The organism is Paraburkholderia sp. GAS41 (assembly GCF_050436545.1).
Classification (GTDB): Bacteria; Pseudomonadota; Gammaproteobacteria; order Burkholderiales; family Burkholderiaceae; genus Paraburkholderia.
Map to the genome: position 1 here is coordinate 112,400 of NZ_JBNDMK010000005.1, position 192,299 is coordinate 304,698.

A 192,299-nucleotide genomic window follows, 5' to 3' on the forward strand; every position below is an offset into this window, starting at 1 on the left:
GGCCGGTATCGAACTGGCCGCGGGCCGTGACCCGAAGCTCGCCGCTCAATGGAAGCTGCTGCAGCAGTCCGTCGAGCGGGCCCACCGCTCCAACAAGACCAATGGCGTGCTGATCCGCACCCGCATGGAATACAACCAGCGCGCCCTCGACGTGCTGCAGGTTCGTCCGCCGAAGCCCTCGTTCTACGGCCCGGATGGGCGTGTGCCGGGATTCGGCGGCCTGTAATCGGGTAGGTCGAAAAGCCGGTCGCGGGGCGCGGGGTTCGAACCCACCGCGTCCGCACCGGCAGCCGTTCTTCGAGGTCAATCTCACCCCTCCGTTTTATCTCCTTCCAAGGCAACGTTCGCGCGCAACCTGTGCGTCGACGGTTACACACACGCGTTTACTATCGCGCCCTGCTACATCGAGTCGAAAAAAAAGCCGTCACGAGGACGGCTTTCAATGACATAGCTTGTGCGCGGTTGCGACGGCGAACCGCCGTCCGCGTCGATTTATTCGGCTTCGGCCTTCGCCCAGGCCATCTCACGCAGACGCGTGCGCAAGCGCGCCACGGCCTGGCTGTGCAACTGGCAAACCCGCGACTCGCTGACTTCCATCACCGCGCCGATTTCGCGCAGATTCATGCCGCGCTCGTAATACAGCGACATCAGCAGCTTTTCGCGCTCCGGCAGGCGCTCGATCGCTTCCACCAGCGCGGCGCGCAGGCTTTCGTCGAGCAGCGCCGACAGCGGATCGGAATGATCGACGCAATAACGGTCGAGGAACGGCTCGTCGTCGGCGGAGCGGTCAAAGTCTTCGTAATAGATCAGCTGGCTGCCATGCAGGTCCTGCAGCATCGACTGATATTCGTCGAGCGGCATCTTCAGATGACCGGCAATCTCCGTCTCGCTCGCCGAGCGGCCCAGCGTCTGTTCAACCTGATGCACGGCGGTCTCCACTTCACGTGAGGTGCGGCGCAGGCTGCGTGGCAACCAGTCGTTGCTGCGCAGTTCATCGAGCATGGCGCCGCGAATCCGCTGGCTCGCGTAGGTCTCGAACTGCGCGCCCTGATCTTCCTTGTACCGGCTCGCAGCGTCCAGCAGCCCGATCATGCCGGCCTGAATCAGATCGTCGAGATCGACGCTCGCCGGCATTTTCGCCACTAGCTGCAAGCCGAGCCGCCGCACCAGCGGCGCGTACTTCGTCAGAACCTCGGCTTGGGAAATCTTTCCCTGAGCGTTGTACATCGTGCTCCCCTTGTCCGCAGCGCCCCTTCAGGCAGGCTGCGCAGACGGTTGGCCGGCGTGTTGCGCCGTTGTAACTGTCGCCGGCGCCACCCAGTGGTGACGGGACGACATCGCTGGCCGCATCGGCCAGTACTGCAATTCAGCGGCAAGATGGCGGTAATCGCGCGCGGCAGGTGTCGACGGGAAGGCGTCGACGACACAGCGCGACAACTCGAGCGCCCGGACCATGCGCGGATCCGCGGCGATACAGCCGGCGGCGTCCAGCGACACAGTCAGATAACGCCCCGCTACCCCCGCGAGGTTTTCAAATGCGGTGTGCGCGTCGGTGACGCTTTGCACGTGGTTCACGAGCACGCGGAACTGGCCGATGCCGTGTGCGTAATGCAGACGCTTCATGCAGGCGTACGCATCGGTGATGGCCTGCGCGGCCACCCGCGTCACGATCACGAGGTCATGCGCCTGCATCGCCAGTGCGGAAAGCTGGCCGAAACGGTCGAGCTGGGCGTCGATCAGCACGACATCAGCGGGACCGTCCAGCACCACGCTCAATTGCGCGGGCGTGTAGCCCTCGCGATTGCCGCGCGAGGCGGCCAGCACGGAGAACCCAAGTGCGTGGCGCGCCACGGCCGCGTCGAGCGGCATCTCGCCGCGCAACACCGCCGCGAAGTTACCCGCGCCGCGCACGCCGCCGAGCATCGCGCTCACCGAGTGAGCGTTGACGCACTCGTCGATGACCAGCACATCCTTGCCCTGTTCGGCCAGCGCCGCTGCCAGATTGACCACCGTCGTCGTGCAACCGACGCTGGTCGAGCCGGCTGTCACCGCCACGACCCGTGAACCGTTGCGGGCCAGCAGGCGCCGCAGTCCTTCTGCCTGATCCGAGACGACTTTATCCAAAACGTACCTCGTGCAGTTCGGACGTCGAGCGGGCGGAAAGCGCCGACAGCAGCGCCGGAATATCGTCGTCGTGCGGCACGAAAGGCGAACTGTCGCGCGGCACGCAGAAAGCGCTCTTGATCAGGAATTTCCGCGTACCGACATACAGGTTCTCGGGCACCTTCTGCCCGGTCGACACGTAGTGCACCGGCAGCTTGTAGCGGATCACCGTGTCGAGCACGCCGCCCAGGTTGGTGGCTTCATCGAGCTTGGTGAGGATGCAGCCGGCGAGCGGCTGTTGATCCGGCGCGCGCTGGTAGGCCTGCACGACTTCGTTGAGCGTGTCGCCGTGGCTGGTTGCGTTGAGCAGCAGCAGGCGCTGCACCGGCTGACCGGCGCGGCACAGCATGGCGATCTGGTCCGAGACGAGCCGGTCGCGCTGGCTCATGCCGATCGTGTCGATCAGCACGATGTGTTTGTTGCGCAGTTCGGCGAGCGCCAGTTGCAGATCGGCGCCATCCTTCACGGCATGTACCGAGACGCCGAGGATCTTGCCGAAAATGCGCAGTTGTTCGTGGCCGCCGATCCGGTAGCTGTCGGTGGTCAGCAGGGCGACCTTGCTGGCGCCGAAGCGCATCACGCAACGCGCGGCGAGCTTGGCCGTGGTGGTGGTCTTGCCGACGCCCGTCGGGCCCATCAGCGCGAACACGCCGCCACGTTCCATCAGCGCGTCTTCGTTTTCCATCACCGGCAGGTTCGACTCGAGCACGCTGCGCACCCAGTCCATGCCGCCTTCCATGGTGTCGACTTCGGCCGGCAGGTTGTCGACCATCATCTGCACCAGTTGCGCGGAGAAGCCCGCGGCGAACAGATGCTTGGTGAGCGACGCGCGCGTCGGACTGCGGCGCTGACGGTCGGCCCACAGCAGACCGGCGAAGTGTTCCTCCATCATGCCGCGCATCGAGGAAAGCTCGCTCATCACCGTTTCGTTGACGACCTGCTCCATGCGCACCTTGATGGCGTCCGTGACGCTGGCGGCGCTGATGCCTGTCGTGCGGGTGTCTTCGACGGGGCTTGCCTTCTGGGCGGCGCGGCGGGCGGCGAGCTGCGCGGCTTCGCGAGCCCAGTCGGGTGTGTCCGCCTGATTGAACGACGGGCGTGTGCCGCCCTGCTGCTCGACCGGGGCACCCAGTCCCTTCGCCATCGCGGCAGCCGGCGTCATTGCCGAGGGCCGTGCGCTGTATGCGCCCTGTTGCTTGCCGGCGATGTTGCGGGCGTGATCGATCAGCCAGGGATTCGATTCCGCCATCGTGCGAGGTGCAATTGGCGCCACCGGCGCCGGCGCCATGCCTGCCGCCTTCAGTACGTCCGCGCGGATGTCGTCGCTGGTACGCGGCACTTGTGCAACCGGCGCGGTCGCGGCGGCCGTTACGGCTTGTGCTTGCGGTGCGGGGGCGATTGGCGCACCCTGGCCGGCTTGCGAGCCGAGCGGCGCGCGCCCAGCGGCGGTGCTTTGCGGCAGCGCGCCAGCCGCCGGTTCTTCAATGGCGCTTGCCGTCACCGCTTCAGCCGCGGCGCTTGCCGCCGGCTGCGCCGCTGCGTGGCTGGCTGCCACGCTTTCGGCGCCGGCTTCCGGACTCGCGCCGAATACCGACGAGAACACGTCCGGCATGCCGCTCGCGTATGGGTTGGCCTGCATCATCGGTGCGCGTGCGGGCGCTGCCGATCCGGGTGCTACGGCGCCCGCGCCGTCACGTTTCTTCGGGGTGATCGCCGCCAGTTCGCTGTCGGCGAGTGCGACGATTTCGACGGTGCCGTCCTCGATCGTGCGGTTCGACAGCACGACCGCGTCGGGGCCCAGAGCCTCGCGAACGAGGCGCAGCGCATCACGACTGGTAGCACCGACAAATTTACGAATGTTCAAGCTGGACCCCCGATGCGGTTAACGGACCGGCAACATACCGCTTCCCATTGAGATCGATTATTGCGAAAGATGTCGAGCGACGATCGGTTGATAAAGGCGGGGAAAGGTAGGCAATTCGCCTGATGGGCAGGCCCGCGGCGCCGCGTCGTGCCGCACGTAAACCCGCATGGAGCGCCCTCGCAGGCACGCGGGAAAGCAGCCGCCAGGGCCCAAACGAAAACCGGCGCATCGCGCGCCGGTCTGGAGGACGAAGCGGAACACGCTCATCCGCCGATCAGATTCACCACCTTCACGTTGCGGGTGTCCGGCACTTCCGCATACGACAGCACCTTCAGCTGCGGCAGGCTGCGACGCAGGAAACGCGCGAGCATCGGCCGCAGCGAATGCTGCACCAGCAGCACCGGCGCGAGCCCAAGGTTCTGCTGCCGCGTCATGGCCTTTTGCGTCTCCGTCATGAGGGTATTCGCGAGACCCGGTTCGAGGCCGGGATTCGCGCCCGTCGAAAGCGCCTGCGACAGCACGCGTTCGAGGTTGGAATCGAGACCCATGACCTGCATGTCGCCGATGCCGGGGAACCATTGCTGGGTGATCGCGCGGCCCAGCGCGAGACGCACCACCGCCGTCAGTTCGTGCGGATCGCTGATCTTCGGCGTATGTTCGGCCAGCGCTTCGAGAATCGTGCGCATGTCGCGGATCGGCACACCTTCTTCCAGCAGGTTCTGCAGCACCTTTTGCAGCGTGGTGAGCGAGAGCGCCTTCGGCACCAGATCGTCGACCAGCGACGGCGTGTCCTTCTGCATCCGCTCGATCAGCGCCTGGATTTCGCGGCGGCCGAGCAGTTCGGAGGCGTGCGTGACGACCAGATGGTTCAGGTGCGTCGCGACCACCGTGCTCGAATCGACCACCGTGTAGCCATACACCTGCGCCTGCTCGCGCAGATTGGTATCGATCCAGATGGCCGGCAGGCCGAATGCCGGATCCTGGGTCGGCGTGCCCGGCAGCGCCGCGCTGACCTGACCCGGGTTGATGGCCAGCCACTGGCCGGGATAGGCCTCGCCCACGCCGACTTCGACGCCCTTCAAGGCAATCCGGTAGCCGTTGGGACGCAGTTCGAGGTTGTCGCGGATGTGGATCACCGGCGGCAGGAAGCCGATTTCCTGGGCGAACTTCTTGCGGATGCTCTTGATGCGCTTGAGCAGTTCGCCGTCCGAATTCTTGTCGACGAGCGGAATCAGCCGGTAGCCGACTTCAAGACCGAGCGTGTCGATCATCGTCACGTCGTCCCAGCTTGCCTCGGTGTTTTCCGTCGGCGCGAGCGCCGCCGGCACGACGTCGACGCGGGTCGATGCGTTCTTCAGGTTGGATGCGCGCGTCTTCATCACCCGGCCAAGCTGGATCAGGCCGCCGCCCAGCAGCAGGAAGGCGAAGTGCGGCATGCCAGGAATCAGACCCATCAGCACGAGAATCGCACCCGTGATGATCAGCACACGCGGGTTCGTGAACAACTGCCCGGTCAGTTGGGTGCCGATGTCTTCGTTGGTCGCCACGCGCGACACGATCACACCGGCCGCGGTCGAGATCACCAGCGACGGGATCTGTGCGACGAGGCCGTCGCCGATGGTGAGCAGCGTGTAGACCTTGCCGGCAGCGGCGAAATCCATGTTGTGCTGGACCACGCCGACGATCAGCCCGCCAATGATGTTGATCACCATGATCAGCAGACCGGCGATCGCATCGCCGCGCACGAACTTGCTCGCGCCGTCCATCGAACCGTAGAACTCGGCTTCCTGACCGACTTCGAGGCGCCGCTTGCGGGCCTGATCTTCGTTGATGATGCCGGCGTTCAGATCGGCGTCGATGGCCATCTGCTTGCCCGGCATCGCATCGAGCGTGAAGCGCGCGGACACTTCGGCGATCCGGCCCGCACCCTTGGTGATGACCATGAAGTTGATCACCATCAGGATGATGAACACCACGATCCCGACTGCGAAATTGCCGCCCACGAGGAAGTGCCCGAACGACTCGATCACCTGTCCGGCCGCATCCGGTCCGGTATGGCCTTCGAGCAGCACCACCCGCGTGGACGCGACGTTCAGCGACAGGCGCAGCAGCGTCGAGAACAGCAGCACGCTCGGGAAAGCCGCGAAGTCGAGCGGCTTCATCGTGTACATGCTGACGAGCAGCACCATCACCGAAAGCGCGATGTTGAAGGTGAACAGCAGATCCAGCAGGAACGGCGGCAACGGCAAGATCATCATGCCGAGGATCATCACGATCAGCACCGGCCCCGCGAGTGCGCGCAGGTTGGTGTTGCTCAGCGAGTCCGGCCGTCGGGACAGGAAACCGGCGCGTGCGTTCATGCGGAGGCTCCAGGTGCCTGGTTGTCGTTGTTGTCGTTGAGGGCGTCGGCGGCTTCTTCGTCAGCGTCCTCGTCGGATACCGGACCCTTGTCCAGATCGGCGGGGACGTCGAAGTCGCTCGGTGCCACCGGCACCGCGCCGCCTTCGCTTTTGAAGCGGCGCAATTGATAAACCCAGGCGAGCACTTCCGCGACCGCCCCGTACAACGTACCGGGAATTTCGCGGTCGAGATCGACGTTGTGATACAGCGCCCGCGCGAGCGGCGGCGCTTCGAGCAGCGGCACGTTGTTCTCGACCGCGAGCTCGCGAATCCGGGCGGCGACCAGGTTGACGCCTTTGGCCACCACCTTCGGGGCGCGCATCTCGCCGTCGCTATAGCTCAGCGCGACCGCGAAGTGAGTCGGGTTGGTGATCACCACATCGGCAGTTGGCACCTTGCTCATCATCCGGCGCCGCGCCATCGCACGCTGCTGGGCGCGAATGCGGCCCTTCATCTTGGGATCGCCTTCGCTTTCCTTGTGCTCCTGCTTCACTTCTTCCTTCGTCATGCGGAGCTTCTTGTGGTAATTCCAGATCTGATACGGTACATCGAGGGCCGCGACGAGGAACATGCCCGCGACCGTCATGCCGCAGCAGACCGCGATCAGATGCGCCGCATTGGCGAACGCCACGGTGAGCGGTTGGGTGGCGAGCGCGAGAATCTCGTCGTGACGATTCCAGATGGACACCCCCCCGATGAAGCCGACCACGATCGTCTTGGCGAGCGACATGCCAAGCTGGATCGGACCGTTGATCGAAAATATCTTGCCGAGCCCGCTGATCGGATTGAGGCGGCTGGCCTTGGGCTGCAGCGACTTGCTCGAGACATGCCAGCCGCCCAGCGCGAGCGGCGACAGGAGCGCGGCGGCGCCCGTCATGGCGAGGATCGGGATCAGCGCGTAAAACCCTTCACGACTCGCGACACCCGCGCCAATCATCATCCGGCGCGTTTCGAAGACGCTCGCGTGATCGAACCTCAGGGCACCGCGCAACATCGACGCCAGATGGTCGCCGATCGATCCCGACATGGCCCAGACGCCATAGAAGCCGGCCGCCAGCAAGGCGAACGACGTCAGCTCCCGCGAACGTACGATCTGCCCCTCTTCCCGCGCCTTTTCGAGGCGCCGGGGAGTGGCTGATTCGGTTTTTTCGAGGTCGCTATCCCCTGCCACGCAGCTCTCCAGTCGGTCGAGGCACCATGCCTATTTCCAGTGAGAGCGATTATTCCCGCAGAACTCAAGCCATGATCGGCGGATAAGGACAGGGAAACGGGGGCATTTCGAGCGATGGAATAGAGGCGGCGCGGCTAACGAGCCGGCCACCTCGCGCCCGACTCAATAGCCGACATAAGGCGCCTGCCCGCCATTGGCACTCTGGTCGAAACCAAAGTACATGTAGCGGCCGTAAAAGTACGGCAAACCAATATCGAAGCTGCTCCCCCCGCCAATCTGACCGCCGAGGTCGTTGAATGCGTAGTTGTTGCCGTTGGCGAACAACGTCGCCGCACTGAGAATGCCAAGGTTGGCCACGCCGGATACGCCGTTCAGACCGGCCACGTTCACCGAGCGCGTCTGCCCCGAAGACGGACAGTAGAAGCCCTTGAAGTTGCTGGCGCACAGCGGCAAGCTGCTGTCGGCGAAGAAGTACGCGTTCGAACCGGAATCGAAGAACGCCGCCAGTTGACGACCATTGAAGCTGCTGTTGTTCAGGTCTCCGGCAGCGTCCGTCGTGAAGATCTGCGAGGCCGCGCGCGCGTTGTTCGACTGCGTGCCGATGCCGAACACCAGCGTGCCGGTCCCCGACGCGCTGCCGGTGCTCGAGACGGGCGCCATCTCCACGATCACACCGTTGTTGTCCACGGCGAAGTGTGCGACCGGGTTCGCCACCTGGTTGGTCACCGGCACCAGGGTTCGCGCGCAACTCGCGCCGGAGCATGCGTAGTAGCTGCTGTTCTGGCCCGTCGCGCAGGCCGAACCGCAATCGTAGGGCGCCACGCCGATGCCGAGAATGCCGTTGGCGCCAAGCGCACTCACGGTGTTCTCTTCGCTGCCGCTCACACAGCCGGACGGGACAAGGAAGCTCACGTCGCCGAGTACCTGCACCGGAATGCTGGTGGTGGTGGACTCACCGCCAACCTGGACTGTCGCCGTGCGCACCGAACCCCACGAATAGCCATCGGCGAAGTTCGTGCATTCCACAAGCGTGCCGGACCCATTGGGGACGGCCGCCTGTGGCAGCGCAACGCTCAACACGCCACTGGCGATGCGCAGCCCAAACGAGCCGGTATCCACCTGCACATTAGGAATGCTCTGGCAGCTGCTCGTGCCCGGCACGCAAACCGTCACGGTCACGGTTGGGATATTGATCACGTTCGATGTACCCGTCCCGACCGTGATCGCCGCGGTGTTCGCTGCGTTGGCCGCGATCGGCTGGGCGGTGGGACTCGCCGGCAAGCCGCTGCTGCCCGACGACGAATCTGAGCTGCCGCCCCCTCCGCCGCCGCACGCCGCGACCAGCGAGACCAGTGCTACGGTCGCCACGACCCGCGCCCATCTTTTGAGCTTTACTGCAAATTGCATGGCACGCCTCCCGTCCGTCGTCACTGTCACTGGATATCGGAACCGCTGACGCCGGCAGGCAGCGCCTGCGGCAGCCACGCCTGACCTGCGAAGGCGCCCATATGGCCGCCGGAGTGAACCACGAGACTGTCCTGCTCGACCGCGACCGGTCCGTGACCGCCGCGCGCCGCGCGCACCGCCTGAACGCCGGCAAGATACTGCGGGAAATAAGTACCGAGCAGAGCGTTCAGATCCGGCATTTGCGGACCGCTCCAGGCGAGGCCGAATACGGTGCCGTCCTGCGCGAGATATTCCCGCACGACGGTGCCGCCGTCGTAGGTGGTCGCACGGACGGTATAGGACGAGGGAGCACTGGCCGCGGACGCGACGCCAGAGGCCGCATGCGCGACCGCCGAGGATGAAACGGTTTGGGAATGGACAGCGGCGCCGGCAGGCGGCGTCAGTGGACTGCCGCCCAGCGCCGCATGAGCGGACTGAACGGCGGGCACGATACAGGGCAACCCTAGCGCTGTCATGAGGACGGCGCGGCTTACACGACTCAGCATGACCTGACTCCTCCCGATCGACTGCGCGACGGCCCATGCATTGCATGAGCGCCCGCATTTAACCAAGATCATACGGCACTGTAGCGACCGTAAGCAGGAAGGTTTCTTCGAGGGTGTTGCGTCGGTGTGCCCGCGCTGTCACGCGCTGACGGCGGCAACCGTCAGGCCGCCACCGTGATCCAGCCTAGAAGCCGAGGCTCGCCAGCAGGTCGTCGACTTCGCCCTGATCCTGCATCACGTCGGCCTTGCCTTCCGGGTTGATCTGCGGCCCGTTCAACAAACCTTCCGGACTGCCGGTGGCCGACGGTTCAGCCGCCAGCGCCGCCGCGGTCGCCGCGAACTGCTCGCGCCGCTCGAGCGCGATGTTCTCGATCAGCACGCCGAGCAGTTGCTGCTCGATCAGGTACACGACTTCGGTAATCTTCTTGATCACCTGACCGGTCAGATCCTGGAAGTCCTGCGCCAGCATGATTTCGAGCAGTTGCTGGTTGGTCGCCGTGGTCACTTCGGGCACGCCGCGCAAAAAGGTCCGCGTGTCGTTCATCAACGCGCGCACTTCCTCGCGTTCGATCGGCGCCGCATACCATTGCTCCCAACGCGCATCGAGGACCGCTGCGTCCTCTTGCAGTTGCTCCTGCATCGGCTTGGCGACCTCAATCGAGCTCAGCACCCTTTCGGCCGCCTGCTCGGTCATGTTGGCGATGTACTTGAGACGGTCGCGCGCGTCGGGCACCGCTTCGGCGGCGCGCTCGACATGCTTGTCGATCCCCAGCTCGCGCATCGAATCGCGCAGCGTGCGCGTCAGTTGCCCGATGCGGGCAAGGATGCGGTCGCTGGCGAGGTCGCCGCCGTCGAGCGCGTCGGCGGCTGCCGCGTTGGTCGGCTGGTTCACGTCAGCTCCCGGCTTTCGCCATCTTCTCGAGAATCTTGTTGAGCTTCTCGTCGAGCGTGACCGCTGTGAACGGCTTGACCACGTAACCGCTCGCGCCGGCCTGAGCCGCCGCGATGATGTTTTCCTTCTTCGACTCGGCCGTCACCATCAGCACCGGCAGGTGCGTCAGGCTCGCGTCGGCGCGGATTTCCTTCAGCATAGCCAGACCGTCGAGGTTCGGCATGTTCCAGTCGGAGATCACAAAGTCGTATTTGCCGCTGCGCAGACGCGCGAGCCCCGCCATGCCATCTTCCGCCTCGTCGACGTTCGAATAGCCCAGCTCCTTCAACAGATTACGCACGATCCGACGCATCGTCGGAAAGTCATCGACTACCAGAATCTTCATTCCCTTATCCATTTCAATTCCCTTTCCCTTAACCCTTATCCAGATGGCCCGGATGTCGATCCGGAGTGAGTGCTTTAGCTCGTACTCCGGTCCCACGCAGAGCGCTGACCCCGCGGCATCATACCCGCTGTACGCGTTCGCCCATCGAAGAGAGACGCGCCATCACGCGCCGGCTCATGTCGGGCAACGAGGTGATCTCGTCGGCAGCGCCTAGCGCGATGGCCTCGCGTGGCATGCCGAACACGATACAGCTCGCTTCATCCTGCGCAAGCGTGTACGCGCCTGCCTTTTTCATTTCCAGCAGTCCGGCCGCACCGTCGCGGCCCATCCCCGTGAGGATGACGCCAACGGCGTTCTTGCCGGCATGCTGCGCAGCGGAGCGAAACAGCACGTCGACAGACGGACGATGCCGGTTCACCGGCGGGTCGTCGGACAGGTGTGCAATATAGTTCGCACCGCTACGTGCCAGCAACAGGTGAGCGTGGCCGGGGGCAATATACGCATGTCCCGGCAGCACGCGTTCGCCGTGCTCTGCCTCTTTAACGGTAATTCTGCACAAGCCATTTAGGCGTTGCGCGAAAGATTTTGTGAATCCCGGCGGCATATGCTGTGCGATCAACACGGCGGGGGCGTCGGGCGGCAGCGGCACGAGCACTTCGCGGATCGCTTCCGTGCCGCCTGTCGAGGCGCCGACGATGATCAGCTTTTCCGTACTCACGAGCGGATTGTTGAAGTTCGGCGCGGGTATCGCAGCATGGCCGCCGGCCGCGTGACCGGCCGCCGCGGCATGCTGCGCCGGTGCGGCCTGACGCACGCGCGCGCGGGCCGCGGCGCGAACCTTGTCGGCGAGCTTCTCCGCGTAGTCGAGCATGCCGTCGCGAATCCCGACCTTCGGCTTGGTCACGAAGTCGACCGCGCCGAGTTCCAGCGCACGCAGCGTAATTTCATTGCCGCGTTCGGTTAGTGACGACACCATCACCACCGGCATCGGCCGCAGACGCATCAGCTTCTCGAGGAAGTCGAGGCCGTCCATGCGCGGCATTTCAACGTCGAGCGTCAACACATCCGGATTGTGCTGCTTGATGAGGTCGCGGGCGACGAGCGGATCCGGCGCCGTGGCGACCACCGCCATGTCCGGCTGGCCATTGATGATCTCCGTCATCAGGCTACGGATCAGCGCCGAGTCGTCGACGCACAATACTTTGATCTTTTGCATACTTCTCACGCCTCCTCTGCGGTCCTGGCGTTGTTTGATTGAAGCGGGCGCGGGCTCGCGCCAAATAGCTCGATGCGCGGCTTGCCTGCAGCGGCGCTTGTCCCTGAAGTTGAAGTTGAAGTTGAACCTGCGCCTGCGCCCGAGCCAAACAGTTCGACACGCGTCCGCCCAGTCTGGCCGGACGGCGTGGCAAACAACTCGACCCGTTCGCGAGCCCGTGCGAGCCGCTCGGCCCGCTGTTCACTGGTTTGCCGCGCCAGCGCCTGTTCGCGCTCGGCCACGCCGGCTTCCTGCTGCAGGCGCAGTTTTTTCACCATGACCTGGCCGGTGCGCGGCATGAACGCCACCTTGCGCGGATGGTTTCCCTGCAGGTCTTCCGCGGTGATGCGGATTTTTTCCAGCGCCAGATAGCGACGTACGAACTCGGAATTGCGATCGCCGATATTCATCGTCGTCATACCCGCGAGCACCGCCGCGCCGCCGAACACCTTGGCCTCGAAGCGTTCGCGCCGGCCGCCGGCCTTGATCAACTCGTTGATGAGCACTTCCATTGCATACGCGCCGTAGCGCATCGAGTCCGAGGCCGCCTGGCCGACATCGGCGCCATCGTCGGGCAACATGAAGTGATTCATGCCGCCAATGCCCGCGGTGCGGTCCTGAATGCAGGCCGCCACGCACGAACCCAGCACGGTGACGAGCACCATGTCTTCGTGGGTCGTATAGAACTCGTTCGGCAACAGCTTCACGCCGGGGCGCTTGAAATGGTTGTCGAAGTACAGATTGCTGGCAATCGGCAGCGCGGCGCTCATACGGTCACCCCGCTAGTCGATGTCTGGGCCGGCCGGGTCTGGCTGCGTTGCAGCGTGCCCGCTGCGCCGCCGTCGCGCGTCAATTCGTACACCGTCTGGCCGCGCAGGCGGAACGCCTGAGTGACATAGGTGAAATTCTCCGAGTGACCGGCGAACAGCAGACCACCCGGCTTCATCAGCGGATCGAAGCGCGTGAGCACCTGCGCCTGGGTCGGCTTGTCGAAATAGATCATCACGTTGCGGCAAAAAATCGCGTCAAACTGCGCGCGCAACGCGTAGTCGCGCTCGGTCAGATTCAGTTGCTGGAAGCGGATCATGGCGCGCACTTCCGGGCGCACTTTCACCATCCCTGCGTGGGCGCCGGTGCCCTTCAGGAAGAAACGCTTGAGGCGGTCCTGCGACAGATGCTTGACCTGATCGAATTGATACATGCCCGCCTCCCCCTTCGCGAGCACCTGGGTGTCGATGTCGGTGGCGAGCACCGTGGCCTGGCGCGCGGCGCCATCGCCGAGCGCTTCGATCAGCGTCATCGCGATCGAATACGGCTCTTCGCCGGTCGAAGCCGCCGAGCACCACACCGACACCGGCTGCTGCCGCTTCTTGACGAACTCCGCGAGAATCGGAAAGTGATGCGCCTCGCGAAAGAACGCGGTCAGGTTGGTGGTCAGCGCGTTGGTGAAGGCTTCCCACTCGGCCGGATCGTTTTCCGTTTCGAGCAGATCGAGGTAGTCGCGAAAGCTGTCGAGGCCGCGTGCACGAAGCCGCCGCGCGAGCCGGCTGTAGGCCATGTCGCGCTTGTGGTCCGACAGCGAGATGCCGGCGCCGCGATGGATCAGCTCGCGGATGCGAGCGAAGTCCGCCGAAGTGAATTCGAAATCACGTCCCTGGTCGCCGGCTTTGGCCGGTTCCCCCTTCTCGGGACGAAGCTGTGCGCGCGTTGCCATCATTAAGTTTCCTGCCTGCGATACGAAGCGTCCCCTGCAGGGACTTGCATCGCGGGGTCGCGCCTACCCGCGAATTCTGCCGACTACGTGTCCAACCTTTAAAACGTTTCCCAGTCCGCGTCCGTGCCTGCGCCCGACGCCCCGGTTGCTGCCGGACGCACCGCCGCTTCGGCTGCCGCCGACGCTCTGGGTCTCAAAGCCGGTTCCGTACGCGCCGGTGCCGCCACGCGTGCCGCGTCCTGTTTCGGCGCAGCCGGAGCGGACGAGGCGGCCTGAGCCGCGGACTGAACTGCTGCATGAGCCGGCGTTGCGGCGGCTTTCGACGCTGCCGCAGCCTGCGCGCGCTGCACGGTCTGGTGGCGTGCCCCCGGTGTGCTGCTGCGCGCCGAAGCAGCCGCACGCTGCGCGCCCTCCACCCGCCAGTCGCCCACTACGCTTTGCAACTGGCGTGTCTGCTCCTCAAGCGAAGCTGCCGCAGCCGCCGCTTCTTCGACGAGCGCCGCATTCTGCTGCGTGACTTCGTCCATCTGCACCACGGCGCGATTGACCTGTTCGATGCCGGTCGATTGCTCTTCCGAGGCGGCGCTGATTTCGCCCATGATGTCGGTCACCCGACGCACCGCCTGAACGATTTCTTCCATCGTCGTTCCGGCACGGCCGACCAGTACCGAGCCGCTTTGCACCTTGTCCACCGAGTCGCCGATCAGCTCCTTGATTTCCTTGGCCGCACTGGCGCTGCGCTGCGCGAGGCTGCGCACTTCGCCGGCCACCACCGCGAAGCCGCGGCCCTGTTCGCCGGCGCGTGCCGCTTCGACCGCCGCGTTGAGCGCGAGGATGTTGGTCTGGAACGCGATGCCCTCGATCACGCCGATGATGTCGACGACCTTGTTCGAACTCGTGGCGATGTCCTGCATCGTATGCACGACCTGGCCCACCACTTCGCCGCCGCGCGTCGCGATATCCGACGCGTTGACGGCGAGCTGGCTCGCCTGGCGCGCGTTTTCGGCGTTCTGCCGGACGGTGCCGGTCAGCTCTTCCATGCTCGTAGCCGTCTGTTGCAACGAAGCAGCCTGCTGCTCGGTACGCTGCGACAGATCGGTGTTGCCCATCGAGATCTCGCGCGCACCGGTGTCGATCGATTCGGTGCTGCTGTGCACCGCTTTCACCATCGTCGAGAGGCTGTCCTGCATCTGCTTGATGCTGCGGAACAGACGCCCGATCTCGTTGGTGCTGAAGACGTTCACCGGATACGTCAGATCGCCCGCGGCGATCCGCTCGAAGCATTCGGTGGCGTCCTTGAGCGGCTGCACGATCAGGCCGCGCAGCGCGAAGCGGATCAACACCACCAGCACCAGCGCGAACAGGCCCACCGCGACGATCAGCGAAGTCATCAGCGTGTCGTTCGACTGCCCCGCCGCCTGTTGATCAGCCGCGCGTTGCTGCAAGGCTTTTGCGACCGCCGAGGCGGACGCATCGTAAGCGATGAAGAGCGGGCTGATCTTCGTGTCGGCAATCGCGTGAAAGCCCGCCTGATCGCCCGCGCGCAGCGCGGCGAACTCCGGCTCAACGCCGTCGTGCATCACGGTCGTGCGGCGCGCCAGCAGATCGTCGAGCAGCGCCTGGTCGATGCCCGCCTTCGGCGCATCGACAAACGTTTGCCAGCTCTCATTGCCTTTGGCGAGAAGTTCCTGTGCGCGATCGAGCGCCGCCTTGGCTTCGTCGGCGTTGCTGGCGGCGATGAGCGTGTTGTACCGGTCGATCGCGAGACGCGAGCGCAACAGGTAACCCGAGGCATCGTCGAGCGCGTGAATGGCCACCAGATCGCCGTTTGCAATGCCGTCGAGAGACTGGCCCGCGCGGTTCAACGCGGTGAGTCCGAGCGCGCCGACCACGATCGTCAGCGCGGCCAGAACGACTCCGACCATGGTCAACGAAGTCCGAATCGACCACCTGCTTAGCATCTTGATGCTCCCTGTTGTCCCGTCATATCCCCACCTGCAGTCCGGCTTAGCCGCCGAGCGTCTCGATCAGCGCCATTTCGCGGCTGGTCATCAGCTTTTCGATGTCCATCAGGATCAGCATGCGGCCGTCGACCGTGCCGAGTCCGGTCAGGTACTCGGTAGTGAGCGTCGCGCCGAATTCGGGCGCCGGCATGATCTGGTCCGTCTGCAGCGTCAGCACGTCCGAGACGCCGTCCACCACCATGCCGACCACGCGATGCGCGACGTTCAGGATGATGACGACCGTCTGGTGATCGTATTCGACACGGCCCAGATGAAACTTGATGCGCATGTCGACGATCGGCACGATGATGCCGCGCAGATTGATCACGCCTTTGATGAAGTCCGGTGCGTTGGCGATGCGCGTCACGCTGTCGTAGCCACGAATTTCCTGCACCTTCAGAATGTCGATGCCGTATTCTTCCGCGCCGAGCGTGAAGACGAGAAATTCCTGACCGCCGGCGTCTGCCTGCAGTGCCGCACGGCGCCCGCCGCTCGCATTGCCGACGCTCGAATTGATGGATTGGACTTCTGCCACGTTAGCCCCCAAACGGTTGGGATGAATTGCGTTAAGTAAAAAGTTGCCCGCGAAGTTGCCCGCGCGTTACGCGAGGCTCATTGCGCCATGCGCGTTGCGCGTCTCGCGGTTCAATGCCGCCACGTCCACGATCAGGGCGACGCTGCCGTCGCCGAGGATGGTCGCGGCGGAAATGCCGTGCACCTTGCGGTAATTCGTTTCCAGATTTTTCACGACCACCTGCTGCTGCCCGACCAGTTCGTCGATCAGCATGGCGAAGCGCCGTCCTTCGGTCTGCATGATGGTGACGATGCCCTGGGTCGGCTCCGACTTGGCGTCCTCCACCGAAAACACTTCATGCAGCGCGACGAGCGGCAGATATTCGCCGCGCACGCGCACCACCCGTTCGCCGTTGGCCACCGTGTAGATGTCTTCGGCTTGCGGCTGCAGCGACTCCATCACGAAGTTCAGCGGCAGGATGAAGATCTCGTTGCCGACCTTCACCGACATGCCGTCGAGGATCGCTAAGGTTAGCGGGAGCACGATGCGTGTCGTGCTGCCCTTGCCGGCCTGCGAACTGATTTCGACGTGACCGCCCATCGACTGGATGTTGCGCTTCACCACATCCATGCCGACGCCGCGGCCCGATACGTCGGTCACCTGTTCAGCGGTCGAGAAGCCGGGCAGGAAGATCAGGTTCCAGACCTCGTCGTCGGTCATGCTTTCGCTGACCTGCATGCCCTGCTTGGCGGCCTTCGCGAGAATCTTGTCGCGGCGCAGACCCGCACCGTCGTCGCTCACTTCGATCACGATATTGCCGCCGTGATGCGCGGCCGACAGCACCAGTTGACCGGTCGAATCCTTGCCCGCCGCGCGACGCGCCTCAACCGTTTCGATACCGTGATCGAGACTGTTACGCACGAGGTGGGTGAGCGGGTCGATGATCCGCTCGATCAGGCTCTTGTCGAGTTCGGTCGCCTGACCGAAGGTGACCAGTTCGACCTCCTTGCCGAGCTTTGCCGCCAGATCGCGCACCAGACGCGGGAAGCGGCTGAAGACGTAGTCCATCGGCATCATGCGGATCGACATCACCGCTTCCTGCAGGTCGCGGGCATTGCGCTCCAGTTGCGCCATGCCGTTGAAGAGGCGATCGTGCAGGGCCGGATCGAAGGTGCTGGTGGTCTCGGCCAGCATCGCCTGCGTGATGACCAGCTCGCCGACCAGATTGATCAGCTGGTCGACCTTCTCGACGCCTACCCGGATCGAACTGCCTTCGGCCGCGCCGGCGGCTGCCGGACGCGCCTTGCGGTCGCCTTCCGCGGCTGGCGCGGCCGGTGCGGCTGCGGCCGGTGCCGCTGTGGGCGATGCCGCTGTGGGCGATGCCGCCACTACGACGGCAGTCGCTGCCGGCGCAGGCGCCGCTGCTGCCGGCGCATCGAACAATTCGTGCGTCGGTGCTGCTGCCCGTGCCTGCGGTGCGGCAGCCGGCGTGGGTGCCGGTGCCGGCGCAGGCGCCGGTGCATGTTCCGCAGTGGCAGGCGTTCCAGGTTCGCCTTCCTGCGATTCATCCACCGGTGCCGTACCGCGGCCGATCGAGATCTGACTGTCGTCGATCACGAAACAGCACACGGCAATAATGTCGTCGGACGTGACGTCGGTCTGCAGCCACAGCGTGAGATCGCCGCCTACCTTGATCTGCCCAACGATATGCCCCAGGTTGCCGAGCTCTTCGGCCAGCAGTTCCTGGTCCTTCTCATCGACGCCCCGTAGCGTGATTTTCAGATGCGGGCCGCCGTCTGCGCTTGCGGTCCCGTTTGTTCCTGTCGCCGATGCTGCTGTTCCTGCTGCTGATGCTGCGCCGGTCTGTGCCGGTTCGTTACCTGATAGTTCGACGGCGGCCTCGACCGCCTGTTGCACGACGTGCTCGGGCGCATGGCCGTCGCCCGCACCCTGCGCTGACGCTGCGCTGGCTGCGGCCGCCGGTTGTCCCAGACTTTCCTTGTAGAGCTGGTCGAGCTTGGCGCAAATCGCCTTCGCCACGGCCGCATCGGGTTCGGCGCTCGCGCGATAGTCGGCGAGCTGGCCTGACAACACGTCCTTGGTTTCGAGGAACGTGTCGATCATGTCCTTGCGCAGCACGAGTTCGTTATTGCGCGCGCGGTCGAGCAGCGATTCGAGAATGTGGGTCGTTTCGGTCAGCGCGGTGAAGCCGAAGGTCGCCGCGCCGCCCTTGATCGAGTGTGCCGCGCGGAAAATCGCCGCTAGGTCTTCCGGATCGGGATGGCCAATATCCAGATTGAGCAGCAACTGCTCCATCTGCGCGAGCAGTTCGTCCGCCTCATCGAAGAACGTCTGATAGAACTGAGTGATGTCGAGTGTCATGCCTGGGTCACCGCGAGAGATCCTGTCTTGGCTTTGGCTGCCGTGCCGCTTATATGAAAGGTGGATGAGCTCAGGCTTCGCCTGACTCGGCTAGCGCCGCGACCAGTTCGGTCAGCATGTCGGGGTCGAGTGGTTTCTCGATCCAGCCAGTCGCCCCTGCTGCTCGCGCCGCTGCCTTGAAAGGTTCGCCGGATTCCGTCGTAAGGACGAGGATCGGCGTCGCCTCGTAAGCTGGGTTGCCGCGCAGCGCCGTGATCAGATCGAGGCCGGTCTTGCCCGGCATATGCTGGTCCGTCAGCACGAGGTCGAACGCCGTCGCAAGGGCGTTTTCCAGACCTTCATCGCCGTCGGCCGCGAGCGTCACCTGATAGCCGGCTGTCGTCAGCGTGGCGGAGAGAATCTGCCGCATGGCTGCCGAGTCGTCGATTGCCAGAATGTGCCTGATCATTGAATCCTCGCTGCGCTCACTATGGATCGCCCAACTGCGCGCCGTACGAGCGGCTGCGGCGGCTGGGCCATCATGTCTTTCACTTCGGCGCCACGCTGGGCGCCCTGGGAGCAACCGTCACCGGTTGCGCAATTTGTTGCAACAGCGGCTGTTGGCCTGAGCCGGCTGCGTCGTCCGACAGGGTGGTCGTCGTGGAGTCGTCGTGCATCATTGCGTCCTCCGACTTCCGGTTCAGAACCAGAATGCTGATGCGGCGGTTTTCCGGATCGAGCGGGTCGGCCTTGTTCAGGTTCTGCGACGACGCCATGCCGATCACGCGCATCACTTTCGGTTCGTCCATGCCGCCCGCGACCAGCTCTCGGCGCGACGCGTTGGCGCGGTCCGCCGACAGCTCCCAGTTGCTGTAACCCTTCTCGCCACCGGCGTACTGCACGGCGTCGGTGTGACCCTGCACGATGATGCGGTTCGGCACGTCGTTCAGCGTGTGGCCGATTTCGCGCAGGATGTCGCGCATGTATGGCTGGACTTCATTGCTCGCGGTGGCGAACATGGGTCGCTTTTGCGAGTCCGTGATCTCGATACGCAGACCCGTCAAGGTCGAATCGATGCGAATCTGCTGCTTGAACTGGCGCAGGATCGGGTTCGCTTCGATCGCGGCCATCAGCTTGATCTGCAGATCGTGCAGACGCACCTGCTCCTGGCGTTCGAGCTGACCCTGCATCTGCTTGACGGCATCTTCGTCGTTGTGTGCCGCAGTGCGGGTGGCGCGGCTCATCGAACCATCGCTCTGACGCGTGATGCCCTGCTGATCCGTCGAGATATCGCGTCCGCCGCCCTTCAGGATGCTCGAATCTTCCGCACTGCGATCGCCGCCCCACAGGGTGATCTTCAGCGGCTGGTTGAAGTAGTCCGCAATGCCGCGCAACTGCACGGTGGTCGCCGAACTGAGCAACCACATCAACAGGAAGAACGCCATCATCGCGGTCATGAAGTCCGCGTAAGCGAGCTTCCATGCACCGCCGTGATGGCCCGCCTTCTTCGGCGCGGCGCGCTTGACGACAATCGCGCGGTCTTTGTCCTTGCTCATCGAATCAGTCCCTGGTCCGCGTCGTTACTTGGCTTTCACGCGGCGCACGTGCTCTTCCAGTTCGGTGAACGACGGACGTTCAGTCGAGAAGAGCACCTTGCGGCCGAATTCGACGGCGATCGCCGGCGCATAGCCATTCAGGCTCGCGAGGATCGTCACCTTGATGCACTGGAACATCTTGGTCGACTCGGCGACGCGTTGTTCCGCGACGCTCGACAGCGGCCCGATCAGTCCATACGAAAGCAGAATGCCGAGGAAGGTGCCGACCAGCGCCTGGGCGATCATCTCGCCGAGCACCGCAGGCGGCTTGTCGGCGGAGGCCATGGTGTGCACCACGCCCATCACCGCCGCGACGATCCCGAACGCCGGCATCGCGTCGCCGACCTTGGCGAGCGCATGCGCCGGGGCCTCACCTTCGGTGTGATGCGTTTCGATTTCCTCGTCCATCAGGCTTTCGATTTCGAACGCATTCATATTGCCGCCGACCATCAGACGCAGGTAGTCGGTCAGAAACTCGATGATGTGATGGTCGGCGAGGATCTTCGGATACTGCGTAAAAATCGGACTCTTCGACGGATCGTCGATATCGGCTTCGAGCGTCAGCGTGCCTTCCTTGCGCGCTTTCGCCAGCAGAACGTACAGGAGCGCCATCAACTCCATGTAGACGTCCTTGTTGTATTTGGAGCCCTTGAAAAGGGTCGGAAGCACGCCCAGCGTCGCCTTGATCGTTTTCATCCCGTTGCCGAGGACGAATGCGCCCACACCGGCGCCCCCGATCATCAGCAATTCGACTGGCTGCATCAGCGCGCCCAAGTGCCCGCCTTCCATGGCATAACCGCCAAAGACGGACAACAGCGTCACGAGTGTTCCCACGAAAATCAGCACAGCCGAGCCCTCACAAGGAAGCGACGGAGACCGTCGTTAAACTGGTTTACGGCATCGGAGCGAAAAACTTTGGTGGAAAAGCGAGTTGGTAAGCGCGTGTAAACCACAGGCGTAGGGCGCATGACGGGCCGCGCGGTGTCTAGATCAAGGAGCGGCGCTGCAAGCCGCGCGGACCGGCCTTCGCGACGGCTCAAAGCTCCACGTCGGCGAGCCGGCTCGCCCTCACCTTGGCCTCGGCGACTTTCTTCGTCTTGCCTGCGCGGGACGGCGGCTGGCACAAGCCGCATACGAACGCATGCTGCGGGTCGTGCGCGTGTGCCACGAAATGGCCGCCACACCGGCAGCATGGCGTCATTTGCAACATGCCCGAGTCGAAAAAGCGCACCAGCGTCCACGCCCGGGTCAGACTAAGCACGGGCTCGTCGTCGTGCAGCTGCACGTGTTCGAGGTAGAGCCGGTAACTTTTCACGATGGACTGGATCGTCTCGCAGCCGCCGTGATCCGTCATGAAGCGGTAGATGTTGTAGAACAGCGACGAATGAAAGTTCGGCTGCCAGGTCATGAACCAGTCCGTCGAGAACGGCAGCATGCCCTTGGGCGGCGAGACCCCTTTCAATTCCTTGTAAAGCTTGATCAAACGGTCGCGTGACAGACTGGTCTCGGCCTCGAGCAATTGCAGGCGCGCGCCGAGTTCGACCAGTTCGATCGCCAGGGTGATTTCCCTGACTTCGAGTACTACGCTTTTGGTGGCCATGCGCTCAGGTTCTCGCTTCCTGGCATGACTGGACGGCACGGCTGCCGTGGAGTCGCGGCATCAGCTGATCTGCTCGACAGGCTGACTCGCCATCAGAATCGCGGAATGCGCCTGAGACATGGCGCTGGTCTTGCCCTTGTCCGCAAGCGTGGACAGGACAGCGTGGTCGTCGAAGCGGAAGCGGCACAGCACCTGGCTGGATGCGGCCAGTTTCACCGTCTGCGCGAGCGACAGATTGGCAATAACGTCGGCCAACTCATCTGAGATACCCATGCGGAACATGCCCGTGGGCTTGTCTTCACGCAGCAGACGTTGAGCGAGCAGGAGATAAGAAAGATTCACTTCTCTTACCTCATTGAGCATGTCACTAGTGGTGCTCATGATTCCCCCGGGTCGATCTGGCTGGTCAGGCCGTTACGGAAACGTTTGCTCGATCGCGCGCACTTCATCCCGCACGAACGGCCCGTTTATGGTCCTGCCAGCATTGTGTCCAAAGGGGGCGCGAACGGAAATCGGACAGACACCCCATCGGGATGACGGATTTATCCATAAATGATGTAGGAATTTTTCCTACAAATCATCAATCAGGAAGGGGGTGAGGAAGGTCGGGATGGGATTGGGTGGATCAATCGGTGCGTGAGTTCGCCATATTTCCCGCACCGTCACCGGTGAGGTCGAATTATAAATGCTTTTCACGGTGCGGTAACACGGGTTTGCTAGATCGTGCAGCGCCCGTCACCCTTTGCCTCCCGCTTCAGGTCGCGGCACACGGCTTGCTGAGGGTCACATGCGCAAGGCGGACGAGCCCTTGAAAACGGCTTCCACGAACGATTTGCGATCTGTAACGCGCCATGTTTCGCGCTGTAACAACGTTAAGTGTTTGAAAAACAACTCGAATTGCGTCGCTCGATCCCGATAATGCCATTAAGGGATAACCCGATGCAGTGTCGGGTTGTCACTGGGCGGCGGCTACCGCGCCCAACCGTCCGTAAGGCATTCGCCCCTCGCCCAATCCGGGCGCCGTTGTGCGAAGCCGCTAACGCAACTACGTTGCATGGGACCGGAGTAAGCGCTGAAGCGCCAATTCGGGTCGACATTGGAGAGCACGCATGCGAATCGCACAAATTGCGCCGTTATACGAAGCCGTACCGCCGAAGTTCTACGGCGGCACCGAACGTGTCGTGTCATATCTCACCGAGGCTCTGGTCGAGCTAGGCCACGATGTGACGTTGTTTGCGAGCGGCGATTCGGTCACCTCGGCCAAGCTTGAAGCCGCCTGGCCACGCGCGCTGCGCCTCGACCCCACGGTGCGCGACACGATGGCGCCGCATATCCTGCTGATGGAGCGCGTGCGCAGCATCGCCCACGAGTTCGACGTGCTGCACTTCCACCTCGACTATCTGCCGTTTCCGCTGTTTTCGTCGATGAACACGCCGTTCCTCACGACGCTGCACGGCCGGCTAGATCTTCCCGAGCTGCAGCCGATTTTCGACGTGTTCTCGCAAGCGCCGGTCGTGTCGATCTCCGATTCGCAGCGCCTGCCCCTCAAGCAGGCCAACTGGCTCAATACCATTTACCACGGTCTGCCGGAGCAACTGCTCACGCCGCAGCCCCACAAGAAGCCCGAATATCTGGCGTTCCTCGGCCGTATCTGTCCGGAGAAGCGCGTCGATACAGCCATCAGGATCGCCGCACAAAGCGGTCTGCCGCTGAAGATCGCCGCCAAGGTGGACAAGGTCGACCAGGAATACTTCAAGACGGAAATCGAGCCGCTGCTGTCGCAGGCGCATGTCGAGTTCGTCGGCGAGATCAACGAAGCGCAGAAGCCGGAATTCCTGTCGGGCGCGAAGGCGCTGCTGTTCCCGATCGACTGGTCGGAACCGTTCGGGCTGGTGATGATTGAGTCGATGGCGTGCGGCACGCCGGTGATCGCCTTTAACCGCGGCTCAGTGCCCGAGGTGATCGATCACGGCGTGACGGGCTTCGTCGTAGAGGACGTGCAAGGCGCAGTCGCCGCCTTGCAGCGGCTGGACGAACTGTCGCGCACCGAAATCCGCGCGCAATTCGAACGGCGGTTTAGCGCGAAAACCATGGCGCAGAACTATCTGGATAGCTATACCACGCTTATCGAAGCCGAACGCCGCCCAGTTTTGCGCCGAGTAGCGGCGGGTTGAACCGTTTCTATGCACGGTATTGCGCGTAAAAATGCCATGTGAATCGTTTGCGCGAGCAGAATTGCGTCGATATGCCGCGTATCTTTTGAAAAAGCCGCCTTTCACAGGCGGCTTTTTTTACCGGCAAACTCTACGACAAATTCGATACATATTACGTATCTGCAAAGCTTTCGAAATTCAATCAACCTTCAGAAAGCTTTCACGCAGAAAATGATTCTGCGTGACTAAACCTGCTCCATCAGGAATCGCTCGCGGTTCTTGCCAGCAATCCATTTGGGCGGCTTTCCACGCCCACTCCACGTATTACCCGACTTTGGATCCTGATATTTCGGCGGCAGCGGCGCCTTCTTGGGCGGGCGCCCACGCCGCGCCGCGGGGGCAAAGCCCAGGTCCTGGGCCGTCAGACCATACTCGGCTATCTTGCCGCGGATCTCCTCGATTACATTGCCGAGTTCGGTACGACGCGCTTCGTCCGCCTGAGCCTGCAATCTGGCGATCTGCGCCTTGAGTTCTGCATATTGCGACATTTCTCTTCTCCCTTTTTGTAGAACGCATTGTCTCGGAGACTAGCGGTAATTAGCGAATTTCGCAATGGACAGTAATACCCAGCATTCAAGATATCGTCTGATAATTTTAATGACAAAAGAATTGTTAAATGAGTCCGTGTTTTATCCTGAAATAATCCCGTGCACAAACTGCACATTGACAATTCTTGACACCTGATTCGGTGATATCTGCCTAGAATTTCGCGCTCGGAGGTAAGCATCCGGATATTTCCTGTGCGGCCGCCATCCAGTCAAACTTTTTAGGATTCCAAATGATGCAGTTGTCAAAACGCCTTGCCGCCGAGTTGTTCGGCACCTTCTGGCTCGTTCTCGGAGGGTGCGGCAGCGCCGTCCTCGCCGCCAATTTCGCGGGTCCGGTACACGGGCTGGGAATCGGCTTCGTCGGCGTTTCGTTCGCCTTTGGCCTGACGGTGTTGACCATGGCGTATGCCATTGGCCACATTTCGGGCTGCCACCTGAATCCGGCGGTGAGCGTCGGCTTGACCGTGGCGGGCCGCTTCCCGGCGCGTGACCTCGTGCCGTATATCGTCGCCCAGGTCGTCGGCGCGGTGATCGGGGCCTTCGTGCTGTCGCTGATCGCCAGCGGCAAGCCGGGCTTCGATCTGGTGGCTAGCGGCTTCGCCAGCAACGGTTACGGCGACCGCTCGCCGGGTCAGTACACGCTGGCGGCCGCGTTCATCTGCGAAGTGGTGATGACCGCTTTCTTCCTGTTCGTGATCCTCGGTTCGACCGACAAGCGCGCACCGGCTGGCTTCGCGCCGATCGCCATCGGTCTGTGCCTGACGCTGATCCACCTGATTTCGATTCCGGTCACTAACACCTCGGTCAATCCGGCGCGTTCGACGGGTCCGGCCTTGTTCGTCGGCGGCGCGGCCGTCGACCAGCTTTGGCTGTTCTGGATTGCGCCGATCCTGGGTGCGGTGATTGCCGGCTTCGTCTACCCGGTTATCGCCGAAAACCGCGTTAGCGCCAATCAACGCGCGGCGCTGGCCGATTGACGCGCGAGGTCGGTGATTGACTGCAAAGCGGGCGCTGAGGCGCCCGCTTTGCGTTGGGCCCGGCCGATCCTGCGGCCGATGCTCGGTTTGGCATAAAGGCGCTGCTAGAATCTTCCGACTTTCACATGGCTCGCAAAGGGGCTCCCGATGAACCGTTCCCGCCGATTCCTGCAGGGCGCCGCACTCTGGCTCGCCGCGTCATGTAGCGGCGTGCTGCTGCCGGCCACGGTGCATGCGGCCGGTGCCCCGGCGGCCGAGGTTCCCGTGGCCGGCAATCTGGTGGCCGGCGCTCCGGCGGCCCGCATTCCGACAGCCGGCACCCCGGCGGCTGGTCGCCCGGTTGAAACACTGGTGTTCGTCCGGCATGGCGAGAAACCGGCGCAAGGCTTCGGCCAGCTGAGTTGCCAAGGTCTTAACCGTTCACTGGCTCTGCCCGCGGTGATAGCCGCCAAGTTCGGCAAACCCGACGCGATCTTCGCGCCGGACCCCGGCCAGCAGAAAAACGACAGCGGACATCCTTATTACTATGTCCGCCCGCTGGCGACCATCGAGCCCACCGCGATTCAATTCGAGATGCCGGTGCAAACGCCTTACGGCTTTGCGCAAATCGACAAGCTGAGCAATACGCTGGTCGACCCCGCCTATCGCAACAAGCTGGTGGTGGTGGCGTGGGAGCACAAGCTGATCGAGAAGCTGGTGCGCCAGATGGTTAGCGCCCACGGCGGCAACGCCAGCGATGTCCCGAAGTGGCAAAGCGACGATTTCGACAGCATCTATGTCGTCAAGCTCGACTGGCAAGGCGGCACACCGCACGCGACGTTCCAGCATAGCCAGGAGGGGCTGAACGGCCGCCCCGCCGATTGCCCGTGCGCAGCGCTGCCGCCGGCCGCGGCGTCAGGCGCGACGCCGTGAGATCACCGCCGCTTTACGACGCCAGTTGGTCGTCCAAGGCGAACAGCTTGCGTAGGTGATGCGCAACACCCGCTTCAAAGTTGTTGCCGATGCGTGGCACGTTCGGCAGACGCGTGATGAGGTCCGGATTCGCGTTCTTCATCATGAACGGATGCCCGGCGGTTTCGAGCAGATCGATATCGTTCATGTTATCGCCGAACGCGACACAGCGGGCGGCGTCGACGCCCAGACGGTCGAGCACAAACTTCAGCGCGCGGCCCTTCGACACATTCGATGTCATCACCTCGAGACAGTCCGGCAACGAGTAAGTGACGTATAAGGCGTCGCCGAACTCGCGTTCCAGATTCGCCGCGACCGTCGCGAGGTCGGCGGGTTCGCCGATATACAGCGCCTTTGCAATGCCAGCGCCGTGATGGCGCTGCAGGTCAGTAACGGCGTAGGTGAAGCCCGAATCCTGGTGCAGGCGCAGCAGTTCGGGCGCGTCGCGGTCGATCAGCCATTCCTGATCGGCGAACAGGTTGACGATCACCCGGCCGTGCGACCCGGCGATTTCCGGCCGCACGAGGCGGTGGACTGCGGCAGGCGGCAGATCGTCCGCGAAAATCCTTGTATCGTCTGGCGCATGTACCCGCGCGCCATTCGAGCTGATCAGGTAGGGGCGGATGCCCAACAGGTCGCGAATGCCGGCCACGTCGAGATAGTGCCGCCCGGTGGCGATGATGAAGTGCAGCCCCTCCGCCTCCAGTCGCCGCACCGTGGCGACGGTCAACGGATCGAGTTGATGATCGCCGTTCAGCAGGGTGCCGTCGAGATCTGTGGCGATGACTTTGTACATGATGTGAGCAACCGGGCGGCGTCAAAGGCACTATTTTAGCGTTGCTTTCAAGGCTTTCGCGGCCTCTGCTGGATTGGCTGCGCTTTTCCGGATAGGTGGCCAGTAGGTGCGTGCGATTAGTCGGCTGCGCTGGCGCCCGGTTAGTTGGCTGCCCTGTCGCTCCGTTAGCTGGCTGCGCCGGCGCTCGATTGGTCGACTGCCCCGTCGCCCGATTAGCCGGCTGCACGGGCGCCCCATCAGCCGCGGCTACCCGCCGCCCCATCAGCCCGCCGCACCGGTGCCACATTACCCGGCCACACCGCCGCCCAATCAGCCAGCCGCTCCCGCGACGATCCTTGCCGCTTCATGCTGCGCCAGTTGCAAAGCGCCACGCGCGGAATCGCCCTGCGGCGCACGCAAGCGGGCCTGATAACGCTGCGGCACGTAGGCCCGCAGCGGTGCGCCGAGTCCACCGCACAGAGCGACCGGCAGCGCGCCGGATGGGTCCAGCGCCGCAATCATCTTGCCGATTTCCTCGCCCGCTTCGGCCAGCAGACGTGCGACGAACGGATGACTGGCGTGAGCCAGCGCAACCGGCGCGAGACTCGCGTAGCCGGTCTGGTTGGTCGCGCACAGCCAGACAATCAGGCTATCCCGATCCTGCGCACCAACCCGTTCGAGCAACGCCTGCGCGAATCCATCCAGCGGGACGCGGCCGTCAAGCGCCTGCTGCGCGTGGACGATCGCACGCAGGCCGAGCCAGGCGCCGCTTGCCTCGTCGCCCGAGGGAAAGCCGAATCCACTGGCGATGCGGCATTCACCCTCTCCGTCCGCCGCGGCCGCAACACTGCCGGTACCGAGCGCCACGATCACCCCATGTGCGCCGCCGTGGGCGCCGAGCAACGTCGTATATGCATCGCTTTCCACTGCGAGCCCCGCCAGCTTAGGCGCTTGCGCCCGAAACGCGGCGAGCCAGTCGCGATTGTTGACCCCTGCGAGCCCGCAACCAAGAACACAACGTTCCCAATCCGGCGCGATGCCGGCCCGGCTGAACGCTTCGACGCAGCCCGCCTGAATGGCCTGCCAGGCGCGTTCCACGCCGAGACCGAGGCCGGATGGGCCGCTTGCCGCCTGAGCCAGTTCGCGGCCGTGCGCGTCGCCGAGCATCACCCGCGTGCCGGTGCCGCCGCCGTCGACGCCTATCAAGAAGAAGTCTGTATTCATCGAATGAGTGTCAGTGGAGAGTTGCCGCATAGCGTGGCAGGTCCATTTCGATCCGGCAACTGGCCGAACGGTCTAGTTGCAGCTCGCGAGCGTTCCGATATGCTGGCGAAGCCCGGACGAACCGGGATTTCGACACTTTCGACACATGACCAGGCAGGAGCCGGAACGTGACACAGCGATGCAACTGGGTATCGAGCGAAGCGCTCGCACACTACCACGACACCGAATGGGGCGTGCCTTCGCGCGACGATCAGCACCTCTTCGAAATGCTCGTGCTGGAAGGCGCACAGGCCGGCCTGTCGTGGTCGACGATTCTGAACAAGCGCAGCGGCTATCGTCGGGCGTTCGCCGGTTTCAAAATCGACAAGGTCGCCCGCTTCACGCCCAGGCACGTCGATTCACTGGTGCTCGACGAATCTATCGTGCGCCATCGCGGCAAGATCGAAGCGGCAATCAACAACGCGCGCGCAGTCCAGCAGATCCAGGCGGAGCACGGCTCGCTCGCGAATTACGTCTGGTCCTTCGTCGATCAGACGCCGATCCAGAACGACTGGGCCACGTACCAGCACGCGCCGGCCTCGACCGCGATATCAGACGCGCTGAGCAAGGGGCTCAAAAGCTATGGCTGCAAGTTCGTCGGCACGACCATCTGCTACGCGTTCATGCAGGCGGTCGGCATGGTCAATGATCATCAGACCGACTGCGATTGCCGCGCTCGCTGCGCAGCGCTCGGCAAAAAGGGGCGCAACAAGAAGGTAAGCTGAACGAACCTCCCGGCTCCGGAAGCGGCAAGCCACGCTCGGCTTTCCGCGCTCGTGCCGTGGTACCCGATCTTTCGCAGCTCACCCGCTAAGCAGAAGTCGGCAGCCTCCCAGGGAAAATCCCGAGCGCGCTTATCCTGCAAACCGTCCGCCCCTTATTCCGCCGGCCTCTCCAGAAGGCCGGCTCGCTGCAGGCTGCACGCTCGTGTGTCAAAATTGCGGCCCTGTGTGCGGTGCCGCTACGTTTTTACCGTTTTCGGTCGTTATAACAACTGAAGGCGCGAGGCTCGCCGCACTGCGGTTTGCGGCGCATCGCGCTACAGACGCAATCGAACAACAAACGAATGACCGCTGCGCCCATGGCGCAGGGGAGAACTACCATGAAAAGTCTGAACTTCCTGACCCATCAGGAGATCTTCGACCGGGCCGTCAGTCACCTAAACGGCCAAGGGCGCGCCGCACTGCTTCCTCGCGGAGGCGGAGCGTATAGGGGCTACTGCGGCGGCTGCCCGGTCGGCAGCCTGATCAAGCCGCGCGACTATATGACCGCCATGGAAGGCATTCCGGTGCGCTTTATCGGCAAAACACCGGTCGAAGTGCCCGCCTATATGGATGTCGGCATTGCCGCGCTGCAAAAGGCGCTGCTGCGCGCGCGCATCAACATCTACGACCCGACGACCGTCGACCTGCTCAGTTGCCTACAAAACGTGCACGATGTGTTCGGCCCCTGGGAATGGCACGAGCGATTGATGTCGATCGCCCGCCAGTTCGGCGTCTCCGCCGCGCTGGTAAAAAACGCCGCGTGACGGCCTGAGCGCCTGACGAACCAGCGGGCGCTCTCTTCGCGCCCCACAAAACAAAACGGCGATGTGGCTTCTTACGAAGCTCACACCGCCGTTCGGCTGTGCTTGAAAAGCGTGCTTAGTGCAGCTTTTTCGGCAGCTGCTGGCTGCGCAGGCGCTTGTGCAGGCGCTTCACAGCAGCCGCTTTCTTACGCTTGCGAGCCGTGGTCGGCTTTTCGTACGATTGGCGTTCACGCAGTTCTGCGATCAGGCCATTCTTTTCGATAGCGCGACGAAAGCGGCGGATCGCCACTTCGAACGGCTCGTTTTCCTTCAGAAGAATCGTCGTCATGTAATTCCTAACTAAATCGCTGGATACGGGTAATTTGCGTGGCGGTACAGTCAAATGCGCCACTCACGCGCCGGTCCTCCGGTCGCTTCGATTTCATGGCCAATAACAGGAAAACGAAACCATGCACGAAGCGAGAGGCAAGCGGCCACGGAGGCCGGAAAAGAGAGGTGGGGAGTTCACCGCTTAACGCGGGCAGACGTTCGCCAACCGTCGCGTCTGTTGCCGCCCCGCCCGCCCAAGAGCAGACGAAATAGGCAAAGATCTCAATTCACTCCCGATGATATCAGGAAAATAACGTGCCTACCATCATTTTAGCCATTCCGCCAGGCACTTGCGTCATCCAGAAGCCGCATGTCCGCGCCGGTCAGCATCAGATGCACCGCCGCGGTGAGACTTTCGAGCTGTTGCACCGAGGTCGCGCTGGCAATCGGCGCCGTCACGCTCGGCCGGGCGATCAGCCACGCCAGCGCCACGGCGGCAAGCGTGCTGCCGTGCTGGTCGGCGACGGTATCGAGCGCATCGAGGATCCGCGTGCCGCGCTCGTTTAGATACTTTTCGACCCGGCTGCCACGCGCACTCTTGCTCAGATCCGCCGACGAACGATACTTGCCCGACAGAAAGCCACTCGCCAGACTGTAGTACACGACTGAACTCAGATGCTCGGCCAGCACGACCGGTTCGAGGTCGGTTTCGTAAGCCTCGCGGTCGTAAAGATTATACTCAGGCTGAATAATCTGGTACTCCGGCAGGCCGTGCTGGCGCGATACCGCCAGTGCCTCGCGGATGCGCGCACCGCTGTAGTTCGAGGCGCCCACCACCCTCACCTTGCCCGCATCGATCAGCCGCTGATAAGCACCGAGCGTTTCGGCGAGCGGCGTATCAAGCGCATCTTCGTGAGAAAAATACACGTCGATGTAATCCGTTTGCAGACGGCGCAGGGAATCCTCGACCGCCGCCTGGATGTTGCCGGCGGACAGCCCTTTGCGCTCCGGATGCTTGGCCACCTTGGTCGCCAGCACGATCCGGTCGCGCTTGCCGCTGCGGCGAAACCACTTGCCCAGGATCGTTTCCGACTCGCCGCCCTGATTGCCCGGCACCCAGGCAGAGTAGACATCAGCGGTATCGATGAAATCGAGGCCGGCGTCCACGAACGCATCGAGTAGGGCGAACGAGGTCGCCTCGTCGGCGGTCCAGCCAAACACATTGCCGCCGAACATAAGCGGCGCGACCTGCAATTCCGAATTACCGATGCTTCTCTTTTGCATGATTTCTCCAGGGTTTCGACTTGCTAGAGAAAAAGAATACGCCGACTTTTCAACCTTTATGTTTCGCTCCGGCATCCGGCCAGGCCACGCCGCATAGTGCCTTTCAGCCGGCCGGCCCGGTAATTCCTCGTAAAACAATTGGACCCCAATTGAACAAAGTCCCTCAAGTTTTTTTTTCCTGCGCCGACATCCTGCTCAGAGGCGGCCAGCAATGAACGAGTGCTCCGCCCAATTCAACGTGGCTAGGTTCCATATCGAGCCTCTAAGGAGAATTACATGCTTACGATCAACAGTAATATCAGCTCGCTGGTCGCTCAGGAAAACCTGAACGGTTCGGGCAGCGCACTCTCCCAGGCAATCACCCGTTTGTCGTCGGGCAAGCGCATCAACAGCGCGGCAGACGATGCAGCGGGCCTCGCCATCTCGACGACCCTGCAAACGCAGATCAACGGCCTGAACCAAGGCGTGTCGAACGCGAACGATGGTACGTCGGTCGTGCAAACGGCAAGCAGCGGCTTGGGTCAGATCACGCAAAGCCTGCAAACGATCCGTCAGCTGGCTGTCGAAGCATCGAACGGCACGCTGTCGGGCGCCGACATGCAAGCACTGCAAACGGACGTGGCATCGCAGATTTCGGAAGTGAACCGTATTGCATCGCAAACGACCTACAACGGTATCAACCTGCTGAACGGCACGGCTGGCACGATTAACTTCCAGGTTGGCGCGAACGTCGGCCAAACACTGTCGGTCAACCTGACGGCCAACATGTCCGCAGCGAACGTCGGTGGCGGCAGCCCGGTCGCCGGCACGGTGCTCGGTTCGGTCAATACCTCGGCTCTCGGCACGGCAGTCAGCGACGCTGGCGGCCAGATCACGTCGATCAACGTGGTTGCAGACGGCTCGGGCGGATACACGTTCACCGACCAGAACGGCACAGCGCTCGCATCCACCGCTGCAGCTGTTACGGCATCGTTCAGCATCGGCACCGCGACTGACGCACTCAGCAACCCGTCAGCCGCCCTGTCGCTGGGTGGCGCACTGACGGCCGCCGCGACCGCTGCGGGAGGCGCGTCCGCAACTGTCGCACTCAGCACGCAACTCGGCTCGATCAACGCCGACATGACCCCGCCGCTGGTTTCGAACATCAACATCAGCACGGCAAACGGCGCAAGCGCAGCAATCGAAGCAATCGACAACGCACTGTCGAGCGTCAACACGATTCAGGCTAACCTCGGTGCTATCCAGAACCGCTTCTCGGGCGCAGCGACGACGCAGCAAGCTGAGTCGACCGACCTGGCAAGCGCACAATCGCAGATCACCGACGCGGACTTCGCACAAGAAACCGCTAACCTGAGCAAGGCGCAAGTGCTGCAACAAGCAGGCATCTCGGTTCTGGCACAAGCCAACTCGCTGCCGCAGCAAGTCCTGAAGCTCCTGCAGTAATTCGCTTCAGCGATGCTGGCCGGCGCGTCGACGCTTGATTCGACGACGCGCCGGTAGCTTTTTTACGACGGGAGGCTCGCCTCCCGTAATGCATTTGAACGCGACGCCCACTACCCCGTCGACACGGCAACGCACGGAGCCTCACCATGTCTAGCATCTCTGGCACTACCTCTGGCACGACTTCCAGCAGCGCGTCAAGCAATCCCCTTGCCGCTGCGCTCCTTGCTGAGCAGGAAGCCGCCCAGTCCGTTATCAGCGGCTCGACCGGCAACTCTTCGCTCGATGTGAATTCGCTTGTGTCGGCGCTGGTGAGTGCGAAAACGGCGGGGCAAAGCGCGACGCTCAACTCGCAGTTGAGCAACGATGGCTTGCAGCTCAGCGCTATCGACTCACTGTCCGCCATGCTCGAAGGCGTGCAGGCCGCACTGGCCGCGCTCACCAACGGCTCGTTCCAGTCGTCGTTCGACGCGACCGCCACGGGTACTGGCGTAACGGCCACCGCAGGTACGGGTGCCGTAGCGAACTCCTACACACTAGCCGTGTCCCAGATTGCGCAGGGGCAGAGCCTGAAGTCCGGCGGTTTCTCGACATCCCAGTCGAGCGGCTTGGGCACGGGCACGCTGAATCTCTCGCTCGGCAGCCAGCAGTTCTCGGTTAGCGTCACAGCAGCCAACGATAGCCTGACCGGCATCGCAGCCGCAATTAACTCCGCAACCGGCAATCCGGGCATCAGCGCAACCGTCGTCACCGGCACGGACGGCCAGCACCTTGTGCTGAGCTCGACGCAGACCGGCGCAGCCAACGTGATCGGCGTCTCCGTCACTGGCGTGCAAAACAACAACGGACTGTCCGACCTCGGTGTCTCGTCTACCGTCGGCACGGCCCCTTCGACACCCACCTTCACATCAGGGGTGACGACCTCGTACGGCGCGTCGACCATCACGTCGTCGGCCAACACCTATGCCGACGCCGGCTGGACGCAGACCACCGCCGCAGAGGATGCAGAAGTCTTCATCAACGGCACAGCCGCGACGAGCGCGAGCAACGCAGTGAGCTCCGCGATCACCGGCATCACAGTGAACCTGTCTGGAGCGGCCGCGGGAACCAGCCAGACGCTCAACGTCTCGGCCGACACCACCTCGCAGGAAACCGACATCACGAACTTCGTGACGGCGTACAACACGCTCGTCTCGACGATGAACTCGCTCAGCTCGTTCAGCTCGAGCGCCGCCACGGGCTCGCAGGCCGGTCCGCTGCTTGGTGACTCGACGCTCCAGACGATCCAGAACACGCTCTCGAATCTTATCGGCACCGGGGTGCAGAGCGGCGGCACAACCGTGAGTCTCGCCACTATCGGCATCAAGCTGCAGTCGGACGGCACGCTCTCGGTCAACACGGCCACGCTCGACAGCGCGGTGCAAAACAATCCGACGGCGATTACCGCGCTGTTTACCGCCACCGGCAGCCTTGGGCAGCAGCTGAACAGCAGCATTACTGGGTTCACGCAGACGGGCGGGATCATCGACAACCGCACGGACGCGATAAACGCCAACATCACGAGCGTGAAAGCCCAGCAAGCCACGCTCGCTACCTACGCAGCCCAGCTCACCGCGCAGTACAACTCCGAATTCACCGCGCTGAACTCGCTGATGGCACAAACCAACAGCGACTCGCAATACCTCACGCAGTTGTTCGGCGGCGCAAACAGCGCCGGTGCGCTCGCCTCGGCTAATAACCAGTAACGCGCGACCACACAGCCATCGGACCGCTTACGCTGGAAGGAGAGAAAAGCATGCTGGAACACAACCCACCCGCGCAGGAACAGCAGGCGCTGCTCGAGCGACTTTCGACGCTGACCGACAGCATCAGCCACGCAGCCCAGCTCGCCGACTGGCAGGAAGCGGCGCGGCTGACGCAGGTGCGTTCGCCGTATCTCAGGATGCTGCGTAAGGAGGACGCTGCGGCGGGACTCGACGTGATCCGCCGCATCCAGTCCAGCGATGCCGCGATGCTGGCCCATGCGCGGACAGCGCAGGCCGAGCTGCAAGTGGAATATTCGTCCGCGATGAAGCGGATCAAGGCCACTGCCGAGTATCACCGCGTCGCGGCGTTTTAAGTTGTCGCATGGTGGCTCTCCTGGTGGAGGGCCACCCAACCGAAATACTGCTGCAGTGCTGACACCAGCGCCTACACACTGAAAGCTGGCCCCTTCCGCCGCGCTCCCCTCCAAGCCTCCCTGCCTCAGCCTGAAGTCCGGTGACGTTCTGACGTCAATTCGTTCACCCTCTGTCCCCGTCCATTGTCTCGCCCCTCGAACGTCCAACTGTGACGTAGGCAAGACTCCATCAGAAGCCCTTTTCCCGGCCAACCGTCGGCCAGGCGACACGGAGAAATGCGGGCAAAACGGCGTGCTACTCGCCGGTTTGCTCTGCGCTGCGCCCCAGTAGACTGGTCTGATGGAAAGGACCGTGCGTGCTGGCATGAGACGCGGTTTGCCAGACGCATGCGCATGACTTGCGCCCACGACCTCGGAGCGGTTGCCTCACGGGCGTCTCCGTTCAACCTGGACATCCCTCTTCGCAATGAATACATCCGACGACAATTCCTATCCGATTGAAAGTCCGGTCGAATACGTACCGTATACCGAGGCTACGACGCCGCTGGTAGAAGGCTCGGTCGAGGCCGGCCGCCCCGTTTCGCTGTCGTTGCGGCTCGCCTGGAAAAATCACGAAGCAGGCCAGTTGGCTGCAGCCGAGGCACTCTACAAATCGATCCTCGCAGCCGATCCGGATCACATCGACGCATTGCGTTCGCTGGGGGTCCTCGCTCACAGCAACCGGGACTTCGACGAAGCCATCAAGCTGCTGCGCCGCGTGCTGAGCCTCGACCCGTCAAACGCCCAGGCACACGTGAACCTGGCTGACGTATTCAAGGCGAAAGGTGAGCCCGAACTCGCTGCCGAGAGTTATCGGGAAGCTATCGCTCATAACCCGCAATTCGAATCGGCGTACAACCGGCTCGGCGGGATGCTCCTGAACCGTCACAAATTCGAAGCCGCTGCCGAGGTCTACGAGGATCTGCTTAAATTCAAGCTTGAGAATCCCGACGCCTACCACAACCTGGCGCTGGCGAACGCAGGCCAGGGCGAACTCGATAAGGGCATTGAGCTCTATGAGCGCGCGATCGCGTTGGAACCCGATCACCTTGGCAGCCATATCAATCTTGCCAACGCACTAGTGACGAAAGGTGAGCTGCAAAAAGCGGTGGAAAGCTGCCACCGAGCCATCTCGATCAACGACGAATTCCATCCTGCCTACATCACCCTGGGCAATGCTCAATTGGCGCTCGGTAACACCGACGAGGCAATCGAAGCCTACCGCCACTCGATCAAACTGCAGCCGCGCGTCATGCTCGGCTATAGCAATCTGGCTAGCGCGCTTTCCACGGTCGGACGATTCGACGAGGCGATCGAGTTCCTTACGCGCGCCATCGAGCTCGCGCCGACGCACTTCAGTACCTACGATGTCCTGCTGTTTCTGCAGCACTACAACGAGCATTGCACGCCCCAGCAAAATATGGCGTTCGCACGCCGTTATGGCGATGCGGTCATGGCCGGTGTCACGCCCTTCCTGCACGGTGTCACGGACCCGGCTTGCGCGCTGCGCCGGCCACTGCGAATCGGCTTCGTATCGGGCGACCTGAAGGCACATCCGGTCGGGTATTTTCTCGAGAACGTTCTGGCAAATCTGGACCCGAAGCGGGTTGAACTGGTCGCCTATTCGCTGACTCATTCGGAAGACGCCATTACCGAACGGATCAAGCCATATTTCTCGGACTGGAAGAGCCTGCTCGACCTGACGCCGAAGCAAAGCGCGCAGATCATTCACGACGACCACATCGACATCCTGCTCGACATGTCGGGCCATACGGCCAAAAGCGGCCTGCCACTATTCGCCTGGAAGCCGGCGCCCATCCAGGCCAACTGGATCGGCTACTTCGCGACGACCGGCGTCCCCACCATGGACTACATCATGGGCGACATTCATACGTTGCCCGTAGGCGAAGAAGATCACTTCGGCGAGAAACCGTGGCGACTTCCAGACGGATACCTGTGCTTCAAACCGCCTGCGGAAGATGTCTCGCCGTCGATGCCACCCATGATGGCGGGTAAGCCGGCCACGTTCGGCTGTTTCAACAAGCTCTCCAAGATGACCGACACGGTGGTCGCGCTGTGGGCCCGGATCCTGAAAGCGGTGCCCGATTCCCGCCTGATGCTGAAGAACCACGAACTCTCCATGGAGGCGAACCGCCAGCGCACCTTGCGGCGCTTTGCCGTCCATGGAATCGGCGAAGATCAAATACTCCTCGAAGGCCCGACCGCCCGTGTCGACTACTTCGAGAAGTACAACCAGATCGACGTCGCCCTCGACCCGTTCCCCTACAACGGCGGCACCACCACGGTCGAAGCACTCTGGATGGGTGTGCCGGTTATCGCAAAGCACGGCGATCGCTTCGTCGCACACATGAGCGAAGGTATCCTGCATCACCTCGGCCATCCGGAATGGATCGCAGCGGACGAGGACGACTACGTGGCGAAAGCCGTATCCCTCGTGAACGACCCCGTCCGCCTCGCCGAGGTTCGCCTGGCGCTCCGCGAGGAGCTACTGGCGTCGCCGCTTTGCGATGCGCCGCGCTTCGCGAAGAAGCTCGAAGATGAATTCGCAAAAATGTGGCAACTGCATTGCGAACAGGCACTGTCCGACCCGTCCAGCAAAATCGATGCGAAGCTCGAAGCTGCAATCGAATTGCAACGTGCGGAACGATTCGACGAGTCCGAGCATCTCTATCGCGAGATCCTGCAGGTTCAGCCGAACCACCCCGGCGCCAATCAGAACCTCGGTGTCCTCGCCATCCAGAAGGGAAAACTGGAAGCAAGCCTGCCGTATTTCAAGACCTCGCTGGAGGCATCGCCGAAGCAGGAGGAGTTATGGGCGATCTACATCGAGGCGCTCGTGGCCGCCGGCAAGCATGAGGCTGCCCGGGAGGCGCTCCAGTTGGGTCGGCACTATGGCGTGCCGCTTCACGGCATCACGATCCCCGCCGCCGTCACGCACGACCCGGAAAGCCAGCAGCGCGAAGTGCTCGCAGCCGAGTTCGAGGCCACACTCGTCGCCTTGCGCAACGGCGGGTCCATCGAAACCGAGCGGGCCCTCGCCGAGCAGATGACGCAGGTCCTGCCCGAGCGCGGCTTCGGTTGGAAGGCGCTGGCGGACACCTTCATTCGACAAGGCCGCTTCACCGATGCCTGGCAACCGCTGAGCACGGCCGCCGAATTGCTGCCTGACGATCGGGACATCCGGCGCGCACTCGGACAGGTAGTCGCGCTGCAGCAGACGAAGCATCTTGCGCAGAGCGTTCTCAAGCAGGGCGACTTCGCGGCCGTGAAGGAGCTCGTCATGCAACTGCACGCTGCCGGTTGGGTTGATGCGGAGGTCGATGCGCTCGCGCTTGCATGCTGCGTTGGCGTCGACGTCGCAGAAGCGCAGTAACGCGTCAAAGCGAAAACCGGGCGATGCCCGCGTGAGTCCTGTCAAGGGACTCACGCGGCATCGCCCGGCTGAAGAAGCTGGCGCGCGGCTGCGCCTCTCGGCGCAACCCGGCCGCACGGCCTTACAGCCGCGCTGTTCGACATTACAGGTAACGCACGCTCGGCATCGCGGTGACAAAGCGAACGTCAGGACCCAATACGGCCCGTTGCTGCTCGACGACCTCGTCGGCGATATTCCACGGCAGGATCAACACGATGTCCGGTTGCACGCGCGTCAACTCGGAAGGCGCGACGATCGGAATGTGGCTGCCCGGCATGAACTTGCCCTGCTTGGAAGGCGCCGCGTCGCACACATAGGGCAGCAGGTCGGGCCGCACGCCCGCGTAGTTGAGCAGCGTGTTGCCTTTCGCCGCGGCACCATACGCCCCAACCTTCACACCCGCCGCCTCGCATTCGAGCAGGAAGCGCAGCAGGCCGTTCTTCGCATCGTCGACGCGACGCTGAAAGTCGCGGTACGTCTCGAGGCGCGTGATGCCGCGTTCGCGCTCCAGCGCGCGGATACGCTCGACGGAGTCATGATCCGCGCGCGCATCCTCGATATGGCAGGCGAACACGCGCAGGCTTCCGCCGTGCGTCTTCAACTGCTCGACACGCCAGACCCGCAGCTCCGCGGCGCGGAAAATATGCTCGACCGCCGCAAGCGAGAAATACGAAAAATGCTCGTGATAGACGGTATCGAACTGCACTTCGTCGATCAGGTTCACCAGATGGGGAAACTCAAGCGTGATCGTGCCACCGGGTTTGAGTGCCGCCTTCAATCCTCCCGCAAAATCGTTCACGTCGGGCACGTGTGCGAACACGTTGTTCCCAACGATCAGATCGGCGCGTTTGCCCGCTTCGGCGAGCGAGCGCCCGAGCGCCGTGCCGAAGAATTCGCGCATGACCGGAATGCCCAGTTCCTCGGCGCGGGCTGCCGTGCTCGCGGTCGGCTCGATGCCGAGACACGGGATGCGCGCATCCACAAAATTGCGCAGCAGATACCCGTCGTTGGATGCCACCTCGATGACGAACGAGTCACGGCCAAGCGACAGCTCTTCGATGATCGACGCCGCGTATTGCCGCGCATGCGCAAGCCAGCTTTCCGAAACCGACGAGAAGTACGCGTAGTCGGCGTCGAACAACGCCTCGCGCGACGTGTAGTCCTCCGTCTGCACGAGCCAACAGGCGTCGCAGACGAACAGCATGAGCGGATAGTGCCGCTCCGGCCGCGTGAGATCGTCGCGGGTCAGATAAGCGTTCGAAGGCGGTGCAAATCCGAGATCCAGAAACGGAAACGTGAGCGGATGACCGCAGTGACGGCAGTTCAAGACTTCACTCCTCGCATTCATTTGACAGCAGACGCGCTCGCCTGGATGTCCGAGATGCCGATTTTCAATTCATAACGCGCGATCTGGTCGAGCGTGATGTCTCTCACGCTCGCGCCGCGTTGCCGCGCACGGTGCCATTCGGCGATCCAGACGAGCGCCTCGTCGAGCTTGAGCGCCGAGTCCCAGCCGAGATCGTTGCGCGCCTTGCTGGCGTCGAGCATCAACAGTCCGGCCTCGTGCGGCGCGCCGGCCTCCGGCTGCACGACGAAAGCCGCGCCGGCGCCGAGCGCCGACGTGAGCGCCGCCGCGATATCGACGACCGGGCGCATGTCACCGGCGCGCGGGCCGAAGTTCCACGCGCCAGAATATCGTGCGGGTTGGGCATGAAGACGTTCAGCGAGCGCCAGATAGCCGGCGAGCGGCTCCAGCACGTGTTGCCACGGGCGTACCGAATGAGGGCGGCGCACGACTGCGGCAGCGCCGCGATCGAAGGCGCGCAGCAGATCGGGCACCAGCCTGTCGACCGCCCAGTCTCCACCGCCGATGACGTTGCCCGCACGCGCGCTCGCAATCCCCACCGTGTTCGACGAATCGCCGGCCCGCGTGAAAAACGACTGCCGGTAGGCCATCGTCACGAGTTCGGAACACGCCTTGCTGTTGCTATAGGGATCGTGACCACCGAGCGTGTCGGCTTCGACGTAGGCCCGACCCGTTTCAAGATTTTCGTAGCACTTGTCGCTCGTCACGTTGATGACCGCGCGCACCCCCGCAACCTGACGGGCGGCATCGAGCACATGCACCGTTCCCATGACGTTCGTAGCGAAGGTTTCGACAGGGTCCGTGTACGACTGCCGCACCAGCGACTGCGCCGCAAGATGAAAGACGATCTCCGGTTCAGCGCGCTTCATGGCGTCGCGTACCGCCGCAGCATTGCGTACATCGCCGGTGACGTGCGCGATGCTTCGCGCCAATCCGGCTTCTTCGAATAGCGACGGCTGGGTGGGTGCTTCCAGGGCGAAGCCCGTCACTTGCGCGCCTAGCCGTTCGAGCCAGAGGCACAACCAGCTTCCCTTGAAACCCGTGTGGCCGGTCACGAAGACGCGGCGCCCGGACCAGAAACCGGACGTCGTCATCACCAGATCTTCCAGGGCGCTTCGCCGCTCGCCCACAGGGCGTCGAGCTGGTGCTTGTCGCGTAGCGTATCCATCGGCTGCCAGAAGCCAGTGTGGCGATAGGTCTGCAGTTCGCCTTCGGAGGCCAACCGTTGCATCGGTTCGGCTTCCCATGGCATCGAGTCTTCGTGGATGTAATCGAGGACTCGCGGCGACGCCACGAAGTAGCCACCGTTGATCCACGATGCGCTGTCCTGCGGCTTTTCCGCGAAGCCCACCACCGAGCGGTCGTCATGCGCGAACTGCAGCACGCCATACCGGCCCGGCGGCTGTACACCAGTAACGGTCGCGAGGCGGCCATGCGCCTTGTGAAAGCGGAGCGACTCAGCGACGTTGACGTCGCCGACACCATCGCCATACGTAAAGCAGAAGGCCTCCTCGTCACGCAGCAGATGCGCTGCGCGCTTCAGGCGGCCACCCGTCATCGAATGCTCGCCGGTGTCGAGCAGCGTGACCCGCCACGGCTCGGCGTAGCGCTCGTGGACTTCCATCGTGTTCTTCGCGAGGTCGAACGTGACGTTGGACGAGTGCAGGAAATAATTGGCGAAATATTCCTTGATCACGTAGCCCTTGTAGCCGCAGCAAACGATGAAGTCCGTCAGTCCATGCGCGGCGTAGATCTTCATGATGTGCCACAGAATCGGGCGCTCGCCGACGGTCACCATCGGCTTCGGACGCAAGTGAGTCTCTTCGGACAGCCGCGAGCCGAGCCCGCCAGCGAGAATGACGACTTTCATTTCGGTGTGCTTCGTACAGTAGGAGGACCGATTCAGTCTGTCCCGGGTCGACGCCCGAGACATCAGGTGTGCTAGCGAACGCGCTTCAGATAACCTTCAGGGGCCACGGAAATCAGCAGTTTGTGATCGATATGCCAATCGATCTCGAACTCCGGATGTCGCCCGACGAAATCTCTGACCGCCGTTTTTGGATTGTTGCCGACGTCCCACGGGCGATCGGAGTAGCTGCCGCTCGGCAAGTCCTCAATCACCGTATCGAACGCGACGCAGTAGCTTCCTGGCGTGACGAGCGGCGCGTAGGCTTCCAGCTCAGCCAAAACGTGGTCGTGCGTGTGATTCGAATCGAGGCAGACCAACACAGTTTGCTTGCCTTCGGCACATTTGCGCACTTGCTCGACGATCTCCGGATCGATCGACGAACCCTGAATCATGTCGATACGGTTGGCCAACGGATGGGCCTCGATCGCCTCACGATTGTGCGCGCGAATGTCTATATCAACGCCGACTACCCTGCGGCGCGGCTTTGACGGATCCAGCAATTCCTTACCCTCGACGGCATCGCAATAGTCGAGCAACGCGAGCAGCGACGCACTGAGAATAAGCGAACCGCCATGCGCAATCCCCATTTCAATGATCAGATCCGGCCGAACTTGCCAGATCAGCTCTTGCATGGCGACCATATCCTGCGGATATTGGATAATCGGACGCCCGAGCCAGTGGAAGTTATACGAATACTGTCGTTCGATACTGCTGCGAAGAAACGCAAGGCCAGCTTCGCGCAGACCCGGGCTGCGACCGTTGGCCGCGACGCGCTGGATCAGTTCCTGCTCAAAGTCACTCATGATCGATTTCAATATAGTTGAAGGATGGGCCTGCGTGCGTCCGGATTTCGTCGAGGTAATTCGAGTTCATAACGTAGATCGATGCGCCGGCGCGTAGCCGAGGCAACACCTCCTCGGGCGGCTCGACCCTCAGACCAGTGGCCGGTAGAAACTTGCCTTGCTTGGCGGGGTTGATGTCTATGACATTACAGACCGGTAAGCCAGCCCGTACACATTGCAACGCGAAAATAACGCCCTTGGACGCACCGCCCCAGATCGCCACATGCTCCATCCCGGTGGCAAAATGCGTCCCTCTCAGTCCCATCTTCTCCGGAAAGTGCACGCGCTCGCTCTCGTCATAGTGCGGCGGTCTGAGGCTCGCAAGATCCGCGACCACGTAGATATATTGACCGCCGAACAGATGGCCGCTGTCGTGCACAACGCCGAACATGCGCCGGAAGTCCACTTGCCGGAAATAATTCACGTGCTCGTAGAATATGTCGAACCATGCCTGGCGCCTGCAAATCCAGTCGAAGCACGGGACTTCGATATAAATCGTGCCCTGCCCGCCATTGGCAATGCGGATCTGGTCGAGGAAGCCAACGGGATCGACGATGTGTTCCAGCACGTGCCGCAGAATGAGACCTTGGCCGGTGACGTTCGCATCTGCGGAGAAATACCGCTTCTCGATCGCAGGATTCGAACCTTCATAGGCCGGGTCGAAGCCCGTCACTTCGAAGCCACGTTGCGCCAGCATTTCCAGGAAGTAGCCTTTGCCACACGCAACCTCGACGATCGCCCGCTTGCCCAACTGACGCTCGACGATATCGGCGACCTGCTCCAGATGAGTACGAAACTGCGAGCTCACCGCCTGCTCGTTCTGGTAATGCTCGTCGTAGACGACAAGTTCCGGGCGGAACGCGGCGTTGTAAACAAGACCGCTCTCTCGATCTTCTACCAGATGCACGTCACCAAGCGGACATGCACGCGCTTCTTCAACGCTCCCGTACATGCGGTTCTGAAAAACAGGAAGCCGCTCAGCCCGATAAAGTTCGCGAATACTGTTCATTGGATCTCCAGCAAACGCTCCAGTTTGTCCCGGGCACCCCAGAACGCCATCGGTTCGTAGTCCGGATAAGGGTAATGGCCCAGCTCAAGCGCAATTTCCGATTCGTGCTCGCGGACCCACTGCTCGACCATGCTGCGAACCGAGCGCGGCGTCCCTGAGCAGACGTTGACGATACCGGCGTCCACGCGCCTGAGCGCCAGCGACACGAGCGTCTGCGCCACTTCGACAACGTCGAGGTAATCGCGCAACTGTTCGCCGCCAGACATCCTGAACCGGGCATCGCCCCGTTGAATCGCCTGCTTGAGCTGCGGATAGATAGAGCCGCTCGCTTGCCCTTCGCCGTACATGAAAAAAAGACGCGCCCAGGTCATGGCGAATGACCTTTCACGATCCCGTTGCAGGCATTCGAGCTGGCGTCGCAGAGTGTCTTTCGCCAGGCCGTACGATGTCACGGGTACGGTTGGATCGGTCTCAACGAGAGCGCCTGAGCGCAGCCCGTATTCGAGGCACGTGCCTGCAACCAGCAGGGACTTCAGGCCCGCCTCGGTCAATTGCTTGAGAAACGTGTAATGGGCGGGAAGCTCCGCCTCGAAATGCGTTAGCGCCCGATAATTCGGCAAGCCGCCCCATGCGAGATGTATCAGCACATCCGGCTGGCCGAGCAACCTAAAGCCCTCGGCAGGCACCGACGCGACGTCCAGTGTCACCCACGTTACGTTCGCGTATCGTGGCCTATCCTCAACAGGCCGACGTGTCGCCGCAACGATATTCAGATCGCGCTTCGCCAGTTCGTCGAGCACGTGCCGGCCGACAAAACCTGTGGCGCCGGTGATTGCAACTGTCGTCATCAATGGTCGCTGGCGAGAATGCCGCAAGAAAAATACCTTGCCTGCAGTCTAGCGTCCGGCCCTAACGCGCATTTCGAGGAACAGCGCCCGAAACACGCGCCAATTCATCGTCCATGATGCGTTGCCCGGCGGCCCTTATGCGTGACCCGCGCGGGCAGGCTTACGGTCCGCGTGATGCGGGCTCATCTTGCGGCCAGATCCATAGCCGCGTGTACTGTCGGCAGACCGCGGTCGCGCTCCGAAACGAGCACGACCTCGCGAGGCCAAGCGATGGCGACTTGTGGATCGTCGAACGCAATACCTCGTTCGGCGTCCGGCTTATAAAACGCAGTGTGCAAATAAAGCAGGCTGCTGTCTGCCTCAAGACTCTGGAAGCCATGCGCGCACCCCTCAGGGATGAACACCGCCCGCGAATTGTCCGCCGACAACTCCACCGCATGCCATTGCAGGAACGTCGGAGAGTCCCGACGAAGATCCACGATCACATCCCAGACATGCCCTTTGAGGCAGCGCACCCATTTCGCGTCAGCGTCAGCGCCCTCCTGAAAATGCAGTCCGCGGACTGTCCCCGCCATTGTCGTGTGCGACCAGTTAATCTGGACAATCTCTCGCCCCCCATTGGCCTCGGCGAAGTCGTTCGCGCAAAACAGCCTCATGAAACTGCCGCGGGCGTCTCCCTTTGGTTCGCTGCGCGCGACATACGCGTCCGCTATCGGTAACGCGCTCAAGAGATCTTCTGTCATACGCTTTGCCCAGAACACAGCGTAACTCCCAGCATGTCAAACTCCCGGGACATATGCCGCGTGCTCGTCGTTCGTCAACAGGTTCAGGTGCCCGACAAAGCGCTGATACCAGTCGGCCAGGGGATAGGTGGAAGTCATGTGCTTCAACAACAGAAAACTGCCCAGCCGCTCGGCACAAAACGCCCAATTACGCGCCTGGTACCCAAGCCGTACGCCCGGGTAACGGGCGACACATGCCCGCACCACCAGTTCGATCTTCGAAATCGCCTCGACCCAGAAAGCCGTGGGATAGACCCCCACCTCAATGCCTCCCGGCATGAACACCTGTAGGTTGAAAAATGCCATGACTTCGGTTCTCGCCAGTACGCCAAGCTCAATCGCTTCGGACGTAAAGCGGAGGAAGTCCTCCGAAACGTGCGCCCTCGTGTACTGGTTGTAATACCCATCATGCAATGAGGCTGCAGCCCCGATCAGGAAGTCGCGATCCCCCGGCGCCATGAAGTCCATGAGCGCGGCATCGTCGAGCGTTTCACGGTTCACCACATCCATCGCGCAATAGTTCGGCGCGGGCACCCCGCTGATCCGCGTGTTCGAAACGAACTTCCGATACTGACACATGCCGACTCGCCGGACCTGGAGGCGATTTTCGACAATATAGTTTTTGAGCGCGAAGCATCCCGCCAGCGAGCCCAGTTGCGGATGATATGGCTCCCATTCAGCCGCGAGATCACGCAGGTTTGCCTTCCCCGGACCCTGAACTTCGCCGAGATTGACCATGTTCACATACGACGGATACCTGAACGGCGGCGGCACATGCGTAAAGCAGACGTACAGCATATCCGGCGAGGCAACTAGCTGCGTTGAAAGAAACCCTTCTTTCGCACGAGTGAGACGGCTCCCTTCACAGGCTTGCAGGACCGCCCCCCGCAGCTCATGGAAACTGTTCAGATAAGTCTTGTCTTCGGTCTGCAGATAGCCGGCCTTAAGATCGTCCAGGAACGACAGTTGTTGCTCATACGGTTGGTAAACCGAGCCCGGCTCCGGCGTTGCCGAGGCATTGAACGCGCAAACCTTGATATCCGGACACAAGGACAACACCAACGCAGCAATACGGTCGATCAGAAGCCCTCTGATGTCGACCGGCAAGTCGCAGACTGCCGTCGAATCGACACATCGGCGAAAAGCCGAGTCGCTTCGCTCAAAGAGCTCAAAGAGCTTTTCCGTCAGCGCAAACCATGTCTGCCAGAATGAGGGCTTCGCCACAATGTAGTTGCCCAAGACAAACGAGCGCGAATCCATTACCAGCGTCCTGAGATCGATCCCGAACGGGATTTCCCTCAGATACGCCTCGGCAGCCTCGATGAAGCCAGGATGGATCCGGTTGCCTTGTTCGAACACGTTCAGATAGCACGACGTGTTGGCAATGAACGGGGCAAACGTGTAAACCTCGTGGCCTGGGTTGTCGTGAATGAAGGTGTGAACCGCTTCCGCGTTCAGCGAGGTCTTGCTCTCGAAGTCCGCCGAAACGAAGCCGTAGTATTCGTTTTCGTCGACGGAATGGCTTAGGAAGAAGCTTCGGATTGCCCAGTATTCGTGCCAATCGGGCTTCGGGCTCGCGGTATTGTCGAGCGCCTCGAACCCCGCATTCATCTGTTCACGAGTGCGTTCATCGTGGAAGATCTGAAAAATATTTACTTTCATCCCAATCCCAACTGAATAGACAGGGTCTTTCAGACCGCCAATGGATTTTGATCGATTGACATGAAGATCCATTTTTCGTCCCGATACATCGATTAGCGGTGGTCGGCGTTACGATGCCGCGATGCAAACGGCGAGCCTCCGCCGATTGTCAGATCCGTGGCCTATGGTCGAACGAACACTTGATCGATCGCACACGCGCGACGCGATACCACGCGCACACGACGGCCCGGCCCGGATTCTCCGAGAGTATGTCTGACGGCAACGTTTGCCAACCCGATGAATTGACGCCAGTTTTGGGCCCAATTTGCTCGATGACGCCCGTTAGCACGGTGCCATCTGTGGGTTGCACGCCTGCCGCACGCCCCCCCACACACCAACGAGGCTTTTATGAAAATGCATGCTGCCGCGCGAGTGAAGCAGACCGCGCTTAGCGAACCTTCGCCCTACACGACGCGCCCCACCCGAAACGGGGCGTGACCGGCCCGGAACCATCCCACGCCCAGCCGATGCCTACGCACTTAAGAGAATCGCCGGCCCGATCAAATATGCACCGCATGCCCCAACGCCCGCAACGCCGCTTCCTGAACCGCTTCACCCAAGGTCGGATGCGCGTGAATGGTCGCGCCGATATCCTCCAGACGCGCCCCCATCTCCAGCGACTGCGAGAACGCCGCGGCCAGTTCCGACACGCCGCGGCCCACCGCCTGCCACCCGACGATCAGATGGTTATCGCGACGCGCCACGACGCGAACGAAGCCGTCTGTTGCCTCGAGCGTCATCGCGCGGCCGTTCGCGGCGAACGGGAATGACGCGCTCACGCAGTCGACGTCCGCAGCTAGTGCCTCGGCCGGCGACATCCCAGCCGTCACGATCTCGGGATCGGTGAAGCACACAGCGGGAATCGCCGCCGGCACGAAGCGGCGCGTCTTGCCCGCAATCAGTTCCGCGACCACCTCTCCTTGCGCCATCGCCCGATGGGCCAGCATGGGTTCGCCCGCCAGATCGCCGATGGCCCACACGCCACGCATCGACGTGCGGCATTGATCGTCGATACGCAATGCGGCGCCGTTACGGTCGAGTTGAAGCTGCTCGAGCCCCCACCCTTGCGTGCGAGGACGGCGACCGACCGCCACCAGCACCTGATCGGCCGGCAAAGCGTGCTCCTTGCCGTCGCGTTCCTGCACGCGCACGGCGTTGCCGTCCGCGCTGAGACCCAGCACCTTGTGCCCGAGCAGCACCGACACGCCCTTGCGCACCAGCGCATCCGCGACCGGTTTGACGAGTTCGGCGTCGTAAGCGGGCAGCACGCGGTCCAGCGCCTCGACGACCGTGACCTCGACACCGAGCTTGCGATACACCGTGCCCAGTTCCAGGCCGATATAGCCCGCGCCGACCACCACGAGCCGCTTCGGCAACGTCTTCGGCGACAAAGCTTCTGTCGACGACACCACCTTGCCGCCGAAAGGCATCGACGGTAACGCGGTGGGTTCGGAACCGGCCGCCAGCAGCAAGTGCTCGCAGTGGAGGCGCACACGTTGAGCTTCGCCTGCGCCCTGACCCTGGCCGCTCAGCGTCACTTCCACCGTCTTGCCGTCGATCACCCGGGCCTCGCCCTGCACGACCTTGACGCCGTGTTTCTTGAGCAACGCGCCCACGCCGCGCGTCAATTTCTGCACGATGCCGTCTTTCCACGCCACCGTGCGTTCGATATCGATCTCCGGCGCCCGCACCCGAATGCCGAGCGGCGATGCTTCGGCGTACTGCACGGTTTTGTCGAATTCCTCCGCGACGTGAATCAAGGCCTTGGACGGGATGCAGCCGATATTCAGGCACGTTCCGCCCAGTTGCTCGCGCTCGATCAGCACGGTCGGAATGCCGAGTTGTCCCGCGCGAATCGCCGCGACATAACCGCCCGGCCCGCCGCCGATCACCAGCAGACTTGTCTGTTCGATCTGGCTCATGCTCACTCCACGAACAGCAGCGCGGGCTGCTCCAGCAGCGCTCGAACCGACTGGATGAATTCAGCGGCATCCATGCCGTCGACCACCCGATGATCGAACGACGACGACAGGTTCATCATCTTGCGCGCCACCACCGCGCCGTTGCGAATCATGGGACGCTCCACCATCCGGTTGACGCCGACAATGCCGACCTCAGGATGATTGATGACCGGTGTCGAAACGATCCCGCCTAGCGCGCCCAGACTCGAAATCGTGATGGTCGAGCCCGTCAGCTCATCGCGGCTTGCCTTGCCGCTGCGCGCCGCTTCGGCGAGCCGCACGATCTCGGCCGCGAGCGACCAGACGTCGCGCGCTTCCGCGTGCCGCAGCACCGGCACGGTGAGCCCCGCCTCGGTCTGCGTGGCAACGCCCACGTGTACTGCACCATAGCGCGTGACCACGCCGGCTTCGTCGTCGTAGCGCGCGTTGATCTGCGGGAAATCGCGCAATGCCACCACCATGGCGCGGATCAGCAGCGGCAGCATGGTCAGGCGAACGCGCGTTTCGCCCCAGCGCTTGTTCAGTTGCGCGCGCAGGTCTTCGAGTTCGGTGACGTCGATCTCTTCGACGTAGCTGAAATGCGGAATGCGCCGCTTGGCCTCCTGCATCTTGCGGGCGATGGCGCGGCGCATGCCGATCACCGGCACCGCTGTCTCGTCGAGACGTTCGGTATAGCCCGAACGCGCCTGCACCGCCGCGGACGCGTTGCCGCGAGTTTGCGCGTACGTATCGAGATCGCCATGGACGATGCGCCCTGCCGGGCCGCTGCCCTGTACGAAGCGCAGTTCGACACCCATGTCCCAGGCGCGCTGGCGGACCGCCGGCGACGCGATCGGACGCTCGTCGGGCTGTCGGACTGCGGTGGACAGATGCGCTACAGGACTGCGTGAGTCGTGCCATGCCGCCGATGCCTGCGCTACGTTGGACATTTGCGGACGCGACGCCGTGGCGGCCCCAGCAAGCGCAGCGTCATTAGCGGCCTTGGACTGAGCCGCTGTTGCACCCGCTTCCTGCGTGCGCCCCGCTATAGCGCCATTCGTCGACGCAGCAGATTGCATCCCATGCTCACCGTGCGCGCCGCCAGCGCCGCTGACGCCACCCGTCCCATTCGCTCCAACCGCCTGCCCCCCACCACCCGCCTTGAGATTACCCTCGCCTTGCACCTCCAGCCGGATCAACTCGCTACCGACGGCCAGCACCTCGCCCACCTTGCCGCCCAGCGCTATCACCTTGCCGGCGACCGGCGACGGAATCTCGACTGCCGCCTTGTCCGTCATCACATCGGCCAGCGCGCCGTCTTCCTTGACGATCTGACCCACTTCCACGTGCCAGGCGCCGAGTTCCACCTCTGCAATGCCTTCGCCGATATCCGGCATCTTGATGACATGCACCCCCATTTCAAACCTCCATCACGCGTCGTAGTGCTTCCCCAACCCGGCGAGGGCCGGGGAAATAGGCCCATTCCTGTGCATGCGGATACGGCGTATCCCAGCCGGTGACCCGCTCGATCGGCGCTTCGAGGTGATAGAAACAGTGCTCCTGGACCAGCGACACCAGTTCCGCGCCATAACCACAGGTCCGCGTCGCTTCGTGCACGACCACGCAGCGCCGGGTTTTGCGCACCGACTTGACGATGGTCTCCAGATCGAGCGGCCACAGCGTGCGCAGATCGATCACTTCCGCATCGATACCGGTTTCTTCCGCCGCCGCGAGCGACACATGCACGGTCGTGCCATACGTGAGCACCGTCACTGCATTGCCGGGCCGCACCACCGCCGCCGAATCGAGCGGCACGGTGTAATAGCCCTCCGGCACCGCGTTCGACACATGCTTCGCCCACGACATGACCGGCCGCTCGTGATGACCATCGAACGGTCCGTTATAGAGACGCTTCGGTTCGAGGAAGATCACCGGGTCGTCATTCTCGATGGAGGCGATCAGGAGCCCTTTGGCGTCGTACGGATTCGACGGCATCACCGTGCGCAATCCGCAAACCTGCGTGAACATCGCCTCGGGGCTCTGGCTGTGAGTCTGGCCACCATAGATGCCGCCGCCACACGGCATGCGGATCGTCAGCGGGGCGATGAACTGCCCCGCCGAGCGATAGCGCAGGCGCGCGCCTTCCGAAACGATCTGGTCCGACGCCGGGTAGAAATAATCGGCGAACTGGATTTCGCACACCGGGCGCAGTCCGTACGCCCCCATGCCGACCGCCGCGCCGACAATGCCGCCTTCGGAGATCGGCGCATCGAACACGCGCGAGGTGCCGTACTTGGTCTGCAGCCCCTCGGTGCAGCGAAACACGCCGCCAAAGTAGCCCACGTCCTGACCGAACACGACGACGTTGTCGTCGCGCCCGAGCATCACGTCCATCGCCGAGCGCAGCGCCTGGATCATCGTCATCGGCCGGGTCGCCGTGCTCGTTTCGTGGATAGGATCGAATTCCGCCATGTTCACACTCCCAGTTCTTGACGCTGACGACGCAGATGTTCCGGCATGTCCTTGTAGACATCGTCGAACATGCTGGCCGCGCTCGGAATGCGCTCGTCGTTGAGCGTGCCGAATTGTTCGGCTTCCTTTTGTGCCGCGATGATTTCGGCTTCGAGCGAGGCGATCAGTTCGTCGTGCGCCTGATCCGACCAGATGCCCTTCGCGTTGAGATGCTTCCTGAAACGCGCGATCGGATCGCCGAGCGGGAAATCGGTCCAGTCGTCGCCGGGACGGTATTTGGACGGATCGTCGGAAGTCGAGTGCGCACCTGCGCGATACGTGACCCATTCGATCAGCGTCGGCCCGAGGTTGCGGCGCGCACGCTGCGCCGCCCAGCACGACGCGGCGTACACGGCGAGATAGTCGTTACCGTCGACGCGCAGCGAGGCGATGCCGCAACCGACGCCACGTCCGGCGAAGGTCGCGCCCTCGCCGCCGGCAATCGCCTGAAACGTCGAGATCGCCCACTGGTTGTTGACCACATTCAGAATGACGGGCGCGCGATAGACGTGCGCAAAGGTGAGCGCCGTATGGAAGTCGGATTCGGCGGTCGCGCCGTCGCCGATCCACGCCGAGGCGATCTTCGTGTCACCCTTGATCGCCGAGGCCATCGCCCAGCCCACCGCCTGGATGAACTGCGTCGCCAGATTGCCGGAGATCGAGAAGAAGCCGGCTTCGCGGTCGGAATACATCACCGGCAACTGGCGTCCTTTCAGCGGATCGGCTTCGTTGGACATCAACTGGCACATCATGCCCACCAGCGGCACCTCGCGCGCCATCAGGATGCTCTGCTGCCGATAGGTCGGGAAACACATGTCGTCGCGCCGCAGAGCCATGGCTTGCGCCGCGCCGATCGCTTCCTCGCCGAGGCTTTGCATGTAGAAAGAGATCTTCTTCTGGCGCTGGGCGATCAGCATGCGTGCATCGAAGCTACGCGTCTTCAGCATGGCCCGCATGCCGGCCAGCAATTGTTCGTCACTGAGATCGGGAGCCCAGGGGCCGACCGCGCGGCCTTCATCGTCGAGGACGCGGACGAGGCTGTGGGCGAGATCGCTGGTATCGATGGCGCTGACGTCGATGGGCGGTTTGCGCACCGAGCCGGCGGGGGAGAGATGAAGATAGGAAAAGTCGGTTCTGCAGCCAGGGCGCCCGGTCGGCTCCGGCACATGCAGACGCAACGGCTCATGCAAGCTCATTATGTTGTCTCCACGCTTGATTGTGTCTCACGCTGATAGGCAGCTTGCCGGGGGTAGCCGGACAAACGCCAAAGCCAGCGCGTGTTGTAGCGCGCGCTGATCTCTTAGGAGTGTAGGTCAAGCGGTGGGTGCGGGCCGATGTCCAAGTCGCTCAATCGGGATGAGCAGATTTGCCATGTTGCAGTGCGGGGGGACGCGAGACTCAGCCTTCGCATGTCGCGAATAGAATGATTCGGATTCTGGCACTAGTATCTGTTGTGCAACCCCGCAGCCCTCTGCCTATGCGCCTCCCTCTCGCCGGCTGCGAATTGACCGTCAGGAGCAAGACATGGAAGACGTGGAGGTACTGGTCGTTGGCGCCGGTCCGGTCGGCCTGCTGCTGGGCACCGAATTGCAGCGCGATGGCGTGGCGGTCAAGGTGATCGACAGGATGCCGCGCAGAGATTTTTTCTGTAAGGCGCTCGGCGTGACAACACGCACGCTCGAGATTTTCGACGATCTCGGCATCGTCGATCGTGCCATCGAGGCAGGCACATGGATCACCGGTGTCGAAACGTGGGTCGACGGCGCAAAGGTGCCCGCGCGCTCCATGGACGTACCGGATGAAGGGCTGCCGTACGGCTCGCTATCCCTTGCGCAATACGAGACGGAGCGCCTGCTCGAAGCGGCGTTCGCAGAGCGCGGCGGCCAGGTGCGATACGGTTATACGCTGGACCGCTTCATCGACCACGGCGAGGTGGTCGAGGCGTTTTTGACGGGATCGCAAGGCGAGACCCTCAGTGTGCGTTGCAAATGGCTGGTCGGCTGCGACGGTGCGCACAGCAAGGTCCGCGCGGGGCTGGGCCTGAACTTCGAAGGTGAGCAATATCCGCAGACCTTCGCACTCGCCGACCTCGATGTGGACTGGTCGTATCCGCGCGGGCCGATGTATCGATTCGAGTGGACGGATCCCGCACGGGCGAAAACCAGTGTCGCGGCGGTGCCGGTTCGCGGTTCCGCAAAGCGCTACCGGCTCTCGATGATCGTGCCCGAGGAACTTGCCGCGACGCTCGCGACGGCCGGAACACCCGACTTCGAGACGATGCGCAGCCTGCTATTGCCGTCGTTGCCGGAGGGCACGCAGCTATCGTCGATGCGCTGGTCGTCGGTGTACCGGGTGAGTCATCGGATCGCGTCCGCGTATGGGTGCGGCCGGGTGTTCATTGCCGGCGACGCTGCCCACATTCATCCGCCGGTGGGCGGCCAGGGCATGAACACGGGACTGCAGGATGCGCACAACCTTGCGTGGAAACTGGCCCACGTCGCGAAAGGCCTGTCCGGTGCCGCATTGCTCGACAGTTACCACGCGGAACGGCATCCCGTGGGCGTCGATGTCGTCAAATCGACCAGCGCGGCGCTCAATGCCGTGCTCGCGCGGCAGGCCGCGAATCCGGCAATGCGTGAGACTCAACTGCTGATTTCCTATCGTGGGAGCGCGATTGTGATGGATCTGTGTGCCGAGGCCGATGCCGATCCCGCGGCTCCCGCGCCAGGTGACCGGCTGCCCGATGCGCGTGGCCTGACGCAGCGTTTCGTCGGCCACTCAAGGCGGCTGCATGAGTACATCGGGCGGGGGAAGCATACGCTTGTGGGCTATATCGACAAGGCCGAGCAATATGACGCTTTTATCGACGGGTGTCGTGCGCTATCGACGGCTTTGGCCGGGGCTGTATCAGCGGTGCTCGTTACGGCGCCGGGTTGCGAAGTGCCGGCTTCTGAGGTTATGACGACGCTGACGGACGCATCGGGCGATTTCGTGACCGCGTATCGGGCTAAGGGCGGTACTGCGTGGATTGTCAGGCCGGATGGTTATGTTGGGTGGAGAAGTAGCGGGTGTTCTGGTGTTGGAATTAGAAGCTGGGTGGAGCGGCTCAGCGGGGAAGTCAGCCGGGCAAACTGAAACGGCCATGGGTGCGGTATGCACGACGAAACGGCTGCACAGGCGGGCACCGTAAATTGAACGACGGCGCCGCGAGGCTGGCTCGCGCTTGCTTACAGTCGGCTGCGGTGCGTATTGAAGAGAATGGCGAAGTCTGTGTGAAAGTCCAGACAACTGATACGCGGAGAAAGCGTTTAAGGCGGGGATTTTTTGTGGCTGCTCGTATTGCCCACAGAAGTCGTGTGCGACGTCTGTAGCGTAACGCCACACCAGAGAAACCGCTGAAAGCCTTACGGCTATTGGTGCGCCCGGCTGGGATCGAACCAGCAACCCCTGCCTTCGGAGGGCAGTACTCTATCCATTGAGCTACGGGCGCTTCAACACGAAAGCGCCACGAAAGCAGCGCCAAAGCGAGACCGAGAGGATACCCGGTTTCCCGCGGCCCGTCCACCGACCGCCCTGCGAAGGCCCCCGCCAACGCCCGCGCCCCGCCACCGCCCGATCGCGCAAATTCGGGTAAACGCCCGCTGAAGACCCCTAGCCACCGCTCGCCGCCGCCGAAGCTCTGCGTCTATAATCGTCCGTGGCTAAATAAACAATAAGGTCATTGGCGTCACGCTGTACCGCTCACAATACCCACGGGAGACGAGACAAGCATGAGCGAAGCACCCAATCACGAAGCCCCGATTAAAACTCCAGCACAGCTGATTGTGGCGATCATCGCCAGTTTTGCTATCCCGATCGTCATCATCGTCCTGCTCGCGGCCTACGCCGACAACTGGACCCGCATCGGCGCCGGGACCGATAGTCTCTCCGACGCCGAGGTCAGTGCGCGCATTGCACCACTTGCCCAGGTCGACATTCACGACGCCAACGCACCGCGCGTCTACAAGACCGGCGAGGAAGTCTACAAGGCGGTCTGCTCGGCCTGTCACGCCACTGGCGCGGCCGGCGCACCGAAATTCACCAACTCCGCCGACTGGGCGCCGCGCATCGCGCAGGGCTTCGACACGCTCTGGCACACGGCCTTGACCGGCAAGGGCGCGATGCCCCCGCGCGGCGGCACCAGCCCGGACGACTATAGCGACTACGAGATTGCCCGCGCCGTCGTTTATATGGCGAACAATTCGGGCGGCAACTTTGCCGAACCACCGGTGCCAACCGCGGCACAAGCCGCCGCAGGCGCGGCAGCAGCCGCCGCGGAAGCCCCCGCGTCGGGCGCAGCGGCAGACGCGAGCGCCGCGGCCTCCCAGGCTGCGGCCGCGCTTGCCGCCATTGCCAGCGCACCGGCCGCGCCGCCCGCCGGCGGTGCCCCGAGTGCAGACAACGCGCAGGCCGGCAAGGCACTCTACGAGCAGGTTTGCCAGGCCTGCCACGCCGCGGGCGTACTCAACGCGCCGAAGTTCGGCGACAAGACGGCTTGGGCACCGCGTCTCAAGGACCCGATGGACACGATTTACAACTATGCGCTGCACGGCAAGGGCGCCATGCCGCCCAAAGGCGGCTCGACTGCGTCCGACGCCGACGTGAAGGCCGCCGTCGATTACATGGTCAGCGCGGCCAAATAAGCGGCACTTCGGTTGGGCGGGCGGTACCGCTGAAAAAAATCCCTGCTCCGTGGCAAAACGGGCAGGGATTTTTTACGTACCCATGTTACGCGATGGGTCAGCGGAGGCGCCGAACCCGCCACGCCGAACTCACTTGCAATCAAGGCTTCTGCAACAAAGCCTTGAGACTTGCGAGGCGATCCTTCGGCGACATCGGCGCTTCCTCCGCCGTCGGCGGGGGCGCCTCGTCCAGGCCCATCTCGGGGATAAACCGCGACGGCTCGCACACCACCGTTTCCCGGGCGCGCTTCCGTTTCTTGCACCAGTTCAGATGCAAGCTGCGCTGCGCCCGCGTGATCGCCACGTACATCAGCCGGCGTTCTTCCTCGATGCGCGCGTCGTCGATCGGCGCGTCGTCGGAGCCGCCGCGGTGCGGCATGATGCCTTCCTCGACACCCACCAGAAACACGTGCGGATACTCGAGCCCCTTCGACGCATGCACCGTCGACAGCCGCACCGCATCCGGATCTTCCTCTTTGCCTTCCAGCATCGACATCAACGCGACCGTCTGGATCAGACCGAGCAGGCTCTTGCCGGTATCCGCGAGACCGTCGGCGTTGTCGTAGCCGGTTGCCTCGGAGCCCGCCGCAGGCTCCGGTTTGGTGCCCTTGCGCTTCAGCCACTCGGTAAACTCCAGCACGTTCTGCCATTTCGACTGCGCCTGGCGCTCGTCGAACGCGTCGTACAGATACGCCTCGTAGTGGATCGCGTCCATCAGGTCGTTGAGCACTTCGGAGGCCGGATCCTTGTCCGCGCGGTCGGTGAGGCGCTGCATGAAATCGCAGAAGGTCCGCAACGGCTCGACCTGGCGCGCCGACAGCCGCGCCTCGATGCCGCCCATGTACACCGCCTCGAACAGCGACACCTTCGCCTGACCCGCGAACGAGCCGAGCGCTTCGAGCGTCGTGTTGCCCACCCCACGGCGCGGCGTGGTGATGGCGCGGATGAACGCGGGATCGTCGTCGGCATTGGCGATCAGGCGCAGATACGCGCAGATATCCTTGATCTCGGCCTTGTCGAAGAACGACTGCCCGCCCGACAGCACATACGGAATCCGCTCGCGCCGCAGCACCTGTTCGAAAATGCGCGCCTGGAAATTGCCGCGATACAGGATCGCGTAGTCGCGGAACTGCGCCCGCCGCTCGAATTTGTGCGCCGACAGGCGGAACACCACGGATTCGGCTTCGTGCTCTTCGTCGTTGCAACCGGTCACGGTGATCGTGTCGCCCATGCCGTGTTCGGACCACAGCTTCTTCTCGAACAGCTTCGGGTTGTTCGCGATCACGTTGTTCGCAGCGGTCAGGATGCGCACCGTCGAGCGGTAGTTCTGCTCGAGCTTGATCAGATGCAGCTTCGGGAAATCCTTGCTGAGCTGGCCCAGATTTTCGAGCGTCGCGCCGCGCCAGCCGTAAATGGCCTGATCGTCGTCGCCCACCGCCGTGAATGCCGCGCGCGGCCCGGCGAGCAGCTTCACGAGTTCGTACTGGCACGCATTCGTGTCCTGGTACTCGTCGATCAGCAGATAGCGCAGCTTGTTCTGCCAGCGCTCGCGCACCTGCTCGTTCTTCGCGAAGAGCTCGGCGGGCACGCGGATCAGATCGTCGAAATCCACCGCCTGATAGGCGTGCAGCGTTGCCACGTAATTACGGTAGACAATCGCCGCCTGATGCTCGTCCTCGTTCGCGGCAATCGTCATCGCCTCTTCCGGCATGATCATGCCGTTCTTCCACAGCGAGATGATCGACTGGATCTTGCGGATGAACCCCTTGTCCGTCGAGCCGACCTGTTCCTGGATCATGCCGAAGCAGTCGTCCGAATCCATGATCGAAAACTGCGGCTTCAGGCCGACATGCTCGGCTTCCTGGCGCAGGATCTGCACGCCCAGCGAGTGGAAGGTACACACCGTCAACTGGTTCACGGGGACCTTGCGGCCTTCCTTGCCCGGCGTGGTCAGCGTCTTGCCTTCGAGCAGTTTGCCAACGCGCTCGCGCATTTCCGCCGCCGCCTTGTTGGTGAAGGTCACGGCGGCGATATGGCGCGGTTCGAAGCCTTTGACTTCGATCAGGTGGGCAATTTTCTGCGTAATCACGCGCGTCTTGCCACTGCCGGCGCCGGCGAGCACGAGACAGGGACCATCGAGATAGCGCACCGCTTCGTTTTGGGCGGGGTTCAGGCCTGCGGACATCGTCTGTGGATGGGGTCTTACGGTTGAGGGGGGAACTGCGGCGGCAGATCGGCCAGGCCGATCCGCGCGAGAGGAGGGATGTTAACACGAAGCCCGGGCGTGCCCCGCGAGCGCGGCCCCGCGATCCAGCCCTTTGCAAGCCGTACAAGCGCCGCGCGGGACATGCCACAATTACAGGCCGCGCGCCGCCGCCGCGGTGGCAAAGCGGCGCGCCCTTTTTGCAGGAAACTCACATGTCTGCACCGCTGAAAACAGGATTGATGGGTTACGGTTTTGCCGGCGCGACCTTCCACGCGCCGGTCATCGAACACTGCGGCCGGGCCACCGTGGCGGCGATCGCCACCAGCAAGGCCGAGCAGGCGCGCGCCGACTACCCGCGCGCCAACGTCGTGCCCGATCTCGAAGCCCTGCTCGCGCTCGACGACATCGAATGCGTGGTGATCGCAACGCCCAACGACACTCACTTCGAACTGGCCAAACGCACGCTCGAAGCCGGCAAGCACGTCGTGGTCGACAAGCCGGTCACGCTGACCGCCACGGAAGCCATGACGCTCGCCAATCTGGCGCTCGCCCGCCGCCTCACCTTCGCGCCGTTTCACAACCGCCGCTGGGACGGCGATTTCCTCACCGTCCGCGATCTGCTCGCGAGCGGCGAGTTGGGCCGCGTCACGCATTACGAATCGCATTTCGACCGCTTCCGTCCCGATGTGCGACCGCGCTGGCGTGAAGAAGCGTCGCGCGGCGGCGGCCTGCTGTTCGATCTCGGCCCGCATCTGATCGACCAGGCGCTCGCGCTGTTCGGCCCGCCGGCCACCGTGTCGGCCACCGTCAAAACGGCTCGCGACGGCGGCGGCGCGCCTGACTACGTGCATCTGCAACTCGGCTACGACGGCCTCGAAGTGGTGCTGCATGCCAGCGCCCTCACCGCTCTCGCGCCGCCGCGCTTTGCGATTGACGGCACACGCGGCAGTTACATCAAAGGCGAACTGGATACTCAGGAAGATCAGCTGAAAGCTGGTCTACGCCCGGGCGACGCCGGTTTCGCCGGCGGTAACGCGCCCGGTCTGCTGCGCGTGCTGGGCGCGAACAATCAGGAAGTCGAGCGCGCCTTGCCGACTCGCGACGGCGACTACGTCGGCTTCTACCAGGCGCTCGCCGCCACGATCCAGGACGGCGAGCGTTTCCCGGTCAGTCCGCAGGACGCCGTCGACGTCATGACGATCATCGAACTGGCCGCGCGCAGCGAAGCCGAAGGACAACGCCTGCCATTCGAGCGAATCCGCTGAGATTGCCGCGCAAGTCATCGCAAGTCACGGCTTACACGACGGTAACTGCTGCCAACAGTTCCGAAAGGAGCGCTCCGTTACAATCTGTTGCGCGATTCGGGTCATCGGGTAGTCACGGCTAGCCGTTGCTATCCGGTATCGATCTGACCATCGATCCGCCGCAACTTTATTGCACGGGACCGGAGCCACCGCCAAGGTGCTCCCTCCGGTCCACAAAGGAGAACAGGTATGCAACGTTTCATCCGTGCGCTGGCTGGCTGCGCGCTGGTTTCTTCCCTCGCGGCCTGCGTGGTGACGCAGCCGCAGGCACCGGCACCGCGTCCAGACGCACACGAAATCGCCGTACAACGTCTCAGGCAAGTCGACGGCCGTACCGACAATCTGAGCCGCCGTATCGACGCGCACGTCAACGCGGGCGTGTACCCGCCGCCGCAAGGTGGCGCACTGCATCACCGCCTCGACGAGATCCGTCAGGAAGCCCATGACATGGCGGTCCAGCATGGCGGCGGCCTGTCCAGCGACGAACAGCGCGTGCTGAATCAGGAACTCGACGGCGCGGCTCGCGCAATCGGCGAATAAGCCGTTCGGCAATCTGCCATTGCGGCATCGGCGCGGGGTTGCTCCCCGCGCCTTTTTTTGGCGTGCGCCGCGTGCATCGCACCACCGCGCGTCCCTCTGAAGCCTCCATTTGACAAGCCTCCGGGCCTCGCGTACATTCGCCGCACGCGTCGGGAGAGCGTGCTGGCCGCGGTTGTTTTCGCAGGCCGCACCGCCGAAGGGGCACACCCGCAAACTCTCAGGCAAAAGGACCGACCGCGTCGAAGAACCCGTCTGATACCGGCATGGTCCGGACTTCCATCAGGCACTGGTTTTTCGCACTCTGGAGAGCGGCAGTAGCCACCGGCGTCGACCATCATCGAGCCAGGCAAGCTGCCCACCGAAGGGGCGAGCGTTGCACCGGGTCGGCTTGCCAAGGCTTGCAGACCCGCACGGCAGCGCAATCTCTCAGGTATCGAGGACAGAGGGGTCATGCATGGCATCGTTCGCAGGCATTCCGGCCGCGAGGGATCAAGCCGCATGGCCTTTTTGTTTCGCGAGACTGCCTGAGGCCCCGATGACCGAACTCAAACACACCCCGCTTAACGCCACCCATCGCGCGCTGAATGCCCGCATGGTCGATTTCGGCGGCTGGGACATGCCCGTCAACTACGGCTCGCAGATCGACGAACATCGCGCCGTGCGCACCGACGCCGGCATGTTCGACGTATCCCACATGTGCGTGGTCGATTTCACCGGCGAGCGCGTACGCGCCTTCTTCGAGCACGCGCTGGCCAACAATGTCGGCAAGCTGCAAACGGCGGGCCGCGCGCTCTATTCCTGTCTGCTGAATCCGGACGGCGGCGTGATCGACGATCTGATCGCCTATTTCTTCAGCGAAGATCACTTCCGCCTGGTGGTCAACGCCGCCACCGCCGAGAAGGACATCGCCTGGTTCACCAGGCTCAATACCGAAGGCAGCTACGGCCTGACCATTACGCCGCGCCGCGATCTGTCGATCGTCGCCGTGCAGGGCCCGAACGCCCGCGACAAGGTCTGGCAGGTCGCGCCGTCCGCGCGCTCCTCGACCGAGTTGCTCAAGCCGTTCAACGCCGCCATCGTCGACAACACGCCGTTTGGTGAATTGATGATCGCCCGCACCGGCTACACCGGCGAAGACGGTTTCGAAATCGTCCTGCCGGCTACTTCGGTCTGCGAGTTCTGGGATGCTTTGGTGCGCCAGGGCGTGCGCCCCGCCGGTCTCGGCGCGCGCGACACGCTGCGTCTCGAAGCCGGCATGAATCTCTACGGCCAGGACATGGACGACAACGTCTCGCCGTTGGACGCCGGTCTCGCCTGGACCGTGGATCTGGTTTCGCCGCGCGATTTCGTCGGCAAGTCGAAGCTCGAAGCAGACGGTTGCCAGTGCGCTTTCGTCGGCCTGATCCTGCAAAAGGAAAACGGCAAGGCGGGCGGCGTGCTGCGCGCCCATCAGAAGGTGGTCACGCCGCACGGCGACGGTGAAATCACGAGCGGCACGTTCTCGCCCACCATGCAGGAATCCATTGCCTTCGCCCGCGTGCCGAAGGAAGTGAAGCCCGGCGATATCGTTCACGTGCAAATCCGTGACAAAGCCCTTCCCGCAAGCGTGGTAAAACTGCCATTCGTGCGCAACGGAAAAGTGCTTGCCGCTTAACGTCCGTTGCGCGCGCGCCCCCTCTTTTAGATTTTTACCGAACCCACCGCATAGGAGCATCCGATGAGCATCCCGGCCGATCTGAAATATACCGAATCGCACGAATGGGTCCGCACTGAAGCAGACGGTACGCTGACGGTCGGCATCACCGACCACGCGCAGGAAGCGCTCGGCGACATCGTCTTCTTCGAAGTCCAGGCACTGGGCAAGACCGTGAGCGCCGGCGACACCGTCGCGGTCATCGAATCCGTGAAAGCCGCTTCCGACATCTACGCGCCGGTCTCGGGCGAAATCATCGAAGCGAACACGGCCGTGGCCGACACACCCGACTCGGTCAACAGCGCGCCGTATGAAAGCTGGCTGTTCAAGGTCAAGCCGGCAGCCGGCGCCACGCAAGAACGCCTGATCGACGCCGACGCCTATACGAAGGCCATCGGCGCCTAAGCGTTTTTCAACACCCGTATCAACCGTCAGGTGCGGCGTCCGACGAACGCGGACGGCCGCACCGCCAGGAACACCTCATGAAGCTCGAACACCCGGATCGTCTGATGAACCGCACTCCTCTCTCGCTCGCCGCGCTCGAAGTGCATGACGCCTTTGCTGAACGGCACATCGGCCCGGATTCGGCCGACCAGCAAGCGATGCTCGAAGCCCTCGGCTTCGCATCGCGCGCCGCGCTGATCGACGCCGTGATTCCGCAGACGATCCGCCGCAGCGAAGCGCTGCCGCTCGGCCCCTTTGCCCAGCCCAGGAGCGAAGCCGAAGCGCTCGCCGCGCTGCGCGAACTGGCGGACAAGAACCAGGTGTTCCGCTCGTATATCGGGCAGGGCTATTACAACGCGCACACGCCGACGGTGATCCTGCGCAATGTGCTCGAAAACCCGGCCTGGTACACGGCTTACACGCCGTATCAGCCGGAAATCTCGCAAGGCCGTCTCGAAGCGCTGCTGAATTTCCAGCAGATGATCATCGACCTGACGGGTCTCGCCATTTCCAACGCCTCGCTGCTCGACGAGGCCACGGCCGCCGCCGAGGCGATGACGCTGCTGCAACGCGTGGGCAAGCCGAAATCGAACATTTTCTACGTCGCCGACGACGTCCTGCCGCAAACCATCGAAGTGGTGAAGACGCGCGCCACGCCAGTCGGCATCGAAGTGAAGGTCGGTCCGGCTGCGGACGCGGCCAGCGCCAACGCCTTCGGCGTGCTGCTGCAATACCCGGGCGTGAACGGCGATGTGCGCGACTACCGCGCGCTGGCTGACGCGATCCATGCTGCAGGCGGCCACGTGGTCGCCGCGGCCGATCTGCTCGCCCTCACCATGCTCACGCCGCCGGGCGAATGGGGCGCGGACGTGGCCGTCGGCAACACGCAGCGCTTTGGTGTGCCGGTTGGCTTCGGCGGTCCGCACGCAGCGTATCTGGCCGTGCGCGACGAATTCAAGCGGCAGATGCCGGGCCGTCTCGTCGGCGTCACCGTCGACGCGCAAGGCAAGCCCGCGCTGCGTCTCGCGCTCCAAACGCGCGAACAGCACATCCGCCGTGAAAAGGCGACTTCGAACGTCTGTACCGCGCAAGCGCTGCTGGCGATCATGGCCAGCATGTACGCCGTGTATCACGGCCCGCTTGGCCTGAAGACAATTGCACAACGCGTTAACCGCATCGCCGCGCTGCTCGCGGCCGGCGCGAAAAAGCTCGGCTACACGCTCGTCAACGAGACCTTCTTCGATACGCTCACGTTCGAAACCGGCGCCCGCACCCAGGCGTTGCATGACGCCGCCACCGCACGGCGCATCAACCTGCGCCGCGTGAGCGATACGCGCGTTGGCATCTCGATCGACGAAACCACTCGTCGCAGCGATCTGGCCGATCTGCTGGCCGTGTTCGCGCAAGCGGCGTTTGTCAGCGAAGTGCCGCAAATCGACGCGCTCGACGCCGACCTGCCCGCGCAAAGCACCGTGCCGGAAGCGCTCGAACGCACCAGCGCGTACCTCACGCATCATGTGTTCAACCGTCATCATTCGGAAACGGACATGCTGCGCTATCTGCGCAGCCTGTCCGACAAGGATCTGGCGCTCGACCGTTCGATGATCCCGCTCGGTTCCTGCACCATGAAGCTGAATGCGACGTCGGAAATGCTGCCGGTCACGTGGCCCGAGTTCGGTCAGATTCATCCGTTCGCACCCGCTGAGCAAACCGTCGGCTACCGCGAAATGATCGATCAGCTCGAACAGATGCTGGTGGCCGCCACCGGTTACGCGGCCGTGTCGCTGCAACCGAACGCCGGCTCGCAAGGCGAATACGCCGGTCTGCTGATCATCCACGCCTACCACGCCTCGCGCGGCGAAGGACATCGGAATGTCTGCCTGATCCCCGCGTCGGCACACGGCACGAACCCGGCGTCGGCGCAGATGGCCGGCATGCAAGTGGTCGTGGTGGCGTGCGATGCACAAGGCAACGTCGATATCGAAGACCTGAAGGCGAAGGCCGCACAGCACGCGGACAAGCTCGCGGCGATCATGATCACGTACCCGTCGACGCATGGCGTGTTCGAAGCGAACGTGCGCGAAATCTGCGAGATCGTGCATGCGCACGGCGGCCAGGTGTATGTGGACGGCGCAAACATGAATGCGATGGTCGGCCTCACGGCGCCGGGCCAGTTTGGCGGCGACGTCTCCCACCTGAACCTGCACAAGACGTTCTGCATTCCGCACGGCGGCGGCGGTCCGGGTGTCGGTCCGGTGGCGGTCGGCGCGCACCTCGCGAAGTTCCTGCCTAATCAGGCCTCATCGGGTTATGAGCGCGCGCCGCAAGGCATCGGCGCCGTGTCCGCCGCGCCTTACGGCTCCGCTTCGATCCTGCCGATCTCGTGGATGTACATCGCGATGATGGGCGCGAAGAACCTCACTGCGGCCACTGAAACCGCGATCCTCAACGCCAACTACGTCGCCAACAAGCTCGCACCGCACTATCCGGTGCTGTACTCGGGCCCGGGCGGACTGGTCGCGCACGAGTGCATTCTCGATCTGCGTCCGATCAAGGAAACCAGCGGCATCACCGTCGACGACGTCGCCAAGCGTCTGGCCGACTACGGCTTCCATGCGCCCACCATGAGCTTCCCGGTGCCGGGCACGCTGATGGTCGAGCCGACCGAATCGGAATCGAAGGAAGAACTCGACCGCTTCATTGAAGCGATGACGGCGATCCGCGAGGAAATCCGTGCCGTCGAGGAAGGCCGCTCGGACCGTGAAGACAATCCGCTCAAGCACGCGCCGCACACGGCCGCCGTCGTGATTGCGAATGACTGGAAGCACGCTTATGCACGTGAAACAGCGGCGTATCCGCTACCGTCCCTGATCGCGAAGAAGTACTGGCCGCCGGTCGGGCGCGCGGACAACGTGTATGGCGACCGCAATCTGTTCTGCTCCTGCGTGCCGATCGCGGATTACGCGTAACACGCTGCTGCAGCAACGGTCCTGAAGCGCGCACCGCCTGAGGGTGGTGCGCGGTCCTGTCGTTCGCGTCCGGGAACGGCTAACATCACACACCGAATCAGCCCAACGAAGGAGTTTCGCATGGTGCGAAAGGTGCTAATGATGGAAAGCCGGAGCGATACACGGCGCATGCCGTGCTGGCAGGCGGCGCGCACACCGCTCGCGACGCTGTTGCTGGTGTGCGGCGCCGTCATGCTGCCGGTGCGGCATGCCCGCGCAGCAATGAATTTTTGTGCGGCGCCTGCGCTGCAAACCAGCGAACGCACCAATGCCGATCCGGGCGTCAAGGCGCTTGTCAGCAATGTGGAAGCGCATCTGAACGACCCGGCCCATGCCGTGTCGAAGCTACATACCGAAGGCACGCTGCCGCACGAGGGCATTTACGATCAAAGCGTCGAAGCCGAACAGGATCTCGACCTGTTGCGCGACGCCGCGCTCGCCTGGCGCGCCACCAGCGACGACCGTTATCTGAAGCTGGTCGACCGCTTGTTGTACGCGTGGGTGACCACTTATCAGCCGAGTTTCAACCCGATCGACGAAACGCACTTCGAAGGCTTGATCCTCGCTTACGACATGACCGCGAGTGCGTTGCCCGTGAAGACCCGCAACGCGGCGATGGCGTTTTTAACGAAGCTCGGTAACGGTTATATCGCGCAGATCGACGCGCAGCCGCGTCCGCTAACGGGCAATCTTCGCAACAACTGGCAGAGCCACCGCATCAAGTTGATCGCAATGGCGGCTTTCACGCTCGACAACCGCAAGATGATCAACGCGGCGCAGCGTCTGTTCGTGGAACACCTTGGGGACAACATCGAGCCGGACGGCGCGACGATCGACTTCAAGGAGCGCGATGCGCTGCATTATGTGACCTACGACTTGCAGCCGCTCGTAACCGCGGCGCTCGCGGCACGGCGCCACAACCGCAACTGGTTGCCGGAGAAGGCAACCAATGGTGCGACGCTGGCAGCCGCACTCAACTGGTTGACGCCCTACGCATTGGGCACGAAGACGCATGACGAATTTGTGCATTCGGACGTCCCGTTCGATGCAAAGCGTCGCGAAGCCGGCTTGCCGGGCTATTCGGGTCAGTGGGATCCGAAGAATGCGGCGGAACTGTTTCACCTGGCTGCGCGGCTCGATGGCCGCTATACGCCGATCGCGCTGCATCTGGCGCCGACCCCGCCCGCGTGGCTGGCCGTGTGCCTGCCGCTGCCCGCGCGGTAAATCCGATTTTTTCTTAAGCAGGAGCAGTAATGGCAGTCAGCGTGTTCGACCTCTTCAAAATCGGCATTGGGCCGTCCAGTTCGCATACGGTCGGGCCGATGCGCGCGGCGCTGATGTTCGTTCAAGGGCTCGAGCGCGATGGATTGCTGCCGGCCACGGCTTCGGTGAAGGTCGATCTGTACGGTTCGCTCGGTGCAACCGGCAAGGGCCACGGCACCGACCGCGGCGTGATGCTTGGCCTGATGGGCGATGCGCCGGATACCGTCGACCCCGACACGATCGCGCAGCGTCTTGAAGCGGTACGCACTTCGCGCTCGCTGGCGCTGCTCGGCACCCATCCGGTGCCGTTCGTGCAGAAGGATCACATTTCGTTCTATCGTCAGGCGCTCACCGAGCATCCGAACGGACTCAAGCTGCGTGCCTTCGACGCGCAAGGTGAGACGCTGCGCGAGTCGACGTATCTGTCGGTTGGCGGCGGCTTTGTGGTCACCGCCGGTGCGCCGAATACCAAGGTGCTGAGCGCCGTCGATCAATTACCGCATCCGTTTCGCAGCGGCAATGAACTGCTGGCGCTGTGCAACGCCACCGGTAAGAGCATCGCGCAGTTGATGTGGGAAAACGAGCGCGTGTGGCATACCGAAGAACAGACACACGCTGGCTTGATGAAGATCTGGGACGTGATGCAGTCGTGTGTCGCGCGCGGTTGCGGCATCGGCAATCCGGATGCTGACGGCACGCTGCCGGGACCGTTCCAGGTGAAGCGGCGCGCGCCCCAGCTGTATCGCTCGCTGTCGGGGAATCCGGAGTTGGCGCTGCGCGATCCGCTGTCGATGGTCGACTGGATCAATCTGTACGCGATCGCCGTCAATGAAGAGAATGCGGCCGGCGGACGGGTGGTCACCGCGCCGACCAACGGCGCCGCTGGAATTATTCCGGCGGTGCTGCATTACTACACGCGGTTTATGCCGGGCTCGAACCCGCAAGGTGTGATCGATTTTCTGATGACGGCGGCGGCAATCGGCATTCTGTACAAGCTGAATGCATCGATCTCGGGCGCGGAAGTGGGCTGCCAGGGCGAGGTGGGAGTGGCATGCTCGATGGCGGCAGGCGCGTTGGCGGCCGTCATGGGTGGCACGCCGGAGCAGGTTGAGAATGCCGCGGAAATCGGCATGGAACACAACCTTGGACTGACCTGCGACCCGGTGGGCGGCATGGTGCAGATTCCGTGCATCGAACGCAATGCGATGGCGTCGGTGAAAGCGGTCAACGCGGCACGGATGGCCCTGCGCGGCGACGGCAGTCACTATGTTTCGCTGGACTCGGTCATCAAGACGATGCGTGAAACCGGCGCCGATATGAAGACCAAGTACAAGGAAACCTCGCGCGGCGGGTTGGCGGTGAATATCGTCGAGTGTTGATGGGCTCGCGTGTTGCGTGTGGCATCTGGCGTTGCCCGCGTCCTTGCGCCGTGCCTGAGATGATGCATCGCGTCATCGTCTGACGTCGTGACACCGGTCACCCAGTCGGCGTAAGCTGTCGAAGCTAATCAGCCCGACCGACCCGACTGGAGGCTTCATCGCAATGCCGCTGCCGAACGTTCCCGCTTCCGCCACCACCACTGGTGCGCGCCTTGTAGTCGATGCCTTGCTGACGCATGGTGTCGAACGTGTTTTCTGCGTTCCCGGTGAGAGTTTTCTTGCCGTGCTCGACTCGCTGCATGATGAGACCGAGCGTATCCAGACCATCGTGTGCCGGCACGAAGCTGCCGCGGCCAATATGGCTGAAGCCGTCGGCAAGCTGACCGGGCGCCCAGGCGTCGCGCTCGTCACGCGCGGACCCGGCGCGACGCACGCCTCGATTGGTGTGCACACCGCGTTCCAGGATTCGACGCCGATGATTCTGCTGATCGGCCAATGCGCACGCGAGCATCTGGACCGCGAAGCCTTCCAGGAAATCGACTATCGGCGCATGTTCGGCCAGATGGCCAAATGGGTCGCACAGATCGACGATCCGAAGCGGATTCCTGAATACCTCAGCCACGCGTTTCACACCGCGACTTCGGGACGGCCAGGCCCGGTGGTACTGTCGTTGCCGGAAGACGTGTTGAGCGAATTGTGCCCCGTAGTGCCGGGTGCGCCGGTGTATCACCGCGTGGCTGCGTCGCCCTCGATGGCGCAGATCGAGCAACTGCGGCAATTGCTCGAAGGCGCCCAGCGACCGATGATCATCGCCGGCGGCAGCGGTTGGACACCCGATGCGCGTGCCGATCTAAAGCGCTTTGTCGAAAACTGGCAGTTGCCGATTGGCCTCGCGTTCCGCTTCCAGGACACGCTCGATAACGACCACCAGAATTACGCGGGCGATGTGGGCCTCGGCATCAACCCGGCGTTGGCGAAACGCATCCGCGATGCGGACCTGCTGCTGGTATTCGGCCCGCGCCTCGGTGAAGCGACGACCAACGGCTACACGTTGCTGGACATTCCCAAAACGAAGCAGACCTTGGTTCACGTGCATCAGGGCGCGGAGGAATTGGGCCGCGTGTATTCGGCGGATTTGCCGATCGTCTCGGGGATGCCCGAACTTGCCTCCCTTCTTGCATCATTGCAGCCTCCTTCGGCCGCGTTAGCGTGGACGGGAAGCGCGGACGAGGCACACCGCGCCTATCTCGACTGGCGCACACCGCGTCCAATCCCGGGCGACGTGCAGATGGGTGAAGTGATTCAGCAACTGCGCGCGCACTTGCCCCACGACGCCATCTTGACCAATGGCGCGGGCAACTACGCGACCTGGCTGCATCGTCATTTCTCGTACCGGCATTTCCGCTCGCAGTTGGCACCGACGAGCGGCGCGATGGGCTACGGCGTGCCGGCGGCGATTGCAGCGAAGTCGCTCTATCCGCAGCGCGCGGTGGTGGCGCTGGCTGGGGATGGCTGCTTCATGATGTCCGCCCAGGAGCTGGCGACGGCGATGCAATACGACTTGCACGTCCTGTTCATTGTGGTGAACAACAGTCACTTCGGCACGATCCGCATGCATCAGGAGCGGCATTATCCGAACCGCGTGCACGGAACCGGTCTCACGAATCCTGATTTCGCGGCATTCGCGCGATCGTTTGGCGCGCATGGCGAGACGGTGGAGCGTACGGAAGATTTCCTGCCGGCGCTCGAACGTTCGCTGGCGGCGAAACGCGCGGCGGTGATCGAAATTCGCATGCCGCAGGAAGCGAGCACACCGGGCGCGACCCTGGAGCAGATCAGGGAACAGGGACGCAAATTGCGGGGCGAGTAGAAACAGGCGGTCACGGGTGGTCCTGGTGAGCGGGACCGCCCAACGCGCTCGCAACCATCCCCCGCTAGGCGGAAATCACGGACAAGGCGCTGAGCTCTTTCATCAAAGCTGGTTTGCGCGCCTGGACCACGTCCGCCTGAATCTGATAGATCACCGACTTGATCACTTCCGTCTGACTCATGGACGTATCGTCGATCAGCGTCTGGATGTCTTCAGCGATGCGTGGCGTCACCTTCATGGAGAGGCGCCTGCGTGCCGCTCCGCGCTCTTCCTTGAAACGCTCCATGCCTGCGCGATGGGCTCGCAGCAGGCGCTCCCTCGGATACTCACCGGAAGCGAAGCGATGCAGATAAAAGACCATCAGAACCTTGCGAAACTCAGTGGAGCTTGCGCTGTCGATGGTGTATGCCGCGAGGTCGAGCATATCCAGATAAATAGCGGGCAACTGAGCCTCGACGGCTTTGACTATCTTTAAACGCGCTTCGCGAATAGCCGGTGTGGACTGCGCTGGAACTGCAACCATCTCATCGCAAAGGTCGCAGACAGAAACGAGAATATTTTTCGCCTCACCGTTGCCGTCGCTAAACGGCACGTCACGCCGGACGAAGGTGGTGGTGACAATCTGATCGCAAGTCTCGCAGATTGCCTTACTTTTCTCGCCCTCTTCATACAATTTCGTGTTCATGGCTCCGCTCACTGATGAACGCTGATAAACAGGGTATCCGGATCACCGATGAAGTGGAACTTCACGTACCAGGCGCCTGATGCGATCACATGAACATGGATCGCGGCCCACTTGTGATGTGGCGATGAGGCATGCTCGGTTCTATCGCTGTTGACGGCCAAAATCCAAAGCAAAAAAGCAAAAAACCAAAGGCAAAAAAACAAAGCCCCACGAGTCAGAACAGACCCGCAGGGCTACAACAGCCAAGCCGAAACAACCCGCGCTCAAACACCACCCTCAAGCGCCGTCCGGCAAAAAAAGCTTACTTTCCACCCACGCTTTGCAGCGTCGTCCACTTACCGTCGACAACCTTATACAGCGTAATCCCACCATTCTTCAGATCGCCCCTGGCGTCATACTCGAGATGAGTACTCGTGACAGCAGGAATATCAGTCTTGGCGAGCAGCGGCAGATACTTGGCCGGATCGGTGGAGTTAGCCTTCTTCATGGCATCGAACATGGCCATCGCGCCATCATAGGCATACGGCGAGTACGTCTGCACGTCTTCATTGAAGCGCTTCTTGTACTTGGCGACGTAATCAGCACCACCAGGCATCTGCTCCAACGGCAGACCAGCCAGCGAAGCCACCGTGCCATTAGCCGCATCACCAGCCAGCTGCAGGAACGTCGGCGTGTGAACCATCTCACCGCCCATCAGCGGAGCCTTGACGCCCAGCGTCTTCATCTGCTTGACCATCGGCGCCGCTTGCGAATCAGCACCACCGTAGTAGATCAGATCAGGATTGACCGACTTCAGCTTGGTCAGAATCGACTTGAAGTCGACAGCCTTGTCATTGGTGAACTCACGATCGACGATCGTCGCACCCGACGCCTTCGCTGCCTTCTCGAACTGATCGGCAAGACCCTGACCGTAAGCCGTGCGGTCATCGACAATCGCGATCTTCTTCATGCCCAGGTTCTTCACCGCGAACGTGCCCGCGACCGAACCTTGCTGCGTATCGGACGTCATCATCCGGAACGTGGTCTTGAAGCCTTGCTGCGTGTATTCAGGCGCCGTCGCCATGGCGATTTCGGGGATGCCTGCGTTCGCGTAGATGCGCGATGCGGGGATCGTCGTACCCGAGTTGAAGTGACCGAGCATGCCCTTGATGCCGTCGTCCACCAGCTTCTGCGCGACGGTCGTACCGGTGCGCGGGTCAGCCTGGTCGTCGGCCGAGTCCAGCACGAAGCGAACCGGCTTGCCGCCGATCACCGGCTTGGTGGCGTTCTCTTCTTCCACAGCCAGCGTGATGCCGTTCTGGAAGTCCTTGCCATAGTGAGCCTGTGCGCCCGTCATCGGGCCTGCAAAACCCACCTTCACGTCTTCAACCTGTTGTGCGTGTGCAGCCCCCGACAGCGACATGGCCGCGACGAGCGTCGCGCCTGCCAGCTGTTTCATCTTGTATTGCATAGCTTCTCCTTGGTACCAGGTATGTGTGGAGCGGTTTCGGGGTCGCCGTACCGCTTCCGTTTTATTGAATCGACCGTTAAAGGTTGGCTCAACCGATCGTCATCAAATTCGCATTACCGCCCGCTGCCGCCGTGTTCACGCTGACCGAGCGTTCCGTGAGGAGACGTTCGAGTGCGTAGTCCTCGTCGCCGCTTTCCAGCGCACGTGCCGCCACGCCCTGAACCGAGACGATCGGACCGGCGCGCTTGGCCACTTCCTTCACCAGCGCGAGCAGTTCATCGCTATCCCCTTCGAACAGCACGGCATCGAACGACGTGTCGGCGTTCTTCTTCACGCTCGCGTACGGCTTCAGTGCGGCCGGCAGCGCTGACACCAGTTGCTCGCCAGCCGCCCCTTCGAACAGCGCGCGATTGCTGGTGGCCAGCGCCGCGGCAAACTGCACGCGTGCGCCGCTCGCCGTCGACGCCACGCACAGCACCGTGCCACGCGCGCCCAGCGTGTAGGTATTGCGCTCGCCGGTCGGTCCAGGCAGCACGGCCGTCGCGCCCGCAAGACCTTGCGACAGGTAACCGTCGCAACGCGCCGCGAGTGCCGGCTGGCGTTCACTGATCAGCCAGTCACGCAGGGTTGTCAGTGGCGCAGACGGATTGTCGCCGCCCCGATTATCCCCGTTTACGCCCGCCGACGGCGCGTCGGTGACCAACGACTGCGCCAACGACTTCGGCAGCCCCGCCGGACGCGTCGCCAGCAGGCGCTGCAGATACAGCGCGCCGCCCGCCTTCGGCCCCGTGCCCGACAGACCTTCGCCGCCAAACGGTTGCACGCCGACCACCGCGCCCACCACGTTCCGGTTCACGTAGATATTGCCCACATGCGCACGGCTGATGACATGCGCGATGGTCTCGTCGATCCGCGTATGGATGCCCAGCGTCAGGCCGTAGCCGGTCGCGCGGATCTGTTCCAGCAGCTTGTCGAGCGCGTTGCGGCGGTAGCGCACCACGTGCAGCACCGGACCGAACACTTCACGCTTCAGCTCGTCGATGCTGTCGAGTTCGATCAGCGTCGGCGGCACGAAGGTGCCTTGTGCGCCGCCTTCCGGCATCGCCAGTTGTTCGACCTTGCGACCTTTCTCGCGCATCGCCGCGACGTGGGCGTCGATGCCGCGCTTCGCTTCCACATCGATCACCGGGCCCACGTCGATCGACAGGCGATCCGGGTTGCCCACCGCGAGTTCGCGCATCGCGCCCGTCAGCATTTCCAGCGTGCGATCCGCGACGTCGTCCTGCAGACAAAGAACGCGCAACGCGGAACAGCGTTGACCGGCCGAGTCGAACGCCGAGTTCAACACGTCGGCCACCACCTGCTCGGCGAGCGCCGACGAATCGACGATCATCGCGTTCTGGCCGCCGGTTTCGGCGATCAGCGGAATCGGCTTGCCTTCGGCGTCCAGACGATTCGAGAGCGTCCTGTTGATGAGACGCGCGACTTCGGTCGAACCGGTGAACATCACCGCGCGGGTGCGGACATCGGCCACGAGTGCCGCACCGACCGTCTCGCCGTCGCCTGGCAAAAGTTGCACCGCGCCCGCCGGCACGCCGGCTTCGCGCAGGATGCGCACCGCTTGCGCCGCGATCAGCGGAGTCTGTTCGGCGGGCTTCGCGAGCACCGTATTGCCGGCGGCAAGCGCTGCGGCAACCTGGCCCATGAAAATCGCCAGCGGGAAGTTCCACGGGCTGATACAGACGACCGGACCGAGCGGGCGGTGCGTGTCGTTCGAGAACTCCGTGCGGATCTGCGCCGAGTAATAGCGCAGGAAGTCGATCGCCTCACGGATTTCCGCCACCGCGTTCGGCAGCGACTTGCCCGCTTCGCGCACCACCAGACCCATGAGCGTATGCATCTGCGCTTCCAGCAGATCTGCTGCACGCGCGAGACAATCGGCGCGCGCGTCGACCGGCGTCGCCTGCCAGATCGGCGCGGCGGCCACCGCATGCGCGAGCGCGGCGCTGACGTGCTCCGCCGTCGCTTCGACCACCGTACCGACGAGGTCGCGATGATCGGCGGGATTGCGCACATCGCGCGCCGTTCCTACGGCGATTTCGTTATCTTCGAGCATCGGCGCCGCGCGCCACGGATGATGCGCGCTTGCCAGCAGCGCCGACGAGAGCGACGCCAGTCGATGCTCGTTCGACAGATCGAGGCCCATCGAATTGAGACGCTCCGCGCCATACAGATTGCGCGGCAACGGAATCTTCGCGTGCGGCGCGCCGAGCGGCGCGACCTTCGACGCTTCTTCCACCGGATCGGCGACCAGATCCTTGATCGCGACGTTTTCATCCGCGATGCGGTTCACGAACGACGTATTCGCGCCGTTTTCCAGCAGACGCCGCACGAGATACGCCAGCAGCGTTTCGTGCGTTCCGACCGGTGCGTAGACGCGGCACGGACGATTCAGCTTGTCGCGGCCGGTGACTTCTTCATAGAGCGGCTCGCCCATGCCGTGCAGGCACTGGAACTCATACTGACCGGGATAGTAGTTCTGACCCGCGAGGTGATAGATCGCCGAAAGCGTATGCGCGTTATGCGTGGCGAACTGCGGATATACCGCGTCCGGTGCGCCGAGCAGCTTTTTCGCGCAGGCGAGGTACGACACGTCCGTGTAGATCTTGCGCGTATAGACCGGATAGCCTTCGAGGCCGTCCACTTGCGCACGCTTGATCTCGGTATCCCAGTAGGCGCCCTTCACGAGGCGCACCATGATGCGGTGACGGCTGCGGCGCGCCAAATCGACGATATAGTCGATCACGAACGGGCAGCGCTTCTGATACGCCTGCACCACGAACCCAATCCCGTTCCAGCCCGCCAGCTCCTGATCGAAGCACAGCGCTTCGAGCAGATCCAGCGAGATTTCGAGGCGGTCGGCCTCTTCAGCGTCGATGTTCAGGCCAATGTCGTAACGGCGCGCGAGGATGGCGAGCGAACGCACGCGCGGCAGCAGCTCGCTCATCGTGCGTTCCTGCTGCGAGCGCGAATAGCGCGCGTGCAGCGCCGACAGCTTGATCGAAATGCCTGGGCCTTCGTAGATGCCGCGACCGCCCGCCGCCTTGCCAATGGCGTGGATCGCCTGCTCGTACGAGGCGTAGTAGCGCTGCGCATCGGCCTCAGTGGTGGCCGCTTCGCCGAGCATGTCGTACGAGTAGCGGAAACCGCGCGCCTCGAACTTGCGGCTGTTCGCCAGCGCCTCGGAGATGTTCTCGCCGGTGACGAACTGCTCGCCCATCAGGCGCATCGCCATATCGACGCCCTTGCGGATCAGCGGCTCGCCGCCCTTGCCGATCAGACGCGTCAGCGCCGACGACAGACCCGTTTCGCTATTGGTCGTCACCAGCTTGCCGGTGATCATCAGCCCCCAAGTGGCGGCATTGACGAACAGCGACGGCGCCTGGCCGACGTGCGATCGCCAGTCGCCCTTGCTGATCTTGTCGCGGATCAACGCGTCGCGCGTGGCGCGATCGGGAATCCGCAGCAGCGCTTCGGCCAGACACATCAGCGCCACGCCTTCCTGGCTCGACAGCGAAAACTCGTGAATCAGCCCTTCGACGCCGCCGCCTTTGCTCTTGCCGCGCAGCGTTTCGACCAGCTTGCTGGCCATCGTCTGCACGTCGTTGGCGAGATTGGCCGGCAAACGCGCCTGACCGAGCAGGAACGGCAGGCATTCCGGCTCGGGACGACGGTAAGCGGCGGTGATCGCCGCGCGCAACACCGATTGCGGTTGCACGTTCTGGGCGAAGTCGAGGAAGGGATGCGAGGCACCGTCCTCTTCGGCTTCGACGCTCGCGCCGTCGCCCAGCTCGGCCGAGCCGCTGACGCCGGACAGTTCGGCGGGCAATTGGCCGTGTTCGATCCGTTCGAGATACGCAAAGATCGCCTGCTTGATGAGCCAGTGCGGAGTCCGTTCGAGACGGGTGGCGGCATCTTTCAGCCGGGAACGCAGGAGGTCGTCAACCTTGACGCCGAGAGTGGTGCTAGCCATGTTTCCTTCTTCATAGGCCAGCCATCGCGCGCCGGCCAAACACTAGTAAGTTGGCCGAATCGTACGCCTCCCAATAAAAAGGTGCAACCACCAGGATAACGTGGTTGCACCATTGTCAAAGCCTTGTCCTGCCGGGGTTTCAGGCGGGTGGCGGCGCTCCGGAAGCAGCGCTCCGCAGCATCAGTACTTTCCCCTATGAATTTCTTTTTTGACAACCCTTATCGAATCCGGAACCGCGCCGTTATACAGAGTAAGAATGCGCGATAGCGCACGGTACGGGGCTTACGGGGTGGTCGAAATGGAAAAGTGGCTGGTAGTGGCAGGAATCTGGACGATGTGCGCGATGTGTGCGGTGCTCTTCATTCGCGGTGCGACGTGCTCGGTGGCAAGGGAAACGCCCGATCAGCGCCGGGCGCCCAACGGCGCGCGCAGCGCCGTGCAGGAATAAAACCTCTGCGGACAGCGGATCAGCTGCGGGCCACGAACTGGCTGCAGGCGTCATCCGGCGAGACGAGCTGGTCGTGCAGGCGGCAAAGCCGGCTTGCCGCCACGCTCGCTCCAAATCCCGAACTGAATACAGCAAGGCCCGGAATGCTCTGTTCCAGCGTTGCGCGATCGTCCGCACGGTACCGGCAACCGGCGCAACTCGGCCGGCACGCGCGCAGTGCCGGCCGAGTTGCGTCTGTGCGTTCGGCTGGCTCAGTCATGAGCCCTGTCCCAGGCTGTTCCAGTACGACGCGAACACGTGCGCGGACAGCGCGTAGCCGATGGCGATATTGACGACCACACCAGCCGTGAACGCCAGGAAAGGCTTGAGGCCGGTGGCGCTCAGCAGGCGCAGACGCGTCGTCAGGCCGATGCTCAGGAAGCAGAAAATAAACGCCCAGGTGCGCAGCGCGGTGATCGGCGCGACGAATTCCGGCGTCACCACCTTGCGGTAATCCACCAGCGAATAGTGGCTCGCGATCCACGTCACGAGCGCCGACGCAATCACGAAGCCGATCACGAATTTCGGAAAACGGGCCCAGATCTCACCGGCGTTGGCTTTGGCCTTGACGCCGTGGTCCTCGCTCTCCCAGCGGGTAGTCGCGACGATCGCCAGCACGAACGCCCAGATGCCGATCCAGATATCGCGCCCCACGACCTTCATCAGCGTGAAAGCCTGCAGCGAGGCTTCCGGCGCACCGGCAATCGCACTGCCCGCGTGCTTCGCGAAATCGCCATAGGCCTGGGCAGCGGCGATACCGGCTGCATCTGCAAATTCAGACGTGCCGATCCACGCACCGGCGACGGCGGTCGACAGCCCGAGCGAGCGCGAGGCGAACGGCAGCACGAAGATCATCACGATCGCCCACAGGATCACGAGCGTAATCGCCACCGACGCCTGCTCGCGCTTGGCGCGCACGGCGCCCGCAATCGCAATCGCCGCCGAAACGCCGCACACTGCTCCGCCCACGCCGAGCACCGCGGCAAAGCGGCGGTCGAGGCCGAACGCCTTGGCGGCAAGGAAGATCACGAAGAAGGTCACCAGCGAAACGATGCTCGCCTGCCCGACCGCGACCGGACCGGCCCACACCAGCAAGGTGAACGGCAGCGTCGCACCGAGCAGCACGATGCCCACCTTGATATAGAACTCGACGCGCAATCCTGCGGAAAACCACTCGGGCAACCGGAAAACGTTCGAGATCACCAGACCCAGCGCGAGCGCAACCAGCGGCGGTTCGAGGTTGTACTTCGACGCGTTGATCCACGCGCCCAGGAAGAAAATCACGATCGACGCGACGAACAGGATCAGGAACGACGGCAGAAAATGCGCGATCCGCTGTTTCAGGGCCGCGAGGCTCACGCCGAACAACACGGCAAACACGACGAACAGCGCGGCATAGTTCGGCAGGTGTCTGACCAGATCCTGAGCGGCAGCCGCTGGGTCCGACCATTTGGCGGGCGCGACGGCGAGCCATTTGATGCTGCTGCCCGACGCGAACAACGCCCACGCGACAACGATGACCAGCAAGCCGATCCACACGGCCCACCAGTCTTCGGTGGCGAACAGGCCGCCACCGCGCCTCGTGGTGGTGGAGGCTGTGTCGCGGTTGGAATCGGATTTGGCCGGTGCTGCGCCCGCCGGCAGGCTGTGATTGGTATCGCTCATCGCAAAGCCCCGAGAGTTGAGGTGCGTCGGCGCGGGAAAGTTGGGATTGTTGTTAAAACTGCGCCGATTTGGCGAAATATAGACGAATGGCTTTCAGAACTGAAACGACCTTTCGCTCTATGAATATGACTGAAAGGGATTTGCGCGCCGGCCGGAGACCGCTGCGTGTGCCTGAAGCGTCAGATGTCGAGCGGATCGACTTCGAGATTCCAGCGCAACACGCCTTTCAAGGTGCGCAGAACCGGTTGCCAGGCCCGCAGCGTGGCTTGCAACGCCGCGCGCGAGGCACTTTCGATCAGCAATTGCGCGCGATGCACGTGCATCACCTTGACGATGGTGAGCGGCACCGCATCGTAGACCGTCACGCGCTCGGCGGAGGGCATCTCCGCCAGCGCCGCGGCGGCCTGTTGCAGGAAGGCCAGCGCCGCTTCGAGCGTGCGGCCTTCGGCGCGTAGCAGCGTCTGATAGACGAACGGCGGTAGATGGGCGTCGCGGCGCTCGGCCAGCGTCGAGTTGGCAAAACCCACGTAGTCGTGCCGCGCCAGCGCGTGATACAGCGCATGTCGTGGATAACGCGTCTGCACCAGTACGTCGCCGGGCAGCCCGGCGCGCCCGGCGCGGCCGCTCACCTGCATCAGCTGCGCGAACAGGCGCTCGCTTGCGCGGAAATCGTGGGAGAACAGCGCGGTGTCGGCATTGAGCACGCCCACCAGTGAAACCCGCTGGAAGTCGTGGCCTTTGGCAATCATCTGCGTGCCCACGAGGATGTCGACGTCGCCCGCGTGGACATCGGAGAACAGCGCCTGCGCGCTGCCTTTGCGGCGCGTGCTGTCGGCGTCGATGCGTAGTACCCGCGCACCCGGCACCGCGGTAGCCAGCGTCTCCTCGACACGTTGCGTGCCGCGTCCGAGCGGCGCGATATCCACGTTGCCGCAATCCGGGCACGAACGCGGAATGCGCGCTTCCCAGCCGCAGTGATGGCACCGCAGCGCGCGCTCCGGCTTGTGCAACACGGCATAGGCGCTGCAGCGCGGACAACCGGCCACCCAGCCGCAGGCGTCGCAGGACAGTTGCGGCGCGTAACCGCGGCGGTTCAGAAACACGAGGCTTTGTTCGCCCTTTTCGAGGCGCGCTTTCAAGGCCGCAATCAGCGGCCCCGACAGCCCTTCCACCGACGCCCGCCCGCGGCGCCGCTCTTCTTCCAGATCGATCAGCTTGACGGTCGGCAAGACGGCAGCGGCGACCGCGCGGCGCGAAAGCGTGAGCCGCGTATAGCGCCCCTGGTCAGCCTGCCACCAGCTTTCGAGCGAGGGCGTCGCGGAGCCCAGTACCACCGGCAAGCCCAGTTGCTTGGCGCGCCAGATGGCCAGATCGCGCGCCGAGTAGCGCAAGCCTTCCTGCTGTTTGTAAGCGGGATCGTGCTCTTCGTCGACCACGATGATCGCGAGCCGCGGCAGCGAGGCCAGTACCGCGAGCCGCGTGCCGAGTACGATGCGCGCCCGGCCGCTGTGCGCGGCGAACCAGTTGCGCGCCCGTTCGCCTTCCGCGAGCCCGCTATGCAAGGTGACGATCGAAGTACCGTCGAGCGCGGCGAAACGCGCGCGGAACGCGGCTTCGAACTGCGGCGTGAGATTGATTTCGGGGACGAGGACGAGCGCCTGGGCATCGGGCCGTGCCGCGAGAATGGCAGCGAGGGCACGCAAATACACTTCGGTTTTGCCGCTGCCAGTCACGCCGTGCAGCAGGAATGGGGCGAAGCCGTCAGCGTCGCGGATCGCTTCGACCGCAGCGGCCTGCTCGTCAGTGGGGGTGGGCAAATCAGGTGCGGCGGCCTGCAGCGCGGCGGCACTCACTACCGGCGCAGCCAGCGCGGCCGCTTCCGTCACCTCCAGCGCCACCCAGCCTTCGGCTTGCCAGGCATCGAGCGTCGCGACGGCTTTGGGATGAATCACGCGCGCGTCCGCTGCCAGTAAGGCGTCTTCGTCGACCAGCGCCTGAGCCAGGCGTCGTAATGCGCTCGCGCGAACCGGCAACGCGTTGGGCAGCGCCGCGCGACCGGCCGGCAGCAAACTGTAGCGCTCCTGAGGCGCTAACAGGCGCACCCAGCGCGACGGGTCGCGTAGCGCTTGCGGCAAAGCCGGCAACGCGACCTCGCCAAGGCCCCGCTGATAGTAATCCGCAGCAAAGGCCGCCAACGCCAGCCATTCGGCGGACAGAGGGGGGCAGGCATCGCAGATACTGTCCAGAGCGCGCAGCTTGTCTGCGGGCACGTCACTGTGAGCAGTCACTTCGCAGACGAGCCCCACTACCTGACGCCGACCGAACGGCACGCTGACGAGCGTGCCCGGCTGCGGCGGCTCCATGGCGTCGCAGCGATAGTCGAACAAGGTCGGCAATGGATGATCCAGCGCGACGCGGACGAAGACGTGGCTCAAGTCGGGTTCAGCCGGGCAATCTGAGCAGAGGGATGCGGCACACTGCCTCGCGCTGCGCACCGTGAATTGACGGGGGCCAAGGCAAAGTTAAAGTAAAACTTCACTTTCTGCGCTAAGTTTTGGATTCGACTGAACAATTGCTGTTGGCCCGCGCGCCCTGTGGATAACTTTGTTGAGAACTTCGTCTGGATGGCCGGAAAACCGCGCCGCTACTGCCTTGTGTGGGATTTCGCACATTTCTATCCGGTCCGTGGAAACCCTTGCCAGTCAAGGACTTGATCTCATGTCCACACAACTTGCAAGCGCAATGCTGCGATGAAAGCCTCTACCGCGCCGCAGCGTGATAAGTGTGCATAAGTCAAGTCTTGACAACGGCGGAAGCGCCATCTGACGGCCCGGTTAACACTATTTTTCCCTTACGCCGAGAGCCCAGCTCGCCGCAGTGCAACAAAATTGTCACGTAGCGAGGGGCGTTCCGCCTGCTCCAGCAGCGCGAACGGCGCGGCTGTGACGATGCACTTCGTCGACCAGTTCTGCGACGTGTTCGGGTGGCGTGAACTGCGAAATGCCGTGGCCGAGATTGAAGACGTGGCCCGGATGGTTGCCGAAACTGTCGAGCACGGCCCGCGCTTCCATGCGAATCGCCGAGGGCGGCGCGAACAGCACGGACGGATCGATATTGCCCTGCAGGGCCACCCGGCCGCCGACACGCTCGCGTGCGCTGGCGAGATTCACCGTCCAGTCGAGACCCACCGCGTCGACGCCGCTCGCCGCAATTTCTTCGAGCCACAGGCCGCCGCCCTTCGTGAAGGTGATCACGGGCACCTTCTCACCGTCGTGAGTGCGCTTGAGCTGGCTCACCACCTGCTTAATGTAGTGCAGCGAGAAGCGCTGAAAAACACCGTCAGCCAGCGCGCCGCCCCAGCTGTCGAAAATCATCACGGCTTGTGCGCCGGCTTCGATCTGCGCGTTCAGGTATGCCGCCACGCTCTGCGCATTGATTTCGAGAATGCGCTGCATCAGATCCGGACGGGAATACAGCATGGACTTCACGGTGCGGAAATCCGCCGAGCCGGCGCCTTCCACCATGTAGCAGGCCAGCGTCCACGGACTGCCCGAAAAGCCGATCAGCGGCACACGTTGACGGCCTTGCGCATCCGTCAGCGCCTTGCGGATTTCACTGACCGCGTCGGTCACATAGCGCAGCGTGGCGTCGATGTCGGGCACGGCAAGACGAGCAACGTCGGCTTCGGTGCGCACCGGACGGGCAAACTTCGGCCCTTCGCCGGTCACGAACTCCAGCCCGAGGCCCATGGCGTCCGGCACCGTGAGGATGTCGGAGAACAGGATGGCCGCGTCGAGCGGGTAGCGATCAAGCGGCTGTAGCGTGACTTCAGTCGCGTAGGCCGGACTTTTCGCCAGGCCGAGAAAGCTGCCGGCGCGGCTGCGCGTTGCGTTGTACTCGGGCAGGTAGCGGCCCGCCTGACGCATCAGCCAGATCGGCGTGTAGTCGGTCGGCTGGCGCAGCAGCGCGCGCAGGAAGGTGTCGTTGAGAAGGTTATGGGCCACGATGCGGACGACTGAAGGCAAAGAGCCATTTTACCGGACGTGGCGCGCCCCATCTCGCATCTTCATGGATCGCGACTATAGCGGTCGTCTGCGGCCGGGCTGTCTCGGCCATCCGGCCAATATTCAAGGGCGAATTGCCGGGCTATGATCAGCGGCCTGACCAGACAATGACCGAATTCGAGGAGATCCGATGAACAAGGCAGCATGCATCGTAGCCTGCGCGCTGTTCGGCGCTGCGGCCGGCAGGGCGCACGCTCAGACCACCGCCAGCCCTCCCGCGGCTGCGTCGCGGCTCGATGAGGTGGTTGCGCGCGGCACGCTGCGCGCCTGTACGACCGGCGACTACAAGCCGTACTCGTTCTACCGGAGCGACGGGCAGTTCGAGGGCATCGACATCGACATGACCGAGTCGCTCGCCAGATCACTGGGCGCGAAAGTCGAATTCGTGAAGACCTCATGGTCAAACCTAATGAACGACTTCGTGGCAAAGTGCGATATCGGGGTGGGCGGCGTATCGCCGTCACTCGAACGGCAGAAACGCGCGTTTTTCACCCAGGCGTACATGGTCGACGGTAAAACGCCCATTGTTCGTTGCGACGACGTGAGCAAGTACCAAACGGTCGCGGAGATCGACCAGCCCGCGACCCGGGTGATCGTCAACCCGGGCGGCACGAACGAGCGCTTCGCAAGACAGTACTTGCCGCACGCGACCCTGACCGTGTATCCGGATAACGTGACGATCTTCAAACAGATCCTGGCCGGCAAGGCCGATGTGATGGTGACAGACGCCTCGGAGACACTGCTGCAGCAGAAGCTCAACCCCGGTCTTTGCTCGGTGCATCCGGACAAACCGTTCCAGTACGGCGAGAAGGCATGGTTGCTACCGCGTGGCGATGTGGTTTTCCAGCAGTACGTAGACCAGTGGCTTCACCTGGCGCAGGCTACCGGTGAGTATCAGTCGATCTCGGACAAGTGGTTGAAGTGAGGCCGGCCCGGCGCGCCATACCGAGGCGCTTTGCTCCCGAAGGTGGCGCCTGAAGACTGGCCGCATCGTCCCCGTATGTGGGTCTGATCAGCACAATCCTGTAACCGTGCGTCCGCATGTAAGTGGGTACCGGATAGCCGCTTGAATGTTCTCGGTTTGGTTGGCCGACGAGGAATAAGGACGCGCTCGCATTCGGCCCGACGCCGCAGCGTCGCACGGTCGTTCGCCTCAATTCCTCTGGTTTTATCGAATGGGCAAACACCAGACGGAAGGCGATCCGACAGGCATAACGCATCGAAATTTGACGTTTGATTTAGTGAAGACCGAACCGGAAACGATGCAGGATGCACGTCCTGGAGCATCGATCGCGCCCATACGACCAGACTTCAGGACGCCGGTAAGAATGACGTTTTAAACGGCTTTCAACGGCAATAAATCCCCGAGCGCCTTATCTGGCGGGCGTTACAACCTGAAACACTTTGTTACCGCGTTGCTGGAATTATTCGCCCACAATGCTTTTCAACGGTTTCAACACGGATGTGGTTGGGTGCGTGGTGTGAGCGGATACGATGCACTTACCGATCGGCAGCACGCCGAAGCCCTGGAAAGGGGCATCCCTGTTGGCACCGTGGGTGACGCATAAAGCGTCTGCCCACCCGGTTCCTCCAATGGTCTCCTCGCGCTAACCCCGTAGCGTGTGGTTTTTAGCGGGCTCCAGGCCCGCTTTTTTTTTCTCTAGCCAAACGTTTGCGCGTTACCCAAGGGGCACTTGCCAGGTCGCTTTCAGACCGGGCTTCGCAAGCGGTGGCTCATTCCAGTTCGTGCCTGGCGGCGTCACGTTATCGTTACGTGACGCCGCAGTCGTATCAGGCCGTCTTGTCTTCCCTCACCTTCAGTTCCTCGATCATCCGTTCGCGCATCACGAATTTCTGTACCTTGCCGGTGACCGTCATGGGTAGCTCGTCGACAAAGCGGATGTACTTCGGGACTTTGTAGTGCGCGATCTGGCCGCGGCAGAAGTCCTGCACTTCTTCCACACTCGCCTGCTCGCCCGCCCGCAGCACGATCCACGCGCACACTTCTTCACCGTATTTCGGGTCGGGCACGCCGAATACCTGCACGCTCTGGATCTTCGGATGGCTGAACAGAAACTCCTCGATCTCGCGTGGGTAGATGTTCTCACCGCCGCGAATCAGCATGTCCTTGAGCCGGCCGACGATGTTGCAATAGCCGTCGGCGTCGAGCGTCGCGAGGTCGCCAGAGTGCATCCAGCCGTCGACAATGCTCTCGCGCGTTCTGGCTTCGTCGCCCCAATAGCCCTGCATCACCGAGTAGCCCTTCGTACACAGCTCGCCAGTCTCACCAACCGGCACGATGTTGCCCAGCGAGTCGACCACTTTGACTTCGAGATGCGGCTGGACGCGACCCACCGTCGAGGTGCGCTTGTCTAGCGGGTCCGTAGTCGAACTCTGGAACGACACCGGACTGGTCTCCGTCATGCCGTAGGCGATCGTGATTTCCGCGAGATGCATCTTCGAGACGACCTTTTTCATCGTCTCGATCGGGCATGGCGAGCCGGCCATGATGCCTGTGCGCAGGCGCGTCAGGTCAAAGCCTGAAAATTCTGGATGATCCAGTTCTGCAATGAACATGGTCGGAACGCCGTGCAACGCCGTGCATTTTTCTTCGGCAACGGCGGCGAGCGTGGCAGCGGGGTCGAACGCTTCGCCGGGGAAAACCATGTTCGCGCCGACCGATACGCAGGCTAGAACCGCCAGCACCATCCCAAAGCAGTGATAAAGCGGTACGGGGATGCAGAGGCCGTCTTGTTCGGAGAGACGCATCGCCATCGCGATATAGCGGGCGTTGTTGACGACGTTGCGATGCGAGAGCGTCGCCCCCTTAGGATTGCCCGTGGTTCCGCTGGTGAACTGGATGTTGATGGGATCATCAGCTGAGAGCGTGGCCCCGATGGCGTCGAGCTTCGCCGGGTCGAGCGTTGCGCGGCCCTGCTCGATGATGTCGGAGAAGCTCAACATGCCCGGCGTCTCGGTGTCGCACATGCGTATTACGACGCGTAGGCTCGGCAGACGGGCTGCCTGGACATCGCCCGCTCTCTGTCTGGCGAGCTCCGGCGCCAGTTCCTGCAGCATCTCGAGATACCTGGACGACTTGAAACGCTCCGCGGCAACGATGGCCTTGCATCCGACCTTGTTCAGCGCGTACTCGAGTTCCGCCAGCCGATAGGCCGGGTTGATATTGACCAGCACGGCGCCGATGCGCGCCGTAGCAAACTGCGTCAACAACCACTCGACACGGTTCGGCGACCAGATGCCGACGCGATCGCCTTTGCCGATGCCCTGCGCCAGCAAACCCGCGGCGAACACGTCGACCTCTTGCGCGAACACCTGCCATGTCCAGCGAATCCCCTGCTCACGAAATACCACGGCCGGCCGCTCGGGGAAGCGTCGCGCCGTATCGAGCAGGAACTGTCCCACTGTTGCGTCGCTCAGCGGAATGTCCGTCGAGCCGCGTACGTAGGACAGACCGTCCTTCGGTTCAATGAGTGCGCCTTCACCTGACGCGAGAGTGGCCATGGTGGTGTCTCCGTGAGCAGTCGTTGGCTCTATTGAAATGCGTTCGAGACCGATTGTGCCGCTGTGAATAACGGCGAGGCATCAAGTCTTACCCTCAGGCGATCGCCTGTTTTTGCCGCTGTTGAAGCTGCGCTTCTGCTTCCCTTTCCGTAAACGTAAACTACAACCGAAAAAAAAGCAGCCGGACAGGCTGCTTTTTCTTTGATGCTTGCCGCTTAATTCTGACCACGCAGCTTGCGCAGACGCTGAATCGCCGCGAGCTGAGCCGTCGCATACGCAAGTTCCGCCTGAGCGGTCGCGTATTCGAGATTCGAACCCGTGTTCTGCAGCGCTTCTTCGGCGCGCTTGCGTGCGTCTTCGGCCTTGGCTTCGTCGAGATCCTTGCCGCGGATTGCCGTGTCGGCGAGCACCGTCACTGCACCCGGCTGGATTTCGAGAATGCCGCCAGCGACGAACACAAACTCTTCTTCGCCGTTCTCAGCTTCGATACGCACTGCACCCGGACGAATCCGCGTGATGAGCGGCGTGTGGCCCGGCAGAATGCCGAGTTCGCCCGCTTCGCCCGGCAGCGCCACGAATTTCGCCTGCCCCGAGAAGATCTGCTCTTCCGCGCTGACGACGTCTACTTTAATGGTTGCCATATCGACTCCTGTGGCGACCAGCGTGAGCGCTTCAGCGCTTACCCTGGTCTCCCGCAAAGCTCGACGAGTGCTCGCGCTTTCGCGCTTGCCCTCGTCCCAAGCAAGGCTGGGTTGAGCGTGGTAAGAGGCGCCGGCTTTGCGTATCGAAACGCACGAGGCCGGCACCCGCCTCGTTACACCCGACCTTTACTGGATCTTCTTGGCCTTCTCGAAGGCTTCGTCAATCGTGCCGACCATGTAGAACGCCTGCTCCGGCAGATGATCGCATTCACCGCCCACGATCATCTTGAAGCCGCGGATCGTTTCCTTCAGCGGCACGTACTTGCCCGGCGAGCCCGTGAACACTTCAGCGACGTGGAACGGCTGCGACAGGAAACGCTGGATCTTACGAGCGCGCGCCACGGCGAGCTTGTCTTCCGGTGCCAGTTCGTCCATGCCCAGAATCGCGATAATGTCGCGCAATTCCTTGTAGCGCTGCAGCGTTTGCTGCACGCCGCGCGTGATCGAATAGTGCTCTTCGCCAATCACGTTCGGGTCGATCTGACGCGAAGTCGAATCGAGTGGGTCGACTGCTGGGTAGATACCTAGCGAAGCGATGTCTCGCGACAACACGACGGTTGCGTCAAGGTGGCCGAAGGTCGTAGCCGGCGACGGGTCGGTCAAGTCATCCGCAGGGACGTACACGGCCTGCACCGATGTGATCGAGCCAGTCTTGGTCGACGTAATGCGCTCTTGCAGCTTACCCATTTCTTCAGCCAGCGTCGGCTGATAGCCCACTGCCGACGGCATACGGCCGAGCAGTGCCGACACTTCCGTGCCTGCCAGCGTGAAACGGTAGATGTTGTCCACGAAGAACAGCACGTCCAGACCTTCGTCACGGAAGTGCTCAGCCATCGTCAGACCGGTCAGCGCGACGCGCAGACGGTTGCCCGGCGGCTCGTTCATCTGGCCGTACACCAGCGCGACCTTGTCGAGAACGTTCGAGTCCTTCATTTCGTGATAGAAGTCGTTCCCTTCACGAGTACGCTCGCCAACACCAGCGAACACGGAGTAACCACCGTGTTCTTTCGCGATGTTGTTGATCAGTTCCATCATGTTCACGGTCTTGCCCACACCGGCGCCACCGAACAGACCCACCTTGCCGCCCTTGGCGAACGGGCAGATCAGGTCGATCACCTTGATACCCGTTTCGAGCAGTTCGGTCGACGGCGACAGTTCGTCGAACGCCGGAGCCTTCTGGTGAATACCGCGTGTCACGTCCGAGTTGATCGGGCCGGCTTCGTCGATCGGACGACCCAGCACGTCCATGATCCGGCCGAGGGTCGGCTTGCCAACCGGCACGCTGATCGGCTTGCCGGTGTTCTTCACCGTCGTGCCGCGGCGCAGGCCGTCCGATGCACCCAGACAGATGGTCCGCACGACGCCGTCGCCCAGCTGCTGCTGAACTTCGAGGGTCAGTTCCGAACCGTCGAGAATGAGCGCGTCGTAAATCTTCGGCATGTGTTCACGCGGGAATTCCACGTCGATCACCGCGCCGATGCACTGTACGATCTTGCCTTCTACCAAAGCAGTAGTACTCATCGCTTTTCCTTTAGATACTCAATTCTTCACTCGCGCAAAGGCGCAGTTTTGTAGCGCTTGCCCTAAGGCGCGCCCGACCGTTACGGTCAGACCGCTGCAGCGCCACCGACGATTTCCGACAGTTCTTTCGTAATCGCTGCCTGGCGGCTCTTGTTGTACACGAGCTGCAGTTCGTTGATGACCGTCTTCGCGTTGTCCGAAGCGGCCTTCATCGCGACCATCCGTGCCGACTGCTCCGACGCCATGTTTTCCGCGACGGCCTGATACACCAGCGCTTCCACATAACGCACGAGCAACTCGTCCACCACTGCCTGTGCGTCCGGCTCGTAGATATAGTCCCACGAGGTGCTCGGAACCGTGCCCTCGTCATCCGTGCGCTCGAACTGGTCTGCCGACAGCGGCAGCAGTTGCTCGATCACCGCTTCCTGCTTCATCGTATTGACGAAGCGCGTGTACGCCAGGTACACCGCCGAGATCTTGCCTTCCGAGTACATGTCGAGCTGCACTTTCACCGCGCCGATCAGCTTCTCGAGATGCGGCGTGTCGCCCAGATGCACGACGTTCGACACAACCTTCGCACGCAGGCGATTCAGAAACCCGAGGCCCTTGGTGCCGATCGCCGTTGCTTCGATCGTCTTGCCCTGGCCTTCCAGTTCCTTGAATTTCTGCAGTGCCGCGCGCAGCACGTTCGTATTCATGCCGCCGCACAAACCCTTGTCCGTTGTGACGAGGATCATGCCGGCCATCTTCGCGCCTTCGTTCGACACCATGAACGGGTGACGATACTCAGGGTTCGAACGGCTCATGTGTGCAGCGATGTCGCGGACCTTGTCGGCATACGGGCGAGCAGCGCGCATGCGCTCCTGAGCGCGGCGCATCTTCGATGCGGCCACCATCTCCATCGCTTTCGTGATCTTGCGCGTGTTTTGCACGCTCTTGATCTTGCCGCGAATTTCCTTCATTCCAGCCATTGCTTGCTCCTTTGTCGGCCCGAGTGACCGATCTGGCGGTTACTCGGGTCCCATGCAAAGCGTCGGCCCGAGTTAGCGCTTTAGCGGTTACCCGGGTCCCATGCAAAGCGATCGAAACAGCGCGGGGGCATTCACATGCGGCCCGTGCCGCTTCAAGGTCCGATTACGCCTTGCAGGTCACTCGCGGATCAATAAGCGCCGGACTTCTTGAAGTCTTTGACGGCCGTATGCAGCAGGCCATCGTCGTCCTTCGAGAGTTCCTTGGTATCTTCGATGCGCTTGATCAGATCAGCGTGCTTCGACTTCAGGTAATCGCGCAGGCCCTTTTCAAACGGCAGCACTTGCGCAACTTCGAGGTCGTCGAGGTAACCGTTGTTCGCAGCGAACAGCGCGACGCCCAGTTCCCACACTTGCAGCGGCTGATACTGCGGCTGCTTGAGCAGTTCCGTCACGCGGCGGCCGCGTTCGAGCTGCTTGCGGGTGGCTTCGTCGAGGTCCGAGGCGAACTGGGCGAATGCCGCCAGTTCACGGTACTGCGCGAGGTCGGTACGGATACCGCCCGACAGCTTCTTCACGACCTTCGTTTGAGCCGCACCACCCACACGCGACACCGACACGCCGGCGTTGATTGCCGGGCGGATACCTGCGTTGAAGAGGTCGGTTTCAAGGAAGATCTGGCCGTCGGTAATCGAGATCACGTTCGTCGGAACGAATGCGGTCACGTCGCCTGCCTGCGTTTCGATGACCGGCAGCGCCGTCAGCGAACCGCTCTTGCCCTTGACTTCACCGTTCGTGAACTTCTCGACGTACTCTTCCGAGACGCGAGCGGCACGTTCCAGCAAACGCGAGTGCAGATAGAAGACGTCGCCCGGATACGCTTCACGGCCCGGCGGACGGCGCAGCAGCAGCGAGATCTGACGGTATGCCCATGCCTGCTTGGTCAAGTCGTCATAAACGATCAGCGCATCTTGACCGCGGTCGCGGAAGTATTCGCCCATCGAGCAGCCGGCGTACGGTGCGAGGTACTGCATCGCAGCCGATTCCGAAGCCGAAGCGGCCACGACGATCGTGTATTCCAGCGCGCCGGTTTCTTCCAGCTTGCGCACCACGTTCATGATCGACGAAGCCTTCTGGCCGATCGCGACGTAGATACAGAAGAGGTTCTTGCCCTTCTGGTTGATGATCGCGTCGACAGCCACAGCCGTCTTGCCGCACTGGCGGTCGCCAATGATCAGCTCGCGCTGGCCACGACCCACCGGCACCATCGCGTCGATCGACTTCAGACCAGTCTGGACCGGTTCCGACACTGACTTACGCCAGATCACGCCCGGTGCAATCTTTTCGATTGCGTCGGTCTTCTTGGCGTTGATCGGGCCCTTGCCGTCGATCGGGTTGCCGAGTGCATCGACCACACGGCCGAGCAGTTCCGGACCCACCGGCACTTCGAGAATGCGGCCCGTCGTCTTGACGATGTCGCCTTCCGAAATGTGTTCGTACTCACCCAGAATCACGGCGCCGACCGAGTCGCGCTCGAGGTTCAGTGCGAGACCGTAGGTGTTGCCCGGGAATTCGAGCATTTCGCCCTGCATCACTTCCGACAGGCCGTGGATACGCACGATACCGTCGGTCACGGAGATCACAGTGCCCTGGTTGCGAACGTCTGCGCTCGCTTCAAGGCCCTGGATCCGGCTCTTGATCAGCTCGCTGATCTCAGAGGGATTGAGTTGCATTATTCGCTCCTGATAGTCAATTCTGTTGCGTGCCAGCCGCTTCAGCGCTTTAGGCGCTTCAGGCCGTCAGAGCCGTCTGCATGCTGGCAAGCCGCGCGCGGACCGAGGTATCGAGCACTTCATCGCCGACCGTCACGCGCACGCCGCCGATCAGCGACGAGTCGACCTCGACCACCGGCTTCAGCTTGCGCTTGAACTTGCGTTCGAGACTTGCGATGAGTTCGTTCAACTGCTCGCCTTCAAGCGGGAATGCGCTGACGATCAACGCATCGGCCGCTCCTTCGCGGGCGTTCTTCAACGCTTCGAACTGCGTGGCGATTTCCGGCAGCAGTTGCAGACGGTGGTTATCCACCAGCATTTGCACCAGATTCTTCGCTTGCGCGTTGTCCTTGAGCGGCGACTTCACCGGGGCCAACAGCAGGTCGCCGACCTGGGCGCGGCTCACTTTCGGGCTCGTGGCGATCGACAGCACTTCGGGCAGACGCGCAACCTCTGCCAACTCCTGCACGAGCGTGGACCAGGCGGCGATGTCACCAGCTTCGGCCACGCCAAATAGCGCTTCTGCGTACGGACGGGCGATGGTTGCAAGTTCGGCCATGATCAGAGCTCGGCTTTCAGTTGATTCAGCAGGTCAGCGTGAGCTGCCTGGTCGACTTCGCGCTTCAGGATCTGTTCAGCGCCCTTGACGGCGAGGACAGCGACTTCGCCGCGCAGCGCTTCACGCGCCTTGACGACTTGTTGCTCTGCATCGGCCTTCGCTTGCGCGAGAATGCGGGCGGCTTCAGCTTGTGCCTGGGCCTTGATTTCGTCAGCGAGGGTCACTGCGCGCTTTTCGGCATCAGCAATGCGTTGCTGACCATCGTTGCGCGCCTGTGCCAGTTCCTGGTCGACGCGCTTGTGCGCGGCTTCCAGTTCCGCCTTGCCCTTTTCAGCAGCAGACAGACCTTCGGCGATCTTCTTCGCGCGCTCGTCGAGGGCGTTGATCAACGGGGGCCACACGAACTTCATCGTGAACCACGCGAGGATCAGGAACACGACCATTTGCGCAAACAGGGTTGCGTTGAGATTCACGGTGTTTCCTTAAACGTTGCTAGTTCGGAAAGTGAAACGGCAAGGCGCTCATCGATTCTGTTTTCGATCAGCGCCCAAGTGCCCGTTCCGCCCTGCGCCCTGCACTAGTTATAGCTCAGGCGCAAACTTCCGAGGAACCTCAGCCTGCCAGCTTCGACAGCAGCGGGTTCGCGAACGCAAACAGCATTGCCACACCAACGCCAATCAGGAACGCCGCATCGATCAGACCAGCCAGCAGGAACATCTTGGTTTGCAGCGGGTTCATCAGTTCCGGCTGACGAGCGCATGCTTCGATGTACTTGCCGCCCATCAGGCCGATACCGATACAGGCGCCGATTGCACCCAGGCCGATGATGATGCCGATACCGATGGCGGTCAGACCCTGGATGTTGGCGATGAAAGCTTGCATGATCACTCCTTTGTGAAAAGTCTTTTTGGAACTGGTTGGAACTAGGATTTAAAAAACTAAAAAACTAAAGCAATTCGTTGTACGACAACGCACGTTAGTGCTTGTCGTGCGCCTGGCCGAGGTACACCAGCGTCAGCATCATGAAAATGAAGGCCTGCAGCAACACGATCAGAATGTGGAAGATTGCCCACACGCTGCCGGCAATCACGTGGCCGATGAAGCCAAGCACCGTCGTGTCCGCGCCGAAGCTCCAGAGGCTGCCCAGCAGGGCAATCAGCAGGAACAGCAGTTCGCCCGCGTACATGTTGCCGAACAGCCGCATGCCGAGGGAAACCGTCTTCGCGACGAACTCGATGATGTTCAGTGCCAGGTTCGGGATCCACAGCACGGGATGTGCGCCGAACGGAGCGGACAGCAGTTCATGGATGAAGCCGCCAGCGCCCTTGATCTTGAAGTTGTAGTAAATCATCAGCACGAACACACCGAGTGCGATGCCGATCGTGCCGTTAAGGTCGGCCGTCGGAACGATACGGTGGTGCGGAATGACTTCCGACAGACCCAGCCAGCCGATGACGCGACCCGGCAAGTCGACGGGAATGAAGTCGAGCGAGTTCATCAGGGCAACCCACACGAACACGAACAGTGCGAGCGGAGCAATGAACGTGCGGCTGCCGTGGATCATCGACTTCGATTGGTCTTCGACCATCTCGACCAGCATTTCGATGGCGCACTGGAAGCGGCCGGGCACGCCGGAGGTCGCTTTGCGGGCCGCGAGATGCAGGATGAAGATGGCGAACAGGCCGCAAACAATCGACCAGAACAGGGTGTCGAGATTCCAGACGTGGATATCGAAAATCGACGTCTGGTGCGCGGTAGAAAAGTTTTGCAAGTGGTGCGCGATGTACTCGGACGGATCCATCGCGCGCGTTCCTTCGCTAGCTGCCATATCGTTAATGCCACCCAAATTGTCGAAAATCAGTTCGGGCCGCTCCCGCCACAACAGTCTATTGCGGGAACATGCCGGCGCGAGTCTTGTCAGACACGCGCGCCTTTTTGCCGACGCCTTGCGCCAGCCAGTATTTTTTGCGTTACCTCTCCACTCACCGCCAGGCGAGTGCGATCCAGTACGTCTTCAATGCAATGAGGTAGGTCATGAGTAGCGGCACCCAGCGTACGTCGTGATACCAGAACGCGATAGCGACAAACATCGCGATCGTTGTCCCCATCTTGAGCGCTTCACCGATCATCCAGCTCATGACTGTTTCGGCGCCGCTCAGTGTTCTTAGGCGTGCCGCGAACAATGCGCCCGGCACCCAGCAAATCGCTCCACCAAGGAACGCGGATAGCGCAGCAGCACCCGGCGGCTTATAGAACAGCCACCACACCAGCGTTGCACCCAGGGACAAAACCATTTGCGCCGCCACGACCTTGAAAGGCGTAACGCGAGATGGACGACTCACATTCGGGCCAAACAGCTTCTCTGCTTCAGCCCGCGTGAGCGGAACGATATTGTTATCTTGCTGCTCGGCATCCCACTCCTCGCCGTGCTTAACGGGCTGACTGGAAACTGCGGAAAACATGCGTTCTGCGCGGTCTTCGTCGTGCCCATTCTTTGGCGCCTGATTCGACGTTTTGACCGCCATCGCTGTGTTCCGAAAGTCTGATTCCGTCCGCCAGCTTACGCGACGCTTACGGGGTTGCCGTGCAATTAAATCCGGGCGATTGTAAGCGATAGTTGCAGGCAATTCAAGACTTTAGGCCGCGCAATAATCCCCGTGAAAAGGCGCTTCATGATGCGGTAAATCTGCTTTCCGACTCCCATGGACGCCAACTGTAAGGCTGTCGGGGGCGCGCGAAAAATGCCCGCTGAATTGGCCTGATCCGGGCCGGAAGGCTAGCACGGAGATGCTCTGGCGTCCGTATCAAATATGCAACAGAAGCCAGCCGCCCAGCGCCCCGCCCACCAGCCAGAACGGCACCGAGTAAAGGTGAAACGCAAGCCACATGCCGCGCTCTTTCGAGAGCCGCACCGCGATCAGATTCGCCAGCGAGCCGATGGCAATGCCGAAGCCACCCACACTCACGCCGAAGGCGAGCGCGCGCCAGTCTTTAGTGAACTCCGCGAGCATGATCGCGGCAGGAACATTGCTGATTCCCTGGGAAAGAATCGCCCCTGCGGCAAATGCGCGCAGCGGGGTCGCCAGTCCCAGTTGACCGACCATCGCATGTACCCACGGCAGCGCCGCGACGCTGCGCAACACGATAAACATGAAGACGAAAATCAGCAGCAGCAACCAGTCGATTTTAAGGACGATCTCGCGGCGCCAGATCAGGAAGCCCGCCATGATCGCCGCAAGCGCACTACCCGCGTGATGCGAATCGGCCAGCAGCACGAATGCGACGAACAACAGCACCGCGACGCCGACCAGCACGCGGTCAACGCGGTGGGCACCGCTGTCTTTCGACAGATCGAGCGGTTTCGCGCGAAAGCTCACTGCTGCGACGACGTAAAGCAGCACCATCAACGCGGCACACAGCGGAGCCAGGCCCCAGACGAAGCCGCCGAACGACACGCCGCTGGTTTGCCAGAGAAACAGGTTTTGCGGATTGCCGAGCGGCGTCAGGATCGAGCCGGCATTCACCGACAGCGCGATGAAAATGACCAGCCGCTTCAGCGGTAACGGCGTGAGTTCGTGCAGGGACAAAGCGAGCGGCACGATGACAAACAGTGCGACGTCGTTGGTCAGCAGCGTCGACAACGCTGCCGCCAGGCCGATCAGCAGAAATGCGAGGGCCCGTTCCGAGTGAATGAAGTGGATCACGCGGTGCGCCATCCACATCAGGAATCCTGATAATTCGATGGCTTTGGTTAAGATCAGGAGTCCTGCGAGTGTCAGGACGGTCTGCCAGTCAACCAGCCCCGGCAGCGTGAGCCATGGGCGCGGGTGCAGACACTGCAGCACGATCAGCACCCCGACTAGAACCGACAAGACCGGCTCTTTCGTCACAAGGGCAATCAGCTTACGCAGTGTGCTTCTTTCGGCAGTTTGGGACTCGCGCTCGGCAACCGTCACGGCGAACTATCGATCAGGCCGTGGCGCTGCCGCGCAGCCGCACCAGAATGCCTTCGAGCGCATCCAGGTCGCCGAAGTCCACCAGCACCTGTCCGCGTCCGCGGCGGCCGAGCTTGATCTTGACGGTGGCAGCCAGCAGATCCGACAGTTCCTCTTCGAGGCGACGCGTGTCGCGGCCGCCGTCGTGGTTCGCCTTTGCCTTCACCGCTGGTGCCACTTTCGTGGTCGTGGTCACCAGTTTTTCGGTTTCGCGCACCGACATCCGCTTGTTGACGACCTGATTGGCGAGTGTGATCTGCGTGGCAGCGTCGACCGCCAGCAGCGCACGGGCGTGACCCATGTCGAGGTCGCCGGCGAGCAGCATCGTCTGCACTGGCGCGGCCAGATTCAACAGGCGCAGCAGGTTCGACACCGCACTGCGCGAACGCCCCACCGATTCCGCCGCCTGCTCATGCGTAAAGCTGAATTCGTCCAGCAGGCGCTGGATGCCCTGCGCTTCTTCCAGCGGGTTCAGGTCTTCGCGCTGGATGTTCTCGATCAGCGCCATCGCGGCAGCGGCCTGGTCCGGCACGTCCCGCACCAGCACCGGCACCTCGTCGAGACCCGCGAGGCGCGCCGCGCGGAAACGCCGCTCGCCGGCGATGATTTCGTACTTGTCGGCCGAGACCGGGCGCACGAGGATCGGTTGCATCAACCCCTGCGCGCGAATGCTGGCGGCCAGTTCCTGCAGCGCGCCTTCGTCCATGCGTGTACGCGGCTGGTACTTGCCGGCCTGCAGCTTGCCGAGTGGCAACACATTCGGCGCGCCCTCGATCTTCACCGCCTCGGTGATGTCCGCGCTGCCACCGAGCAACGCTTCCAGCCCCCGGCCCAATCCCTTCTTTCGTGCTACTGCATTCATCGTGCTTCCTCGATCAGCTTGGGGTGCCTTGCCGCGCGTCAGACGATCGCGCGCACTCGCTCAATCATTTCCGCGCCAAATTGCACGTACGCCTGGGCGCCGCGCGACGCACGGTCGAACACCACGCCCGGAAGCCCGTAACTGGGTGCTTCTGCGAGACGCACATTACGCGGAATGACGACGTCAAATACCTTGTCGCCAAAATGCTCTTTCAACTGATCGGACACCTGTTGTTGCAGCGTGATGCGAGGATCGAACATCACGCGCAGTAGCCCGATGACTTTCAGATCGCGATTCAGGTTCGCGTGCACCTGCTTGATGGTGTTGACCAGATCCGACAGCCCTTCGAGCGCGAAGTACTCGCACTGCATGGGGATCACCACGCCGTGCGCGGCGCACAGGGCGTTGAGGGTCAGCAACGACAAAGCGGGCGGACAATCGATCAGCACGAAGTCGTATTCACCTTCCACCAGCGCCAACGCGTCTTTTAACTGGCGCTCGCGGTTCTGGACATTCACCAGTTCCACTTCCGCGCCCGCCAGTTCGCGGTTGGCCGGCACGACATCGTACGAAACCGCTTCCGGCCGCACCCGTGCATCCGCTATCGGCACGCCGTCCACCAGCACTTCGTACACGGTGTTCGCGCAGGCCGCCTTGTCGACACCGCTACCCATGGTGGCGTTGCCCTGCGGATCCAGGTCGATGAGAAGAACACGCTGTCCCTGCGATGCGAGGCTCGCGGCGAGATTGACTGCTGTCGTCGTCTTCCCGACGCCACCCTTCTGGTTCGCAACGCAGAAGATTTTTGCCATCGTTGGTGTGTCCCTTTTTGCTACCTGGATAAGTTGGAATGCGCTTGCGTCTTGTGTCTGCTTCTCGGCCGCTCAGCTATCGGCGCTCAGCACGACCTCGACAAGGTGGCGCTCGGCTTCGAGCGACGGCACCTTAAGCCGGATGATCTGTTTTGCTTGGGAGCCGGCAGGCAGACGTTCGATCTCGCCATCAGGGCGTACGCCCTTCATCGCCCAGATCGCACCCTGTTCGGCAACCAGATGACGGGCCAGTGTAACGAAATCCGCGAGTTCTGCGAATGCGCGCGAGACGATTACATCAAACTTTGCCGGCACTTCCACGCCAGGTTTTAGCGTTTCGACGCGGCCGGTCACCACAGAGAGATTGGTGAGACCCAGCTCTGCCCTGGCTTGCGCCTGAAACGCCGTCTTCTTATGGACGATGTCGTTGAGCGTAACTGTCCAGTCAGGCAAGACGATCGCTAGCACGATACCAGGCAGACCACCACCGGAGCCGACGTCGAGCACCGACGACGGACCCAGCTTGGCCAGATGCGGCACGATCGAAAGCGAATCGAGAATGTGCTGGATCAGCATCTGCCGCGGGTCGCGGATAGCCGTGAGGTTGTACACGGCATTCCATTTGGCGAGCAATGCAACGTAGTCCACCAGCTTGTCGAGCTGGGCGTCACTCAGTCCGAGGCCCAACTCCTCAACTCCTGCACTGAGCAATGCGCCTAGCGCTTCCCTGCTCTCTCCCGCGCCAAATCCGTTCTGTCTTGCCGTCATTGCGTCACCGGCGTGGAATCGGTGCCGTTATCGGCTGCACCGGCGGACTTGGCCGGACGGCGCCCAAGGCCACGCTTCAGGTGCACCATCAGGAGCGAAATTGCGGCGGGCGTAATACCAGAAATGCGTGATGCCTGACCAATGGTTTCCGGCCGGAATTGAGTCAACTTTTGACGTGCCTCGAATGACAGGCCCCGCACCTCGGCATAGTCGAGCCCTTCAGGCAAACGCGTGTTTTCGTGCGATTCGTTGCGCTCGATTTCACCTGCCTGACGCTCGATATAGCCCTGATACTTGATGCCGATCTCGATCTGTTCCTTGATCTGGGCCAGAAGGACGTCGTCGTCAGCCAGCGATTCAGCGGGTGCGCAGGCACCTTCACGCAAACCGCACACGCCGTCGTACGTCACGCCAGGACGGCGCAGCAGATCCGCGAGGCTGTACTCATGATCAATCGCTTTGCCGAGCAACGCCGTCGCTTCTTCCGCAGGCAGCGTCTTCGGATTTACCCATGTCGTGCGGAGCCGCTCTGTTTCACGTGAAACAGCTTCCCGCTTGCGGCTAAATGCATCCCAACGCGCGTCATCGACCACGCCAAGCTCGCGGCCGATTTCCGTCAGCCGCATATCTGCATTGTCTTCACGCAGGCTCAGACGATATTCCGCCCGGCTCGTAAACATGCGATACGGCTCAGAGACTCCACGCGTCACCAGATCATCGACTAGCACGCCAAGGTAAGCCTGATCGCGACGCGGGCACCACGCTTCACGGCCTTGGACGTGCAGACCCGCGTTGATACCCGCCAGCAGACCCTGGGCTGCGGCCTCTTCATAGCCGGTAGTGCCATTGATCTGTCCCGCAAAAAACAGACCGTTGATAACCTTCGTCTCCAGCGACGCCTTCAGTCCACGCGGGTCGAAATAATCATATTCGATCGCATAACCCGGTCGCAGGATGTGGGCATGTTCCAGACCCACCATGGATCGCACCAGTTCGAGTTGCACATCGAACGGCAGGCTTGTGGAAATCCCGTTCGGATAAAACTCGTTGGTCGTCAGGCCTTCCGGTTCAAGAAAGATCTGATGTGATTCCTTCGAAGCAAAGCGATGAATCTTGTCTTCGATCGATGGACAATACCGCGGCCCTACCCCTTCAATGACGCCCGTGTACATCGGCGACCGGTCGAGCCCGCCACGAATGATGTCGTGGGTCCGCTCATTGGTATGCGTCACCCAGCACGGCACTTGACGCGGATGCTGCTCAACGCGACCGAGGAACGAGAACACCGGCACGGGATCGAGATCGCCCGGTTGCTCTTCAAGCTTCGAAAAATCGATCGTACGACCGTCGATCCGCGGCGGCGTGCCGGTCTTCAGTCGGCCTTGCGGCAGCTTCAGTTCCTTGAGACGCGCTGACAAAGACACCGCAGCCGGGTCACCTGCCCGCCCGCCGGTATAGTTGTTCAGGCCAACGTGAATCTTGCCGTCGAGGAAAGTCCCAGCCGTCAGCACGACGGCACGTGAGCGGAAGCGAATTCCAACCTGCGTCACCGCTCCGACTACCCGGTCGCCTTCCACCATCAGGTCGTCCACTGCCTGCTGGAACAGCCAGAGATTCGGTTGATTCTCGAGCCGATGCCGGATGGCCTGCTTGTACAGCAAACGGTCCGCCTGCGCACGAGTTGCCCGCACGGCCGGCCCTTTCGATGAGTTCAGGATGCGGAACTGGATGCCGCCTTCGTCGGTTGCTGCGGCCATCGCACCGCCGAGCGCGTCGACTTCCTTCACCAGATGGCCCTTGCCAATGCCGCCAATCGACGGATTGCAGCTCATCTGGCCGAGGGTTTCGATGTTGTGCGTCAGCAGGAGCGTCTTGTTGCCCATGCGTGCAGAAGCCAAAGCGGCTTCAGTGCCGGCATGACCGCCGCCAACGACGATTACGTCAAATTCAGTGGGATAAAGCATCGCGGATCTCACGCCGGGACACCGCGTGAACCTTCTAAGGAAAATGTATGGGCGAATTATAACGGGTTCGCTTTTGGCCCGAATTTCAGCCGTTTGGCCAGGCGATAAAAAAGCGGCGTGTTTCACGTGAAACACACCGCTCGATCACCCGCAAACCTCTGACCCAGAAGGCTTTACGCCACTTTTTTCGTCAATCCGAGATACGTTTCAATCACGCGAGGATTTTGCGCCAGTTCCACGGCCGGACCTTCGAGCGCCAGTTCACCCGTTTCCAGAACGTAACCGTAATCAGAAATCTGCAGGGCCGCACGCGCATTTTGCTCGATCAGCAACGTCGCGACGCCCGTCTGACGCAACGCGCTAATGATGTGGAAAATTCCTTTCACGATCAGCGGTGCCAGACCCAGGCTCGGCTCGTCCAGCATCAGCAATTCGGGCTTGCCCATCAGCGCCCGCCCCACTGCCAGCATCTGGCGCTCGCCACCGGATAGCGTTCCCGCCGCTTGCTTACGACGCTCCTTGAGCCGGGGGAATAACGTGAACACCGGTTCGAGTTGATCCAGATAATTGCGCTCCCGTGCCCGCTTGCGTCGATACGCACCCAGCACGAGGTTGTCCTCGACGCTCATCGTCGCAAATAGCTCGCGCTTCTCGGGAACCAGGCACATGCCCCGCGCCACCCGTTTTTCAACCGGCATCGCGCTGACGTCCTCGTTCTGATGGAGAATCACGCCCTTGGCCCGACCGTTCACCGGCAGCTCGCCCATGATTGCGTTGAGCAAGGTGGACTTGCCCGCCCCGTTCGGACCGATCACCGACACAATCTGCCCCGGCCGAACCTTGATGCTTGCACCGTGTAACGCCTCGACCTTGCCGTAGCGAACCGACAAACCCTCCACATCGAGGATCGGCATTGCGGAATTCATCTTTGTTCTCATCAGTCGACCCCACCCAGATACGCCTCGAGCACCGCCGGATCTTGCTGCACGTCTTGCGGCAACCCTTCCGCGATCCGCGTCCCAAACTCCATCACCACCAGCCGGTCCGTGAGATTCATCACGAAATCCATATCGTGCTCGACGAGCAGCACGCTCATGCCCTCTTCCTTGAGCTTGCGTAGCAAGTCGGCGAGCCGTTGCTTTTCCTGATAACGAAGTCCGGCAGCCGGTTCATCCAGCAGCAATAGCGTCGGATCACAGCACAGCGCACGCGCAATTTCCAGAATCCGCTGCTGACCAAGCGCAAGACTTCCAGCCTCGTCGTACATGTGCTCTTCTAGCCCCACCCGGCGGATCTGCCGGGCGGCTTCCGCCATCAGACGCCCTTCTTCTGCACCGTTCAGCCTCGCGACGCTGCGCCAGACGCTCGCGTGGCCGCGTAGATGCCCGCCGATCGCGACGTTCTCCAGCACGCTCATGCCCGGCAACAGCTTCACGTGCTGGAAGGTGCGTCCAATGCCACGTCTGACGATTTCACGTGAAGTGAGCGCATCGATCCGCTCGCCGCGGAACGTAATCTCACCGCTGGTTGCCCGCAGCGCACCAGTGACCAGATTGAAGGTCGTCGACTTACCCGCGCCGTTCGGTCCGATCAACCCTATGATCTGTCCCGCCTTCACTTCGAAGCTGACGTCGTTCACCGCCACCAGACCGCCAAACTGCTTGCGGGCCTTGTCCACGGTCAAAAGCGTCTCACCGGTTGCGGGCTTGCTGCGCTGCGGCAATGGTGCGGCCTGATCCGGCACATGCGCGCGTGGACCACGTGGGAAAAAGCGCGCCACGAACGGCCACACACCCTGCCGCGCGTACTGCAACAGTAGCACCATCAATACGCCGAACACGATCACTTCGAAGTTGCCGCTCTCCCCTAATAGTCTCGGGAGCAGCGTCTGCAGGTAATCCTGCAGGATCGTGAGGATGGCCGCGCCCAGCACCGCACCCCATACATGCGCAACGCCGCCCACTACCGCCATGAACAGAAATTCGATGCCATGGTTGAGGCCAAACGGCGTCGGATTCACCGCACGTTGCAGGTGCGCATAAAGGAAGCCGGAGATCGACGCCAGCACGGCGGCGTAAACGAAGATCACCACCCGCATCCACGCCGTATTGACGCCCATGGCTTCTGCCATCGAGCCACCGCCGCGCAAGGCACGAATCGCCCGCCCCGGCCGGCTATTAAGCAGATTCTGAATGGATACCACGGCGCCGAGCACCACCACCCAGATCAGGTAATAGATATGGCGTCCAGACTCCAGCTTGAAGCCGAACACGTTGAGCACCGGAATACCGTTGATGCCGTCGTACTTGCCCAGAATGTCGAGGTTGCCGAACAGATAGAACAACGCCAGCCCCCAGGCGATGGTGCCGAGCGGCAGGAAATGCCCCGACAGACGCATCGTCACGGCACCGAGCATCAACGCGATCAACGCCGTCAGCAGCACGCCGACCAGCAGCGCGAGCCATGGCGACACCCCATACTGCGTCGTCAGGAACGCGGTCGTGTACGCACCCACGCCGACGAACGCCGCCTGCCCGAAGCTCGTCATGCCGCCAATGCCTGTCAGCAGCACCAGGCCGATCGCTACGATCGCATACAGGCCGATGTAGTTGAGCAGCGTCACCCAATACTCGGGCACGTGAAGCGGCTGCGGTAGCACCGGCAGCGCAAACATCACGACGAGGAATAACCAGAAGAAGAGGCTGTGCAAGATACGTTTCATCGTGTCACTCCTCGTCTTCTTCCGCGTGCGGGCTGGCCAGACTCCGCCACAGCAGCACCGGAATGATTAGCGTGAACACGATGACTTCCTTATAGGCACTCGCCCAGAACGATGAATACGATTCCAGCAAGCCCACGAGGACCGACCCGGCGGCGGCCAGCGGATAGCTGATCAATCCACCGATGATGGCCCCTACGAAGCCCTTTAAGCCGATCAGGAAGCCCGAGTCGTAGTAGATGGTGGTGAGGGGTGCCACGAGGATGCCGCACAGCACGCCGAGCCCCGCAGCCAGCGTGAACGCTAGCCGGCCGGCTTGTGTCGTGCCGATTCCGACCAGCCGCGCCCCGACCCGGTTGACCGAAGTCGCGCGTAACGCCTTGCCCGAGATCGAGCGGTCGAAGTACAGATAGAGCGCCACGATCAGCACGACAGCCATGCCGACCACCCACATGCTCTGTCCGGAGATCGACAGGCTGCCCAGGTTGAATGTCGTATCGGAGAAGGCATTGGTGCGCGAGCCCTCGGCGCCGAACATCACGAGCCCCAGGCCGACCATTGCGAAGTGCACCGCGACCGCCACGATGAGCAGCACCAGCGTCGTGCCTTCGGCGATCGGTTCGAAGGCGAGTCGGTACACGAACGGCCCCATCGGAATCACGATCAGCAGCGTCAGCGCGATCTGCGCGAGCATCGGTAGAGGCTGCGCAAACAGTCCATGTGTCACGGCATACACCGCGAGCGGAAACAGCAGATATTTTGTCGCCAGCGTCACGAACGTAAGTGCGAGGTGGGCACGCCGCTCAGGATGCCGCACGAGGCCCGCTGTCTCGACCACGAAACACGCCGCGCCCATCGCCATCAACAACCAGCAGGTGGCTGGAAATTTCTGCGACTGCAGTGCGGCCAGTGTCAGCGCACCGTACGAGACAAACTCGCCCTGCGGAATAAAGATGACCCGCGTCACGGAAAACACCAACACCAGCGCTAGCGCGAGCAACGCGTAGATCGCTCCGGTGGTGACGCCGTCCTGCGCGAGGATCGCCGCAATAGATAGATCCATACTTCCTCGTTCTGAAACGTCGAAATCGAAACTGGGAAACCGGCCGCAAAACGCGGGGCGCGCCGGAGGCCGGCCCAGAAAGCACATTCATTGTCATCGACCAGAATGGCCGTGCAGAGTCACTTACCGCACACTGAAGGTGAGAGCCGCATATCCTACGTTCCTATCGCGTTACTCGTCCTGCAGCTTCCATTTACCGTCGACGATCTCCACGATCACGCGAGCGCGCTTGTCGAGACCGTTGTGATCGCTCGCCGTGGTGTTCATGATGCCGTGCGCGAGCGGCAACTCCTTCACGTTCGCGAGCGCGTCACGCAGCGCCTCGCGGAATGCCGGCGTACCGGGCTGGCCCTTCTTGAGCGCTTCCGGAATCGCCCGCTGCAGCATCTGGCCGGCGTCCCATGCATGACCACCGAATGTCGACACCGAGCCCGCGCCATACGCCTTCTCATAGGCGTTCTTGTAGGCTTCGGACGACTGCTTCACCGGATTCGAATCCGGCAATTGATCCGCCACGAGAATCGGTCCGGCGGGCAACAGCTCGCCTTCGCAATCCTTGCCGCATACGCGCAGGAAGTCGTTGTTCGCCACGCCGTGGGTCTGATAGATCTTGCCCTTGTAGCCGCGCTCTTTGAGCGTTTTCGCCGGCAGCGCCGCCGGTGTCCCTGAACCGGCAATCAGCACCGCGTCGGGGTTCGCCGCCATCGTTTTCAGGACCTGTCCGGTAACCGAAGCGTCGGTGCGGTTGAACCGCTCATTGCCGACAAGCTTCAGATGATGCTCGGCCGCGGCGGCACTGAACACGCTGTACCAGCTTTCACCGTAGGCATCCGCGAATCCGATGAAGCCCACGGTCTTCACGCCCTGCTTCTCCATATAGCCGGCAATGGCGTCGGCCATCAGGCTATCGTTTTGCGGCGTCTTGAAGGCCCATTCACGCTTCGCATCCATCGGCGCAATGATCGCGGCCGACGCAGCGAGCGAAATCATCGGTGTCCTGCTTGCGGAAGCCAGATCGAGCATCGCCAGTGAACTCGGCGTGACGGTCGAACCGATGATCGCATCGACGTGGTCCTCGTCGATCAGCTTGTGCGTGTTTTGCACGGCCTTGCTGCTGTCGGTCGCGTCATCGAGCAGGATGTATTGCACGCTCTTGCCGCCAATCTCCTGTGGCAGCAACGCAATCGTGTTCTTCTCAGGAATCCCAAGCGATGCCGCGGGTCCCGTCGTCGAAAGCGTTACGCCAATCTTCACCTGCGCCATCGCAGCGCTAGCGCCGCACGCGAATGCCAGCGCGATCGCCGTGCGGACCCATTGCCTTGTCTCTTTCATTGTTCGTCTCCCGACGCTTGACGTGCGTATCGATGATCCGGCTCGTGGACCGGGTGTCTGAATCTAGTGAGCAGTCTCGGATGTGCCAAGCATGGTTTTCCCTGCCGGACACGGATGCGTGTCCAACTGTCGCCCTGTCGATGCACGGAACCGCGCGGGCAATAAAAAAGGCGCGTGAGCTGCACGCGCCTTCTGTCTGCTGCCGATCCGGCAAGCTGCTTTCGCTCAGTCGCCTGCCAGCTTCCATTTGCCGTCGACGATCTCCACCATCACGCGCGCCCGCTGATCGAGACCGGAATGGTCGTTCGCGCTCATGTTGAAGATGCCATGTGAAGCCGGCAAGTCTTTGTTGCCTTCGAGCGCGGCGCGCAGCGCCTCACGGAAAGCCTGCGTACCAGGCTGCCCTTTTTGCAGCGCCAACGGAATCGCCCTTTGCAGCAACAGACCCGCGTCCCACGCGTGACCACCGAAGGTCGACACCGAACCCACGCCATACGCCGCCTCGTACGCGTGCTTGTAAGCGAGCGCACTCTTCTTCACCGGATTCGAGTCCGGCAATTGATCGGCCACCAGCAACGGACCCGCAGGCAGGTAGGTGCCTTCGCAATCCTTGCCGCACACGCGCAGGAAATCATTGTTCGCCACGCCATGCGTCTGATAGTACTTGCCCTTATAGCCGCGCTCTTTCAACGTCTTTTGCGGCAGTGCCGCCGGCGTCCCGGCGCCCGCGATCAGCACCGCATCCGGGTTCTGCGACATCATCTTCAGCACCTGACCGGTAACCGACGCATCCGCGCGCGCGAAACGCTCGTTGGCGACAATCTTGATCTTCGCCAGATCGGCGGCCTTGCCGAATTCCTTGAACCAGCTCTCGCCGTAGGCATCCGCAAAGCCGATAAAGGCCACCGTTTTCACGCCATGATTGGCCATGTGCTGCGCAATCGCGGTCGCCATCAGAATGTCGTTCTGCGGCGTCTTGAAGACCCATGCGCGCTTCGCATCCATCGGTTCTACGATCGATGCGGCCGCAGCCATCGAAATCACCGGCGTCGACGTTTCCGCCGCTACGTCGATCATGGCGAGCGAGTTCGGTACGACCGTTGAGCCGACCAGCGCGTCAACGTGGTCTTCGCTGGTGAGCTTGCGGGCGTTCTTCACGGCCTGGGTGGAATCGGTGGCGTCATCGAGCACGATGTAATCGATTTTCTGCCCCGCCACTTCTTTCGGCAGTAATGCGATGGTGTTCTTTTCGGGAATACCCAGTGAAGCGGCCGGCCCTGTCGCCGAAACCGTGACGCCGATTTTCACATCCGCAAATGCATGGCCGCTCCACACTGCCGATACGCCCGTTGCTATTAACGCCGCACTCATCCATCGCCATGCCGAATTCATTCCGCTCCTCTTGCTGCCCGTGATCTGTTTGAGTTAAATCCATTGATTTAAAACCCCAACCCCGCGGTTGGTGAACGGCGAGTGTAGCGGACCCCATCGCCTTGCGGCAAGCCTTTTGCAAGCATCGGCAGCGGCAGGAAACACCTTGGGCAACGCAGCAAAACAAGGGGCAATCCAGACAGGAAATCCGGTCGAAAACATACCGGAAAAGGTGAGAAAACGCGCGGAAAGTGAATGCGCCGTGAATAGGCGATTTTCGAAAGCACAAATAAAAAGCGCTGTTGGATCAATATCCAACAGCGCTTTCGTCTTGGGCACTTAGTGCCTCATGTCTCCTCGTTCTCCACCTGCAAATTCGGTGTTCACTAGAACTGCGTGAAGATTAAACAACCGCCCCCATCCGGACAACTAGCATTTACCCTAGTGGTGCATCGCAGCACTGAATTGGGGCACGTTTGAAATCCTGAGATTTAATTCCGCGAGCGCGATTGCAATTTCCTTTCTGAACCCATTGTATCGGACACCGAACTACTTCAAGACGACGCGGCGCTCACGCGCGCAACGGACGGACGCGCGCCACGATCTCGCCGACTATGCCGCGTCTGAAAGCAAGTACACAGGCGATAAAGATCAGCCCCGTGACGATCGTGGCCGACTCGCCCAGCGAATTGAACCACTGCAAGCCCGTCACCGACGCGAGGCCGCCACCGATATCGCCCAGCCGGTCCTCCAGCGCGACGATCAGCGCCGCGCCGAGCAGCGGACCAAACAGCGTGCCCATGCCGCCCACCAGTGTCATCAGGATCACCAGTCCCGACATGGTCCAGTACGCGTCGCTCAAAGTTTCGAAGCCCAGCACCAGCACCTTTAGCGATCCCGCCAGCCCCGCAATGCCCGCCGACAACACGAACGCCAGCAGCTTGAAGCGGTCGGTGTCATAGCCGAGTGAGACCGCTCGCGGCTCGTTCTCCTTGATCGCCACCAGCACCTGTCCGAACGGCGAATGAACGATGCGGACGATCAACAGGAACATCAACAGCATCACCACCATGATTACGTAGTACAACGTGAAATCTGATGAAAGATTCAGCATGCCGAACAATTTGCCGCGCGGCACGCCCTGCAAACCATCCTCGCCGTGCGTGAACGGCGCCTGCAGAAATACGAAGTAGACCATCTGCGCGAGCGCGAGCGTCACCATCGCGAAGTAAATGCCCTGACGCCGGATGGCGAACAGGCCGACGACAAGCCCGAGCAAGGTTGCCGCAGCCGTGCCCGCCAGCACACCGAGTTCGGGTGAATAGCCGAGCGTCTGGATGGCGTAGCCCGTCGTGTAACCTGCCATCGCCAGAAACATGGCATGACCGAACGACAGCAACCCCGTGTAGCCGATCAGCAGATTGAAGGCCGCCGCAAACAGCGCGAAGCACAACACCTTCATCACGAACAGCGGATAGATGCCGATAAACGGCACCGCGATCAGCAGGAGCAGCAGCAGCCCGTAGAGCGCTTTTCTTTGCATCATTTTTCCTTGCCGAAAAGACCCGCCGGACGCACCAGCAGCACCAACGCCATGATGACAAAGACGACCGTCGCCGAGGCCTCGGGGTAGAACACTCGCGTGAAGCCTTCAATCACGCCGAGCATCAGGCCAGTGAGAATCGAACCCATGATCGAGCCCATCCCGCCTATCACGACCACGGCGAACACGGTGATGATCATGGGCTGCCCCATCAACGGCGAGACCTGGATCACGGGTGCCGCCAGCACGCCTGCAAACGCCGCCAGCGCAACACCGAAGCCGTAGGTCAGCGTAATCATCAAAGGCACGTTGACGCCGAACGCCTCCACCAGTTTCGGGTTCTCCGTACCGGCACGCAGATACGCGCCCAGACGCGTCTTCTCGATCACGAACCACGTTGCGAAGCAGACCACCAGCGAGGCCAGCACCACCCACGCCCGATAGTTCGGCAAGTACATGAAGCCCAGATTGGTCGCGCCGGTCAACGCCTCGGGAACGTCATAAGGCTGGCCTGACGAACCGTAGATGGAGCGAAACACGCCTTCGACGACCAGCGTCAGACCGAAGGTCAGCAGCAGGCCGTACAGATGGTCGAGCTTGTAGAGCCAGCGCAACATCGAACGTTCGATGAGCATGCCGAACGCGCCGACCAGGACTGGCGCGAGTATCAGCATCACCCAGTACGGCAGATTGAAATACGACAGCCCCATCCACGTGAGCATCGCGCCCAGCATGAACAACGCGCCGTGCGCGAAGTTGATGACGTTCAGGAGACCGAAGATGATCGCGAGACCGAGGCTCAGGATCGCGTAGAACGAGCCGTTCACGAGCCCCAGCAGCAACTGGCTCAGCATCGCCGAGAGCGGAATGCCAAAGATTTCCATTGAACGCCTTAACCCTTAACCCGTCGTCAAGGTGAGATCCACATGCGATCAGCAACGCGCGACCCTGTCTGCAGCCCGCGCGCAGCGTGATGTCCTGGTCCGTCTGTAGCGTCGGCCGCAGACGGACAGGGTTTCAGCTCATGCTCACTTCCAGGCAGCGCAGCGCGTTTCCGCCTTGGTCGTGAACGCCTGATCGCCCGGAATGGTCGCCGTGATCTTGTAGTAGTCCCACGGTTCTTTCGATTCAGCCGGCGTCTTCACCTGCATCAGATACATGTCGTGAATCATGCTGCCGTCCTCACGGATGTAGCCCTTCGCGTAGAAGTCGTCGATCTTGGTCTTCTTCAACTGGGCCATGATCTTGTCCGGATCCGTCGAACCCACCGCCTGCACCGCCTTCAGATAGTTCATGGTCGCCGAATAGTCGGCGGCCTGCAGGCTCGACGGCATCTTCTTCGTCTTGTCGAAGTAACGTTCAGCCCACTTGCGCGTGGTGTCGTTCTTGTTCCAGTACCAGCTGTCGGTCAGCACCAGGCCTTGCGTCGTTTCCAGACCGAGGCTGTGGATATCGTCGATGAAGATCAGCAGCGCCGCGAGCTTCATGGTCTTCGTGATGCCGAATTCCTTCGCCGCCTTGATGGAGTTGATGGTGTCGCCACCGGCGTTCGCGAGACCCAGCACCTGCGCCTTCGAGGCTTGCGCCTGCAGCAGGAACGAGGAGAAATCCGACGCCGACAACGGATGGTGCACGTCGCCGAGCACCTGGCCGCCGTTTGCCTTCACCACGGCCGCGGTGGCCGTCTCCAGCGCCTTGCCGAACGCGTAGTCCGCGGTCAGGAAGTACCACGTCTTGCCGCCCTGCTTCGTGACCGCCGCGCCGGTGCCCTTCGCGAGCGCCGTGGTGTCGTACGCGTAGTGAATCGTGTACGGCGTGCATTGCTCATTGGTCAGCGTATCCGCGCCGGCGCCGACGTTGATGTAGACCTTGTGCTTTTCTCCCGCCACCTGGTTCATCGACAAACCCGTGGCCGAGTTGGTACCGCCGATCAGCATTTCGACGCCGTCGCGGTCGAACCATTCGCGCGCTCTCGACGCGGCAATGTCTGCCTTGTTCTGATGGTCGGCGTAGACCAGTTCGATTGGCTTGCCGTTGACCTTGCCACCGAAGTCGGCAATCGCCATGCGGATCGCTTCGAGGCCGCCAGGGCCGTCGATATCCGCGTAAAGGCCGGACATGTCCGTGATATAGCCAATCTTGACCGTGTCGTCGGCGGCCCGCGCGCCCCCCATCATCAGCGCGGCGCTAGCCGCCGTTGCAAAGCACCATGCCGATAGTCGCGCGAGTGTTTTCATTTTCATTGCGGTCTCCTTGTTTCCTTGCTTGTGTTTATCAGAGGCAATCAGGCGTCCAGTGCCTAGACGCCCAGCAGATCGTGCAGCGCCGGCATCTTGCTTTCGAGTTCGCTCGCGCCGAAGTGTTCGACTATGCCGCCATGCTCCATCACGTAGAAGCGGTCGGCCAACGGCGCGGCGAAGCGGAAATTCTGTTCGACCATCACGATGGTGTAGCCGCGCGCCTTGAGTGTCACGATCATGCGCGCGAGCGCCTGCACGATGACCGGCGCGAGCCCCTCGGATATCTCGTCGAGCAGCAACAGACTGGCGCCGGTGCGCAGGATGCGCGCCACGGCGAGCATTTGCTGCTCGCCCCCCGAGAGCCGCGTACCCTGGCTGACACGGCGTTCCTGCAGGTTCGGGAACATCGCGTAGATCTCATCGAGCGACATCATGTGCGCGGCGTCGCCCACCGGCGGCGGCAGCAGGAGATTTTCTTCACATGACAGGCTGGAAAAAATGCCGCGCTCTTCGGGACAGTAGCCAATGCCGCAATGCGCGATGCGATGAGTCGGCATGTCGATGGTCTCGCGTCCGCCGACACGAATCGAGCCGGACCGGCGACCGGTGAGTCCCATGATGGCGCGCAGCGTCGTCGTGCGCCCGGCGCCGTTGCGGCCCAGCAAGGTGACGACTTCGCCGCGGTTCACGGTCAGATCGACGCCATGCAATATGTGGGATTCGCCGTACCACGCTTGCAGGCCCGCAATCTCCAACGCAGGTTCCGCGTTGACGATGCCGCTCACTGCAACGTTCTCGCGCTCCGCAAGGGTGTTCATGCGTGCGCTCCGGTGAGCGCGGCATCGGCACTGCCCATATAGGCCTGCATGACGAGGGGACTCTTCGATACTTCGGCGTACGTGCCTTCGGCGAGCACCTCGCCGCGTTGCAGGACCGTGATCGTGTCGGAGATGCCGGCAATCACATTCATGTTGTGCTCGACCATCAGGATGGTGCGGCCGTTCGAGACTTTCTTGATGAGTGCGGTCACGCGATCCACGTCTTCATGACCCATGCCCTGGGTCGGCTCGTCGAGCAGCATCAGTTCGGGCTCCATGGCGAGCGTGGTGGCGATCTCGAGGGCACGCTTGCGCCCATAGGACAATTCGACCGTCGGCACGTCGGCGAAGTCGGTCAGACCGACCTGCGTGAGCAGATCCATGGCGCGATCATCGAGTTGATGCAGCGTGCGCTCGCTTTTCCAGAAATGGAACGTGGTGCCCAACGCGCGTTGCAGACCGATGCGCACGTTCTGCAATGCCGTCAGATGGGGAAATACCGCGGAAATCTGAAACGAGCGGATGATGCCGCGCCGTGCGATTTGCGCCGGACGTTCACGGGTAATGTCGATGCCGTTGTAGACGATCTGCCCTGCGGTGGGCACCAGAAATTTGGTCAGCAGATTAAAGCAGGTCGTTTTACCGGCGCCATTCGGGCCGATCAACGCATGAATCGAGCCACGGCGCACGCGCAGGTTGACGCCATTGACGGCGACAAAGCCCTTGAACTCCCTCGTTAGTCCGCGCGTTTCGAGAATCGTGTCGCCGAGAATCATGTTCCCTTCCATGCGAAGTGAGGCGAGGCACTACGATCTTCCGCGCCAGAGCCTGCGCGACGTGTGATGGCGACGACACCCCCGTGTCGATCGTTGGCGTGGCGCACCAATTACAGACGGTAATCCACGGCGCGCCACGCAGCATCGCGCCATTGTCGCGCCAATGATGCAGCGCATTCATTGGGATTTGCACTTAGTATGCGATGCGCGTCCGCGAGGCGCGGCGCGCATCGAGCTTGCATGTCATGCAATCGACACCGAAGCGGCCGGGCGTATCTCCGACGTTTGACCCGATACGCGTGCACGACGGTCCTCGCGAATCATGTCGCTTGCGCGCTCGGCGATCATCAGCGTGGGGGAGTTGGTATTGCCGGACGTGATGTTCGGCATGACCGAAGCGTCGACGACGCGCAAACCCTCGACACCGATCACCCGCAGACGCTGGTCGACGACAGCAGCGGGATCGTCCGCTGCACCCATCCGGCAAGTACCGACGGGGTGAAAGATCGTGGTGCCGACGTTGCCTGCTGCCTGCTGAAGCTCTTCCTCCGTCTGAAACTGGATACCCGGAATGATTTCCTGCGGCCGATACGGGGCCAGTGCGGGCGCCGCAGCAATACGCCGCGTCAGACGCAGCGCGTTGGCGGCGACGTGACGATCGTAGTCCGTGGACAGATAGTTGGGCGCAATCTCTGGCGCCGTGTGCGGCTCGGGCGAGACGATATGGACGCTGCCCCTCGAAGTTGGGCGCAACTGGCATACGGACGCGGTAAACGCGTTGAATCGATGCAATGGTTCGCCGAAGCGATCGAGCGAAAGCGGCTGCACGTGATACTCGAGATCGGGCCGTGTGAGCGAGCGGTCGTCGGGGTCCGACCTGGCAAACGCCCCGAGTTGCGACGGCGACATCGACATGGGTCCGCTCTGGAACAGCGCATATTGCAAACCGATCATGAGTTTGCCCCACCAATGCGCCGAAGCGGTATTGAGCGTGCGCACGCCGTCGACCTTGTATGCCATCCGCAGCTGCAGATGATCCTGGAGATTCTCACCGACACCGCGCCGATCCTGCACGACGTCGATGCCGAGGCTTTGCAGGCGCGCACCATTCCCGATGCCGGAGAGTTCGAGCAGTTGCGGCGAATTGACCGCGCCGGAACTCAGGATCACTTCACAACGGGCTTTGGCGAAATAGTCGGTGTCATTGCCACGATATTCAACACCTGTGCAGCGCCGCCCGTCGAACACGACGCGCTGTGTGACGGCGCCGGTGATGACGGTCAGATTGGGACGCCTGAGCGCGGGGCGCAAAAACGCTTTCGAGGCATTCCAGCGGATGCCGCGTTTCTGGTTGACGTCGAAGTAGCCGACGCCGCTGTTGTCACCGCGATTGAAGTCGTTGGTAGCGGGGATGCCGGTTTGCTGCGCGGCTTGCGCGAAGGTTTCGAGGATCTTCCATTTGAGGCGTTGTTTTTCGACCCGCCATGGGCCGCCTGCACCGTGCGATTCGTTGGCACCGCCGTGGTAGTCCTCGCTGCGTTTGAAGATGGGGAGGACGTTGTTCCAGGACCAGGCTGTGTCGTTGGTGACGCGCGCCCATTCATCGTAGTCTTCGCGCTGGCCGCGCATGTAGATCATGCCGTTGATGGATGAACTGCCGCCTAACACCCTGCCGCGCGGGTATGAGAGCGAGCGGCCATTCAGGCCGGGTTCTTCGCGCGTTTTGTAGAGCCAGTCGGTGCGGGGGTTGCCGATGCAGTACAGGTAGCCTACCGGGACGTGGATCCAGTGGTAGTCGTCCTTGCCGCCTGCTTCTAGCAGCAGGACTGATACTTCTGGGTCTTCGCTCAGGCGGTTCGCCAGTACGCAGCCGGCTGTGCCGGCGCCCACTATGATGTAGTCGAATTCGCCTTCTAATGTGCGGGGGTTGGGAGGGGTTTTGCTGCTGGTTGTCGGCATGGTTTTGTCTCCTTTGTTTGGCAGTCTTTATCAAATGGTCTTTTTTGCCTTGCAGGCGGCGGTTTTTAAGTTCTGGTTCTGGTTCTGCGATGTCTGGGTTTTATTGCTTTGTTGGTGGTCTGTTTGCCTGCGGCGTTTTGTCTGTGTTCTTACGGTGTTGGCCTTTCCTTGTTTTGTTAGCGGTCTATTAGCTTCGCCCCTGTGCGGGGCAGCACTCACTTTCTTTGCCGCCGCAAAGAAAGTAAGCAAAGAAAGCGGGCTCACACCGCCAGTGCTTAGGTGTCCATCTCTGTTGTGAACCGGAAACGGCCCAACACGAGACGTGCCCTCGCACCCTACCCGTCAGTGACAAAGCACTCATCCGTTCCAGCGTCGCGCTTCGCGCCCCGCCGTCGGGCACAGCACAGCTTCGGTACGCGCATATGTTTCTCTTATGTTTAGGTATCCAAACATGTCTTTGCCCCCCATCCACACGCATTCGATCACCGGCAAACCCTTCCGCCCGCACGTAGTGCGAAGGCGGGATGAATGAGCCCTGTGTCACTGACGGACGCGGGGCGAGGGCACGTCTCGTGTTGGGCCGTTTCCGGTTCACGACAGAGACGACCTGCTAAAAGCTGGCGGTTTGAGCCCGCTTTCTTTGCCTACTTTCTTTGCGGCGGCAAAGAAAGTAGGTGCTGCCCCGCACAGGGGCGAAGCTAATAGACCGATAACAAAACAAGGAAAGGCCAACACCGCAAGAACACAGACAAAACGCCGTAGGCAAACCAAAAACCAAAACCGCAAAAACCAAAAAAGCAAAAAAGCAAAAAAGCAAAAAAGCAAAAAAGCAAACCCAAACCCTACCCCCGCCCCCAACCCAAATCCAATGACTTCCCCTCATCTCGGCTATAAGCCGCGCTAATATCACCAAATGGACCTCACTCTGCTAAGAGCCTTCGTCACCGTCGCCAACGAGGGCAACCTCACCCGTGCCGCAGTGCAACTGCATCTGACCCAACCCGCGGTCAGCCTGCAGATCAAGCATCTGCAAGAAACGCTCGACCTGACGTTATTCACAAGAACCTCCCACGGGCTAGCATTGACGCGCGACGGCCAGGCGCTCCTGCCTCACGCCGAACGCGCGCTCGCCGCCGCCGCCGATGTCCACCGCGCCGCCGCGTCGCTACGCCAGGAAGTGCGGGGCCGGCTACGCATCGGTACGATCCTCGATCCGGAATTTCTCCGCCTCGGCGGATTCCTCAGACAGCTCGTCGAAACCTGGCCGCATATCGAAACGGCACTGCGCCATGGTATGTCCGGCTGGGTACTCGAGCAGATCCGCGCCGGCGAGCTCGATGTGGGTTACTACATCGGTCAGCCGTCGGAAGACGATTCGCGTGACGGCGCCCCGTTTCACGTGCTCACCCTGACGCATTTCCAGTACCGTGTGCTCGCGCCCGCCGGCTGGAAAGACCGCGTGAAAGGCGCGCGCGACTGGCGCAGCCTCGCCGCCCTTCCGTGGATCTGGACCCCGCCCGCTTCCGCTCATCACCGGTTGCTGTCGCGGCGTTTTGCCGACGCCGGCGTGAAGCCTGTTAAGGTGGCCGAAGTCGATCAGGAACCGTCGATGCTCGATCTCGTCAAATCGGGCGTCGGTCTCACCCTCGCGCGCGACGCCATCGCCATCGCCGAAGCGCATGCCCACGCGCTCACGATCGTCGAAGGCATTACGGTGCCGACCCAGTTGAGTTTCGTCACGCTGGCCGCCCGTCAGGACGATCCGGCCATCGCGGCGGCACTCAAGGCAATCCGGCAGCAGTGGACGATATGAGCCGTCCACATGACAGCACCACCGCACGCCGCACACGATCACAAGCGTCTTAACAACACCGTCACGCGCTTTTTGCTAGATTCGAGGCTCGCGCCTCTGTTCGCGCCCGCCTTTGCCTGAGTTTCGTTCGAGTTTGTCCTTCCTGGCGCGCCTCGCCCCTGTCACATGCCTCTGAGGCCGCCGACAATCCATCCTTCCTGAGGAGCCTGACATGGCACGCAATATCGAAATCAAAGCCCGCGCGCAGCAATTCGAACAGCTCCGCGAACGCGCCGCTGAACTTTCGCCCGAGGCTCCGCTGATCTTCCGCCAGCAGGACTTCTTCTACGACGTGCCGCGTGGCCGTCTCAAGCTGCGCCAGTTCGACGACGGCACGCCGGCCGAGCTGATCTTCTATCAGCGCGATGATCGTGATGGCCCGAAGGCCTCGTACTACACCCGCAGCCCCGTGACCAACCCGGAAGCCATGCACGCGCTGCTTGCCACCGCACTGACCACGCGCGGCATCGTCACCAAGGAGCGCCATGTCTACACCGCCGGGCGTACGCGTATTCACCTGGACCGGGTAGACGGTCTGGGAGACTTTGTCGAACTGGAAGTGCTCCTCGCCCAGGACGACGACGAGGAAGGCGGCCACGCCGAAGCGCACGCGATGTTCGCGAAGCTGGGTGTGCCGGAAACGGATCTGGTGGCCGTTGCGTACGTGGATCTGCTCAGCCCGGATAGCGCCCCGCGGCAAGCGGCCTAAGCAGCCGCGGCCACGGGCGCATCAGCCAGTGGCCGCCCCGGACCCGAGGTGTCCTAGCGGCAACGGCCCGTTGCGCTTGAACGTCGTCAGCACGATGTTCGAGCGCACACTGTCCACGCCCGGCACCCGCATCAGCTTCTTCATCACGAACGACGACAGCGCGTTCAGATCCGGCGCCACGATACGCAGCAGATAATCGGCATCCCCCACCACCGCGTGACACTCCAGCACCTCGGGCAACATGTCGATCTGCTGCTGGAACTGCTCGATGATCGAATCGCCATGATGTTTGAGCTTGAGGCTCGTGAATGCCGTCACGCCGAGCCCGAGCTTTTCCGGGCGTAGCACGACACGATAGCCGTCCACCACGCCCACCTGTTCGAGGCGCTGCAACCGCCGGCCGATCTGCGATGGCGACAGCGGCACCTGCTCGCCGAGCTGCTGATGGGTCGCCCGTCCGAAGCGCTGTAGCACTTCCAGAAGCGCGAGATCGAAGTGATCTAGTTCCAGCATGATTCAATTCCGCATAAATTTGGTTTTTAGTGCACAATTGTCGCATAAATTGTTAAATTGACGCTCTCATTGTGTACACATCCAGAACGCCGGAACGGTCTCAACCGAGAGCGACTCGTCTTCCAACCTCGAATGCGTCGCGCCCAACCCGTTCGCATTCAATCGCGCGCGCGTCATGCAGACCCGCTGTCCGATCCGTGAAAAAATAGCGGCATGTCTGCCCATTGCGTGCCGTGCCAAACCGTGCGCGAGGGCCGGCCAACCAGAAAGACGCGTGCAGCGCGCCTACCGAGGCAAATGGGCAAAAAAGCGAGGCATCCTCATGATTCTCAAACTTGATTCGGAAGAACGTTCAGCGCAATTGAGTCAATTGCACGGCTGGGTCGCCGTCGCAGGCCGCGATGCGATCCAGCGGCATTTCGAGTTTGGCGATTTCAACGAGGCGTTCGGTTTCATGACGCGGGTGGCGATCAAGGCCCAGGAAATGGACCATCACCCGGAATGGTTCAACGTGTACAACAAGGTGGAAATCACACTGTCGACACACGAGGCGGCCGGCGTCACTGAACGCGATATTTCGCTGGCCCGTTTTATCGATCAGGTCGCCGGAAACGCGCCGTAACGCGGGATATCAACCTACGCAAAAATCCACGCTTGCACTACGATGAAAGGGCTTTGCAGGTATTCGGACGTGCAAACCTTCACTTCTACAGGCCATTCTTAAGGCGAACGTAAGAATTCCACGCTTCCCGTGCAGTAGCATCCAAACCTTCCGGTGATAGCGCGGTCTGACGCTGTACAATCATCAGCGCATACGGCTTGGAGAGCGCGCTTGCCTCCTTGCACAGAACGAGTTCGTCGCCGCTTGAAGGTGAGCGGGCGCGCCAGAAGTTGATCGCGGCTTCCAGTTCGTGGATCGGTATATCGGACATGGTTCTCGTGGTTGCTTCCTGGATGCGCAGGTACGGCGACGCCGCCCGGCATCCTGTGCAGCAGGCGCCCCGGCGAACCGCGTGCCCGAACGCCTAAACCCATTGTACTTGAGCGAAATCCATGCGACTCCTTCTGATCGAAGATGACCGCCCCATCGCACGCGGCATCCAAAGCAGTCTCGAACAAGCCGGCTTCACGGTCGACATGGTCCACGACGGCATTTTCGCCGAACAGGCCCTCACGCAAAATCGCCACGAACTCGTAATTCTCGATCTCGGTCTGCCCGGCATCGACGGCATGACGTTGCTCTCGCGCTTTCGCCAGAGCAATCGGCATACGCCCGTGATCGTGCTGACCGCGCGCGACGAACTGAACGACCGCGTTCAGGGCCTGAATTCTGGCGCCGACGACTACATGCTGAAGCCCTTCGAACCGGCTGAACTCGAAGCGCGTATTCGTGCCGTGATGCGCCGCAGCGGCCCGCACGGCGACATGCCGCGTCCGGAAGTGTCGTTGGGCGGTGTGCGTCTGTCGGGCGTCGATCGTCGCATCTTCAATGACGACAAGCCGCTCGAATTGTCGCCGCGCGAATTCGCCGTGCTCGAAATGCTGTTGCTGCGCCATGGCCGCGTCGTCAGCAAGGCCCAACTGCAGGACCACCTGACGCATTTCGGCGGCGATCTCGGCGACACCGCGATCGAAGTCTATGTGCACCGGGTCCGCAAAAAGCTGGAAAACTGCCGTGTTGAAATCGTCACCGTGCGCGGTTTCGGCTATCTGTTGCAGGAAATCCGTCAGGCCGCATAATGGTCACGAAGGCCCGGGCCGCGCTGACGGCCCGATGACCTGACGGCGCTGCTGGGCCGGCACCGCACATTCATGCCACGGATGCGCGTTTGCGCCGCTGCCCAGCGGCATTCAGCGGCTGCGTTGCCGCTCTGCCTCTTTTATCGCGTTCGTCCATGCCCCACCCGGCCGCGAATAGCCTGCGTCGCACGCTGCTGCGCCGCCTTGCCGCCCCCCTTTCCCTGCTCGCGTTGATGAGCGGCCTGATCGCCTATTGGCTCGCGTGGCAATACACGCAGCATGTGGTCGACCGCTCGCTGGCCGACCTCGCCACGGCCATTTCCAGGCAGATCCAGATTGCCGGTCCGAATGCTTCGATTACCGTGAAACCGCTGGCCCAGGCCATGTTCTCCGATCCGATCGAACATCTCGTCTATCGGATCAGCGACGGCGAAACCGAAATCGCCGGCGATCCGAAGCTCCCGCTGCAAGGCCAGAACGTGCGCATCATGCACTACGCCTACGTGTTCGAGACGCAACACGAGGGCGTCACCATGCGCGTCGCACAAGTGCGCGTGGATCAGCCCAAGGGCAATCCGATCGTCGTGGAGGTCGGTCAGCCGGTCCAGCATCGCATTGAGATCGCCGCCGAATTCCTCATTGCAATCATGATGCCGCTGCTGCTGCTGTTGCTTGCCGGCTGGGTGATTGTGTGGCGCGTGGTCAATCAGCAACTTAATCCGCTCACCAACCTCGCCGATTCGCTGAACCGGCAGACCCACACTTCGCTGGAACCGGTCGACGAGACTTATGTGCCGGTCGAAATCCGTCCGCTAACCGGTGCCCTGAACGCACTGCTCGACCGTCTGAAGACGGCGCTCGACGCGCAACGCAAGTTCATCGCCGACGCCGCGCATCAACTGCGCACGCCGCTCACCGCCGTCAAGCTGCACGCGGAACAGGCGGCTGTCGCCCGCGACCCGCAGCATGCGCTGGCCGCCGTGCATGAACTGCGCGCCGCCGCCGATCGCGCAGTGCGCCTGTCGAATCAGCTACTCTCGCTCGCCCGTGCCGAACCAGGCGAGCAGGCTGCACGTTTCGTCAACATCGACATAGCGGCGCTGGCCTTCGAAACCGGTGCGGAATGGGTGCCGCGCGCGCTCGGCTTCCACGTCGACCTCGGCTTCCAGCGTCTGGACGATCCTGCCAACGATCGCCCGCTCACGGCGCGCGGCAATCCGGTGTTGCTGCACGAGGTGATTGCCAACCTGCTCGACAATGCTCTGAAGTATGTGCCGCCTTCGCGTTTCGACGGCGGACGTATCACGGTCACCGTTTCACAGAGTCACGTCGACAATGTGGCGATGGCGGAGATCATCGTCGAAGATAACGGACCGGGTGTGCCGCCGAACCAGCAAGCGGATCTGTTCAAGCGCTTTTTCCGCGGCGACGGTCAGAGCGAAAGCGGCGTCGACAGCGGTGCGGGCCTCGGCCTCGCGATCGTGCACGACATCATGGTGCTGCATCACGGCAGCGTGCATTACGAAGACGCACCCGACGGCGGTGCGCGCTTTATCGTGCGGATTCCTTTGATAACCAGCAGCCCGGTGCCCAAGCCAGAGAGCCGGCGCGCGCCAAAAAAATCGGCGCACAAGGCGCCGATCGATCTGTAATTCCGCTGTCTTTTCATCTCCCCCGTCGATGGGCCAATCCATGATCTGGCCACCGCGGCAAGTCCGGGCTGCGCTCACGCAGCCCGCGCCTCATTTCTTCTTTTTCTTGCTCTTCTTCTCAGCCTTTTCCGGCGGTGCCAGCATCGTGCCACGGCATTTGCGGGCGCCACACCGGCACTCGTATTCCTTCTGCAGCTTCTTGGTCTGGCGCGCGTCGATCACGAGGCCGTAGTCGTAGAACAGTTCTTCGTCGGCCGCAATATCGCGCAATGCGTGAACGTAGACGTGACCGTCGATCTCCTCGGCTTCGCAATTCGGCGCACACGAATGGTTGATCCAGCGGGCGCTATTGCCGTCCACCTTGCCATCGATCACCCCGCCCTCATCCAGCGCGAAGTAAAACGTGTGATTCGGTTCTTTCGGATTGTGTGGATGACGCCGCAACGCTTCCTTCCACGAGATCCGCTCGCCCTTGTATTCGATCAGCCGCTCGCCGGCCGCAATCGGTTCGACGGCAAACACGCCTTTGCCATGCACTCCCGAACGGCGCACGACGATCCTGCGTGAACTCATTGAATGAATCCTTGTGAAGAACTGGGGGTGAACATCTCGACTGTCGTCAGCGCTGGCTGCCTGTCCGTGGCCGAATTTTCGGACTCGAATAACAAACGCGGCGCCTTGCGGGCGCCGCGTCGACATGCAACGCACCTGCGTCACATCCGGCATCGTACACGCTTGATATGGCTTCCTTCAACCGTCACAACGCCTTCCACGTGTTCTGCCCGTTATCGACCTAACGTTGTCCGAACGAAATGTCGCCGAAGAGTGCCTTTTGATCGCGCGGTTGCGAGCGCCAATACTGCGGCGGCGCCTCCACCGTCGCGCCCAGTTGGGCCGCGGCATGCCACGGCCAACGCGGGTTATAGAGCAGGCCGCGAGCCAGCGCAATCAGATCGGCGTCGCCCTCTTCGATCAGTTGCTCCGCGTGAAACGGATCGGTGATGAGACCCACCGCGATGGTCGTGAGACCCGTGGCCTGTTTCACCGCATGCGCAAACGGCACCTGGTAGCCGGGTTCGAGCGGGATCTTCTGCAACGGCGAAACGCCGCCGGAAGAAACGTCGATCCAGTCGCAGCCGCGTTTTTTCAACTCCTGAGCAAAGGCAATCGTGTCGTCGAGGACGCAGCCGCCTTCGACCCAGTCGGTGGCCGACACGCGCGCGCCAACCGGTTTGTCGGCCGGAAATGCGGCGCGCACGATCTCGAACATCTCCAGCGGAAAACGCATGCGGTTTTCGCGCGAGCCGCCGTATTCGTCGGTGCGTTGATTGGCGATGGGAGAAAGAAACTGATGCAGCAGGTAACCGTGCGCCGCGTGGACTTCGAGCGCGTCGATACCGAGTCGCGCAGCACGCCGGGCCGACGCCGCGAACGCCTCGCGCACCCGGTTGAGACCGGCGGTGTCGAGGGCAAGCGGTGGTTCTTCGCCAGCTGTGTGCGGCAGCGCCGACGGCGCATGCGGCAACCAGCCACCGTCGGCGACCGGAATCAGCTGACCACCGTCCCATGGCACATGGCTCGACGCCTTGCGGCCCGCGTGCGAAAGCTGCATGGCTACCGGAATCGAGGAATACTTGCGGATCGCGGCGAGCACTGGCACGATCGCGGCTTCGGTGACGTCGTCCCACAGACCCAGATCGCCCGGCGTGATGCGGCCGTCGGGTTCAACCGAGGTCGCCTCGATACACAGCAGACCCGCACCCGATAACGCCATGCTACCGAGGTGGATCATGTGCCATGCCGTGGCTTCGCCACGCTCGGCGGAATACTGGCACATTGGCGACACGACGATGCGATTGGCAAGCGTCACGCTACGTAGCGTGAGCGGAGAGAAAAGCGCGCTCATGGATTACGCCCAAGGGAAGCCGAGGAGCGTTTGAGGATAGCACCGCGTTCGATTCACTGCAGGACAATTGCCCGCGCCGACCGGCTACGCTGCTACTGAACCCGTCAGGAACCTGATTTGAAGCTGACCTGAGCCTGGTAGTCCGTAGTGTTTATGGCTTCGCCGCGCTGTTCTCGACCTGATCGAGCCATTCGCCGAACATCCGGCGCGCCCCTTCCTCAAGACCGGGACCCCATTGCGCGGTCTGCGCACGCAACTCGCACACGTCGATCCCTTCCGCCACGATTTCTCCGGCGTTCCCGATCAGCCAGGGCTCGAAACGGTCAGCCCGGATTTCCGGGTGGCATTGCAAACCGAGCACGTGCCCGCCCCAGGAAAATGCCTGATTTTCGCAAGCAGGCGTCGAGGCAAGATGAATGGCGCCGGACGGCAGATCGAAAGTGTCGCCGTGCCAGTGCAGCATGGAGGTGAGCGCGCCGTCCACGTGACGAAGCGGCGATGCGCGTCCTGCGTCGGTCAACGTGAGGGGAGTCCAGCCGAGTTCAGTCCGGCCTGCTGGGTAGACCCGGGCGCCAAGCGCTCGCGCAATTAGCTGCGCGCCGAGGCAAATGCCGAGAGTAGGCAAACCCGCTGCGATCCGCTTTTCGATCATGGACAACAGTGGCAGGAGCGTCGGGTAGCGCACGTCGTCACTAGCGCTGATCGGGCCGCCCAATACCACCATCAACGACGGTGCAACGGGGTCGGGGGCTTCGATACGACCGAGGCCGACATCGAGGTAGCGTACCGGCTGGCTGCGCTCGCCCAGTACCAGCTCGAGACTGCCTAGATCTTCGAAGTGGACATGGCGAATCGCCAGAACTTCGTGAATCATCGGCAGATTCCATCATCAGTTGGACAAAACAGACAGCTCGCCAGACGGCGCGAGGCCGGTCGGGCAGACTCGCATCGAGCGGCCACCTGACCGGCTTCGCAATTTGGCAAACCCGCGTTACTGCGCGTAGATCTTCCAGGTCTTCTTCTGCGTCGCGATATCAGCAGCTTCGTACACCGAGCAATCCAGACGCACATCCGTGTCCGACATGTTCAGATTGAGCAGCTTGCAATGATGCGGCGTCTTCTTCGCGTTCTTGCTCGGCTCGAAATGCGTGCACGTCAGGCACATGCGGTGCGTCGGAATGCTTTCCTGCGTCTCGAGCTGATACACCGTCTTCAGCAGCGTACGGTAGAACAGTGCCTGCTCGTCCTCGCGCAGCGTGCCGACAGCCTTGGTGAGGAAGTCCGGCCATTGCGCGGCGCGCTTGGCGGATGTGCGGCCACGGGCCGTCAGACGTACCGCGAGGGCGCGACCGTCGTCGAGTGCACGGCGCTTTTCGACCAGCCCCTTGCTTTCGAGGGTGCTGACCGCATCGCTCGTGGTCGCGGCAGTCAAGGCCGTTTCACGCGCGATTTCGCCGAGGCGCATCGGACCCTTGCGTTGCATCAGCAACACCAGGATCTCGCCTTGCGTGGGCGTCAAACCCGCGCCTTCCGCCCACTCCCATGCCTGGCTCCGCATGGCCGTGCTCAGTCGCAATAGGCTGTGGGTGACTCGCCCGGTTGCCTGCTCTCCGTATACGCCTTCGCTCATAATCTTTCGTTCGTTATTGACAGCATGTCGCTGTTTAGCCGTCGGGCGCCAAACACGCCGGCAGCCTGTATGGGGGCAGCCTCGCCCGGACCACGGACGGACTGTGAATCAACTCATTCGAAAATCTACAGCTTGCAACGCCCTTTCTGGCGCGCCCTACCACACCATTTTTTTGCCACCTCCGTCCACCCCACTGCTCGCCAAGCCGGCCAGCGGTACAACGTGATCGAAGCTGCGAAAACGACATTCTATGCGAGAGCGGCAAATCGTACAGCTAACTTATTCACCGGATCCTGTGGATAAGCACGGGAAAACGCCGGGGACTGCATGTGCACCGATTCTTGACAAGCTTCCCAGCCGTTTCGCCACCACCAGAGTTATCCGCCATTCCCCGCCGGGATGCGCACCCGAACAGCAGGGTTATCATTTACGCATGGCGTTGACTTTGCAAGGAATTATTCAGTTGTCCACAGGCCCGTGCAATGCTTGTTAACTACTACTACGTTTGTATACGTAAACTTTAGAAACACTAAGGAAACCTGAGCTCGAATCAGGATAACGAAAAAAACGCAAAAGACTGTTTCCAAGGGCTCAAGTTGCTCAGGCTGCCGTGTTTCCTTGCTTTGTCAGTTATCCGTTTGTCACGCACGCCACTGCAGACACTGTTGCCGAACGGCCTCGTGTAACGACTTTTCATGTTCGAACACGGTCCGCAACCAGGTTGCATCGTTCACCTGACCACGTGCTATCGACGCTACTTCCGCGAGCGCCTTACCCGAACCTAACGCCTCGGCATGCGGCGCGATCCGCTCGAGCGTTTCGAGGATGTCTTCCGAAATCGTCTTGCGCTCGCCGGTTTGTGGATCGATGCAGGTACCCGCCAGTCCGAAACGGCAGGCCTCGAAGCGGTTGAAGGTGTACACGAGGTAATCGTCTTCGCGCGGCGTCAGCGGTTTATCGAGCAGTAGATGACGCGCGAGCGTCTGGATGTAGCAGGCAATCGCCGCGGCGCGATCGACCGACAGTGGCGTATCCATCACGCGTACTTCGATGGTTCCGAAACCCGGTTTTGGACGAATGTCCCAGTAGAAATCCTTCATGCTGTTCACGACGCCCGTGTGAACCATCTTCGAAAAATACTCTTCGAAGCTGTCCCAGGTCAGCATGAACGGCGCGCGGCCGGAGAGCGGGAACGCAAACACCGAATTCAGACGCGCCGAATGAAAGCCTGTGTCCACACCTTGCACGAACGGCGACGATGCCGACAGCGCGATGAAGTGCGGAATGAAACGCGACATGGAATGCAGCAGATACAGCGCGCTGTCCGAATCCGGACAGCCAATGTGTACGTGCTGACCGAACACCGTGAACTGCTTGGCGAGATACCCGTACAACTCGGAAAGGTACTGAAAGCGCGGCGTATCGACGATCTGCCGGTCGCTCCATTGCTGAAACGCATGTGTGCCGCCGCCGCACAGGCCGACGTTCAGGTGGTCTGCCGCAGACACCAGCGTGTCGCGAATCGTGCGGAGATCGGCCAGCGCCTGCTCGTGTGATGTGCAGATGCCGGTCGACAGTTCGATCATGCTTTCCGTAATCTCCGGCGTAATGTTGCCGGGGATTTTTTCATCCTTTATGAGCCGCAGCAGATCGGTGCCGGCTTTGGTCAGATCATAGTCATGGGTATTGACGATCTGCATTTCGAGTTCGATACCGAAGGTGAACGGTTGCGAATCGACGAAACGTTCGAGTGACATGGCGTCCCCTGATTCAAGTCGGCGAGGCAGGCGTCACCTGCGCCGCCGTTTTCAATATCGATTGGTTACTGCAAGGAATTCGGATTTATTCCGTAATCCGCAACAATTATTCGCGACGCTCGCCCACCAGCGCGAGCGAGCGATAAACCAGCCACGGTCCGAGAATCTGCAGGACAACGATCGAACACATCATGATCGCGCGCAGGCTCGGATCCAGATTCGGATAAAGGGTGTACGTATCGTCGACGAGCAGATACGCCAACGCTGACATGGGCGAAAGCGAGAGACCGAGCGCGACGCCCTGCTTCCAGTTCAAACCGCTGGGCTTCGCGAACGCGAGCACACCGACGAGTTTGCCGACGAGCCGCGCAATGATCAGTCCAAGCGCCGCCAGTCCGCCGATGCCAATGTCCTTCCATTCGAACGAAGTCAACGTCAGCACGAACAGAATCACGGTGAGCAACCACCCGGCGGTGCCGAAATGTTGCGGCCACAGTTGCGGGCGCGCCTCCATGTTCTTCACGATGATGCCGGCGGCGAGCAGACTGAGAATCGTCGAGAGCTTGAACAGATGCGCGATGGCGATGGCCAGCAGCACGAGGCCGAACAAGGCGACGAACGAATGCTCGTCCTGCATGTTCATCCGGCGATAGAAAAAGATGCAGGTGCGTGCGAGCGCAAACGCGAGTACGAGCGATCCGATCAGCAGATAGAGCGGCTGCAGGATGGTGGCGAACACATTGCCGTAGGCTTCCTGATGCAGCCAGCCCGACACGAGCTTTTCAACCACGACCGCGTACATGCTGTTGAGCGCGGTTAGCGTCAGGAGCCGCTGCGTGACCTGGCCTTCCGCACGCAATTCGGTTTTCAGCTGGATCACCATCGCGGGCGACGTGGCCATGGCGATGGCGGAGAGGACCAGGGCGACGATCGTCGGAATATGCAGGAATAGCAGGACCGGCAAAACCAGCACGAATGTCAGCGTGGATTCGGCGATGCTCGACAGAATCAGCCACGGATTGCGGCGGATCCAGCGCAAATCGAGGCGGCTGCCGAGTTCGAACAGCAACAGGCCGAGCGCGACATCGAGCAGTGGCCGGGCCGCTTTTGCCGAAACTGTGTCGATCACACCGAAGCCGGCCGCGCCGGCTACCAGACCGATGACGGCATATCCGGAAATGCGTGGCAGACGCCACGCGCGATAGCAGAGTTCACCGCACAAACCGGCGGTGAGCAGGGCAAGGCCTGCCCAGAAAATGGCATCGGGTGAGAGCGGCCAGGCTGGGAAGAATGAAAACGCCGACTTCATCGTGGTGGGTTCTCCTTTGTCGACCGGAGTTGGCGCTTCAGCGCCTACTCCGGTCCCATGCAACATAGTTGCTATCAGCAACGGCAGGTGACACGAAGCGGCGAAACACTTGATAAGTCCGCCAACGCGCGAAGTGTCGATTGCTGTGTGCTGTGTGCCGACCAGCGTTGCGAATTGTCACCGATCGGGTGAAATCTGAACGCGCCAGACCTACAAACCTGCAAGCGGCGAACCCGGGTGTGCCGCAGCAGCACAGGCTGCCGCTAGCGATGGGTCCCGGCACGGGTGAAGGAACGCCGTCGACTTGAATCAGAGTCTGATAGACCGGCACCGTTCAATGAGTGCGTCCGCCGTTTGACACGGGGCATGACGCGGAAAGAACGGCGATTGTGCCATAGCTTTTCTGGCTCGATTGGAAACGCTCGAATGAGCGGAGGAAGCGGTAAAAATGAGTCTGGTTCGCGGAAGAACAAGAAAAATCGACCGGACGAAGCGGTCGTCATTTTCCAGTTGCGGACCCATAGCTGGAGTTCTTTCTAATTTTTTGCCGGGCCTTGCAGAGCGTTTCGTCAGCACGTTTGTCGGGTCGTTCGCCTTCGTTACGCAATGGCCTTTCTGTTTATTGGTTTACTCGTATGTATACGTAGTAGCAGTTAACAAGTATCGGCCATTTCTGTGGATAACTTGGGTTTACCTAACGGGATCAGTGCCTTACCGAACGCACAACCGGCTGCACAGGGTGTGCGCTGGCGGCGGGTCGCGGTGGGTAACTTTTCGCGTTTTTGACGCGGGCCGAAGTTACCCCGTTTACGTCCACATCCCATCCACACGTGTTGCGCTTCCATTGAGCCGGGTTATCCACACCAAGCCGTGGATAACTTTTCACCGTTCACGGAGGAAGCCACGGGATCAGCGAGCGGTTCCCTGGCGCAATGCGCGCAACAGGAAACGGGCCGGGTCGAGATCTTCGGCGAGGTCCCGCGGGATGGGCCACGGTTCACCCTCGATTTGCGAAGCAATGAGCTCTGCGCCTAATGCGGCCCAGACGAGACCGCGCGAGCCGTATGCAAAGGCGCTATATAAGCCTTCCGCGCGCGGCAGATCGAGCGGCCATGCGCCGCGCAGGCGCTCGCTTTGGTGGATGGCCGCGGCTTCGTCGGCGAGCGCGCCAATCATCGGCACACGATCGCTCGTCACACAGCGAAACGCGACGCGTCCAGAGAGCGACGCGGCATCCTGCGAAGCGAGCGTACTGGCGAGTGCCGGTAACATGTGTGCGAGGCGTTGCAGGTTCTCGATGTGGCCGGCGGTTTGCACCGCGCGTTCGGGATCGTCGACATCGTAGGTCGCGCCGGTTAGCGTGATGCCGTTGGGAAGCGGCACGGCGTAACCTTCGCCGATCACCGGCAATGCCAGCGACGACAACCCGCCAGCAGGAAGCAAGGTGAGTTGACCCCGCACGCTGCGAGTGGGCGCGTAGCGCAATCCGGCGAGCCGCGCGGCATCGTGCGCGTTCGCAAAGATCACGGCGCTCGCACGTGCCAGCACATGTCCGTCAGCGTCGAACACGTTCCATTCATCGCCTATCCGTTCGACGCATGCAGCTTCCACGCCAAAACGCCGCTCGAGCCGCTCACCGGCCGAGGCACATTGCGCCGCGCAGAGCGAGGCCGGATCGATCCAGCCGCCGTGCGGAAAGAGCCAACCGTCCTGCGTCAACGGAAACTTCGTAATCCTCTCTGCTTCGGCACGCGCGAGTGGTATTACGTATTCCTCTGGATAGGCGAACCTGGCCAGCGCAGCGGCCATCATGCTAGCTTCTTCTTCGCTCGACGCGAGTTGCAGGAGTCCTTCCGAACCACGCAAAGTTTTATGTCCAGCCTGTTCGAGTGCGTTCCAGCGTTGCAAAGCGTAGAGAAAACCGCTGCGTGTGATGCGCGAAGCCACGCCATCGTCACGGGAAAGTAGCGGGTGAAACACGCCAGCCGGATTGCCGGACGCATCGCGTGCGAGTGCAGCATGCCGTTCGAGCGAAGTCACGCGCCAGCCGCGCGCAGCGAGCCGCTCGATCACCGCGCAGCCGGCCAGCCCCGTCCCGATCACGACCGCGTGCCGTTCGCGCACTGCGAGCGGCGTGGGCGGTTCATGCCTGCGTACCCGCCAGCGAGGCGCGAAGCGGCCCGTCAGCATGGCGCGTTTCCAGCCGAAGCCTTCGATCTTGCGATATTCAAAACCGGTTTGCGTGAGAGCGCGTTTTACATCACCGGCACTGGTATAGGTCGAAAACGTGGCGTCTTCGCCGGCGAGGCGGGCGAGCGCCTTGAAAATGGTGGGCGTCCACAGTTCGGGATTTTTCGCGGGCGCAAAACCATCCAGATAAAAGGCGTCGGCGCGTAGCCAGAGAGTCGGCAAGGTGTCGGCGGCGTCGCCGAATACGAGTGTCAGCGTGACGCGGCCGCCTTCGAATTCGAGCCGGTGCGTGCCGGGGACGAGCATCGGCCAGGCGTCGGCAAGTGTCTGACCGAGGGAAACAATTGATGCATCCGCAAGCGTCGCGGCATACGCGTTTAGTAAATCAGCCTTTGTAAACGGGTGTTTTTCTGTCGATACGAAATGTAGCCGCTCGCAGCGTGCCGGGTCGGCGCGCCAGGCGGCCCACGTCATCAGGAAGTTGATGCCCATCCCGAAGCCGGTCTCGAGCACGGTGAACAGGCGTCTGCCCTGCCATCGACCGGGCAGGCCGTTGCCTTGCAGGAAGACGTATTCCGCCTGGGCGAGACCGCCCACGGCGCTGTGATAGATGTCGTCGTGGCGCGGCGAGAACGGCGTACCGTTATCGCGAAACGCGAGGATGGCGGGGATCAGCGGTTCGGTCATGCGGGGTAAAAAGCCTACGGACGAGTGGGCTAAGCGTTACCGGACGGGGCACTCCGGCCGTCGCGCAATGGACCGCCATGGGCTAGAAGGCGTCTGGAACGTTGGCAAAAACCAACGCCAGCCTCATGTAAAGCCCTGGTTAGACGGTGGTTTCGATTCCAGGAATGGCAAAAATGGTAATTTCGTGAATGGGCGGGCCCAGCAACCGCGTAAATCTTCGAAACCCTTGTCCAGATTGGGTTTGCGCTGCGCTATCATAGCAAGCGCCGCGAAGGGAAGCGGCAGCACGGCCGTCGCGCAGATATCTGCCCGGCGAGTTTGTCCGGAGGGCTCCGGAGCCGTAGCTGCTCGACGGCGCGGCCCGCGCACGTATAATCGGCGCGTTCGCGCTGTTCGTGTCAACCTAAACCAGAAAGGAACCTTAATGAACAAACAGGAACTGATCGACGCCGTCGCAGGTCAGACGGGCGCCAGCAAGGCTCAAACCGGCGAAACGCTGGACACGTTGCTTGAAGTGATCAAGAAGGCTGTGTCGAAGGGTGACGCGGTCCAGTTGATCGGTTTTGGTAGCTTTGGCTCGGGCAAGCGCGCAGCACGTACGGGTCGCAACCCGAAGACCGGCGAGACCATCAAGATCCCGGCAGCCAAGACCGTCAAGTTCACGGCTGGCAAGGCGTTCAAGGACGCAGTCAACAAGCGCTAAGCACATCGGTGCTGCGTTGGTGAAACCCGCCTCAGGCGGGTTTTTTTTCGTCCGCGTGCTGGATTGGATGCGCCGCGAGCGCGACGCCATGATGCGCGATCAACCCGCCGGGCAACGCGCAATCAGTGATGGTGATGCAGGATTTCGCCACTGCCATGATCGTGATCGTGGTGATGGTCGTGGTCGTCTTCGCTGTCGAAGTCCCACGCCGGGAACGGATCGTTGAATTGCAACCAGCCCTGCGGGCCCAGCGCATATTCCTCATCGCTTAACAGGCAGGCGTCGAACTTCGCACGCCACACAACCGGATCGATGCCGACGCCGATCATCACCAGTTCCTGACGACGGTCGCCGATGCTGAAGTCGTCCGCATCACCGTGCCAGTCGGCGGCGATTTCTGCGGCGAGTTCGTCGTCGCCGTCGGGCCATTCGCTGCGGTCCTGGGCGGCCCACCACATCCCCGCCGGACCATGACGGCAAGCACCGCCGGCTTGCGAGAGCGAACCGGCAATGTCGTTGCGCGTTGCGAGCCAGAAAAATCCTTTGCTGCGCAATACGCCCTTCCACTCTTCATGCAGCAGTGTCCACAGACGCTCCGGATGAAACGGCCGGCGGGCTCGATAAACGAAATTGCCGATGCCGAACTCGTCCGCCTCGCCGCTGTGGTCGTGCTCGTGATGCAGCGAGGCGAGCCAGCCCGGCGCGCTCGACGCTTCGTCGAAGTCGAAGCGGTTCGTATGCAGCACTTCCTCGAGCGGCACGACGCCAAAGCGGCTGACAACCTGCACCGCACGCGGATTGATGCGAGCGAGGATGCGTTGCAAACGGGTGAGATCGTCCGCGCTGACGAGGTCGGCCTTGTTCACGACGAGTACGTCGCAGAACTCGATCTGTTCGATCAGCAATTCGACCAGCGTGCGGTCGTCCGCTTCGCTCGCGGCAATACCGCGTTCGGCGAGGGCGTCGGCGGAGCCGTAGTCGCGCAGGAAGTTGAAGGCATCGACCACCGTCACCATCGTGTCGAGCCGCGCCACGTCCGAGAGCGAATGGCCGTCGTCGTCGACAAAGGTGAAGGTCTCGGCGATCGGCATCGGTTCCGCAATGCCGGTCGACTCGATCAGGATCGCGTCGAAGCGCTGTTCGGCGGCAAGGCGGCGGATTTCAGTCAGGAGGTCGTCGCGCAGCGTGCAACAGATGCAGCCGTTCGACATCTCGACGAGCTGCTCTTCCATATGGGACAGCGCCGCGGCATCGCGCACGAGGGCCGCATCGATATTGACGGCGGCCAGATCGTTGACGATCACGGCGACGCGCAGGCCCGCGCGGTTGGCCAGAATATGGTTCAGGAGCGTGGTCTTGCCGGCGCCCAGAAAACCGGAGAGCACGGTGACGGGCAGAGTCGGCTGGTTCATCGCAGTACGGAAACGGAGAGAATTAGGAGGCGTGCCGGGTGCGCAGCGAGACGCCAGAACCTCGGCAGCACGAAGCCGCATTGTGCATCAAAGCCGCGCCGGGTGCCTGAGTGCTCAGCGCGCAGCCGTGCGAAAGCTCAGCGCGAAGCCTTGATCAGGTTCCATTTGCGCAGGATGGCGACGATCTGTTGCGCGTACTGGTCACGCAACGCCGGTGTCTCCGAATGGTAGGCACCGACCGCCTGCCAGGAGTTACCGTACTTGTTCATTTGCTGGCGCAGATGCCAGGCGGCGATGTAGACGTTCTTGCACGGCTCCATCAAGGTATCGGACGAGATGCCGTATTGAGCCAGCGTAGGCAGATGTACCGAGTTGATCTGCATCAAGCCGTAGTCGGTCGAGCCGTTTGCATTCTTATGCAACGCGTCGGGCCGGTTGTGCGACTCCTGCCAGGCAATGGCCCGCAAAATCAGCGGATTGACCTTCTGATAATGAGCCGCTTCGTCAAAACAGTCGGCGTGCGCCGGCCCCGCTGCGAGCAGCGTACCGACTACCGCGGCAACTGTCAGAAGGGCCTGTTTCATCGCTCAAGATGACTAAATAATTGACGAAGCCAAGATCCGGTAAGGCATTGGGCTCGGCGTAGGATGGACCTGCCGGGCACTCCAGACCCGCCAACACCGAGCCCGTGGCGGACATCGGGGAAAACCCGCCCAGGCAAGATGCGTCCGGTAGGCTCATGGGCTCGTATGATACCGGCAGGCATTGGAGCGTCAAGTTGGCTACCCGACAGAAGCAAGCAAAAAGGCAGACGTCGCGAGCCGACTCAAGCGTTCTTGTCCAAGCTTTCAAAATTTTGACAGTCTGTGAAGCTATTTAGAGTAATCACACCGAAGCCGTTGTTTTGTGACAAATCGGACATGAAAAACTGTTACTGTTCATTTTTTCGGACATAGGCCGGAAGGCAGTCGGAGTTGCCTGCGCCCGTAGGGCGTGAGCAAGCCGAGGGGACCGCTGCCGTGATTGACCTGTGTTTGCTGCGCATGACAGCCGGTCGCCTGGGCGGTCGGCATCGACAACGAACTCCATGAGAAGAAATCGTATGGCATTGCGTCGCGTCGCAACGGCGCTGCTGGTGGCTGGACTGATCACTGCGCAGATCGCACACGCTCAGGTGACACTCAACTTCGTCAACGCGGACATCGATCAGGTGGCCAAGGCGATTGGCGCCGCGACCGGCAAAACGATCATCGTCGACCCGCGCGTGAAGGGTCAGCTGAACCTCGTCTCCGAAAATCCGGTGCCCGAAGATCAGGCGCTCAAGACCTTGCAGTCCGCGCTGCGGATGCAGGGCTTCGCGCTCGTGCAGGATCACGGCGTGCTGAAGGTGGTGCCCGAGGCGGATGCCAAGCTGCAGGGCGTGCCGACCTACGTCGGTAACGCGCCGGTCGCGCGCGGCGACCAGATCATCACGCAGGTGTTCCAGCTCAAGAACGAATCGGCGAATAACCTGCTGCCGGTCCTGCGTCCGCTGATCTCGCCGAACAACACCGTGGCGGCCTACCCGGCCAACAACACGATTGTCGTGACCGACTACGCCGACAACGTGCGGCGCATCGCGCAGATCATCGCGGGGGTCGATACGGCAGCGGGCCAGTCGGTGTCGGTGGTGACGCTGAAGAACGCCAACGCCCTCGATATCGCTCCGCAATTGAGCAAGATGCTCGACCCCGGCGCGATCGGCAGCACCGATGCCACGCTGAAGGTGTCGATCACCGCCGATCCGCGCACCAACTCGCTGCTGATCCGCGCCACCAACGGTGCACGGCTCGCGGCCGCGAAGGAACTGGCGAAGCAGCTCGACGGCCCGACTGCCATCCCCGGCAACATGCACGTCGTGCCGCTGCGCAATGCGGACGCGACGACGCTCGCCAAGACCTTGCGCGGCATGCTCGGCAAAGGCGGCGACTCGGGCTCCTCGGCCAGCTCGAACAGCGCGAACTCGTTCAACCAGAACGGCGGTAGCGGCTCGTATGGCAGCAACTCGACCGGCGCGGCAGGTACGCCGCCGTTGCCGTCGGGTGGACTTGGCGGCGGCTCGATGGCGTCGCCGCTCGGCGGCGGAGGAAGCTCGGGCGCGAACGGCAATTCCGGCGGCGACACGATCGGCAATGACAAAGAGAAGAGCGACGACAACCAGCCGGGCGGCATGATCCAGGCCGATGCGGCGACCAACTCGCTCATCATCACGGCGGCCGAGCCGGTGTACCGCAACCTGCGGGCAGTCATCGACCAGCTCGACGCGCGACGCGCCCAGGTCTATATCGAGGCGCTGATCGTCGAGCTGAACTCGAACACGAATGCCAATCTCGGCATCCAGTGGCAGGTCGCGAGCGGCTCAGTCCTTGCCGGCACCAACCTGTCGACCGGCAACAGCAACAGCATCATCAACCTGACGGCGGGGGCGGTCGGCGGTCTGCCTGCGGCACTCGTGAGCAACAATCTCCAGCAGGGCCTCAATGTCGGCTGGGTGCACAATATTTTCGGCGTGCAGGGACTCGGCGCGCTGTTGCAGGCGCTGTCGCAGACAGCAGACGCCAACGTGCTGTCGACACCTAACCTGATCACGCTGGACAACGAGGAAGCCAAGATCGTCGTCGGTACCAACGTGCCGATCCAGACGGGTTCGTATTCAAACCTGACGAGCGGCACGACGAGCGCGGCATTCAACACGTACGACCGCGTCGACGTGGGTCTGACGCTGCACGTCAAACCGCAGATCACCGACGGCGGGATTCTCAAGCTGCAGCTTTACACGGAAGACTCGGCGATCGTGACCGGCACGACCAATGCGGCGACCAACCCGGCGGGCCCGGAGTTCACCAAGCGTTCGATCCAGTCGACCGTGCTCGCGGATAACGGCGAGATCATCGTGCTGGGCGGCCTAATGCAGGACAACTATCAGGTCAGCAACAGCAAGGTGCCGCTGCTGGGCGACATTCCCTGGATCGGCCAGTTGTTCCGCTCGGAACAGAAGACTCGCAACAAGACCAACCTGATGGTGTTCCTGCGTCCCGTGATCATCAACGATCGCGATACCGCACAGGCAGTGACGTCGAACCGCTACGACTACATTCAGGGCGTGCAGGGCGCGTACAAGTCGGACAACAACCTGATCAAGGACAAGGACGATCCAGTCATGCCGCCCATGCCGCTCGGCCCGGCTGAAGGGGGCGCGCCCGCCATGAACCTGTTCAACCTCGACCAGATGCGCCGGCAACAGGCAGCGCCGGTGATGAACGGCGGCGCTGTGCAGACCAATCCGGCAACCAACGGCGCGCCGGCGCAGGCGAATCCGGTCACGAATGGCGGTGCGGTTCAGAGCAGCCCGGTCACCGTCTCGCCGATCACCACAACGCCCGGAGTGCAGCCGTGAGCATGCCGTCCACGCCGCCGTCAGGGTCTGCGCCGTCGGCGGCGACGCGAACCGGCGTCACGGCGACATCGTCCGCGGCTTTAGCGGAGCATGTCGAGCGTAGCGCCCCATCGGCTATTGCCGCGCGGCTCGTACCCTACGGGTTTGCGCGCAGCGGCCAGATTCTGGTGGCGCAACAGCATGCCGACGGGCTGGAAGTCTGGATCAGCGAGCGCACGAGCGATGCCGCGCTCGCCGAAGTGGCGCGCAATTTTGGCGTGCTCTCCGTGGTGCGTTTGCCGGCGGACGAACTCGCGCTGGCGATCAACCAGGCGTATGCGCGCCAGGATGGCAGCGCGGCGCAGGTGGTGGGTGAAGTGGAAGGCGAAGTCGATCTTTCGCGGCTGATGCAGGAGATTCCCGAGGTCGAGGATCTGCTGGAATCGGAAGACGACGCGCCGATCATCCGCATGATCAACGCGCTGCTCACCCAGGCGACGCGCGAACAGGCTTCGGATATTCACATCGAGCCGTTCGAGAATGCGTCGGTGGTGCGGTTTCGCGTCGACGGCACGCTGCGCGACGTGGTGCGCCCGAAGAAGGCGCTGCACGGCGCACTGATCTCGCGGATCAAGATCATGGCGCAGCTCGATATCGCCGAAAAGCGTCTGCCGCAAGACGGCCGGATTACGTTGCGGGTGGGCGGCCGGCCAGTAGACGTGCGCGTCTCCACGTTGCCGACCGGGCATGGTGAACGCGCGGTGCTGCGTCTGCTCGAGAAAGACGCGTCGCGACTGAATCTCGAAGCGCTCGGCATGGGCGCGGACACGCTCGTGAAGTTCGACAAGCTGATCGGGCGTCCGCACGGCATCGTGCTGGTGACGGGGCCGACCGGTTCGGGCAAGACCACCACGCTGTACGCCGCGATGTCGCGCCTCGAAACCGCGACGACCAACATCATGACCGTCGAAGACCCGATCGAATACGATCTGTCGGGGATCGGCCAGACGCAGGTCAACGAGCGCATCGGCATGACCTTCGCCCGCGCGCTGCGCTCGATTCTGCGGCAGGACCCGGACATCATCATGATCGGCGAAATCCGCGATCTGGAGACCGCGCAGATCGCCGTGCAGGCGTCGCTCACCGGCCACCTCGTGCTGGCAACGTTGCACACCAACGATGCGGCATCCGCGGTCACGCGTCTGACGGATATGGGCGTCGAGCCTTATCTGCTGGCTTCGTCGTTGCTGGGTGTGCTGGCGCAGCGGCTGGTGCGCAGATTGTGTCCGGTATGCCGTGAGCAGCGGACCGACGCCGACGGCCGGGTGCAATGGCATCCGGTGGGTTGCGACAAATGCGGCCAGTCGGGTTATGCAGGGCGACGCGGCGTGTACGAACTGCTGCTGATCGACGACTCGATCCGCACGCTGGTTCACCGTAATGCGGCGGATTCGGAAATTCTCTCGGCGGGCCGCTCGCAGGGCATGCGCACGCTGCGTGAAGACGCCGACCGCTGGCTCGACTCGGGGCTGACCTCGCTCGAAGAAGTGATTCGCGTGACGGGCGGAGCATAAGCCCATGCCGGCATTTCGTTTCGAAGCCATCGATGCGACCGGCAAGGCGCAAAAAGGCGTGCTCGACGCGGACAGCGCGCGGGGTGCGCGCACGCATCTGCGTGGCCAGGGGCTGACGCCGCTGGTCGTCGAACCGGCTTCGAGCCGCACGCGCGGCGAGCGCAATCAGCGCCTCTCGCTCGGACGGCGGCTGTCGCAACGCGAGCAGGCCATCCTCACGCGCCAGTTGGCGAGCCTGCTGATTGCCGGTCTGCCGCTCGACGAGGCGTTGTCCGTGCTCACGGAACAGTCGGAGCGCGACTACATCCGCGAACTGATGGCGTCGATTCGCGCCGAAGTGCTCGGCGGCCATTCACTCGCCAACGCGCTGCAACAGCATCCCAAAGACTTTCCGGAAATCTACCGCGCGCTGGTGGCGGCGGGCGAACATACCGGCAAGCTCGGTCTGGTGCTCTCGCGGCTTGCCGACTACATCGAGCAACGCAACGCGCTCAAGCAGAAGATCGTGCTGGCGTTCACCTATCCGACCATCGTCACGATCATCGCCTTCGGCATCGTCACGTTCCTGCTGAGTTACGTGGTGCCGCAGGTCGTCAACGTATTCGCGAGCACCAAGCAGCAGTTGCCGTTCCTCACCATCATGATGATGGCGCTGTCCGGCTTCGTGCGGCAATGGTGGTGGGCCATGCTGATTGGCGTCGCGCTGCTGGCGTATATCGTGCGCTCGATTCTCGCGCAGCCCGGCCCGCGTCTCGCGTTCGACCGTTGGCTCCTGACCGCCCCGCTGCTCGGCAAACTGGTGCGCGGCTACAACACGGTGCGCTTTGCCAGCACGCTCGGCATTCTGACCGCAGCCGGCGTGCCGATCCTGCGCGCGTTGCAGGCAGCCAGCGAAACACTGAGTAACCGCGCCATGCGCGACAACATCGACGACGCCATCGTACGGGTACGCGAGGGCACGTCGTTATCGCGCGCACTGGGCAATACGAAGACGTTTCCGCCGGTGCTGGTGCACCTGATCCGCTCGGGCGAAGCGACCGGCGACGTGACGACGATGCTCGATCGCGCGGCCGAAGGAGAAGCCAACGAACTGGAACGGCGCACCATGTTCCTGACGAGCTTGCTGGAGCCGTTGCTGATTCTGGCGATGGGCGGTGTGGTGCTGGTGATCGTGCTGGCGGTGATGCTGCCGATCATCGAATTGAACAACCTGGTGCAATAAAGCGCGGCTGAGTGCGAAGCGTAGTCGCGATAGGAGCGCGCCACCGATGACGGTGGCAGCAACTCAAGCGGTCTTGCTCAGCGCACGTAGATGGTTGGGCCGGCCGGATTGTTGGGCAGAAACACTTCGGAGCGGACGCCGTTGCGGTCGATGATGATTGAGCGGGGGCGGACTTCATAGAGCTTGGCGCCTTGCATGATGGCGCTGCCGAGCGACACGGCGCGCGGCGCTTCGCCACCCGCGCTGATGATCGCAGCGCCGCCTTCCTGCAGCGAGAGGATGCCGAACAGGCGCACGTCCTGGTTGGCGGTGCGCTGGAGTTGACCGCCGAACAGCGTGGCGGCCTGGTCGACCGAGACGGGCGCGCGCACGGCTGCGGCCGGTGTCGGTTCGCCGCGCAGCGCGGTGAGCGTAACAACCCAGTAGGTCAGCGTCGCGCAGAACACGGCAAACAGCGCGAGCGACAGAAGGCGGATTTGGATGGCGTTCATGCACATCATTGTACGGAGTATTGTGAAATTTGCGGTGGAGGAAAATGCCTCTTACCCGACGCTTTGCGCCAGCTTTCCCCGAGGGAACGCGAGCAAGCTGGGGCGGCCCGGCGTTTTCTCGCAAGCCTGCAAGTGCGTGACATTAGAATGACCAATCGGGCGTGTTAGATCGCGCAGTGGGCGAAGCCCGCGCGAGGCCCGCCAAAGTCGAAAAATCTTCCTGAAAGAGGTAGCAAGCTATGCAAATGTGGAGCACTCGTCGCACGGAAATCGCGGGTCTGGGCAACCGTCGCCAACGCGGTTTTACGCTGATCGAAATCATGGTGGTGATCGCGATTCTCGGCATTCTCGCCGCGCTGATCGTGCCGAAGATCATGAGCCGTCCTGACGAGGCACGGCGTGTCGCCGCGAAGCAGGATATCGGCACGATCATGCAGGCCATGAAGCTGTACCGTCTCGACAACGGCCGCTATCCGAGCCAGGACCAGGGGCTGCGCGCGCTGGTTGAAAAACCCAGTACGGATCCGGTGCCGAACAACTGGAAGGACGGCGGTTATCTCGAGCGTCTGCCGAACGATCCGTGGGGCAATGCGTATCAGTACCTTAACCCGGGCGTGCACGGTGAGATCGACGTATTCAGTTACGGCGCCGACGGCAAACCGGGCGGCGAAGGCAACGACGCCGACATAGGCTCGTGGCAATAACCTGTTGAGCGCTTTTTGCACGCATCCTCGCTGACCGCCGGCACCATGTCCCCGTCCGATGGCAAGTCTCGTGTAGCCCCTGCGCGTGCGGCGTTGCTGCCCTGCGCCGAGGCTGCACGTACGCCGCGGCAACCTGCGGCGCTGACGTTCGACGAGCGCCGGCGCGTGCGACGGCAGACGGGTTTTACGTTGCTCGAAATGCTGGTGGTGCTGGTGATTGCGGGACTGCTGGTGTCGCTGGCGTCAATCGCCATGACGCGTAATCCGCGCACGGACCTCAACGAAGAGGCGCAACGTTTGGCACTGCTGTTCGAATCGGCGGGTGACGAGGCGCAGGTGCGGGCACGGCCAATCGCGTGGCAGCCGTTGGACGGCGGCTTTCGCTTCGACATGCATACCGACGATGGCTGGCGTCCGCTGCGCGACGACCTGCTTGGGCCGCGTCGCTGGGAAGGCGGGGTGACGAGTGTGACGATCGACTATCCGGGCTCGGATGGGCATCCGTCGCGGGTGGTGTTCGGCACGGAGAGTATCGATGCACCGGTGCAGGTCACGCTGTTTTCCGCCGGGGGCTCGGCGCGCATCGTCGGGTTGGGCAATGGCCGCTATGAGGTGCGTTGATATGGGCGGTCGAACGGGGAGTGACCAGTACGTGCCAGCATGCCGGCGTGGGCAAGGCGGCTTCACGATGATCGAAGTGCTGGTCGCGCTGGCGATCATCGCGGTGGCGCTGGCGGCGTCGCTGCGTGCGGTGGGCAATCTGGCGAGCAGCGAAGTCGAGTTGCATCAGCGCTTGCTGGCGGGCTGGAGTGCCGACAATACGCTCGCGCAGTTGAAGCTTGCGCATAGCTGGCCGGAGGTGGGATCGAGCAGTTTCGACTGTTCGCAGGGGAATTTGCAGATGCTTTGTACGGAGCAGGTGACGGCGACGCCGAATCCGGTGTTCCGTCGCGTCGAAGTGTTGGTGACGACACCGGGCCGCGCCGGCAATCTTGCCCAGATGGTGACGGTGGTGGCGAATGAAACGAACCGTTCGCTTTGACCGTCGCGGCCGCGGGCTGTCGCGGGGATTTACGCTGATCGAGTTGCTGGTTGCCATTGCGATTCTGGCGGTGATCGCGGTGTTGTCGTGGCGCGGACTGGACCAGATCATCCGCGGGCGGCAGACGATTACGAACGCGATGGAAGACGAGCGTGTGTTTGCGCAGCTGTTCGACCAGATGCGTATTGATGCGCGCCAGGCGGCGACCGATGACGAGACTGGGCAGGCGGCGATATCGGTGAGCGGCAATGTGCTGCAGATCGTGCGTGAACTCGATTTGCCGGAGACGGCACCGCGTCTGCAAGTGGTGCGTTACCGGGTGGCGGATGGACGGGTGATCAGGTATGCCTCGCCGCCGCTGGCCAATGTGGGCGAGTTGCAAGGGGCGCTGCGGGGCGGTGAAACAGAGGGATGGAGCGCGGTGCCGTTGATGGGTGGAGTCGGCTCGATCGATGCGCGGCTGTATGTGCCGAAGGTGGGTTGGACGACGCAGATGAAGGATGTGCAGGGGGCGATTACCGAAGCCGACAACAACCTTAAGGTGCCCCAGCTGGGGGGGGCTCCGCTGCCGCGGTCTGTCACCGGGCTCGAGGTGGTGGTTGGGGCGACTTCGCTGGCGCGGCCGGTTACCAGGGTTTTTCTCGTCGGAGAGTAATTGGTGAGTTTTGCTTTTTTGCTACCGCCGGGGGATGGGTTGGCTCATGCTATTTTTGCTGCGCAGGCTTTGGGGTTGGTTTTTGGTTTTGGTTTTGGGTTTGGGTTGCCTACGGCGTTTGGCGGTGCTCTTGCGGTGTTGGCCTTTCCTTGCTTTGTTTTCGGTCTATTCGCTTCGCCCCTGTGCGGGGCAGCACTCACTTTCTTTGCAGCAGCAAAGAAAGTAAGCAAAGAAAGCGGGCTCACACCGCCAGCTCGTAGCGAGCCATCTCTCCCCCTGAACCGGAAACGGCCCAACACAAGACCCGCCCTCGCACCCCACCCCTCAGTGACAAAGCACTCATCCGCTCCAGCGTGGCGCGTCGCGCCCCGCCGTCAGGTTCATCCACACACCACGCAACTCACGCAAACCACGCAGACCGCGGAATTCCCGCAATCCACCGGGCGTTATGCCCGACCGCCATGCACGGAGTGCGTGGGCGGGATGGATGAGTGCTTTGTCACGAGCGGGGGAAATGCGGGGGCGGGTCTTGTCTTCGGACCACTGCGTGGTGCTTTGAGAGGTGGACACCTACAGGCTGGCGGTGTGAGCCCGCTTTCTTTGCTTACTTTCTTTGCGGCGGCAAAGAAAGTGAGTGCTGCCCCGCACAGGGGCGAAGCTAATAGACCGCTAACAAAACAAGGAAAGGCCAACGCCGCAGGAACACAGCCAAACGCCGTAGGCAATCCAAAAGCAAAACAAGGAAAGGCCAATGCCGCAGGAGCACCGCGAAACGCCGTAGGCAACCAAAACCAAAACCAAAACCAAAAAGCAAAACCAAAAACAAAGGCGAAACCCCAAACCGGCGTAGCCATCATCAGCGCCCTCCTCGTGGTAGCCCTATCGGCAATCCTGGTATCGGGCATCCTTTGGCGCCAGCAGGTCCAAATCCGAAGGATAGAAAACCAGCGCCTCCTCTCCCAGGCTCAATGGATCTCAAGAGGCGCGCTGGACTGGACGCGCCTGATCCTGCGATCCGAAGGCGACACCTCCGCAGGAATCACCTATCTGGGCGGCGTCTGGGGCGTCCCCATCGCCAAAACACGTCTATCGGATTTCCTCGGCCAGATCGGCGAAGTCAGAGCATCAGAAGGCGCAGCAACCTATCTGTCAGGCTCAATAGAAGACGCACAAAGCAAATTCAACCTGCGCAACCTGGTTTCAAGCCCCGTCCCAGGCATCCTGCAATTGAACGTGGAACAGATCGCGGCATTCCAGCGCCTGCTCGTCGAACTCGGTCTCAGCGGTCAGCTGGCCCAGAGCGCCGCCGTCCAGCTGCGCAATGGCCTCAATCATTCCGCCACGCGCTTCCAGAGTCAGACCACCACGGCCGGCGGCTCCGCCACGCCCGTCGGCGGTGCAACGGGCGGTACCACCTTCACCGATAAACCCGGCATCAGCGACGATGACGACACCCACGGTGTCACGCCGCTGCAAATGACCCGCGTCGATTCGCTCCTCGATGTGCCCGGTTTTACGCCCGAGATGATCGCCCGTCTGCGGCCGTTCGTGACGTATCTGCCCACCAACACGGCAGTCAACATGAATACCGCGCCCGCGGAAGTCATCGCCGCCGTCGTGCCGGGCATGAGTCTGTCGAATGCGCAGGCGTTCGTCGCGCGTCGCCAGACCGTGTTCTTTCACAACGTCGGCGATGTACAGTTGGCCTTGCAGGGCGCGGGCGTCACGCAGATCGCGATCGATCCCAGCCTGTTCGACGTCACGACCAGTTACTTTTATATCCACGGCCGCGTCGATCACGAACGCGCGGAAGTGGACCGCACCACCCTCGTCTTTCGCGATCCGCTGACACACACCACCCGCATCGTGCGCGTACAAGATCAATTATGAACAACGCTTATCCCGGAGAGAGTGGCCTTTGAGCACGCTGATCGTCCTTTTGCCGCCGCGTGACCCGGCGGTGCCATCGCAGGAATGGCAACTGCCGGAGTTGCCGTTCGTGTTGCTCGACAAGTCGGGCCGCACGCAACGCACCGGTCGTTCGGCTCTCGCGCTGCTGCCGCGCGCCGCGTCGACGGTCCTGATGGTCGCCGCGCGCGATCTCCTCATGATGCCCGCGACGCTGCCGCCGCTGAAAGGCCCGCGTCTGCGTCAGGCATTGCCGAACATCGTCGAAGATCAGCTGATTCAGGATCCGCAGACCTGTCATATCGCGCTCGATCCACAGCCGCTCGGTAAAGGCCGGCACCTGCTCGCGATCGTCGATCGCGGCTGGTTCCGCTTCATCTGCGAAGCCTTCGCCGCGGCCGGCCATCGAAGTGTCCGCGCCGTGCCGGTGACGCGTTGTCTGCCGGCGCCGCCGGCAAGCGCCGCGCCGCTGGAAGACGCCGAGTCAGCGTCTGACGTCGTGAAACCCGCCGTGGCGGCGAAACTCGCGGCTGGCTTGCCGATCGCACCGCCGTCGCCAGTCATTGCGGCTGTGCTGGGCACGGTGGTATCGACCGCTCCCTCGCTGCTGGCGGAGATCGCGTCAGATTCCAGCACGACCCGGGTGGAGCTTGCGATTGCGCGCGGCATCCAGGGCGAAGGGCTTGCGGTGCCCGCCAGTGCGGTGAACGCGACGCTCGCGGCGCTCTCGGGCGACGCCCCCGTCTCGCTTTATCTGCTCACTGAAGTACCCGGCAACGAACCCGGCATGGGTTCGAGCGCGCAGGCGAAGCTTGCTGCCCAGGTGGCCGGCACGCGACCGTTGCCGTTCGAACAGCTCGCGCGCCGCGCGCTCGAATGCCGCTTCGATCTGTGCCAGTTCGAGTTCGCCACCCAGCCGTGGCGCCTCGACCGCGCGACGCTGCGGCGCTTGCGTCTGCCTGCGTTGCTGGCGGTGGGTGCGCTGCTGGCCGCCATCATCGGCGCGAACGTGCAATGGATCATGCTCGCCCATCAGCGCGACGCGATCAACACGCAGATGACCGAGTTGCTGCTCAACACGTTCCCGAAGACCACCGTCGTACTCGATGCGCCCGATCAGATGTCGCGCCAGATGCAGCAGTTGCGTGTAGCCGCCGGTGAGCTGTCGCCGGACGATTTTCTCTCGCTCGCAGCGGGACTGGCGCGCTCGCTAGGACCTGTGCCCGTCAACGGCATTGCGGCGCTCGATTATCACGACCGGCGTCTCGACATCACGTTCAAGCCCGAGATCAAGGTCGATGCCGGTCTCTCGCAACGTCTGTCTGTCAACGGCCTGAGCGGCGGGATCGACAGCAGTACCGGCAAGTGGACTATCAGGAGCGGACAATGAAATCTGAACTTGCTCAAGCATGGGCCGGCTTCTGGGACGGGCGCACCGAGCGCGAGAAAACCCTGCTGCTGTGGGGCGGCGCCGTATTGGCCGTGGTGATTGCGTGGTCAGTCTTGTGGGCTCCGGCCCAGGAAGGCCGCGCGCATCTGCGTGACACGCTGCCGGCCATGCAGCGTCAGCTTGCGCAGATGAACGCGCAGGCCGACGAGGCGCGCCGGTTGTCGGCGGCGGCCCAGGGCGTGGCGCCCACGGGCGGAGCGCTGAAGGACGCGCTCAATGCGTCGCTGACGGAGCACGGCATCGTGCCGCTTCAGGTGCAGCTGCTCGGCAATGCAGTGCAGATCCAGTTGAAGAACGCGTCGTTTCCCGCGTGGACCGCGTGGGTCGACGACGTGCGCCGGCAGTTCAAGGTGCAGGTCGCCGAAGCGCACGTGACGGCGCTTAAGGACGATGGACAGGTCGACCTGACCGCTTCGCTGCAACCGTCAACCGCTAAATGACGCGGCTGCCACAGGATCTCGCATGAATTACTGGATGCGGCGCCTGCGCGCTGCCCTGCCGTGGATACTGGTCGCGGTGTTGTCGAACGCTGCGGTGTTGCTGGTGCTATTGCCCGCGGCATGGATCACGCCGCAATTCACGAAGGCGAGCGGCGGACATGTGAATCTCGTCGATCCGGCGGGCTCGCTGTGGCATGGCTCCGCCACGCTGATGCTGGCAGCTGGTTCGGACACCAGCGCGGCGACGCTGCTGCCGGGCCGCATTGTTTGGCACACCGCCTTCTGGCCGCTCTTCACCGGCCGTGTGCGCATGACGATGCTGCAAAGCGAGGCGATGCCCGATCCCATCACCGTCGACGCCACGCGGCGTGGCGCAATCCTGTCGCAAGGCGCGATTGCCGTACCGGCGTCCTTGCTCAGCGGTCTGGGTGCGCCGTTCAACACGCTCGATCTGCAGGGCAACGTGCAACTCGCATGGAGCGACTGGCGCAGCTTCGGCAGTGAAGCGTTCGGACAACTGACGGTGACGTTCGCCGACGCGAGTTCGCGGGTGTCCCTCATCAAGCCGCTGGGATCTTACCGGGTGGTGATCCAGGCGCAAGGCAGCAATTCGACGATCGACCTCGCCACGCTGAAAGGGCCATTGATGCTGAACGGGCACGGTGTCGTGGGTGCGGGCGCGACCTCGTTCAACGGCACGGCGAGCGCGGCGCCCGAAGCACGGGATAACCTCGCGGGCCTCTTGAACCTGCTTGGACGGCCGAGCGGGCCGAACACGGTGGCGCTCACCTTCGTTCACTGAAGCTCGTTCATTGACGCCGCTGCGCGGCGCCTAGGATGGCGCAACGCAAGCCAATGACAAAGGGGCATGACCGCGTCGCGGCCATGCCCCTTTTGCTTGTCTCTCGTTTGGCCGTCCTCAGCCAGGCGTAAAAATGCTCCGTTGCTCTGAAGAACCCTCGGCTACTCGACAGTCGGCACCTTTTGCGCGACGACTGGTGCTGCGGGTGTATTCGCTGCGGTAGACGGTCGCAATGCAGCTGACCCAATCACCGCAGCAGACGCTCCCGCTACAGCCGGGACAATCGCCGCCGCGGACGGACCCGATGCAACCGCTGCCGGTGCGGCCACCGTACCGCTTTCGCGAGCCATCTGCGAGACGTCCCAGCCGCCGCCGAGCGCCTTCACGAGGCCCACGGACGAGACCATGCGTTGACCCGCCAGACTGGCGAGCTTCTGCTCGGCGGTAAACGCGGTGGTCTGCGCCGTCAGCACGCTGAGATAGGCGACCGTGCCTGACTTGTACTGGTTCGTGACGATATCCAGCGCCTGTTGAGCGGAAGCGACGGCTTCCTGCTGCACGCCGATTTCCTGGCCGAGAATGCGCTGTGACGCGAGGTTATCTTCGACGTCCTGGAACGCCGCGAGCACCGTCTGGCGATAGACCGCGACATCCTGGTCGTAGCTTGCGCGAGCCGCTTCGGTTTGCGCGGAGCGCAAGCCGCCGTCGAAGATCGTGCCGGCGAGTTGCGGACCGAGCGTCCAGAAGCGCGCCGGCGCGGTGAGCAGTTGCGAAAGCACGGAGTTCTGGTAGCCGCCGCCCGCCGACAGCGTGAGCGTCGGGAAGAACGCCGCGATGGCGACGCCGATCTGTTCGTTCGCGGCCTTGGCGGCGCGCTCGGCGGCCGCGATGTCGGGGCGCCGCTCGAGCAGCGCGGACGGCATCTGTGCCGGCACGTCGGGGGGCGTCGCGGTGAGCGGCGACGGCGGGATCGAGAAGGTCGAGGCCGGTTCGCCGACCAGCACGGCAATCGCATGCTCGTCCTGGGCGCGGGCGATGCCATTGTCGATGGCGGCGGCCTGCGCCGATTGCAACTGCGACTGCGCCTGCACGACATCGGAGCGGGCGGCGACGCCTTGTGCGTACTGATTTTGCGTGAGCTTGAGAGACTTCCCGTAGGCAAGCACCGTATCGTCGAGCAGCTTCTGCATGGAATCGAGCGAGCGCAGCGAGAAGTAGGTTTGCGCGAGCGTGCCTTGCGCGGATAAACGCGCGTTGGCGAGCGTGGCCGCGGCGCCCAGCTGGCTTGCCTCCTGAGCACCCACCGTGCGGCTGACCTTGCCCCACAGATCCGGCTCCCAGCTTGCGTCGAGCGACACGTTGTAGCTGTTGTTGACGTTGGCGCGAGCGCCCGACATGCTGCTCGCGGTCGCCGAGGTGCCATTGCCCGAACGGGTCATGCCGGCCGAGCCGCTGATCACCGGAAAATACGCGGCACGCGCTTCACCGACCAGCGCACGAGCCTGCCGGTACGCGCCGGCATATTGGGCGATGGTCTGGTTCGAGGCGTTCAGCTTGTCTTCGAGCGCGTTGAGTTGCGGGTCGTCGTAAATCGCCCACCATTGACCGCGCTCATGCTGATCGGACGGTTGTGCAACCTTCCAGCCGGGCGCCGCTTCCTTGTAGGAGGCCGGCATCTGGGTCGTGGGCGTTTTATAGTCCGGGCCGACCGCGCAGCCGGTCAGGACGATGCCGAGCGCTGCGGCTACAGCGAGGGTCAAGGCGCGCGGTGTAGCGGATTGCGCGTGCGAGCGTCGGTCAAACTGCATGCTATGGATTCCTGTCGATTCGGCCGAGGCAAGTTCCCCGGCGTCCACGCTGTTGGCGCGAGCCTCGGAAAAGATCGGCAGGCCACCGCCCCTCCAGGCGCCAGCATGGCAATGGGACAGAGGACGTCGCGACGATCCAGAATGGTAGCGTACGCGATGCCGATGAGGCAGAAAACCGAAAGGTTAATGCAGGGCGCGATGCGGGTGTGTAACTCGCGCGGTGGCGACGGTTACGTGCGATTACGACGTCACGTTTGCGACGCGTTGGAACGCTGTGGCATGGGGCTACGGGCGCGGCAGGAAATCAGGGACGGGCGGCCGGATGGCGCGCCCTCGCGTTAGCAGCGCAGTTCGGCCGCAGGCGTTTGGCGGGCCTGTTTGCCGGCGGCTGCGCGACATGCCGGCGCTTCGGCGCGCGGCTGGCAAGCGGTGGCAACGCCCAGTGCCGCAGGTTGCGCAACCGGCTTTGCGGCGGCCTTGAGCGCACTCGCCCTCGCGTTAGCGGGCAGCGTCAGCGGAGCGGCGGCCGAAGCCGTCCCCGTAGCACGGGCATTGCGGCGGTGATCGAGCCACGCAAAGAACATCACCCCTAGCGATCCCCCCGGCAGCACAAACATGACCACGTACAGCGCCAGTTTCAACCAGCGGTACGGCCCGTGGAAGGTTTGCAGTGCGGAATCGTGTAGCGAGCGGCTCAGGCCACCCAGGGTGTTTTTCAGGTACAGCATGATGGAAATCCTCTACGCACCGCCAGGGTTGGGTGCGCGGCAAAACGGTCAGAACATGGTCTCGGGTGGCGCGGAACGCGCGTAACTCGTTGCCCGCAATAATATTGCCTATGCAATTAAATTTCAAGATATGTTGCGTCGCGGCATCCAGCCTTGTTGTTTTTTAGTATGCGTCCCCAGGGAACGCCGAGATTGACTTGTCTGCTTAGGCAGCTAAACTGCCCGTCTGCTTCCTGATGTTTTCAAAGCGAGTTCTGGATGAGCGACGGTCCGTACAACGCCGACGAGATTCACCTCGAATCGAGTCTTGGCTATTACCTGACCAAAGCGCGCAATGTGCTGGTCGAACGGATGGACCGTGCGGTCCAGCCGTTAGGGCTCACGGCGCAGCAGATTGGCGTGATTCTGATGTTGTCATGCAACCGGGCGCATACGCCGTATGAGTTGTCGCGCGCCATGTCGTACGACAGCGGTTCGATGACGCGCATGCTCGATCGCCTTGAAAAGAAAGGCTTTATCGTCCGTACGCGGAGCGATGCCGACCGTCGCATGGTCGAGCTGGAACTGACGCCGCATGGACGCGAAGTCGCGCGGCAATTGCCCCGCCTGGGCGCGGCGGTGTTGAACGAACAGTTGCAGGGTTTTACGGCAAACGACGTCGCAACGCTGACAGGCCTGCTGGGCCGCCTGATCGCGAATGGCTCCGGTAGTGACCTGGATTGCGGATCCGATGGCTGCCCGGCCGCTGAGAACGGAGCGTTCACGGAAGGCGGTAAATCGTAGCGGAAGCAGCAGTCAGCGGACGCGCCTGGCGCGTCCATTTTTTGCAGAGATATCTGTCTGGGCAGAAGATGACACTACATGTAAGACATCCCGCCTCCCGGCGAGATATGCATGCCAGGTCAAGTTTCTGCCGTCTGTGGAGATTCGATCATGGCCGCTACGGCTCCCGCAGTTGCCGCACCCGCCGCTGAACCCGCCCCGCTAAACGGCGGGACGCTGGCGTTGCTGACCGTTGGACTTGCGCTGGGCACCTTCATGGAAGTGCTCGACACCTCCATTGCCAACGTCGCGGTGCCGACCATTTCCGGCAGCCTTGGCGTCGCGACCAGCCAGGGCACCTGGGTGATCTCGTCGTATTCGGTCGCCTCGGCGATCGCCGTGCCGCTGACCGGCTGGCTCGCGCGGCGGGTGGGCGAGGTGCGTCTGTTCACGCTGTCCGTGCTGCTTTTTACGGTCGCCTCGGCGATGTGCGGCTTCGCGCAGAATTTCGAGTCGCTGATCGCCTTCCGACTGCTGCAGGGGCTCGTGTCCGGACCCATGGTGCCGCTCTCGCAGACCATCCTGATGCGCTCGTATCCGCCGGACAAGCGAGGCCTCGCGCTCGGTCTATGGGCGATGACGGTGATCGTCGCACCGATCTTCGGTCCGGTGATGGGCGGTTGGATCACCGATAACTACACGTGGCCGTGGATCTTCTACATCAACGTGCCGATCGGTCTGTTTTCCGCGGTCTGCGCGTTCGTCCTGTTGCGCGGCCGCGAGACGAAAACGACAAAGCAGCGTATCGACGCGATCGGTCTTGCACTGCTGGTAACCGGCGTGTCTTGCCTGCAGATGATGCTCGACCTCGGCAAGGACCGCGACTGGTTCAACTCGAACTTCATCGTCGCGCTGGCAATCATCGCGGTGATTTCGATTGCGTTCATGCTGGTGTGGGAGATGACCGAGAAGGAACCGGTGATCGACCTGTCGCTCTTCAAAGACCGCAACTTCGCGCTCGGCGTGCTGATCATCTCGTTCGGCTTCATGGCGTTCTTCGGCTCGGTGGTGATCTTCCCACTGTGGTTGCAAACTGTGATGGGCTACACGGCTGGCCTCGCCGGGCTGGCGACTGCGCCCGTCGGACTGCTCGCGCTGATACTTTCGCCGATGATCGGTCGCAACATGCACCGGCTCAATCTGCGGATGGTGGCGAGCTTCGCGTTCATCGTGTTTGCGTTCGTGTCGTTCTGGAACTCGACCTTCACGCTCGATGTGCCGTTCAATCACGTGATCTGGCCGCGTATCGTGCAAGGGATCGGCGTGGCGTGCTTCTTCGTGCCGATGACCACCATCACGCTCTCCAGCGTGTCCGACGAACGGCTCGCCAGCGCGTCGGGCCTGTCAAACTTCTTCCGCACCTTGTCGGGCGCGATCGGGACCGCAATCAGCACGACGTACTGGGAAAACGACACGATCTACCACCACGCGGTGCTGACGGAATCGGTCAGCACCTATGCGCCGAATACCACTGCCTATAGCGATTCCCTCACGGGTCTCGGCTTCGCGGGCCCAACCCTGACGGCGCAGATGAATCAGATCGTCACGCAGCAGGCCTACATGATGGCGACCAACGACTTCTTCCGCATCTCGTGCGCGAGCTTTATCGTGCTGGCCGCGCTCGTCTGGATCACGAAACCACGCAAGGGCGCGGGTCCTTCGCTGGGGCATTGAAGGGCGCGGCACGAGCAACGCCGCCCGCCCACGGCGGCGTTTTCGCTTACTGACTCACAGGCACATCGCCGGGTATACCGACTGATTGCGCCGGGGCAACTTCGAGCGACGATGGCGTCGCCGTGGCCGGCACGGTCGCGCCGCTACTGGGCGGCACCGGGTTGCCGGTCGCACCATTACGCACGAACTGCTTGAAATCGGCACCGGCTTCCCATGGATTCGGTTTGCAGCCCAGCGAACTGTCGCAATGCGCGGCGAAGCCGATGGTGGCGGTGCCGTCGTTATTGGGCGCCTTCGTGATCTGGTACGCCAGGGCGCGTTTGCCGCCAAGCGGGCCTGCGGTCTGGATCAGCGTGTCGGTCGTGGCCTCGATCGGGTAAGTGGAATGGTTGGTCACCCAGGTCTGGGCGCGTTGCCACCACACACTGCATTCGCTTGCAGTCGAACAGGTCAGCGGCGTGGTGGCGATCTGCATGACGTCGGGATTGACCTGCCCTTGCGTCGAGCAACCCGCGGCCAGGATACACAATGTTGCCAACAGAACCTTCTTCATCGCCTTGTTTCCTCCCTGCGTGAAGTTGACCGGACACGCGCAACCGGCACACGGTGGTCTTTCAGTTAAGGGTTGGACCCGCGCAAATGGACGGTGTTTCATACGCCTCGCCGAAAGCTTTTGATGGGCACTTCTTGCCGAAATCGTGTGCCTCATGGCGCACTGATCCGTAGCCGTTACCGGCTCTTTCGCATGAGCGTCGCTGGAAGCAAAATGGGCGGCCTGCGTGGCCGCCCTTCTCTGCCGGATGATCTTCGTTTTCGTCTTCGTCACGTCATGGCGCGCGCGACAACTCGCGCCGTCTAGACGCTAAAGCGATTCAACGTATACGCACGATAAGCGGCCACGAAAGCGTCGAACGAACCGACCTCTTCGCGCTCGAGTGTGGCCTGTTGTTCCAGCGACTCTGCGGCGAGATCCGTGAACGCTTGCGACGCGGCGGCGTCGAGCGGATGCGCGCGGAAATACGCGGCGTGCGCTTCACTTTGTTCGAGGCCGAAAGCAAGGAAGCTCTGCTGCTTGTCGCGCATGGTTTGCAGCACGCGTGCCGAAGGTGTGAGCGACGCGTCAGCGAGCTTGGCACGCTGGGCGGCAAGCGAACGGATATGCGCGTCGTCGCCGCGCAGGGCGTCGAGCGCCGTGGCGGCAATCTCGATCTTCGCGAACAGTTCTTCGGCCCAGTCGTGCATGGCGACGGGCTGGCCGTCGCGCGTGAGTTCGAGGCCTGGCTTGCGCCCTTCCTGGGTGACGCGCCCGAAGTTCTGGTTGGCCTCGCAGTAGGCCTGCGGCGGCAGCGTCGGGCTTTCTTCAAGCGCGCAGACCAGCAGATAGGCATCCAGAAAGCGTGCGGTTTCGAGTGCGATGCCGGTGGGCTCGAACGGATCGATATCCATGCAGCGCACTTCGACGTATTGCACGCCGCGCGCCGCGAGCGCATGCAGCGGCCGCTCGCCCGGATGAGTGACACGCTTGGGGCGGATCGTCGAGTAGAACTCGTTTTCGATCTGCAGCACGTTGGTGTTGATCTGCACCCACTCGCCGTTGCGTTGCGTGCCGATTTTCTCGTACGGCGGATACGGCTGACTGACCGCCTTGGCCAACGCGTCGAGGTAGCCGTGCAGCGTGTCGTAATCCGCGTGCAGTGCGGCCTGCGCGGTGGTGTTCGAATAGCCGAGGTCGCTCATCCGCAGACTGGTGGCGTAGGGGCGATACAGCGTATCGGCGTCGAACGTCTCGAGCGTGTGCTGGCGACCGCGCAGGAAGCGGCGCTCCAACGCCGGCGACGCGCCAAACAGGTACATCAGCAGCCAGTTGGTGCGGCGGAAATTGCGGATCAGCGCCAGATAACGCTCGGACTGGAAATCCACTGCACTTGCCGTGGATTGCTGATCTGCGTGCAGCAGACGCCACACTTCTTCGTTCAGCGAATAGTTGTAGTGGATGCCGGCAATGGTTTGCATCGCGCGGCCGTACCGCAGCGCGAGGCCCACGCGGTAGACATACTTCAGCTTGCCGATGTTCGACGAGCCGTAATTCGCGATGGGAATGCCGTCGTCGGTGTCGGGCAACAGGCCTGGCATGGAGTTGTTCCACAGGATCTCGTCGCCGAGCTTGGCATAGACGAAACGATGCAGCTCATCGAGCTTGTCGAGCGTGATCGCGGCGTCCTGTTCCGCGGGCGTGATCAGTTCGATCAACGCTTCCGAATAGTCGGTGGTCAGCGACGGATGCGTCAGCGCCGAGCCGAGCGCGCGCGGATGCGGCGTCAGCGCGAGTTGACCGTCTGACGTGACGCGCAGGCTTTCGCGTTCGATGCCGCGCAGGCCGGTCACGAGCGCGTCGCGCTGTGGACCGGCGGCGAGCACGGACAGGCGGTGCGAAAGCAGGTCGGTCGTGCGGGAAGGTGTGGTGTTTGGCATTGATGCGAGTCGGATGTTGTCGGCCGCCATGTGCCGCTCAGGTGAAGCTATGTGCGGTCGACGATATCCGGCGGAATTTTCAGTAGCGGGCACTTTAACATCTAGCTACAACCCCTGCTTGAGGCTACCTTTGCCACCACCTGGGCGGCTCGGATCGCGATGCTTTGCGACACCTCGGCTCGCGCTCATCCGGGCCACTCTACGCCGCCGGCGCCTCTCGCGCGATCCGCGCTCACCCCACTCGCCAGGTCCGGATGAGTGCGCTAGCCGCCGCGTGCTGCGCCCGCCCGGTCCGTCACTTCGTTCCACAAATGCATGGCCGCATAGGCCCGCCACGGACGCCAGGCGTCGGTGCGCACGCGCTGCTGGGTGGGCCGCTGCAACGCCGGGTCGCGGGCAGCGATCGACTGCATCAGCACCAGATCCCACGCGGGCCAGGCGTCGGCGTCGCGCCAGGCGCGCATCGCCACGTATTCGACAGTCCACGGGCCGATGCCGGGCAAGGCCAGCAGCGCGGCGCGCAAATCGGCCATGTCGACGGCGCCATGCGTATCGAGCGGCACCGCGCCGCTCGCGACTGCCGCCGCCATGCCTTGCAGCGCCGCCACCCGCTTGCCCGGCATGCCGATCTGCGCGAGGTCCACGGCGGCCAGTGCGGCCGGAGTCGGGAAACGCCAGGCGGTGCGCTCGTGGGGGTGATCTTCAATGCGCTGGCCGGCGCGCTGTACCAGGCGACCGATGATCGTGGTGGCGGCTTTGACGCTGACCTGCTGGCCGACGATGGCCCGCACCACCAGTTCAAAGGCCGACCACGCGCCCGGCACGCGCAGCCCCGGCGCGGCTTCGATCAGCGGCGCCAGCCAGGGATCGGCGGCGAAATGTGTGGCAATGGCCTTCGGATCGGCGTGCAGGTCGAACATCCGCGCAATCGGTGCGGCGAGCGCTTCGGCATGGCGGCCGGCGGGGCCGTCGATGGTGGCGACGAGGCAGCGTTTGCGCGGATGCGGGCGAACCGTCAGCGTGCCGCTGTCGCCGGCCCAATCGATCGCGCGGCGATACGCGCCCTCCTCGACGGCCTCGACGCCGGGGGTCGCGCGTCCCGCGAAGAAACGCAGGATGCGCGGCCAGTCGAACGGCGCTTTGTACGGCAGGTCAAGGATGGCGAGGTCAGTGGCAGTACTCACGCGGCGTGATCCAGATTGGGAGTGGGCGAAACAATAGATGGCTTGGTTTGGGGTTTGACGGTTGCCTCGCCGGTTCCGTTGGCTTTGACCTTTGCCTGCGGTGCGACGTGTGCGGCATTCAGGTCCACTGCGGTGTGGTGGGCTTCGGCATCGAGCAACGCGGCCTTGCGCGGCAGTCCCCAGCGATAGCCGGCGAGCGCCCCGCCCTTTTGCACCACACGATGACACGGAACCGCCAGGGCGACCGGATTCGTCGCGCAGGCGCTCGCGACGGCTCGTACCGCGCGCGGCGAACCGACGGCTTCGGCGATGTCCGAGTAGCTGCGCGTTTCACCGTAGGGAATCCGCCGCAGAGCATCCCAGACGCGCTGGCGGAACGCCGTTGCGTCGATATCGAGCGGCAGGTCGAAACGTTGGCGGGTGCCGTGCAGATAAGCGTCCACCTGTGCGATAAACGGTGCGAGCCGGGTGGCATCCTCGACTAGCTCGGCGTTGGCGAATTCGCCGTGCAACTCCGTTGCAAGCGCGCTCGCGTCGTCACCGAAGCCGATCTTGCAGATGCCTTTGGCGGTGGCCGCCACCAGCACGAAGCCCAGCGAGGTCGGCGCGCTGGCGTAGTGCACGGTCAACCCTGCGCCCTTGCGCCGGAAGGCGGACGGCGCCATGCCCAGCTCGGTCGGCGCACTTTCATACATGCGCGACGGCGAGCCGAAGCCGGCGTCGACGGTGGCGCGCGTGACGTCCTCTCCACGATGAAGCGCCTCGCGCAACGCCGCTCCACGCTGGGCCGCCTGGTACTGGCGCGGCGACACACCCACGACGCGTTTGAACAGACGTTGCAGGTGAAAGGGGCTGACGTGCACGGCATCGCTCAACTGCGCGAGCGTGAGCCGCTCGTGCGGAGCGGCGTCGAGCGCCGCGCAGGCGCGATTGACGATTTCGAGTTCGCGCGGCAGGCCGCCGGGCTGGCAGCGCTTGCAATCGCGATAGCCCGCGGCGCGGGCCGTATCTGCCGTCACGAAAAAATCGACATTTTCACGGCGCGGCAGGCGCGATGCGCACGATGGACGGCAGAACACGCCCGTGGTTTTGACGCCGTAGAAGAAGGCGCCGTCGGCATGCGGGTCGCGTTGGGTTACGGCTTCCCAGCGTTCGGCGTCGGTAGGCCAGGCAGGTGTCACGGTACGGTTCATGATGTCCTCGAAAAATCGGTTTCGATGGTCACCAATGTAGTTTGCATGCCCACACACTACGCTCCGGTTCTTGCTCTGTCATTGCGTCGGCCTTGCGGCGACGAGGGTTTCAGGGTCGATTCGAGGTCGGCTGCGACAAAACGCCACCTTATCGGGTTTTCCCTTAAAAAGTTATTGCGTCGCACCAACCCCGTGTGTATAGTAGTTCCTGTCTCCTCCATGTCTCCTCCTGATATGGATTCAGCCTGCTCCTTGAGAGCGGGCTTTTTTTTGCCTGTCGTCAGGCAATCCGGCCCTGTATTTCTGTCCCGCCCGGCCCGTTTAGACGCCGCCCGCCGCCCCGCCTTTCTCCTACACTGCGATTGACCGGTAAAGAACCGTCCAAGGGGCGTTTTCCATGAAGATCCATATTCGCGAGATCGACCATGTTGTCATCCGGGTCGTCGATCTTGAAGCCATCACCCGTTTTTATTGTGACGTCCTGGGCTGCAGCGTCGAAAAGGAGCAGCGCGATCTGGGGCTGATCCAGTTGCGCGCTGGGCGCTCGTTGATCGATCTGCTGAAAGTGGGCGCGAAAATCGACCGGCCTGACAGCGGTGTGCCCGGCACGGGGCGCAATATGGACCACCTGTGTCTGCGCGTCGAAGGCTTCGACGGCGAGGCGCTTACGGCGCATCTGCAGGAGCGCGGGGTGCGGATGGGTGAACTGGGCATCCGTTACGGCGCGGATGGCTTCGGGCCGTCGCTTTATCTGTTCGACCCTGAGGGCAATATGGTCGAACTGAAGGGGCCGCCAGAGGGCGCTGGCTGAACGGATTGTCGCCGGATTGCCGCGTGAGGCTGGCGACGCGGTGTCTGGCACGGTACGGGCGACGGGGTGGCGCGGCGCGCCCTACTCGCATCAAGCGTTCGCCGGCGCCTTCAGCACGGTCCATTCGATCGGCACCGGGTCCGATTCGGCACTGCCGAGCCACGCTGCGCCGTCCTGCACCGTGCATTGCAGGCGCATGGTCCGTTCCGCGAGCTTGCCGAGCGCAGCGCCCACTTCTTCGCCGAGTGTCCAGACTGTCACGTTGCGCAGCCGGTCGACCTTGTTGCGAATTCCCTGCCACCAGATTTCGGAAGTCCGGCCGCCGTAAGCGATCACCACGACCTCGTTGGAGCGGCCGCTCGCCTTGGCGATGCGCCTTTCATCCGGCTGGCCGACCTCGATCCACGTTTCGATCGCCCCAGTCAGATCTTTTTGCCACAGATCAGGTTCGTCGGTGTCCGACAAACCTTTGCAGAACTCAAGTCGTTCCTGTGCGAACAGGGCGAATGCTGCCACGCGCACCATCATGCGCTCGTCGGTTTCCGACGGATGACGCGCGATCGTCAGCGCATGGTCGGCGTAGTAATGCCGGTCCATGTCTGCAATCTGTAGTTCTGCCTTGTAAATCGTCGATTTGAGAGCCATGCCAATCCAGGGGCCCGCGCCTGCGGACCGGATAGAGAAGGAATCATCGGCAGCGCGCTGCCGCTTACCATGTTGTTTGTACATCGCTCGCTCCTCGACTGGGCTGCTGGGGCGGCGCAGGTTGCCATTGAAAATGGCAGCGCAACGGCGCCGGCCGGACTGCAGCCGTGAGGTGGCGAGATCGCATACCATGGCTGCTTTGAGTAGCCATAGCAGAGCATTTAACGTGCCATTGCGGGAGCGAAGGCCGCACCATACACGTCGGCGGCCGCTGAACGCAAGGCTTCCAGCACCATCGACGCCGCTGGCGACAGCAATTGCGACTGGCGCGTGATGATACCGAATGTATCCATTCTGCACGGCAGATCCACCGGCATGCGCTTCAGCATGCCGTACTGTTGGTACTGGCGCGCCACTTCGTCCGGCAACACGGCCAGCATGTCGCTGTGGAGCAATAAACTCGAAATGGCCAGAAAATTGTTTGTATTGACGACGTTTTGCGGCGGATTGAGCCCAATCTGCGAAAACATCAGGTCAAAGCGGTGACGCAATACGCTGCCTGGCGGATGCAGCACCCAGCTTGCGTCCACCACATCGCGCAGCGTCAAATCTGGTTCAGTTTCGAGAGGATGACCGATTCGGGCGACCACGCATAACGGTTCGTCGGCGAGCGGCTCGTAATGAACTTCAGTTTTCAACGGGTCCTGGCGCTCCAGGACGCGCCCGATCATGATATCGAGTTCGCCTTCCGCGACCTGCGCCAGCATCACGTCGGAGGTTTCGACCTGCAGCCAGATCTGCAATTGGGGGTAACGTTCCTTCACACTGGCAAGGGCGCGCGGAACCATCGTCGCGGCCGCGGCGGCGATCACGCCAATGCGCACCTGACCGGTCAGCCCTGCCCGCAGGGAAGATATTTCATCATGTGCGTGACTGAGGTTCGATAGCACCATGCGCGCGTGGCGAATCATCACTTCGCCGTAGAGCGTCGCGCGCATGCCGTGCGGCGTGCGGTCGAAGAGGCTCACACCGAGCATGTCTTCGAGCTCTTTCAGGAGTCGCGATGCAGCGGGCTGTGTGATGCCGAGCGAGTCGGCAGCTCGCCGGACGTTGCCTTCCTCCTCCATTGCCGCCAGCAGCAGCAATTGCCGCGTTTTCAGCCGTGCGCGCACGAACCAGTTCGAATAACTGCGTGTCATGGATGTCCCGAAATCGCGGCTCAATGCCGTCTGTGTGGGGGATTCCATGATGTCATACCCGAATTGATATCCGGAATAGAGGAAAACGCGCTGAAGTGCTATCTCGACGGTTGCGCGGAAACGATGGCGCCCGTCAGGAGTTTGGCGGACGGATGTGAAGCAGTTCGTATGAGCGTTTCGTCTTTAGAATAGACGGGCAAAATTAAGGCGGCTGGGCAATTGCCCAGCCGCCTTAATTGCGATGACTGATATTCCCGGAATCTAACCGTGCGCATTCATCACCGGGCTCCTTAATGAACCCGGCGCAACGGGCAATCTGACGGGATTTTAAAATCCCGCCGTCGCCTCACTACTGCTTGATGAAGCGATCGTTAGCCCAGAGGCCCTGCGTGTCGCTATTGCCGGCATTGACGAATTCGATGTCATGGCCGACGACACGCACCACGCGGAAACTCGAATTCTCGGGAGTCGAGATGCACTGGAAGCCAGAGAAGAATTCCTGCATCTGCTGCTGTTCGCCCGCCTGCGCGTGCTGATCGGCGGCGTCGAGTTTGTCCTTCGACAGGCAGCCATAAGCGTTCGGCTTGAACTGGATGGTTTGCAGCGGCTTGACGACATTGTCTTGAGCCTGCACCACCGACGCGGCGAGCAATCCTGCCACGGCGAAAAGAAGAGCGACTTGCTTTTGCATACTTGCCTCCGTGCGGGTTATTTACTCAGGTTAGCTATGTATTTAACTTCTAGGTCATACCCGCATCTTGCACTTTAGAAGAAGTTAGGACGACGACAAGCAGATCTTGTGTGCGCTCGCAACAGTGGCGAATTGTCGCACCTCGGAAGGGGCAGTATTAAAGGCACTCACAGGCCTAAAAAGCCTGGTTTCCAGAAGATTTTTTAACACTAATGGGAGCGCACGGCTTTAACTGTCAATGCTTCGCTGAATACATACGCGTAAACGAGAACAGCTAATTAAGTGAATTGGTATGAAATTAAAAGCACTTGATGCAGTGCACACAAAGTCACTGATCAGCCAATTGAAAAAACCGTAGCTATAGGGTTAGTTGCTGAATAAAAACGGTGCCAGGTCTTGCTGGCAGGCTTCCGCTGGAATCGCCGCGTCGCACGAAAACCCCTTGCAGGCTCCCGAAGTTCGTGGATAAATCAGACCACTTTTGGAGACACCTTCATGACACTTGCTCACTGGCTTCCTTTTGCGATCGCTTCGGCGATCCTGGTCGCAATTCCCGGTCCGACCGTGCTTCTGGTTATTTCGTACGCTCTGGGCCACGGCCGCCGCTTTGCGCTGGTAACGACCGCCGGCGTGGCGCTTGGCGATTTGACGTCCATGACGGCATCGATGCTCGGCTTGGGCGTGATTCTCGCCGCTTCAGCTGCGCTGTTCACGGCGCTTAAGTGGGTCGGCGCGGCTTACCTGATCTATCTCGGCGTCAAGCTGTGGCGCGCGCCGGCACAGGCGCCTAATGCGCCCGATACGGCGGAGACGCGCACCCACCGGATCTTCACGCATGCTTTCGCGGTGACCGCGCTCAATCCGAAGAGCATTATTTTCTTCGTGGCGTTCGTGCCGCAATTCATGGATCCGCATATCGCCGCGGCCTCGCAGATTGTCATTTTTGAGGCGACATTCGTGCTGCTCGGCACCTTGAATGCGTTCTGCTACGCGATGCTGGCTTCTGCGGCACGACGGGCGATACGCAGCCCGCGCGTGCAACGCATCATCAATCGGACAGGCGGAAGTTTGCTGATTGGTGCAGGGATCTTTGCCGCGACGTGGAAGAAGGCGTCGACCTGAGCCTGCCACGACGGTTTGGCGACGCGCTCGATGGGGGCAGATAGATGCATGTGGCGGATTTGACTGACGCGGATGCTGGCGCGCGTGACCAATGATATCCAGCGAGTTAGGGTTAGTCCCGGCGCGGCATTAGGACTTCTTCAGAAAAGTGCCCCTGGGCAGCAGCGGTGCCCCAGCGGACGCTGCGTGGCAAGGCTTTTGCAGGATGAGAGCCTCGCGTTGTCGCAGATGGGGCCGGATACCGGTGAGTGCGCGGCCGCACACCCGGCACGCCGAGTGCGTCTACAATGCAACCATGGCTTGGGCGAAAGGAGGATGCTGAGATGGAGCACCTGATACTAGGCGCGTTTCTGGTCGTGCCGTTGCTGATAGTCGCATTCCTGTTCTCTGATGAACTGTGGCAGGAACATCTGCAGCGCGCGCAGAAAGACCACCCATGGCATATCGATTGGCATCATCCGTTGCGCAGTTTGCTGCATCGCCATTGATGACCTTCCGCGTCGGCGTGGCGGTCAAGCACTGCGCCGATTCTCCCGTCCGGCTGGTCTCGCCAGTCGACGCGGGGGGGCGCCGTCTGGCGCGCATCCGGCACGCCTCGTTAACCTGCCTCCCCTTCAAGCTGCGCGCGGATACGTTGTGCGAACGCCTCGAGCGTCGCCTGCGGCGCCATCTCGCGAGCATGCATACGCAGCGGCTGGCCGTCCCAACGCGGGATGACGTGAAAATGCACATGCGCGACCGTCTGACCCGCTGCCGCGCCATTGAACTGACCGATAAACACGCCATCCGGTTGCAGCGCCGCACGAAGGGCAATGGCGATTCTCTGCGTCATTCGCATGCAGGCAACCGTCGCGGCGTCGGAGAGTTCGAAAATCTCCGCAGCGGCCTCTTTCGGCACCACCAGCACATGCCCGTCCGATTGCGGCATCACATCCATGAAGGCCAGCGATGCGTCCGTCTCATCGACTTTGATGCACGGTAGTTCGCCGCGCAAAATTCTTGCGAATGGGTTGCTCTCGTCGTAGTTCATGGCGCTCCTTGAAATGGCATCCGGTCTGTCCATCCTTGTGATGTTTGTATCAGCGGCACGGCGATTTTCCTACTGCCGGATGATGAGCCGGGTGCCCTCCGGGCGCAAGCAGCCGGGCCGTGACGGCCGTGCACCAATGGACCGAGCGTTCGCGCCTCTTACGCAGGTAATACATGGTTACCACTTGCAGCATCTGTTTCTGCGCTTCGCGCTCACAATCCGCCGCATGTACTTACATGACCTGATGGCGGAAAAATAAAATGCGAAAAATTGCGGCAGCAGTGTTGATGGTCGGCGGCCTTGCGGCTGCGGGTCAGGCGTCGGCTCATGATGGCGGCGCCATCGTAGGCGCGCTGCTTGGCGGAGCGGTGATCGGCGCGGTAGTGAACTCGGCGTTGAATCCGGCGCCACCGGTCGTGTATGAGGCACCCGCCTACGCGCCTGCGTATCAGGCGCCGGTGTATGCACCGGCCTATCAACAGGCGCCCGTCTATGCAGGGCCGCCGCCGGGATACTGCTATGACCAGTACCAAGGGGGCTATGTCGCGTGCGGCCCCGCGCCCGCGCAACCGTACGGCTACGCGCCGCCGCCTCAGCCTGGCTGGTAAATGAAAATGCGCGGAAGCGGCCGCGCTAGTGAGTTCGCTCTACAGGGTATGCCCGGCTTTTACCCTGTATTTACTAAAGTTTGTGCAGAACTCGCCGACATTCTGGCAATGAGCGACGAACATTCGATTCCCTTCAGGCCGTACGATCAGCAGTATCTTGAGGCGCGAGCCCTCGCGCTGAGCATTGCGGCGATCCGCAAGGCTCAGGGTAAGAGAAATCCGGTTGATTACGCAGTGGGCTCACCCGACTGGGAGACCGCGGACGAAGACTTTGCGCGCGATATCCTGCGCATACTCGGCGACCAATAGCGCGCCTACGGCTGCCGTACAGCGGGGTCTGACTGCCATCCACTTTGCGCGAGGCATCAGTGGCGGTGGCGCATCCAGTCTACGTGGTGCGTATCGAGCCAGCGCCCTCCGCGCCCTTCCCGATCGCCGCTATCGCGATGGTAGTGAGAGATCGCCCACAGCGCCACGCCCACCACTGCCATTACGAGCGGCCCCAGCAAATACGCCATTACCGATTCAGTCATGAGATCCTCCGTCGAGGTCGCGACTGCCATCACAGAACATGGCTGTATTTTAGGCGATAAGCTGAGCGAAAACGGTTGCTTTTGCGCGGAGGGATTCGCGCCTGCAAGCCCGGTCTTTTCGCGCTAAAGCGCCAAAATCAAGCGGATTGTTGGTCTGCCTTCGCACATTCGCGTTCTCCCGATTGCGCGACGATGCGCCTGCAGGCCGTGGGGCGTGGCTGCGCGCACGGACATTGCGCGGAACTCCCGGCGTGTCGGGTGCGTTTTCTTTCGTGCTGCGAAGCGTGTGGCCCGGTTCTGTCTGATGGGGCGGGATCGTTGGCCCCGGTAGTTGGATGGCGGCCTGTTAAAAGCGCTGACGGCGATCTAAGATGAGTCTCTAAGCATATCGACGAGGGGCGGCCATGGACGAGACAGTGGTTGGCGTCGCAGTGGGTTTCTCGGTGCTGCTGATTGCAACCTTGCTGGTTGTTGGGCACTACCGGCGCGAGCATCTTCGGCGGCGCATGATTCGTGCGATGCATGGCCATCGTTTATACGATTTCACTCGCCCAAAACGGTGACGGCTGTCTCGGCGATTCTTCTAATGGCCGACAATTGGTGACGGCGTCATCAGCGGATGTTGTGCTTCTCGAACCACCTGATGAGCCGATCCCGGTTGACATGAGTCGCCCGTATCGCAGTGCCGAAAACAATCAGAATGGTTGCCATCGAAATGGCCAGCATGGACTCGTTCATGGCCGCCTCCCAGAAGCATTACGCTTGCTTGAAGTTTAGGCGTCCAGAACGCGTCGAGTGTGACTGCGCGGCCTCGAATCGAGCTCCATTGCTATTGCAAGCGTCGACGGGCGCCCACGCGCACACACAAAAAGGCCGCCAGATCGGCGGCCGGAAAATGGTACTACATGCGCGGGGGATCACGCACGGGTCAGACTGTAAGCCATACCTAAGGTGGCGGAGGTCTGTGCGCCGTATCGGTCTGAGATTTGTCGGATTCAGACTGCATTGGTTTTGCGTATCGCACCCTGAAATCGCCGCAGCAATGCGCTGCAAATTATTTTGGATCGCTAACAGTTGCGCGACAGTACGGGTGTGCAACTGTCGGACGAAACGAAATGGCGTATTTGCGCGTTACAGTGGGCCGGGCATCGGAGCGGGACGCTCGCGCATGAGGCGCCGACTCGATGCGCTGCCTCCGCGATCGGCTTAGGGGCGTGTGCCGCGCGATTTATAACCCAGCAAAAACACGCACATTGCTTGATGGTAAAAGCTTTGACGAAAGGCTATCAATATCTGTGTACCAAAAAAGCGGTATCTGACTTGCCTGTGAAATAACGAGGGTAACGCGCGCAACGTTTCCAACCAAGCGATACGATCTCAACCGCTATGCCGCCGCCCGCGTCCTGGCGGTCACGGCCGGCGGAACAGCGTCGATCTGCGCTTCGACAAAATCGGCCCAACGCTGCAACAGGCTGCGCTGCTGCTCGGCAGCGGCAGCCTGTTCAGTCGCGGTGGCGGTTTCTTTGCTGGAACGCCCAAGGGCCGTTTCGATGGCGTCGGTCGCGTGATCCATTTCCAGCAGATGGGTCGCGGCGGTACGTCGAAAGTCGTGCAGGACGAAGTGCTCGATCTCCAGCCCAAGCGCTTTAACTGCCTGGTTCAGCGTGCTCTTTGCAATAGGGCGGTCCTCGCCCCGGACGGATGGAAAGACAAAAGTCCGGCTGCTCCGCGCCTCGCGCAGGTCGCGCAGCATCGCGACCGCTTGCTGCGGCAAATACACTCGATGCTCGCGGCCGTTTTTCATGCGGGTGGCCGGGATTTTCCAGAGCGCCGCCTTGAGGTCGAACTCTGCCCACGTTGCTTCGATGAGTTCGGACTTGCGGACCATCGTGAGGACAAGCAGGTGTAAAGCGAGCTTGAGCGGCCGACGGATGCTCGATGCGTCGATCGCGCGCAGTGTGGTGCCGATCTCGCCGGGTGCGAGCACGCGAGTGCGGCTATCCTGCGTCGCGATGAAGCGTGCCGGCACGACGGCCGCCGGATTGCTGGTGGCGAGCTGCCGTGCAATCAGGAACGCGTAGAGACGCTTGATGACGTTGCGCGTGTGGAGCGCCATTTTCGGTGAGCCGCGTTTTTTGATGCGCTCGCAGATTGCGACGATATCGTCCGAAGTCACCGCACCGATCGGCTTGTTGCCGATGGATCGCAGCACGTCCTTGTCGAGCGCTCGCCGTGTGGTCCGTTGATACTCCTCGGACTTGCTGGCCATAGCCGCCGTCATGTAAAGCTCGGCGGCGTCGCGGAGCAGGTCGACGCGCTTTTCGGCGCCTCGATCACGCCGCGCTGTTGCCGCCGGCGATACGCCGGCGGCAACCATCTCGGCGTACTTCCGCGCCCGCTCGCGCGCCACGCGAAGCGAAATCCGCCGGTAGTCGCCAATGGTGGTGAGCGGTTGCCGTTTGCCTTCGAGCGTATAGCGAAAGCGCCATACCTTATTGCCGGTCGGCATCACCTCGAGTATCAGTCCGTTGCCGTCGGCTACGGAGTAGCGAGTGGCGCGAGGCTCCATCGCGCGGATTTGTGCTTCGCTGAGAGGGAGAGCGGTCTTTGGCATGCCTTGGTTTGTTGGTACACAGCGCGTAACGAACGGTGAAAATTCCGCTCTGTGTACCAAACTATGCGAGTCAATCACGCTTCGAAGTATAGCGACTGATCGGTATTTTATGCCGTCAATAGTGACCTATTGTTGTCTTGGCCCGTTAGCGCGCCGCACGCGGTGCGTGATCAAAGTAGAAACGGCTAAAAATCACTCCGAGATAATCATGCGGGCGCCATTCGCGAGACAACGAGCGTAGGCGCTGGATCGGCGGTCGCCACACCGGGCAGCCCACATTTTCCGCATCATTTACCGTAGGTCACGGTAGCTCTGGGAATCGATAAATCTCAATATCTTTGGTACACACGACAGGGAAAATTGCAGCAAGACAACTTTGTGTACCCAATTTAGATGCCTCAGCGAGGTTTGAAAAATTACAAAAATTCATCATTTAGTACCTTAAATTAAGGCACTTTTTGATTTCAGCCGCAAACCGAGTGCGCCGTCATCACTTGCCGATACAGAAACGACTAAAAATCACTCCCAAAAGATCATCCGACGTAAACTCGCCTGTAATCGAGTTCAGTTGCTCCTGGGCAAGCCGAAGCTCCTCCGCAAACAGATCGAGTGCCTGCGCATTCTGATCGGAGTGTTGCGCAGCCGTCGCGAGATGCTCCTGCGCTGCGCGCAAGGCAATCAAATGCCGCTCGCGCGCGAGATACACGCTCTCCGCGCCGGCCTGCCATCCGGCGATACGCAGCAGTTCCTCACGAAGCAGAGCGATGCCATCGCCTTTTTTCGCCGACAGCCGCACTTCGCGCAGATCGACACCCTCGGCCTCTTCCAACGCGTGCACGGCAGGCGCGATATCGGTCAAATCCGTCTTGTTCATCACACGCAGCACGGGCACGCCGGCGGGGAAACGGGCGGCAATCCCGTCATCCTCGGCGTTCATTCCGGTACGGGCGTCGAGCAGATGCAGGACCACGTCGGCCCGTTCGATCTCGTTCCACGTCCGCTCGATGCCGATCTTTTCGACCTCGTCTTCGGTTTCGCGCAACCCGGCGGTGTCGATCACATGCAGCGGGATTCCTTCGATCTGGATGGTCTGCGCCACCTTGTCGCGCGTCGTGCCGGCGATGGGCGTAACAATCGCCAGTTCGGCGCCCGCCAGCGCATTCAGCAACGACGACTTGCCGACGTTCGGCTGCCCCGCCAGCACCACCGACAGCCCCTCGCGCAGCAGCGCGCCCTGACGCGCTTCATTCAGCACGTGAGCCAGTTGCTGGCGGATCCTTGCGAGCTTGCCGCGTGCATCGGCCGCTTCGAGAAAATCGATTTCCTCCTCGGGGAAGTCGAGGGTCGCTTCGACCAGCATCCGCAGCGTGATCACCTCTTCGACCATGGCGTGGATGTCGCGTGAAAACGCGCCGTCCAGCGAGCGACCCGCCGAGCGCGCGGCGGCCTCCGTGCTCGCTTCGATCAGATCGGCGACGGCCTCGGCCTGAGCCAGATCGAGCTTGTCGTTGAGAAACGCTCGGCGCGTGAATTCACCCGGCTCTGCGAGCCGGAGTCCGATTGCGCGGCCAGCGTCGATGCAGCGTTGCAGAACCAACTGCAGCACGATCGGCCCACCGTGGCCCTGCAGTTCGAGCACGTGCTCGCCGGTGTACGAATGCGGCGCGGGAAAGTACAGCGCGATGCCGCGATCGAGCGCGTTGCCGGCTGCGTCGAGAAAGGGCACGTAGCTCGCGTGACGCGGCGCCAGCGTCTGGCCGGCGAGTGCGTGCATCAATGGCTCGGCTGCAACCGCACCGGCCCGCCCGAACGAAATCCGGACCACGCCAATGCCCCCACGACCGGGTGCAGTGGCAATAGCGACGATAGGATCGGAATCGGTGGCGAGCATGGGATTGGACGTAAGAACGGAGAGAGCGGAATGCCCTGATGGGGCGCGAGGCATTGTAACGCGGCGGATCAGAGCGACTCCTGACGCGGCGCTCGAAGCAGACTTGGCATGGCTTTATCAGACAAATACCGATTTATCTTAATTACGATAAGATCACTTTCCCCGCAAATAAGACAACGGGCACGGACGTCAGACGTGAAATGCCCACCCCAGCTGGAAAAAAGCGCAAATCAATGAAACTGGGCCGCGCTTTATCTGGCGGCTATTTTGGGTTAAAAGTAGCCTAATTGCGCAATATTCTCGCCTAACTGGTTGTCCACTGTTCGCGCGCCGGATTGCACAATTTGGCCCATGCCGACCTCCAAAGAAAAACTAGCATTCGCCAAAAGGCTGCAGGACCAGATTGCCCGAAAGAACGTCAAGGGCGGGACGCAGCTCGCGAAGGAATTCAATCTGTTGCATCGGGGCGAAGCACCCGTGTCACCGCAGACTGCCCACAAGTGGCTCACAGGCCGAACGATACCGACGCAGGACAAATTGCAGACGCTCGCCGATTGGCTGGGCGTCGGCATGCACTGGCTTCACTACGGGCCACCGCCGCCGGTGGGTCTCAAAACCAAGCCGCTACTGCCGGGCGAGAAATATCCATTGACGCCGGAAGCGATCGAACTCGCGTCGAAGATCGAGGCGCTGGATCCGCGGGATCGTCACTTTCTCGAGGAGTTCGTGGAGCGTTTGTACGACGCCGGCAAGGAGTGAATCCGGCGCGTCGACATCGATTTCAGGCACGCATTAAAAAAGCCGCCCGGTTTTGAAGCCGGGCGGCTTTTTTTACAGCTTCCTGCAACGAGAAGGCTAGGGCGGGCTATCCCGCGCCCGCCAGCCAGATCAGGCCGCCTTGGCTTTCGGCTTGCCCATCATCCGCGTGATGTAGTACTGCTGGGCGATCGACAGCACGTTGTTGACCACGTAGTACAGCACCAGACCGGCCGGGAAGAAGAAGAACATGACCGAGAACGCGATAGGCATGAACATCATCATCTTGGCTTGGACCGGATCCGGCGGCGTCGGATTCAGGCGCGTCTGCAGGAACATTGAAACGGCCATCAGAACCGGCAGGATGAAGAACGGGTCTTGCTGCGACAGATCGTGAATCCACAGAATCCACGGCGCGCCGCGCATTTCCACGGACGACAGCAGCACCCAGTACAGCGAAATGAACACCGGGATCTGGATCACGACCGGCAGACAGCCGCCGAACGGATTGACCTTCTCGGTCTTGTACAGCTCCATCAGCGCCGAATTCATCTTCTGCGGATCGCCCTTGAAGCGTTCGCGCAGGGCTTGCATGCGCGGCGTGATTGCCTTCATGCGTGCCATCGACTTGTAGCTGGCCGCCGACAGCGGGAAGAACACGGCCTTGATCAGCAGCGTGAGCAGCACAATCGACCAGCCCCAGTTGCCGACATAGCTGTGGATCTTTTCGAGCAGCCAGAACAGCGGCTTGGCGATGATCGTCACCCAGCCATAGTCCTTCACCAGTTCCAGACCCGGGGCGATGCCTTCGAGCATGCGCTCTTCTTCCGGGCCGGCGAACAACTTCGCGGACACGTTAGCCGATTGGCCCGGCGCAATGGTCGGCACCGCTTCCTTCATGCCCACGCGGTACAGCGTCGGATCGATCTTGTTGACGTAGATATCGCGCTTGACGCCTTGCTGCGGAATCCACGCCGTCGCGAAGTAATGCTGCACCATCGCGATCCAGCCGTTGTCGGCCTGGCTCGCATAGTCTTCCTTGTTCTTGTCGATGTCGCTGAACGTCATCTTCTGGAAGTGGTGCTGATCCGTGTACACAGCCGGTCCAATGAACGTGTGCGAGAAGCGCGGTGTTTCCACCGGCTGGCTATCGCGCACCAGTTCCATATAGACAGTCGGCGTAACCGGGGTCGAACCCACGTTGATAATCTTCGTGTCGACGCCGATCACGTAGCTGCCGCGCGTGAACGTGTACGTCTTCACGACCTTCACGCCACCCTTGGCCGGCGACTCGAAACTGAGCGAGAACGACTTGGCGTCGCCCGTCAGATCGTGCGGCTGGTTCGGAACCGGCGAGTAGATGTCAGTGTGGTTCGGGAAATCGCCGCCGAGCAGACCCGTGCGCGCCAGATACGTGTGATCGGCGGTGTGGTCGAACAGGGTGATGACGAGATCCGGCTGCTTGCCATTGCCCTTGTTGATCAGCGACAGCTTCGACAGCGTACCGCCGCGAGTGTCGATCTCACCGCTATAGACGTCGGTGGAAAACGGAATCAGTTGTGCCTGGGCCGCGGGCGCTGCGCCCGGAGCGGAGGTGTCGGACTGCGGCAAATCGGCAGGCTGGGTTCCCGGCGTCGTGGTTCCCGGTGCTGCGCTGGCCGCGGTTTGCGTCGGCGTGGCGCTCGGGAAGAACATCGACGGGCGTCCGTGGTCGCGTTGCCAGTTGTCGAACAGCATGACCGCTGACATGAAAAATATGACCCATAGGACGGTGCGTTTGATATCCATGCGTTGTCTCAGTGTCGATGGAACGGCGCGTCAGCGCTTTTCAGAAGTGGGAGGCGGGACAAGATCGATGCCGCCCGCCGAAAACGGGTGGCAGCGGCAAATACGCCTGGCGGCGAGATAAGTTCCGCGCGCGGCGCCATGATACTGGATTGCTTCGCGCGCGTAATCAGAGCAGGAAGGGTAAAAACGGCACCGGCTGCCGAGCAGGGGACTCACGGCAACCTTGTAGAAACGCAATAAAGCGAAAAGTACCGTTTGCATGACTAGTGCGGCCAACCGGCGCCGCCCTGTAAGGAATACCGGAAGAGGTTAGCGGGATCGGACTGACTGATCGCCCACACGAACCTCTCCATGAGCGTCATTGCGTCGCAGGCGCATCCGCGGGGGGCGCTTCACGACGGGCAATTTCGCGTGCTGCCTTGTTGAGCAGCTCCTCTATTTCGCTACGACACAGCGTCTTTAACGGCGGCGACGAAGCGCCCGGCATAGCCTTCTTGTCGAAGCGTGTGTGCAAACGCAGCAGCACGTCCCAACCGCCAAACTCCGCGCGGCGCAGCCGGAAAGCTTCGCGCGCGAGACGCCGTACCAGATTACGTGTGACCGCGCGCGGCGCATACTTCTTGCCGATCACAAGGCCCAGGCGCGCGTCTTTGCCGGTGGGCCGGCCGTACACAACGAAATGTGCGGTGCGGCGCCACGGGCGCAAACGAAAAACGGATGAAAATTCATCCGTTTTTAGCAGCCTTGCGGCTTTGGGGAAGGCAGCTTGCGCTCGCAACGGAACCGAGCCCTGTTGCGGCGCTCCTGCCGTTCCCGCGCTGCCGCGGGCGTCGGACATAGCGCGCAATCCGCTCGCCAGCCTTAGATGGCGAGGCGCTTGCGGCCCTTCGCGCGACGTGCGTTGATGACCTTGCGGCCACCAGCGGTCTTCATGCGAACGCGGAAGCCGTGGGTGCGCTTGCGGCGGGTAACGGAAGGTTGGTAAGTACGTTTCATGTTGCTCTCACTTGGCAGAGAAATAACCGCGCGAGCATCGCCGAAAGTGCAATGGCCGGTGGTTCAAAAATTGGTTTTCGCGGAACCCGCTATTTAAACCGGTTTTCTTTTGGTCGTCAATAGTTTAGCGACGTATTCCACAGCTTGGGCTGGCGGCCGGGGTTTGATCGGTCCCTGTGGATAACTCCCTTTCCTGGTTGTTTTGGCGGTAGAATCTCGTCCTACTTCCCAAAAATCCTGCACGCCGCTCCGGCACGCTTGCCCCGCAAACCCTTGTGGCACAAGCGCCTGGAGCTGTTCCGCCTGGCCGCTCAGGGCCTTGTTGTGTAACAGCAACAGGGGCGCCGGCGGGCCGCCGTGCAAACATAACGACAGCAACTCGATGAACGAATTCTGGCAACACTGTTCCGCACTGCTAGAGCGTGAGCTCACGCCCCAGCAGTACGTGACGTGGATCAAACCGTTGGCCCCGGTTGCGTTCGATGCAGCAGCGAACACATTGAGCATCGCAGCGCCGAACCGCTTCAAGCTTGACTGGGTCAAGAGCCAGTTTTCCGGCCGCATTTCCGATATGGCACGCGATTTTTGGCACACGCCGGTCGACGTGCAGTTCGTCCTCGATCCCAAGGCCGGCATGCGTGGCGCGGCGACTTCCGCGCCGGCGCTGCAACGTCCGTCGCAATTCGCGGGGAACGGCGGCACGGCTGCTGTAGATGCCGCCGTGGGCGCGGTTCAGGCCGCACAGGCGGCGCGTTCCAACCCCGCCGGCGGTGCCGGGCAGGGCGCTCAACCGCATCATGGTGACGACAACGGCGATCTCGATCTGCCGAGCCTCGACGCGAACGAGGCCGCCGCGGCGCGCCGCACATGGCGGCCGGGGCAGAGCGCCGCCCAGCAAGGCAATGCCGAAAGCGACTCGATGTACGAACGCTCGAAGCTGAACCCGGTGCTGACTTTCGACAACTTCGTGACCGGTAAGGCCAACCAGCTGGCTCGCGCCGCCGCGATCCAGGTGGCGGACAACCCGGGCATCTCGTACAACCCACTGTTCCTGTATGGCGGCGTGGGCCTCGGCAAGACCCACCTGATTCATGCGATCGGCAATCAGTTGCTGATGGATAAGGCTGGCGCGCGGATCCGCTACATCCATGCGGAACAGTATGTATCCGACGTGGTGAAGGCCTATCAGCGTAAGGCGTTCGACGACTTCAAGCGCTATTACCACTCGCTCGACCTGCTGCTGATCGACGATATTCAGTTCTTCTCCGGCAAGTCGCGCACTCAGGAAGAGTTCTTTTACGCGTTCGAAGCGCTGGTGGCGAACAAGGCGCAGGTGATCATCACGAGCGATACGTACCCGAAGGAAATTTCGGGCATCGACGACCGGTTGATCTCGCGCTTCGACTCCGGTCTGACGGTGGCGATCGAGCCGCCCGAGCTGGAAATGCGCGTCGCGATCCTGATGCGCAAGGCGCAATCCGAAGGCGTGAGCCTGAATGAGGACGTAGCGTTCTTCGTTGCGAAGCACCTGCGTTCGAACGTGCGTGAACTTGAAGGCGCGCTGCGCAAGATCCTCGCGTATTCGAAGTTCCACGGCCGCGAAATCTCCATCGAGCTGACGAAAGAAGCGCTGAAAGACCTGTTGACGGTGCAGAACCGGCAGATTTCGGTAGAAAACATCCAGAAGACCGTCGCTGACTTTTACAGCATCAAGGTCGCGGACATGTATTCGAAGAAGCGCCCCGCGAACATTGCGCGCCCGCGTCAGATCGCAATGTATCTGGCGAAGGAATTGACGCAGAAAAGCTTGCCGGAAATTGGCGAACTGTTCGGCGGCCGCGACCACACGACCGTGCTGCATGCGGTCCGCAAGATTGCCGCGGAGCGTGGTACGGATGCGCAACTGAACCACGAACTGCACGTCCTCGAACAGACCCTGAAGGGCTGAAACCGGGCTGATGTCACGCTGGCGTTCCGGTCAAATTGGCGGTCGCCGTGGGGGCGCGATGAGCTAACGGTGAGTTCGCGGTGGTATTGCCTAAAGTTTGGGCAAAAAGAAGGGAAAATCGACCTGTTTATTTCGGAACTCGCCCCCATTTTAGGGGAGCGGTTCCGTTTTCAGGCACAATACAGGTTTAACCGCCCGGCGCTTGGGGCGGATATACGCCGTGACTGGCGCAGCGTAGCGCCGGCGGGGGCCGGGGCCGCGTGCAGGAATTGCCGAGTGGGCGCGCAGGCCGTCACATCAACGAAGGAACTCTATGCAACTGGTCAAGACCGAACGCGATAACCTCCTCAGGCCGCTGCAAACCGTGAGCGGCATCGTCGAACGCCGCCATACGTTGCCGATCCTCGCCAACTTGCTGATTACCAAGAACGGCCCTGACGTGTCGTTCCTGTCGACCGACCTCGAACTTCAGATCACCACGCACGGCGACTTCGGCGTGGGCAGCGATTCGGTTGCGACAACGGTAGCGGCGCGTAAGCTGCTCGACATCCTGCGTGCCATGCCCGACGGCCAGGTCACGCTCACGCTGAACGACAAGCGCCTCACCGTGCAATCCGGCAAGAGCCGCTTTGCGCTGCAGACGCTCGCGGCGGACGAATTCCCCACGGTCGCCCAAGCTAAAGACTTCGGTGCGAACCTGGTGGTTCCCCAGAAGACGTTCCGCCAACTGCTCGGCATGGTCCATTTCTCCATGGCCCAGCAGGACATTCGCTACTACCTGAACGGCATGCTGCTGGTGGTGGACGGCGACCAGTTGATGGCGGTCGCGACGGACGGTCATCGTCTGGCATTTTCGTCCATGAAGATTGAAGGCTCGTTTGCGCGTCAGGAAGTGATCATCCCGCGCAAGACGATTCTCGAATTGCAGCGCTTGCTGGAAGACATCGACGACACGTTGAAGATCGACATTGCGCCGAGCCAGGTGAAGTTCACCTTCGGTCAGGTCGAACTGGTGTCGAAGCTGGTGGAAGGGAAATTCCCGGACTTCCAGCGCGTGATTCCGAAGTCGCACAAGAACCAGTTCCTGATTGGCCGCGAAGAACTGCAGCGTTCGCTGCAACGCGCCGCCATTCTGACCTCGGACAAATTCAAGGGCGTGCGCTGCATCATCGAGCCGGGCCAGTTGAAGATCATGTCCACCAATGCGGACCAGGAAGAAGCCCAGGAAGAACTGGAAATTGCGTATACCGGCGACAGCGTCGATATCGGGTTTAACGTCACGTATCTGCTCGACGTGCTGGCAAACCTGAAGGTCGACATGTTGCAAGTGAGCTTGGGTGATGCCAGCTCCAGCGCATTGATCACCATTCCTGAAAACGACGAATTCAAATACGTCGTGATGCCGATGCGCATCTAACGCGTCCAACATCAAGAAAAACACCAAGGGGCGCAGCGCCCCTTTGGCGTTTTTATGGTGTTTTGAAATGTCCCGAGCAGCAACCAGGCAGCAACGCAGAACCGGAAAAAATCCATGACTGACACGAACAATTCGCAACCCGATAACAGCTACGGCGCCTCTTCGATTCAGATCCTCGAAGGTCTGGAAGCGGTGCGCAAGCGGCCGGGTATGTACATCGGGGATACATCGGACGGCACCGGTTTGCACCACCTCGTATTCGAAGTGCTGGACAACTCGATCGACGAAGCGCTGGCCGGGCACTGCAACGATATCCAGGTGATCATCCACGCGGACAACTCCATCTCCATCACCGACAACGGCCGTGGTGTGCCGACCGGTCTGAAGATGGACGACAAGCACGACCCCAAGCGCAGCGCCGCTGAAATCGTGATGACCGAGCTGCACGCCGGCGGCAAGTTCGACCAGAACAGCTACAAGGTGTCGGGCGGCCTGCACGGCGTGGGCGTGTCGTGCGTGAACGCGCTGTCTGCATGGCTGCGTCTGACCATTCGCCGCGACGGCAAGAAGCACTTCATGGAATTCCACCGTGGCGTGCCGCAGAACCGCATCATCGAACAGGTCGACGGCGTGGCTGTTTCGCCGATTCAGGTCACTGGCGACACCGAAAACCGCGGCACCGAAGTGCACTTCCTCGCCGACCAGACGATTTTCGGCGACATCGAATATCACTACGACATTCTGGCCAAGCGGATTCGTGAACTGTCGTTCCTGAATAACGGCGTGCGGATTCGTTTGACGGATCAACGCACCGGCAAGGAAGAAGATTTCGCATTTGTGGGCGGCGTGAAGGGTTTTGTTGAGTACATCAACAAGAACAAGGCCGTGCTGCATCCGAACATTTTCCACGTGAGCGGCGAGAAGGACGGCGTGGGCGTTGAAGTGGCGATGCAGTGGAACGATAGCTACAACGAGAACGTGCTGTGCTTCACGAACAACATTCCGCAGCGCGATGGTGGGACGCACTTGACCGGTCTGCGCGCGGCAATGACGCGCGTGATGAACAAGTACATTGCCGATCACGAGATTGCCAAGAAGGCGAAGGTCGAGACTTCGGGCGACGACATGCGCGAAGGCTTGTCGTGCGTGCTGTCCGTGAAGGTGCCGGAGCCGAAGTTCTCCGCGCAGACCAAGGACAAGCTGGTGTCGTCGGAAGTACGCGCGCCGGTTGAGGAAGTGGTTGCGAAGGCGCTGGAAGAGTTCCTGCAGGAGACGCCGAACGACGCGAAGATCATTTGCGGCAAGGTGGTCGATGCAGCGCGGGCTCGGGACGCGGCGCGCAAGGCGCGGGAAATGACGCGGCGCAAGGGTGTGCTCGACGGTGTCGGGCTGCCTGGGAAGCTGGCGGATTGCCAGGAGAAGGATCCGGCGAAGTCCGAGATTTATATCGTCGAGGGTGACTCGGCAGGTGGCTCGGCCAAGCAGGGACGGGATCGGAAGTTTCAGGCTATTTTGCCGCTGCGCGGGAAGGTGCTTAACGTCGAGAAGGCTCGCTACGACAAGCTGCTTTCTTCGGAGCAGATCGTTACCTTGATTACGGCGCTCGGTTGCGGGATTGGTAAGGAAGACTACAACCTCGAGAAGCTGCGTTATCACCGCATCATCATCATGACCGATGCTGACGTCGACGGTGCGCACATTCGGACGCTGTTGCTGACGTTCTTCTATCGGCAAATGCCGGAGATGATCGAGCGTGGGTTTATTTATATCGCGCAGCCGCCTCTGTACAAGATCAAGGCGGGGAAGGATGAGCGGTATCTGAAGGATGCGGCTGAGCTTAATGCTCATATGCTGAAGCTTGCTTTGAATGGCTCGGAGCTGGTGCCGGGCGAAGGTGCTACGGCAATTGCTGGGGATGCGTTGGGTGAGCTCGCCCGCTCGTATCTGCTCGCGCAGGCGGTGGTCGACCGGTTGAGCCGGTTGTATGACGCTGGCGCGCTCGAAGCGGTGATGGATGGGGTTGTGCTCGATCTTTCTTCGGAAGAGGCTGCTGAGGCTTCGGCTAAGGCATTCGAGGCCAAGCTCAGGGATGATCCGTTGAAGCCCGAAGTTCGCGTGACGACGATGTATGACCAGGTGCGCGAGCTGAGGTCACTGCGTGTATCGCGGACGCATCATGGCAATCAGAAGGTTTCGGTTCTCGACGAAGAGTTTCAGTTGACCGCTGACTTTCAGCAGCTTGTGAATACGGCGCTGACGTTTAAGGGGTTGATCGGGCCGGGCGCTGTGATCAAGCGTGGCGAACGCAGCATGGCAGTGAACGACTTCAAGAACGCTATGAAGTGGTTGATTGCGGATGCGGAGCGGAATGTTTCCAAGCAGCGCTACAAAGGTCTCGGTGAAATGAATCCTGGGCAGCTTTGGGAAACGACGATGGATCCGGCTGTGCGGCGTTTGCTTCGTGTGCAGATTGAGGATGCTATTGCGGCTGATGGGATTTTCACCACCCTCATGGGCGATGATGTCGAGCCGCGGAGGGCGTTCATTGAGTCGAATGCGTTGAGGGCTGGGAATATTGATGTTTGAGTTTTGTTGTAGATAGCCTCGAAACCTGAGAAAAACGGACCCATAAGTTGAGAAAATTATGGGTCCTTTTCCATTAATAGTTTGGATTTATAGGCGATTCATCTAGGCACGCCTGCGCCTCCTAAAAATCACCATGGATGGGTGGCGACGTCGCGTGAAAGAGACCTGTCCCAGACGTCAGTGACGGAACTGCGAGCGGAAAAAGCCGGTGCTCCGGGCACGAAGCTAGCAATTATGAAGGTCCCGGCATTGTCGGCAGTGGCATTCATAGGAGGCCCCGCTAGACGTCCAAACAAAGTTACATCCATCGATGGGCGGCCCATGCGATGGCGGCGCAAAGTATTGCCATCGAGATAACGGAACGGGTGAATGTGTTTCTGACGTTGGCTCGGCTGCGTTCTGCGGCGTGAGCTACCGCGTCCCTTGCGGCTTCGCGAGCTAGCGCTAGTTCAGCGATTGCGCGAAGCGCTTTCGTCTCGGCGCTCTGCTGGGCGATGTGGAGCTCACGGACATACTCAGTGATGTCCAGCTCCACTATGTTTTCACTCCACGTTGCGACAGGCTTCAGGTCTTGAACCGACATAGGCAAGGATTTACCTGTTTCCCGTCGCTCGGGCAGCTGGTAGTCGAATTTGATATCGAATTGCTCATAGAACCGGTTGCGCCGCTCCTTATTGTCGGCGGTCGCTTGGCCTGGAAGCAGGGTTATCGCGTTAACGGCTGTGTCAGGCGGGAACCGCTTGACCCATAGAACGACCGCATTCATCAGATACGTCCCAATTCTATTGCCTTCGAGTCCGGGCAAGTCTAAATTAAGCGCGGCTTGGTAGAGCACGTGGGACGTAAGGGACGCAGTTCGCAGGCCCGAGTGGTACGAGGCCTTGAATTTCCCCTTCTTGCTGTAGGTGCCTGAGTAGGTTCCTTCGACGACGACGCCGTAAGAGAGACTGAGTTCACGGTCCTCTGAACCGCCCCGTTCCGCATACGGGTCACGCTCTTTTAGCTGCACAATGAGAACTGCCAGCGGCTCCTTTGAAGGGGCTTCCTTGGGTCGGACTTGTAGTGCGACGGTCTGCGCGGCTAGAAGTGTCGGAAGGGTGCGGTCGGCGCGGTTCCCGGGCATTTTTCGATTGATTCGGACAAGGTGAGACGCACTAACGGTGCCTGTGCGCAAGCGACATTGAAAGCATTAGGTACAAAGCAGCCCAGTAACGAGTGCCGCGCCTCTCGTCGGAAGTTCTACAGAACCGGACGCTCCAAACTCGGGCGTCTACCGGAGCGCTCATCGGTAAAGGGCGCCGCAGAAATTCTTCTCTGTAGCAGGCTCTTGCGCATAGCCAGAATCTCATGCACTAGGTCAGCTCCTCGATATAGCAGCGACGTCTCGTGGCGTACATACTGTCCTGTCCGTTGTGCGCTAAACCAGTTGAACGAGCCCACACAGTAAATGTCTTCGTCACCGATGACGAGCTTGCTATGCACCTCCCGGACAAAGTTTACTGTGATGCCTGCGTTGCGGAGGGTCGCAACGTCAGCTAGAAGTTGCGCCAGCTTTTTTTCTTTGACCTCGGCACCAGCATCCCCAATGTTGAGTTGCGGGTCCGTATAGATTTCAACTTCAACGCCTCGGTCAATGGCTTCCTGCATTGCGTCGAATGCGCCAATTTCCCTCGCCCGCTCCAGACGAATCCAAGGCGTCACAATCTGGAAGGTGCTCTTCACGCTCGACAATGTGTCCAGCAGGAACGCGTCATGGCCTGAGGCGTCTCTCAACTGAGAAATAATCGTAGTCCGGGTTTGCAGGTCCGTGCGCTGTCGATGTTCAAATCGCAACGCATTCGTTGCACTCTTGAACAGAAATTTCGCTAGAACACCGCGAGGTTCGCTCGCTGGGACCGAGTCGAAAACATCCATGTCACCGAAGACAATGAAGCTGTCTTTCGCGCGGGACACCGCGACATTGAGCATGCTCGTACTTTTGTCAATGAACCGACCATCTCCATGCTTGGAGTAGACAGGTGAGAAGATAACGATGTGTCGCTCGGCCCCTTGCAAGGAGTGAACGGTTCCGGCAGTCAGCATACCGTCTGCGCGCCCGACCTTGATGTCGACCTTTGCGCACGCTGCTTCGATAGCGGAAACCTGGGCAGCGAATGGCGTGACGATGCCGACAATCCGATGGAGCGGCGCACCGTACTTCGTCTCCAGCATGCCGCGATTTGCTGAAAGCCACGCTGCAATAGTTTCGGCCTCGAGCAGGTTGCGACGACTTCCCGCAGGTAGGCTCTGGCATATACCGTCGACATGAACGTACGCCATTGGTGGGAGGTGGTCAGATGCGCCCTGGGAAGCTGCGGGCGCCTGACCGCGCCGAGGCAGCAGCTTCCCGTGGTAGCAAAGCTTATTACTGAATTCGATGATTTCGTTATAGCAGCGCCGGTGCTCGTACAGGTACAGACCTCGGTCAAGTTCGGGGTCCGCATGATAGCGCGTTGCGTTCTGTGCGACGAGCATGACGCTGCCGCTTGCGGCGGTCTTTCCGGTACGGGCCAGCTCTTCGTATGTCATGCTCTTCTCGGCCCCGGTAAGCAAACCTAGGTTCATAAGATTACCGAAGTCGACTCGACGCGGAACGGACCAAATCGGTTCAATCTGCTTTGTGTCGCCAATGACCAGGGCTTTGCGCGCCAGAGAAAATGATGCACCTGCGATTTCTGGAAGTACCTGTCCCGCCTCATCGACAATCAGAAGGTCGACGAAGTTGTACAGGTAATCCGCGTCGAATTTGCCGTCGCCGCGAACGAAGCTCTGCAAATATGCAGGCAACATGGCGAACGTCGAGACGGCGCACGGCGTAACCATCATGCGCCGGCGGAATCGGGGCATGAGCGTGGCCGGACCGGGGTTCCTGCTTTTCTTCTTTTCCAGAATTTTTGCCAACTGGCTTTCCGTTTCGAGCAACCAGCGACCTTCCCAGTAGTGCGTGGTCAACATGAAAATCTGGAATCGAAGCTCGGTGTCGGCAGAGTGGTCGCACTGTTCGAGTGACAACTGCTCGATGTCACCAGTAACGCCGACGCGTCGCGCGGCATTGCCGAAGTTGGTCAACGCTTCCGTCTGGGCTAGGAGAACGCTCTCTCCACGCTCAACCGCACGGGCAGCATTGTCTCGTGACTGGGACTGCGCATTGAGACGGTCGCCGATAGATTTCTCGATTCCTGGTAACGTCGCCCCCAACGACTCATATGATTCGCGTTTCACTGCCGTCTTCAGGTATTCACGGGCCTGGCGAAGACGTTTCGCCGCCACTGGGGGTAACCATGAAAAGAACGGATAGAAGAGCGATTCTCTGGCTCGGTAGCTATCCCATCCGTCCTTGACTATCTTCCACTCTTGGACAGTTGCGTTTAGGCCGTCGACGAGTAGCTGTCTGACAGACATGGTAGTGGAAGGGTCATCGCCTAGCTCGGCGGCTGTATCAGCCTTCGCGGCACAGAAAACATGCCAACTTTCTTCAGCTGCTATCAAGCGCGCTGTACGCTCCTGTAGTTCAGCATGTAGACGTGTTACTACGGGCTTCACCTCCGTAGCGTTCAAATTCGAAAAGGCTGCCTTCGCGCGAGACAGGAACTCAGTCTTTGCACGGTCAACATATTCCTGAGTTTCGATTTCGTCGAAGAACGAGTTTGTCTGGTATTTCTCAGACGCTTCCGCTTCCCGACTTTGTGAGGGAAAGTAGGCGCCGAAACTACGTATATCAGGAAGCCAACGCCCGCCAAGTCGGTCGTCACCACAAGCAAAATCTTTCCCGAAAGCATCGATGATATTAGTGACGGCCTGATTGTTCGTAGATGCAGCGAAGATTACCGGTGGCTCCGATTCGTCCAGCGCTGCCTGGGCCCAAAGCGATGCCACGACAGAGAGGAGTAGCGTCGTTTTGCCCGTTCCTGGCGGCCCATTTACGGCGACGATTTCACCGTCTTTGGCGGCAAGCAAGTGGGTCAGCGCGGTTCTCTGTGCGTCGGCTAGGGGGAATTTGTCGCTAGAGTGGCCAAGTCGGGCAGCGAATCCTGCCCTACGCGGAAGGCAGGGCTCAATAGGTGCGGCATCTACACGCGCGTACGTCTCGAAGAGAGGCAAGCGTGGCCGCTTGTCGCGCATGTGGTCATACAGGCGAACGACGTGCTGGGTTGCGCCGCTGATGACACCTTTTTTCAGCACAAGCCCATAGTCAGCGGGCAAAAACTGGCGTGTTTCAGAAATGAAAGCGCTGCAAACCGCTGCAAGCATACTATCGAGGCCAACCAGGTATGCTTTCCAACCTTTTCGAAATTCTTCGAGTTGGGTTTCGTCGCCATCGCTTACATCGGCGGACGATATACCGGGAACCTGCCCGTCGGTCAGATATTTGTCGAGGTCGTCTACCGTCCCGATGGAGAACGAGCCGGCCTCCAGAGGTTGCAAGATGTCTCGTGGCACGACCGTAGTGGGCTTCGGGAGAAGGCAACCCTCCCGCGACAGCAACGCATGCGTGACGAGCGGAGTGACAAATTCGGGCAACTGTGTCGCTCGTTGTCCGTGTTCATTTTTCACTGCATATAACAGTGGCCGATAGACGACCTCGATGAACTGGATTTTTTCTGGTTCCCCCGAGAAGAACTCCTCGACCGTATCCTCATGCAAGATTCCGGATTCCGCCTCGTCGTGACACACCCGGCGGCATGCATTCACCTCATCCTTCCTGAGGATACCGCTGCCCAGCTCCGCATCAGCGAGCGAGTTTCGCCAGTACGCGGCGTAAGCAATCGATTTTTCTTGCATATTTCTTGTCATCTGTCAGCTGGTCTGGCCGAAATATATATGCACCCATTTGCTGGCCTGTCAAACCTCGCATCGAGGGCATTCCCGTGGCCGAACAAGTATATTGGGATATATGCTATTGCGTGAACGGTTTGGCGCGCAGAACAATTGCTGGTCAACATTCGCGAACGCAATCTTCGGCGCTTTGCCACCATTGTCACGCCTCGTTCAACTGACCGACATCTTCTAGGGTCGCTGGACGCGGTAAGCCCGTTGTCGAAGAAGTCTTTGGTTGTTCCGCTGCATTCACTCGGTTAGCGCAGTGATGTGCTGCCGCTTGGGCACTCCCTCATCTATCGGAGACCTGCTGTCTCCAGACAGCGGGAAGAAGGTCTGACGAGCACACTCTCAAGACTATGCGCGACAACCTTGAATCGACCAGATATCGCCGCCGCGATTATGGTGGCGTTATCCGAAATACGCAGGAAGGCGCTCGACCGCCTTAAGGAAGTTGAAGAGTGGGCAAGCCAATTTGAGCGGGCAAATCGATTGAGATGTCTTGCTGACAGGTTCCACACCGAAAAGCTGTCTTCAAACGATGGCGTGATTGATGCAGAATGGATTCGCCGCGCGGCAGATTAGGTGGACCCGACGGTCGTGCGCAGCTGGGACGATTTAGGCGGCCCCGGCGACGAGGTTGCCGTATAGCGTCGGCCTCGTGCCCATTCATTGTGTTGACGCGTGCACCGTGTTGACGTGTCACGGCCGAGCTCGCTCTCCATTGCTTCGAAAAACCTTTTGCCACATGCGTCCCGCGGACGCACGAAGCTGGCGTGAGAAATCCGCCTCTCTGCCGCTATCTCTAATTCGGCTCGGCGTTGGTCACGAAGCAGCCGAACAGGTACGTGAAACCCTATTCGATGCGAGCGAGTGCACACTTTCTGCCATGGCAGCATGACAGTGGCGGTTTCGAATTCTTGGGCCGTAGAGAGGTGCGTTTTCAACATCACATTACAGCCGCTGAGCCACCAGCGCAAACCGACCACTTCGCCTCCTGGAGCACCATCCGGCCATGCCCCCATTATCATTTCCGCGAAATACTATATCTACGCAGCCGCACCATTGCTGCATGTGCGCGGACTAGGGACGATGAACGGCGGAATAGTCGCCTACCCCCGCGCCTCTATTGTCCGAAGGTGAGGTGCGCTAATCGGCGGTTTTCACCTATGACGACGCCGGTCAGCGCAAAAACCGGTAATATTCGTCTCCATAACGTGCAGAATTGCGCGCTTTCGACGCTGGCATCTGGAAAAGGTGCGTAAGCAAGCACTTGCGCGGCATGCGCGTCACACAACCATTCGAAAAAGCATATGGAATTCACCGCAGAACGATTTTCGGGTCATGAATCGTTTGTCTGCCGCTACGGCTGGTTGCGTAAGGTGTTCGACGCTGTCAGCGCGTCACCTGAGATATTAAGAAAAGATGCTGAAGCTACCGAGCGGTTAGGTATCGGCCGCAACATGGTTCGGTCGCTGCAGTTCTGGGGAGAGGCGACGGGCGTAATTCAAGTCGCACCAGGGGATGCGAAGGGCCATGTCGCTGGGCCAACAGGTCAACTGCTATTCAGTGACGGCGGATGGGACCCGTTCCTCGAAAAGCCTGAATCACTTTGGCTCCTTCACTGGTGGATTTGTGCAAACGCCAACATAGCCGCGTGGAACGTCGTCTTTGGCGACGTCTCGATGGCGCGGTTTGAGAAAGCGGACGTAGTAGCGAGACTGACCAAGCGAGGCGCCGGCAATGCCCGCGCGCTGGCCCAGTCAACCGTCGAACAGCACACGTCGATTTTCCTGCAAAGCTATGTGCGGGGCAACGACTCCACGGACGATAGCCTATGGTGTCCGTTACAAGACCTAAGACTTGTCCGCGCGGTGCCAAGCAGGAATGGCACCACAATCTACGACTGCTCGGTGGCCTCACCGATAGGCCTCAGCGTGCGGGTCTTCACCGCCGCGCTAGTTCACCTTTTTCGCATGCAATCGTCGAATCGGAGGTCCTTGCCGGTGCACGAACTCGTCCAGACGACGTTGAGTCCAGGTGCCATCTTCAGACTCGACGAACCACGACTCTATGATTTTCTGCAGCAGACGGAGGGTCTGACAGGCGGAGCAATTCGATTGATAGATACCGCCGATACCCAGACTGTGGTCTGTGACGAGCAACTTCTGTCATCAGCTGACTATATCTTTTCGCTTCTGGACGTTAAAGCACATGTCTGAGCCTATTGCGACTCATTTGCTCCTCGACCGCCATTTCAGCCGGTCTATTTCACTTGAGCGTGACTTGCATGACAAGGACGCACTCGCAGGGTATATGCTTACTCCAGCGGTAATCGCCGCGCTGACTCAAATCGGCACCGGCGTAAAGACGCGGAGTAAGCAGAGGGCTTGGAAGATTATTGGCCCATACGGCAGTGGCAAATCTGCTCTGGCTTTACTTCTTTCGCGCCTGTTAGCGGGGCCCAAAGCGGCACGCAATATTTTCGGCGCGCTCTCCGAGCAAGCCCCGCACGTCGCTGCGCTTTTCCGTCCTGGACACAACCTGCTTCCGCTTGCAGTCGGCGGCTCACGCACGTCCCTTGGCAGCGCCATTGCCAAGAGCGCGAAGGAGGCACTACAAACGTGGACGGAACATCGCGGCGCCATAAAGCTGGCCAAGGCGATTGACCTGGAGCAGGGGACGTATAAAGGCCAGCGCCTGAACGCGGCATCTAACTTCCTTCTCCTCGACTTAATTTCCTGCGCTCAGGAGCAAGGGTACGGCGGCGTACTTCTCCTCATCGACGAACTTGGAAAATTCGTCGAGCACGCGACGTTGTGGCCGGCAGAAGGAGACCTGATGGTTTTGCAGCAGGTCGCGGAATTGGCCTGCCGAGGCGACGATGCTACTTTGTTTGTGGTGACGATGCTGCATCAGCACCTCGCCGACTATGCCAAAGGCGTCGGGCGGACAGCGTCGGACGAGTGGCATAAGATTGCTGGCCGTTTCGACGAGGTCCCGTTTGATGAGCCGGTCCAGCGCTACGCACATTTCGCTGCTCACGCGCTCGCTGCTCCTGAGTCAGTGACAAATGTGCAGGCTATTCGACGGACGGCGCGCACAATCTACAAGCGCGCCCTTACTCTCGGTGTTCTTCGTAGCTCCGGCGAGTCCGACAACGAACTATTTGAGCATGCCGAGAGGCTTTTCCCACTTCACCCGGTCGTGCTTTCGGCGATGGCCCACGTATCCAAGCGCATGGGGCAAAGTGAGCGCTCGTTCCACGCATTCCTGCGTGGTCACGAACCGTATGCTTTCAGAGACTTTATTCAGACGCGAACGCTTGACGCCAAGAACTGGTATTCAAGTGAATATCTGTTTTCGTTCCTGAGTCAAGGCTCCCGTTTACGGTTTCGCGACCTGGCTACCGAGCGCAGGTGGGAATTTGCGCTCAGCGCTATCGAGGATGCAGTTGAGAGGCCGGAAATTGAAGTTTCTGTGCTCAAAGCACTGTCGGTCCTTGAGCTAGTGCGGGGCAGCGCGCGCCTGGCTGCGACCCCCGAGCTGTTGGCTTTTGCTCTTGCGGATAAATTTTCAACGGCAGATGTCCAGGCCGCTCTGGACGAGACCTGCAAACGAGGGGTATTGCTAAAAACGCCAGGCAGTGAAGGTTATGCGTTCGCTGTCAATGAGACAGTCAACGTTGACGCTCTCTACGAAGTGGCGGGAGACTCGGCCAGTGACCTTACGGTTGCGGGACTGCAGAAGCTGCTTAGCGAAAACACGGTTGTCGCGAGCGGCCATTACCATCGAAAGGGGACCCTTCGGACGGTCTCAATCAACGTCGGTCAAGCCGTTGATGACTTTCCAAAGTGCTCGTCAGATGCTGATGGTTTGATTAACGTTATCCTCGTCGACGAGTCTCGTCCTGAGCATCGCAAGAAAGCGACGGCGCTACAAGCAACGACTGGCTGTCCCTTGGTGCTTTGGACAGCTATTGAGCTCAGTGAAAGCGCGCTCGTATCGCTTCGCGAATTATCGCGGTGGATGTCGGTTAAAGCGGCAACACAAAACGGCACCTTGGACCCGTGGACCTCTCGCTACGTTGAAAACTCACTAGCGGATGCGCGGCGCCGCGTCGAAGCCGATGTCATGAGCCGGTTACTCGGGCAATGTGATGAAATCCATCAATACTACTACGAAGGTGAGCTAGTTCCGAGCACTACGCAGTTGAATGTAAGCCAGGCAGCGTCGTGGATGTTCGACGCTGTTTTCACAGAGTGCCCGACGCTCGTAAACGAGCTCATCAACAAGGACCGCCCCTCCTCGGCGATTGTGCTTGCGCGACAGAAACTGTTCGAGAAATTATTGGCACAAAATGTGTCTAGCCAGGAGTTTTTCGGCGCAACTGAGTTCCCTCCCGAGCGTCTTCTCTATGCTACTTTGCTGCGGGACACTGGGATTTACAGCGAGCGAGCCAACGCTCCTTGGTCGGTATCCGATTCGTTGACACAGGTTTGGCAACGGATAGAAATCCTACTCAAGTCAGCGACGCCGGCGAGTTTTCGCACCGTTCTGGAGCGACTGAGCTTGCCGCCTTTGGGCTTAAGACAGGGTGTATCATCAGTTTGGGTCGTCAGCTATCTCTTAGCAAAGCGCGACGTATGTGCCGTATTCGAGCGTGGAACTCTAGTCTTGGAACTAACGGCGGACCACCTCGCTCGCATGTTCAAAAACCCCGACGCATTTCAACTGCGCGAGTTTTCCGATGCGGGTCGTGGAGAGAAGTTGCAGCACCAGTACTGTTCTGTTCTGGCGTCAGTCGGCCAGTCGCTTTCGGAGACGCCGACTTTCCTTGAGTTGTCTCGAGCAGTGGTCCGCTGGTACGCCCGCCTGCCCGAGTATGCGCAGGAGACTTTGACCGTCTCGGCCGACGCTAAATTACTCCGCTCGACGCTCAAGCGTGCTACAGACCCGATTGAACTTCTGAGTGAGCAAATCCCCTCGCTGTTCAATCAAGGGGCGGGAGCGAAGGGCTTTGTGCACCGCCTGAGTTCCGCAATGAACGAACTCGGTGGTGCGTATCGTCGCCTTCAAGAAGACGCTGCAGCCGTTTTGGGTCGCGCATTCGGAATCCCGGGTCCGCTGGCAGTGGTTCGCGCTCAACTTCAGCGGGAATGTGCCGACATAGCAGCAGACTTGGCTGACGTGGAACTGAAGGCATTCGTGCTCAGATGCGTCGACGTTACCCCTGTAGACGACCGCTGGCTAGATTCACTCGCCACTCTCATCGTTAAAAGGCCGATGGAGTCATGGGTCGACGATAGCCTTGCGATGTTTCGGGAGGTGATTTTGGAGCTTTGCGGCCGATACAAGCGCTGGTTGAAGGTCGCGATGGAACGAGGACAACACCGAGAGGCAGCTGAGCGTTTCATGAGTTTCACGATTACATCGTTCGGTGGAGAAGAGCGCTCTCTGCTCCTCGCCTCTTCGAAGAGGGCAAAAGAGCTCGCTAGCACGATATTGGCCTCGTTGAAACCGCAGGTAGGCGAAGACGCCGAAATGTTGCAAGCAGCGCTCGCACAAGCGCTGGCTGAGGTCCTGCAAGCCGACGAATTGCGCACTGGAGCCGAGATTGACAGTCGAAAAAAAGCGAGTTAGACATATTCTGAGTCTTTCGGGCGGCAAGGATAGTGCCGCCTTGGCCCTCTACATGAGGGACAAGGTGCCCGAGATGGAATACATTTTTAGCGATACGCGTAAGGAACTTCCAGAAACTTACGAGTTTCTCGACAAGATTTCGAACTACCTGGGAAAACCAGTTATAAGACTTAATGCAGACTTGGGATTCGACCACTGGTATGAGATGTACGGCGGAATGATTCCTTCGAATCACCGCCGCTGGTGTACGCGAGCGCTCAAGCTGAAGCCTTTCGAACAGTATTGTGGGGACGAAGAGATAATCAACTACGTTGGGCTCAGAGCAGACGAGAATCGCTCCGGGTACATCAGTCACAAACCGAATATCAAGGCGGTCTATCCTTTCATTGACGCAGGATTGGTCTTGCGAGATATTGAAGAAATCCTGCGCGTTTCTGGTGTCGGGATGCCTCCCTACACCAAGTGGGGGAGGACTCGCTCGGGCTGCTACTTCTGCTTCTATCAGCAAAAAATAGAGTGGGTGAGGCTTAAGGAGACCCATCCCGACTTGTACGACAAGGCGAAAGAATACGAACGACCGTATGAGAAGACTGGCAATTTCTTCACATGGAGTCAAGGTGAGAGCTTGACGGAACTGGAGCAGCCGGCGCGTATGGAGCAAATCAGAACTGAACATGTCATTCGGATGCAACGAAAGATTGAGCGCCGAGAAAACGTAACACTCCTTGAGTTATTCAAGGACGCAGACTCTGGGGAGACGCCGGAGGATGATGATGACCAAGGGTGTCTGGTTTGCCAACTTTAGCTATTTTGACCAGTAAGGGGCGAGAGTGAGTGCAATTGAGCCGTTTCCCTCGCAATCACAACTCGGTACGCTCGCGTATCAAGCTATAAGCTAAAAACAAACCTTTATGGCTATCGAATTTAAGGCCCGCGTCCTCCTTGAGTTGGGTGCTGAGTTGATAAGCTCGGACGCCGTCGCGTTGTATGAGCTAGTTAAGAACGCAATTGACGCGAACGCGACAAGGGTGCGTATTGACGTGGACATTGTGCTTCAACAGTCGACGTTTGTATCGTTTAACGACTGGCTGTCCAAAGTGCCTGCCACGCGGTTCGATGCCGCCGAGTTTCGAAGCGCGCTGATGAAAGTCGTGGAGCCGGATGCGCCAGAATCGGCCCGCGAAGCGTTCTGGGGCGCGTTAGGCGAGCCTTCAACGCCTGACGAAGCGGCGAAGCGACTTGCCGAAGCATACTTCGCCGGCAATAGCATGCGCATCGCCGACAACGGGCACGGCATGACGCAAGAAATTCTTCAAAAAGGGTATCTGACTGTTGGTACGCCGCTACGGCTACTTGAGAAACCTAAAAAAACCTCGCCTCGATGGGCTCCTATTGGGGAAAGTGAGGCAAAGCCAGCACTCGGCGAAAAGGGCATTGGACGATTGGCGGCGATGCGACTAGGCCACTACGTTTATGTCAAGACAGTCAGTAAATCGGACCAATTTTTCAATCTACTCGAACTGGATTGGCGTCCAATTTTCACCGACCCGACGCTTGATGCGAGTGCTCTGGACTACGCACCAGAAGTTGGAAAGAAAAAGGTCGACGTTACTTTAACTGGAACCGTTGTAACCGTGCGTGACTTGCAATCGGATTGGACCGAGGAAAAGTTGCGGGAGTTGGCCAACTCGGAGTTGGCTAAATTGGGAGACCCATTCGCATCAGATTTCATAAATGATTTCATAGAGCTCAGGCTTCAAGGGAAGCGGGTATGGCTGCCTGAGTTTGACGAATCACGTTTCGAAATGGCTGACGCGGTGTGCACCGCAAAATTTGGTATTAAGGCACAGGATGACGGCGAAGTTCCGACAAACCCAAATTTGGGCGACCTTGAACTTGACGTTACCGTGGATTACCGCCTGTTTAACGAACAACGGAGTTGGAAGGTCGTTGGCGCTTATCTGAAAAGCTCGGTGAGCGAACCAGTAACCAAAAAGAAGAACAGCAAAAAAGAGAATCTGCTTCCTGATTCAGACGCAGTGATTGCCGCGCTGCCAAGATTGGGACCGTTCGAAATGAAGTTCTACTGGTTTAATCGAGGAAGGCTGCAAAGGGACGCTAGGGAAGCTTGGTCCGGCGGTCTCCAGAATTTCGTAAGGCGCTGGAGCGGCGGTTTGCTCGTTTATCGAGACGGTTTCCGCGTGTATCCATATGGCGCGCCGTCAGACGATTGGCTGGATTTAGACCGAAATGCATTATCTGCGTCCCAATATAAACTGAATCGTGCTCAGATAGTCGGTTATCTCCGCATCTCACACGAAGGTAATCCCGCATTGCTCGACCAGACAAATCGAGAGGGATTCCGTGATTGCCCGGAAAAGGAAGCACTGCGACGTCTCCTTCGACATGTCATTATTAGCAAGTGTCGACGTTTCTTGGAAGCAGTAGACAAAGAGGCGAAGAAAGAGGCGCCGGAAACGATTGAGGACCTCGCGCTGCGTGTCGCAGATGCAGAACACGCTACCGTAACTCAAGTTCGTCAACTTGGCGCACGCGTTCCCCAGGAACAGGATGCTGTTCAAGAAATCCTATTCCAGCTTGGGGAGCTACATGACGCATGGGAGCGGGCTAAGGCCAAAATTCGCAATCACGAAGACGAGCTTGAGCAGTATATCCACTTGGCAGGCGTGGGTCTCCAAGTCGAGTTTTTGGCGCATGAGCTAGCCAGAATATCGAAAAACACTTTGCAGCTGCTAGGTGGCGACGAAAGTGATATAGCATCGATGCGCCGTGGACTGGAAGCCCAGCTAAAGACCCTAGATAAGAAGATTCGCACTCTTGATGCCTTGAGTATTCCTGGACGCCAGCGAAAGGTGACCGTCGACCTTAGAGAAGTGCTTTCGGCTTTTATGGATATGCATGAAGCGAAGGCTAAGCGACACGATATCATTTTCGACGTCAATTACATCAGCAACGGGGCGTTTAGCGTGCATGTCGAACGCGGACAAATTATCCAGATTCTCGATAATTTATTTAGTAACTCGTTCTACTGGGTGGATGCTCGTGCTGACGCGAGCAAAAAGGGGAAAATAACTCTTGTCGTAAATCCCGAGCAAAAGACTTTGGAATTTCACGATAATGGCCCGGGAGTTCCGCCTGACATGGTCGATGATATTTTCGGGCCCTTTGTGACCACAAAGCCAGACAAAGAAGGTAGAGGCTTGGGATTGTTTATTTCAAAGCGACTGGCTGAATACAACGATGTAAGTCTCGAGTTGGGACCACCCGAACGTGATGGCAATCATCACTCTTTCGTTTTGAAATTCAATTCACGAAATAAAGCAAAATGAATATTGCTGCGCGACTGAGAGAGTTTACCGGAACAGCGGTAATAGTGGATGATAACTACAAAGACCCTGACCTTGATTCAATCGAGGACACGCAATGGGCCGAAATGCGGGACATTTCCAATGATGCCTGGAAGGCCTTGGCTGAAGCTAGATTTCCCGGAATGCGCTCACCGCTTGAACTTCGTCGAAATCAAGAGCAACTGAAGACGGCATGGAAGTTGTACAAGGAGGATGCTGCAGCTTACTCGATGCTCGACCCTATTTTCCGAGGGCTGCTCGACCAGTACGAAGGTGAACTGAAGCAACTTAAACCATTGATGAACTTTCTGCGCGATGATGCGAAGCTAACTCTTAAGTGCCACCCCAGTCTCGCGGAAGCAGAAGAAGACATCAAAGGATGTAAATTAGTATTCCTGGATTTTTATTTAGAGCAGACCACTCCCGATGAAGTGATTACGGCCGCTTCTCAGTTTAGAGAATGTCTAAAATCCGACGTCATGGAGCATGGGAATGCCGAGGGTCGTTTCGTTTACCTCATGTCTTCGAATTTGCCTCTTGATAGGATGGAAGATTTCAGAAAAGCGACAAAGCTGAAATCGGCGTTTTTCCGCTTTGTTGAGAAACCTTCGTTAAATGCTATCTGGTTAGAGCGCGACCTTGAGCCGAAGCTCGAGCTATATGGGGATATGCGCGGGCTGAGTAAATACTTGGACACGTTTTCAACCGAAATTGATACTGCCACCAAGTTTCTGGTTGACGAGATAGACTCGCTGGAGCTCCACGACCTGACCTTGCTACATTCTTTGAGACTGGAGCGTGAGTCGGAAGGCTTAGGGGAATATTTGAGCTGGCTCTTTTCTGAAGCACTTGCAGCAAAAATTCGTGCTAGGTCCCGTCTTCATGCGGCCGCGCACATCGTAAATCATATAACGGCTCTCCCGTTTAATGGCGAGATACATCCGAACTCCGTTCTACTCGACTTATACGCCGATGTAACGTTTGCTGGACAACGGCCTTCTAAAGAGAATCCTGCCGTGCGTTTCGGAGATGTTTTTTCTGAAAATGTCGATATGTCGTCATTTCCCGATAACCCGAATTGTATTAACAACCACACCCAACCTGCTTCCAATAAGCGGCATGCGGCGATACTTGCCCGACGTCGAAACATAGCCTCGACCCGGGCACAAACACCCGATTACCATCGCAATGGTCCGCCACCGTTGTCCGCTGCAGCGACGGCGCGCCGCAAGCGCAACTTGTTGCGTCGGAATCCGGACACTTTCCTGCTCGCAATCTCCCCGGCATGCGACCTTCAGCGCTGTCCAGCCGACTATCAGGTAATGTTGGTAAAGGGACATGTAGCAGTTAGGTCCCCCAATTTGGAGGATTTGCTTGCAGCAAAGCCGTTTGCCGGAAAATACCACCTGCTCCGCGAAGTTGCAAACAACTCGTATGTTTTGGTCAAATGGGACGAAAAGTCATGCATTATGGTTCGTGCCCGCGACCTCCGCGACTCTTCCAAATATCTGCTGCGGGGTAGGCTTAACGAAGTGTTATGTCACGAAACGAAGGAGCTTGCGCTACGTCATCTTGGTCGCGTAGGCGTTCAGGTGGACCCGTCGTTTTCAATTGGCCTAGGTGGTGTTTTCCGACTCAAAGTCGCCCAGAATGATGTACGAAACTTCGTGGTTCCTGAAGACTTCTTTGCCGGCATTCGGATGGAGGGTAACGGAAACAATGACCATCGATATGTGCTTTCCCGTGCGCTAGCTGCTTGGGTGCGAGAGCAGCTCGAACCATTCAAAATGGCCGACGGCCTCTTGCCCTTCAAACTTCCGAATATTCTCGAGTTCCTAGATAGCGGGCACGTACCCCAGTTCGACTGGGACGAAGCCAAGGCGAGTAAGGTCATTGCCAAGAACTCACTTAAAGTGTTCTTCACGAAAGACATCAAGAGCCATCAAGCGACCGGTGAATACGAGCTAGTGCTTTATCCTAGAAGGAGAGGGTCTTCCGCAATTGAATCGTGATGCGCGGCTCGATGGCCAGAAGGGCTGATGTCAACATATGCGCCGAGAGAGACGCGCACCGGTGCATCTACGGGCAACCTTCGCCAGACGGGCTGTCAGGTCGCTCGCCACAATCTCTACCATACGCGTTCCCGTGGGCGTTTGCGCCTTCGAACGCCGCCTCGCTTGGGCGAGCTGTGACGCTATCCTGACGGATGTATGCCCTAAAGGGCGGCGGCGCTCGCCGGCTGTAAGTGGTGGTCGAAATTCGACATTGGATGGCGGTGTCGAATAGTGGAGTAGCCCCTTGATTCTCAGGACACGAGACACCCATTAAAATAAGAGGGAGTCTTGTGACTAGTTTCAAGCCTAGGCAAATCGTGGAAAGCATTGAAGTTCTGACCGAGCCGGAGCGCCGTCGTCGGCGT

The 192,299-nt window shown here is 61.4% G+C and carries 162 protein-coding genes, 1 tRNA gene and 2 riboswitches (1 of these 165 cut by a window edge); of the genes, 59 read left to right on the top strand and 104 right to left on the bottom strand.

Going from position 1 to position 192,299, the window contains the following annotated elements; all coding sequences use genetic code 11:
* A protein-coding gene (locus P3T43_RS09970; RefSeq protein WP_429280881.1) for a flagella synthesis protein FlgN crosses the window boundary here: on the top strand, positions 1–226 show its 3' portion. 218 nt of this gene lie to the left of the window's left edge; the window shows 226 of its 444 coding nt (coding positions 219–444); its start codon lies off the left edge, out of view; the stop codon is at positions 224–226.
* 266 nt (positions 227–492) lie between these two features.
* Here the strand turns inward: P3T43_RS09970 and P3T43_RS09975 are convergent, their stop codons facing one another.
* The 20 genes from P3T43_RS09975 to flhD all read right to left on the bottom strand — a co-directional run bounded on the left by P3T43_RS09975 (position 493) and on the right by flhD (position 22,250).
* The gene (locus tag P3T43_RS09975; protein WP_429266488.1) at positions 493–1,227 is read right to left on the bottom strand and encodes an RNA polymerase sigma factor FliA; all 735 of its coding nucleotides are present in this window, start codon (positions 1,225–1,227) and stop codon (positions 493–495) included.
* 27 nt (positions 1,228–1,254) lie between these two features.
* The gene (locus tag P3T43_RS09980; protein ID WP_429280882.1) at positions 1,255–2,124 is read right to left on the bottom strand and encodes a MinD/ParA family ATP-binding protein; all 870 of its coding nucleotides are present in this window, start codon (positions 2,122–2,124) and stop codon (positions 1,255–1,257) included.
* Positions 2,117–4,027 carry a flagellar biosynthesis protein FlhF gene (flhF, locus tag P3T43_RS09985; protein ID WP_429280883.1) on the bottom strand — a complete coding sequence of 637 codons (1,911 nt, stop codon included), beginning with the start codon at positions 4,025–4,027 and terminating at the stop codon, positions 2,117–2,119. Before flhF ends, P3T43_RS09980 begins: the two co-directional genes overlap by 8 nt.
* A gap of 263 nt (positions 4,028–4,290) precedes the next feature.
* Positions 4,291–6,387 (bottom strand): flagellar biosynthesis protein FlhA, encoded by a 2,097-nt coding sequence (flhA, locus tag P3T43_RS09990; protein WP_429280884.1) that lies wholly within the window; start codon positions 6,385–6,387, stop codon positions 4,291–4,293.
* Entirely contained in the window at positions 6,384–7,598 is a 1,215-nt protein-coding gene (flhB, locus tag P3T43_RS09995) for a flagellar biosynthesis protein FlhB (protein ID WP_429280885.1), read from the bottom strand. Before flhB ends, flhA begins: the two co-directional genes overlap by 4 nt.
* A gap of 162 nt (positions 7,599–7,760) precedes the next feature.
* On the bottom strand, positions 7,761–9,005 hold the full coding sequence (locus P3T43_RS10000; protein ID WP_429280886.1) for a DUF3443 domain-containing protein: 1,245 nt from the start codon (positions 9,003–9,005) through the stop codon (positions 7,761–7,763).
* Positions 9,006–9,031: 26 nt separating this feature from the next.
* On the bottom strand, positions 9,032–9,550 hold the full coding sequence (locus tag P3T43_RS10005; protein WP_429280887.1) for a DUF2844 domain-containing protein: 519 nt from the start codon (positions 9,548–9,550) through the stop codon (positions 9,032–9,034).
* Positions 9,551–9,734: 184 nt separating this feature from the next.
* Positions 9,735–10,442: a protein phosphatase CheZ gene (gene cheZ / locus P3T43_RS10010; RefSeq protein ID WP_429280888.1), complete on the bottom strand. Its 708-nt coding sequence runs from the start codon at positions 10,440–10,442 to the stop codon at positions 9,735–9,737.
* Position 10,443: 1 nt separating this feature from the next.
* A complete protein-coding gene (gene cheY, locus P3T43_RS10015; protein ID WP_429266480.1) occupies positions 10,444–10,839 on the bottom strand; it encodes a chemotaxis response regulator CheY in 396 nt (131 codons plus the stop codon).
* Between the two features lie 106 nt (positions 10,840–10,945).
* Positions 10,946–12,043 carry a protein-glutamate methylesterase/protein-glutamine glutaminase gene (locus P3T43_RS10020; protein WP_429280889.1) on the bottom strand — a complete coding sequence of 366 codons (1,098 nt, stop codon included), beginning with the start codon at positions 12,041–12,043 and terminating at the stop codon, positions 10,946–10,948.
* A 5-nt stretch (positions 12,044–12,048) separates the two neighbouring features.
* On the bottom strand, positions 12,049–12,852 hold the full coding sequence (gene cheD, locus P3T43_RS10025; protein WP_429280890.1) for a chemoreceptor glutamine deamidase CheD: 804 nt from the start codon (positions 12,850–12,852) through the stop codon (positions 12,049–12,051).
* The gene (locus P3T43_RS10030) at positions 12,849–13,799 is read right to left on the bottom strand and encodes a CheR family methyltransferase (RefSeq protein WP_429280891.1); all 951 of its coding nucleotides are present in this window, start codon (positions 13,797–13,799) and stop codon (positions 12,849–12,851) included. The genes cheD and P3T43_RS10030 overlap by 4 nt, the downstream gene beginning before the upstream one ends.
* A gap of 95 nt (positions 13,800–13,894) precedes the next feature.
* Entirely contained in the window at positions 13,895–15,757 is a 1,863-nt protein-coding gene (locus P3T43_RS10035) for a methyl-accepting chemotaxis protein (RefSeq protein WP_429280892.1), read from the bottom strand.
* Between the two features lie 46 nt (positions 15,758–15,803).
* A complete protein-coding gene (cheW, locus tag P3T43_RS10040) occupies positions 15,804–16,334 on the bottom strand; it encodes a chemotaxis protein CheW (protein ID WP_429280893.1) in 531 nt (176 codons plus the stop codon).
* 66 nt (positions 16,335–16,400) lie between these two features.
* Entirely contained in the window at positions 16,401–18,695 is a 2,295-nt protein-coding gene (cheA, locus tag P3T43_RS10045; RefSeq protein ID WP_429280894.1) for a chemotaxis protein CheA, read from the bottom strand.
* 70 nt (positions 18,696–18,765) lie between these two features.
* On the bottom strand, positions 18,766–19,143 hold the full coding sequence (locus tag P3T43_RS10050) for a response regulator (RefSeq protein ID WP_429280895.1): 378 nt from the start codon (positions 19,141–19,143) through the stop codon (positions 18,766–18,768).
* 79 nt (positions 19,144–19,222) lie between these two features.
* A complete protein-coding gene (motB, locus tag P3T43_RS10055; protein ID WP_429280896.1) occupies positions 19,223–20,230 on the bottom strand; it encodes a flagellar motor protein MotB in 1,008 nt (335 codons plus the stop codon).
* 24 nt (positions 20,231–20,254) lie between these two features.
* Positions 20,255–21,115, bottom strand: a complete 861-nt coding sequence (gene motA / locus P3T43_RS10060; protein WP_429280897.1) for a flagellar motor stator protein MotA — start codon at positions 21,113–21,115, stop codon at positions 20,255–20,257.
* A gap of 190 nt (positions 21,116–21,305) precedes the next feature.
* Positions 21,306–21,869, bottom strand: coding sequence for a flagellar transcriptional regulator FlhC (gene flhC / locus P3T43_RS10065; protein WP_429280898.1), 564 nt, complete (start codon positions 21,867–21,869; stop codon positions 21,306–21,308).
* A gap of 60 nt (positions 21,870–21,929) precedes the next feature.
* Positions 21,930–22,250: a flagellar transcriptional regulator FlhD gene (flhD, locus tag P3T43_RS10070; protein WP_429280899.1), complete on the bottom strand. Its 321-nt coding sequence runs from the start codon at positions 22,248–22,250 to the stop codon at positions 21,930–21,932.
* A gap of 728 nt (positions 22,251–22,978) precedes the next feature.
* Between flhD and P3T43_RS10075 the strand changes: the two genes are divergently transcribed.
* The gene (locus P3T43_RS10075; RefSeq protein WP_429280900.1) at positions 22,979–24,043 is read left to right on the top strand and encodes a glycosyltransferase family 4 protein; all 1,065 of its coding nucleotides are present in this window, start codon (positions 22,979–22,981) and stop codon (positions 24,041–24,043) included.
* 224 nt (positions 24,044–24,267) lie between these two features.
* Here P3T43_RS10075 and P3T43_RS10080 read toward each other — a convergent pair whose 3' ends face one another.
* The gene (locus P3T43_RS10080) at positions 24,268–24,570 is read right to left on the bottom strand and encodes an H-NS histone family protein (protein ID WP_429280901.1); all 303 of its coding nucleotides are present in this window, start codon (positions 24,568–24,570) and stop codon (positions 24,268–24,270) included.
* Positions 24,571–24,863: 293 nt separating this feature from the next.
* Here P3T43_RS10080 and aqpZ point away from each other — a divergent pair, with 293 nt between their 5' ends.
* Together aqpZ and P3T43_RS10090 are read left to right on the top strand one after the other, a co-directional pair.
* Positions 24,864–25,607, top strand: coding sequence for an aquaporin Z (gene aqpZ / locus P3T43_RS10085; RefSeq protein ID WP_429281028.1), 744 nt, complete (start codon positions 24,864–24,866; stop codon positions 25,605–25,607).
* Between the two features lie 147 nt (positions 25,608–25,754).
* Complete coding sequence (locus tag P3T43_RS10090) at positions 25,755–26,519, top strand: histidine phosphatase family protein (RefSeq protein WP_429280902.1); 765 nt, start codon at positions 25,755–25,757, stop codon at positions 26,517–26,519.
* Between the two features lie 13 nt (positions 26,520–26,532).
* Here the strand turns inward: P3T43_RS10090 and P3T43_RS10095 are convergent, their stop codons facing one another.
* Together P3T43_RS10095 and P3T43_RS10100 are read right to left on the bottom strand one after the other, a co-directional pair.
* Positions 26,533–27,354: a Cof-type HAD-IIB family hydrolase gene (locus tag P3T43_RS10095; protein ID WP_429280903.1), complete on the bottom strand. Its 822-nt coding sequence runs from the start codon at positions 27,352–27,354 to the stop codon at positions 26,533–26,535.
* A 309-nt stretch (positions 27,355–27,663) separates the two neighbouring features.
* Positions 27,664–28,557, bottom strand: a complete 894-nt coding sequence (locus P3T43_RS10100) for a BadF/BadG/BcrA/BcrD ATPase family protein (protein ID WP_429280904.1) — start codon at positions 28,555–28,557, stop codon at positions 27,664–27,666.
* Between the two features lie 167 nt (positions 28,558–28,724).
* On the opposite strand from P3T43_RS10100, the gene P3T43_RS10105 reads away from it, so the two are divergent.
* Complete coding sequence (locus P3T43_RS10105; protein WP_429280905.1) at positions 28,725–29,321, top strand: DNA-3-methyladenine glycosylase I; 597 nt, start codon at positions 28,725–28,727, stop codon at positions 29,319–29,321.
* A 377-nt stretch (positions 29,322–29,698) separates the two neighbouring features.
* Positions 29,699–30,124 carry a hypothetical protein gene (locus tag P3T43_RS10110; RefSeq protein WP_429281029.1) on the top strand — a complete coding sequence of 142 codons (426 nt, stop codon included), beginning with the start codon at positions 29,699–29,701 and terminating at the stop codon, positions 30,122–30,124.
* 115 nt (positions 30,125–30,239) lie between these two features.
* Here the strand turns inward: P3T43_RS10110 and rpsU are convergent, their stop codons facing one another.
* Positions 30,240–30,452 carry a 30S ribosomal protein S21 gene (rpsU, locus tag P3T43_RS10115; RefSeq protein ID WP_074262890.1) on the bottom strand — a complete coding sequence of 71 codons (213 nt, stop codon included), beginning with the start codon at positions 30,450–30,452 and terminating at the stop codon, positions 30,240–30,242.
* A 311-nt stretch (positions 30,453–30,763) separates the two neighbouring features.
* Positions 30,764–31,717 (bottom strand): aldo/keto reductase, encoded by a 954-nt coding sequence (locus P3T43_RS10120; protein WP_429280906.1) that lies wholly within the window; start codon positions 31,715–31,717, stop codon positions 30,764–30,766.
* Between the two features lie 276 nt (positions 31,718–31,993).
* On the opposite strand from P3T43_RS10120, the gene P3T43_RS10125 reads away from it, so the two are divergent.
* The 4 genes from P3T43_RS10125 to P3T43_RS10140 all read left to right on the top strand — a co-directional run bounded on the left by P3T43_RS10125 (position 31,994) and on the right by P3T43_RS10140 (position 38,709).
* Positions 31,994–33,160: a flagellin gene (locus P3T43_RS10125; protein ID WP_429280907.1), complete on the top strand. Its 1,167-nt coding sequence runs from the start codon at positions 31,994–31,996 to the stop codon at positions 33,158–33,160.
* A gap of 146 nt (positions 33,161–33,306) precedes the next feature.
* The gene (gene fliD / locus P3T43_RS10130; RefSeq protein WP_429280908.1) at positions 33,307–34,902 is read left to right on the top strand and encodes a flagellar filament capping protein FliD; all 1,596 of its coding nucleotides are present in this window, start codon (positions 33,307–33,309) and stop codon (positions 34,900–34,902) included.
* A 50-nt stretch (positions 34,903–34,952) separates the two neighbouring features.
* Positions 34,953–35,276, top strand: coding sequence for a flagellar protein FliT (locus P3T43_RS10135; RefSeq protein WP_429280909.1), 324 nt, complete (start codon positions 34,953–34,955; stop codon positions 35,274–35,276).
* Between the two features lie 466 nt (positions 35,277–35,742).
* A complete protein-coding gene (locus tag P3T43_RS10140) occupies positions 35,743–38,709 on the top strand; it encodes a tetratricopeptide repeat protein (protein ID WP_429280910.1) in 2,967 nt (988 codons plus the stop codon).
* Between the two features lie 142 nt (positions 38,710–38,851).
* On the opposite strand, the gene P3T43_RS10145 is transcribed toward P3T43_RS10140, so the two are convergent.
* The 12 genes from P3T43_RS10145 to P3T43_RS10200 form a co-directional block, all read right to left on the bottom strand.
* Positions 38,852–40,075 carry a methyltransferase domain-containing protein gene (locus P3T43_RS10145; protein WP_429280911.1) on the bottom strand — a complete coding sequence of 408 codons (1,224 nt, stop codon included), beginning with the start codon at positions 40,073–40,075 and terminating at the stop codon, positions 38,852–38,854.
* 17 nt (positions 40,076–40,092) lie between these two features.
* The gene (gene rfbG / locus P3T43_RS10150) at positions 40,093–41,208 is read right to left on the bottom strand and encodes a CDP-glucose 4,6-dehydratase (RefSeq protein WP_429280912.1); all 1,116 of its coding nucleotides are present in this window, start codon (positions 41,206–41,208) and stop codon (positions 40,093–40,095) included.
* Positions 41,208–41,984 carry a glucose-1-phosphate cytidylyltransferase gene (gene rfbF, locus P3T43_RS10155; protein WP_429280913.1) on the bottom strand — a complete coding sequence of 259 codons (777 nt, stop codon included), beginning with the start codon at positions 41,982–41,984 and terminating at the stop codon, positions 41,208–41,210. The genes rfbG and rfbF overlap by 1 nt, the downstream gene beginning before the upstream one ends.
* Before the next feature lie 71 nt (positions 41,985–42,055).
* Entirely contained in the window at positions 42,056–42,826 is a 771-nt protein-coding gene (locus P3T43_RS10160) for a cephalosporin hydroxylase family protein (RefSeq protein WP_429280914.1), read from the bottom strand.
* Complete coding sequence (locus P3T43_RS10165; RefSeq protein ID WP_429280915.1) at positions 42,819–43,874, bottom strand: methyltransferase domain-containing protein; 1,056 nt, start codon at positions 43,872–43,874, stop codon at positions 42,819–42,821. The genes P3T43_RS10160 and P3T43_RS10165 overlap by 8 nt, the downstream gene beginning before the upstream one ends.
* Entirely contained in the window at positions 43,871–44,722 is an 852-nt protein-coding gene (locus P3T43_RS10170) for an NAD-dependent epimerase/dehydratase family protein (protein ID WP_429280916.1), read from the bottom strand. Before P3T43_RS10170 ends, P3T43_RS10165 begins: the two co-directional genes overlap by 4 nt.
* A 182-nt stretch (positions 44,723–44,904) precedes the next feature.
* Positions 44,905–45,465: a dTDP-4-dehydrorhamnose 3,5-epimerase gene (gene rfbC, locus P3T43_RS10175; protein WP_429280917.1), complete on the bottom strand. Its 561-nt coding sequence runs from the start codon at positions 45,463–45,465 to the stop codon at positions 44,905–44,907.
* A 36-nt stretch (positions 45,466–45,501) separates the two neighbouring features.
* Positions 45,502–47,238, bottom strand: a complete 1,737-nt coding sequence (locus tag P3T43_RS10180; protein WP_429280918.1) for a hypothetical protein — start codon at positions 47,236–47,238, stop codon at positions 45,502–45,504.
* Positions 47,239–47,705: 467 nt separating this feature from the next.
* Complete coding sequence (gene lpdA / locus P3T43_RS10185; protein WP_429280919.1) at positions 47,706–49,127, bottom strand: dihydrolipoyl dehydrogenase; 1,422 nt, start codon at positions 49,125–49,127, stop codon at positions 47,706–47,708.
* 2 nt (positions 49,128–49,129) lie between these two features.
* Positions 49,130–50,563, bottom strand: coding sequence for a dihydrolipoamide acetyltransferase family protein (locus P3T43_RS10190; protein WP_429280920.1), 1,434 nt, complete (start codon positions 50,561–50,563; stop codon positions 49,130–49,132).
* A gap of 1 nt (position 50,564) precedes the next feature.
* A complete protein-coding gene (locus P3T43_RS10195; protein ID WP_429280921.1) occupies positions 50,565–51,617 on the bottom strand; it encodes an alpha-ketoacid dehydrogenase subunit beta in 1,053 nt (350 codons plus the stop codon).
* 2 nt (positions 51,618–51,619) lie between these two features.
* Complete coding sequence (locus P3T43_RS10200) at positions 51,620–52,852, bottom strand: 3-methyl-2-oxobutanoate dehydrogenase (2-methylpropanoyl-transferring) subunit alpha (protein WP_429280922.1); 1,233 nt, start codon at positions 52,850–52,852, stop codon at positions 51,620–51,622.
* 328 nt (positions 52,853–53,180) lie between these two features.
* On the opposite strand from P3T43_RS10200, the gene P3T43_RS10205 reads away from it, so the two are divergent.
* Entirely contained in the window at positions 53,181–54,791 is a 1,611-nt protein-coding gene (locus tag P3T43_RS10205) for an FAD-dependent monooxygenase (protein ID WP_429280923.1), read from the top strand.
* Between the two features lie 279 nt (positions 54,792–55,070).
* Here P3T43_RS10205 and P3T43_RS10210 read toward each other — a convergent pair.
* A tRNA-Arg gene (locus P3T43_RS10210) sits at positions 55,071–55,146 on the bottom strand.
* Positions 55,147–55,426: 280 nt separating this feature from the next.
* Between P3T43_RS10210 and P3T43_RS10215 the strand changes: the two genes are divergently transcribed.
* Positions 55,427–56,338, top strand: a complete 912-nt coding sequence (locus P3T43_RS10215; protein WP_429280924.1) for a c-type cytochrome — start codon at positions 55,427–55,429, stop codon at positions 56,336–56,338.
* A 139-nt stretch (positions 56,339–56,477) separates the two neighbouring features.
* Here the strand turns inward: P3T43_RS10215 and P3T43_RS10220 are convergent, their stop codons facing one another.
* Positions 56,478–58,562 (bottom strand): UvrD-helicase domain-containing protein, encoded by a 2,085-nt coding sequence (locus P3T43_RS10220; protein WP_429280925.1) that lies wholly within the window; start codon positions 58,560–58,562, stop codon positions 56,478–56,480.
* Between the two features lie 233 nt (positions 58,563–58,795).
* Here P3T43_RS10220 and P3T43_RS10225 point away from each other — a divergent pair, with 233 nt between their 5' ends.
* From P3T43_RS10225 to P3T43_RS10260, 8 genes are all read left to right on the top strand, one after another.
* The gene (locus tag P3T43_RS10225; RefSeq protein ID WP_429280926.1) at positions 58,796–59,848 is read left to right on the top strand and encodes an oxidoreductase; all 1,053 of its coding nucleotides are present in this window, start codon (positions 58,796–58,798) and stop codon (positions 59,846–59,848) included.
* Positions 59,849–60,076: 228 nt separating this feature from the next.
* Positions 60,077–60,427, top strand: coding sequence for a hypothetical protein (locus P3T43_RS10230; RefSeq protein WP_429280927.1), 351 nt, complete (start codon positions 60,077–60,079; stop codon positions 60,425–60,427).
* A gap of 140 nt (positions 60,428–60,567) precedes the next feature.
* Positions 60,568–60,670: riboswitch (glycine riboswitch) on the top strand.
* A gap of 48 nt (positions 60,671–60,718) precedes the next feature.
* Positions 60,719–60,880, top strand: a riboswitch (glycine riboswitch).
* 82 nt (positions 60,881–60,962) lie between these two features.
* Complete coding sequence (gene gcvT / locus P3T43_RS10235; protein ID WP_429280928.1) at positions 60,963–62,081, top strand: glycine cleavage system aminomethyltransferase GcvT; 1,119 nt, start codon at positions 60,963–60,965, stop codon at positions 62,079–62,081.
* A 63-nt stretch (positions 62,082–62,144) separates the two neighbouring features.
* Complete coding sequence (gene gcvH / locus P3T43_RS10240; protein ID WP_429280929.1) at positions 62,145–62,525, top strand: glycine cleavage system protein GcvH; 381 nt, start codon at positions 62,145–62,147, stop codon at positions 62,523–62,525.
* A 77-nt stretch (positions 62,526–62,602) separates the two neighbouring features.
* Entirely contained in the window at positions 62,603–65,533 is a 2,931-nt protein-coding gene (gene gcvP, locus P3T43_RS10245; RefSeq protein ID WP_429280930.1) for an aminomethyl-transferring glycine dehydrogenase, read from the top strand.
* Positions 65,534–65,653: 120 nt separating this feature from the next.
* Entirely contained in the window at positions 65,654–66,796 is a 1,143-nt protein-coding gene (locus tag P3T43_RS10250) for an alginate lyase family protein (RefSeq protein WP_429280931.1), read from the top strand.
* A gap of 29 nt (positions 66,797–66,825) precedes the next feature.
* The gene (locus P3T43_RS10255; protein ID WP_429280932.1) at positions 66,826–68,214 is read left to right on the top strand and encodes an L-serine ammonia-lyase; all 1,389 of its coding nucleotides are present in this window, start codon (positions 66,826–66,828) and stop codon (positions 68,212–68,214) included.
* Between the two features lie 163 nt (positions 68,215–68,377).
* The gene (locus P3T43_RS10260) at positions 68,378–70,084 is read left to right on the top strand and encodes a thiamine pyrophosphate-binding protein (RefSeq protein WP_429280933.1); all 1,707 of its coding nucleotides are present in this window, start codon (positions 68,378–68,380) and stop codon (positions 70,082–70,084) included.
* Between the two features lie 64 nt (positions 70,085–70,148).
* On the opposite strand, the gene P3T43_RS10265 is transcribed toward P3T43_RS10260, so the two are convergent.
* The 3 genes from P3T43_RS10265 to putA form a co-directional block, all read right to left on the bottom strand.
* The gene (locus P3T43_RS10265; RefSeq protein WP_429280934.1) at positions 70,149–70,769 is read right to left on the bottom strand and encodes a hypothetical protein; all 621 of its coding nucleotides are present in this window, start codon (positions 70,767–70,769) and stop codon (positions 70,149–70,151) included.
* 301 nt (positions 70,770–71,070) lie between these two features.
* On the bottom strand, positions 71,071–72,219 hold the full coding sequence (locus P3T43_RS10270; protein ID WP_429280935.1) for a branched-chain amino acid ABC transporter substrate-binding protein: 1,149 nt from the start codon (positions 72,217–72,219) through the stop codon (positions 71,071–71,073).
* A gap of 88 nt (positions 72,220–72,307) precedes the next feature.
* Complete coding sequence (gene putA / locus P3T43_RS10275) at positions 72,308–76,252, bottom strand: trifunctional transcriptional regulator/proline dehydrogenase/L-glutamate gamma-semialdehyde dehydrogenase (RefSeq protein ID WP_429280936.1); 3,945 nt, start codon at positions 76,250–76,252, stop codon at positions 72,308–72,310.
* Between the two features lie 256 nt (positions 76,253–76,508).
* Here putA and P3T43_RS10280 point away from each other — a divergent pair, with 256 nt between their 5' ends.
* A complete protein-coding gene (locus P3T43_RS10280; RefSeq protein WP_429281035.1) occupies positions 76,509–76,700 on the top strand; it encodes a hypothetical protein in 192 nt (63 codons plus the stop codon).
* 255 nt (positions 76,701–76,955) lie between these two features.
* On the opposite strand, the gene P3T43_RS10285 is transcribed toward P3T43_RS10280, so the two are convergent.
* From P3T43_RS10285 to hemE, 3 genes are all read right to left on the bottom strand, one after another.
* Positions 76,956–78,404: a YeiH family protein gene (locus P3T43_RS10285; protein ID WP_429280937.1), complete on the bottom strand. Its 1,449-nt coding sequence runs from the start codon at positions 78,402–78,404 to the stop codon at positions 76,956–76,958.
* A 179-nt stretch (positions 78,405–78,583) separates the two neighbouring features.
* Positions 78,584–80,839: a primosomal protein N' gene (locus P3T43_RS10290; protein WP_429280938.1), complete on the bottom strand. Its 2,256-nt coding sequence runs from the start codon at positions 80,837–80,839 to the stop codon at positions 78,584–78,586.
* 456 nt (positions 80,840–81,295) lie between these two features.
* Positions 81,296–82,408: a uroporphyrinogen decarboxylase gene (hemE, locus tag P3T43_RS10295; protein ID WP_429280939.1), complete on the bottom strand. Its 1,113-nt coding sequence runs from the start codon at positions 82,406–82,408 to the stop codon at positions 81,296–81,298.
* Between the two features lie 190 nt (positions 82,409–82,598).
* Here hemE and P3T43_RS10300 point away from each other — a divergent pair, with 190 nt between their 5' ends.
* Positions 82,599–83,393, top strand: coding sequence for a transporter substrate-binding domain-containing protein (locus tag P3T43_RS10300; RefSeq protein WP_429280940.1), 795 nt, complete (start codon positions 82,599–82,601; stop codon positions 83,391–83,393).
* An 866-nt stretch (positions 83,394–84,259) separates the two neighbouring features.
* On the opposite strand, the gene P3T43_RS10305 is transcribed toward P3T43_RS10300, so the two are convergent.
* The 27 genes from P3T43_RS10305 to P3T43_RS10435 all read right to left on the bottom strand — a co-directional run bounded on the left by P3T43_RS10305 (position 84,260) and on the right by P3T43_RS10435 (position 113,733).
* Entirely contained in the window at positions 84,260–85,990 is a 1,731-nt protein-coding gene (locus tag P3T43_RS10305) for an AMP-binding protein (protein ID WP_429280941.1), read from the bottom strand.
* A gap of 215 nt (positions 85,991–86,205) precedes the next feature.
* Positions 86,206–86,631: a F0F1 ATP synthase subunit epsilon gene (locus P3T43_RS10310; protein ID WP_012434800.1), complete on the bottom strand. Its 426-nt coding sequence runs from the start codon at positions 86,629–86,631 to the stop codon at positions 86,206–86,208.
* Positions 86,632–86,817: 186 nt separating this feature from the next.
* Positions 86,818–88,212, bottom strand: a complete 1,395-nt coding sequence (gene atpD / locus P3T43_RS10315) for a F0F1 ATP synthase subunit beta (protein ID WP_090681191.1) — start codon at positions 88,210–88,212, stop codon at positions 86,818–86,820.
* 86 nt (positions 88,213–88,298) lie between these two features.
* Positions 88,299–89,183, bottom strand: coding sequence for a F0F1 ATP synthase subunit gamma (gene atpG, locus P3T43_RS10320; RefSeq protein ID WP_429280942.1), 885 nt, complete (start codon positions 89,181–89,183; stop codon positions 88,299–88,301).
* 188 nt (positions 89,184–89,371) lie between these two features.
* Positions 89,372–90,913, bottom strand: coding sequence for a F0F1 ATP synthase subunit alpha (gene atpA / locus P3T43_RS10325; RefSeq protein WP_429280943.1), 1,542 nt, complete (start codon positions 90,911–90,913; stop codon positions 89,372–89,374).
* Between the two features lie 58 nt (positions 90,914–90,971).
* Positions 90,972–91,511: a F0F1 ATP synthase subunit delta gene (locus P3T43_RS10330; protein ID WP_429280944.1), complete on the bottom strand. Its 540-nt coding sequence runs from the start codon at positions 91,509–91,511 to the stop codon at positions 90,972–90,974.
* A 2-nt stretch (positions 91,512–91,513) separates the two neighbouring features.
* On the bottom strand, positions 91,514–91,984 hold the full coding sequence (locus P3T43_RS10335) for a F0F1 ATP synthase subunit B (protein ID WP_429280945.1): 471 nt from the start codon (positions 91,982–91,984) through the stop codon (positions 91,514–91,516).
* Positions 91,985–92,123: 139 nt separating this feature from the next.
* Positions 92,124–92,393, bottom strand: coding sequence for a F0F1 ATP synthase subunit C (atpE, locus tag P3T43_RS10340; protein WP_007180033.1), 270 nt, complete (start codon positions 92,391–92,393; stop codon positions 92,124–92,126).
* Positions 92,394–92,487: 94 nt separating this feature from the next.
* The gene (gene atpB, locus P3T43_RS10345; RefSeq protein WP_429280946.1) at positions 92,488–93,339 is read right to left on the bottom strand and encodes a F0F1 ATP synthase subunit A; all 852 of its coding nucleotides are present in this window, start codon (positions 93,337–93,339) and stop codon (positions 92,488–92,490) included.
* Between the two features lie 154 nt (positions 93,340–93,493).
* Complete coding sequence (locus P3T43_RS10350; protein WP_429280947.1) at positions 93,494–94,036, bottom strand: ATP synthase subunit I; 543 nt, start codon at positions 94,034–94,036, stop codon at positions 93,494–93,496.
* A gap of 279 nt (positions 94,037–94,315) precedes the next feature.
* Complete coding sequence (locus tag P3T43_RS10355; RefSeq protein WP_429281030.1) at positions 94,316–95,422, bottom strand: SLC13 family permease; 1,107 nt, start codon at positions 95,420–95,422, stop codon at positions 94,316–94,318.
* 58 nt (positions 95,423–95,480) lie between these two features.
* The gene (locus tag P3T43_RS10360) at positions 95,481–96,368 is read right to left on the bottom strand and encodes a ParB/RepB/Spo0J family partition protein (RefSeq protein ID WP_429280948.1); all 888 of its coding nucleotides are present in this window, start codon (positions 96,366–96,368) and stop codon (positions 95,481–95,483) included.
* 38 nt (positions 96,369–96,406) lie between these two features.
* A complete protein-coding gene (locus tag P3T43_RS10365; protein ID WP_429280949.1) occupies positions 96,407–97,180 on the bottom strand; it encodes a ParA family protein in 774 nt (257 codons plus the stop codon).
* 72 nt (positions 97,181–97,252) lie between these two features.
* Positions 97,253–97,948: a 16S rRNA (guanine(527)-N(7))-methyltransferase RsmG gene (gene rsmG / locus P3T43_RS10370; protein WP_429280950.1), complete on the bottom strand. Its 696-nt coding sequence runs from the start codon at positions 97,946–97,948 to the stop codon at positions 97,253–97,255.
* A complete protein-coding gene (gene mnmG, locus P3T43_RS10375; RefSeq protein WP_429280951.1) occupies positions 97,945–99,912 on the bottom strand; it encodes a tRNA uridine-5-carboxymethylaminomethyl(34) synthesis enzyme MnmG in 1,968 nt (655 codons plus the stop codon). The genes rsmG and mnmG overlap by 4 nt, the downstream gene beginning before the upstream one ends.
* 173 nt (positions 99,913–100,085) lie before the next feature.
* Entirely contained in the window at positions 100,086–100,838 is a 753-nt protein-coding gene (locus P3T43_RS10380; RefSeq protein ID WP_429280952.1) for an ABC transporter ATP-binding protein, read from the bottom strand.
* 11 nt (positions 100,839–100,849) lie between these two features.
* Positions 100,850–102,634, bottom strand: a complete 1,785-nt coding sequence (locus P3T43_RS10385) for an ABC transporter permease subunit (protein ID WP_429280953.1) — start codon at positions 102,632–102,634, stop codon at positions 100,850–100,852.
* A gap of 4 nt (positions 102,635–102,638) precedes the next feature.
* Positions 102,639–103,694, bottom strand: coding sequence for a branched-chain amino acid ABC transporter permease (locus tag P3T43_RS10390; protein ID WP_429280954.1), 1,056 nt, complete (start codon positions 103,692–103,694; stop codon positions 102,639–102,641).
* 171 nt (positions 103,695–103,865) lie between these two features.
* Positions 103,866–105,026 carry an ABC transporter substrate-binding protein gene (locus P3T43_RS10395; protein WP_429280955.1) on the bottom strand — a complete coding sequence of 387 codons (1,161 nt, stop codon included), beginning with the start codon at positions 105,024–105,026 and terminating at the stop codon, positions 103,866–103,868.
* Positions 105,027–105,251: 225 nt separating this feature from the next.
* Complete coding sequence (locus P3T43_RS10400) at positions 105,252–106,418, bottom strand: ABC transporter substrate-binding protein (RefSeq protein WP_429280956.1); 1,167 nt, start codon at positions 106,416–106,418, stop codon at positions 105,252–105,254.
* A 33-nt stretch (positions 106,419–106,451) separates the two neighbouring features.
* Entirely contained in the window at positions 106,452–106,736 is a 285-nt protein-coding gene (locus tag P3T43_RS10405; protein ID WP_429280957.1) for a hypothetical protein, read from the bottom strand.
* Positions 106,737–106,968: 232 nt separating this feature from the next.
* Complete coding sequence (locus P3T43_RS10410; RefSeq protein WP_429280958.1) at positions 106,969–107,940, bottom strand: branched-chain amino acid ABC transporter permease; 972 nt, start codon at positions 107,938–107,940, stop codon at positions 106,969–106,971.
* On the bottom strand, positions 107,940–108,824 hold the full coding sequence (locus P3T43_RS10415) for a branched-chain amino acid ABC transporter permease (protein WP_429280959.1): 885 nt from the start codon (positions 108,822–108,824) through the stop codon (positions 107,940–107,942). Before P3T43_RS10415 ends, P3T43_RS10410 begins: the two co-directional genes overlap by 1 nt.
* 144 nt (positions 108,825–108,968) lie before the next feature.
* Entirely contained in the window at positions 108,969–110,183 is a 1,215-nt protein-coding gene (locus P3T43_RS10420; RefSeq protein WP_429280960.1) for an ABC transporter substrate-binding protein, read from the bottom strand.
* Positions 110,184–110,239: 56 nt separating this feature from the next.
* Positions 110,240–110,998 carry an ABC transporter ATP-binding protein gene (locus tag P3T43_RS10425; protein ID WP_429280961.1) on the bottom strand — a complete coding sequence of 253 codons (759 nt, stop codon included), beginning with the start codon at positions 110,996–110,998 and terminating at the stop codon, positions 110,240–110,242.
* A complete protein-coding gene (locus tag P3T43_RS10430; protein ID WP_429280962.1) occupies positions 110,995–111,774 on the bottom strand; it encodes an ABC transporter ATP-binding protein in 780 nt (259 codons plus the stop codon). The genes P3T43_RS10425 and P3T43_RS10430 overlap by 4 nt, the downstream gene beginning before the upstream one ends.
* A 243-nt stretch (positions 111,775–112,017) precedes the next feature.
* On the bottom strand, positions 112,018–113,733 hold the full coding sequence (locus tag P3T43_RS10435; RefSeq protein WP_429280963.1) for a GMC family oxidoreductase: 1,716 nt from the start codon (positions 113,731–113,733) through the stop codon (positions 112,018–112,020).
* Between P3T43_RS10435 and P3T43_RS10440 the strand changes: the two genes are divergently transcribed.
* From P3T43_RS10440 to P3T43_RS10455, 4 genes are all read left to right on the top strand, one after another.
* Positions 113,714–114,031 (top strand): hypothetical protein, encoded by a 318-nt coding sequence (locus tag P3T43_RS10440; RefSeq protein WP_429280964.1) that lies wholly within the window; start codon positions 113,714–113,716, stop codon positions 114,029–114,031. The genes P3T43_RS10435 and P3T43_RS10440 overlap by 20 nt on opposite strands.
* A 327-nt stretch (positions 114,032–114,358) precedes the next feature.
* Positions 114,359–114,637 (top strand): hypothetical protein, encoded by a 279-nt coding sequence (locus P3T43_RS10445; protein ID WP_429280965.1) that lies wholly within the window; start codon positions 114,359–114,361, stop codon positions 114,635–114,637.
* A gap of 9 nt (positions 114,638–114,646) precedes the next feature.
* Entirely contained in the window at positions 114,647–115,546 is a 900-nt protein-coding gene (locus tag P3T43_RS10450; RefSeq protein WP_429280966.1) for a LysR family transcriptional regulator, read from the top strand.
* A gap of 211 nt (positions 115,547–115,757) precedes the next feature.
* Positions 115,758–116,294 (top strand): class IV adenylate cyclase, encoded by a 537-nt coding sequence (locus P3T43_RS10455; protein WP_429280967.1) that lies wholly within the window; start codon positions 115,758–115,760, stop codon positions 116,292–116,294.
* Positions 116,295–116,315: 21 nt separating this feature from the next.
* Here P3T43_RS10455 and P3T43_RS10460 read toward each other — a convergent pair whose 3' ends face one another.
* Positions 116,316–116,807: an Lrp/AsnC family transcriptional regulator gene (locus P3T43_RS10460; protein WP_429280968.1), complete on the bottom strand. Its 492-nt coding sequence runs from the start codon at positions 116,805–116,807 to the stop codon at positions 116,316–116,318.
* Between the two features lie 316 nt (positions 116,808–117,123).
* On the opposite strand from P3T43_RS10460, the gene P3T43_RS10465 reads away from it, so the two are divergent.
* Positions 117,124–117,429 carry a 4a-hydroxytetrahydrobiopterin dehydratase gene (locus tag P3T43_RS10465; protein WP_429281031.1) on the top strand — a complete coding sequence of 102 codons (306 nt, stop codon included), beginning with the start codon at positions 117,124–117,126 and terminating at the stop codon, positions 117,427–117,429.
* Between the two features lie 85 nt (positions 117,430–117,514).
* Here P3T43_RS10465 and P3T43_RS10470 read toward each other — a convergent pair whose 3' ends face one another.
* Positions 117,515–117,739, bottom strand: a complete 225-nt coding sequence (locus P3T43_RS10470; RefSeq protein WP_429280969.1) for a DUF3717 domain-containing protein — start codon at positions 117,737–117,739, stop codon at positions 117,515–117,517.
* A 121-nt stretch (positions 117,740–117,860) separates the two neighbouring features.
* Between P3T43_RS10470 and P3T43_RS10475 the strand changes: the two genes are divergently transcribed.
* Positions 117,861–118,547, top strand: coding sequence for a response regulator transcription factor (locus P3T43_RS10475; protein ID WP_074262960.1), 687 nt, complete (start codon positions 117,861–117,863; stop codon positions 118,545–118,547).
* Between the two features lie 155 nt (positions 118,548–118,702).
* Positions 118,703–120,199, top strand: a complete 1,497-nt coding sequence (locus P3T43_RS10480; protein WP_429280970.1) for an ATP-binding protein — start codon at positions 118,703–118,705, stop codon at positions 120,197–120,199.
* A 90-nt stretch (positions 120,200–120,289) separates the two neighbouring features.
* On the opposite strand, the gene P3T43_RS10485 is transcribed toward P3T43_RS10480, so the two are convergent.
* The 7 genes from P3T43_RS10485 to mnmC all read right to left on the bottom strand — a co-directional run bounded on the left by P3T43_RS10485 (position 120,290) and on the right by mnmC (position 129,678).
* A complete protein-coding gene (locus P3T43_RS10485; protein WP_429280971.1) occupies positions 120,290–120,772 on the bottom strand; it encodes an SET domain-containing protein in 483 nt (160 codons plus the stop codon).
* 220 nt (positions 120,773–120,992) lie between these two features.
* Complete coding sequence (locus P3T43_RS10490) at positions 120,993–122,105, bottom strand: NADH:flavin oxidoreductase/NADH oxidase (RefSeq protein ID WP_429280972.1); 1,113 nt, start codon at positions 122,103–122,105, stop codon at positions 120,993–120,995.
* 151 nt (positions 122,106–122,256) lie between these two features.
* Positions 122,257–122,979, bottom strand: a complete 723-nt coding sequence (locus P3T43_RS10495) for a glutamine amidotransferase (RefSeq protein ID WP_429280973.1) — start codon at positions 122,977–122,979, stop codon at positions 122,257–122,259.
* A gap of 117 nt (positions 122,980–123,096) precedes the next feature.
* Positions 123,097–123,735: a MarR family winged helix-turn-helix transcriptional regulator gene (locus P3T43_RS10500; RefSeq protein ID WP_429280974.1), complete on the bottom strand. Its 639-nt coding sequence runs from the start codon at positions 123,733–123,735 to the stop codon at positions 123,097–123,099.
* Between the two features lie 641 nt (positions 123,736–124,376).
* Entirely contained in the window at positions 124,377–125,492 is a 1,116-nt protein-coding gene (locus P3T43_RS10505) for a YbdK family carboxylate-amine ligase (protein WP_429280975.1), read from the bottom strand.
* A 106-nt stretch (positions 125,493–125,598) separates the two neighbouring features.
* Positions 125,599–126,801, bottom strand: a complete 1,203-nt coding sequence (locus tag P3T43_RS10510) for a cation:proton antiporter (protein ID WP_429280976.1) — start codon at positions 126,799–126,801, stop codon at positions 125,599–125,601.
* Between the two features lie 909 nt (positions 126,802–127,710).
* Positions 127,711–129,678 carry a bifunctional tRNA (5-methylaminomethyl-2-thiouridine)(34)-methyltransferase MnmD/FAD-dependent 5-carboxymethylaminomethyl-2-thiouridine(34) oxidoreductase MnmC gene (mnmC, locus tag P3T43_RS10515; RefSeq protein ID WP_429280977.1) on the bottom strand — a complete coding sequence of 656 codons (1,968 nt, stop codon included), beginning with the start codon at positions 129,676–129,678 and terminating at the stop codon, positions 127,711–127,713.
* 424 nt (positions 129,679–130,102) lie between these two features.
* On the opposite strand from mnmC, the gene P3T43_RS10520 reads away from it, so the two are divergent.
* Positions 130,103–130,381, top strand: coding sequence for an HU family DNA-binding protein (locus tag P3T43_RS10520; protein ID WP_074262967.1), 279 nt, complete (start codon positions 130,103–130,105; stop codon positions 130,379–130,381).
* Positions 130,382–130,503: 122 nt separating this feature from the next.
* On the opposite strand, the gene P3T43_RS10525 is transcribed toward P3T43_RS10520, so the two are convergent.
* Positions 130,504–131,793: a GTP-binding protein gene (locus tag P3T43_RS10525; protein WP_429280978.1), complete on the bottom strand. Its 1,290-nt coding sequence runs from the start codon at positions 131,791–131,793 to the stop codon at positions 130,504–130,506.
* A gap of 137 nt (positions 131,794–131,930) precedes the next feature.
* The gene (locus P3T43_RS10530; protein ID WP_429280979.1) at positions 131,931–132,377 is read right to left on the bottom strand and encodes a lytic transglycosylase domain-containing protein; all 447 of its coding nucleotides are present in this window, start codon (positions 132,375–132,377) and stop codon (positions 131,931–131,933) included.
* Positions 132,378–132,895: 518 nt separating this feature from the next.
* On the opposite strand from P3T43_RS10530, the gene gspD reads away from it, so the two are divergent.
* Genes gspD through gspF form a run of 3 tightly spaced genes read left to right on the top strand, consistent with a single transcriptional unit; the run spans position 132,896 to position 138,004 of the window.
* Positions 132,896–135,229, top strand: a complete 2,334-nt coding sequence (gspD, locus tag P3T43_RS10535) for a type II secretion system secretin GspD (RefSeq protein WP_429280980.1) — start codon at positions 132,896–132,898, stop codon at positions 135,227–135,229.
* Positions 135,226–136,782 (top strand): type II secretion system ATPase GspE, encoded by a 1,557-nt coding sequence (gspE, locus tag P3T43_RS10540; protein WP_429280981.1) that lies wholly within the window; start codon positions 135,226–135,228, stop codon positions 136,780–136,782. Before gspD ends, gspE begins: the two co-directional genes overlap by 4 nt.
* Before the next feature lie 4 nt (positions 136,783–136,786).
* The gene (gene gspF / locus P3T43_RS10545) at positions 136,787–138,004 is read left to right on the top strand and encodes a type II secretion system inner membrane protein GspF (RefSeq protein WP_074301202.1); all 1,218 of its coding nucleotides are present in this window, start codon (positions 136,787–136,789) and stop codon (positions 138,002–138,004) included.
* Between the two features lie 77 nt (positions 138,005–138,081).
* On the opposite strand, the gene P3T43_RS10550 is transcribed toward gspF, so the two are convergent.
* Positions 138,082–138,495, bottom strand: a complete 414-nt coding sequence (locus P3T43_RS10550) for a type II secretion system protein N (protein WP_429280982.1) — start codon at positions 138,493–138,495, stop codon at positions 138,082–138,084.
* Positions 138,496–138,734: 239 nt separating this feature from the next.
* Between P3T43_RS10550 and gspG the strand changes: the two genes are divergently transcribed.
* The 8 genes from gspG (at position 138,735) to gspN (ending at position 145,496) form a co-directional block, all read left to right on the top strand.
* The gene (gspG, locus tag P3T43_RS10555) at positions 138,735–139,199 is read left to right on the top strand and encodes a type II secretion system major pseudopilin GspG (protein ID WP_429280983.1); all 465 of its coding nucleotides are present in this window, start codon (positions 138,735–138,737) and stop codon (positions 139,197–139,199) included.
* Between the two features lie 45 nt (positions 139,200–139,244).
* Positions 139,245–139,820 carry a GspH/FimT family pseudopilin gene (locus P3T43_RS10560; RefSeq protein ID WP_429280984.1) on the top strand — a complete coding sequence of 192 codons (576 nt, stop codon included), beginning with the start codon at positions 139,245–139,247 and terminating at the stop codon, positions 139,818–139,820.
* A 1-nt stretch (position 139,821) separates the two neighbouring features.
* A complete protein-coding gene (gene gspI, locus P3T43_RS10565) occupies positions 139,822–140,241 on the top strand; it encodes a type II secretion system minor pseudopilin GspI (protein ID WP_429280985.1) in 420 nt (139 codons plus the stop codon).
* Positions 140,219–140,896 (top strand): PulJ/GspJ family protein, encoded by a 678-nt coding sequence (locus tag P3T43_RS10570; protein WP_429280986.1) that lies wholly within the window; start codon positions 140,219–140,221, stop codon positions 140,894–140,896. Before gspI ends, P3T43_RS10570 begins: the two co-directional genes overlap by 23 nt.
* An 852-nt stretch (positions 140,897–141,748) precedes the next feature.
* Positions 141,749–142,786, top strand: a complete 1,038-nt coding sequence (gene gspK / locus P3T43_RS10575) for a type II secretion system minor pseudopilin GspK (protein ID WP_429281032.1) — start codon at positions 141,749–141,751, stop codon at positions 142,784–142,786.
* 28 nt (positions 142,787–142,814) lie between these two features.
* Positions 142,815–144,194 (top strand): type II secretion system protein GspL, encoded by a 1,380-nt coding sequence (gene gspL / locus P3T43_RS10580; RefSeq protein ID WP_429280987.1) that lies wholly within the window; start codon positions 142,815–142,817, stop codon positions 144,192–144,194.
* Positions 144,191–144,694, top strand: coding sequence for a type II secretion system protein GspM (gspM, locus tag P3T43_RS10585; RefSeq protein WP_429280988.1), 504 nt, complete (start codon positions 144,191–144,193; stop codon positions 144,692–144,694). Before gspL ends, gspM begins: the two co-directional genes overlap by 4 nt.
* A gap of 22 nt (positions 144,695–144,716) precedes the next feature.
* Positions 144,717–145,496 carry a type II secretion system protein N gene (gspN, locus tag P3T43_RS10590; protein ID WP_429280989.1) on the top strand — a complete coding sequence of 260 codons (780 nt, stop codon included), beginning with the start codon at positions 144,717–144,719 and terminating at the stop codon, positions 145,494–145,496.
* 161 nt (positions 145,497–145,657) lie between these two features.
* Here gspN and P3T43_RS10595 read toward each other — a convergent pair whose 3' ends face one another.
* Complete coding sequence (locus P3T43_RS10595; protein ID WP_429280990.1) at positions 145,658–147,304, bottom strand: efflux transporter outer membrane subunit; 1,647 nt, start codon at positions 147,302–147,304, stop codon at positions 145,658–145,660.
* A 338-nt stretch (positions 147,305–147,642) separates the two neighbouring features.
* Positions 147,643–148,032, bottom strand: a complete 390-nt coding sequence (locus P3T43_RS10600; protein WP_429280991.1) for a hypothetical protein — start codon at positions 148,030–148,032, stop codon at positions 147,643–147,645.
* A 258-nt stretch (positions 148,033–148,290) separates the two neighbouring features.
* Here P3T43_RS10600 and P3T43_RS10605 point away from each other — a divergent pair, with 258 nt between their 5' ends.
* Both P3T43_RS10605 and P3T43_RS10610 read left to right on the top strand, forming a co-directional pair.
* Positions 148,291–148,815: a MarR family winged helix-turn-helix transcriptional regulator gene (locus tag P3T43_RS10605; protein ID WP_429280992.1), complete on the top strand. Its 525-nt coding sequence runs from the start codon at positions 148,291–148,293 to the stop codon at positions 148,813–148,815.
* Between the two features lie 150 nt (positions 148,816–148,965).
* Positions 148,966–150,528: a DHA2 family efflux MFS transporter permease subunit gene (locus P3T43_RS10610; RefSeq protein WP_429280993.1), complete on the top strand. Its 1,563-nt coding sequence runs from the start codon at positions 148,966–148,968 to the stop codon at positions 150,526–150,528.
* 46 nt (positions 150,529–150,574) lie between these two features.
* Here P3T43_RS10610 and P3T43_RS10615 read toward each other — a convergent pair whose 3' ends face one another.
* From P3T43_RS10615 to ada, 4 genes are all read right to left on the bottom strand, one after another.
* Entirely contained in the window at positions 150,575–151,081 is a 507-nt protein-coding gene (locus P3T43_RS10615) for a hypothetical protein (RefSeq protein WP_429280994.1), read from the bottom strand.
* A gap of 302 nt (positions 151,082–151,383) precedes the next feature.
* Positions 151,384–153,000, bottom strand: a complete 1,617-nt coding sequence (gshA, locus tag P3T43_RS10620) for a glutamate--cysteine ligase (RefSeq protein ID WP_429280995.1) — start codon at positions 152,998–153,000, stop codon at positions 151,384–151,386.
* A gap of 263 nt (positions 153,001–153,263) precedes the next feature.
* Complete coding sequence (locus P3T43_RS10625; RefSeq protein WP_429280996.1) at positions 153,264–154,184, bottom strand: DNA-3-methyladenine glycosylase family protein; 921 nt, start codon at positions 154,182–154,184, stop codon at positions 153,264–153,266.
* On the bottom strand, positions 154,181–155,377 hold the full coding sequence (gene ada / locus P3T43_RS10630) for a bifunctional DNA-binding transcriptional regulator/O6-methylguanine-DNA methyltransferase Ada (RefSeq protein WP_429280997.1): 1,197 nt from the start codon (positions 155,375–155,377) through the stop codon (positions 154,181–154,183). Before ada ends, P3T43_RS10625 begins: the two co-directional genes overlap by 4 nt.
* Before the next feature lie 397 nt (positions 155,378–155,774).
* Here ada and P3T43_RS10635 point away from each other — a divergent pair, with 397 nt between their 5' ends.
* Entirely contained in the window at positions 155,775–156,188 is a 414-nt protein-coding gene (locus P3T43_RS10635) for a VOC family protein (RefSeq protein ID WP_429280998.1), read from the top strand.
* Between the two features lie 90 nt (positions 156,189–156,278).
* Here the strand turns inward: P3T43_RS10635 and P3T43_RS10640 are convergent, their stop codons facing one another.
* From P3T43_RS10640 to sap1, 3 genes are all read right to left on the bottom strand, one after another.
* Positions 156,279–156,833, bottom strand: coding sequence for a YaeQ family protein (locus P3T43_RS10640; protein WP_429280999.1), 555 nt, complete (start codon positions 156,831–156,833; stop codon positions 156,279–156,281).
* A 221-nt stretch (positions 156,834–157,054) separates the two neighbouring features.
* Positions 157,055–158,032, bottom strand: coding sequence for a LysR family transcriptional regulator (locus tag P3T43_RS10645; protein ID WP_429281033.1), 978 nt, complete (start codon positions 158,030–158,032; stop codon positions 157,055–157,057).
* 349 nt (positions 158,033–158,381) lie between these two features.
* Positions 158,382–158,723: a surface attachment protein Sap1 gene (sap1, locus tag P3T43_RS10650; RefSeq protein ID WP_429281000.1), complete on the bottom strand. Its 342-nt coding sequence runs from the start codon at positions 158,721–158,723 to the stop codon at positions 158,382–158,384.
* A 495-nt stretch (positions 158,724–159,218) separates the two neighbouring features.
* On the opposite strand from sap1, the gene P3T43_RS10655 reads away from it, so the two are divergent.
* Both P3T43_RS10655 and P3T43_RS10660 read left to right on the top strand, forming a co-directional pair.
* Entirely contained in the window at positions 159,219–159,845 is a 627-nt protein-coding gene (locus P3T43_RS10655; RefSeq protein ID WP_429281001.1) for a LysE family translocator, read from the top strand.
* A gap of 323 nt (positions 159,846–160,168) precedes the next feature.
* Positions 160,169–160,333, top strand: a complete 165-nt coding sequence (locus tag P3T43_RS10660; protein ID WP_429281002.1) for a hypothetical protein — start codon at positions 160,169–160,171, stop codon at positions 160,331–160,333.
* 110 nt (positions 160,334–160,443) lie between these two features.
* Here the strand turns inward: P3T43_RS10660 and P3T43_RS10665 are convergent, their stop codons facing one another.
* A complete protein-coding gene (locus P3T43_RS10665; RefSeq protein ID WP_429281003.1) occupies positions 160,444–160,875 on the bottom strand; it encodes an HIT family protein in 432 nt (143 codons plus the stop codon).
* Between the two features lie 260 nt (positions 160,876–161,135).
* On the opposite strand from P3T43_RS10665, the gene P3T43_RS10670 reads away from it, so the two are divergent.
* Together P3T43_RS10670 and P3T43_RS10675 are read left to right on the top strand one after the other, a co-directional pair.
* On the top strand, positions 161,136–161,483 hold the full coding sequence (locus P3T43_RS10670; protein WP_429281004.1) for an ecotin precursor: 348 nt from the start codon (positions 161,136–161,138) through the stop codon (positions 161,481–161,483).
* Positions 161,484–161,792, top strand: coding sequence for a hypothetical protein (locus tag P3T43_RS10675; protein WP_429281005.1), 309 nt, complete (start codon positions 161,484–161,486; stop codon positions 161,790–161,792).
* A 56-nt stretch (positions 161,793–161,848) separates the two neighbouring features.
* On the opposite strand, the gene P3T43_RS10680 is transcribed toward P3T43_RS10675, so the two are convergent.
* The gene (locus P3T43_RS10680; protein WP_429281006.1) at positions 161,849–162,016 is read right to left on the bottom strand and encodes a hypothetical protein; all 168 of its coding nucleotides are present in this window, start codon (positions 162,014–162,016) and stop codon (positions 161,849–161,851) included.
* A gap of 404 nt (positions 162,017–162,420) precedes the next feature.
* On the opposite strand from P3T43_RS10680, the gene P3T43_RS10685 reads away from it, so the two are divergent.
* Positions 162,421–162,579, top strand: coding sequence for a hypothetical protein (locus P3T43_RS10685; RefSeq protein ID WP_429281007.1), 159 nt, complete (start codon positions 162,421–162,423; stop codon positions 162,577–162,579).
* A gap of 49 nt (positions 162,580–162,628) precedes the next feature.
* Here the strand turns inward: P3T43_RS10685 and P3T43_RS10690 are convergent, their stop codons facing one another.
* The 3 genes from P3T43_RS10690 to mnmE form a co-directional block, all read right to left on the bottom strand.
* Positions 162,629–162,754, bottom strand: a complete 126-nt coding sequence (locus P3T43_RS10690) for a hypothetical protein (protein WP_429281008.1) — start codon at positions 162,752–162,754, stop codon at positions 162,629–162,631.
* A gap of 646 nt (positions 162,755–163,400) precedes the next feature.
* Positions 163,401–164,630 (bottom strand): tyrosine-type recombinase/integrase, encoded by a 1,230-nt coding sequence (locus P3T43_RS10695; protein WP_429281034.1) that lies wholly within the window; start codon positions 164,628–164,630, stop codon positions 163,401–163,403.
* Between the two features lie 490 nt (positions 164,631–165,120).
* Positions 165,121–166,521, bottom strand: a complete 1,401-nt coding sequence (gene mnmE, locus P3T43_RS10700; protein ID WP_429281009.1) for a tRNA uridine-5-carboxymethylaminomethyl(34) synthesis GTPase MnmE — start codon at positions 166,519–166,521, stop codon at positions 165,121–165,123.
* Positions 166,522–166,872: 351 nt separating this feature from the next.
* Between mnmE and P3T43_RS10705 the strand changes: the two genes are divergently transcribed.
* Positions 166,873–167,280 (top strand): XRE family transcriptional regulator, encoded by a 408-nt coding sequence (locus P3T43_RS10705; protein WP_429281010.1) that lies wholly within the window; start codon positions 166,873–166,875, stop codon positions 167,278–167,280.
* 129 nt (positions 167,281–167,409) lie between these two features.
* On the opposite strand, the gene yidC is transcribed toward P3T43_RS10705, so the two are convergent.
* The 4 genes from yidC to rpmH all read right to left on the bottom strand — a co-directional run bounded on the left by yidC (position 167,410) and on the right by rpmH (position 170,061).
* The gene (gene yidC, locus P3T43_RS10710; RefSeq protein ID WP_429281011.1) at positions 167,410–169,065 is read right to left on the bottom strand and encodes a membrane protein insertase YidC; all 1,656 of its coding nucleotides are present in this window, start codon (positions 169,063–169,065) and stop codon (positions 167,410–167,412) included.
* A 30-nt stretch (positions 169,066–169,095) separates the two neighbouring features.
* On the bottom strand, positions 169,096–169,326 hold the full coding sequence (gene yidD / locus P3T43_RS10715) for a membrane protein insertion efficiency factor YidD (RefSeq protein WP_122152985.1): 231 nt from the start codon (positions 169,324–169,326) through the stop codon (positions 169,096–169,098).
* 97 nt (positions 169,327–169,423) lie between these two features.
* Positions 169,424–169,903 carry a ribonuclease P protein component gene (gene rnpA, locus P3T43_RS10720; protein WP_429281012.1) on the bottom strand — a complete coding sequence of 160 codons (480 nt, stop codon included), beginning with the start codon at positions 169,901–169,903 and terminating at the stop codon, positions 169,424–169,426.
* A 23-nt stretch (positions 169,904–169,926) separates the two neighbouring features.
* Complete coding sequence (rpmH, locus tag P3T43_RS10725) at positions 169,927–170,061, bottom strand: 50S ribosomal protein L34 (RefSeq protein ID WP_004198824.1); 135 nt, start codon at positions 170,059–170,061, stop codon at positions 169,927–169,929.
* A 382-nt stretch (positions 170,062–170,443) separates the two neighbouring features.
* Between rpmH and dnaA the strand changes: the two genes are divergently transcribed.
* From dnaA to gyrB, 3 genes are all read left to right on the top strand, one after another.
* Positions 170,444–172,009 carry a chromosomal replication initiator protein DnaA gene (dnaA, locus tag P3T43_RS10730; RefSeq protein ID WP_429281013.1) on the top strand — a complete coding sequence of 522 codons (1,566 nt, stop codon included), beginning with the start codon at positions 170,444–170,446 and terminating at the stop codon, positions 172,007–172,009.
* Positions 172,010–172,322: 313 nt separating this feature from the next.
* Positions 172,323–173,426 (top strand): DNA polymerase III subunit beta, encoded by a 1,104-nt coding sequence (gene dnaN, locus P3T43_RS10735; RefSeq protein ID WP_429281014.1) that lies wholly within the window; start codon positions 172,323–172,325, stop codon positions 173,424–173,426.
* Positions 173,427–173,540: 114 nt separating this feature from the next.
* Entirely contained in the window at positions 173,541–176,012 is a 2,472-nt protein-coding gene (gene gyrB, locus P3T43_RS10740) for a DNA topoisomerase (ATP-hydrolyzing) subunit B (protein ID WP_429281015.1), read from the top strand.
* Between the two features lie 298 nt (positions 176,013–176,310).
* Here gyrB and P3T43_RS10745 read toward each other — a convergent pair whose 3' ends face one another.
* Both P3T43_RS10745 and P3T43_RS10750 read right to left on the bottom strand, forming a co-directional pair.
* Positions 176,311–177,135 carry a hypothetical protein gene (locus P3T43_RS10745; protein ID WP_429281016.1) on the bottom strand — a complete coding sequence of 275 codons (825 nt, stop codon included), beginning with the start codon at positions 177,133–177,135 and terminating at the stop codon, positions 176,311–176,313.
* A 116-nt stretch (positions 177,136–177,251) separates the two neighbouring features.
* On the bottom strand, positions 177,252–180,833 hold the full coding sequence (locus tag P3T43_RS10750) for an AAA domain-containing protein (RefSeq protein WP_429281017.1): 3,582 nt from the start codon (positions 180,831–180,833) through the stop codon (positions 177,252–177,254).
* Positions 180,834–181,241: 408 nt separating this feature from the next.
* Here P3T43_RS10750 and P3T43_RS10755 point away from each other — a divergent pair, with 408 nt between their 5' ends.
* From P3T43_RS10755 to P3T43_RS10780, 6 genes are all read left to right on the top strand, one after another.
* Positions 181,242–181,454, top strand: coding sequence for a hypothetical protein (locus P3T43_RS10755; RefSeq protein ID WP_429281018.1), 213 nt, complete (start codon positions 181,242–181,244; stop codon positions 181,452–181,454).
* A gap of 728 nt (positions 181,455–182,182) precedes the next feature.
* Positions 182,183–183,091, top strand: a complete 909-nt coding sequence (locus tag P3T43_RS10760) for a DUF4007 family protein (RefSeq protein ID WP_429281019.1) — start codon at positions 182,183–182,185, stop codon at positions 183,089–183,091.
* Positions 183,084–186,512 (top strand): hypothetical protein, encoded by a 3,429-nt coding sequence (locus P3T43_RS10765; protein ID WP_429281020.1) that lies wholly within the window; start codon positions 183,084–183,086, stop codon positions 186,510–186,512. The genes P3T43_RS10760 and P3T43_RS10765 overlap by 8 nt, the downstream gene beginning before the upstream one ends.
* Positions 186,487–187,317, top strand: coding sequence for a phosphoadenosine phosphosulfate reductase family protein (locus P3T43_RS10770; protein ID WP_429281021.1), 831 nt, complete (start codon positions 186,487–186,489; stop codon positions 187,315–187,317). Before P3T43_RS10765 ends, P3T43_RS10770 begins: the two co-directional genes overlap by 26 nt.
* 106 nt (positions 187,318–187,423) lie before the next feature.
* Entirely contained in the window at positions 187,424–189,862 is a 2,439-nt protein-coding gene (locus tag P3T43_RS10775) for a sensor histidine kinase (RefSeq protein WP_429281022.1), read from the top strand.
* Complete coding sequence (locus P3T43_RS10780; RefSeq protein ID WP_429281023.1) at positions 189,859–191,892, top strand: hypothetical protein; 2,034 nt, start codon at positions 189,859–189,861, stop codon at positions 191,890–191,892. The genes P3T43_RS10775 and P3T43_RS10780 overlap by 4 nt, the downstream gene beginning before the upstream one ends.
* Positions 191,893–192,299 lie beyond the last annotated feature (407 nt).

Coding starts and splice junctions, on each gene's coding strand:
- P3T43_RS10180 (WP_429280918.1), bottom strand. CDS start 47,238: ATGGATCTTCATGTCAATCGATCAAAATCCATTGGCGGTCTGAAAGAC.
- gspG (WP_429280983.1), top strand. CDS start 138,735: ATGCAAATGTGGAGCACTCGTCGCACGGAAATCGCGGGTCTGGGCAAC.
- P3T43_RS10645 (WP_429281033.1), bottom strand. CDS start 158,032: ATGACACGCAGTTATTCGAACTGGTTCGTGCGCGCACGGCTGAAAACG.
- P3T43_RS10520 (WP_074262967.1), top strand. CDS start 130,103: ATGAACAAACAGGAACTGATCGACGCCGTCGCAGGTCAGACGGGCGCC.
- P3T43_RS10195 (WP_429280921.1), bottom strand. CDS start 51,617: ATGGCGGAATTCGATCCTATCCACGAAACGAGCACGGCGACCCGGCCG.
- P3T43_RS10410 (WP_429280958.1), bottom strand. CDS start 107,940: ATGCAAAGAAAAGCGCTCTACGGGCTGCTGCTGCTCCTGCTGATCGCG.
- P3T43_RS10690 (WP_429281008.1), bottom strand. CDS start 162,754: ATGAACGAGTCCATGCTGGCCATTTCGATGGCAACCATTCTGATTGTT.
- P3T43_RS10510 (WP_429280976.1), bottom strand. CDS start 126,801: ATGAAGTCGGCGTTTTCATTCTTCCCAGCCTGGCCGCTCTCACCCGAT.
- P3T43_RS10750 (WP_429281017.1), bottom strand. CDS start 180,833: ATGCAAGAAAAATCGATTGCTTACGCCGCGTACTGGCGAAACTCGCTC.
- rpmH (WP_004198824.1), bottom strand. CDS start 170,061: ATGAAACGTACTTACCAACCTTCCGTTACCCGCCGCAAGCGCACCCAC.
- P3T43_RS10560 (WP_429280984.1), top strand. CDS start 139,245: ATGTCCCCGTCCGATGGCAAGTCTCGTGTAGCCCCTGCGCGTGCGGCG.
- P3T43_RS10470 (WP_429280969.1), bottom strand. CDS start 117,739: ATGTCCGATATACCGATCCACGAACTGGAAGCCGCGATCAACTTCTGG.
- P3T43_RS10495 (WP_429280973.1), bottom strand. CDS start 122,979: ATGATTCACGAAGTTCTGGCGATTCGCCATGTCCACTTCGAAGATCTA.
- P3T43_RS10595 (WP_429280990.1), bottom strand. CDS start 147,304: ATGCAGTTTGACCGACGCTCGCACGCGCAATCCGCTACACCGCGCGCC.
- P3T43_RS10480 (WP_429280970.1), top strand. CDS start 118,703: ATGCCCCACCCGGCCGCGAATAGCCTGCGTCGCACGCTGCTGCGCCGC.
- P3T43_RS10005 (WP_429280887.1), bottom strand. CDS start 9,550: ATGCTGAGTCGTGTAAGCCGCGCCGTCCTCATGACAGCGCTAGGGTTG.
- mnmC (WP_429280977.1), bottom strand. CDS start 129,678: ATGACCGAACCGCTGATCCCCGCCATCCTCGCGTTTCGCGATAACGGT.
- cheY (WP_429266480.1), bottom strand. CDS start 10,839: ATGGATAAGGGAATGAAGATTCTGGTAGTCGATGACTTTCCGACGATG.
- P3T43_RS10460 (WP_429280968.1), bottom strand. CDS start 116,807: ATGCTGGAACTAGATCACTTCGATCTCGCGCTTCTGGAAGTGCTACAG.
- P3T43_RS10135 (WP_429280909.1), top strand. CDS start 34,953: ATGCTGGAACACAACCCACCCGCGCAGGAACAGCAGGCGCTGCTCGAG.
- rnpA (WP_429281012.1), bottom strand. CDS start 169,903: ATGTCCGACGCCCGCGGCAGCGCGGGAACGGCAGGAGCGCCGCAACAG.
- P3T43_RS10030 (WP_429280891.1), bottom strand. CDS start 13,799: ATGATGGCAACGCGCGCACAGCTTCGTCCCGAGAAGGGGGAACCGGCC.
- atpE (WP_007180033.1), bottom strand. CDS start 92,393: ATGCAAGCTTTCATCGCCAACATCCAGGGTCTGACCGCCATCGGTATC.
- P3T43_RS10205 (WP_429280923.1), top strand. CDS start 53,181: ATGGAAGACGTGGAGGTACTGGTCGTTGGCGCCGGTCCGGTCGGCCTG.
- P3T43_RS10090 (WP_429280902.1), top strand. CDS start 25,755: ATGAACCGTTCCCGCCGATTCCTGCAGGGCGCCGCACTCTGGCTCGCC.
- P3T43_RS10675 (WP_429281005.1), top strand. CDS start 161,484: ATGAAAATGCGCGGAAGCGGCCGCGCTAGTGAGTTCGCTCTACAGGGT.
- yidD (WP_122152985.1), bottom strand. CDS start 169,326: ATGCAAACGGTACTTTTCGCTTTATTGCGTTTCTACAAGGTTGCCGTG.
- P3T43_RS10265 (WP_429280934.1), bottom strand. CDS start 70,769: ATGAACACGAAATTGTATGAAGAGGGCGAGAAAAGTAAGGCAATCTGC.
- P3T43_RS10640 (WP_429280999.1), bottom strand. CDS start 156,833: ATGGCTCTCAAATCGACGATTTACAAGGCAGAACTACAGATTGCAGAC.
- gspN (WP_429280989.1), top strand. CDS start 144,717: ATGAATTACTGGATGCGGCGCCTGCGCGCTGCCCTGCCGTGGATACTG.
- P3T43_RS10225 (WP_429280926.1), top strand. CDS start 58,796: ATGTCTGCACCGCTGAAAACAGGATTGATGGGTTACGGTTTTGCCGGC.
- P3T43_RS10170 (WP_429280916.1), bottom strand. CDS start 44,722: ATGACGACAGTTGCAATCACCGGCGCCACAGGTTTTGTCGGCCGGCAC.
- rfbG (WP_429280912.1), bottom strand. CDS start 41,208: ATGACGACGTCCGGTTTCTGGTCCGGGCGCCGCGTCTTCGTGACCGGC.
- P3T43_RS10615 (WP_429280994.1), bottom strand. CDS start 151,081: ATGAAGAAGGTTCTGTTGGCAACATTGTGTATCCTGGCCGCGGGTTGC.
- atpB (WP_429280946.1), bottom strand. CDS start 93,339: ATGGCAGCTAGCGAAGGAACGCGCGCGATGGATCCGTCCGAGTACATC.
- P3T43_RS10260 (WP_429280933.1), top strand. CDS start 68,378: ATGCCGCTGCCGAACGTTCCCGCTTCCGCCACCACCACTGGTGCGCGC.
- P3T43_RS10140 (WP_429280910.1), top strand. CDS start 35,743: ATGAATACATCCGACGACAATTCCTATCCGATTGAAAGTCCGGTCGAA.
- P3T43_RS10425 (WP_429280961.1), bottom strand. CDS start 110,998: ATGAACACCCTTGCGGAGCGCGAGAACGTTGCAGTGAGCGGCATCGTC.
- cheD (WP_429280890.1), bottom strand. CDS start 12,852: ATGAGCGCCGCGCTGCCGATTGCCAGCAATCTGTACTTCGACAACCAT.
- P3T43_RS10285 (WP_429280937.1), bottom strand. CDS start 78,404: ATGAGCGATACCAATCACAGCCTGCCGGCGGGCGCAGCACCGGCCAAA.
- flhD (WP_429280899.1), bottom strand. CDS start 22,250: ATGAGCACCACTAGTGACATGCTCAATGAGGTAAGAGAAGTGAATCTT.
- P3T43_RS10670 (WP_429281004.1), top strand. CDS start 161,136: ATGCGAAAAATTGCGGCAGCAGTGTTGATGGTCGGCGGCCTTGCGGCT.
- P3T43_RS10600 (WP_429280991.1), bottom strand. CDS start 148,032: ATGCTGTACCTGAAAAACACCCTGGGTGGCCTGAGCCGCTCGCTACAC.
- P3T43_RS10490 (WP_429280972.1), bottom strand. CDS start 122,105: ATGAGCGCGCTTTTCTCTCCGCTCACGCTACGTAGCGTGACGCTTGCC.
- P3T43_RS10455 (WP_429280967.1), top strand. CDS start 115,758: ATGGCACGCAATATCGAAATCAAAGCCCGCGCGCAGCAATTCGAACAG.
- P3T43_RS10380 (WP_429280952.1), bottom strand. CDS start 100,838: ATGAATTCCGCAATGCCGATCCTCGATGTGGAGGGTTTGTCGGTTCGC.
- gspF (WP_074301202.1), top strand. CDS start 136,787: ATGCCGGCATTTCGTTTCGAAGCCATCGATGCGACCGGCAAGGCGCAA.
- P3T43_RS10655 (WP_429281001.1), top strand. CDS start 159,219: ATGACACTTGCTCACTGGCTTCCTTTTGCGATCGCTTCGGCGATCCTG.
- yidC (WP_429281011.1), bottom strand. CDS start 169,065: ATGGATATCAAACGCACCGTCCTATGGGTCATATTTTTCATGTCAGCG.
- P3T43_RS10365 (WP_429280949.1), bottom strand. CDS start 97,180: ATGGCAAAAATCTTCTGCGTTGCGAACCAGAAGGGTGGCGTCGGGAAG.
- P3T43_RS10230 (WP_429280927.1), top strand. CDS start 60,077: ATGCAACGTTTCATCCGTGCGCTGGCTGGCTGCGCGCTGGTTTCTTCC.
- P3T43_RS10020 (WP_429280889.1), bottom strand. CDS start 12,043: ATGCAAAAGATCAAAGTATTGTGCGTCGACGACTCGGCGCTGATCCGT.
- P3T43_RS10605 (WP_429280992.1), top strand. CDS start 148,291: ATGAGCGACGGTCCGTACAACGCCGACGAGATTCACCTCGAATCGAGT.
- P3T43_RS10050 (WP_429280895.1), bottom strand. CDS start 19,143: ATGATCAGGCACATTCTGGCAATCGACGACTCGGCAGCCATGCGGCAG.
- P3T43_RS10475 (WP_074262960.1), top strand. CDS start 117,861: ATGCGACTCCTTCTGATCGAAGATGACCGCCCCATCGCACGCGGCATC.
- P3T43_RS10570 (WP_429280986.1), top strand. CDS start 140,219: ATGAAACGAACCGTTCGCTTTGACCGTCGCGGCCGCGGGCTGTCGCGG.
- P3T43_RS10035 (WP_429280892.1), bottom strand. CDS start 15,757: ATGCTAAGCAGGTGGTCGATTCGGACTTCGTTGACCATGGTCGGAGTC.
- atpA (WP_429280943.1), bottom strand. CDS start 90,913: ATGCAACTCAATCCCTCTGAGATCAGCGAGCTGATCAAGAGCCGGATC.
- P3T43_RS10665 (WP_429281003.1), bottom strand. CDS start 160,875: ATGAACTACGACGAGAGCAACCCATTCGCAAGAATTTTGCGCGGCGAA.
- P3T43_RS10415 (WP_429280959.1), bottom strand. CDS start 108,824: ATGGAAATCTTTGGCATTCCGCTCTCGGCGATGCTGAGCCAGTTGCTG.
- P3T43_RS10125 (WP_429280907.1), top strand. CDS start 31,994: ATGCTTACGATCAACAGTAATATCAGCTCGCTGGTCGCTCAGGAAAAC.
- atpG (WP_429280942.1), bottom strand. CDS start 89,183: ATGGCTGGAATGAAGGAAATTCGCGGCAAGATCAAGAGCGTGCAAAAC.
- P3T43_RS10780 (WP_429281023.1), top strand. CDS start 189,859: ATGAATATTGCTGCGCGACTGAGAGAGTTTACCGGAACAGCGGTAATA.
- P3T43_RS10160 (WP_429280914.1), bottom strand. CDS start 42,826: ATGAGTGACTTTGAGCAGGAACTGATCCAGCGCGTCGCGGCCAACGGT.
- P3T43_RS10395 (WP_429280955.1), bottom strand. CDS start 105,026: ATGAAAGAGACAAGGCAATGGGTCCGCACGGCGATCGCGCTGGCATTC.
- mnmE (WP_429281009.1), bottom strand. CDS start 166,521: ATGCTCGCCACCGATTCCGATCCTATCGTCGCTATTGCCACTGCACCC.
- ada (WP_429280997.1), bottom strand. CDS start 155,377: ATGAACCGTACCGTGACACCTGCCTGGCCTACCGACGCCGAACGCTGG.
- P3T43_RS10350 (WP_429280947.1), bottom strand. CDS start 94,036: ATGGCGGTCAAAACGTCGAATCAGGCGCCAAAGAATGGGCACGACGAA.
- P3T43_RS10530 (WP_429280979.1), bottom strand. CDS start 132,377: ATGAAACAGGCCCTTCTGACAGTTGCCGCGGTAGTCGGTACGCTGCTC.
- P3T43_RS10500 (WP_429280974.1), bottom strand. CDS start 123,735: ATGAGCGAAGGCGTATACGGAGAGCAGGCAACCGGGCGAGTCACCCAC.
- P3T43_RS10420 (WP_429280960.1), bottom strand. CDS start 110,183: ATGAAAATGAAAACACTCGCGCGACTATCGGCATGGTGCTTTGCAACG.
- gcvH (WP_429280929.1), top strand. CDS start 62,145: ATGAGCATCCCGGCCGATCTGAAATATACCGAATCGCACGAATGGGTC.
- P3T43_RS10705 (WP_429281010.1), top strand. CDS start 166,873: ATGCCGACCTCCAAAGAAAAACTAGCATTCGCCAAAAGGCTGCAGGAC.
- cheA (WP_429280894.1), bottom strand. CDS start 18,695: ATGACACTCGACATCACTCAGTTCTATCAGACGTTCTTCGATGAGGCG.
- P3T43_RS10765 (WP_429281020.1), top strand. CDS start 183,084: ATGTCTGAGCCTATTGCGACTCATTTGCTCCTCGACCGCCATTTCAGC.
- P3T43_RS10220 (WP_429280925.1), bottom strand. CDS start 58,562: ATGTCCGCAGGCCTGAACCCCGCCCAAAACGAAGCGGTGCGCTATCTC.
- gspI (WP_429280985.1), top strand. CDS start 139,822: ATGGGCGGTCGAACGGGGAGTGACCAGTACGTGCCAGCATGCCGGCGT.
- P3T43_RS10695 (WP_429281034.1), bottom strand. CDS start 164,630: ATGCCAAAGACCGCTCTCCCTCTCAGCGAAGCACAAATCCGCGCGATG.
- gspM (WP_429280988.1), top strand. CDS start 144,191: ATGAAATCTGAACTTGCTCAAGCATGGGCCGGCTTCTGGGACGGGCGC.
- flhC (WP_429280898.1), bottom strand. CDS start 21,869: ATGGCCACCAAAAGCGTAGTACTCGAAGTCAGGGAAATCACCCTGGCG.
- P3T43_RS10775 (WP_429281022.1), top strand. CDS start 187,424: ATGGCTATCGAATTTAAGGCCCGCGTCCTCCTTGAGTTGGGTGCTGAG.
- gyrB (WP_429281015.1), top strand. CDS start 173,541: ATGACTGACACGAACAATTCGCAACCCGATAACAGCTACGGCGCCTCT.
- P3T43_RS10190 (WP_429280920.1), bottom strand. CDS start 50,563: ATGGGGGTGCATGTCATCAAGATGCCGGATATCGGCGAAGGCATTGCA.
- P3T43_RS10305 (WP_429280941.1), bottom strand. CDS start 85,990: ATGGCCACTCTCGCGTCAGGTGAAGGCGCACTCATTGAACCGAAGGAC.
- aqpZ (WP_429281028.1), top strand. CDS start 24,864: ATGCAGTTGTCAAAACGCCTTGCCGCCGAGTTGTTCGGCACCTTCTGG.
- dnaN (WP_429281014.1), top strand. CDS start 172,323: ATGCAACTGGTCAAGACCGAACGCGATAACCTCCTCAGGCCGCTGCAA.
- P3T43_RS10270 (WP_429280935.1), bottom strand. CDS start 72,219: ATGCAATACAAGATGAAACAGCTGGCAGGCGCGACGCTCGTCGCGGCC.
- P3T43_RS10390 (WP_429280954.1), bottom strand. CDS start 103,694: ATGGATCTATCTATTGCGGCGATCCTCGCGCAGGACGGCGTCACCACC.
- P3T43_RS10610 (WP_429280993.1), top strand. CDS start 148,966: ATGGCCGCTACGGCTCCCGCAGTTGCCGCACCCGCCGCTGAACCCGCC.
- gcvT (WP_429280928.1), top strand. CDS start 60,963: ATGACCGAACTCAAACACACCCCGCTTAACGCCACCCATCGCGCGCTG.
- rfbC (WP_429280917.1), bottom strand. CDS start 45,465: ATGACAGAAGATCTCTTGAGCGCGTTACCGATAGCGGACGCGTATGTC.
- P3T43_RS10635 (WP_429280998.1), top strand. CDS start 155,775: ATGAAGATCCATATTCGCGAGATCGACCATGTTGTCATCCGGGTCGTC.
- rfbF (WP_429280913.1), bottom strand. CDS start 41,984: ATGAAAGTCGTCATTCTCGCTGGCGGGCTCGGCTCGCGGCTGTCCGAA.
- mnmG (WP_429280951.1), bottom strand. CDS start 99,912: ATGCTTTATCCCACTGAATTTGACGTAATCGTCGTTGGCGGCGGTCAT.
- P3T43_RS10550 (WP_429280982.1), bottom strand. CDS start 138,495: ATGAACGCCATCCAAATCCGCCTTCTGTCGCTCGCGCTGTTTGCCGTG.
- P3T43_RS10075 (WP_429280900.1), top strand. CDS start 22,979: ATGCGAATCGCACAAATTGCGCCGTTATACGAAGCCGTACCGCCGAAG.
- lpdA (WP_429280919.1), bottom strand. CDS start 49,127: ATGAGCCAGATCGAACAGACAAGTCTGCTGGTGATCGGCGGCGGGCCG.
- P3T43_RS10330 (WP_429280944.1), bottom strand. CDS start 91,511: ATGGCCGAACTTGCAACCATCGCCCGTCCGTACGCAGAAGCGCTATTT.
- P3T43_RS10660 (WP_429281002.1), top strand. CDS start 160,169: ATGGAGCACCTGATACTAGGCGCGTTTCTGGTCGTGCCGTTGCTGATA.
- fliD (WP_429280908.1), top strand. CDS start 33,307: ATGTCTAGCATCTCTGGCACTACCTCTGGCACGACTTCCAGCAGCGCG.
- P3T43_RS10385 (WP_429280953.1), bottom strand. CDS start 102,634: ATGAAACGTATCTTGCACAGCCTCTTCTTCTGGTTATTCCTCGTCGTG.
- P3T43_RS10165 (WP_429280915.1), bottom strand. CDS start 43,874: ATGAACAGTATTCGCGAACTTTATCGGGCTGAGCGGCTTCCTGTTTTT.
- P3T43_RS10760 (WP_429281019.1), top strand. CDS start 182,183: ATGGAATTCACCGCAGAACGATTTTCGGGTCATGAATCGTTTGTCTGC.
- motB (WP_429280896.1), bottom strand. CDS start 20,230: ATGAGCAAGGACAAAGACCGCGCGATTGTCGTCAAGCGCGCCGCGCCG.
- putA (WP_429280936.1), bottom strand. CDS start 76,252: ATGGCTAGCACCACTCTCGGCGTCAAGGTTGACGACCTCCTGCGTTCC.
- flhA (WP_429280884.1), bottom strand. CDS start 6,387: ATGAACGCACGCGCCGGTTTCCTGTCCCGACGGCCGGACTCGCTGAGC.
- P3T43_RS10485 (WP_429280971.1), bottom strand. CDS start 120,772: ATGAGTTCACGCAGGATCGTCGTGCGCCGTTCGGGAGTGCATGGCAAA.
- P3T43_RS10255 (WP_429280932.1), top strand. CDS start 66,826: ATGGCAGTCAGCGTGTTCGACCTCTTCAAAATCGGCATTGGGCCGTCC.
- P3T43_RS09975 (WP_429266488.1), bottom strand. CDS start 1,227: ATGTACAACGCTCAGGGAAAGATTTCCCAAGCCGAGGTTCTGACGAAG.
- P3T43_RS10080 (WP_429280901.1), bottom strand. CDS start 24,570: ATGTCGCAATATGCAGAACTCAAGGCGCAGATCGCCAGATTGCAGGCT.
- P3T43_RS10360 (WP_429280948.1), bottom strand. CDS start 96,368: ATGAATGCAGTAGCACGAAAGAAGGGATTGGGCCGGGGGCTGGAAGCG.
- P3T43_RS10300 (WP_429280940.1), top strand. CDS start 82,599: ATGAACAAGGCAGCATGCATCGTAGCCTGCGCGCTGTTCGGCGCTGCG.
- gshA (WP_429280995.1), bottom strand. CDS start 153,000: ATGCCAAACACCACACCTTCCCGCACGACCGACCTGCTTTCGCACCGC.
- P3T43_RS10450 (WP_429280966.1), top strand. CDS start 114,647: ATGGACCTCACTCTGCTAAGAGCCTTCGTCACCGTCGCCAACGAGGGC.
- rsmG (WP_429280950.1), bottom strand. CDS start 97,948: ATGACGGCAAGACAGAACGGATTTGGCGCGGGAGAGAGCAGGGAAGCG.
- P3T43_RS10430 (WP_429280962.1), bottom strand. CDS start 111,774: ATGATTCTCGGCGACACGATTCTCGAAACGCGCGGACTAACGAGGGAG.
- P3T43_RS10435 (WP_429280963.1), bottom strand. CDS start 113,733: ATGCCGACAACCAGCAGCAAAACCCCTCCCAACCCCCGCACATTAGAA.
- dnaA (WP_429281013.1), top strand. CDS start 170,444: ATGAACGAATTCTGGCAACACTGTTCCGCACTGCTAGAGCGTGAGCTC.
- P3T43_RS10400 (WP_429280956.1), bottom strand. CDS start 106,418: ATGAATTCGGCATGGCGATGGATGAGTGCGGCGTTAATAGCAACGGGC.
- gcvP (WP_429280930.1), top strand. CDS start 62,603: ATGAAGCTCGAACACCCGGATCGTCTGATGAACCGCACTCCTCTCTCG.
- P3T43_RS10525 (WP_429280978.1), bottom strand. CDS start 131,793: ATGAACCAGCCGACTCTGCCCGTCACCGTGCTCTCCGGTTTTCTGGGC.
- P3T43_RS10280 (WP_429281035.1), top strand. CDS start 76,509: ATGCGCGATAGCGCACGGTACGGGGCTTACGGGGTGGTCGAAATGGAA.
- P3T43_RS10685 (WP_429281007.1), top strand. CDS start 162,421: ATGGACGAGACAGTGGTTGGCGTCGCAGTGGGTTTCTCGGTGCTGCTG.
- P3T43_RS10215 (WP_429280924.1), top strand. CDS start 55,427: ATGAGCGAAGCACCCAATCACGAAGCCCCGATTAAAACTCCAGCACAG.
- P3T43_RS10095 (WP_429280903.1), bottom strand. CDS start 27,354: ATGTACAAAGTCATCGCCACAGATCTCGACGGCACCCTGCTGAACGGC.
- P3T43_RS10000 (WP_429280886.1), bottom strand. CDS start 9,005: ATGCAATTTGCAGTAAAGCTCAAAAGATGGGCGCGGGTCGTGGCGACC.
- P3T43_RS10200 (WP_429280922.1), bottom strand. CDS start 52,852: ATGAGCTTGCATGAGCCGTTGCGTCTGCATGTGCCGGAGCCGACCGGG.
- P3T43_RS10310 (WP_012434800.1), bottom strand. CDS start 86,631: ATGGCAACCATTAAAGTAGACGTCGTCAGCGCGGAAGAGCAGATCTTC.
- P3T43_RS10100 (WP_429280904.1), bottom strand. CDS start 28,557: ATGAATACAGACTTCTTCTTGATAGGCGTCGACGGCGGCGGCACCGGC.
- P3T43_RS10110 (WP_429281029.1), top strand. CDS start 29,699: ATGAAAAGTCTGAACTTCCTGACCCATCAGGAGATCTTCGACCGGGCC.
- P3T43_RS10680 (WP_429281006.1), bottom strand. CDS start 162,016: ATGACTGAATCGGTAATGGCGTATTTGCTGGGGCCGCTCGTAATGGCA.
- P3T43_RS10120 (WP_429280906.1), bottom strand. CDS start 31,717: ATGCAAAAGAGAAGCATCGGTAATTCGGAATTGCAGGTCGCGCCGCTT.
- P3T43_RS10505 (WP_429280975.1), bottom strand. CDS start 125,492: ATGTCACTCGAACGTTTCGTCGATTCGCAACCGTTCACCTTCGGTATC.
- rpsU (WP_074262890.1), bottom strand. CDS start 30,452: ATGACGACGATTCTTCTGAAGGAAAACGAGCCGTTCGAAGTGGCGATC.
- atpD (WP_090681191.1), bottom strand. CDS start 88,212: ATGAGTACTACTGCTTTGGTAGAAGGCAAGATCGTACAGTGCATCGGC.
- P3T43_RS10250 (WP_429280931.1), top strand. CDS start 65,654: ATGGTGCGAAAGGTGCTAATGATGGAAAGCCGGAGCGATACACGGCGC.
- P3T43_RS10745 (WP_429281016.1), bottom strand. CDS start 177,135: ATGCCCGGGAACCGCGCCGACCGCACCCTTCCGACACTTCTAGCCGCG.
- sap1 (WP_429281000.1), bottom strand. CDS start 158,723: ATGCAAAAGCAAGTCGCTCTTCTTTTCGCCGTGGCAGGATTGCTCGCC.
- gspD (WP_429280980.1), top strand. CDS start 132,896: ATGGCATTGCGTCGCGTCGCAACGGCGCTGCTGGTGGCTGGACTGATC.